221 protein-coding genes, 4 tRNA genes and 4 pseudogenes (1 of these 229 only partly in view) are annotated in these 229569 nt (G+C 68.1%); 112 read left to right on the forward strand and 117 right to left on the reverse strand.

Annotated features, from left to right (window positions below):
- From RIB98_10795 to RIB98_10825, 7 genes are all read left to right on the forward strand, one after another.
- Positions 1–196: Flp family type IVb pilin (locus RIB98_10795; GenBank protein ID MEQ8841462.1), on the forward strand; the 196-nt coding region annotated here is incomplete at its 5' end.
- 141 nt (positions 197–337) lie between these two features.
- On the forward strand, positions 338–1408 hold the full coding sequence (locus RIB98_10800; GenBank protein MEQ8841463.1) for a hypothetical protein: 1071 nt from the start codon (positions 338–340) through the stop codon (positions 1406–1408).
- A 36-nt stretch (positions 1409–1444) separates the two neighbouring features.
- A complete protein-coding gene (locus RIB98_10805; GenBank protein MEQ8841464.1) occupies positions 1445–2839 on the forward strand; it encodes a DUF222 domain-containing protein in 1395 nt (464 codons plus the stop codon).
- Between the two features lie 21 nt (positions 2840–2860).
- Entirely contained in the window at positions 2861–3277 is a 417-nt protein-coding gene (locus RIB98_10810) for a cytidine deaminase (GenBank protein ID MEQ8841465.1), read from the forward strand.
- A gap of 13 nt (positions 3278–3290) precedes the next feature.
- A complete protein-coding gene (locus tag RIB98_10815) occupies positions 3291–4319 on the forward strand; it encodes a D-2-hydroxyacid dehydrogenase (protein MEQ8841466.1) in 1029 nt (342 codons plus the stop codon).
- A gap of 14 nt (positions 4320–4333) precedes the next feature.
- Positions 4334–4843, forward strand: coding sequence for a tRNA (cytidine(34)-2'-O)-methyltransferase (locus RIB98_10820; GenBank protein MEQ8841467.1), 510 nt, complete (start codon positions 4334–4336; stop codon positions 4841–4843).
- A gap of 31 nt (positions 4844–4874) precedes the next feature.
- Positions 4875–5282, forward strand: a complete 408-nt coding sequence (locus RIB98_10825) for a hypothetical protein (protein MEQ8841468.1) — start codon at positions 4875–4877, stop codon at positions 5280–5282.
- Positions 5283–5301: 19 nt separating this feature from the next.
- Here RIB98_10825 and RIB98_10830 read toward each other — a convergent pair whose 3' ends face one another.
- Complete coding sequence (locus RIB98_10830; GenBank protein ID MEQ8841469.1) at positions 5302–8559, reverse strand: CmcI family methyltransferase; 3258 nt, start codon at positions 8557–8559, stop codon at positions 5302–5304.
- A 108-nt stretch (positions 8560–8667) separates the two neighbouring features.
- On the opposite strand from RIB98_10830, the gene RIB98_10835 reads away from it, so the two are divergent.
- Genes RIB98_10835 through RIB98_10845 form a run of 3 tightly spaced genes read left to right on the forward strand, consistent with a single transcriptional unit; the run spans position 8668 to position 10919 of the window.
- Positions 8668–9117 (forward strand): hypothetical protein, encoded by a 450-nt coding sequence (locus RIB98_10835; GenBank protein MEQ8841470.1) that lies wholly within the window; start codon positions 8668–8670, stop codon positions 9115–9117.
- A complete protein-coding gene (locus RIB98_10840) occupies positions 9114–9902 on the forward strand; it encodes an ABC transporter ATP-binding protein (GenBank protein ID MEQ8841471.1) in 789 nt (262 codons plus the stop codon). Before RIB98_10835 ends, RIB98_10840 begins: the two co-directional genes overlap by 4 nt.
- 3 nt (positions 9903–9905) lie before the next feature.
- Complete coding sequence (locus RIB98_10845) at positions 9906–10919, forward strand: ABC transporter permease (protein ID MEQ8841472.1); 1014 nt, start codon at positions 9906–9908, stop codon at positions 10917–10919.
- Between the two features lie 93 nt (positions 10920–11012).
- Here RIB98_10845 and RIB98_10850 read toward each other — a convergent pair whose 3' ends face one another.
- The 6 genes from RIB98_10850 to RIB98_10875 form a co-directional block, all read right to left on the reverse strand.
- Complete coding sequence (locus RIB98_10850; protein ID MEQ8841473.1) at positions 11013–11669, reverse strand: class I SAM-dependent methyltransferase; 657 nt, start codon at positions 11667–11669, stop codon at positions 11013–11015.
- A gap of 391 nt (positions 11670–12060) precedes the next feature.
- Positions 12061–13086 (reverse strand): hypothetical protein, encoded by a 1026-nt coding sequence (locus RIB98_10855; GenBank protein ID MEQ8841474.1) that lies wholly within the window; start codon positions 13084–13086, stop codon positions 12061–12063.
- A 567-nt stretch (positions 13087–13653) separates the two neighbouring features.
- Entirely contained in the window at positions 13654–14529 is an 876-nt protein-coding gene (locus RIB98_10860) for a sulfotransferase (GenBank protein ID MEQ8841475.1), read from the reverse strand.
- Positions 14526–18347, reverse strand: coding sequence for a glycosyltransferase (locus RIB98_10865; protein MEQ8841476.1), 3822 nt, complete (start codon positions 18345–18347; stop codon positions 14526–14528). Before RIB98_10865 ends, RIB98_10860 begins: the two co-directional genes overlap by 4 nt.
- Entirely contained in the window at positions 18347–21322 is a 2976-nt protein-coding gene (locus tag RIB98_10870) for a sulfotransferase (GenBank protein ID MEQ8841477.1), read from the reverse strand. The genes RIB98_10865 and RIB98_10870 overlap by 1 nt, the downstream gene beginning before the upstream one ends.
- Positions 21323–21391: 69 nt before the next feature.
- The gene (locus RIB98_10875) at positions 21392–22309 is read right to left on the reverse strand and encodes a glycosyltransferase (GenBank protein MEQ8841478.1); all 918 of its coding nucleotides are present in this window, start codon (positions 22307–22309) and stop codon (positions 21392–21394) included.
- A 56-nt stretch (positions 22310–22365) separates the two neighbouring features.
- On the opposite strand from RIB98_10875, the gene RIB98_10880 reads away from it, so the two are divergent.
- The 5 genes from RIB98_10880 to RIB98_10900 all read left to right on the forward strand — a co-directional run bounded on the left by RIB98_10880 (position 22366) and on the right by RIB98_10900 (position 25313).
- Positions 22366–23100 carry a hypothetical protein gene (locus RIB98_10880; GenBank protein ID MEQ8841479.1) on the forward strand — a complete coding sequence of 245 codons (735 nt, stop codon included), beginning with the start codon at positions 22366–22368 and terminating at the stop codon, positions 23098–23100.
- Between the two features lie 54 nt (positions 23101–23154).
- Positions 23155–23856, forward strand: coding sequence for a hypothetical protein (locus RIB98_10885; protein ID MEQ8841480.1), 702 nt, complete (start codon positions 23155–23157; stop codon positions 23854–23856).
- Positions 23853–25019 carry a dTDP-4-amino-4,6-dideoxygalactose transaminase gene (gene rffA / locus RIB98_10890; GenBank protein MEQ8841481.1) on the forward strand — a complete coding sequence of 389 codons (1167 nt, stop codon included), beginning with the start codon at positions 23853–23855 and terminating at the stop codon, positions 25017–25019. Before RIB98_10885 ends, rffA begins: the two co-directional genes overlap by 4 nt.
- Positions 25020–25048: 29 nt before the next feature.
- Positions 25049–25141: transfer RNA gene (locus tag RIB98_10895), tRNA-Ser, on the forward strand.
- Positions 25142–25236: 95 nt separating this feature from the next.
- Positions 25237–25313: transfer RNA gene (locus RIB98_10900), tRNA-Arg, on the forward strand.
- Between the two features lie 45 nt (positions 25314–25358).
- On the opposite strand, the gene RIB98_10905 is transcribed toward RIB98_10900, so the two are convergent.
- On the reverse strand, positions 25359–26306 hold the full coding sequence (locus tag RIB98_10905) for a hypothetical protein (GenBank protein ID MEQ8841482.1): 948 nt from the start codon (positions 26304–26306) through the stop codon (positions 25359–25361).
- Positions 26307–26313: 7 nt separating this feature from the next.
- On the reverse strand, positions 26314–27018 hold the full coding sequence (locus RIB98_10910) for a hypothetical protein (protein MEQ8841483.1): 705 nt from the start codon (positions 27016–27018) through the stop codon (positions 26314–26316).
- A 45-nt stretch (positions 27019–27063) separates the two neighbouring features.
- On the opposite strand from RIB98_10910, the gene RIB98_10915 reads away from it, so the two are divergent.
- A complete protein-coding gene (locus tag RIB98_10915; GenBank protein MEQ8841484.1) occupies positions 27064–28104 on the forward strand; it encodes a glycosyltransferase family 4 protein in 1041 nt (346 codons plus the stop codon).
- Here RIB98_10915 and RIB98_10920 read toward each other — a convergent pair whose 3' ends face one another.
- Positions 28105–29130, reverse strand: a complete 1026-nt coding sequence (locus tag RIB98_10920; GenBank protein MEQ8841485.1) for a glycosyltransferase family 4 protein — start codon at positions 29128–29130, stop codon at positions 28105–28107.
- A complete protein-coding gene (locus tag RIB98_10925; GenBank protein ID MEQ8841486.1) occupies positions 29127–29774 on the reverse strand; it encodes a hypothetical protein in 648 nt (215 codons plus the stop codon). The genes RIB98_10920 and RIB98_10925 overlap by 4 nt, the downstream gene beginning before the upstream one ends.
- A gap of 107 nt (positions 29775–29881) precedes the next feature.
- On the opposite strand from RIB98_10925, the gene RIB98_10930 reads away from it, so the two are divergent.
- Positions 29882–33115 (forward strand): CmcI family methyltransferase, encoded by a 3234-nt coding sequence (locus RIB98_10930; GenBank protein ID MEQ8841487.1) that lies wholly within the window; start codon positions 29882–29884, stop codon positions 33113–33115.
- Positions 33112–33801: a hypothetical protein gene (locus RIB98_10935; GenBank protein MEQ8841488.1), complete on the forward strand. Its 690-nt coding sequence runs from the start codon at positions 33112–33114 to the stop codon at positions 33799–33801. The genes RIB98_10930 and RIB98_10935 overlap by 4 nt, the downstream gene beginning before the upstream one ends.
- Here the strand turns inward: RIB98_10935 and RIB98_10940 are convergent.
- Together RIB98_10940 and RIB98_10945 are read right to left on the reverse strand one after the other, a co-directional pair.
- Positions 33798–34736, reverse strand: a complete 939-nt coding sequence (locus RIB98_10940; protein MEQ8841489.1) for a phytanoyl-CoA dioxygenase family protein — start codon at positions 34734–34736, stop codon at positions 33798–33800. The genes RIB98_10935 and RIB98_10940 overlap by 4 nt on opposite strands.
- Positions 34733–35722, reverse strand: a complete 990-nt coding sequence (locus RIB98_10945) for a phytanoyl-CoA dioxygenase family protein (protein ID MEQ8841490.1) — start codon at positions 35720–35722, stop codon at positions 34733–34735. Before RIB98_10945 ends, RIB98_10940 begins: the two co-directional genes overlap by 4 nt.
- A 71-nt stretch (positions 35723–35793) precedes the next feature.
- Here RIB98_10945 and RIB98_10950 point away from each other — a divergent pair, with 71 nt between their 5' ends.
- The 4 genes from RIB98_10950 to RIB98_10965 are packed head-to-tail and all read left to right on the forward strand — an operon-like array spanning position 35794 to position 39101.
- Complete coding sequence (locus RIB98_10950; protein MEQ8841491.1) at positions 35794–36741, forward strand: 2OG-Fe(II) oxygenase family protein; 948 nt, start codon at positions 35794–35796, stop codon at positions 36739–36741.
- Positions 36742–36754: 13 nt separating this feature from the next.
- Positions 36755–37516 carry a hypothetical protein gene (locus RIB98_10955; protein ID MEQ8841492.1) on the forward strand — a complete coding sequence of 254 codons (762 nt, stop codon included), beginning with the start codon at positions 36755–36757 and terminating at the stop codon, positions 37514–37516.
- 14 nt (positions 37517–37530) lie between these two features.
- Complete coding sequence (locus tag RIB98_10960; GenBank protein MEQ8841493.1) at positions 37531–38148, forward strand: EthD domain-containing protein; 618 nt, start codon at positions 37531–37533, stop codon at positions 38146–38148.
- On the forward strand, positions 38145–39101 hold the full coding sequence (locus RIB98_10965; protein ID MEQ8841494.1) for an LLM class flavin-dependent oxidoreductase: 957 nt from the start codon (positions 38145–38147) through the stop codon (positions 39099–39101). The genes RIB98_10960 and RIB98_10965 overlap by 4 nt, the downstream gene beginning before the upstream one ends.
- 12 nt (positions 39102–39113) lie before the next feature.
- Here RIB98_10965 and RIB98_10970 read toward each other — a convergent pair whose 3' ends face one another.
- Both RIB98_10970 and RIB98_10975 read right to left on the reverse strand, forming a co-directional pair.
- Positions 39114–40769, reverse strand: a complete 1656-nt coding sequence (locus RIB98_10970) for a glutamine--tRNA ligase/YqeY domain fusion protein (GenBank protein MEQ8841495.1) — start codon at positions 40767–40769, stop codon at positions 39114–39116.
- Entirely contained in the window at positions 40766–41779 is a 1014-nt protein-coding gene (locus RIB98_10975; protein ID MEQ8841496.1) for a TIGR03617 family F420-dependent LLM class oxidoreductase, read from the reverse strand. The genes RIB98_10970 and RIB98_10975 overlap by 4 nt, the downstream gene beginning before the upstream one ends.
- A gap of 31 nt (positions 41780–41810) precedes the next feature.
- Between RIB98_10975 and RIB98_10980 the strand changes: the two genes are divergently transcribed.
- From RIB98_10980 to RIB98_11000, 5 genes are all read left to right on the forward strand, one after another.
- Positions 41811–42962 carry a CoA transferase gene (locus RIB98_10980; GenBank protein MEQ8841497.1) on the forward strand — a complete coding sequence of 384 codons (1152 nt, stop codon included), beginning with the start codon at positions 41811–41813 and terminating at the stop codon, positions 42960–42962.
- A gap of 59 nt (positions 42963–43021) precedes the next feature.
- Positions 43022–43687 carry a DUF2975 domain-containing protein gene (locus RIB98_10985; GenBank protein ID MEQ8841498.1) on the forward strand — a complete coding sequence of 222 codons (666 nt, stop codon included), beginning with the start codon at positions 43022–43024 and terminating at the stop codon, positions 43685–43687.
- Positions 43687–43890: a helix-turn-helix transcriptional regulator gene (locus tag RIB98_10990; GenBank protein MEQ8841499.1), complete on the forward strand. Its 204-nt coding sequence runs from the start codon at positions 43687–43689 to the stop codon at positions 43888–43890. Before RIB98_10985 ends, RIB98_10990 begins: the two co-directional genes overlap by 1 nt.
- A 13-nt stretch (positions 43891–43903) precedes the next feature.
- Positions 43904–44641, forward strand: a complete 738-nt coding sequence (locus RIB98_10995) for an SDR family NAD(P)-dependent oxidoreductase (protein ID MEQ8841500.1) — start codon at positions 43904–43906, stop codon at positions 44639–44641.
- A gap of 88 nt (positions 44642–44729) precedes the next feature.
- A complete protein-coding gene (locus RIB98_11000; GenBank protein MEQ8841501.1) occupies positions 44730–46160 on the forward strand; it encodes a fused MFS/spermidine synthase in 1431 nt (476 codons plus the stop codon).
- A gap of 116 nt (positions 46161–46276) precedes the next feature.
- Here RIB98_11000 and RIB98_11005 read toward each other — a convergent pair whose 3' ends face one another.
- Positions 46277–47566 (reverse strand): amidohydrolase family protein, encoded by a 1290-nt coding sequence (locus RIB98_11005; protein ID MEQ8841502.1) that lies wholly within the window; start codon positions 47564–47566, stop codon positions 46277–46279.
- Positions 47567–47647: 81 nt separating this feature from the next.
- Here RIB98_11005 and RIB98_11010 point away from each other — a divergent pair, with 81 nt between their 5' ends.
- From RIB98_11010 to RIB98_11020, 3 genes are all read left to right on the forward strand, one after another.
- Positions 47648–48283 carry a TetR/AcrR family transcriptional regulator gene (locus RIB98_11010; protein MEQ8841503.1) on the forward strand — a complete coding sequence of 212 codons (636 nt, stop codon included), beginning with the start codon at positions 47648–47650 and terminating at the stop codon, positions 48281–48283.
- 28 nt (positions 48284–48311) lie between these two features.
- The gene (locus tag RIB98_11015) at positions 48312–49082 is read left to right on the forward strand and encodes an acetoacetate decarboxylase family protein (GenBank protein MEQ8841504.1); all 771 of its coding nucleotides are present in this window, start codon (positions 48312–48314) and stop codon (positions 49080–49082) included.
- A 122-nt stretch (positions 49083–49204) separates the two neighbouring features.
- Positions 49205–50971, forward strand: a complete 1767-nt coding sequence (locus tag RIB98_11020) for a family 43 glycosylhydrolase (GenBank protein ID MEQ8841505.1) — start codon at positions 49205–49207, stop codon at positions 50969–50971.
- A 13-nt stretch (positions 50972–50984) separates the two neighbouring features.
- On the opposite strand, the gene RIB98_11025 is transcribed toward RIB98_11020, so the two are convergent.
- The 10 genes and pseudogenes from RIB98_11025 to RIB98_11070 all read right to left on the reverse strand — a co-directional run bounded on the left by RIB98_11025 (position 50985) and on the right by RIB98_11070 (position 62508).
- Positions 50985–51491, reverse strand: coding sequence for a nuclear transport factor 2 family protein (locus tag RIB98_11025; protein ID MEQ8841506.1), 507 nt, complete (start codon positions 51489–51491; stop codon positions 50985–50987).
- Positions 51481–53274: an ABC transporter ATP-binding protein gene (locus RIB98_11030; GenBank protein ID MEQ8841507.1), complete on the reverse strand. Its 1794-nt coding sequence runs from the start codon at positions 53272–53274 to the stop codon at positions 51481–51483. The genes RIB98_11025 and RIB98_11030 overlap by 11 nt, the downstream gene beginning before the upstream one ends.
- Positions 53274–54974, reverse strand: coding sequence for an ABC transporter ATP-binding protein (locus tag RIB98_11035; protein MEQ8841508.1), 1701 nt, complete (start codon positions 54972–54974; stop codon positions 53274–53276). The genes RIB98_11030 and RIB98_11035 overlap by 1 nt, the downstream gene beginning before the upstream one ends.
- 195 nt (positions 54975–55169) lie before the next feature.
- Positions 55170–55526 (reverse strand): annotated as a pseudogene (locus tag RIB98_11040) (glutathione peroxidase).
- A 199-nt stretch (positions 55527–55725) separates the two neighbouring features.
- Positions 55726–55974 (reverse strand): MoaD/ThiS family protein, encoded by a 249-nt coding sequence (locus RIB98_11045; protein ID MEQ8841509.1) that lies wholly within the window; start codon positions 55972–55974, stop codon positions 55726–55728.
- The gene (locus RIB98_11050) at positions 55974–58214 is read right to left on the reverse strand and encodes a xanthine dehydrogenase family protein molybdopterin-binding subunit (protein ID MEQ8841510.1); all 2241 of its coding nucleotides are present in this window, start codon (positions 58212–58214) and stop codon (positions 55974–55976) included. Before RIB98_11050 ends, RIB98_11045 begins: the two co-directional genes overlap by 1 nt.
- A complete protein-coding gene (locus RIB98_11055) occupies positions 58211–58708 on the reverse strand; it encodes a (2Fe-2S)-binding protein (GenBank protein MEQ8841511.1) in 498 nt (165 codons plus the stop codon). The genes RIB98_11050 and RIB98_11055 overlap by 4 nt, the downstream gene beginning before the upstream one ends.
- A complete protein-coding gene (locus tag RIB98_11060; protein ID MEQ8841512.1) occupies positions 58708–59565 on the reverse strand; it encodes a xanthine dehydrogenase family protein subunit M in 858 nt (285 codons plus the stop codon). Before RIB98_11060 ends, RIB98_11055 begins: the two co-directional genes overlap by 1 nt.
- Positions 59566–59602: 37 nt before the next feature.
- Positions 59603–61075, reverse strand: coding sequence for a wax ester/triacylglycerol synthase family O-acyltransferase (locus RIB98_11065; protein ID MEQ8841513.1), 1473 nt, complete (start codon positions 61073–61075; stop codon positions 59603–59605).
- Positions 61072–62508, reverse strand: coding sequence for an HAD-IB family hydrolase (locus tag RIB98_11070; GenBank protein ID MEQ8841514.1), 1437 nt, complete (start codon positions 62506–62508; stop codon positions 61072–61074). Before RIB98_11070 ends, RIB98_11065 begins: the two co-directional genes overlap by 4 nt.
- 80 nt (positions 62509–62588) lie before the next feature.
- On the opposite strand from RIB98_11070, the gene RIB98_11075 reads away from it, so the two are divergent.
- Genes RIB98_11075 through RIB98_11085 form a run of 3 tightly spaced genes read left to right on the forward strand, consistent with a single transcriptional unit; the run spans position 62589 to position 65795 of the window.
- Positions 62589–63542, forward strand: coding sequence for an alpha/beta fold hydrolase (locus RIB98_11075; GenBank protein MEQ8841515.1), 954 nt, complete (start codon positions 62589–62591; stop codon positions 63540–63542).
- Positions 63543–63594: 52 nt separating this feature from the next.
- Positions 63595–65049: an AMP-binding protein gene (locus RIB98_11080; GenBank protein MEQ8841516.1), complete on the forward strand. Its 1455-nt coding sequence runs from the start codon at positions 63595–63597 to the stop codon at positions 65047–65049.
- 5 nt (positions 65050–65054) lie between these two features.
- Positions 65055–65795, forward strand: coding sequence for a lysophospholipid acyltransferase family protein (locus tag RIB98_11085; protein MEQ8841517.1), 741 nt, complete (start codon positions 65055–65057; stop codon positions 65793–65795).
- On the opposite strand, the gene RIB98_11090 is transcribed toward RIB98_11085, so the two are convergent.
- Both RIB98_11090 and RIB98_11095 read right to left on the reverse strand, forming a co-directional pair.
- Positions 65796–66824, reverse strand: coding sequence for a TauD/TfdA family dioxygenase (locus RIB98_11090; GenBank protein ID MEQ8841518.1), 1029 nt, complete (start codon positions 66822–66824; stop codon positions 65796–65798).
- A gap of 4 nt (positions 66825–66828) precedes the next feature.
- Positions 66829–68553 carry an amidohydrolase family protein gene (locus tag RIB98_11095; protein MEQ8841519.1) on the reverse strand — a complete coding sequence of 575 codons (1725 nt, stop codon included), beginning with the start codon at positions 68551–68553 and terminating at the stop codon, positions 66829–66831.
- 89 nt (positions 68554–68642) lie between these two features.
- Between RIB98_11095 and RIB98_11100 the strand changes: the two genes are divergently transcribed.
- Genes RIB98_11100 through RIB98_11115 form a run of 4 tightly spaced genes read left to right on the forward strand, consistent with a single transcriptional unit; the run spans position 68643 to position 72887 of the window.
- Positions 68643–70289, forward strand: coding sequence for a methylmalonyl-CoA mutase family protein (locus RIB98_11100; GenBank protein ID MEQ8841520.1), 1647 nt, complete (start codon positions 68643–68645; stop codon positions 70287–70289).
- Between the two features lie 49 nt (positions 70290–70338).
- On the forward strand, positions 70339–70713 hold the full coding sequence (locus RIB98_11105) for a cobalamin-dependent protein (GenBank protein ID MEQ8841521.1): 375 nt from the start codon (positions 70339–70341) through the stop codon (positions 70711–70713).
- Positions 70710–71696: a methylmalonyl Co-A mutase-associated GTPase MeaB gene (gene meaB, locus RIB98_11110; GenBank protein ID MEQ8841522.1), complete on the forward strand. Its 987-nt coding sequence runs from the start codon at positions 70710–70712 to the stop codon at positions 71694–71696. Before RIB98_11105 ends, meaB begins: the two co-directional genes overlap by 4 nt.
- 9 nt (positions 71697–71705) lie before the next feature.
- Positions 71706–72887, forward strand: coding sequence for a cytochrome P450 (locus RIB98_11115; GenBank protein ID MEQ8841523.1), 1182 nt, complete (start codon positions 71706–71708; stop codon positions 72885–72887).
- Positions 72888–72890: 3 nt separating this feature from the next.
- On the opposite strand, the gene RIB98_11120 is transcribed toward RIB98_11115, so the two are convergent.
- Positions 72891–73706 (reverse strand): helix-turn-helix transcriptional regulator, encoded by an 816-nt coding sequence (locus RIB98_11120; GenBank protein ID MEQ8841524.1) that lies wholly within the window; start codon positions 73704–73706, stop codon positions 72891–72893.
- Between the two features lie 78 nt (positions 73707–73784).
- On the opposite strand from RIB98_11120, the gene RIB98_11125 reads away from it, so the two are divergent.
- The 5 genes from RIB98_11125 to RIB98_11145 all read left to right on the forward strand — a co-directional run bounded on the left by RIB98_11125 (position 73785) and on the right by RIB98_11145 (position 76674).
- Positions 73785–74942 carry a PLP-dependent aminotransferase family protein gene (locus RIB98_11125; GenBank protein ID MEQ8841525.1) on the forward strand — a complete coding sequence of 386 codons (1158 nt, stop codon included), beginning with the start codon at positions 73785–73787 and terminating at the stop codon, positions 74940–74942.
- Between the two features lie 16 nt (positions 74943–74958).
- On the forward strand, positions 74959–75330 hold the full coding sequence (locus tag RIB98_11130; protein ID MEQ8841526.1) for a hypothetical protein: 372 nt from the start codon (positions 74959–74961) through the stop codon (positions 75328–75330).
- Positions 75327–75497, forward strand: a complete 171-nt coding sequence (locus RIB98_11135) for a hypothetical protein (GenBank protein ID MEQ8841527.1) — start codon at positions 75327–75329, stop codon at positions 75495–75497. Before RIB98_11130 ends, RIB98_11135 begins: the two co-directional genes overlap by 4 nt.
- 177 nt (positions 75498–75674) lie before the next feature.
- Positions 75675–75815, forward strand: coding sequence for a hypothetical protein (locus RIB98_11140; protein MEQ8841528.1), 141 nt, complete (start codon positions 75675–75677; stop codon positions 75813–75815).
- Positions 75816–75885: 70 nt separating this feature from the next.
- Positions 75886–76674: an alpha/beta fold hydrolase gene (locus RIB98_11145; protein ID MEQ8841529.1), complete on the forward strand. Its 789-nt coding sequence runs from the start codon at positions 75886–75888 to the stop codon at positions 76672–76674.
- A gap of 4 nt (positions 76675–76678) precedes the next feature.
- Here RIB98_11145 and RIB98_11150 read toward each other — a convergent pair whose 3' ends face one another.
- Positions 76679–77071 (reverse strand): hypothetical protein, encoded by a 393-nt coding sequence (locus RIB98_11150; protein ID MEQ8841530.1) that lies wholly within the window; start codon positions 77069–77071, stop codon positions 76679–76681.
- Between the two features lie 134 nt (positions 77072–77205).
- Here RIB98_11150 and RIB98_11155 point away from each other — a divergent pair, with 134 nt between their 5' ends.
- Genes RIB98_11155 through RIB98_11165 form a run of 3 tightly spaced genes read left to right on the forward strand, consistent with a single transcriptional unit; the run spans position 77206 to position 79809 of the window.
- On the forward strand, positions 77206–78249 hold the full coding sequence (locus tag RIB98_11155; GenBank protein ID MEQ8841531.1) for a lysophospholipid acyltransferase family protein: 1044 nt from the start codon (positions 77206–77208) through the stop codon (positions 78247–78249).
- The gene (locus RIB98_11160; protein ID MEQ8841532.1) at positions 78246–79040 is read left to right on the forward strand and encodes a DUF1295 domain-containing protein; all 795 of its coding nucleotides are present in this window, start codon (positions 78246–78248) and stop codon (positions 79038–79040) included. Before RIB98_11155 ends, RIB98_11160 begins: the two co-directional genes overlap by 4 nt.
- Positions 79033–79809, forward strand: coding sequence for an inositol monophosphatase family protein (locus tag RIB98_11165; GenBank protein MEQ8841533.1), 777 nt, complete (start codon positions 79033–79035; stop codon positions 79807–79809). The genes RIB98_11160 and RIB98_11165 overlap by 8 nt, the downstream gene beginning before the upstream one ends.
- 4 nt (positions 79810–79813) lie before the next feature.
- On the opposite strand, the gene RIB98_11170 is transcribed toward RIB98_11165, so the two are convergent.
- The 7 genes from RIB98_11170 to RIB98_11200 form a co-directional block, all read right to left on the reverse strand.
- Complete coding sequence (locus RIB98_11170; GenBank protein MEQ8841534.1) at positions 79814–80473, reverse strand: DUF3105 domain-containing protein; 660 nt, start codon at positions 80471–80473, stop codon at positions 79814–79816.
- Positions 80474–80561: 88 nt separating this feature from the next.
- On the reverse strand, positions 80562–81482 hold the full coding sequence (locus RIB98_11175; protein ID MEQ8841535.1) for a FliA/WhiG family RNA polymerase sigma factor: 921 nt from the start codon (positions 81480–81482) through the stop codon (positions 80562–80564).
- A 211-nt stretch (positions 81483–81693) separates the two neighbouring features.
- Entirely contained in the window at positions 81694–82683 is a 990-nt protein-coding gene (locus RIB98_11180; GenBank protein MEQ8841536.1) for a Gfo/Idh/MocA family oxidoreductase, read from the reverse strand.
- Complete coding sequence (locus tag RIB98_11185) at positions 82680–82835, reverse strand: hypothetical protein (GenBank protein MEQ8841537.1); 156 nt, start codon at positions 82833–82835, stop codon at positions 82680–82682. Before RIB98_11185 ends, RIB98_11180 begins: the two co-directional genes overlap by 4 nt.
- Before the next feature lie 69 nt (positions 82836–82904).
- Positions 82905–82978 (reverse strand) — tRNA-Ile (locus RIB98_11190).
- 68 nt (positions 82979–83046) lie between these two features.
- Positions 83047–83757: a DUF3566 domain-containing protein gene (locus RIB98_11195; protein MEQ8841538.1), complete on the reverse strand. Its 711-nt coding sequence runs from the start codon at positions 83755–83757 to the stop codon at positions 83047–83049.
- A gap of 84 nt (positions 83758–83841) precedes the next feature.
- Positions 83842–84693: a DUF3445 domain-containing protein gene (locus RIB98_11200; protein MEQ8841539.1), complete on the reverse strand. Its 852-nt coding sequence runs from the start codon at positions 84691–84693 to the stop codon at positions 83842–83844.
- Between the two features lie 53 nt (positions 84694–84746).
- On the opposite strand from RIB98_11200, the gene RIB98_11205 reads away from it, so the two are divergent.
- Positions 84747–84890: a hypothetical protein gene (locus RIB98_11205; protein ID MEQ8841540.1), complete on the forward strand. Its 144-nt coding sequence runs from the start codon at positions 84747–84749 to the stop codon at positions 84888–84890.
- Here the strand turns inward: RIB98_11205 and RIB98_11210 are convergent.
- From RIB98_11210 to RIB98_11230, 5 genes are all read right to left on the reverse strand, one after another.
- Positions 84864–85223 carry a pilus assembly protein TadG-related protein gene (locus tag RIB98_11210; protein MEQ8841541.1) on the reverse strand — a complete coding sequence of 120 codons (360 nt, stop codon included), beginning with the start codon at positions 85221–85223 and terminating at the stop codon, positions 84864–84866. The two genes, RIB98_11205 and RIB98_11210, sit on opposite strands and share 27 nt — an antisense overlap.
- Before the next feature lie 91 nt (positions 85224–85314).
- Complete coding sequence (gene gyrA, locus RIB98_11215; GenBank protein MEQ8841542.1) at positions 85315–87864, reverse strand: DNA gyrase subunit A; 2550 nt, start codon at positions 87862–87864, stop codon at positions 85315–85317.
- Complete coding sequence (locus RIB98_11220) at positions 87864–89840, reverse strand: DNA topoisomerase subunit B (protein ID MEQ8841543.1); 1977 nt, start codon at positions 89838–89840, stop codon at positions 87864–87866. The genes gyrA and RIB98_11220 overlap by 1 nt, the downstream gene beginning before the upstream one ends.
- 215 nt (positions 89841–90055) lie before the next feature.
- Entirely contained in the window at positions 90056–90394 is a 339-nt protein-coding gene (locus RIB98_11225) for a DUF721 domain-containing protein (GenBank protein MEQ8841544.1), read from the reverse strand.
- Positions 90391–91476: a DNA replication/repair protein RecF gene (locus RIB98_11230; protein MEQ8841545.1), complete on the reverse strand. Its 1086-nt coding sequence runs from the start codon at positions 91474–91476 to the stop codon at positions 90391–90393. Before RIB98_11230 ends, RIB98_11225 begins: the two co-directional genes overlap by 4 nt.
- Before the next feature lie 78 nt (positions 91477–91554).
- Here RIB98_11230 and RIB98_11235 point away from each other — a divergent pair, with 78 nt between their 5' ends.
- Complete coding sequence (locus RIB98_11235; GenBank protein MEQ8841546.1) at positions 91555–92739, forward strand: low temperature requirement protein A; 1185 nt, start codon at positions 91555–91557, stop codon at positions 92737–92739.
- Here RIB98_11235 and dnaN read toward each other — a convergent pair.
- Positions 92732–93835 (reverse strand): DNA polymerase III subunit beta, encoded by a 1104-nt coding sequence (gene dnaN / locus RIB98_11240; protein MEQ8841547.1) that lies wholly within the window; start codon positions 93833–93835, stop codon positions 92732–92734. The genes RIB98_11235 and dnaN overlap by 8 nt on opposite strands.
- A gap of 274 nt (positions 93836–94109) precedes the next feature.
- Positions 94110–95480: a chromosomal replication initiator protein DnaA gene (dnaA, locus tag RIB98_11245; protein MEQ8841548.1), complete on the reverse strand. Its 1371-nt coding sequence runs from the start codon at positions 95478–95480 to the stop codon at positions 94110–94112.
- 421 nt (positions 95481–95901) lie between these two features.
- Between dnaA and rpmH the strand changes: the two genes are divergently transcribed.
- The 8 genes from rpmH to RIB98_11285 all read left to right on the forward strand — a co-directional run bounded on the left by rpmH (position 95902) and on the right by RIB98_11285 (position 101297).
- Positions 95902–96036 carry a 50S ribosomal protein L34 gene (gene rpmH, locus RIB98_11250; GenBank protein MEQ8841549.1) on the forward strand — a complete coding sequence of 45 codons (135 nt, stop codon included), beginning with the start codon at positions 95902–95904 and terminating at the stop codon, positions 96034–96036.
- On the forward strand, positions 96033–96401 hold the full coding sequence (gene rnpA, locus RIB98_11255) for a ribonuclease P protein component (GenBank protein MEQ8841550.1): 369 nt from the start codon (positions 96033–96035) through the stop codon (positions 96399–96401). The genes rpmH and rnpA overlap by 4 nt, the downstream gene beginning before the upstream one ends.
- The gene (gene yidD, locus RIB98_11260; GenBank protein ID MEQ8841551.1) at positions 96401–96640 is read left to right on the forward strand and encodes a membrane protein insertion efficiency factor YidD; all 240 of its coding nucleotides are present in this window, start codon (positions 96401–96403) and stop codon (positions 96638–96640) included. The genes rnpA and yidD overlap by 1 nt, the downstream gene beginning before the upstream one ends.
- A complete protein-coding gene (gene yidC / locus RIB98_11265; protein MEQ8841552.1) occupies positions 96633–97739 on the forward strand; it encodes a membrane protein insertase YidC in 1107 nt (368 codons plus the stop codon). The genes yidD and yidC overlap by 8 nt, the downstream gene beginning before the upstream one ends.
- A gap of 114 nt (positions 97740–97853) precedes the next feature.
- Positions 97854–98750: an RNA-binding cell elongation regulator Jag/EloR gene (jag, locus tag RIB98_11270; protein MEQ8841553.1), complete on the forward strand. Its 897-nt coding sequence runs from the start codon at positions 97854–97856 to the stop codon at positions 98748–98750.
- The gene (locus RIB98_11275; protein ID MEQ8841554.1) at positions 98743–99366 is read left to right on the forward strand and encodes a class I SAM-dependent methyltransferase; all 624 of its coding nucleotides are present in this window, start codon (positions 98743–98745) and stop codon (positions 99364–99366) included. Before jag ends, RIB98_11275 begins: the two co-directional genes overlap by 8 nt.
- A 238-nt stretch (positions 99367–99604) precedes the next feature.
- On the forward strand, positions 99605–100369 hold the full coding sequence (locus tag RIB98_11280) for an AAA family ATPase (protein ID MEQ8841555.1): 765 nt from the start codon (positions 99605–99607) through the stop codon (positions 100367–100369).
- Positions 100356–101297, forward strand: coding sequence for a ParB/RepB/Spo0J family partition protein (locus RIB98_11285; protein ID MEQ8841556.1), 942 nt, complete (start codon positions 100356–100358; stop codon positions 101295–101297). Before RIB98_11280 ends, RIB98_11285 begins: the two co-directional genes overlap by 14 nt.
- Before the next feature lie 131 nt (positions 101298–101428).
- Here RIB98_11285 and RIB98_11290 read toward each other — a convergent pair whose 3' ends face one another.
- From RIB98_11290 to RIB98_11335, 10 genes are all read right to left on the reverse strand, one after another.
- Entirely contained in the window at positions 101429–102460 is a 1032-nt protein-coding gene (locus tag RIB98_11290; protein ID MEQ8841557.1) for a peptidoglycan-binding protein, read from the reverse strand.
- Between the two features lie 38 nt (positions 102461–102498).
- Positions 102499–102825 carry a thioredoxin gene (trxA, locus tag RIB98_11295; GenBank protein ID MEQ8841558.1) on the reverse strand — a complete coding sequence of 109 codons (327 nt, stop codon included), beginning with the start codon at positions 102823–102825 and terminating at the stop codon, positions 102499–102501.
- 93 nt (positions 102826–102918) lie between these two features.
- Entirely contained in the window at positions 102919–103881 is a 963-nt protein-coding gene (gene trxB / locus RIB98_11300; GenBank protein MEQ8841559.1) for a thioredoxin-disulfide reductase, read from the reverse strand.
- A gap of 44 nt (positions 103882–103925) precedes the next feature.
- Positions 103926–104324 carry a hypothetical protein gene (locus RIB98_11305; GenBank protein ID MEQ8841560.1) on the reverse strand — a complete coding sequence of 133 codons (399 nt, stop codon included), beginning with the start codon at positions 104322–104324 and terminating at the stop codon, positions 103926–103928.
- Between the two features lie 44 nt (positions 104325–104368).
- On the reverse strand, positions 104369–105442 hold the full coding sequence (locus RIB98_11310) for a hypothetical protein (protein MEQ8841561.1): 1074 nt from the start codon (positions 105440–105442) through the stop codon (positions 104369–104371).
- A 2-nt stretch (positions 105443–105444) separates the two neighbouring features.
- Complete coding sequence (locus tag RIB98_11315) at positions 105445–106017, reverse strand: sigma-70 family RNA polymerase sigma factor (GenBank protein ID MEQ8841562.1); 573 nt, start codon at positions 106015–106017, stop codon at positions 105445–105447.
- A 33-nt stretch (positions 106018–106050) separates the two neighbouring features.
- Positions 106051–107598: a serine/threonine-protein kinase gene (locus tag RIB98_11320; GenBank protein ID MEQ8841563.1), complete on the reverse strand. Its 1548-nt coding sequence runs from the start codon at positions 107596–107598 to the stop codon at positions 106051–106053.
- Between the two features lie 58 nt (positions 107599–107656).
- Entirely contained in the window at positions 107657–108505 is an 849-nt protein-coding gene (locus tag RIB98_11325; GenBank protein MEQ8841564.1) for a DegV family protein, read from the reverse strand.
- Complete coding sequence (locus RIB98_11330; protein MEQ8841565.1) at positions 108502–110493, reverse strand: DUF6049 family protein; 1992 nt, start codon at positions 110491–110493, stop codon at positions 108502–108504. The genes RIB98_11325 and RIB98_11330 overlap by 4 nt, the downstream gene beginning before the upstream one ends.
- On the reverse strand, positions 110490–111215 hold the full coding sequence (locus RIB98_11335) for a GNAT family N-acetyltransferase (GenBank protein ID MEQ8841566.1): 726 nt from the start codon (positions 111213–111215) through the stop codon (positions 110490–110492). The genes RIB98_11330 and RIB98_11335 overlap by 4 nt, the downstream gene beginning before the upstream one ends.
- A gap of 28 nt (positions 111216–111243) precedes the next feature.
- On the opposite strand from RIB98_11335, the gene RIB98_11340 reads away from it, so the two are divergent.
- Together RIB98_11340 and RIB98_11345 are read left to right on the forward strand one after the other, a co-directional pair.
- The gene (locus tag RIB98_11340) at positions 111244–112263 is read left to right on the forward strand and encodes a histone deacetylase (GenBank protein ID MEQ8841567.1); all 1020 of its coding nucleotides are present in this window, start codon (positions 111244–111246) and stop codon (positions 112261–112263) included.
- A complete protein-coding gene (locus tag RIB98_11345) occupies positions 112260–113549 on the forward strand; it encodes a CCA tRNA nucleotidyltransferase (protein ID MEQ8841568.1) in 1290 nt (429 codons plus the stop codon). The genes RIB98_11340 and RIB98_11345 overlap by 4 nt, the downstream gene beginning before the upstream one ends.
- 37 nt (positions 113550–113586) lie before the next feature.
- On the opposite strand, the gene RIB98_11350 is transcribed toward RIB98_11345, so the two are convergent.
- Positions 113587–114228 carry a class I SAM-dependent methyltransferase gene (locus RIB98_11350; GenBank protein ID MEQ8841569.1) on the reverse strand — a complete coding sequence of 214 codons (642 nt, stop codon included), beginning with the start codon at positions 114226–114228 and terminating at the stop codon, positions 113587–113589.
- Positions 114229–114278: 50 nt separating this feature from the next.
- Here RIB98_11350 and RIB98_11355 point away from each other — a divergent pair, with 50 nt between their 5' ends.
- Positions 114279–114731 (forward strand): DUF5318 family protein, encoded by a 453-nt coding sequence (locus tag RIB98_11355; protein MEQ8841570.1) that lies wholly within the window; start codon positions 114279–114281, stop codon positions 114729–114731.
- 78 nt (positions 114732–114809) lie between these two features.
- Positions 114810–115658, forward strand: coding sequence for a 3-methyl-2-oxobutanoate hydroxymethyltransferase (panB, locus tag RIB98_11360; GenBank protein ID MEQ8841571.1), 849 nt, complete (start codon positions 114810–114812; stop codon positions 115656–115658).
- A 7-nt stretch (positions 115659–115665) separates the two neighbouring features.
- Here the strand turns inward: panB and RIB98_11365 are convergent, their stop codons facing one another.
- Both RIB98_11365 and RIB98_11370 read right to left on the reverse strand, forming a co-directional pair.
- Positions 115666–116847, reverse strand: a complete 1182-nt coding sequence (locus tag RIB98_11365; protein MEQ8841572.1) for an aminotransferase class V-fold PLP-dependent enzyme — start codon at positions 116845–116847, stop codon at positions 115666–115668.
- Positions 116848–116856: 9 nt separating this feature from the next.
- Complete coding sequence (locus tag RIB98_11370) at positions 116857–117969, reverse strand: hypothetical protein (protein ID MEQ8841573.1); 1113 nt, start codon at positions 117967–117969, stop codon at positions 116857–116859.
- A gap of 227 nt (positions 117970–118196) precedes the next feature.
- Between RIB98_11370 and rpsF the strand changes: the two genes are divergently transcribed.
- From rpsF to RIB98_11405, 7 genes and pseudogenes are all read left to right on the forward strand, one after another.
- Entirely contained in the window at positions 118197–118547 is a 351-nt protein-coding gene (gene rpsF / locus RIB98_11375) for a 30S ribosomal protein S6 (protein MEQ8841574.1), read from the forward strand.
- 17 nt (positions 118548–118564) lie between these two features.
- Positions 118565–119032 carry a single-stranded DNA-binding protein gene (ssb, locus tag RIB98_11380; GenBank protein ID MEQ8841575.1) on the forward strand — a complete coding sequence of 156 codons (468 nt, stop codon included), beginning with the start codon at positions 118565–118567 and terminating at the stop codon, positions 119030–119032.
- Positions 119033–119121: 89 nt separating this feature from the next.
- Positions 119122–119343: pseudogene (gene rpsR / locus RIB98_11385) on the forward strand (30S ribosomal protein S18).
- 215 nt (positions 119344–119558) lie between these two features.
- Complete coding sequence (gene rplI, locus RIB98_11390; protein ID MEQ8841576.1) at positions 119559–120005, forward strand: 50S ribosomal protein L9; 447 nt, start codon at positions 119559–119561, stop codon at positions 120003–120005.
- A 178-nt stretch (positions 120006–120183) separates the two neighbouring features.
- Entirely contained in the window at positions 120184–121539 is a 1356-nt protein-coding gene (gene dnaB / locus RIB98_11395) for a replicative DNA helicase (protein ID MEQ8841577.1), read from the forward strand.
- Between the two features lie 46 nt (positions 121540–121585).
- Positions 121586–122272: a hypothetical protein gene (locus RIB98_11400; GenBank protein ID MEQ8841578.1), complete on the forward strand. Its 687-nt coding sequence runs from the start codon at positions 121586–121588 to the stop codon at positions 122270–122272.
- Between the two features lie 268 nt (positions 122273–122540).
- Complete coding sequence (locus RIB98_11405; GenBank protein MEQ8841579.1) at positions 122541–122750, forward strand: hypothetical protein; 210 nt, start codon at positions 122541–122543, stop codon at positions 122748–122750.
- A 220-nt stretch (positions 122751–122970) separates the two neighbouring features.
- Here RIB98_11405 and RIB98_11410 read toward each other — a convergent pair whose 3' ends face one another.
- Positions 122971–123801, reverse strand: coding sequence for an enoyl-CoA hydratase-related protein (locus RIB98_11410; GenBank protein MEQ8841580.1), 831 nt, complete (start codon positions 123799–123801; stop codon positions 122971–122973).
- A gap of 59 nt (positions 123802–123860) precedes the next feature.
- On the opposite strand from RIB98_11410, the gene RIB98_11415 reads away from it, so the two are divergent.
- A complete protein-coding gene (locus tag RIB98_11415; protein MEQ8841581.1) occupies positions 123861–125645 on the forward strand; it encodes a hypothetical protein in 1785 nt (594 codons plus the stop codon).
- Here RIB98_11415 and RIB98_11420 read toward each other — a convergent pair.
- Genes RIB98_11420 through RIB98_11430 form a run of 3 tightly spaced genes read right to left on the reverse strand, consistent with a single transcriptional unit; the run spans position 125618 to position 128537 of the window.
- The gene (locus tag RIB98_11420; protein ID MEQ8841582.1) at positions 125618–127033 is read right to left on the reverse strand and encodes an AMP-binding protein; all 1416 of its coding nucleotides are present in this window, start codon (positions 127031–127033) and stop codon (positions 125618–125620) included. The genes RIB98_11415 and RIB98_11420 overlap by 28 nt on opposite strands.
- A gap of 3 nt (positions 127034–127036) precedes the next feature.
- Positions 127037–127498 (reverse strand): MaoC family dehydratase, encoded by a 462-nt coding sequence (locus RIB98_11425; GenBank protein ID MEQ8841583.1) that lies wholly within the window; start codon positions 127496–127498, stop codon positions 127037–127039.
- Between the two features lie 31 nt (positions 127499–127529).
- Positions 127530–128537, reverse strand: coding sequence for a hydroxyacid dehydrogenase (locus tag RIB98_11430; protein ID MEQ8841584.1), 1008 nt, complete (start codon positions 128535–128537; stop codon positions 127530–127532).
- Positions 128538–128593: 56 nt separating this feature from the next.
- On the opposite strand from RIB98_11430, the gene RIB98_11435 reads away from it, so the two are divergent.
- Positions 128594–129259, forward strand: a complete 666-nt coding sequence (locus tag RIB98_11435; GenBank protein MEQ8841585.1) for an enoyl-CoA hydratase/isomerase family protein — start codon at positions 128594–128596, stop codon at positions 129257–129259.
- 12 nt (positions 129260–129271) lie between these two features.
- Here RIB98_11435 and RIB98_11440 read toward each other — a convergent pair whose 3' ends face one another.
- Positions 129272–130513 (reverse strand): acyl-CoA dehydrogenase family protein, encoded by a 1242-nt coding sequence (locus RIB98_11440; GenBank protein ID MEQ8841586.1) that lies wholly within the window; start codon positions 130511–130513, stop codon positions 129272–129274.
- Between the two features lie 57 nt (positions 130514–130570).
- On the opposite strand from RIB98_11440, the gene RIB98_11445 reads away from it, so the two are divergent.
- Both RIB98_11445 and RIB98_11450 read left to right on the forward strand, forming a co-directional pair.
- The gene (locus RIB98_11445) at positions 130571–131245 is read left to right on the forward strand and encodes a DsbA family protein (GenBank protein MEQ8841587.1); all 675 of its coding nucleotides are present in this window, start codon (positions 130571–130573) and stop codon (positions 131243–131245) included.
- A complete protein-coding gene (locus RIB98_11450) occupies positions 131242–132030 on the forward strand; it encodes a maleylpyruvate isomerase family mycothiol-dependent enzyme (protein ID MEQ8841588.1) in 789 nt (262 codons plus the stop codon). Before RIB98_11445 ends, RIB98_11450 begins: the two co-directional genes overlap by 4 nt.
- Before the next feature lie 37 nt (positions 132031–132067).
- Here RIB98_11450 and RIB98_11455 read toward each other — a convergent pair whose 3' ends face one another.
- Together RIB98_11455 and RIB98_11460 are read right to left on the reverse strand one after the other, a co-directional pair.
- On the reverse strand, positions 132068–134323 hold the full coding sequence (locus RIB98_11455; GenBank protein ID MEQ8841589.1) for an arylsulfatase: 2256 nt from the start codon (positions 134321–134323) through the stop codon (positions 132068–132070).
- A gap of 9 nt (positions 134324–134332) precedes the next feature.
- The gene (locus RIB98_11460; protein MEQ8841590.1) at positions 134333–135595 is read right to left on the reverse strand and encodes a DUF2254 domain-containing protein; all 1263 of its coding nucleotides are present in this window, start codon (positions 135593–135595) and stop codon (positions 134333–134335) included.
- A 59-nt stretch (positions 135596–135654) separates the two neighbouring features.
- Between RIB98_11460 and RIB98_11465 the strand changes: the two genes are divergently transcribed.
- The gene (locus RIB98_11465) at positions 135655–136695 is read left to right on the forward strand and encodes an LLM class F420-dependent oxidoreductase (protein ID MEQ8841591.1); all 1041 of its coding nucleotides are present in this window, start codon (positions 135655–135657) and stop codon (positions 136693–136695) included.
- Here RIB98_11465 and RIB98_11470 read toward each other — a convergent pair.
- From RIB98_11470 to RIB98_11510, 9 genes are all read right to left on the reverse strand, one after another.
- Positions 136688–137197, reverse strand: coding sequence for an SRPBCC family protein (locus RIB98_11470; protein ID MEQ8841592.1), 510 nt, complete (start codon positions 137195–137197; stop codon positions 136688–136690). The genes RIB98_11465 and RIB98_11470 overlap by 8 nt on opposite strands.
- A gap of 123 nt (positions 137198–137320) precedes the next feature.
- The gene (locus RIB98_11475; protein ID MEQ8841593.1) at positions 137321–137905 is read right to left on the reverse strand and encodes a superoxide dismutase; all 585 of its coding nucleotides are present in this window, start codon (positions 137903–137905) and stop codon (positions 137321–137323) included.
- A gap of 79 nt (positions 137906–137984) precedes the next feature.
- Positions 137985–138890 carry a hypothetical protein gene (locus RIB98_11480; GenBank protein ID MEQ8841594.1) on the reverse strand — a complete coding sequence of 302 codons (906 nt, stop codon included), beginning with the start codon at positions 138888–138890 and terminating at the stop codon, positions 137985–137987.
- A 56-nt stretch (positions 138891–138946) separates the two neighbouring features.
- Complete coding sequence (locus tag RIB98_11485) at positions 138947–140332, reverse strand: glutamine synthetase family protein (GenBank protein ID MEQ8841595.1); 1386 nt, start codon at positions 140330–140332, stop codon at positions 138947–138949.
- Positions 140319–141500 carry an iron-containing alcohol dehydrogenase gene (locus tag RIB98_11490; GenBank protein MEQ8841596.1) on the reverse strand — a complete coding sequence of 394 codons (1182 nt, stop codon included), beginning with the start codon at positions 141498–141500 and terminating at the stop codon, positions 140319–140321. The genes RIB98_11485 and RIB98_11490 overlap by 14 nt, the downstream gene beginning before the upstream one ends.
- 20 nt (positions 141501–141520) lie before the next feature.
- Positions 141521–143152 carry an S-layer homology domain-containing protein gene (locus RIB98_11495; GenBank protein ID MEQ8841597.1) on the reverse strand — a complete coding sequence of 544 codons (1632 nt, stop codon included), beginning with the start codon at positions 143150–143152 and terminating at the stop codon, positions 141521–141523.
- Between the two features lie 47 nt (positions 143153–143199).
- The gene (locus RIB98_11500; protein ID MEQ8841598.1) at positions 143200–144768 is read right to left on the reverse strand and encodes a hypothetical protein; all 1569 of its coding nucleotides are present in this window, start codon (positions 144766–144768) and stop codon (positions 143200–143202) included.
- Entirely contained in the window at positions 144753–146561 is a 1809-nt protein-coding gene (locus RIB98_11505) for a hypothetical protein (protein MEQ8841599.1), read from the reverse strand. Before RIB98_11505 ends, RIB98_11500 begins: the two co-directional genes overlap by 16 nt.
- 134 nt (positions 146562–146695) lie before the next feature.
- Positions 146696–147769: a trypsin-like peptidase domain-containing protein gene (locus tag RIB98_11510; protein ID MEQ8841600.1), complete on the reverse strand. Its 1074-nt coding sequence runs from the start codon at positions 147767–147769 to the stop codon at positions 146696–146698.
- A gap of 116 nt (positions 147770–147885) precedes the next feature.
- Here RIB98_11510 and RIB98_11515 point away from each other — a divergent pair, with 116 nt between their 5' ends.
- Positions 147886–148710 (forward strand): hypothetical protein, encoded by an 825-nt coding sequence (locus tag RIB98_11515; GenBank protein MEQ8841601.1) that lies wholly within the window; start codon positions 147886–147888, stop codon positions 148708–148710.
- Between the two features lies 1 nt (position 148711).
- Here the strand turns inward: RIB98_11515 and RIB98_11520 are convergent, their stop codons facing one another.
- From RIB98_11520 to RIB98_11540, 5 genes are all read right to left on the reverse strand, one after another.
- Positions 148712–149722: an FHA domain-containing protein gene (locus RIB98_11520; GenBank protein MEQ8841602.1), complete on the reverse strand. Its 1011-nt coding sequence runs from the start codon at positions 149720–149722 to the stop codon at positions 148712–148714.
- Positions 149722–150510: a serine/threonine-protein kinase gene (locus RIB98_11525; protein ID MEQ8841603.1), complete on the reverse strand. Its 789-nt coding sequence runs from the start codon at positions 150508–150510 to the stop codon at positions 149722–149724. Before RIB98_11525 ends, RIB98_11520 begins: the two co-directional genes overlap by 1 nt.
- Positions 150507–151685, reverse strand: a complete 1179-nt coding sequence (locus RIB98_11530) for a sulfite exporter TauE/SafE family protein (GenBank protein ID MEQ8841604.1) — start codon at positions 151683–151685, stop codon at positions 150507–150509. The genes RIB98_11525 and RIB98_11530 overlap by 4 nt, the downstream gene beginning before the upstream one ends.
- Before the next feature lie 89 nt (positions 151686–151774).
- On the reverse strand, positions 151775–152209 hold the full coding sequence (locus RIB98_11535; GenBank protein ID MEQ8841605.1) for a hypothetical protein: 435 nt from the start codon (positions 152207–152209) through the stop codon (positions 151775–151777).
- Complete coding sequence (locus tag RIB98_11540; GenBank protein MEQ8841606.1) at positions 152206–153741, reverse strand: hypothetical protein; 1536 nt, start codon at positions 153739–153741, stop codon at positions 152206–152208. Before RIB98_11540 ends, RIB98_11535 begins: the two co-directional genes overlap by 4 nt.
- 223 nt (positions 153742–153964) lie before the next feature.
- Here RIB98_11540 and RIB98_11545 point away from each other — a divergent pair, with 223 nt between their 5' ends.
- On the forward strand, positions 153965–154768 hold the full coding sequence (locus RIB98_11545; GenBank protein MEQ8841607.1) for a PASTA domain-containing protein: 804 nt from the start codon (positions 153965–153967) through the stop codon (positions 154766–154768).
- A 17-nt stretch (positions 154769–154785) separates the two neighbouring features.
- Here the strand turns inward: RIB98_11545 and RIB98_11550 are convergent, their stop codons facing one another.
- Complete coding sequence (locus RIB98_11550; GenBank protein ID MEQ8841608.1) at positions 154786–155448, reverse strand: sigma-70 family RNA polymerase sigma factor; 663 nt, start codon at positions 155446–155448, stop codon at positions 154786–154788.
- 475 nt (positions 155449–155923) lie between these two features.
- On the opposite strand from RIB98_11550, the gene RIB98_11555 reads away from it, so the two are divergent.
- Genes RIB98_11555 through RIB98_11575 form a run of 5 tightly spaced genes read left to right on the forward strand, consistent with a single transcriptional unit; the run spans position 155924 to position 162965 of the window.
- Positions 155924–156715: a VWA domain-containing protein gene (locus RIB98_11555; protein ID MEQ8841609.1), complete on the forward strand. Its 792-nt coding sequence runs from the start codon at positions 155924–155926 to the stop codon at positions 156713–156715.
- Between the two features lie 10 nt (positions 156716–156725).
- Complete coding sequence (locus RIB98_11560) at positions 156726–157490, forward strand: hypothetical protein (GenBank protein ID MEQ8841610.1); 765 nt, start codon at positions 156726–156728, stop codon at positions 157488–157490.
- Entirely contained in the window at positions 157487–158743 is a 1257-nt protein-coding gene (locus tag RIB98_11565) for a hypothetical protein (GenBank protein MEQ8841611.1), read from the forward strand. The genes RIB98_11560 and RIB98_11565 overlap by 4 nt, the downstream gene beginning before the upstream one ends.
- Positions 158740–160743, forward strand: a complete 2004-nt coding sequence (locus tag RIB98_11570) for a serine/threonine-protein kinase (GenBank protein MEQ8841612.1) — start codon at positions 158740–158742, stop codon at positions 160741–160743. Before RIB98_11565 ends, RIB98_11570 begins: the two co-directional genes overlap by 4 nt.
- Positions 160743–162965: a PQQ-binding-like beta-propeller repeat protein gene (locus tag RIB98_11575; GenBank protein MEQ8841613.1), complete on the forward strand. Its 2223-nt coding sequence runs from the start codon at positions 160743–160745 to the stop codon at positions 162963–162965. The genes RIB98_11570 and RIB98_11575 overlap by 1 nt, the downstream gene beginning before the upstream one ends.
- A gap of 63 nt (positions 162966–163028) precedes the next feature.
- Here RIB98_11575 and RIB98_11580 read toward each other — a convergent pair whose 3' ends face one another.
- Positions 163029–164801 carry an S-layer homology domain-containing protein gene (locus RIB98_11580; GenBank protein MEQ8841614.1) on the reverse strand — a complete coding sequence of 591 codons (1773 nt, stop codon included), beginning with the start codon at positions 164799–164801 and terminating at the stop codon, positions 163029–163031.
- A 183-nt stretch (positions 164802–164984) separates the two neighbouring features.
- Positions 164985–165761 carry a peroxide stress protein YaaA gene (gene yaaA, locus RIB98_11585; protein MEQ8841615.1) on the reverse strand — a complete coding sequence of 259 codons (777 nt, stop codon included), beginning with the start codon at positions 165759–165761 and terminating at the stop codon, positions 164985–164987.
- 182 nt (positions 165762–165943) lie between these two features.
- On the opposite strand from yaaA, the gene RIB98_11590 reads away from it, so the two are divergent.
- The 7 genes from RIB98_11590 to RIB98_11620 all read left to right on the forward strand — a co-directional run bounded on the left by RIB98_11590 (position 165944) and on the right by RIB98_11620 (position 172335).
- Entirely contained in the window at positions 165944–166543 is a 600-nt protein-coding gene (locus RIB98_11590; GenBank protein MEQ8841616.1) for a Coq4 family protein, read from the forward strand.
- A 178-nt stretch (positions 166544–166721) separates the two neighbouring features.
- The gene (locus RIB98_11595) at positions 166722–168149 is read left to right on the forward strand and encodes a circularly permuted type 2 ATP-grasp protein (GenBank protein ID MEQ8841617.1); all 1428 of its coding nucleotides are present in this window, start codon (positions 166722–166724) and stop codon (positions 168147–168149) included.
- Positions 168149–169090, forward strand: coding sequence for an alpha-E domain-containing protein (locus RIB98_11600; protein ID MEQ8841618.1), 942 nt, complete (start codon positions 168149–168151; stop codon positions 169088–169090). The genes RIB98_11595 and RIB98_11600 overlap by 1 nt, the downstream gene beginning before the upstream one ends.
- A gap of 3 nt (positions 169091–169093) precedes the next feature.
- Positions 169094–169939 carry a transglutaminase family protein gene (locus RIB98_11605; GenBank protein ID MEQ8841619.1) on the forward strand — a complete coding sequence of 282 codons (846 nt, stop codon included), beginning with the start codon at positions 169094–169096 and terminating at the stop codon, positions 169937–169939.
- Between the two features lie 14 nt (positions 169940–169953).
- The gene (locus RIB98_11610; protein MEQ8841620.1) at positions 169954–170679 is read left to right on the forward strand and encodes a proteasome-type protease; all 726 of its coding nucleotides are present in this window, start codon (positions 169954–169956) and stop codon (positions 170677–170679) included.
- Positions 170676–171512 carry a transglutaminase family protein gene (locus RIB98_11615; GenBank protein ID MEQ8841621.1) on the forward strand — a complete coding sequence of 279 codons (837 nt, stop codon included), beginning with the start codon at positions 170676–170678 and terminating at the stop codon, positions 171510–171512. Before RIB98_11610 ends, RIB98_11615 begins: the two co-directional genes overlap by 4 nt.
- A gap of 58 nt (positions 171513–171570) precedes the next feature.
- Positions 171571–172335 carry an SDR family oxidoreductase gene (locus RIB98_11620; protein ID MEQ8841622.1) on the forward strand — a complete coding sequence of 255 codons (765 nt, stop codon included), beginning with the start codon at positions 171571–171573 and terminating at the stop codon, positions 172333–172335.
- A gap of 13 nt (positions 172336–172348) precedes the next feature.
- Here RIB98_11620 and RIB98_11625 read toward each other — a convergent pair whose 3' ends face one another.
- Positions 172349–173215, reverse strand: coding sequence for an MBL fold metallo-hydrolase (locus tag RIB98_11625; protein ID MEQ8841623.1), 867 nt, complete (start codon positions 173213–173215; stop codon positions 172349–172351).
- Positions 173212–173661, reverse strand: a complete 450-nt coding sequence (locus RIB98_11630) for an Lrp/AsnC family transcriptional regulator (GenBank protein ID MEQ8841624.1) — start codon at positions 173659–173661, stop codon at positions 173212–173214. Before RIB98_11630 ends, RIB98_11625 begins: the two co-directional genes overlap by 4 nt.
- Positions 173662–173757: 96 nt before the next feature.
- On the opposite strand from RIB98_11630, the gene RIB98_11635 reads away from it, so the two are divergent.
- From RIB98_11635 to ppc, 5 genes are read left to right on the forward strand one after another with little or no spacing between them, the layout of a single operon-like run.
- Positions 173758–174576, forward strand: a complete 819-nt coding sequence (locus RIB98_11635; protein MEQ8841625.1) for a hypothetical protein — start codon at positions 173758–173760, stop codon at positions 174574–174576.
- Positions 174573–175709 carry a 4-hydroxyphenylpyruvate dioxygenase gene (gene hppD, locus RIB98_11640; protein ID MEQ8841626.1) on the forward strand — a complete coding sequence of 379 codons (1137 nt, stop codon included), beginning with the start codon at positions 174573–174575 and terminating at the stop codon, positions 175707–175709. The genes RIB98_11635 and hppD overlap by 4 nt, the downstream gene beginning before the upstream one ends.
- Positions 175702–176943: a fumarylacetoacetase gene (fahA, locus tag RIB98_11645; GenBank protein ID MEQ8841627.1), complete on the forward strand. Its 1242-nt coding sequence runs from the start codon at positions 175702–175704 to the stop codon at positions 176941–176943. Before hppD ends, fahA begins: the two co-directional genes overlap by 8 nt.
- Before the next feature lie 2 nt (positions 176944–176945).
- Entirely contained in the window at positions 176946–178097 is a 1152-nt protein-coding gene (locus RIB98_11650; GenBank protein MEQ8841628.1) for a homogentisate 1,2-dioxygenase, read from the forward strand.
- Positions 178098–178149: 52 nt separating this feature from the next.
- Positions 178150–180882, forward strand: coding sequence for a phosphoenolpyruvate carboxylase (gene ppc / locus RIB98_11655; GenBank protein ID MEQ8841629.1), 2733 nt, complete (start codon positions 178150–178152; stop codon positions 180880–180882).
- A 101-nt stretch (positions 180883–180983) separates the two neighbouring features.
- Here the strand turns inward: ppc and RIB98_11660 are convergent, their stop codons facing one another.
- From RIB98_11660 to RIB98_11675, 4 genes are read right to left on the reverse strand one after another with little or no spacing between them, the layout of a single operon-like run.
- The gene (locus RIB98_11660; protein ID MEQ8841630.1) at positions 180984–181955 is read right to left on the reverse strand and encodes a carbon-nitrogen hydrolase family protein; all 972 of its coding nucleotides are present in this window, start codon (positions 181953–181955) and stop codon (positions 180984–180986) included.
- Complete coding sequence (locus tag RIB98_11665) at positions 181952–182782, reverse strand: TauD/TfdA family dioxygenase (protein ID MEQ8841631.1); 831 nt, start codon at positions 182780–182782, stop codon at positions 181952–181954. The genes RIB98_11660 and RIB98_11665 overlap by 4 nt, the downstream gene beginning before the upstream one ends.
- Positions 182779–183288 carry a hypothetical protein gene (locus RIB98_11670; protein ID MEQ8841632.1) on the reverse strand — a complete coding sequence of 170 codons (510 nt, stop codon included), beginning with the start codon at positions 183286–183288 and terminating at the stop codon, positions 182779–182781. Before RIB98_11670 ends, RIB98_11665 begins: the two co-directional genes overlap by 4 nt.
- Before the next feature lie 3 nt (positions 183289–183291).
- Positions 183292–184149, reverse strand: coding sequence for an amidohydrolase family protein (locus RIB98_11675; protein MEQ8841633.1), 858 nt, complete (start codon positions 184147–184149; stop codon positions 183292–183294).
- An 86-nt stretch (positions 184150–184235) separates the two neighbouring features.
- Between RIB98_11675 and RIB98_11680 the strand changes: the two genes are divergently transcribed.
- Entirely contained in the window at positions 184236–185417 is a 1182-nt protein-coding gene (locus tag RIB98_11680; protein MEQ8841634.1) for a hypothetical protein, read from the forward strand.
- 5 nt (positions 185418–185422) lie between these two features.
- On the opposite strand, the gene RIB98_11685 is transcribed toward RIB98_11680, so the two are convergent.
- From RIB98_11685 to sigK, 6 genes are all read right to left on the reverse strand, one after another.
- Entirely contained in the window at positions 185423–186619 is a 1197-nt protein-coding gene (locus RIB98_11685; GenBank protein MEQ8841635.1) for a RimK family alpha-L-glutamate ligase, read from the reverse strand.
- On the reverse strand, positions 186616–187608 hold the full coding sequence (locus RIB98_11690; protein MEQ8841636.1) for a M14 family metallopeptidase: 993 nt from the start codon (positions 187606–187608) through the stop codon (positions 186616–186618). The genes RIB98_11685 and RIB98_11690 overlap by 4 nt, the downstream gene beginning before the upstream one ends.
- Positions 187608–188054: a RimK/LysX family protein gene (locus RIB98_11695; protein ID MEQ8841637.1), complete on the reverse strand. Its 447-nt coding sequence runs from the start codon at positions 188052–188054 to the stop codon at positions 187608–187610. Before RIB98_11695 ends, RIB98_11690 begins: the two co-directional genes overlap by 1 nt.
- Positions 188051–188683, reverse strand: coding sequence for a TetR-like C-terminal domain-containing protein (locus RIB98_11700; GenBank protein MEQ8841638.1), 633 nt, complete (start codon positions 188681–188683; stop codon positions 188051–188053). Before RIB98_11700 ends, RIB98_11695 begins: the two co-directional genes overlap by 4 nt.
- Positions 188684–188777: 94 nt before the next feature.
- Complete coding sequence (locus RIB98_11705) at positions 188778–189482, reverse strand: anti-sigma factor (GenBank protein MEQ8841639.1); 705 nt, start codon at positions 189480–189482, stop codon at positions 188778–188780.
- Positions 189472–190077: an ECF RNA polymerase sigma factor SigK gene (sigK, locus tag RIB98_11710; protein ID MEQ8841640.1), complete on the reverse strand. Its 606-nt coding sequence runs from the start codon at positions 190075–190077 to the stop codon at positions 189472–189474. The genes RIB98_11705 and sigK overlap by 11 nt, the downstream gene beginning before the upstream one ends.
- 107 nt (positions 190078–190184) lie before the next feature.
- Between sigK and RIB98_11715 the strand changes: the two genes are divergently transcribed.
- The 6 genes from RIB98_11715 (at position 190185) to RIB98_11740 (ending at position 195782) form a co-directional block, all read left to right on the forward strand.
- On the forward strand, positions 190185–191777 hold the full coding sequence (locus RIB98_11715) for a molybdopterin-dependent oxidoreductase (protein ID MEQ8841641.1): 1593 nt from the start codon (positions 190185–190187) through the stop codon (positions 191775–191777).
- 44 nt (positions 191778–191821) lie between these two features.
- Positions 191822–193027, forward strand: coding sequence for a fasciclin domain-containing protein (locus RIB98_11720; GenBank protein ID MEQ8841642.1), 1206 nt, complete (start codon positions 191822–191824; stop codon positions 193025–193027).
- Between the two features lie 159 nt (positions 193028–193186).
- Positions 193187–193741, forward strand: coding sequence for a DoxX family protein (locus RIB98_11725; GenBank protein MEQ8841643.1), 555 nt, complete (start codon positions 193187–193189; stop codon positions 193739–193741).
- 25 nt (positions 193742–193766) lie between these two features.
- Positions 193767–194396 (forward strand): hypothetical protein, encoded by a 630-nt coding sequence (locus RIB98_11730; GenBank protein MEQ8841644.1) that lies wholly within the window; start codon positions 193767–193769, stop codon positions 194394–194396.
- Between the two features lie 28 nt (positions 194397–194424).
- Positions 194425–195363: a cyclase family protein gene (locus RIB98_11735; protein MEQ8841645.1), complete on the forward strand. Its 939-nt coding sequence runs from the start codon at positions 194425–194427 to the stop codon at positions 195361–195363.
- Positions 195360–195782 carry a nuclear transport factor 2 family protein gene (locus tag RIB98_11740; protein MEQ8841646.1) on the forward strand — a complete coding sequence of 141 codons (423 nt, stop codon included), beginning with the start codon at positions 195360–195362 and terminating at the stop codon, positions 195780–195782. The genes RIB98_11735 and RIB98_11740 overlap by 4 nt, the downstream gene beginning before the upstream one ends.
- Positions 195783–195791: 9 nt before the next feature.
- Here RIB98_11740 and RIB98_11745 read toward each other — a convergent pair whose 3' ends face one another.
- Positions 195792–197507, reverse strand: a complete 1716-nt coding sequence (locus RIB98_11745; GenBank protein ID MEQ8841647.1) for an amidohydrolase family protein — start codon at positions 197505–197507, stop codon at positions 195792–195794.
- A 99-nt stretch (positions 197508–197606) separates the two neighbouring features.
- Between RIB98_11745 and RIB98_11750 the strand changes: the two genes are divergently transcribed.
- The 6 genes from RIB98_11750 to RIB98_11775 are packed head-to-tail and all read left to right on the forward strand — an operon-like array spanning position 197607 to position 203690.
- The gene (locus RIB98_11750; GenBank protein MEQ8841648.1) at positions 197607–199025 is read left to right on the forward strand and encodes an amidohydrolase family protein; all 1419 of its coding nucleotides are present in this window, start codon (positions 197607–197609) and stop codon (positions 199023–199025) included.
- 26 nt (positions 199026–199051) lie between these two features.
- Positions 199052–200773 (forward strand): amidohydrolase family protein, encoded by a 1722-nt coding sequence (locus tag RIB98_11755; protein MEQ8841649.1) that lies wholly within the window; start codon positions 199052–199054, stop codon positions 200771–200773.
- The gene (locus RIB98_11760; GenBank protein ID MEQ8841650.1) at positions 200766–201527 is read left to right on the forward strand and encodes an SDR family NAD(P)-dependent oxidoreductase; all 762 of its coding nucleotides are present in this window, start codon (positions 200766–200768) and stop codon (positions 201525–201527) included. The genes RIB98_11755 and RIB98_11760 overlap by 8 nt, the downstream gene beginning before the upstream one ends.
- Positions 201524–202309: a glucose 1-dehydrogenase gene (locus RIB98_11765; GenBank protein MEQ8841651.1), complete on the forward strand. Its 786-nt coding sequence runs from the start codon at positions 201524–201526 to the stop codon at positions 202307–202309. The genes RIB98_11760 and RIB98_11765 overlap by 4 nt, the downstream gene beginning before the upstream one ends.
- Positions 202309–202941 carry a hypothetical protein gene (locus RIB98_11770; protein ID MEQ8841652.1) on the forward strand — a complete coding sequence of 211 codons (633 nt, stop codon included), beginning with the start codon at positions 202309–202311 and terminating at the stop codon, positions 202939–202941. Before RIB98_11765 ends, RIB98_11770 begins: the two co-directional genes overlap by 1 nt.
- Positions 202938–203690, forward strand: a complete 753-nt coding sequence (locus tag RIB98_11775) for an SDR family NAD(P)-dependent oxidoreductase (GenBank protein ID MEQ8841653.1) — start codon at positions 202938–202940, stop codon at positions 203688–203690. The genes RIB98_11770 and RIB98_11775 overlap by 4 nt, the downstream gene beginning before the upstream one ends.
- On the opposite strand, the gene RIB98_11780 is transcribed toward RIB98_11775, so the two are convergent.
- From RIB98_11780 to RIB98_11810, 7 genes are all read right to left on the reverse strand, one after another.
- Positions 203683–204411 carry a class II aldolase/adducin family protein gene (locus tag RIB98_11780; protein ID MEQ8841654.1) on the reverse strand — a complete coding sequence of 243 codons (729 nt, stop codon included), beginning with the start codon at positions 204409–204411 and terminating at the stop codon, positions 203683–203685. The two genes, RIB98_11775 and RIB98_11780, sit on opposite strands and share 8 nt — an antisense overlap.
- A 3-nt stretch (positions 204412–204414) precedes the next feature.
- On the reverse strand, positions 204415–205719 hold the full coding sequence (locus tag RIB98_11785) for an amidohydrolase family protein (protein MEQ8841655.1): 1305 nt from the start codon (positions 205717–205719) through the stop codon (positions 204415–204417).
- Between the two features lie 58 nt (positions 205720–205777).
- Complete coding sequence (locus RIB98_11790; GenBank protein ID MEQ8841656.1) at positions 205778–206167, reverse strand: four-helix bundle copper-binding protein; 390 nt, start codon at positions 206165–206167, stop codon at positions 205778–205780.
- 95 nt (positions 206168–206262) lie between these two features.
- The gene (locus tag RIB98_11795; protein ID MEQ8841657.1) at positions 206263–207072 is read right to left on the reverse strand and encodes a maleylpyruvate isomerase family mycothiol-dependent enzyme; all 810 of its coding nucleotides are present in this window, start codon (positions 207070–207072) and stop codon (positions 206263–206265) included.
- Between the two features lie 900 nt (positions 207073–207972).
- The gene (locus RIB98_11800) at positions 207973–210276 is read right to left on the reverse strand and encodes a hypothetical protein (protein ID MEQ8841658.1); all 2304 of its coding nucleotides are present in this window, start codon (positions 210274–210276) and stop codon (positions 207973–207975) included.
- Between the two features lie 81 nt (positions 210277–210357).
- Positions 210358–210431 (reverse strand) — tRNA-Gly (locus tag RIB98_11805).
- Positions 210432–210477: 46 nt separating this feature from the next.
- Positions 210478–211473 (reverse strand): PAS domain S-box protein, encoded by a 996-nt coding sequence (locus RIB98_11810; GenBank protein ID MEQ8841659.1) that lies wholly within the window; start codon positions 211471–211473, stop codon positions 210478–210480.
- Positions 211474–211576: 103 nt separating this feature from the next.
- On the opposite strand from RIB98_11810, the gene RIB98_11815 reads away from it, so the two are divergent.
- Complete coding sequence (locus RIB98_11815) at positions 211577–212023, forward strand: hypothetical protein (GenBank protein MEQ8841660.1); 447 nt, start codon at positions 211577–211579, stop codon at positions 212021–212023.
- Here the strand turns inward: RIB98_11815 and RIB98_11820 are convergent.
- From RIB98_11820 to RIB98_11830, 3 genes are read right to left on the reverse strand one after another with little or no spacing between them, the layout of a single operon-like run.
- On the reverse strand, positions 212020–212670 hold the full coding sequence (locus RIB98_11820) for a response regulator transcription factor (protein MEQ8841661.1): 651 nt from the start codon (positions 212668–212670) through the stop codon (positions 212020–212022). The two genes, RIB98_11815 and RIB98_11820, sit on opposite strands and share 4 nt — an antisense overlap.
- Positions 212671–212702: 32 nt before the next feature.
- Positions 212703–213572: a universal stress protein gene (locus RIB98_11825; protein ID MEQ8841662.1), complete on the reverse strand. Its 870-nt coding sequence runs from the start codon at positions 213570–213572 to the stop codon at positions 212703–212705.
- Positions 213569–214000, reverse strand: a complete 432-nt coding sequence (locus tag RIB98_11830) for a pyridoxamine 5'-phosphate oxidase family protein (GenBank protein ID MEQ8841663.1) — start codon at positions 213998–214000, stop codon at positions 213569–213571. Before RIB98_11830 ends, RIB98_11825 begins: the two co-directional genes overlap by 4 nt.
- 97 nt (positions 214001–214097) lie before the next feature.
- Between RIB98_11830 and RIB98_11835 the strand changes: the two genes are divergently transcribed.
- Entirely contained in the window at positions 214098–214823 is a 726-nt protein-coding gene (locus RIB98_11835; GenBank protein MEQ8841664.1) for a thymidine kinase, read from the forward strand.
- Positions 214820–215383, forward strand: a complete 564-nt coding sequence (gene dcd, locus RIB98_11840; GenBank protein ID MEQ8841665.1) for a dCTP deaminase — start codon at positions 214820–214822, stop codon at positions 215381–215383. Before RIB98_11835 ends, dcd begins: the two co-directional genes overlap by 4 nt.
- A gap of 46 nt (positions 215384–215429) precedes the next feature.
- On the opposite strand, the gene RIB98_11845 is transcribed toward dcd, so the two are convergent.
- The 4 genes from RIB98_11845 to RIB98_11860 form a co-directional block, all read right to left on the reverse strand.
- The gene (locus tag RIB98_11845) at positions 215430–215714 is read right to left on the reverse strand and encodes a cell division protein CrgA (protein MEQ8841666.1); all 285 of its coding nucleotides are present in this window, start codon (positions 215712–215714) and stop codon (positions 215430–215432) included.
- Positions 215715–215821: 107 nt separating this feature from the next.
- The gene (locus RIB98_11850; GenBank protein ID MEQ8841667.1) at positions 215822–216073 is read right to left on the reverse strand and encodes a hypothetical protein; all 252 of its coding nucleotides are present in this window, start codon (positions 216071–216073) and stop codon (positions 215822–215824) included.
- Between the two features lie 9 nt (positions 216074–216082).
- Positions 216083–217186 (reverse strand): hypothetical protein, encoded by a 1104-nt coding sequence (locus RIB98_11855; GenBank protein ID MEQ8841668.1) that lies wholly within the window; start codon positions 217184–217186, stop codon positions 216083–216085.
- A 16-nt stretch (positions 217187–217202) separates the two neighbouring features.
- Entirely contained in the window at positions 217203–217832 is a 630-nt protein-coding gene (locus RIB98_11860; protein MEQ8841669.1) for a hypothetical protein, read from the reverse strand.
- Between the two features lie 137 nt (positions 217833–217969).
- On the opposite strand from RIB98_11860, the gene RIB98_11865 reads away from it, so the two are divergent.
- Positions 217970–219103 (forward strand): amidohydrolase family protein, encoded by a 1134-nt coding sequence (locus tag RIB98_11865; GenBank protein MEQ8841670.1) that lies wholly within the window; start codon positions 217970–217972, stop codon positions 219101–219103.
- Positions 219104–219109: 6 nt separating this feature from the next.
- Here the strand turns inward: RIB98_11865 and RIB98_11870 are convergent, their stop codons facing one another.
- The 4 genes and pseudogenes from RIB98_11870 to RIB98_11885 all read right to left on the reverse strand — a co-directional run bounded on the left by RIB98_11870 (position 219110) and on the right by RIB98_11885 (position 221225).
- On the reverse strand, positions 219110–219811 hold the full coding sequence (locus RIB98_11870) for an MOSC N-terminal beta barrel domain-containing protein (protein MEQ8841671.1): 702 nt from the start codon (positions 219809–219811) through the stop codon (positions 219110–219112).
- Between the two features lie 79 nt (positions 219812–219890).
- Positions 219891–220475: an S-layer homology domain-containing protein gene (locus RIB98_11875; GenBank protein MEQ8841672.1), complete on the reverse strand. Its 585-nt coding sequence runs from the start codon at positions 220473–220475 to the stop codon at positions 219891–219893.
- Between the two features lie 12 nt (positions 220476–220487).
- Positions 220488–220595: pseudogene (locus tag RIB98_11880) on the reverse strand (hypothetical protein).
- 42 nt (positions 220596–220637) lie between these two features.
- Positions 220638–221225 (reverse strand): annotated as a pseudogene (locus tag RIB98_11885) (hypothetical protein).
- A gap of 144 nt (positions 221226–221369) precedes the next feature.
- On the opposite strand from RIB98_11885, the gene RIB98_11890 reads away from it, so the two are divergent.
- Positions 221370–222143, forward strand: a complete 774-nt coding sequence (locus RIB98_11890; GenBank protein ID MEQ8841673.1) for an adenylate/guanylate cyclase domain-containing protein — start codon at positions 221370–221372, stop codon at positions 222141–222143.
- 1 nt (position 222144) lies between these two features.
- Here RIB98_11890 and RIB98_11895 read toward each other — a convergent pair whose 3' ends face one another.
- Positions 222145–223035: a putative capsular polysaccharide synthesis family protein gene (locus RIB98_11895; GenBank protein MEQ8841674.1), complete on the reverse strand. Its 891-nt coding sequence runs from the start codon at positions 223033–223035 to the stop codon at positions 222145–222147.
- 42 nt (positions 223036–223077) lie between these two features.
- On the opposite strand from RIB98_11895, the gene RIB98_11900 reads away from it, so the two are divergent.
- Both RIB98_11900 and RIB98_11905 read left to right on the forward strand, forming a co-directional pair.
- On the forward strand, positions 223078–223464 hold the full coding sequence (locus RIB98_11900; protein MEQ8841675.1) for a YchJ family metal-binding protein: 387 nt from the start codon (positions 223078–223080) through the stop codon (positions 223462–223464).
- A 75-nt stretch (positions 223465–223539) separates the two neighbouring features.
- Positions 223540–224247 carry a hypothetical protein gene (locus tag RIB98_11905; protein ID MEQ8841676.1) on the forward strand — a complete coding sequence of 236 codons (708 nt, stop codon included), beginning with the start codon at positions 223540–223542 and terminating at the stop codon, positions 224245–224247.
- 3 nt (positions 224248–224250) lie between these two features.
- Here the strand turns inward: RIB98_11905 and RIB98_11910 are convergent, their stop codons facing one another.
- The gene (locus tag RIB98_11910; GenBank protein MEQ8841677.1) at positions 224251–225177 is read right to left on the reverse strand and encodes a cysteine synthase family protein; all 927 of its coding nucleotides are present in this window, start codon (positions 225175–225177) and stop codon (positions 224251–224253) included.
- An 80-nt stretch (positions 225178–225257) separates the two neighbouring features.
- On the opposite strand from RIB98_11910, the gene RIB98_11915 reads away from it, so the two are divergent.
- Positions 225258–225569 (forward strand): DUF971 domain-containing protein, encoded by a 312-nt coding sequence (locus RIB98_11915; protein ID MEQ8841678.1) that lies wholly within the window; start codon positions 225258–225260, stop codon positions 225567–225569.
- A 115-nt stretch (positions 225570–225684) separates the two neighbouring features.
- Positions 225685–227157, forward strand: coding sequence for a glycoside hydrolase family 130 protein (locus RIB98_11920; GenBank protein ID MEQ8841679.1), 1473 nt, complete (start codon positions 225685–225687; stop codon positions 227155–227157).
- Here the strand turns inward: RIB98_11920 and RIB98_11925 are convergent.
- The 3 genes in view from RIB98_11925 to RIB98_11935 are tightly spaced (each overlapping or abutting the next) and all read right to left on the reverse strand, a layout consistent with a single transcriptional unit that may run on beyond the window.
- Complete coding sequence (locus RIB98_11925; GenBank protein ID MEQ8841680.1) at positions 227135–228292, reverse strand: cellulase family glycosylhydrolase; 1158 nt, start codon at positions 228290–228292, stop codon at positions 227135–227137. The genes RIB98_11920 and RIB98_11925 overlap by 23 nt on opposite strands.
- Positions 228289–229299, reverse strand: coding sequence for a hypothetical protein (locus RIB98_11930; GenBank protein MEQ8841681.1), 1011 nt, complete (start codon positions 229297–229299; stop codon positions 228289–228291). Before RIB98_11930 ends, RIB98_11925 begins: the two co-directional genes overlap by 4 nt.
- On the reverse strand, positions 229296–229569 hold the end of the coding sequence (locus RIB98_11935; GenBank protein MEQ8841682.1) for a glycosyltransferase. Its footprint extends 881 nt past the window's final position; 274 of the gene's 1155 nt are visible here — the last part of the coding sequence; its start codon lies off the right edge, out of view; its stop codon occupies positions 229296–229298. Before RIB98_11935 ends, RIB98_11930 begins: the two co-directional genes overlap by 4 nt.

A 229569-nucleotide genomic window follows, 5' to 3' on the forward strand; every position in this document is an offset into this window, starting at 1 on the left:
GAGTCCAACAATGACCACCGCATACCAGTTCCTCAGCGCCTGGATCACCAGCCGTATCGATGACGAGCGTGGCGCGAGCCTCGTGGAGTACGCGCTCCTCGTCGCCCTCATCGCCGTCGTGTGCATCGCTGCCGTGACCGCCCTCGGCGAGTCCGCTTCCTCGAAGTTCTCGGAAGTCGACTCCTCGCTCGGCTAACCCCTTGGGTCAACCGAACTTTCCGCAGGAGCACAACTGCGGGGTGGCCTGAGAAGGTCACTCCCGCAGTTGTGCTCTTCGGCTTTTCGGGGTGCGGGAAGGGGACCTTGAACCCGACGCCGGGCCGCCGACGAGGAGGGAGTGGAACAGACCCCCTTCCGGATCGCCCTGTTGGCCGCGGCCTTCATCGGCGTTCTGACGCTGAGCACCTTTGCGCTCCAGGGGGCGGACCAGATCTACAAGGGCGACCCCCAGTCGTTCCGCCTGGTCGCCGAGGATCCCTTCGGTGACGGCCACCTGATCCTGGAGGACGCCGACGTCCACGACCAGGGTGTGGCCTATCGCTACGGCCGGATCCTTGTGCCGCTCGTCGGCTGGGTCATGGCGGGAGCCCAGGCGGATCTGGTGGTCTGGACACTGCCGCTGGTGGGCATCCTGGGCTTCGCGGTGAGCGCCTTTCTCGCCGCTCGGCTGTGCCGGATGGCCGGCAAACCCGCCGATCGGGGGTTCCTGGTCGTGGCGGTGCCGACGATGATCACGTCGACGGTCCTGGTGTATTCCGAGCCGGTGGCCATCGCGCTGCTGCTCGGTGTCTACGTGAGCTATCTCGAGGATCGCCGCCGACTGGCGGTCGGCCTGGCCCTGTTCCTGCCCCTGGCCCGCGAGGCCTACCTCGTGGGACTCCTGCCGCTGGCCTTCGCCGAACTTAGACGGCTGTCGCTGCGCCACACGGCGACGGTCGGCGCGGTCGTCGTGACGCCCTACCTGGCCTGGCTCGTCTGGGTGCGCGGGCGGGTCGGCGACTGGACGTTCACCGACCCGTCGACCTCACGAACCGACGCCGTCGGTCTCCCCGGAGTGAGCCTGGTCGAGGCGATCGGCGATGCCGATGGCGAACCTGCGGTGATCGTCGGCGCGCTGCTGGTCGCCTGCCTCGGTCTCGCCGGCTTCGTCGTTGCGGTCGTGTTGCTGCGACGCATGAAGAGGGACCGCCTTCTGCTCTGGGCGCTGCTCGGCTTCGCGGTGCTGGGCCTGATGGTCGGACCACAGGGCTATCGGTTCTCCGGCGACGGACTGCGGGTGCTCCTGCCCGGGCACCTGCTGCTGGCATTGATCGCGGCGAGGAACCTGGGGAACAAGGAGGGCGACGCCGTCGAAAACGTCCCCGCGGGGACGTTTTCGGCCCCGGTGGGTGTCACACCCGATCAGTAGTTTCGGGGGGGAACGACGAGGGAAACGAGGCCCCGAATGTCCCCCACCGACCGGTCCACCGACACCAATGCCGACGACGTTCCGCTCGATCGGCTCGAGGCACAGATCACCGAGTGGTCGGGCCATCTGGCCGCGGCGACGGCCGATCTGCTCGGCTGGATCGCCGAGTACGACCGTCGCGAGGGCTGGAAGTCGTGGACGTGCAAGTCGGCCGCCCACTGGCTCTCGTGGAAGTGCGGCGACACGCTCCACACCGCACGCGAGAAGGTGCGGGTCGCCCGAGCCCTCGAGGGCCTGCCGGCCATCGCCGCCTCCTTTCGCGCCGGTGAGCTCTCCTATTCCAAGGTGCGGGCCATCACGCGCGTGGCCGTCTCGGCCGACGACGCCGAGTGGCGCGACACGGCCAAGCACTCCACCGGGGCCGCGCTCGAACGCGTCGTGGCCGCGGTACGCGGGGCCCTCGACCACGACGAGGTCGGCGACGCACGGCAGGCATTCGAGAAGCGCTCCCTGAGGCGCTCGTCGAAGGGGGGCGGCGTCGACCGGCTCATGGCCGACGCCCCGCGCGACATGGTGGAAACCGTCATGGCGGCGGTCGACGTGATCGCCACCCAGATCGTCGACGACGCCATGGGCGACGGATGCTCGCGACGCGAGGTCATTCAGTCACGGGGTGGCACGGCCGCGATCCGCGTCGACGCCCTGGTCCGGATGGCCGAGCGAACACTGGCGGCGGCACCGGCCGCAGCCGAGCGAGGCGACATCGGCCGTCTCCAGCTGAATCTCGACACCGACGACTGCGCCGAGGACGCCGACGGGGGCGAGGGCGATGGTGCCGGTGAGCAGACGCTGGCCGGCCGACGGGTGTCGACCGAGACGGCCAAGCGGTGGGCCTGCGACACCAGGGCAGCGGTGATGCTCGAGCACGACGGGCACCCGGCCGACTGCGGCCGCGACAGCCGCACGGTCAACCGACGACTGCGCCGAGCGCTGCACCGCCGCGACCACGGCACCTGCCGGTTCCCCGGCTGCGCCGCCTCGTCATGGCTGCACGCCCACCATGTGGTCCACTGGGCCGAGGGCGGCCACACCGATCTCGACAATCTCGTCAGCCTGTGCGGGTTCCACCACCATGCGGTGCACGAGGGCGGCTGGTCGGTGGCCGTCGTCGACCACACGGTGGTCTGGTCCGATCCCGACGGCGTACCGGCCACCGTCGAGCCGCTCACCGGGTCGGCCCAGCCGGTCGGCGAGGCGGGCCGACGGGCCGATGTCGACCACTCGTCGATCGAGTCACGTTGGGTCAACGACCGTCTCGACTTCGGGTTCGTCGTGAGCGTCATCATCGAGCACTGCATCGCCGCCCGATCGAAGCTCGACCGCGTCCCCGCGGGGACGTTGCGCCCGAGCGGTCCGACCAGCGAACCGTAGTCAGTGGGATAGGTTTCGGCGATGACCGGAACCGAGGTGGAGATCCAGGCAGCCGCCGACGCGGCCCGCCGCGCCCGCGACCACGCGTATGCCCCCTACTCGGATTTCCTGATGGGAGCCGCCGTCCTCACCGACGATGGCGGCACCATCGCCGGTGTGCTCGTCGAGAACGTGTCGTTGGGCCTGGCCATGTGTGCCGAACGCGTGGCGCTCTTCACCGCGGTCACCCAGCAGCGTCGCCCCATCGTGCTCGCGCTCTGCTCGAAGCGGACCGCAGGCGAGCTCACATTCCCGTGCGGCGCGTGCCTCCAAGTTGCGCTGGAGATCGGTGGACCCGACCTCGTGATCGTGGCCACCGACCCCGCCGGAGCGATCGATCGCACCACGGTCGGCGAACTCCTGACGAGAGCGCCGAAACGACACAGCCCACCGCACTGATAGGCATAGGGCCATGGCCGAAAGCATTGTCGTCGGAATCTTCTATCCCACCGGATGGCACGCCGATCTCGAGACCGACATCGAGCGGTTGCGAGCCATCGATTCCCGGGTCGAGGTGATCGTCGAGACCTACGTCGAACCCGAAGAGGCCCGCAGTGGCCGGGGCGTGCCGCCCTACGACGACATCATGCACCTCGTGCCGGAACTCACCGACGCCCAACGCGAGGCGTTCGCCCGCGTCGACTGTTGCGTCACCCTCGACCTGCCATTCGACATCGCAGCCAAGGCTCCCCGGCTGCGCTGGGTGCAGGCCGTCGGGGCCGGGATCGCCCAGCTCCAGTCGGCCGGTGTGCACGAGGCCGGCATCAAGCTCACCAACGGGGGCGGGCTCACCTCCGCCGCCATCTCCGAGTTCGTCATGGCCCGCATCCTGGGCGAGTACAAGAACACCCGCGCCCTCGATGCCGTCCAGAACGAACACCAGTGGACTCCCGTCTACGGGGAACAGATCGAGGGCAGGACCGTTGCCCTGGTGGGGTTCGGTCCGATCAACCAGGCCGTCGCCACGCGGGCCCGGGCGTTCGGGATGCGGGTGCTGTGTCTCCGCCGAAGCCGGGCCACCGATCCGTTGATCGACGAGGTCTTCGGCCCCGACGAACTCCACGAGATGCTCGGCCGCGCCGATGTGACCGTCGGTGCGGTACCCGAGTCGCCGGCCACCGAGAACATGATGGACGCCGCCGCGTTCGCGGCGATGCCGAAAGGATCGATGTTCGTCAACGTCGGTCGAGGCACCTTCGTCGACGAAGCGGCGCTGGCCGCCACTCTCGAGTCGGGCCATCTGCGCGCCGCCGCGATCGACGTCGCCCGCACCGAACCGCTGCCCGCCGACTCCCCGCTGTGGACGGCACCCAACATCTACATCTCGGCGCACTGCTCGACCGACCCGTCGAAGCTGTTCGCCAACCTCCACCGCCTCTTCGAGGACAATCTGGGCCGGTTCCTGGCCGGACAGGACCTCCGCAACGAAGTACCGGGCTGAGGCCCGTACGAACGGTGCACGTCGTTCTCGTCCACCCCGAGATCGCGCCGAACACCGGCGCCATCATCCGTCTGTGCGCGAACACCGGCGCCCGGCTGCACCTGGTCGAGCCGCTCGGGTTCGAGCTCAGCGACACCCAACTCAAGCGCGGCGGCCTCGACTATCACGAGCACGCCGACATGACGGTCCACCCCGATGTCGACACCGCATTGGCCGGTCTGCCCGGCCGTCGTTTCGGCTTCTCGTCCCGCGGCACCCGGCGCTACACCGACGTCGACTTCACACCTGACGACGTGCTGATCTTCGGCGCCGAGCGGGCGGGACTCGACGACCACGCCATCTCGCTGATCCCGGCCGATCAGATGCTGGTGATCCCGATGCGGCCCGACAACCGCAGCATCAACCTCGCCAACGCCGTGTCCATCGTGCTCTACGAGGCATGGCGTCAACGCGACTTCGCCGGCGCCGGCGAGACCGGCACCGGCACGGTCGAACGGCTGCACCTCGGCCCGTTCGACTCATGATCGGCGCAAGCCCCGGCGCTACCCTCTCCACATGGAATACGTGATGGTCCCCGTGCCCGAGGAGATCGTGGCCGAGGTCAAGGACTGGATGGCGTGGAATCTGAACGCCCCGAAGGTGGCCGAGAACCCCGATGCCGTCCGTCAGGTGGTCGAGGAGGCCGATCCCGACCTCCGCTCGCTGATCCTGCACACGGCGGCCGTCACCAACGACGGCGGCCTCACCGCTCTCGTCGACGCGGCCGAGGGCACCGGGATGTCGCCTCGCGAGGTCATGGGCGCCGTCGGCGATCTCCACGCTCGCATCGTCGCCGCCGGCCGGCCGACTCCGCTGATCATGGCCAGGGTGGATCCGCGCGATCTGCCGGAAGGCCGCCACGACTCACTCCACCGAGTGCTCCACATGTCCGAAGCCGACGCCGCCTTCGTGGTCGATCTCTGACAACGTCGGCCTGATCGGGTCAGCCGATCCGCTTCAGGAAGCCGCCGGGGTTGAAGGACAGCGAGTACTTCTCCATCGAGTGATCGGCAACGAAGTCGCCGCGTTCGCCCAGGATCTGCTTGACCCCTTCGCCGGGGCCCGGTCCGAACGCCGGCCACACGGGGCGACCGTTGAGGATCGTCTCGGTGACCACCACATAGGAGCCGACGGGAACGAAGCGTTCGAGCCGCGAGAACTCGCGATAGGTCGTCGCCCGATCCGCAGCACCGCCCAGCACGACCAGCGCCCGGCCGTCGCCGACCAACGCGGCGATCTGTTCCTCGACCGCGGTGTCGGTGACCGAACCGTCGAGGTGGGTCAGCCGAGCATGAGTCGGGCGATCCGCCGGATCCGCACCCACCGCAACCACCGTGCCGCACTCGGCGAGCTCGCAGATCGACGCGAGGAACAGCGACCGGCCACCATCGGCCGCACCGGTCTCGACGATGACGTCGGGACGAACGTCGGTGATCAGTTGTTGGTACGCCAGCAGGTCGGTCGGCGCGGTCGTGATGGCCCGGCCGAGCCATGTGGTGTCTCGCCAGGGCAGTGTGTGCCACACGGCCTCGGTGAAGGCCGAGGCCAGCTCGTCGGGCATCGGCGACGGCGTCGTCGGCTGTCCGTCGATCGCGAGATCCTCGACGAAGGCCCGCGACCCGAGACGTCGCGGCTTGCTCCGTCGGGCGGCGCCATTCGGCAGCCGGCCGACGAAGTGCAACGGCTTGCCGGGGCCCTTGAACGGCCGTCCCCGGAGCTCCGCGTAGTCCTGGCTGTAGCCGAAGACCCGGTTGCGACGCGTCACGGCATCGGGCTGATTGGTGGTCGTCCCGCCGTGGGTCTGGTGAAACGACCCTTCGCCGATCATCGTGCACACGGTGAGTCCGGGCGAGTTGCCGATGCGTTCGTAGATCTCGAGATTCGAGTAGCTGCCACCGGAGACGTCGAACGATTCGTCGAAGCCGCCGACCTGCTGGAGCTGCTCACGCGACACGAAGAGGCAGTTGCTCTCCCACACCCCGTCGAACCAGTCGCGGTCGCCGACGAACGAACCGATCTCGAAGAGTCGGTAACCGGCCCGGGGCCAGCCGATCTTCTCGAACAGGGCGTCCTCGTAGTCCTGGTCGTAGCCCCCGATCATCGCCTCGCCCTGCTGGCCCGGCCCGACGTACCACTGTTGGGTGGCCACCATCGCCGGGGCATGCTCACGCAGCGCCATGGAGGCGAACCGCAGCACGCCCGGCGTGACCACGTGGGCACCGTCGATCATCAGGCCGAAGTTGCGACCGCGCCCGAGTTCGATGCCGTGGTTGAGGGCGAAGACGGGCGACGACTGCGCGTCGTCACCGATTTCGACGAAGCGGAACTCGGGTCCGAAGCTCGTGACGAACTCCTCGTCGAGGCGTTGGTCGGGGTCGGAGCCGTTGTCGATGGCGATGACCTCGTAGGTGAGGTCGTCGATGCCCTCCTGATACGAACGCGACAGCGAGCGCAACGTGCGGGCCGCTTCGCGGCGCATGTTGTAGAAGACGACCACCATCGTCAGGTCGACGGTGCCCTCGACCCGAGGCGGCAGAAGTGGTGCCCCCCGATGGGAGGGCGAGGCCGCCACCGTTTCGGCCGTACCGTCGTCCTCGCTGCGGACCCAGGCGACCATCGCGTCGTCGACGCGATCGATCGGGGCCTGGATGCCCCGGCGTTCGTGGAACTCCTCGACCGCCTCGCGGGTGGTGTCGTGGGCGTGCTCGTCGACGATCACCACGCCGCCGACGGCGAGCTTGTCGTAGAGCTGCTCCAGGATCGCCGCGGTCTTCGCTCCCACGCCGTGACCGATGCGCAGCAACGCGATCTTCTCGATGGGGGCCTCGCCGGGTGCCCGGTCGAGGGGGCCGGTCACGAACGAGACCCGGTCGTCGAGCAGGTCGAACCGAGCGAACCCTTCGCGCACCATGTTGAGGTCGGCCTGGAAGCCGTCGATGCCGCGCTTGGGAATGGTTGGCGCGTTCTCGCCTTCCGGCGAAGAACGGAAGACGTCGGCCACCCACACGTGGGGGTCCTTCATCTCGTGGCCCTCCACGAAGGCCTTCAGGAAGATCGCCCCGCCGCCGCGTCCGGTGCCGCATTCGACGAAGTCGCCGTCGATGCCGTTGGCGCGGACGTGCTCGGCGCATGCCTCGAGGTGTTCGAGCCGTGACCGGCCCATGGCCGTGTAGGGCAGGAAGGACGAGTTGGCCCGCTTGTCCGGGATTCCGGCCCGACCACGCTGAACGCGATTGGAACGGGGCCGATCGAACCGGAGTGGGTCACGCAGCTCGGCGGCTGAGAGTTTGGTGCCGTTCCTCGCCGCGTCGTAGAGGTTTTCGATCCGCACCTCGTTCTCGAGATAGTGCTCATCGAGCAGCGCCGACTTCACCACACCCAGGTAGCGAGCCGCAGAACGGGCCTGGAACTGCTCGCGCTGGAAGAAGACGTTGTGCTGGAACAGCATCGCCTTGATGCGGATGTCCTCGGCCACTTCGAGCATGTCGAACCGGGCCTCGGACGACTCGAGTCGATCGAAGGCGGCGGCGAGTTCGGGCTCGGCGGCCAGGTGCGCCTCCTCGGCGACGATGGCGAGACCGAAGTAGAACGGCAGCACGACCTGGCGTATCGGGTTCGGGTGTTCGGCCACGAAGTCGTCGAGGCCGGTCATCACGCCGTTGCGCTCACCACCTTCTTCGAGCGCATTGGCCATCGTGGGGTTGAGCCCGCCGTGTTTCGCGAGCTTCTTCATCCCCGGCTTCATGCCCAGGAAGTCGTAGGGCTGACGCCGTTCCTCGGGCACGTTCGACGGGTCGTAGTAGAGATCGCGGCGGCCGTAGGGCCAGGCGACGTCGTGCAGGATCATCACCGGCATGAACCGGTCGGCGGCCAGCGCGTTCTGGGCGAGCATGCGGCACTCGTTGTAGACGGTCCACCAGTTGTGGTCGCCGTCGATCAGCGCGGCGTCCATCGGCTCGAGCCCGGGCAGGACATCGAGGCTCAGCGCCTCGTGGAAGAAGTAGCGACCCGGCCACCGCTGCTCGTGCTCGGCGGGGTCGAAGTCGGGGACCGGATCGATGACGTGGAGCTCGCCCTCGGGGCCGAGATGATCGAGGATCTGTACGGTGTTCTCACCACGGAGAGCGCCGATCTCGACCACCTTCCGGGCTCGGCAGGCGGTCAGAACGGGCGCGATGGCAACATCCCAGAGGGGAAACATGGGGCCGAGAGTAGCGCACGAGAAAGCCCGTCGATTCAGGTCGTACGGGCCATTTATCGCCCACCGGAGCCGCCGGTATACTCGCCGTTGCGACTCCCAGGAGGACAAATGCCCTACGTGATGGTGCCGGTGCCCGAAGAGCACGTCGAGGAAGTCATGCAATTCATGCTCCGCACGATGGCCCGGGCATCCCAGGAAGACTGGGATCAGGAGAACGTCACCCGAGTCTTCGGCGAGGTCGACGAGCTGTCGAAGACGCTCCTCGCCCACATCGCCCGCGCAACCGTCGCGGGCAAGGAAATCTTCGAGAACGACGCTGCAGCGGCTGTGCAGTTGAGTTCGCGAGAGACCTCGGCCATCGTGCGCGAACTGAACGAGCTCGCGCGCGAAGAGAACCGACCGTCGATGATCTATCGACGTCCGGCCACCGAGGTACTCCCCAACGGTCGCACGGTCGACAAGACCGCAATCGTGGTGGATGAGGAGGTCGCGCCGCTGATAGTCGAGGCCGAGAAGGCTGATCTCGCGGCCAACCCGTTGCCTGGCACACCCGGATGACCTCCGCGCCGACGGCCGTCGAGGCCCGACCGGCGATCGAGGTAGAGCGGCTGTCTGTCGACTATCGCGTCCGCCTCCCCGGCCAGAACGCAGCCACCGACGTCTACAACCTGCTCACCCGCAAGCGTCCCGCCGAACGCACCGTAAAGGCGGTGCGCGACGTCAGCTTCGCGGTGCCTCGAGGCGAGACACTGGCGATCGTCGGCCGCAATGGCGCCGGGAAGTCCACTCTTCTACGGGCACTCTCGGGCGCACTCGTGCCCACCCAGGGTCGCGTCACCGTGCGAGGCCGGGTCTCGCTCCTGGCCCTCGGGATCGGAATGAACCCGAACCTCTCGGGCCGAGAGAACATTCTTCTCGGCGGACTCGCCGTCGGGCTCGACCACAAGCGACTTCGCGAGCTCTATGACGAGATCGCGGAGTTCGCCCAACTGGGCGAGTACCTCGACTTCCCAATGACCACATACTCGGCCGGCATGCGCTCCCGACTGGCGTTCGCGGTGGCCGTCCACCTCGACCCCGAGATTCTGCTGATCGACGAGGCACTGAGCGGTGGCGACGCCGGATTCGCGGAGCACGCCCGGGTCAAGATGGCCGAGTTGATGAGAGAGGGTCGCACCATCGTGCTCGTCACCCACGGCCTCTCGTCGGTGCGCTCCATGGCCACGAGTGCGCTGTGGATGCACCAGGGTGCCATTGCCCAGACCGGCGAACCCGAAGACATCATCACGGCCTACATGCGCTACTGCCGGCTCGAACAACTCGAACTCCCCGACGAGAACTGATCCATGTCCGACACGACCGAAACGCACACCGACCACGATGAGCGCGACGAGTACGACGACGAGGCCGAGCCCGATGTGCTCGGCACCAGCGACACCGAAGCGTTCACGAGTGACAAGCGCAAGGAGTTGCGTCGCCGCCGACGAGACGCGAAACGGGCCTATCGCCAGTCCCGGTCCGGTGCGTCGGCCGACGACGAGATCGTCTTCGTCTACGAACCTCACGTCCGCTTTGTGCCACCGATCGGACCGTACCTCCGTGACCTCTGGGCCCGCCGAGAGTTCGCGATGGCAATGGCGAAGTCGAAGGTCAAGGGAGCTCGCTCCAACACCGCCCTCGGCGGTCTCTGGGCGCTCATCGACCCCTTGTTCATGGTCGCCCTCTACTACTTCCTCTTCACCATTCTCCGCGGCGGCGACCGACCGTCCGCGTTCATCCCGATCATCATCTCCGGGATCCTCCACTTCCAGGTGAGCGCCGCCGCGCTCAACGAGGGCGGCAACTCGGTGTCGTCGGCGTCGGGGTTGATGCTCAACTCGACATTTCCGCGGATGCTGTTGCCGCTGTCGGCCATCCTCGGCGGGGTCATCAAGTTCCTCCCGTCCATGCCGATCATCTTCGGCGCCGCCGTACTCCTCGATGCGACCATCGGCGTGAACCTGCTCTGGTGGTTCTTGCTCTTCCCGCTGCAGGTGGTGATCGGTCTCGGGGTCGCGTTGCTCGTCTCCACTGCGATCGTGTTTTTCAAGGACATCAAGAACATCCTCAGCTACGTCAGCCGACTCATGTTCTTCACGAGCCCGATCATCTTTCCGATCGAGATCATCTCGGACACCATCGTTGCATTCATCAAGTGGACGCCGTTCTTCGGCATCTTCGCCAACTACCAGTACATCCTCGGCGGCCAGCGCCCCGACTTCGGCTACCTCTCCATCTCCGTGGGATGGGCCGTCGGCAGCGTTGTCCTCGGCGGATGGCTCTTCCTGCGCTATGAGCGAGAGTTCGCGACGAAGCTCTGAGCAGAGGTTCGGAACCTAGTAGTCCGTCGCGGATTCAGTGATGCGATCAAGGGTGGAGCAGGGCCCTCACTTAGGTTGCGTTCCCCGTCGATCTCATGTGGCGGGGATCGGCCCGGGTTTGCGGCTTCGGACTGAGCGACCATTGATATAAGGCTCGCCGTTGTGATCGGGCAGAAATCGGCGATCGACTGACTTACGGAAAACCTGGAGCTTTCCGAGATCCTCGACCAGCTCGAACTCCTGTTGCTGCTCCAGCAAGCGTCCCAACTCGGCTACGGAGTGCAGTTGGAGATCGTCGATAATGAGAAGCGCACCTCGGCGCATCATCATATTGACGTAGCAGAAGTCGACGAATACCGTCGGCCATCCGTGGCCTCCATCGATGAGGCCAACGTCGAATCGCTGGTTGTCGAAGGCAATAGGTGGGAGTGCCCGCTCCGAGCGATCGAGAACGTACTCCAGCGAGTCGACCGTGATACCGACGTCGGCACAGTAGTTTGTGATCCGATCGCGCAGCTCCTCGTCGGGTGCAATCGACAAAACCCGTCCCGGCGACGTCTGTAGAAATGTCAGCGTCGATGCTCCCGCCCCTGTCTCGATGAAGTTCACGGACCCAGACGGGAAGTGTTCAATGACCAATTCGCGAATCCTCTGAAGATGATGGGGACGAAACCCACCGGTCACCCAGGTCTCGCCGCCGTCCCAGGTGTGCAAGAGCGGCAAGTCATTCAGGAAGTCCTCGAACTGCAAGCGCTGTCTCCTATGGTCCTCCCGCCGTTGGACGGGCCCGCTCGCTTGGACCGTAGTGGACCTTATGGTTTCGGTGCCACCGCAGAAGACGTCCACGGGCGCATCAAGCACCCAAAGTGGCGCTGCACGGCGGCTGGCGTCGCTCAGGCGTTCATCGGCTCTGGTGAGCAGCCGGCGTTCATCGTGACGGCGTCGAGTCGCTGGTCGGCGACCTGAGTATCGCCGGGCAGCATGGTCGTGAACGCCGACCGCCACGGACCCGACAGATCCAACGTCGCCCAATGCCACGCGATCCGCCAGACTCGCAGGGCCTCTGTTTCCCGTCGCGGTGCCTCAGCCCCCGATCACTTCCCCCTCAGATCCGAAGCGCCGTGAAGGCTCCGCCCAGCGGCTAGGCGAATGACGCACGGACAAGCAGGTGAGCGACCGTCCGACTGAGACTTTCTGGTTCGACCTCCAGGAGTGTGGTCAGCTCACCGGATTCCCACCCATCCGGATCAGGGTCGTCCGCTGCCAGTGGTTCCACGATGTGATCGAAGCGGATGCTGAACTGCGCAGCGAGATACTCCAGATCCCTCTCGTGGCTTCGAGCAATAGCTGCGCTGATCTCAGGTCTGAGGCGAGGGACAGTCTGCGGGATATCCCTGCCGAGCTGGCGCAGTTCGCTCATCAGTCGGAGACTCGCTGCGGTCCGGCGGTCCTCTTGGTCAGGATGCACGTGCCGTCGAACCATCTGCATGATGCACATTGCCTCTGCTGAGAATGAGGCATTTTGATTCTCTACGGTAAACGAAGCAGCCTCCTCAGGTGAGATCCCGAGCACAGAGACCGTGAAGTCCGTAACGATGTCGCCGCCAATCAGTGCCGTGCGGTCGAATGAGCGAGCTGTCACGGTCGATCGCAGAGCTTCGGCATGTCGACGGACGCAAATCTCCGCTCGAAGTCTGAACTTCGCCGGCGAAGGCAGCACCGCAGCCGCTCTGACCCGCTGCTGCACGAAAGACAGGTAGTACGACGCCGGGTCTCGGAAGTAGACCACGACCTCGATCTCGTCGAAGAGCGGGATTAAGACCTCAGCCAGCCTCTCGACTTCGCCTTCGTTCATCCCGAACAGGTATTCGCCGCTGAGCACAACCGTCGAGCCTCGAGAGTTCTTTAACTCCGATGTCATGTCCCTCCACCACCGCTCGGCGAGGTGACGGACATCACTCGGCGAAGACCCTCCTTGGAGAAATTCCCGGGGGTATCGATGCTCCTCCTGACAGAGCACTGCCAGGAGATTGTGATTCGTCTTTCGTTTTGGAGGCGTCGGGTAGAGCACGCCGGCTCGCTTCCATGTTTCCGAATGCAAATGCATCGACGCTTGAATCGAGGATGTCCCGGTCTTGGCGGTGCCGATATGGAGGATCAACCTCATGGCTCGACTCGTTCAGATCGCCCGCGGTTCTCCCAGGGGAACGGCGCATCTGGTACCGGACGTTCGAGAAGCCGACAGAGCGGCGCCCAATCGTCGAGCGCCGTAATGTCGACCTCAAGGAAATCGGCCCTATCGCAGAAATAGGCGCGAACGCGTTCAACGTGTACGTTCCACAACGAACGCCACGCAGCTTCGTCCACGGTTAGGAATTCGCCGTCGTACTCACCAGCAGCCCGGCGGCGCACGTTCGTCTCGACGTGCCGTCGTCGACTATCGATCCATCCGTCGAGAGACCGGACTGTCAGTATGAAGGTGCTTTTCGGGTACTGCTGATCAAGTAGGTCAAAGTTCAGTGACAGGGCTTCGATGTCGGAGAAAGCATCTATAGCTGGGTCAAGACCCTCCAGAAGGGGACGCCCTTCAGCCAGAGCCGACTCGACGACAGCCCGAACGGTTGGTCCTCCCCAGTGAAGACTCCGATAGCCGAGCAGGGTGAGCGCTTTGTGAAGAGACGTTGTCCCAGTCTTGTTCAGACCAACGCAAAAAACGCGAGGGCGCCGTGGATCGTCAGGATCCATCGCTCGCCCACGCTTGGAGGTCCGCGATCGCGCCGTAGCCGGCTCGTGCCCACGTGCCGGCCGCAACGGAGGCGAACTGCTTGCGGCGCTTCTTGTCCCAGTCCGACCAGTCGTCGTCCTCGGGCCGGGTGGGGTCAAGCTTGAAGCTCGACCCGATGCGCTTCTTCGAGAAGAAGTTGCCCGGGCCGGGATGGTGACGCAGATCGAGGAACTCGAGCACCGGGTCGAAGGCTTCCGGGCCACCGGCCGCCAGCTTCTCGTTCCACACGGTCATGCAGCGATCCGGATTCGCCTCGGCGAAGTCGAGACCGGCGTTCACCCATGTCGACCACGTCTCGCAGGCCTTCTCGAGGTCCTTGCTCCACTTCGGGATCTCGTTGGACTTCGCGTTGGCCAGCAGCTCGTCGTCGAACTTGCGCTCGAAGTTCGACATCGACCGGACCACGTTGCGACCGTCGCGCACGATGTGGATGAACTTCGCCCCCGGGAACATCTTCGCCAGGGTCGGTGCCATGGGCGTGTAGAGCGGCGTCTGATCGATCCAGCGCTTGCCCTCGGCCCGTGACGAGAACAAGGCGTTGAAGCCGAGGCCGATGAACGCCAGCCACTCGTCCTTCTCGACCTGCTCGTGGTCGAGCCAGCACGGCGTCTGACGGTCCTGCTGGTTCTCCCACACCCGTTCGGCCCGCTCGCCCTGGAAGAGGTCGGAGAGGATGTAGCTCTCCTTGCCGACCCAGAGGTCGGGGTGACGGTTGAGGGACTGGGCCATGGCCGTCGTGCCCGAGCGCGGCGAGCCGATCACGAAGACCGGATTCGGGCAGATGCCCTCGCTCGCGAGATACGGCGCGGCGTGTTCGAGACTCATTGCGGGGGGGCCTCGAACGAACCGTGGTAGTCGGCGTACTTGCGGTTGTAGTACGGCGGCGCGGCGAGCGGGTCGACACCGTGCTTCCAGCCGTACTTGTAGCGGTGGCCGAGCAGGAGCCAGTCGACGTTCGGTGTGGTGCTCGCCGTCGTCCGTCGGGCGTGGACCACGCGTGCCGCCGGAACGGGCTCGAGGTCGATCCCCAGCTGCCAGGCCCGATGCCAGTAGTCGGTGTCTTCGCAGAAGGCCGGGTTGAACCACTCGTCGAAGACGCCCACTTCCTCGTAGATCGCCTTCGTCATCATGAAGCACCAGCCGGCTGTGCCACCCTGATCGGGTGTGGTGAAGCCCTTGCCGTCGCAGTGATCGGTGTAGGGGAACGCGATGCGGCGACCGTCGTTGGCGGCCTCGAGCAGGGCCTCGTCCCAGCCGGGTTCCACCATGCAGTCGCTGTTCATCACGACGAACGTGGGTGCGGTCGACAGCCGGATGCCGGTGTTCCAACCGGTGGAGACACCCTTGTTCTCGGGGTAGCGATACACCTTGGCCAGCAGCTTCGAATCGAAATCGGAGCCGTTGTCGATCGCCACCACCTCGGTGGGCACGCGAGCGACCTCCCATATCCGTTCGACCGTCTTCTCGACCATCCGCGCCAGCTTCTCGCTGCGACTCCACACGGGCAGGGTGATGCTCAGGACCGGATTGTCGGACGCTTCCGGCGGACTGCCGTCGTAGAGCAGGTCCGGGTCGGTGTCGGCGAAGGGTTGCACCGTGGTTGGCTGTCGTGGCATGGCGTGGACCCCTCCGGTCGTCTCCGTGATCCCCTTGGCGTTGAGGATGCGGAACATCGTGCGATACGCGTCGTGTAGTTCGTCGAGTTCGACCTCGTCGAGGCCTCCAGGCGCCGAGGCGCCGGCCTCGAGCCGCGCCACCGTGGTCCGCAGACCCATCTCGTCGAAGCGGTGCCGGTCGTAGAGTTCGCGGGCGTCGTCGAGCTTCAGTTGGGCGTCGATGTCGGTGCCCGGGTGCAGCGAGGCGATGATCGCCACCGCCTTGCCCTTGGCCTGGGTGCGGGCGCAGAAGCTCTCGAAGTCGAGCGGTCGCGCCATCACGCTCGTGGCCGCCGGTTCGTAGACGACCGTGAGACCGTGCGGCATCAGGCGCCAGCCCATCTCGATGTCGATCGAGTAGTTCAACCGCTGGTCGTGCAGACCGTGTCGCATCAAGAGCGACCGCTTGCACGAGATCCGGCCCTCCCAGAAGCCCCGCCAGTCGAGTTGTTGGCCCTTCGAGAGACTCCCGTAGGAGAACATGAGGCGATCGACATCGGTGACGAAGTGCATCAGCGGTGTCACCTCGAGTTCGGGCGCCCACGCCGTGTGTCCGAGGATCGCCACACCCTCGTCGGGGCGGGCCGCGTGCCCGTCGAGATGACGTTCGAGATAGTCGGGAGTCACCCGGTCGTCGTCGTCGAAGAACAGGACGACGGGCGCCTGGGCCAGCAGGACACAGAGATTCTTGGCGGCGCTGCGGCCGCCGTGACGGGCGTTCACGCCGATGATCCGGATGCGATCGGCGAACGACGCGACGATCTCGTCGAGCGCCGAGTCGCTCGACCCGTCGTCGACGACGACGACCTCGTAACGCGCTGCGTCGATCGTCTGATCACAGAACGACTCGAGTGCGGCGCGGAGCAGGTCGGGACGGTTGTACGTCGAGATCAACACGCTGATCTCGGGCTGCGTCGCGGCCGGCGGACAGTCGATGACACGAGGCACCCCGTCGTCATCGGCCACCCACAGCCGACGGACACGGGCGAACCCGTCGCCGAGATCGTCGGCCTCGATCGATGCCCGCAGTCCGATCGTGAGGTTGTCGCAGATGGTCACCGGCCCGTCGAGGGCCGTGCCGGCCCGCACGGAGAGGACCGGCAACGGCGTCGCCGCGTCGACCTCACGGGCAACGACGCTCCGCTGACGTTCGGTCATCGGCGGACCGGCCTCGGGCCCGCTGTTGTGGGCGGGCTGGAGGCGATCGACCCCCAGCGTGTCGTGCGTGGCGATCAGGTCGGGAAGAAAACCGGCGGGGAGCACTGCGTTGTCGTGGAGATAGACGACGAAGTCGGCGCCGGTGTCGTCCATGGCCATCGTGGCGTCGGGGTCGTCGTCGGCCCGCCACACCTGGCGGACGCTGAGGTCGCCGGTCGTGGCGAGCGCGGTGAGCAGGTCCGGATGCGGGCCACTGCGGCCGGCCGAGAAGGTTCCGGCGACGAACACCGAGGCCGCCGGCGCGGGTGCGAGCGCCACATCGTCCACGGCGGGGACGAGGTCGTAGATGGCGACGGTGTCGTCCTGGTAGCACCGCTTCCCCTCGCGCTCGAGGTGCTCGATGAGTTCAGGGAACCGGCGACGCCAGTCCGCCGCGGTCTGGGGCAGGACGAAGTAGCGGGCCCCCCGCTGACGTTGCGCGTCGAGGTGACTGATCGCCGCACGGCCGTCGACCGGGTCGAAACCCGCCCAGGCGCCGTCGCCCGACTCGGGGAAGTGCCAGCACGGTTGGGACCCCAGATCGGTCAACGCGTCGTCGCCGAGCGAGACCACCAGCACCGGCGCACCCGGCTCGGCCACCGACTGGATGCGATGCCGGATGGCGGCGGCATCGCAGGCCTCGCCCGCCGCATCATCGCCCTCGCCGACGCCGCGGGGTCGGCGGGGCAACTCGAGGACCTGCGTCAGCACCCGATCGAAACGGGCCTGGATCCGGGAGAGACCATGGCGCTCGTCGACGTGCTCGGCACCGGCATCGGCGAGACCGAGCCAGAGATCATCGTCGGTGAGCACGCGGGTGAGCGCCGCGGCCATGTCGGGCGCGTCGGCCGCGATGAGGGCGTGGCGGCCCTGCACCAGGTCGAGTCCCTCGGCCCCGATCGGGGTCGTGACCACCGGGGTGTAGGCCATCATCGACTGGAGGACCTTGCGCTTGACGCCGGCACCGTGCAACAGCGGCACCACGGCCACACGCGACCGCTCGACATAGGGGGCCACGGTCGGGACCCAGCCCACGAGGTTGAGGCCCGGCATCTGGGGATCGACGTCGAGCTGGATCTGATCCAGATAGTTGCCGATCACCGTGAACGGGTGACGCCGGCGGAGATCCTCGTCGATCAGCGGCAAGACCTCGTTGGCGAGGTAGGCGACCGCCTCACGGTTGGGGACATGGCGGAAGTTGCCGACGAAGAACCCGCCCCGCCGGTCGGCCAGCGGCACCGCCGATCGTTCGATGTGCTCACCGAGCGGCAGGGTGAAGACGCGGTCGTCGCCCACGAAGTCCGCGAGCAGCGCCTGCTCCTTCTCGGAGACCGCGATGACCGCGTCAGCCGAGTGGTAGACGTTCAGTTCACGGGCGGTGTCGGTGCCGAAGGTCGCGTCGACCGCACCCGTCTGGCCGAACGCCTGACGGGCGGTTCGCAGAAAATGGATGTCCATCGAGTTCACGACCACCCGCGTGTCGGGCGAGTACTCGTGCAGCATCGGCAGGATGGCCTCGGCCACCTCGAAGAACGCGATCACCGACAGATCGAAACGCGACGACCGCAACAGCTTCGGGGCCCAGTCGAACCCGGCGAAGGTGGCCACCCCCAACTGTCGCAATCGTTCGGCATGGCGGCTCTCGGCCTCGTCTTCCGCCTCGCGGGAGAGGAAGGTGACCCGCCATCCGTCGGCGAGCAGCCACTTGATGATGTTGTCGATGTCCTGGGACCCGCTGTCACGATCGAAGGCGGGCATGCGGGTGTGGACGACCAGTGCGTGGCGGGCCATCAGGCGTCCGCCTCGGGTGCGGTGGCGCGAACGTCGTCGTTGGCGAGGAGAAAGCGCCACGCGCCCTCACCGAGCTCGGCGGGCCGGTTCGGCCGGCCGGCCAGCCGCTGCGCCCAGGGACCCTCGACACGGCGCGGCCGGACACCGGCCGACTCGATACGAACCGCCACGGCGGCCGACTGATACAGGACGTCACGTCCGGAAGCCCACGCCGAACCACACCACATCGGTAGATCGTCGTCGGAGAACTCGGGCAACGCCGACCACACCGCGCCCGCGGCGGCGACGAGGCCGCCGCCCCAGCACACGGCACGGCTGAACTCGTGCCAGGGGGCGCGTACGTCGAGGGTGCCGGCCGCGATGCCGGCCACCGATCCGTCGGCGAAGACCATCCCACCGGCCGATTCGATCCGGCCCTGATCGTCGAGGACCTTGGCGACGCAGACCGAGTCGGGGAATCGCCGCGCCGCGGCGACGATGGCGGCCAGTGCGCCCGGCAGGGGCACCACGCCGGCCTCGATCACCACGACCGTCTCGGCCTCGACCGCGCCGGGGCGCACATCGAAGGCGAGCGCGGCACCGAACTGCTCGGCGGCGCCACGCACGGCATCGTCGACCTCCGGCGAGCACGACGATGCGACCACCGTCACCCCGACGCCCGGCCCGGCGTCGTCGAGCATCGAGACGACACGATCGACCACCATCTCGCGGCCCCGGCGAGTACCGACCACCACCGCGGTCGATGCCACCCGCGCGGCTTCGGCGAGGTCGTGCCCATCGGTGGTGACCACGACTTCGACACTGTCATCGAAGTACGGCAGTGTCGTCGACAGCAGGGACCCGGGGGACGCGGGCGGCGAGAACGTGGTGAAGCCGGGAAGGTCGTCGGCGATGTCGAGGTCGGTCCAGTCGAGCACCGCCGGCATGGATGCGGCACCACTCGTGAGATCTCGCACCTCGGCGAGGAGCCCTCGACCCGACTCGGAGGCACTCGTGAGATCGAACACGAGACCGGCCGCCGGACGGTCGATCATGATCGGATGACTCCGGACAAGATGGTCGCGGAGCTCGGGGTGGCCCTGATACCAGGACCGGGCGCCCTCGGGAACCACGAGCCGCGTTGTTCCCCGCAGCCGCATCGCTTCGACGATCGCGATCAGCGACACCGAATCGGCGGCCGGCGACTGCCCGTCGGCGGAGGGGAACGCGACCCCCGTGCGGCCCGCGGCCCGCACGACGCCCGCTTTGCAGCCGGGCGTCGCGACCGCCCATGGCGCGCCGCTCGGCACGAACTCTTCGACGAGACGCTCGTAGCCCTTCTGCCACTTGAACGTGGCCGGACCCTTCGGCACGACGGTGCTTCGTCCTCCCTTGCGGGCCTTCGGCCGCGGTGCCGGCGTGGACTTCTGAACCGCACGCTTCGGGGCGCGGCGGGCGGGGGCCGAGACGGTGCCGCCGAGCCGACGACTGACACCGAGCCGACGATCGACACGTTTCGCGGCCTTGCGCGCCGCCGGTGTCGCGGGCGACTGCAGGACGACCCGAGCGCCCCGGCGGGCGATCTTCTCTGCGGGACCGGGCAGGAGGACGACCACTCGTTGGGCGCGTTCCTTGACGCGATTGCCGGCCTGGCCGTCGGCCACTGCCCGCCGCACCCGGCGCAGATTGTGCTTCACCGGGTCGGGCATCTGCCGGGCCGTCGCCCTCGCCGTCTGCTTCGCCGTGCGTTTCGGGCCGACGACGCGGCGGGCGACGCCGCGGACCAGCCGCCGAACCCGGCCGACCACTCCGGTGGAACGTTCTGCTTCCACGCTCTGCTCCACGGCCCGGAGCTTCACGTGGACCGCATCGAGAATGTCGCTGACGTGGTTCGTCCGGTCGAGAATTCCCCGCTGCCGCTCGTCGAGGCCCGCAGTGGTGTCCCTGAGAGCGCCGACCACCTCGATCAGTCGCGCGTTCTGGTCCTCGATCGCCGAGAATCGACTGCTCGTGTCGGAGCGAACGTGGTCCAACTCACGACTGACGGATTCCAACTGCGCCCGGCGGGCCTCGGACTCCCGCCGGATCTCGGACAGCTGCTCGCGCGATTCCTTCTCGGCCGCCTGTGATTCACGCAGGCGCTCTTCGAGACGCTCGATGGCCTTCTGTCGCTGATCGGCATGGCGGGCGGCCACGGTGCCGTCGAGCACGAGCCGGCGGACCTGTCCCTCGTCGACGGCCCTCGATTGCGGCGCCGGCGCGCCCGCCTCGTCACACAGCCGTGCGTAGAGCTCACGGATCTCGCCACCCAGATTGGCCTCGTCGAGGCTGACGCCCACGTCGTGGTGGCGAAGGTCCGAACGCACCTCGAGCGGCGCGGCCTCGAGCCCGGCGAAATCGCAGACCCGACCGAGCTCGCCGACGGGGTCGAGGAAGTAGGTGTCGTAGTGGGTGACGATGCGGCGGTCCTCTGGGACGAGTTCGAGAATCGATTCGTAGTACCGCTCCCAGAGCGACAACCCCAGCGAATACGAGTTCTGGTTGCGACGCTTGAGCGACAGCGCAACCTCGAGCGGGTTGCGGACCGAGATCACGAACCGCAGATCCGGCTGGAGATCGAGCCAGAACGCCGCAGTCAGGCAGAGCCGAGGGTCCTTGAATCCCCATCGATCGTTCTCCGCCAGACCGGCCAGGGCTCTGGTGGCCGGATCGATCACGGCAGCGAGGCGGGGATCGTCGACCGCCATCGGCAGCAGCGCCGGCGGGTTGTCCCACGCCCCTCCGGCCGCCTCGAGCAGGTCGTCGTTGCAGGCGACGATGGCCTTGTTCTCCCAGAACCCCTCGGGGTTGTCGTCGGCGGCTTCCAGGAGTGCGTCGGCGTCACCGCCGATGAGATGCAAGCCCGATTCGTGGAGGCCACGAGTGATCATGGACGTGCCGGACCGGTGCATGCCGGTGATGGCAATCGGATGTGTGGACGCGGGGTCGTCACTCATGGGTTCCCCAGTGTGGCGCGTCCGACGGCGGACAGAAAGACCAGTTTCCCACTTTGAGTCGGATGGCCCTCACGGAGCGTGTGGAGTCGACTGACGCTCCCACCACTCGAGCGACGCCCGCAGGTGGCGCATCGCCTGGGGCGGGACGGCACCGAGGAACCGGGGTGAGAGGGTCGGCGGCTCGAACACCCGGCCGCGATGGGCCGCGTACTCGGCCCACAGTTCGTCGCGAACGGCGGTGCCACCGGTCGCGGCGCCCCCGTGGAACTGGTGGAACGTGCCTTCGCCGAGCAGCACCACCAGCTCGGCCCCCGGCCATTCACAGGCACGGCGGAACAGGTCGTGATTGACCAGGCCGCCGCCGGCCCGATCGAACACCTCGTCGAACCCGCCGAGCTCGCGCCAGCGCTCGGCGGTCATGAAGACGGCGTTGCTCTCCCCCATTGGACCGAACCAGCCCCGCGCCGACGAACCGGCGAAGGTGCTGATCGAGAAGAGTTCGTAGCCGTCGCGCCGCCAGTCGACCGTCTCGAGGAGCGCATCCTCGACCGCCTGGTCGTAGCCCTTGGCCGCCGCGGTCATCTGGGGCTCGTCGCCGAGGTGGAAGGCGAGCGTCGCCGCCACCACGTGCGGCCCGATCGAGATCGCATCCGCAACGCCCGCGACCAGGCCGGGCGAGACCATCCGGGCGCCGTCGATCATCACACCGACGACGGCACCCTGCGCGGCCTCGATACCGAGGTTGGCGGCCCGGGCCGGCGACGCCGGGGCCGGGTCGAGACGGATCAAGCGGCCGTTCGGCACCAGGTCCATCAGCGACTCGTCAACCGGTTCCGGTGACCCGTTGTCGACCACGATCACCTCGTAGTCGACGCGGCGGTTCCCCGCCGCCCCGTGCTGGGCACCGGTCGCCAACGTGGCGAGCGTGCGCGGCAATTCGCGGGCCATGTCCCAGACGACCACGACGACGCTGACCGCTACATTCACGCCGGAACGGTAGCCCGCACTTCCCACTCGGACCGAGCGGTGGTACAGATGGGCGGATGTCAGGCCGCATCGAAGCGCTCCCCTGGGACAGCGACTTCTTCGACCTGTCGATCGGGAGAGTCGTACTCGACGGCGCCACCGCCGACGACCTCGCGGCCTTCGATGCCGAAGCCCGCGACAGGGACTTCGACTGCGTCTACGGCGCACTCGACACCGGACAGGACGACGACAATGTCGCCATCCGGGTGCAGCTGCACAACTTCCTCCTCGTCGACCAGTCGGTGCAGATGATGCGCCCGGACGTTCCCTACGTTCCATTGCCATCCGACTCGGTCGCGCGGGAGGCCACCGAGGACGACATCGAGGCGATCATGGAGATCGTGCCGATCATCGCCCCGTGGAGCCGGTTCGGGGCCGACGACCGCTTCGGGCTCGAAGCCGGGGTGCGGATGTGGCGGGCCCAGGTGGAGCGTGGGATCCGGGACGAGACCCGCCTGGTCACCGTGACCGAGGACGACAGCGGACTCACCGGCTTCGCGACGCAGGCCTGCCCGGGCGAACTGGGCGTGCCCGGCTACGAATCGACGACGGTGACGAAACCCGGCGCCGGCGTGGCCGACGCGCTCATGGCGTACTTCTTCGACTGGGCCCCGGGAGGGACCGCCACGTCGGCCGGATGGATGGCCGTCCGCAACATCGCCATCCTCCGTCACCTCCACCGCCACGGCTACGTGATCAGCAGTTCCCGCGGCGCCTTCCATTGGTGGAAAGACGGCGCTTCCTACGGCTGAAACGTCGGGGCCAGCCTTCCCTCTGGAACCGTGCGGTGATACAGATGGGCGGATATGTCAGACCGGATCGACAAGCTCCCCTGGGACAGTGACTTCTTCAGCATCTCGATCGGGCAGGTCGATCTCAACGGCGCCGACGTGGCCGCCCTCGACGCGATCGTCACGGAGGCCCGCGACCGACGCTTCGACTGCGTCTACGGAACACACGAACCCCGCGACAGTTTCACGTCCGTCCGGGCCCAGGACGTCGGATTCCGTCTGGTCGAAGTCAGTCAGTTGATGAAGCGCCCGCCCGGCCCCTTCGAGGTGCCGCCGACCCGGTCGGTCGTGCGTGAGGCGACCGAAGCCGACCTCGACCAGATCAGTGACTCGCTCGACACGCTCGCCCCTTGGAGTCGCTTCGGCGTCGACCCGCGTTTCGGCCGGAGCGCCGCTCGTCGTCTGTGCAGCGCCTGGGTGACTCGAGCGGTGACGGACGACGATCGCATGGCCACCATTTCCGAAGACGAGGACGGCATCGACGGGGTGGGTACCCACGTGTGGGGCGAGCCTCCCCGCATCGACCTGCTCGGCGTCATCCGGCCCGGCACCGGTGCCGCATGGGCCCATATCGCCAAACTCATCGATTGGGCCGACGGTGGCGAGGTACACGGCGGAACGTGCGCGGCCCGCAACATCGCGCCGCTTCGCTTCCTCGAGCACTGTGGGTTCGCGCTGACCCGGGTGACCTACACCCATCACTGGTGGGCGACATGAGCAACTACGCCGAGAATCCCGAGAGCTTCATTCCCTTCAACCGCCCGAGCGTCGAAGGCCGCGAGCTGGACTACATCAAGTCGGCGGTCGAACACGGCCACACCTCGGCGTCCGGACCCTTCACCGCCCTCGCAGTCGACGAGCTGAAAGCCGCCACCGGCGCGGCCGACGTCCTGCTCACCACCTCGTGCACGGCCGCGCTGGAGATGAGCGCGATCCTGCTCGACATCCGGCCCGGCGACACGATCGTCGCCCCGTCGTTCGGGTTCGTGACCACCGCGTTGGCCTTCGTCCGCGCCGGGGCCAAGGTGCGGTTCTGCGACATCGAGCCCGACACCCTGAGTCTCGATGTCGACCGCCTCGCCGACATCATGGACGACACCGTCAAGGCCGTCGTGCCCATTCACTACTCCGGCATCGGCGGGCGCATCGCCGACATGTGCGATGTCGTCGAACGCTGGCCCCGGGCCGACATCGTCGAGGACAACGCCCACGGGTTGTTCGGCACCTACCGCGGCGAACCGCTCGGTTCGTTCGGCCGGTTCTCCACCCTCAGCTTCCACGAGACGAAGAACTTCATCTGCGGCGAGGGCGGCGCCCTCGTCGTCAACGACGAGGCCGACATCGACCGCGCCCACGTCATCTACGACAAGGGCACCAACCGACGGGCCTTCCTGCACGGCCAGGTCGACAAGTACTCCTGGCAGGACGTGGGGTCCTCGTTCGGCATGGCCGACGTGCTGGCCGCCTATCTCTACGGGCAGCTCGAGGAGAAGGAATCGATCCTGCGCAAGCGCCGCCACGTGTTCGACCACTACTTCGACGCGCTCTCCCCGTTCGTCGATTCACACGGCATCCGCCTGCCCGTGGTCCCCGACGACTGCGAGCAGGCGTACCACATGTTCTACGTCCTGCTGCCCGACGCCGAGATGCGCAACCACGTGTTGAAGGCGATGAACGACGACGACATCTACGCCACCTTCCACTACGTCCCGCTGCACAGCTCACCCGGCGGCGTGGCCGTGGCCGCCGAGGAACTGGCGTGCCCGGTGACCGACGACGTGAGTCGCCGGCTCCTGCGACTGCCGTTCTTCACGAGCCTCGGTCAAGCTGACCTCGACCGGGTGACCGAATCGTTCATCTCGGCCGTCGAACAATTCTGAGCGCGCGAGCGGTAACCTCACCGCCGTCGGGAGACGTGGCCGAGCCAGGTTGAAGGCGCTTCCCTGCTAAGGAAGTAACGTCGTCAAGGCGTTCGTGGGTTCAAATCCCACCGTCTCCGCCAAGCACATGTGAGTCGAGAATCCGGTGGCGCCTGCGTTCAGTGGGCGTACACTGGCGTCTCGTTATCTCAAGAGGCCTCGTTGTCTCAAGGGCAGTGCGCCCGTAGCTCAGCTGGATAGAGCATCTGACTACGGATCAGAAGGCCGGGAGTTCGAATCTCTCCGGGCGCGCCACAGCAATACAGATCAGGGCCGCTCTCCGGAGCGGCCCTTCTGCTGTCAGGGCACGATCGCGAGGATCTCGCGCCGCACCATCGTCAGCTTCTCGGCGACCTCGCTCGTGAGGCCCTCGGGGATCGTCGGGACCGTGCCCCCGTCGACGGCACCCCGCAGCACCGCGGCGCTGAACTCGGCCACCTCGAGTCGATCGGCGTTCCAGGTGGTGCGATCCACGCGACCAAGCTTCGCCACGGGTCCCGCAGCGGAGAGTTCGGGGGGCGAGAGGTAGTGCGTCATCCCGCCGATGTGGAGCAGGTTCGGATGTTCCTGATGGCGCAACTCGTGGCCCGATTCCTGGAGGAAGACGTTGACCAGTTTCCCCGTGTCGTACAGCCAGTAGTCGTGACCCGCAGCGGCGAGCGCCGCGGCGGCCGACTCGGCCAGGTCGGGACCCGCGGAGTCGAAGCGCACACCCCAGCGATCACGGACGTCGTCGATCGCGGCGCGGCGATACATCGCGAAGTGTGGGCTCCCGAAGAGAAACCCGTCGCGGGAGTAGAAGTACTCACCGTTCACCCCCGGGTGACCCTCGGGCACGACGTCGGACGTCGACCAGACGCCCTTTCCCGAGGTCACGCCGGCGATTTTGCGTTCGTTGTCCGTCTCGCCGGCGAGGATCGCCGCGAAGTCCGCCACGAAGGGACCTGATGCCCGGATGTCGCTGTCGATCAGGCAGAAGAACTCGCCGTCATCGCGCGCATCACGAACACGCTCGAGGGCGGTGCCGTGGGGCACCATCTCGTCACGAGACACCTCGAGGACCTCGACGACCTGCGGCTCGGAGGCCGCGAACGCCTCTAGCAGCGCCAACTCGGCGGGCGGACACGCGTTGGCCACGAAGCGGAAGTGCGCCTCGGTGTGAGCGATCTGGCTCTGGACGAAGAACCGGAGGTAGGAGAAAACCGTCCCCGCCCACACGACGTTGAAGACGAATTCGCGCTCTCCCATCACGGCCTCAGATCACCACAGCCGGCGGCATCGAGTCGATCTGCGACGCCAGCTCGCCGTACATGGCATCGACACCGTCGCGAGTATCCGGCGCCGCCGAGCGCCAGTCGCTTCTGCGCGACTCGTAGGCGAGCCGAGGATGTCCTTCGGGCAGCCCGACGAACGCCGCGAGGTCATCCCACGCCTCGTCGATGCGATCGAAGCGGACGAACATGACCGGGTAGCCGGCGGGGTGCCGGCGCCATCCGTCGACATGGTCGGCCAGACCGAACTCGTCGACACCTCCCGCCAGGAACGTGTGGAGATCGGCGAGGCCTCCCGGCGCCGGGGTGTCGGGCTCGGTCGAGTGGAGGCCGCGCCAGTGCCCCTCCTGGATGCCGCGACGAAAGATCGACAACACCGCGTCACGAGGATCGCTCAGGGGGTAGACGACCCGAAACCCCGGCGGCACCGCATCGGCGGAGGGTGGCCGGCGGAGATGCTTGTGGGGCCATTGTGCAGGTCCGCGCGGCAGATCGAGGGCCGCGTCGACGAAGACCCTGGTCAGCGCGGTCGTGCCCGAACCCCCGAAGGAGGTGAGCTGTACCGTGTGGCGCACGAGGAAGGGATCGCCCTGGGCCGCGAACTCGGCGATCGCGAGGTGGGCGAGCTCGGCCGCGATGGCGAGGTCGTGTTTCTCCCTCGCGCTCTCGACATCGGCGGTCTCATCCACGAGCAGGTCAGGGTAACAGTTGGCTGCGCGTACAATCGCCCCGCGATGATCCTCACCTTTCTCGCGCCGAGTACACGGCACCCCGTCGGCGGAAACGCGACGATCTACGAGTTCGCCACGGTCATGGCGCAGCGCGGCCACGAAGTACACCTCTACCACCACGATCTCTGGGGCGACGACGCGGTCCGCAGCGTCGGCGAGATCGGTTGGTACGAGTTCCGAGCGGAGCTGCACCACCACTTCCGCGGTACGCCCGAGCTCGACGCCGGCGGGATCGTGTCCGCCGACGTCTTCTTCGGCTACGGCAAGGAGGTCGAAGAGAATCCCCGCTACGGGCTCCCGGTCTCGTGGGTGCAGGGCTTCCAGATGTACGCCGAATCGGTGGAGCTCGCGACCTACCGCAATCCGTGCCCGAAGATCTGTGTCGCCAGTTGGCTCACGCGCATCGGGCGCGAACACGGTGTGCCCGCCGAACAGCTGGTCCACATTCCCAACGGATTGCGACACGACCGCCATCGACTCACCCGGCCGATCGCGGGGCGGCCCTCGCGAGTGCTCTTCTGCTACAACTCGCATCGCAGCAAGGGCGCGGCGCTCGCGCTCGAGGTTCTCACCGCGCTGCATGCCCGACGTCCCGACGTGGAGATCGTCGGGTTCGGCAGCCTGCCTCCGGAGGACCCCCTGCCCGACTGGATCACCTACTTCGAGGATCCCGATCAGACGACCCTGGTGGACGAGCTCTTCAACGGCAGCGCCGTGTTTCTCTGGACGAGCCGGATAGAGGGGTTCGGACTCCCGGCCCTCGAGGCGATGGCCTGCGGGGCTGCGCTCGTGACCACCGACAACGGCGGGTCCGAGGACTACGCCTTCCCCGGCGAGAGCGCGCTCGTCGCCGACTACCCGGATGGGCCTGGGCTCGTCACCGCCGTCGAGCGGTTGCTCGACGACGACGCCATGCGGGTCGCACTCGCCACGACCGGACAGCGGGTCGCGGCGGGTTTCACCTGGGAGGCCTCGGGCGATCGCCTCGAGACGTTCCTCGACGCCTACCTCGCCGAGCCGCAGAAGTACGGCCGGCCCGGCTGATCACCCGTCGAGCGGCGGGGCGAGGAACGGCGCCGGGTCGGCGACATAGCGTTCGAGGATCTCGGCGAGGTGCTCGGACGAGCGATCCCAGTCGAATGTCATCGCGTGGTGCATGCCGGCCTGGGCGTAGCGCAGTCGTCGTGGTTCGTCGTCGAGAAGCCGGATCACCGCGTCGGCCAGGGCTGACGGCTGTTCGACGGGGACGACATCAGCCGTCAGCCCGGGTCGTGCGTAGTCGCGAGAACCCCCGCAGTCGGTGGAGACCAAGGCGGCGCCGCAGGCCATCGCCTCCAAGGGGGTCAGGCCGAACCCCTCGTTCCGGCTGGCCTGTACGAAGACCCGGGTCTCGGCGTAGATCTCCTCGGCCAGACGACGGTGGTCCGGCGAATCGACGGTCTCGACCCCGGCGGGAATGCGGTCGTCGAGCGAGCGACCGAACACGACCACCCGTGTCTCGGGCCGACGCTCTCGCAACTCGACGAGCATCGCCTGCGCCGTCGGCCAGTCCTTCTCACGATGAGGATGATGCAGCATGGCGACGTCGATCGCCCGGTCGGTGAGCGGTGTCGTCCGACGGAATCGCTCATGGTCGAGGCCGGGGGGGACGTGGTGGAGCTGATCACGCCGAACGCCATAGGCCTCGCCGACGTCCTGGAGCCAGGAGGCGACACAGATCTTCGGTCCCGGGCCACGAAACGCCCGCCGTTCCCATTCCTCCGAGAGCATCCGGTGACCCTGGATCATCGTCGCCGGCAACCCGAGCCGAGCCGGCGCCTGCGTGTTGAAGATCACATCCCCGCCGGGCAGTTGCGGGTCGTCGATGTCGTCGAACAGGTGGTGATGCACACCGTCGCCCACGGCGATCTCGGGCAGCTGGTCGAGCGAATCGATCCGGTTCGGCCACGCCGGGCCGTGGAGGAAGTTGACGTTGCAACCGGCCCGGGCCAGACCCCGGGCGAGCTCGTAGAGCACGGCCTCCCCGCCGGTGACCTGCCCCGTGGTCGGATACACGAACTGGACGATCACGCGTCGCTGCGCTCCACGACGCGTGCGGGCACCCCGACGGCGGTCGCCCGGTCGGGCACGTCGCCCATCACGACACTGTTGGCCCCGACCTTGACCTCGCGACCGAGCGTGATGCTCCCGAGCACCTTCGCCCCGGTGCCGATACGGCTGCCGGCGCCGATGGTCGGGCCGACGAAATCGGGGGCGAGGAGGCCGACGGTGACCCACGGGGAGAGCGTGACGTTCCGGCCGAGGCTCGTCATCCCGTCGATCACCACCATGCCGTGGGGAAGGCACAAGCCGGGTTGGATCACCACCGGATCGCCGATGCACACCTGGGCCGACATCAACGCCACCCGATGGAACAACCGTGGCAGCAACGGGATCCGGCGCTTGAGGCACTCGGTCTTGGCGCGATAGGCGACCACGGCGACGAACGCGTCGGTCACGACGCACAGGCGGACCACCTGGACGACGAGATCGAGTGTCGAGCTGAATTCGTGTCGATCGCCGCGACCCAGCGCCGCGGCGCGGGCATCGCCCCGGATGGCGTCCACGAAACCCGGATAGCGACGCCGGAGATCGGCGTCGAACCGTCGCCGATCCGGGGTGTCGGGGGTGGCGCGGAACCTCTCTCGCCACGCACCCCGGCCCGAACTGGTCATGGACGCCGATGTTAGCTGTCCAATGGTGTGTTCTTTTGTTGACCGGGCACGCCCGCCCCTCCACACTTGGGCACCGCGCCCGCAATACCCCCGCCGGAAAGGCCCCCATGTACCCGTTCTGGGAACCCGTCATCGCACCACTCGTCCGCATCTCCGGGGCGCGGCGCATCGTGGAGATCGGCGCCCTCCGCGGCGAGACCACGGCGAAGATGTTGGAGGACCTCGGTCCCGATGCCGAGATCCACGTGATCGACCCGCTGCCCCAGTTCGACCCCACCGAGCACGAGGCCCGCTTCCCGGGTCAGTACATCTTCCACCGGGACCTGAGCCTCAACGTGTTGCCCGAGGCGCGGGCGTTCGACCTCGCGCTGATCGACGGCGATCACAACTGGTACACCGTCTACAACGAGTGTTCTCTCCTGCGCGAGGCCTCACGGCGCGAGGGCCGCCACCTCCCACTCATGGTCCTCCACGACGTGGCGTGGCCCTACGGCCGCCGAGACCTCTACTACGACCCGAGCAACGTGCCCGAGGATCAGCAGCAGCCGTGGGACACCCGCGGCATGGCACCGGGACGACCGCAGCTGCTCAAGCGCGGCGGCATGAACGTCAACCTGGCGAACGCGATCACCGAGGGCGGCCCCCGCAACGGCGTCCGCACCGGCCTCGACGACTTCATCGCCGAGCACGACACTCCGATCCGTCAGGTGATCCTCCCGATCTATTACGGGCTGGCGATCGTGGCCGAGGAGGCGTACCTCGACGAGCACCCCCAGGTGCGCGAGACCCTCGACCGACTCGAGTCCATCACCGGAGTCCAGGAGCTCCTCGAGCTCTCCGAGGCCATCCGGCTCGACGAGGTCGTGTTCAGCCACAACATCGGCCGGATGAACGACAGTCGTCTCGAGCGGGCCATCGACCGTCACCTCGACCTGCTCCGGGGCACCCTGGTCGACGAGCACTATGTGGAGAACGAGGTGCGCATCGATCATCTCGTCAACGTGATCGAACGGGCCGACCAACTCGACCCGGAACTGCTCCGGTCGCCGCGTCAGCACCGACCACCGCTCGTTCGCGAGTACGACCGGACACGGACCGACGGCGACCCGACCGGTGCGACCGGCGCCTTCGCCTACGCCGACATCGGCCGGCGCCAGCTCGACGCCATCCACGCGGCGCTCGACATCGTGCGCAGCGACGGCGTCGAAGGGGACTTCGTGGACGTGGGTTGTGGTGCGGGTGGCGTGGGCATCTACTTCCGCGGCTACCTCGACGCCCACGAGGACGAGGGCCGCACCGTCTGGGTCGCCGACGAGTTCCGGGCGGCCCCCGCCGGCGGCCGCCGCGCGCTCACCGACGGCGGCAAGGCCGATCTGTGGTCCGACCTCGCCGATGTCCGCAGCGGCTTCGACCGCTTCGGACTGCTCGACGATCGGGTGCGATTCGTCCAGGGTCCACCCACCGACGCTCTGCCCACCAGCCCGATCGGGTCGATCGCGATGCTGCGGCTCGGCCGCGGTCAGGTCGGCGACCTCGGGGCGATTCTCGAAGCCGTCGGCGACCGCCTGAGCGACGGCGCGATGGTGCTCGTCGACGACTCCGACACCGACGCCGCTGACGCGCTGGCGGAGTTCCGCGGCACGACCACCACCGCGGCCGAACGGATCGGCTGGAACGGCCTCGCCTGGCGACACCATCGCGACGGCACGACGGCGGCGCCCTCGCTCGGCGGTGGGCCGGTTCCGCTCGCGTCGGCGGAGCCCACCGAGAGCCTCGACCTCTCGGTCGTGGTCATCTTCCACAACATGGCCCGCGAAGCGCGTCGCACACTCCATTCGCTGTCGCGGACCTATCAGCGGGACATCGACGATGTTCGCTACGAGGTCATCGCCATCGACAACGGCTCCGATCCGGATCAGCGTCTCACCGAGGAGTTCGTCCGCAGCTTCGGCGAGGAGTTCCGGCTGATCGACCTCGCGGACACGGCCGATCCGTCGCCCAACGCCGCTCTCAACCTCGGCATGCACGAGGCCACCGGTCGCCAGATCGCGTTCATGATCGACGGGGCCCACATGTTGACCCCGCGAGTCCTGCGCTACGGACTCGACGGACTCTCGGCCTACGGCAGTCCCGCCGTGGTGGCGACACAACAGTGGTACGTCGGACCCGGCCAGCAACCCGACATCGTCGGCGAGCACTACGACCAGGACATCGAGGACCAGCTCTTCGAGAACATCCAGTGGCCCGACGACGGCTACCGACTCTTCGAGATCAGCCACTTCATCGGCGAGCGGGACTGGCTCGACGGCATCATCGAGAGCAACTGCCTCTTCGTCGGCCGCGACCTCCTCGAGACGGTCGGCGGATTCGACGAGCGCTTCTCGATGGCGGGGGGCGGCTACACGAATCTCGAGCTCTACGAGCGACTCGGCGGCCACCCCGGCACCAAGCTGGTGACGATCCTCGGCGAGGGGTCGTTCCACCAGGTCCACGGTGGCATCACGACCAACGACGGGTCCGTCGATCAGCGACGCACGAAGATCTTCGGCTACGGCGACCACTACCGCGAACTGCGGGGGCGGACCCTCGGAGGACCGGGCAAGCACATCAGCTACGTCGGTGGCTTCTCCACGAAGTCGGCGGTGCGAACCCGGTCCCGCCGTCTCGGTGCGATGGCCTTCGACTCCCCGGACTCGCGCGGCGAGATCCCGAGCGAACCGGTGCCGATCCCCGACGAGATCGCGGCCTCGTTCATCGACAGCTACTGGCGGTCGCTGGCCTGGCAGCACACGTCGTGGCTCGGACACCCGATCCAGAACACGCCGACCGACCTGATGATCTATCAGGAACTGATCTCCTCGATCCGGCCCGACCAGATCGTCGTCGTGGAACGCGAGGGCAGCGGCACCGCCCGCTACGTCGCGAGCATCTGCGAACTGATCGGGCACGGCCGAGTCGTCTCCGTCGGCGAGTTCGCCCCCGGCGACGCACCCCGGCTGACCCACATCGATGCCGGGCCCGCGTCGCCGCGAGCGGTGAAGGAACTCATGGAGGACGTCGACCCGGACGCCACGTCGATGGTGATCCTCGGTGCCGGTGGGAAGGCGGGCATGCTCACCAAGGAGTTTGCCGCCTACTCGCCACTCGTGAGCGTCGGCTCGTACCTGATCTTCGAGGGCACCGTGGTCAACGGCAATCCCGTGTGGCCCGGATACGGGCCCGGTCCGCTCGAGGCACTGCGCGGGCTCCTGCCCCATCACGGCGAGTTCGTGCAGGACACCGACGTCGAGCGGTATGGCCTGACCTTCAACCAGGGCGGCTACCTGCGCCGGCTGTCGTGACCCGGTACTTCTTCCTGCACCTCCACAAGACGGCGGGAACGGCACTATGGCGTCGACTCCAGCGGCAGTTCGAGCCCGCGGCCCTCTACCCCGGGCCCCAGGACGACACGGCCCCGGACCGCACGCTGGTGCCCGAGTACCTGATCGAGCGCTACCGGGCCCGACGCGACGAGATCCAGGTGGTGACCGGTCACTTTCCGCTCTGCACCACCGAGGTGCTCGGTGACACGTTCTCCACGTTCACCGTGCTGCGTCATCCCGTCGACCGGACGATCTCCGTGCTGCAGCATCACCGCGATCTCACCCCGGGTGCCCACGAACAGTCGCTCGAGGAGATCTACGACGACCCGATCCGCCAGCTGCTGATCCGCAACCACATGATCAAGATGGTGGCCCTGCGACGCGACGAGATGACCGATGGTGCCCTCACCGACATCACGTTCGATCGGGCCCGCCTCGACCTCGCCAAGGAGCGCCTCGCGTCCATCGACGTCGTCGGCGTACAACCGCGCTTCGAGGAGTTCTGCACCGCCCTCGCCGCCCGCTTCGGGTGGAACCTCGGCGGGCCGGTCGAGGCGAACAAGTCGACGCCGGTGCCGGTCAGCGAGGCGCTACGCGAACGGATCGCCCACGACAACGCGCTCGACATCGAATTCTACGACCACGCCACAACGATCGCGATCTAGAGGACCACGGGGATCTGCCCGTCGGGGAACGTCGATGGGGAGAAGAACCAGCTCTCGATCGCGTAGCGCGGCTGCGTCATCGACTCGCTGACCGCGGTGCGGTGAAGGAAGAGGTGGTCGAACAGCAGCGCGTCGCCGGGGGCGAAGACCGGTCGGACGATGCCGGCCGAACCTGCCACCTCATCGACGACCGCCTGGGCGACCGACCAGTCGAACATGGCGTCGTGGGTTCCCGTGTCGACGACCCGATCGAGGCGTCGCGGCACGAGGTCCAGTCCGGGGGCGTCGACACCACAATCCGAGAGCGAGAGCCAGAGATTCACGGATCGGGTGTCCTCGCCCAGGAACGCCCCGTCCTGATGCCAGTTGGTCGGGATACCGGTCGGCACCCGGCGCAGATTGAACTTGTTGGCCGAAATCACCGGTCGCTCGTGCAGGATCGACTCGACCAGGGCCAGGATGCCGAGCTCGTCGTAGCGGGTCAGGACCTCGTCGAACAGGCGGGGTGAGTCGACCGCCCAGATGCTGCCGGCGTCGCGCATGAACTTGCGACGCGGGCCGAGCTTGCCGTGCTCGGGACGCGGGGTGAAGGGCGTGAACCACTCCTCTCGGCCGGCCCGCTCGTCACGCGGGAGATCGGCGGTCTCGAGCGCGCGGTCGATCGCGGTCCGCAACCACGCGGCCTCGGCCGCACCGACGAGACCGCGCACGAGCACGCAGCCGTGGTCGGCCATCAGCCGTCGATAGCGCTCGGCGTCGAGGTCGGCGGCAGCGACCTCGGGGATCTCGGGACCCGACCAGGGCCCGGCGGTGATCCGAGGCGGCAGCGGGTCGGGCGCGTGCCAGGTGGCGTCGCGGAAGTACTCGTGGCGCAAGCGGATCGCCTGCGCCGGTGCCAGCGTTGCCAGCGCCTCGGCGAATCTGTCGGCGTTCACGGGCGCACCGCGCCGCGCTGCGCACGCCGGACGTTGGACCGGTGCTCCTGGCGGAGGTATTCGCCGATCATCTCCTCGGCGGATGCGGCGACGTGTACCGGCAGCTCTTCGAACGGCGCGATCCGGTAGTCGAGGTCGCGCCAGTAGTACTGGTGCTCGTCGCTGTCCCAGTCGGCATAGATGTCCTCCCAATCGAGGGTGCCGAAGTGTGGGGACAGGCAGCCCTCGGTCAAGGGCTCACCTTCGCGCTGCCACCGGTAGTCGATGGAGAGCCGCATCGCATTGGCCGAGAGGTTGTGCCGGGATGCATGGACGGTGAGCGAGGGGAAGACGAGCACGTCGCCCAACGTGAACTCGGTGGTCACCCAGCGGCACTGCTCGAGCATGTCGAGGGGCAGCTGCGCACAGCGGTTCCCGGCACCGAGATGGGTCTCGAGGGGCAGCGGGCCCCAGCGGTGCGAACCCCGCAGGATCGCCAGACCACCGAGGGCCACCGGCACGTCGCTCAGGGGAATCCAGGTCGCGGTGAGACCCTCGGTGCCCTGATTGTTCGGGAAGTCCTGATGCGGTGGCGTCGAGATCGCCTCGAACTCGGGGAAGATCATGCGACAGATCTTGAGCGGGTGGGCGAACGCGGTCGACCCGACCACCTGGTGCATCAGGTCGGTCAGGACCGGATCGTGGCCGAACTCGTGGAAGCTCTGGAGCTTCTGAACCCCGGCGAGGGGCTCCCAGAAGTCGTCCTCCCCTTCACGGACGGGCGTTCGGATGACCCGTGCGTCGAGCTGCTCGTCCCCACCGGCGATCCATCCGGCGCCGGCCAGCACGCCGGTGATCTGCTCCCTGATCCGTCGCAGCTTCTCCACCGGGAGAATCTGCTCGAAGTAGAGGTAGCCGTCGTCAGCGAGTCGTTGGCGCAAGCGATCCGGTGCCCCGAGCAACTCGTTGGAGCGCTGCATCGGCAGAAACGCCCAGTCGTAGGTCATCGAAGGGTCCGAATCCGCAGCATGCTGGTCATCAACACGCGAAGAATACCAGTGCGATCTACGGTTTGGGAATGGAGCTCGTCCCCACCGTCGACCTACGCAAGCCATCGGGCGTGTCGCTCGAGGCGCTCGACGCGGCCTGCGCCGATCACGGCTTCTTCCTGCTCGAGGGTCATGGCCTCGACGATCTGATCGAGCGGACCTGGGCCGACACCCGGGCGTTCTTCGACACCGATCGGGCGAACAAGGAGGCAATCCGTCGCAATCCCGAGGCGATGCTCGGCTGGTACGACCGCGAGCTGACGAAACGCAAGCGTGACCACAAGGAGGTGTTCGATTTCATCGACCCGGCCATTCCCGACGACCGCAGCCCCAACCGCTGGCCCGCCGCCCCCGACTCGTTCCGGGCCACGATGACCGACTTCTTCGACGCCTTCGCCGCGCTCGCGGCCGACACGCTCTCGCTGGTGCAGGCCACCCTCGGCCTCACCCCCGCCGTGGCGGCCACCCACCCGGCCCATCGCACCACCAGCAGCGTCCGCCTCAACCACTATCCCGTGGGCGATCCGGTCCCCGCCGACGACCGTGACGGACTCAACCCGCTCGGCGACGTCGCCCTCGGACACCACACCGACCCCGGCGTGCTCACGCTGTTGCTCCAGGACGACACGGGCGGTCTCCAGGCCGAATCCCACGAGCACGGCTGGATCGACGTCGAGCCCCGGCCGGGCACGATCGTGGTCAACCTGGCCGACACGATGCAGGTCTGGACCAATGATCGCTATCGCGCCGCCGTGCACCGGGTGACCCCGATGACCGATCGCAGTCGCTACTCGATCCCGTTCTTCTCCAACCCCCCGCGGGATTGTGTGATCGAACCGATCCGCGAACTCGCCGCTCCGGCGGCCCGGTATCGCTCCTTCACCTGGAAGGAGTTCATCCGGGGCCGATCCGAGGACAACTTCGCCGACTACGGGGCCGACGACGTCCAGATCAGCGACTTCGCCATCGCCCGGTGATGGACACCGCCCGATGACGGAGATCCTCCTGGGCACCATCGTGCTCGAGCCCAACCGATGGTTCGGAGTCACCCAGGACACGTGGGCCACCACCCGCGTCAGCGACTGGCTCGACGCCATCGCGGCCGCCGGTTTCGACGGCATCGAGCTGTGGGAGCCGCACTTTCGCGACGCCGATGCCACGGAGCAGCAGGCGATTCTCGACCATCCGCTGCCGATCGCGGTCTACAACACCTATGTCGGTTTCGATGACGACGACGATGCGGATCGGTACGCGGCGGCCGAGACGGTCCTGCGCACGGGAGCCCGGAAGGTGAAGTGGAACACCGGCGCCGAGCGCGACGACGGCGCCGCCGACGGGTACGCGGCGCGACTCGAGCGCTGGGCCGCCCTGCTACCGGGGGTCGAGCTGGTCTGCGAGTGCCACGACGGGTCGGCCATGGACGATCCCGCGGTGGCGGCGCGGGTGCTCGCCGCGGGCAGCAACGCGCTGGTCCACACCCACGACGACCTCGACCTGCTGCGAGCCAAGTTCGCCGCTTACGGCGAGCGCATCAGCCATGTCCACGTGAACCACCTGTTCACCGGCTCACCGAAGCTCGCCGACATCCGCGACGAGCTCACCGCCAAGATCGCGCTGGTCCGCGAGCTCGGCTTCGACGGCACGTGGACGCTCGAGTTCGTGCACGGCACCGGCGGCGACCACGACGCGCCCGACCCGATGCTCGCCCAGGCGGTCGAGGACCTCGCCGTGCTGCGAGAACTGCTCGGCTGAACGGCGTGCGGCTCATGCTCCACCTCGTCGCTCGTGACGGCGTCGATCTCGGTCCGGTCCTGGCCGAGACCCCCGACTCGCTCACGGCGCTGGCCCGCGATCCCGTCTGCTTCATGGGCGCGGCCTCGCCGTTCGCCGGGGCCGTCGAGTCCGCCGTCGAGCATCACGACTCACTCGTCGAGTTCGCACACACGCTCGGCGAGCTGGTCGACCCGGCCCGGTCGATGGCGATCGCCGGCCGCGACCGCGTGTTCATCGCTCCCGCCGCGCCGACCCCCGTGCGCTACCAGTATCTCATGCACCGACGCGACGACTTCAGCCATGGCGACTATCTCGACCGCTACGAGTCGATCCACTCCGACTTCGGACTGCGCACGCCCAACATCGAGGGCTATGTCCAGCTCCACGTCGACGTCGACGACTCGCGAGACCTCGGGTCGGCGACCGGCCTACGGGCCGACCCCTGCGATTCGATGTCGGAGCTGCACCTGCGGTCGGTCGAGCACTTCCTCGAGGGGATCATCGCCGATCCCGAGATCGGGCGACTCGCCGCCGAGGACGAGGAGCGCTTCGTCGACCGGCCCCGTTCGTTCGGCTTCGCCCACCACGTCGTGCAAGGCTCTCGCCCATGATCATCCTGCGCTTCGACTTCCGCCTCGGTCCCCAGTCCACCGCAACGATGGCCGACCTCTACGGTGCGTCGCTCGAGATGTGTGAATGGGGAGAGGCCAACGGGGCGATGATGGGGATGTTCTCCGAACACCACTCGTCGAGCGACGGCTACCTGCCCTCGCCGCTGGTGATGGCGGCGGCGGCCGCCGCCCGCACCTCCACGCTGTCGATCAATGTCGGTGCGCTGCTCGCCCTCATGTACGACCCCGTGAAGCTCGCCGAGGACATGGTGGTACTCGATCACCTCAGCCGCGGCCGGGTCGGCTACACGCTCGGGCTGGGCTACCGGCCCGAGGAGTACGCCATGTTCGGCGTCGACGCGTCGCAGCGCGGCGCGATCATGGACGAGCGGATCGGTGTCCTGCGTCGCGCCCTCGCCGGTGAGCGGTTCGACTGGGAGGGACGCACCGTCGAGGTCACCCCGGCGCCGTTCACCGACGGCGGACCGATGCTCTCCTACGGCGGCGGAACCCCGGCGGCCGCCCGCCGGGCCGGCCGGCACGCAATGATGTTCCTGCCCCAGCACGCCGACCCGGCGCTGGCCGAGGCCTACGACGAGGCCGCCGTCGCGGCCGGCAACCCGCCCGGCCTGTGCATGGCACCGGGCGCGGGCTCGCCGACCTCGGTGTTCATCGCGGAGGATCCCGACGCCGGCTGGGCCGAGATCGGCGAACACCTGCTGCACGACGCCCGCATGTACGGCCAGTGGCTGGGGTCCAACGCCTCCGCTTCTGGTTCACAGGCCACCACGGTCGACGCACTGCGGGCCGAGAACGGCCCCTACCGGATCGTCACGCTCGACGAGGCTCGGGCCCTGCACGATCGGTTCGGCGCACTGGCCTTGCAGCCGCTGTGCGGTGGCCTTCCGCCCGAGATCGCGTGGCGTTATCTCGAGCCGTTCGCCGACCTCTGACGATTCCGGCGCTCAGCGACTCTGGCGCTTCTGGATGTTGGCCCACTCGTCGCGCAGACCCACGGTGCGGTGGAACACGAGCGGTTCGTCGAGGTCGCGGGCGAAGTAGCCGAGGCGTTCGAACTGCACGACCTCGCCGCGCGGTGTGTCGGCCAGGATCGGCTCGAGCTTGCAGCCGCTGCGGACCTCGCGCGAGTTCGGGTTGAGCGATGCCAGCGGATCCTCGCCGTCGGCGCCGGGGTGCTCGTCGGTGAACAGTCGATCGTAGAGCATCACCGTGGCGTCGACGGCGTGGTCGGCCGACACCCAGTGGATCGTGGCCTTCACCTTGCGGCCGTCGGGGGCCTGACCGCCGGCCGTCTCGGGGTCGTAGGTGCAGAGCAGGCGGGTGGGCTCGCCGTCGGGACCGGTCTCGACCTCGTCGCAGGTGATGAAGTAGCCCGCCCGCAGCCGCACCTCGGTGCCGGGCGAAAGTCGGTAGAACTTCTTGGGCGGGTCGATCATGAAGTCGTCACGCTCGATGAACAGTCGCCCACTGAACGGCACCTCGCGGGTGCCGGCCGACTCGTCCTCGGGATTGTTGATCGCGTCGCGAACGTCCTTCTCGCCCTCGGGCCAGTTGGTGATGACCACTTCGAGCGGGTCGAGCACGGCCATGCGCCGCAACGCATGGGCGTTGTGGTGGGTGCGCACGAACGATTCGAGCAGCTCGATCTCGTGGGTGCCGTTGACCCGGGCGATACCGATGTGGGACGCGAACGCCCGGATGGCCTCGGCGGGATAGCCACGGCGACGCAGGCCGCGGATGGTCGGCATGCGGGGGTCGTCCCAGCCGTCGACGAGGTTCTCCTCGACGAGCTGGAGCAGCTTGCGCTTGGACATCACCGTGTGGGTGAGGTTGAGGCGGGCGAACTCGGTCTGGCGCGGGCGGTCGGCGGGTAGGCCGAGCTGCTCGATGAACCAGTCGTAGAGCGGGCGGTGCGAGTCGAACTCCAGGGTGCAGAGCGAGTGGGTCGTGCCCTCGATGGCGTCGCTCTGGCCGTGGGCCCAGTCGTAGGTGGGGTAGATCTTCCAGGTGTCGCCGGTGCGGAAGTGGTGGCTGTGGCGGATGCGATACATCACGGGGTCACGCATCTGCATGTTCTCGTGGTTCATGTCGATCTTCGCTCGCAGCACGCGGGAACCCTCGGGCGCATCGCCGGCCTTCATCGCCGCGAACAGCTCGAGGTTCTCCTCGACGCTGCGGTCACGCCACGGGCTGTCGACGCCCGGCTCGGTGAACCCGCCGCGGTTCTGCGAGATGGTCTCGGCGTCCTGATCGTCGACGTAGGCCAAACCCTTCTCGATCAGCTCCACCGCCCACGCATGGAGCTGGTCGAAGTAGTCGGACGCGAACGTGGGCTCGCCCGGCTCGAATCCGAGCCACCGCACGTCGTCCTGGATCGCCTCGACGAAGCTGGCGTCCTCGGTATCCGGGTTCGTGTCGTCGAAGCGCAGCACGCAGGTGCCGTCGAACTCCTCGGCGACGCCGAAGTTCAGGCTGATCGCCTTGGCGTGACCGATGTGCAGGAAGCCGTTGGGCTCAGGCGGGAAGCGCGTCTGCACCCGGCCGCCGTAGGGGCCGTCGGCACAGTCGCTGGCGATCTTCTCGCGGATGAAGTCGGTCACCGGTTCATCGTATGCAGCCCGGCCACGACCTCGGCGAAGTGCTCGGGGTCGGGGGCGCGGTTGTTCACCAGGCTGACATGGTCGCTGATGCCATCGAGTCGAGCTGCGATGGCGGGCGCGATCTCATGGGGCTCACCCACGACGGCGATCGTCTCGATGAGTTCGTCGTCGATCAAACCAGGCATCTCGTCCCACCGGTTCTCGCGGGCCATCTGATTGAGCACGGGATGCAGATCGCCGTAGCCGTGGAGCTCGAAGACCGGCAGGTACGCCGGTGTGGTGGCGTAGAACGCAAGCTGGCCGCGCACCGCTTCGAGCGAGCGGTCGTACTCCTCCTCGGTGCGGCCCGTCACCACGATGGTGACGCAGACGACCTCGACGTCGGTCGCCGCTCGACCGGCACGGGCCGCGCCGTCGGCGATGGCCGGCAGCGTGAGCTCCAGCAGCGATCGGCGGGTGTTGACCGGGTGCACGAGGAAGCCGTCGGACACCTCACCGGCGACACGGGTGGAGAGAGGACCGAAGCCGGCGGTGAAGATCGGCGGCGGACCATGCGGATTGGGACCCGGATCGAACGCCGGGATCATCCGGGTGTGGGTGTAGAACTCGCCCTCGAAGCGCAGCCGCTCGCCGGTCTCCCATGCGTCCCAGATGGCCCGGATGGCCTCCACCATCTCCTTCATCCGGGCGGCCGGCTTCGACCACGGCATCGAGTAGCGCTGCTCGATGTGGGGTTGGATCTGCGAGCCGAGCCCGAGCACGAAACGTCCACCCGTGGTGGCCTGGAGATCCCAGCCGGTGTTGGCCAGCGTCATCGGTGTGCGGGCGAAAGCGATTGCGATGGCCGTGCCCAGTTCGATCCGGTCGGTGTGTTCGCCCGCGATCGCCAGCGGCACGAACGGGTCGTGCTTCGCCTCGAAGGAGAACGCCCGGTCGTAGCCGATGCGTTCGAGCTCGGGATAGACGTCGCGCGCCAGTCGTGGGTCTTCGGTCGGGACCGTGATGCTCACATGCACGAGCAAACTCTGCCAGATTGCGAAGGTGACCAAACCACTCCCCCTCGCCGGCACGCGGGTGATCGACTTCTCCCGGGTCCTCGCCGGTCCTCTGATCACCCAGAACCTGGCCGACCTCGGCGCCGACGTGATCAAGATCGAGCGGCCGGGTCACGGTGACGACACCCGCATCTGGGGACCGCCGTGGCACCCCGGCGACGACGGCGGGCAGCACTCGACCTACTACGAGTCGCTGAACCGGGGGAAGCGTTCGATCGTGCTCGACCTGTTCGACGACGACGACCTCGCGTTCGCCCGGTCGCTGGCCCGCTCCGGCGATGTCGTGGTCGACAACTTCCGACCCGGGTTCATGGCGGGCCGCGGCCTCGACCGCGCCACGCTGGCCGTCGAGAGCCCGGCGGTCGTCACCTGCACGGTCACCGCGTTCGGCGAGGACGGGCCGGCGTCGACCCTGCCGGGCTACGACCTGGTCGCCCAGGCCATGGGCGGGCTGATGCACATGACCGGCGAGGCCGACGGTCGGGCCAATCGGGTCGGGGTGCCCATCGTCGACATGACCACGGGTCTCTACGCAACCATCGGCCTGCTCGCCGCGTTGACCGAGGCGACCCGCACCGGCGAGGGGCGGCATGTGTCGGTGAGCCTGTTCGACACCGCGCTGGCGGCGCTCGGCAACCACGGCACCGCCACGACGATGGCCGGCGCCGAGCCGCGCCGCGATGGCAACCGTCATCCGTCGATCGCCCCCTACGAGTCGTATCGCACCGCCGATGGCGACATCATCATCGCTGCCGCCAACGACAAGCTGTTCGCCGGAGTGGCCGCTGCGCTCGAGCGGCCGGACCTGCTCGACGATCCCCGCTTCGTCGACAACCCCACGCGTCGGGCCCACATCGACGAGCTGTCCGTCGAGCTCGAACGGACGTTGACGACCGACTCGCGCGATGCCTGGGTCGAGAAGCTCCGCAGTCACCAGGTGCCGACCGGCCCGATCAACTCGATCCCCGAGGCTCTGGCCTGGGCCCAGGAAGTCGGCATCGATGCGACGATCACCCGCGGTCGCTACACCGGCATCCGCTCGCCCATCGTGATCGACGGCGAGCGGCTCGACACGACGCTGCCACCACCGCTGCTCGACGAACACGGCCCCGCCGTTCGCCGCGAAGCCGAGCGCTGAAGCGCTGACCAGGGGTTCTTATTGACAAACGATATGGCGCGAGTTTATCGTTTCTCGATATGACAACGACACGCTCGGAATCGGTTCTCAAGGTGCTCGACACGCTGCTGGCCATCGCTCGAGTCATCCTGATCGTCGTGACCGCACTCTCCGTCGTGCTGGCGATCCTCACGCTCTTCCGCACGACGACCACCACCCTGTCCGGCACCACCGACGCGATTGCGATCGAACAGACCACGCCGAGCGGGAGGGTCGCGACGCACGACCCGTCCACCAACACGACGACGTTGGACGAGGGTCCTCCCATCGGGGACCTGCCCGATTTCGGGGCGGCCGCGGTCTCGATCGAGATCGAGGACCCGGTCGTGCGCTCGGTTGCCGTGTTCGTGATCGCGGCGTGGCTCGGTCTCGGCTGGTTCGCCGTCACGAACGTCCGGGGCATCACGCGGGCATCCCTCGCCGGAACGCCGTTCACCATGGACAACGCCCGCCGACTCCAACGCACCGGTGCCGCGGCGGTCGGCTACGCCGTGATGCTGGTCGGCGTGCCGCTGTTGATGGACGCACTCCTGTCTCGGGTCGACCTGCCCGTCGACGGATTTCGGCTCGACGGCGGCGGGGGCGATGCATGGCTGTGGCTCATCGTCGGCCTGCTGATCATTGCGATCGCCGGCGCCGTCGAGCGGGGTGTCGAGCTGCAGGAGTTCGAGGAGACGACCATCTGATGCCGGTGATCGTCAACCTCGACCGAATGCTCGACGCGCGCGGAATGACACTCACCGAGTTGTCCAACGCGGTCGGCATCACCCTTGCAAATCTCTCGATCCTCAAAACGGGCAAGGCCAAGGCCATCCGGTTCAGCACCCTCGAGCTGCTGTGCGACGTGTTGGACTGCGAGCCGGGAGATCTCCTCGGCTACGAGCCATGACTAGGGTCGCGCCATGTTCGATCTCTCAGGCAAGACGGCGCTCGTCACCGGGGCCGGCCAGAACATGGGGGCCGGTATCGCCCGTACCCTGGCCGGACAGGGTGCGCACGTACTGGTCAACGACCTGTTGGCCGAACGGGCCGACGAGATCGCGGCGGAGATCGTATCAGGCGGTGGATCGGCGGCGGGACTGGCGTTCGACGTCACCGACCTCGGCGCGGTCTCGGCGGCGACGGAGGGCCATCGCATCGACATCCTCGTGAACAACGCGGGCAACGGCGGGGCCGAGGGAATGCGTCCGACCAAGTTCGCCGACATGGACCCCTCCGATTGGGACGGTCCGATCGAGGTCAACCTGCGGGGCGTGATGAACACGTGTCACGCCGTCGTCAACGGCATGATCGAGCGCTCGTGGGGCCGGATCATCACGATCTCCTCCGGGGCGGGCGCCTCGGGTGTGGGCATCGGCGTCGCCCCCTACTCCGCGGGCAAGGGCGGCGGTCTCGGCTTCATGCGCTCGTTGGCGCTCGAGATCGCGGCCACCGGCGTGACCGCCAACAGCGTCGCCCTGGGCCTGATGAACAACGCCGGCGGCAGCGACATCACCGCTGCCCTCGCCAAGTCGGTGCCGGTCAAACGCCTGGGCACCCCCGACGACGTCGGCGCGATCTGCGCCTACCTCGCCTCGGAGGAGGCGAGCTGGCTCACCGCCCAGACCATCAACCTCAACGGCGGCTCCATCACCTCCTAGTTCGGGGTCAGACCCCCGTTGCGGTTGATGTCGCACGTCGAACTGCAACGGGGGTCTGACCCCAAAAGCAACGGTTAGCCTCGGCACGATGTCGGAGGCACGCGCACGAATACTGGTGTTCTGCACGTCGGCGGCGGTGCTGGTGCTGGAGATCCTGGCGGGGCGGTTGATGGCCCCGTACGTGGGCGTGTCGCTCGAGACGTTCACCGCGATCATCGGCACGATCCTCGCCGGCATCGCCATCGGCAGCGCCATCGGCGGGCGGCTGGCCGACCGCTACGACCCCGCCGCGCTCATCGGCCCGGCGCTTGCCATCGGCGGCGCGCTGGCGTGGTGGTCGCTCTGGATCGTCGGGGTGCTCGGCCCCGAGCTCGGCAGCGAACCTGCGGCAATCGTGGTGCTCGCGACCGTGTCGTTCTTCGCCCCGGCAACCGTGCTCACCGCAATCAGCCCGATGGCGGCCAAGCTGAGGCTCAACTCGCTGGAGGACACCGGCAAGGTCGTCGGTGGCCTGTCGGCCTTCGGCACTGCCGGTGCCCTGTTCGGCACCTTCATCACCGGCTTCGTGCTCGTCGCCGCCGCGCCGACGCGGCCGATCGTCATGATCGTGGGGGCGCTCCTGGTCGCGTGGGGCCTCTTCGAGACCGTTCGCGTCTCCCGCAAGGCGCCCAGCGCGACGCTCGTCGTGGTGCTGCTGGCGTCGTTCGGCATCGGTGCGACCGCCGATTCGCCGTGCGAGTTCGAGTCGGCCTACTTCTGCGGCCGGGTCGTGGGCGACGAGGAGGACGCGTCGGTGCGCTACCTCATCCTCGACACGCTGCGCCACGCGGCCGTGGACCTGGACGATCCGACCAACCTGGAGTTCCGCTACATCCGCCTCATCGCCGATGTGATCGACTCGACCAGCGAGGGGCCGATCGATGCGCTCCACCTCGGTGGCGGCGGATTCTCCGTTCCCATGTGGGTCGAGGCGACCCGGCCCGGCTCCTACAACCAGGTGCTCGAGATCGACGACGTCCTCCTCGACGTGGCCCGCGACGAGCTCGGGTTCGCGACCGGACCGGACATGGAGGTGACCATCGGCGACGGTCGCCTCGCCTTCGACGATCTCGCGGACGACTCGTTCGACGTCGTCGTGGGCGATGCGTTCGGCGGCCAGGCCGTGCCCTGGCATCTGACCACGACCGAGTTCATCGCCAGCGTGGACCGAGTCCTGCGCGACGACGGCATCTATGTGATGAACATCATCGACGGCGACCAGAACCGGTTTGCCGAATGGGAGGTCGCCACGCTGCGCGACAACTTCGACTTCGTCGAGGTGATCGTCCACCCGGACGGCATCGACCGGCAGGTACGCAACCAGATCCTCGTTGCGTCCGATCAGCCGATCCCGGACTTGTCGTTCGACCCCGCCGACGGACTGCTGGTCGACGACGTCGACGCGTTCATCGACGGCGGCAAGGTCCTGCGCGACGACTTCGCACCCGTCGAGCAACTCGCCGCCAACCCCACCAGCTGAGCAGCCTTCGTCGAAGGCGGGGTCGGGGGACGGTGAGGGTTCCCCAGAACTGGGGGTGTTCGACGGGACAGGTGTCTGACACCCCTGGGACAGGTGTCTGACACCGTTGGGACGGGTTACTCGGGCCAGTCGATGTTGTAGTCGTCGAACCAGAAGCGGGCTTCGCGGATGGCGTTCTCGGGGGTGCGCAACGAGAGGTCCTGGTTCAGGCTCTCGGGGGTGGGGCCGATGTCGGCGGCGATCTTGGTGAGGCCGTCGATGTCGAGGTCGTAGCAGCGCACCGCGTTGAGACCGAGCAGGAGCCGGGTCTCCTCCACCGGGATCTGCTGGAAGTCGGTCTGGAGGCGTTCGACCGTGTTGGGCCACGAGCCTTCGGGATGCGGATAGTCGGTGCCCCACATGAGCGCGTCGATGCCGTTGACGTAGCGACGGCGGAGCTCGACCTTGCTCATGGTGGACGCACCGACGAACACGTTGGTGCCGACATACTCCGACGGCAGGCGCTGGATGAGGTCCTTGGTACGGGAGGCCATCTTCTTGACCTTCCAGTTCTTGCCGCCGAACATCGCGTCGGCCTTGAACAGCAGGTCGCCGAGCCACCACGAACCGCACTCGACGGGGGCGTACTTGAGGTTCGGGAACTTGTCGAACTTGCCGGCGAGCAGCAGCTGCCACAGCGGACGGTGGGTCCAGAAGGCGACCTCGAGCATGTACTGGGCCATGTTCTCGTTGTAGGCCTCGGTGTCGGCTTCACCCGAGTGGGTGTGGACGACCAGTCCGGCCTCGGCGCACGCCGCCCAGACGGGGTCGTAGCTCTCGTGGCCGTACGACGGCTTGTCGTGCCACATCGTGGGGATCATGATGCCGCGGATGCCGGGCTTGCCCGACAGCGCCTCGATCTCCTTGACGGCCTCGTCGACGCCATGGGTGATCGGCACGAGGGCCACCCCCGCCCGGCGGGGCGGGTTGGTGGCGCAGAACTCCTCGAGCCAACGGTTGTGGGCACGAGCACCGGCCCAGGCGAGCTTGGGATCGGTGATGGCACCGGCCGAGAGACCCGCACCGAACGGCGGCGACTCCATGCCGGTGACCGCGTCGCCGTCGGCGAAGATGATCTCACCGGCGACCCCATCGGCGTCGAGGGTCTTGTCACGGATGGCCGGGTCGTAGGCGCCCTTGAGACCGATCTCGTTCTCGCTCTCCCACTGCTCGACGTATTCGCCGTTCATCTCCTCGACCATCGCCCGGTGTTCGTGGCGGGTCGCCAGCCAGGTGTCGAACTCGGCGTGAACCGACGAGTCGAGATACTCGCGATAGTCCTCGACGAAGAGTCCGGCGTGGGTGTCGGAGGACACCACGATGTAGGGGTTGTTGCTCTGATCGATGCCCTCGAGTGGGTTCGGCATGGCGAGTGATCCTGTCGTCGGCGGGCCGGACGGGTCGGCCCTTCTTGCGGGATGACTAGAACACTGTCATAGTTCCTCTCGGTGAGCAAGACCGGTACCACCGGCCGCCGGGCCGGACTCGACCGCGACGACATGGTCGCCGTCGCGCTCCGACTCGTCGAGAACGAGGGTGCGTCCGCGCTGACCATGCGTCGGCTCGCCACCGAACTCGATGTCACGACCACGACGATCTACTGGCACGTGGGCAGTCGCGACGAGCTCGTCATCGAGATCATCCGCCGTCAATCCGAACGCCAGGCGGAGCGGCCGATCGAGGGAACCACGCCGAGCGAACGCGTCATGTCGGCCGCTCGCAACGTCTGGATCAACGCGCTCGAGAACCGAGCGATCACCTCGCTCGCCCACCAGACCGGCACGACGTCGCTGCTCGAGCATCCGCAGGAAGTGGCGCTGGCCCGTGAGCTCGAGGCGGCGGGACTCACCGGCCCCTCCGGTGCGGACGCCCTTCGCTCCATTCTCACCACCGTGGGCGGCTTCCTCGTGCGAGCGCTCCGCAACGAATCGGCCATCCCCGAGGCGCGCCGCAGCCCCGCACTGTGGGCGACGACCGACGCCGACGTCGACCCCCGCACCATCGCTGCGCTCGGCGGTCCGGTCGATCTCGACAACCTGTTCGAGTCGACGCTGCAAGCCATCGTCGACCACCACGTTCAATGAACAACCAACACCGCCTCAGGAGGCACTGATGTCCGACACTGCCGAAGCCCTCAAGTCCAACCCCGGAGAGATCGCCGGCTGGCCCAAGCTCGTCGTGAAGTACACGACCGACGAGTCGAACATCGCGCCCTTGCTCCCGCCCGGTCTCACCGCACTCGACAACGTCGTCCAGGTCGGGATCTACTGCATCCCGATCCTCGACGAACCCGAGTTCGGCTGCAGCATCAAGGTGTCGGCCGAATGGCAGGGCGTCGCCGGTCAGTACAACCTCGGCATGGGCATCGACCAGGAAGCCGCCGTGCACAACAGCGGCGAGATCAACGGCCAGCCCAAGTTCCTCTGCGACATCGACTACTTCCGTCTCGGCGACCGCGTCGGTGCCCGGGCCACCCACCAGGGCTACACCTTCGTCGAGTACGCCGGCACGGTCACCGGTCCCGGCGACGTGGTCGAGGGCGACTTCACCGAGCACGAGTGGTGGACCAAGTACTCCCGCGGCATCGGCAACGTCGAGAAGACCTACGACTTCGCACCGGTCGTCGTCGACGTGGCGACCACCTTCGAGCAAAAGCACGTCGAGAACCTCGACGGCGAGCTGATCCTGCGGGACAGCCCGTGGGACCCGGTCGCCCGCTACCTCCCGTGCAACGACGTCGTGTCGGCCCAGCTCGTCACCCACCAGGCCAAGGCCCGGAACATCACGAACGCCGGACCCCTCGACCCCGACGCGTTCTGGCCCCACGCCGACACCATCGGCGGCAGCCGCTGGCCGGGCGAGCGCGGCGGCCCGCGCCGTTAGTCGACCCCGCCACATCAGCCCGCGGAAAGAACTGCGGCATCGCGTTCTAGTGTCGTGCCCACGAATCTCTCCGGATGGCGAAGGAGGCGGCGATGATTCGGGGGCGGATGTGGTGTGGATCGATGTCGATCAGCGGAGCGCTGATCGTCGTCGCGGCGTCGGTGCTGGTGGCGCCGGTCGGCGCCTACCCGGGGTCGCCTTGGTTCGCACCGGAGCGGCCCTACGCCGGCAACTTCCCCGATCCCCATGTGATCTTCGACGCCGCGACCACGACGTACATCGCCTACGGCACCAACACCGGCGGCGCCACGATGCCGACGATGCAGTCCGCCGATCTCGTCACCTGGACCGCGAAGGCCGACGGGATCTCCACGCCGAGCTGGGCCGCGTCCGTCGGCGGTGGCGCCGAGCTGTGGGCACCGTCGGTGCACCGGATGCCCAACGGAAAGTGGAACGCCTATTACTCCGTGCGCCAGTCCAACGGATCGACGCCGCGCTACTGCATCACCGTCGCCACGGGGACGCGCGCCCTCGGCCCGTTCGTCGACAACAGTGAGGAACCACTGACCTGCGGCTACGGCCCCGCCGGCGCGATCGACCCGTGGGTCTACATCGACGGCGCCAACGATCCTTGGCTCGTGTGGAAGACCGAGAACCACGCGGCCGTCGAGATCGCCGATGACGACGCCCACTTCCCGCTCACCGAGGAACTCATCGCCGAGCGCGAGAAGGCGAGGGAGGATCTGGCCGAGGGGGACCCACCCCTCCCGCTCCGGGTCCTGCCCGCCACCGCCGACGCGATCTGGTCGCAACGACTCGATCCGACCGGGCTCGCGTTCCACCAACCCGACGATGTCGAGGCCGAGCGCTCGAGGGCGTCGATCCTGTTGACCGCGAACTCGGGAGGCTGGGAGGACAACCTCATCGAGAGCCCGGCCCTGTTCACGGCCGGCGGCCGCCTCCACCTGCTCTACAGCGGCAACCGCTGGGATTCGCACGAGTACGCCACCGGCTGGGCGACCTGCAGTTCGCCGGCCGGTCCCTGCGCACGAGCAATCAGCGGGCCACTCGTTCAGCACGGCGGCGACATCAACGGTCCCGGCGGCGCGTCGGTGTTCACCGATCGTCTCGGCGATCTCCGCATCGCCTATCACGCGTGGAACGCGCCCCACGTCAGCTATCCGCGCTATCCGTCGTGCGATGACGACGGCGACGGCATCTGCGCCGACGACGGTCAACGGTTCCTCGAGATCGACCAGCTCTGTGTCCTGCCCAATCGATCGCTCCACGTGGGCGTCCCGGCCGGGTGGGCGTTCTGCGATGTCGAGCCGTCGAGATGGTTCGGGCCCGGCGTGGCGTGGATGGCCACGGAGGAGATCACGACGGGCATCAGCGAGGGACGTTTCGCCCCCAGCCGCCCGCTCACGCGGGCCGAGGCGGTCACGTTCCTGTGGCGATGGGCCGGTGAGCCGGCGGCGAGTGTGCCGGCGCCGTTCACCGACGTCGAGGCCGACCGCTACTACACGAACGCGGTGGCGTGGGCCGCCGAGGTGGGCGTGATCCGGGGCACGACACCCACCACGTTCTCACCCGACGACATCATCGACCGTGCCCAGATCGTCACGATCCTGCACCGCGCCGCCGGCGAGACACCGCCCGTCGAGCCCAGTCCGTTCGCCGACGTGCCCGTCGACAGCTACTACTCGCTGGCGGCCACCTGGGCCGCCGAGGTCGCGCTCACCACCGGCGTGACCCCCACCGAGTTCCAGCCGTCACAGCCGACCACGCGCGCCCAGATCGGCACGTTCCTGTGCCGCTTCTCGGGCACACCCGTCGAACCCGAGACCGGCATCGTGGGCGCCGCGGCGCCGTGCGGCGAGCCGGCGTGACCCGGCTGCCCGGTCAGGTCTCGTTCGTGAACCAGTCGGACATCAGGGTCAACCCCTCGACGCCGGCGCGGGGGTACATCTCCTCGAAGATGCGGCGATAGCCCGTGGACTTGATCCGCCAACCCTCGTCGGTCTTCACGTAGTCGTCGTAGTAGAACGCGGCGCCGTGGATGTTGACGTCGTGCTCGCCGACGATGACCGAGTCCTCGAGCTTCCAGATGCCCGACGCGGTCCCGTCACCGTGCAGGGTGATCTCGGGATGGTGCACGGCGTGGCTGGACAGGAATCTCTCGGACCCCATCGACTCCTTCAGGAACGTGATGACCGCCTCGATCCCGTCGAAGCTGTACTTCCCGTCGCTGTAGCGGGCCACCACATCCTCGGTGAGCACCGTCCGCATCTCGTCGAACTCGTGCTGGTCGAGCACCCGGAGGTACTTGTACTTCAACTGCTTGATGAGTTCGATTTCGACAAGACCTTCAGGGGTGAGGTCTTCAGGAGTGAGGGCGTCAGGAGTCATGGCCCAATCCAACCACCCATGCGGTGTACAGGTCGAAATAGTGACCACCGGCGGCGACCAGCTCGTCGTGCGTACCGAGTTCGACGAGGCGTCCGTCGGCCACCACCGCCACTCGATCACACCGTTCCGACGTGGACAACCGATGGGCGATCGCGATGACCGTACGGCCCTCCATCAGCGTCTCCATCGCCGTTTCCACGGCGGCTTCGGTGCCGGGATCGACCGACGACGTCGCCTCGTCGAGGATCAACACCGCCGGGTCGGCCAGCGCGGCACGGGCCAGTGACACGAGCTGCTTCTCGCCGGCCGACAGCCGGCTGCCGCGCTCCTGCACCTCGGTGGCCAGGCCGTGGGGCAGTTGTTCGAAGCGATCGAGCACCCCGATCCGCTCGACCGCAGCGCGCACCTCGGCGTCGGTGGCGTCGGGGCGGGCCACCCGGATGTTGTCCGCGATCGTGCCCGAGAAGAGGAAGCCCTCCTGGGGGACGACCACCACCTCGTTGCGCAGTGACCGCAGACGCACGTCACGCAGCCCCACGTCGCCGATGCGCACCGCTCCCCCGGTGGGGTCGTAGAAGCGGGCGATGAGCTTGGCCATCGTGGACTTGCCGGCCCCGGTCGGCCCCACGAACGCCACCCGCTCGCCCGGCGCGATCTCGAGATCGATGGCGGACAGCACGGGATCACCACCGGCGTAGCCGAACTCGACATCCTCGAGCACGATCGGCTCACCGACCGGGAAGTCGACGCCGTCGGCCGGCTCGTCGATCTCGATGTCCTCGTCGAGCAGCCCGTAGACCTTGTGGAGGGCGGCGGTGGCCGACTGCACCATGTTGAAGAGCTGACTGAGTTGCTGCACCGGCTCGAACAGGGTGCTGAGCAGGAGGATGAACGCCACCAGGGTGCCGATCGTGAGTCGCCCCTCGCTCACCATCCAGCCGCCCACCCCGAGGGCGAGGGCGGTGGTCGCGGCGCCGGCGAACTCGACGATGGGCAGGTACCAGCACTGGATTCGCACCGAGTCCATGTGGGTGCGGTAGAGCGTGAAGTTCGCGGTGGAGAAACGGCGGGCCTCGACGTCCTCACGGGCGAAGGCCTGCACCACCCGCACACCGCTGATGCCCTCCTGCAACGACGACAGCGTGTCGCCGATGCTCTCGCGCACGGCCAGATAGGCCTTGTTCGAGTCGCGCTGGAACTTCACGCTGGCGATCGCCACGAACGGCACCGAGATCGCGCACAGCAGCATCAGCTGCCACGACAGCAGCATCAGGACCACGAACGAGCCGAGCAGCAACAACGCCGCGCTGGTGAACATGATCAACCCGAACTGGACGAGCTCCTGCAGCGAGTCGACATCCGAGGTCATCCGCGAGACGAGGACCCCGGCCTTCTCGCGGTCGTAGAACGACATCGACTGGCGCAGCAGCGAGTCGAACACCCTCACCCGCATGTCGCGCAGGAAGTGCTCGCCCACCCGGGCCAGCAGGATGATGGCGCCGCGGTAGCAGGCGTAGCTGACGATCGCGACGACGACGTAGAGCGCAATCGACAGGTTGAGCTGACCGGTGTCGTTCTTGTCGATGCCCTCGTCGATGCCGCGCCGCACCAGTAGTGGTCCGGCCAGCAGCATCGCCGTCCAGATGACGATCAGGCCGGCGGCCGCCAACGCGTCGCGCTTGTAGGGCAGCACCATCCGGGCCGTACGACGCAAGACCTTTCCGGTGGCCTCCAGGTCGAGCTGGTCGTCGGGATCGGTGGCGTGTCCGAGCGCCCATCCCATCAGCGCGCCGCTCCGTCGGTGGGGCGATCGACGGCGAGCACTTCGCGATAGCGCTCGTTCGACGCGAGGAGTTCGGCGTGAGTGCCGTCGGCGGCCACGCGGCCCTGGTCGAGCAGCAGCACCCGGTCGGCCAGCGCGATCGTCGCCGGGCGATGGGCGATCACGATCGTGGTGCGATCCTCCATGACCAGGCCGAGCGCATCGCGGATCTCGTGCTCCTTGGTGGGATCCACGGCCGAGGTGGCGTCGTCGAGGATCAGCACCCGCGGGTCGGCCAGGATCGCCCGGGCGATCGCCAGCCGCTGCCGCTGGCCGCCCGACAGCGAGAACCCCCGCTCGCCGATCTCGGTGTCGTAGCCGTCGGGCATCTGGGTGATGAACTCATCCGCGCCGGCCAGGCGGGCCGCCTGCTCGACCAGCGCCCGGGAGGCCTCGGGATCGGCGAATGCGATGTTGTCGCGGATCGTCGAGGAGAAGAGGAAAGTCTCCTCGAACACGATGCCGACCGAACGGCGCAGCTCCTGGCGACCGACCTCGCGCACGTCGACCCCGTCGAGCAGGATCTCGCCCCGGTCCACGTCGTAGAACCGGGGCAGCAGACGGGCCACCGTGCTCTTGCCCGAACCGGTGGCGCCGACCAGCGCCACCGACTCGCCCGGCTCGATCACCAGGTCGAGCCCGTCGAGCACCCCGGTGTCGGTGCCCGGCTGGTAGTCGAACGACACCGCACGGAACTCGACCCGACCGAGCGGGCCCTGGTTCGTCGACGCGGTCGGCAGGTGCTTCGGGCGAACCGGATCGACGATCTTCGGAGCGGTGGACAGCACCTCGCTGATGCGTTCACCGGCCGCCGCGGCTCGCTGGCCGTTGGCCACGATCATCCCGAGCATGCGCAACGGCTGCACCAGCATCATCACGTAGATGTTGAAGCTGACGAGCTGGCCCACGGTCATGTCCCCGTTCAGCACGAGGTGTCCGCCGTAGGCGAGCACGGTGATGAGACCGATGTTGGGCAGGATCTCGATCGCCGGCATGAAGCGGGCCCGGATCACCGACGAACGCATCGACTCCTCGAAGACGTCGTCGGCTTCTCGCCGCAGCTTGGCCGCCTGCACCGGCTCGGAGCCGAAGCCCTTGACCACCCGCACCCCGGAGACGGTCTCCTCGACCACGGCGGAGAGCTGGGCGGACTCCTGCTGGACGGCCAGCACCGCCGGATGGAGTCGTTGGGCGAACCGACGGCCCAGCACGTTGACGAAGGGCAGTGACACCAGCGCCAGTAGGGCCAGGGTCGGCTGGATGATCAGCATGATCACCGTCACCGAGCAGACGATGAGGAAGTTGCCGAACGTGAGCGGGATCAGCACCACGACGTTCTGGAAGTGCTGGAGGTCGGTGTTGCCCCGGCTCATCAGCTCGCCGGTGGCGTTGGCGTCGTGGAAGGCGAAGTGCAGCCGCTGCACGTGGGCGAAGATCCGGTCGCGGAGCTTCGCCTCGATGATGCGGGCATTGCGGAACGCGAGATAGCGGCGGACACCGAGGAACACGGCCGACACGAGGCCGGCACCGAGGATGAGCAGCACCCACGTCAGCAGCGGACCGTCGTCGCGTACGCCGCGATCGAGGCCGAGCTGCACCATCAACGGCACGGTGACCCGGCCGGCCGTCCACGCGATCGAGGCGAGCATGCCGAACAGCACGCCCCACTTCTCGTCCTTGGCCGTCTCCCAGATGAGCCGCCAGCCGTCGCGGCCGGTGGAGTCGAGCGCCCCGCCCGCCGGTCGAAGCTGGTCGGACGCGTGCTCGGATGAAGATCCAGTCAGCGTCGTTCCCTCCCCGAACCGATTCGCCCCTCCGGAGTATGGTCGCTCCGGAGGGGCCGGTGGTACTCGGTTTCAGCCCAGGAGTGCCGGCAGTTGCTCGGCGATCTCCTCGGGGGTGACCGTCGGCGAGAAGCGGGCGACCACTTCGCCGTCGGCGTTCACGAGGAACTTCTCGAAGTTCCAGGTGATGTCGGAGGAGTCGCCCTCGCCGGGCTGCTCCGCCTTCAACCAGTCGTAGAGCTCGCAGGCACCGTCGCCGTTGACCTCGATCTTGTCGAACATCGGGAAGTCGATGTCGAACTTCTCGGTGACGAAGGCGCGGATCTCCTCGTTGGAGCCGGGCTCCTGCGCACCGAACTGGTTGCACGGGAAGCCCAGGACCTGGACCCCGTTGTCGTCATGATGAAGCGTACGCAGACCTGCGTACTGAGGCGTGAGGCCTCAAGCGGAGGCGACGTTGACGATGAGCACGGCGCGGTCGGCGAACTCACCGAACGACACCTGGTCACCTTCGAGTGACGCCATTTCGAAGTCGTGGAAACGACTCATGGATCTCCCTTGTGGCACGGGGACCGTCCCCGGCGCCCTGTCATCGTACCCGTGGTCGTCGAACCCGTGAGACGGGCCGTCAACCGCCGGCGATGGGCGCGAGGAAATGGATTTCGGTGGTGGGCCCGACCCGGGCGTAGATCGTGCCCTGGGGTTGGAGTTCGCCGTCGATGGCGACCGACGATGCTTCGCGCAGGATGGGGCCCAGGCCCGCGAACCGCTCGGCCAGCGCGTCGATCACCGCGCCGACGGTGGCCCCGTCCACCTCGAGCTCGCGCACGCCGTCGGTGAAGGCGGCGTGGTTGGCCTGGAGGTGGACGAGCGCCATCAGCGGTTGTTGAGCGCCTTCAGGACGTTGGGCGGCGACATCGGCAGGTCGGCCATCCGCACTCCGGTGGCCCGGGCGATCGCGTTGGCCAGGGTGCCGATGGGCGGCACGATGCCCGTCTCGCCCACGCCGCGCACGCCATAGGGGTGGCTCGGGTTCGGGACCTCGACGATGATCGTCTCGATCATGGGCAGGTCGGACGCCACCGGCATCCGATAGTCGAGGAAGCCGGCGTTCTGCATGACGCCCTCGCCCGAGAAGATGTACTCCTCGTTGAGCGCCCAACCGATGCCCTGGGCCGATCCGCCCTGCATCTGGCCCTCGACATACGAAGGGTGGATCGCCGTGCCCGCGTCCTGCGCAGCCGTGTAGCGCACGATCGTGACCTCGCCGGTCTCCTCGTCGACCTTCACGTCGGCCAGGTGCGCGGCGAACGACGGACCGGCACCGGCCGCGTTGAGCGACGCAGTGGCCGTGAGCGGGCCGCCGGTCATCTTCGCGGCCCCGGTGATCTCGGCGATGGTGACGGGTTCGGCGCCCTCCGACGGCGGTCCCTCGATCACTGCGGCACCATCGACCCAGGCAACCTGGTCGACATCGACACCGCGCATCACGGCGGCCCGCTCCTTCAGCTGTTCGATGAGGTCGCGGCACGCGTTGACCACGGCCATACCGGTGGCGAACGTGGCGCGGCTGCCCTCGGTGATGTCGGTGAAGCCGACCGATTCGGTGTCGGCGATGATCGGAGTGATCCGGTGCACGTCGAGGCCGAGTTCCTCGGCGGCCATCAGCGCCATCGAGGCGCGGCTGCCACCGATGTCGGGGCTGCCGGTGATCACGGTGGCGGTGCCGTCCTCGTTGAGGTTGACGGTGGCGCTCGACTGTTCGCCGATGTTGAACCAGAAACCGGTGCCGAAGCCACGGCCGACGCCCTCGGGCACCGGCGAGTTGTAGTGCTCGCTGTTCTTGATCGCTTCGAGCGTCTCGATGAACCCGATCTTCGGATGCGGCGCGCCCATCGCGGTCGGGTCGCCCTCGACCACGGCATTGCGCAGCCGCAGATCGATCGGATCGACGTCGAGCTTCTCGGCGATCTCGTCGATGAGTGTCTCGATGGCGAATGCCGCCTGCGGTGCGGACGGTGCCCGGTAGGCGGCCGACTTCGGGGTGTTGTCGACCGTGCCGATGGCCATCAGATCGAGGTTGGGGAACCGGTAGGACGCGATCGACATCGCACCGGTCAGGGCGGCGTAGCCCTTGGCCGAACCGTTGCTGTAGTGCAGCGTGCCCTGGATGGTGGTGAGTTCGCCGTCGTTGGTGGCGCCCATCTTGATGTGGATCTTCGAGGCCGGCGCCGGTCCGGTGGCTCGCAGCACCTCCTCGCGCGACATGACGATCTTCACCGGGCGGGACGCCTTCTGGCTCAGGCGCACGGCGATCGGTTCGAGATAGATGGTGGTCTTGCCACCGAAGCCGCCACCGATCTCGGCGGGGGTGACCTTGATCTTGTCGGTGCCCCAACCCAGGATCTTGGCCGTCTTCGAGCGCACGGCGAAGTGGCCCTGCGACGACGCCCAGATGGTGGCCTTGCCGTCCTGGCCCACGTCGGCGATGCAGGCGTGGGGTTCGATGTAGCCCTGGTGCACGGCCTTGGTCGTGAACGTCCGCTCGACGATCAGGTCGGCCGCTTCGAAGCCAGCCTCCACATCACCGCGCTGGAACGGGCCGACCGACGCGATGTTGGACGGCTCCGTGTCGCCGGTGAACAGCGTGCGGTTGGTGGAGTTGGCGATCGGGGCGCCATCAGCGATTGCCTCGTCGATGCTCAACACCGCGGGCAGTACGTCGTACTCGACCTTCACCGCCGCCGCGGCGGCGCGCGCCTCGGCGAGCGTGGTGGCGGCCACGGCGGCCACGGTGTGGCCGTTGTAGAGCACCTCGTCGCGGGCGATGTTGTTGATCGCCTCGTCATGGGCCGAGTCGGCCGGGTCGATCGCGGGGAAGTCGGCCCCGGTGACCACGGCTTTGACACCGGGCATCGCCTCGGCCGCGCCCGTGTCGATCGACACGATCCGGGCGTGGGCGTGCGGCGAGCGCACGAGCACACCCCGGAGCTGACCGGTGAGGTTCAGGTCGGCCGCGAAGCGGGCCTTGCCGGTCACCTTGTCGAGACCGTCGTGACGGACCGGACGGGTGCCGACGTACTTGTACTTCTTGGGGGGATTCTCGGTGGCGGTCACTTGGATGCTCCGTTCGAGGTCGATCCTGAGAGTTGGACGGCTGCCTCCTGGACGGCGTGGATGATCTTGTCGTAGCCGGTGCAACGACAGAGGTTGCCGGCCAGTCCGTAGCGGATCTCGGTTTCGGTGGGCGAGGGATTCTCCTCGAGCAGGACCTTGGCGGCCACGAGGATGCCCGGGGTGCAGACGCCGCACTGCAGTGCCGCTCCCTCGAGGAACGTCTGCTGGAGCGGATGGAGGTGGTCGCCCTGGGCGATGCCCTCCACGGTGCCGATGCTGCGGCCCTCGGCCTCGGGGGCGAACATCAGGCAGGCGCAGTTGAGCTTGCCGTCGACGGTGATCGAGCAGGCCCCGCAGTCGCCGGTGCCGCACCCCTCCTTCACGCCGGTCAGGCCCAACTCGTCGCGCAGCGCGTCGAGCAGCGAGGTGTCGTCGTTGGTGAGGAAGTCGACCTCGTCACCATTGACCGTGCAGTTCACATGGGTGCGTGACATCAGGAGGCTCCTCCGGCTCGGGCGGCGGCAATGGTGGCGGCCCGCGTGGCGAGCACGCCGGCCACCTGGCGGCGGTATTCGATGGTGCCGCGCTTGTCGTCGATGGGGTTGCAGGCGGCGGACGCCGCCTCGGCCACCGCGGCCAGCGCCGCGGCGTCGAGTGTCGAGCCGACCAGCGCCGCTTCGGCATCGGGTACCCGCACTGCGGTGGGAGCGACGGCGCCGAGCACCACGCGGGCGTCGGTGCAGGTATCGCCGTCCATCGTGAGTCGCACCGCCACGCCGACCACCGCGATGTCCATCTCGGTGCGGGGTATGAGACGGAGGTAGGCATCGGCGGTGTGGGCCGGCGGTGCATCGATCTCGAACTCGACCACGAACTCGTTCGCGGCCAGGGAGGTCTGACCGGGTCCGGTCACGATCTCCTCGACCGGCACCGTGCGCTCGCCGTCGCTCCCGGCGACCACGGCGCGGACCCCGTTGGCCACGAGGGCCGGCACCGAATCGGCGGCGGGCGACGCGTTGCAGAGATTGCCGCCCCAGCTCGACCGGTTCTGGATCTGGTCGGACCCGATGAGGCCACTGGCCTCGCTGAGTCCGGGAAAGGCTGCGGTGAACGACGCATCGGCGGTGAGCGTCGACGTGGGTGTGGCCGCACCGACCGTCCAACCGCCACTCGTCTCGGTCGCACCGACCAGACGATCGATCCTCTTGAGATCGACGAGAACGGACGGTTCGGGGCGGCCCGATCGGATCTGCGGAATCAGATCGGTGGCCCCGGCGAAGACCCTGGCATCGTCGTCGGACGCAAGGAGTCCGACGGCCTCGTCCACCGTGGTGGGTGCAGCATATTTCATGAGCCGAAACCTAGTGGCTGGGCCGGCACGGCGGTAACTAGGCCAGCAACACGTCGAAGGCGTCGACCACGCACTGACGGAAGGCGCCGGGGTCCTCGATGGCCACGGGGTCGATGAAGAGACCGATGTCGAAGTTGTTGCAATAGGACAGCGCGGTGGCGTTGCACGGCGTGCCGGCCAGCGGGCCCATCGTGACCGACCGTTCGATCCTGGCGCCTCCGATGTAGAGGGGGAACGGGGCGCCTCGCAGGTTCGACGTGGCCAGATCGATCTTCGCGGCCTGGGACCTCGCCGTGCGGGTGACCACCGACGTCGGCAACAGGTTGACCACTCCGGACAGGGCCGTGATGCCGCCGCCACGACTCGCCTCGTCGCGGGCCGCGTCGAGAATCTCGGCCGTGGTGGCCAACCGCTTCTCCCGCTCGAGCAGACCACCGGGCAGTTGCACCAGCACCGGGGTGAACGAGTTGCCGCCGGCCCGGTTGTCGGTGCGGGTGCTGAGCACGAACGACATGTTGAGCGTGTCGAACGATGCACCGCGGTCGGCGTGATAGCGAGCCGCCGCGTCGGCCATCCCGGCCACGAACGCCACGTTGATCGTCGTGTCGGCCGCCTTGCTCGCCGCCTTCAGTTCGTCGAGGGGAACGGTGACGGACTCGAGGTGACGATGCCGCGAGCGCGTGCGCCACAATGGCGCGCCTTCGCCTTCCTCGACCTGATGGGTGAGCTGCTCGGCGGTCCCGGCGACCACCGACGCGACATCGCTCACCCGTTCGCCCACGCGGGCCGGGTCGGCGGGCCACATGGCAATCTCCCCGGCGGCGCGGCGGGCGGTACCCGCGACGCGGCGGGCCACATGACCGACCGAGGCGGAGGCGGCGGCGGCGAGGCTCGAGCCGAGATCGCCACCCGCCTCCTTCTGCCGATACTCGGCCGCCGCTCGCGCCACGATGCCTTCGAGATCGATGTCGGGCGAACGGGGCACGTCGCGCTCGAGATCCTGGAACATCTCGCCGATGCGCAGCTGACCGATGCCGTCGGAGATCGCGTGGTGCATCAGATTCCACAATGCGCCCTGGCCCGACTCGAGACCCTCGATCACGACCATGCGCCAGAGCGGTCGAGTGCGATCGAGCGGCTCCGTGTAGAGATGCGCGGCGAGGTCGAGCAGCTGCCGCTCGGTGCCGGGACCCGACAGCGTCATCACCCGGAAATGACTGTTGAAATCGAATTCGGGATCGGGCACCCAGGCCGGCGTGGACAGGCGACCGAGACCGGGCTGCACCCGCTGGGTGAAGCGGGGAAGATTCGCCACGGCCGTGCGCATCCGGGCCCGTAGCAGGTCGACATCGATGGGCTGATCGAAGATGAAGAGCGCGCCGCCGCTGGGGTTGAGCCACGGGTCCTTCTCGATGTTCCACATGAGCGCTTCGTGCTCGGACATACGCTCGGTCGCGTCGATCTCACGGGGGCGCTGATGCTCCGAGGCGTGGGGTGTGGATTCGTTCATGATGCGCCCGTGTCGGTGCCGGGTCGGCGCTCGGCTTCCGCGTCGGGATCGCCGGAGTAGCCGGGTGGATAGGTGAGGGCGAGCTCCTCCTCGGTCGGCTCCCGCCGTTCGCGGGCCTCCGGGGGGAGGAGATCGACGATGGCGGCCATGATCGCCCTGGTGTCGGCGTCGGGGTCCTCGCGGCCGATGTCCACCGGGGGGCCGACGGTGACGGTGATCAGCGGGCGAGCTCCCACCGGCATCTTCGGCATGCGGGCGCTGCGGGGCCACACCTTCTCGGTTCCCCACAGGCCGATCGGGATGACCGGTGCGCCGGTCATGGCGGCCAGGCGGGCCGCACCCCACCGGCCCTTCAGTTCGGGATCGAAGAACGCGGGACCGCGCGGGATCGTGCCTTCGGGAGCGAGGGCCAACACCTCGCCGCCCCGCAGCGCGTCGGCGGCAGCCTCGAGCGGTTCCTCGGAGCCGGTGCCCCGGTCGACCCGCACGCCACCGATGCCCTTCAGCAGACGCCCGACGAGAGGCACGTCGAACACCTCCTTCTTGCCGAGGCTGCGCACATTGCGCTTCGCCTTCGCCGCGAGCAGGCCCAGGGCCGACGGATCGAAGTAGCTCCGATGGTTGAAAACGAGAATGGCGGGACCGACGGCCGGGATGTGCTCGACGCCGGCGAACTCGAAGCGGGCGAAGGGCTGGAACTCTTCACGGATGAGCGGTCGGCTCCACTCCTGGAGCTCTTTGCCGGCCACCTTGATCACCCCGTCGAGCTTGTCGAAGTTGCGCACCGGCCAACCCCTGAGCGCCGCCACACCCTGGAGTCGCAGGTCTGGATTGACGGCGACCGGGTTGCCGACCAGCTCGAGCAAGGACGAATCGAAGTAGCTGTCGCTGTAGGCGTAGCTGTTGGCCAGCACCACGTCGTTGGCGGCGGCCCACGCCCTCACTGCGTCGGCCTTGGCTCGACCCCAGACGAACGGCCCCTCGGTCACGCCGGTGTAGACCCCTCCCTCGGACTGCCACTTCGTGGCGACCACGGCGTCGAACCCGAGCTGCTCGGCCAGCGGCGAGACCCAGGGCTCGGGCGAGGTGGTGGCGAGCACCAGCAGACGCCCGGCCGCACGGTGCTCGTCGATGGTCATGCGGGCGAACGGCAGCAGCAGTTCCTCGTCGATCTCCACTGCGGCGGCGGACGCCGCGGCATGCACCGACTCGACCGGCCAGTCCCTGGCCGAGCGGGCCCCGAGCTTGGCCGGCTGCATCATCACCCAGCTCTCCCCGAACTGCTCGTAGAACCTCATGAAGGCGTCGGCCAGCGGCAGGTCGGGAACCGACCCGAGACCCACGTCGCTCAGGTGGCGCTGGAACACGAGCGCCGACGACGAGCTGATGAGCGTGCGATCGAGGTCGAAAATCGCCGCGGTGGGACGAGCCATTGGTGTTCCCCTTCGGAGCAGTACCCGTGATCGTAATGTGCGACGCTCGGCGAGCGCCCTGGCGACCTAATCTCCAGGTCATGACCATGCCGGCGGACTCGCCCCATCCCGTGCCCCAGTGGCAGACGCTCGCCCGACCCGACGCCGACATCGAGTGGTGCCGATGGCCGACCGACCACGCCACCCCGACCGGCGGAATCCTGATCGCCCACGGCGCCAGCGAACACGCGGCCCGCTACTCGCGCGTGGCGGGGATCCTCAACGACGCCGGCTGGGACGTCTACGGCATCGATCACCGCGGCCACGGTCGCACCGCCGCCGAGCACGGCGCGCCCGGCGTCGCTCGGCCCGGCGGTTGGGACGCGATGGTCGACGACATCATCGCCGTGACCGACCTCGCCAGAGACGGATCCGACGGTCCCTTCGTCCTGTTCGGGCACAGCATGGGTTCACTTCTCGGCCAGCGGGTGTGTCAGCTGGCCGGCGACCGGTTCGACGCGGTGGTGCTGTCGGGCACGTCCGGCAGCCTCGACGGGGCCGACGACCTCGCTGCGCTCCTGCGCTCGATCGAGGAGGCCGAGGGTCACGAGCAGCCGTCCGCGTTGTTCGCCGGCATGTTCGCCGGCTTCAACGAGCCGTTCGCCGCCGAGGTCGACTCGCCGTCGGGTTTCGAGTGGTTGAGTCGTGACGCCGCCGAGGTGGCCGTCTATGTCGCCGATCCCTGGTGCGGGGGCGATCTGTCCAACGGTTTCGTGACCGACATGATCACCGGCATGGCGGCGATGTGGTCGTCCGGCGCGGAGGACGCCATCCCGCGTGCACTTCCCGTGCTGCTGATCGCCGGCGACAGGGACCCGGTCGGCGACTTCGGCGCGTCGGTGCGGGCCCTGCACGAGCGCTATGTCGACGCCGGCATCGCCGACGCCGAACTCGTGCTCTACCCCGACGCCCGCCACGAACTCCTGAACGAGACCAACCGGGACGAGGTCCACCGCGACCTCCTCGCCTGGCTCGCACGGATCGCCGCCCACTGACACGTCCGCTGCCCACTGCAGGAACACTGACGGCCGTCTACAGTCCCGCCCTGTGACGCTTGCCACTCTGATCGACCAGCACCCCGACGACGATGTCGCCCTGATCGAGGGTGGTCGAGCGACCACCTATGGGGAGCTTCGTGACCTCGTCGCCCGCACCCGGGCCGGTCTCGTGGCCTCCGACCTCGCCCCACGCGACCGGGTCGCCGTCGTGTGCGCCAACAACCGGGCCGCGGTGGTGAGCGTGCTCGCCGCCACCTCCGCCGGCATGGTCGCGGTGCTGCTGGACCCGAACTGCCCCGGGCCCGAGCTCCGCGAACAGGTCAACACGGTGCGAGCAGCGATCGTGCTCACCGGCTCTCCGGTGAGCGAGGAGTTCCATCCCCACATCGCTTCGCCGGCGAGTGCGGCGGTGCACGGCGTCGACCCACTCCCCGACGGTCCCCCGGTTGCTGCTGCTGCGCCCGACGAAGATGCGCTCGCCGTGATGCTGTTCACCAGTGGCACGGCAGGCACCCCCAAGGCCGCGATGCTCAGCCATCGCAACCTGACCTCGAATCAGCAGTCGGTGATGAACACCGCGGGCGCCGGGTTGGGGCCCGGCGACGTCGTTCTCGCCACCATTCCGATCTCACACATGTACGGCTTCAACATGGCCCTGCTGACCACCCTGCGGGCCGGCGGCACGGTGGTCCTCGCCGAGCAGTTCTCTCCGGACGAGTGCGCGGCCCTCGTTCGTGAACACCACGTCGACCGGTTCGCCGGCGTCCCGCCGATGTGGCGGGCCCTCATCGACAGCGCCGTGCCCGACGACGCCTTCGCCGGTGTCAGCCGCATCAGCTCGGGAGCGTCGGCGCTGCATCCACGGCTCTGGACGGAGTTCAAGGAGAGGTTCGGGGTGGAGTTGTGTGAGGGCTACGGCCTCACCGAGACCTCACCGACCGTCACCTCCCACGTCGGCATTCCGATCCGACCGGGCACGGTGGGCAAGCCGGCCCCCGGAGTCGAGGTGAAGGTGGTCGACCACGACGGCCACGAGGTGCCCTTCGACGACTCGGGCGAGATCATGGTTCGCGGCCCCGGGGTGTTCCTCGGCTACTGGGAGAACGAGGAGGCCACAAAGGCCGTGCTCGACCACGACGGCTGGCTCGCCACGCGCGACATCGGCGTGATCTCCGACGACGGCTACCTGGCCCTGATCGACCGGGCGAAGGATCTCATCATCGTCTCCGGCTTCAACGTGTATCCCTTCGAGGTCGAGACGGTGCTGGTGCAACACCCAAAGGTCGACCAGACCGTGGTGATCGGTCGCGACGACGACCGTCGCGGCGAGCGGGTGGTCGCCTTCGTCACCGTTCCCGACGGTTCCGAGCCCCCGACACTCGACGAGCTGGTGGCCTTCTGTCGCGAACGTCTGGCCCGCTACAAGTGTCCGACCGAACTGGAGATCGTCACCGAACTGCCGATCGGTACGAGCGGCAAAACCCAGCGCCGGAAGCTGAGCTGATCACCATGGCCCGCGAGACCGGATGGCTCCAGCAACCACTACTGCGAGTGCTCAAGCCGCTGATGCACCGCATGTGGGACCTCGACATCACGGGTATCGACAACATCCCGGTCGCCGGCCCCGCCCTGCTCGCGCCCAACCACCTCTCGTTCCTCGACTCACCGTTCACGATGTCGCTCATGCCGCGCCGCACCCTGGCCGTGGGCAAGGCGGAATACATGGACAGCTGGAAGACCAAGTACTTCTTCCCGGCCACCGGGATGATCCCGCTCGACCGATCGGGAGGCGACGCCAGCCAGGTCGCGCTCGATGCCGCAGCGGTTGCGCTTGACCGAGGCGATCTGTTCCTCATCTATCCCGAAGGCACCCGCACCCGCGACGGCTACCTGCACAAGGGCAAGACGGGCGTTGCTCGGCTCGCGCTGCGCACCGGCGCACCGATCATCCCGATCGGGCTCGTCGGCACCGACCGCATCCAACCGCCCGACCGCACCATGCCCAGGTTCGGCGAGAGTTGTGGCATCCACATCGGCCCACCCATCGATGTCACCCGCTATCGCAGTCGCATCGACGACCGCCTGATCCTGCGCCAGATCACCGACGAGGTGATGTTCGAGATCGGTGAACTCTCCGGCCAGACATACGTCGACGTCTACTCCGGCGAACCGCTGCCCGAGGATCCACCACCACCGGCACCGCAGAAAACGCCGGCGCCGGCACCCGACCGCGCCGCCATCACCGCCTGATCAGGCGCGGGTTCGGTTCGCGGCCCAATGGCTGGTCGCGCCGGCGGCCTGGAATCGTTCGGGCCGATCGTTCGGACCGAGGATGTCGGTGGCCAGCCACAGACGCTTGAGCCAACGCACCCGACCCGACTCGGGGTCATCCACATAGCTCCGGCGTCCGTGGAGCACGTGATAGTTGTTCACGAACTGCATGTCGCCGGGGGCGAACGTCATCTCGACCCGATGGTCGGCGTCGTGGATGAGCGCGTCGTACGCATCCATCGCAGCACGCTGGTCGGCCGACAGGCGGGGCGCGTCGGCGTGACGTTGCGAGGCCTCGATGTAGGGCCGGATGTAGCGGACGAACAGCCGATCGTCGTGTTGGGAGAACACCGGTACGGTGTAGAAGGGCGTGCCGCCGTCACGCTGCTCGCCGCGAAAGTCGTAGGGCAAGCCGTCGAAGAGCACCGCGGCAAGGGCGGGGTCGGCCCCGACCAGCCGGTTGTAGGCACCCACCGCGTTGGCCACCAGGCTCTCGCCGCCCGACACCCCGGGATCGAGACACATGAGGCCGACCAGGTCCGACCCGTCGGAATGAAACGTCTGGGCGACGCCACCGAGTTCGTTGCCCCGCGCCGTCGGATCGTCGGGACGTTTCCCCTGGTCCTTCACGTCGCCGAGCAGGTGACCCTTCACGTTCTGCGGCCACGGCACGCCGAGGTGCAGTCCGATGCCCCAGTACATCCACGACGCGTCGTCGACGCCGACCCGTTCGACCGGCAGCGCCGAGATCCGCTGAAAACCACGACCGTCGATGAGCTCCTCGGCGATCGTGCGGAGGATCGGACCCAGCGTGGGCAGCGGGAATTCGTCCTTGCGCACGTCCAGCACCTCGTCGGTGCGGGCCCGGGCGACGGCCACCGCGGCCTCGAGCTCGGCGATCTCGTCGGCGGTGAGCCGGTGGGTCCACACGTCGGGATCGGCGACATCGGCCGCCGTCCAGTTCGCATGGGTCTCGAGCGGCCGAACGTCGACCTCGGCGCGATCCACGGTGTCAGGCCCCGACCGGAGCCACCTGGGCCCCTCGGACCAGTCGACCGGGCAACTCGCCGGTCGCCTCGCCAGAGGCATAGGTCTCGACCCCGGCGACCACCGTGTGGAGGTAGCCGTCGGCCCGTTGCAGGACCCGGCGTCCACCGGCCGGCAGGTCGTAGGCCAACTCGGGACCACGCACCCGCAGGTTGTCGAAGTCGATCACGTTGAGGTCGGCTCGATAGCCCGGTGCCAGCACGCCGCGATCGTGGAGGCCGACGGTGCGGGCCGTGTCCCGGCACTGACGTCGGACGAGGAACTCGAGATCGATCCGGTCGGTCGGGCGCTCGCGACCCCAGTGCTGGAGGAGCGTGGTGGGGAACGAGCCGTCGCAGATCGTGCCGACATGGGCGCCGCCGTCGCTCAGCGCCGGCACGGTGAAGTCGTGGGTGAGCAGTTCACGGGTGCCGTCGAGAGTGCCCGTGCCGTAGTTGGTGAACGGCAACCACAGCATGTTGGTGCCGTCGTGCTCGAGCAGCAGGTCGAGCGCGAACTCGGCCGGGGCGACGCCGGCCGCAGCCGCTCGCCGCACCACGGTCCGGTCGGCGGACGGCTCGTAGTAGGGCCACTCCCCCATCTCGTACATCGTCTCGAACTTCTCGATCAGGCTGCCGCCGACGAGCACACTGTCGGTGCCCCCGGCTGCGGACAGCAGCCGTGCGCGGCGGTCGGGGTCGTTCAGCGCCACCACCCGCTCGGCCGGCGCGAGATCGGCGACCTCGGCCCACACCGGGTTGCGCATGAACGGATTGAGGGTGCACTCGAAGCCCAGCAGGATGCCGATCGGGCGCACCGGGCACTGCCCCGTGATCTGGAAACCGTCGGCCCGGGCCCCCTCGATCCGACGCAGCAGGTCCTGATGGAAGTCGCCGCTCTTCGGGCTCTCGACGATGGTGAACGACAACGGACGACCGGAGACGCGACACATGTCGCGAAACATCTGGAACTCGCGTTCGCGATCGACGAAGTCCGACACGAGCTGGAACACGCCCGTGCCGCCGGCGCCGACGGCCTCGGCGATGCCGACCAGCTCGTCGGCCGCCGCGGTGAGGGTGGGAGTGAAGTCACCCGTGGAGGTCTTGTGGTTCGACGTGCGGCTGGTCGAGAAGCCCAGCGCACCGGCGGCGATGCCCGCCGCCGCCAGGCGGCCCATCTCGGCGATGTCATCGGCGGTCGCATCCTCGCGGTTCGCGCCGCGCTCCCCCATCACGTGCAGGCGCAATGCACCGTGCGGCACCTGGGTGGCGATGTCCATGTCCTTGGGCGAATCGCAGGCATCGAGATACTCGGCGAACGAACTCCAGTTCCAGGAGAGCCCCTCGTGCAGAGCGGCGCCGGGGATGTCCTCCACCCCTTCCATGAGTTCGACCAGCTTGTTGTGATCGTTGCTGTGGACGGGCGCGAACCCCACGCCGCAGTTGCCGAACACGACCGTGGTCACGCCGTGCCAGCTCGACGGCTGCATCCGTGTGTCCCACGTGGCCTGACCGTCGTAGTGGGTGTGGATGTCGACGAAACCGGGGGCCACCAGCGCGCCGTCGGCGTCGATCTCCCGCGTGGCCGAGCCGTCGACCTCGCCGACCTCGGTGACCACACCGTCGGTGATGGCGACGTCGGCGGTGCGCGCCGGCGCGCCCGTCCCGTCGACCACGTTGCCACCGCGGATGATCAGGTCGTGTGCAGCCATGTTCGCTCCCCAAGGTTCAGTTCTCCCATGATGACAGTGATGGGCGCCGCCGCCCAGACGACCCGACCCACTGCGGTAGTTTGTCCCCCATGACCGATCCGTCGCCCCCGACCGATCCGCAGGAGCAGTGGCAAGCGGACTACGACGCCGCTCGACTCCGCGAGGTGCCCTTCGAGACGATGTCGGGCGTGCCGCTCGACGGCGTGTACGGCGAGGCACCCCTGCCCGGGCAATACCCCTACACACGCGGTCTCCACGCCGCCGGCTACCGGTCGCGGCTCTGGACCATGCGGATGTTCGCCGGGTTCGGCACCGCGGAGGACACCAACCTCCGCTTCAAGGAACTGCTGCGGGCCGGTGGCACCGGGCTGTCGACCGCCTTCGACATGCCCACCCTCATGGGCCGCGACTCCGACTCGCCGTGGGCCCTCGGCGAGGTCGGTCGGGCCGGCGTGGCCGTCGACACCCTGGCCGACATGGAGGACCTCTTCGCCGACATCGACCTCGCCGGTGTCTCCACCTCGATGACCATCAACGGGCCCGCGGCGACCCTGCTGGCGATGTATGTCGCCGTCGGTGAGAAGACCGGTGTGGCCCGCGCCGATCTCGCCGGCACCCTCCAGAACGACATCCTGAAGGAGTACCAGGCCCAGAAGGAATACATCTATCCGCCGCGACCGTCGATGCGCATCGTCACCGACACCGTGAGGTTCGCCACCGCCGAGATGCCGAAATGGCACCCGATCTCGATCTCCGGCTACCACATCCGCGAGGCCGGATCGACCGCCGCCCAGGAGCTCGCCTTCACCCTCGTCAACGGGTTCGCCTATGTGGAAGCGGCGATGGCGGCCGGGGAGAACATCGACGAGTTCGGACGGCGTCTGTCGTTCTTCTTCAACAGCCACAGCGACTTCTTCGAGGAGATCGGGAAGTTCCGGGCCGCTCGCCGCATCTGGGCCCGCTGGATGAAGGAGCGTTACGGCGCCACCGACGAGCGGGCCATGATGTGTCGCTTCCACACCCAGACGGCCGGCGTGTCGCTCACCGCCCAACAGCCCGAGATCAACATCGCCCGGGTGGCCACCCAGGCCCTGGCCGCCGCCCTCGGCGGCACCCAGAGCCTGCACAGCGACAGCTTCGACGAGGCGCTCGCCCTCCCCACTGAGAAGGCCGCCCGCATCGCGTTGCGCACCCAGCAGCTGATCGCCCACGAGACCGGGGTGACCAATGTCGTCGATCCGCTCGGCGGCGCGCCGTTCGTCGAATGGATGACCGACGAGATGGAGCGCCAGGCCGAGGCGGTGTTCTCCCATCTCGACGATCTCGGCAACGGTTCGATCCTCGAAGGGGTCTACGCGGGCATCGACAACGGCTACTTCGTCGGGGAGATCGCCGACGCGGCCTACCGCTTCGAACGCGAGGTCAACGCCCAACGTCGCATCGTCGTCGGGGTCAACGCCTTCACCGACGGCGGCGAGGACACCGACCCGAACCTGCTGCGGATCGACCATGCGACCGAGGAGTACCAGCGCAAACGCCTCGACAAGGTGAAGCGTGAACGCAGCCAGGAGGCGGTCGATGCCGCGCTGGCCCAGGTCACCGCCGATGCCGACGACCCCACGGTCAACCTGATGCCGTCGATCATCGACGCGGTGAAGGCCTACGCGACCGAAGAGGAGATCGCGATGGCCATGGAGTCGGTCTTCGGAACGTATGTCGAGACCGCCATTGTCTGAGTCATCATTGTCTGAATCATCATTGTCTGAATCATCACCACCGCGGATCGTGCTCGCGAAGTTGGGTCTCGATGGCCACGACCGCGGGATCAAGGTGGTTGCGCGGATGCTGCGCGACGCGGGGATGGAGGTCATCTATCTCGGCCTGCGCCAGACCACCGACAGCATCGTGGCCGCGGTCGAGCAGGAGGACGCCGACGCCATCGGCCTCTCGATGCACAACGCCGGACACCTCACCCTCGGCCCCGCGATGCTCGCCGCGCTCGACGCCGCCGGGCTCGACGTGCCACTCATCATCGGCGGCATCGTGCCCGAGGCCGACCTGGCCGTACTCGAGGAGGCCGGCGTCGCCGCCGTGCTCGGCCCCGGCGCGTCGGCCGAGGAGGTCGTACGCACCGTGCGCCGAGTGGTCCACACCGAGTGACCACCCGCCACCTCACCCCCCGCGAACTGGTCGAGCGTGCGGTCGCCGGTGACCGTCGGGCCGTGGGTCGACTGCTCACGCTGGTCGAACGGGGCGGCGCCGCAGCCGACGAGATCGCCGAACTGACCCACGCGGCCAGCCACGAGGCCCACGTCATCGGCATCACCGGCTCGCCCGGCGCCGGCAAGTCCACGATGGTCGCCCGCCTGGTCGGCACGTTCACCGACGCGGGGCATCGGCCCGCGGTGCTCGCCGTCGACCCGTCGTCGCCGCTCACCGGTGGGGCCATTCTCGGCGACCGGGTGCGCATGGCCGCCGTCGACACCACCGCGTTCATCCGGTCCGTCGCCACCCGTGGTCACGCCGGTGGACTCGCACTCGCCATCCCCGGAGGGGCGCGCGTCCTCGCCGCGGCCGGGTTCGATCCGGTCATCATCGAAACGGTCGGCGTCGGCCAGGTCGAGGTCGACGTCACCGCGGCAGCCGACACGACGGTCGTCGTCGTCACCCCCGGCATGGGTGACGCGGTGCAGGCCAACAAGGCCGGGCTCCTCGAGGTCGCCGATGTCTTCGTGGTGAACAAGGCCGACCGTCCCGGGGCCGACGACACGCGCCGCGACCTCGAACTCATGCTCGAGCTGAGCCATGTGACCGGCCAGGAGGACGCCGGCTACCGCCCACCGATCGCCATGGTGAACTCGCTGGACGGCGACGGCATCGCCCTGGTCCGCTCACTGGTGGATGCCCACCGCCATCACCTCGACTCGTCGGGCGGGCGTCACACACGACGCTGCCGACGGGCCCGCTTCGAGCTCGAGAGCCGAGCCGGACTCGAGTTCGAGCAGCGCCTGCGGGCCGCCTTGGCCTCCCCGGAGGTGAGCAGTGTGCTCGACCAGATCGCGACCGGGCAGCGCTCGCCCGCCGACGGACTCGGGGCGCTGCTCACCGCGCTTCCCCCACCGGTCCCCCGCGAGCCGACCTAACATCGCCGCGTGAACCCCTCGACCGACATTCTCGACCCGGCCTGGTGGCAGCAGGATCCCCAGGCCGGCTATCGCGAGCTCCTCGCCCATCCGGGTCTGTGGCGAGACGAGCGCAGCGGGTTCTGGCTCGCGGCCCGCCATCGCGACCTCCTCACCGTCGAGCGTGACCCCGTCACCTTCGCCAGTCGGGCCGACGACGGCGGCGCGTATCGCATCAACCCGTCGCCGGGCGAGGAGACGATGATCAGCAAGGACGACCCGGAGCATCTCGCCCAGCGGCGTGCGGTGAACCGTCGCTTCACTCCCAAGGCCGTCCGAGACCACACCGACCACTATTCCTCCATGATCGAGACACTCGTGGACGCGGCGGTCGAGACCGTCGACACGAGTGGTCGGGTCGAGGTGATCGAGGCGCTGGCATCACAGTTGCCGTGCCGCGTCACCGCCGAGCTCCTGGGCTTCGGACAGGAAGCCTGGCGAGAAGTGAAAGACTGGTCCGAGCGCCAGATGCGAATCGACTCGGCGATGGCCGATCCCGAGCTGTTCGAGTCGTTCATCGGCAGCATCCAGGAGTGGGCTGCGGTCATGGAGAAGGTCGTCCCCGAGCGCGAGAAGGCGCCGGCCGACGACCTTTTCTCCGACTGGCTGGCCGTCGACATGGACCGCTCCACGATGGTCATGGAGACCGGTCTGCTCATCGCCGGCGGGGCCGAGACGACCCGCACCGTGATCGCCCACGGCCTGCGCACCCTGGCCGATCGCCCGGAGGTCTGGGAGCACCTGGCCGAGACTCCGTCGGCGATTCCCGGGGCCGTCGAGGAGCTCATCCGCTGGGTCACCCCCCTCAACAACATGTTCCGCATCGCCACCCGCGACGCCGTCGTCGACGGCACCGCGATCTCGGCCGGTGACCGGGTGGCCTTGGTGTACCCGGCCGCCAACCGCGACCCGGCGGTGTTCGATGCCCCCGACACGTTCGACATCACCCGCGACCCCAACCCCCACGTCTCGTTCGGCCACGGCACCCACTTCTGTCTCGGCGCCAACCTGGCCCGGATCGAGCTGCGGCTGCTGCTCGAGGCGCTCACCCGGCGGGTGACCAACCTTCGGGTCGTCACCGAGCCCGATGTCGAGCCCAACATCTTCGCCCGCGCCGTCCGCACCTTCGAACTGTCCTGGGACCGCCGCTGACGGTCAGTGCGGCCGAGCCGCCATCACCCGGGCGAACCGCGCCGCGGTGGTCGTCCCACTGGTCGGGGTGTAGATCACGGTACTCCAGCCCGGATGATCGGGAAGATTCAGGCGGTGGTGGTCGAAGACCAGTTCGCCCTCGATCTCGTGGGCGAACCGGCGGGTCTGCGGTGAGAACACATCGACGTCGTGGCCGGCCCACGCCTCGGCGAACTCGGGATGGTCGCGGCGGAGTTCGTCGACCAGTCCGATCGCTTCGTCGCTCGGATACTGACCGAGATGGAGTCGGAACTGCCGGGTGAGACGGGCCAGTTCGTCCGACCAGTCGGTCATGAACCCTCGCAGCGACGGGGTCTCGAGGGTGAGACGGAGCAGGTTGGGGTCGGTCGCCTCGTCGAGCACCGGAAAGAGCGCCGCCTCGGCCCGGTTCCAGCAGACGAGGTTCCACACATGGTCGAGCACGTAGGCCGGATTGGGTTCGAGCCCGTCGACGAGGACGCGCTGGGCCGGCTCGGCCGCCTGACCCGCCACGATGGGGCTCGGCGGGCGCACGTCGGCGAGACCGAACAGGTGGGCGCGCTCCGGGCGGGAAAGGCGCAGCGCGGTGGCGAGGCCGTCGAGCACCTCACCCGACACGCGGTTGGCCCGCCCCTGTTCGAGTCGGGTCAACCACGAGACACCGATGTTGGCGAGCACCGCCACCTCTTCGCGTCGAAGCCCGCTCGTTCGCCGGCCCTTCGCGGTCGGCAGACCCACGTCCTCGGGCCGAAGCCGCTGTCGGCGGGTCCGGAGGAAGTCGCCCAACTCGATCGCTTCCATTGCCGCTGAACCTACCACTGGTGGTACCACCATTGGGAGAGGCTTCCGCCATCGTCAGCTGCGCGTCAGGCTGCGAGGATGTCGTCGCTCCTCAGCCGGCAGGCCCGATCGGCGACCACCTCCGCCATCCGGGACCTGCTCGAACACGCCCAACGTCCGGGGATGATCAGCCTCGCCGGCGGTCTGCCCGATCCGGCCCGCTTTCCGGTGGAGGAACTCGCCACCATCGCCGAGCGCGTGCTGCGCGACGACGGTCGCCGGGTGCTCCAGTACGGGCTCACGGCCGGCGAGCGCGACCTGCGTGATCACATCGTCGCCACCACGGCCGCGGCGGCGAGCGCCGAGGAGGTCGTCATCACGACCGGCTCCCAGCAGGGCCTGCGCCTGCTCGCCCACGTGCTCATCGACCCCGGCGACCGCGTCGTGGTCGCCGATCCGGAGTACCTGGGTGCGACGCAGGCGTTCGCACAGGCGGGTGGACTACCGGTGGCCTTTCCGACCGACGCCGACGGACTCGATGTCGATGCGGTCGAGACCGCGTTGACGGACGGGCTCCGGCCGAAGTTCGTGTACCTCGTGCCCCACTTCCACAATCCCACGGGCGCCACCCTCGCCGCCGAGCGCCGGCGGCGACTCTTCGAACTGGCCGATCGCTACGGCTTCATGGTCCTGCTCGACGATCCCTATCGTGAGCTCTACATCGGCGCGAACGCCCCGGACGAGGACGACCCGCATCCCATGGCGGTGCATCTGCGCAGTACGTCGAAGGTGCTCGCCCCGGGTCTTCGTATCGGCTGGTTGATCGGACCGGCGTGGCTGACCACGGCGGTCGAGCGATCGAAACAGGCCGTGGATCTCCACACGAGTACCGTCGCCCAGGCCATCGTCCTCGCCGCCCTCCGGGCCGACTGGTTCCCTCCCCACCTCGACGAACTGCGCGCCGCAACCGGTGAGAAGCGCGACGCACTCTGTCGAGCCCTGGACGACGCGCTGGGTGAGCGGATCTCGTTCACCCGTCCCGGCGGCGGCATGTTCGTGTGGGCCGCGCTCGAGGGAGTCGACACGACGACGCTGCTGGCCCCGGCCCTCGAGCGCGGTGTCGCGTTCGTGCCCGGTGGGGCGTTCGCGATCCACCGCGACCTTGCCGACCACCTCCGTCTGAGTTGGGCCACCGCGTCGCCCGATGAGCTGAGCGAGGCGGTCTCGAGACTCGCCGCGGCCCTCGACGACCTCTAGTCTCGGAGGCACGCTCATGGCCTTCACCGATCAGCTTGCGCCCAACGTCGCCGCGGCCTTCGACCATCTGCTCGACGGCGTGTGGGACGGAAGGGTCGACACCGGCCTGCTCGAGTCGTGCCGCCAACGGGTGTGTGCTCTGGTCGGCGCGCCCGATGCCGCCGGGCGTCATCGCCGCGAGCCCGTCGCCACGACCGACCACCCGGCGACGGCGGCGTGTCTCGCCTTCACCGAGATGTGGGTGATCGACCCGCACGCGGTCACCGACGAGATGGCCGCCGCCGTACGGGCTCATCTCACCGACGCCGAGGCCGCGGCCTTCACGATCGCGCTCGCCACCATCGAAGCGCAGGCTCGCGCCACCCTCGCCTGGGAGGGCGGCGCGTGAGATTCGCCCCACCGCCCGACTCGATGAACTTCTTCGAGCACGACGGGGAACTGAACGACCGGTTCAACGCGTTCTACGCCGAACTCTGGCAACGTGGCGTCGTCGACGAAGCGACCCTCGAGGTCGGTCGACTCCGCAACGCGCAGATCACCGACTGCGGGATTTGACGCAACCTCCGCTTCGCAGGTGCGCAGCAGCAGGGTCTGACCGAAGACCACATCAGCGCGCTCGGCGGTGAGCGCGAGGACGGCGCCCTTCCCGCTCGATGGCGCGACGCGGCGGAGTGGGCCGACGTGGTGATCGGCGCGACCTCGATGTCGTCTCGCGAGACACCCTCCCGGAAGATGCTCACCACCATGAGCGAGGCGGAACTGGCCGAACTGACGCTCACCGTGGCGGTGGCCCAGGGCTTCTCGAAAGCCGCGATCGCCTGGGGTCCGGCCCCCGAGCTCCCCACCATGGTGATCCCCACCCCGGGTACCTGACCGACTGAAATCAGTCCGATCGACGCCGGCGTGGGTTGCCTCCTGTCAGTCGCGCTGACACGATGTGCGGATGGCGCATCGCCCTCACCCGATCCTGGCCCTCCTCGAGGTGCGTGCGGCACCCGAGTTCGGCGCGTTCGCGGCGTCGATCCCGGCGATGAAGGCCCTGCTCCCCCGGGGCAACGAGGACCGCCACGTCCTCGTACTTCCCGGCTTCATGGCCGGCGACGGCAGCACCAAGCCCCTCCGGGCCCTCCTCGACCGGCTCGGTCACCAGACCCACGGCTGGGGCCTCGGTCGCAACATCGGGCCCACCACCGACATCCTCGAGGGCATGATCGTGCTGGTCGAGCGGCTCGCCCTGGACAAGGGTCCGATCGACATCGTCGGCTGGTCGCTCGGTGGCCTCTACGGCCGAGAGATCGCCCGCCTCCACCCCGGAGCCGTACGCCAGGTGATCACCCTGGGCAGTCCCTTCCAGACCATCGGCCCCGAGGAGTCCAACGCGAAGGAGGCGTTCGCCGCCCTGCGTCACCGCCACTCCGACGAGACGAAGATCCCCCGCGTGCCGAGCTGGGCCCGGGAACCGCTGACCGTGCCCGCCACCTCGATCTACACCAAGGGCGACGGCATCGTCAGCTGGCACCAGTGCCTCAATCGCGCCCTCCCGCGTACCGAGAACGTCGAGGTCTACGGCAGCCACTGCGGACTCGGCCACAACCCCGCCGCCATCTGGGTGATCGCCGATCGTCTCGCCCAGCGCGGCGTCGAGTGGGCCCCGTTCCGGCCACGCCGCGTGCTGCGGGCCCTGTACCCCAACGCCGACGTGCTCGACACCGACCGCGTCGGCGCGGCCTGACCCCTCAGTCCGTCGGCACCGCGGCCGCGAGCTCGAGCGCCGCGCGGGCCTGATCCCGGTAGGTCCGCGACAGGTCGTCCTGCTGAGCGGCGTGGCGTTCGAGTGCCACCCGCGTCTCGCTCAACGAGACCGCCGCCGACCACAACGAGAACCCGATGCTGCGTTGGAGCTCGGTGCGACTCACAGTGGCGGCCCGTGACGACCACGTGGCCGGCGTGTGCCGAGCGACCGGGGCGTCGTCGTGGCCGAGGATCCGCACCCGGTGTCGTTCGATGTCGAGCGCGAGATCGCGAGCCGACGTCGCGAGACCACCCGCCCGCATCGCCGCCGCCTCCAGGTCCTCGGCCCGCGCCGCATACTCGACCCCTTCACCCTCGACCCCTTCACCCTTGACCATGATGACTTCTCCCTTCGGTCGGCCTCTGTGCCGAGCCGATCGTAGATTTCGGCCCGGCGTGAAACAACACGAAAATTACTCATGTGCATCTCCGGTCGAAGCCCGCGCGGTGCCGGAGCGCTAGCGTCGCTTCCATGGCTGACCTGCCGAGGCCGGCGATCCGTCGACCGATCAGCATCTCCGTGCTGAGCCTCACGTTCTTCGTGGTGCTCGCGCTCACCCCGGTGGTCCTGGCCCTACTCGCCGTCGTCGACATCGTCACCCGCAGTCGGTTTCGGCGGGCCCGGATCTGGCTGATCACCCTCGCCGTCCTCTTCAACGAAGGGCTCGGTACCTGGCTCGCCCTCGCCATGATCGTCGCCCACCTCGGCCGACTCGACGGTTCGCGATCCCAGGAGCGGTTCCACCGACTGATGGTCTGGTGGGGTGGACGGCACCTCGCCTACCTCCGTCGTCTCGCCGGGGTGCGGTGGTTCGTCGAGAACCCCGAGGAGGCGGTCGAGGCGAACGCGATCGTGCTCGCCCGTCACGCGAGCCACCCCGATGCGATTCTGCCCATCCTGCTCTTCGGCATCGAGGGCGGTCATCACGTGCGCTACACGCTGAAGGACGATCTCCAGTGGTCGCCGGCCATGGACATCGTCGGCAATCTCCTCCCCCACGTCTTCGTGGACCGTTCGCCGGGAGCCGACTCACCCCTGTGGGATCGCATCCGCGAGCTCGCCACCGGCGTCGACGATCACACCGTCACCGTCATCTTCCCCGAGGGCACGTTCTTCACCCCCGCCCGGCTCGACCGGGCGGCCACCCGGATCGCCCGGACTCGGCCCGACCTCGAGGAGGCGGCCCGCTCGCTGCGTCACCTCCTGCCGCCGCGACCGGCCGGCACCCACGCCCTGCTCGAAGGTGCGCCCGACGCCGACCTCGTCCTCGTTGCCCACGAGGGCATGGAATCGTTCGGTGATCTCGCCACGATCCGGGCCAACCTGCCCCTGACCGACCCGGTACGGGTCCGTCTGTGGCGCATCGCCCGCGCCGACGTGCCCGACGACCAAGATGACTTCATCACCTGGCTTCTGGATCGATGGCTCGACATGGATCGATGGATCGACGAACGTGTGCTCGAGCGACGTTCCGGCCAGCGTGCGTCGTCCTCCGGAAGGGAGCTCCGCCCGTGAGCGGTCATCTCGATGTCATGATCGGGGCCGCCCTCGGCATCGTCTTCCTCATGGTGGCCACCTGGCTCGTCAGCCTCGTGCAACGCAACGCGAGCATCGTCGACATCGTCTGGGGCGCCGGCTTCGTGGTCGTCGCGTGGATCAGTCGGGCGATCGGCGACGGGAACGACGATCGCATGAACCTGCTCACCGCGATGATCACGATCTGGGGTGCCCGTCTCAGCATCTACCTCTGGTGGCGCAACCACGGCAAGGAAGAGGACTTCCGCTACCAGTCGATGCGACGGCGACATGGCGACCGTTTCCCACTGCGTTCGCTCGTCACCGTCTTCGGGCTGCAGACGGTGGTCATGTTCGTCGTCGCCCTACCGGTGCAGTTGGCCGCCACGCCGGCCTCGCCCGACATCGGATGGATCGCCGTGGTCGGCGTCGCACTGTGGGGCGTCGGCCTGTTCTTCGAGACGGTCGGCGATGCTCAGTTGGCCCGCTTCAAGGCCGATCCCGACAATGCCGGCGCCGTGATGGACCGCGGTCTGTGGCGCTACACCCGACATCCGAACTACTTCGGTGACTTCTGCATCTGGTGGGGCATCTTTCTCGTCGCCGCCGAGACGGCCGATGCCCGCATCGGCGTCATCGGTCCGTTGCTGATGTCGTTCATGCTGCTCGAGGTGTCGGGTGTCGCCATGCTCGAGCGGGGGCTGATGAAGCGCCGCGAGGGCTACGACGACTATGTCGCCCGCACCGCCACGTTCTTCCCCCGACCGCCCCGAAAGAGCACCAGTGTCTAGTTTTCCCCCGGTCGACCCCTCGCTGGTCGACGCCGCCGTCGAGATCGCCCGCATGGCCGGCGAACTCACGCTCGGCTGGTTCCGCAACGACGACCTCGCCGTCGACCACAAGGCCGATGGCTCTCCCGTCACTGCGGCCGACCTCGCGGCCGAGTCGCTCATGCGTGACCAGATCGCGGCACGGTTCCCCGATGACGCGGTGATGGGTGAGGAGCACCAGGACACCGAGGGCACCAGCGGGCGCTCGTGGGTGATCGATCCGATCGACGGCACGAAGGCGTTCACCAAGGGCGTTCCCCTCTACAGCAACCTCCTGGCGATGGTCGACGAACACGGCCCCGCCGTCGGCGTGATCAATCTTCCGGCCCTCGGCGAGACCGTCTGGGCGGGGCGGGGGCTCGGCGCGTTCCACAACGGCACCCCGTGCCGGGTCAGCGATCACGCGTCGACCGACGGCGCCTACGCGATGACGAGCGGGTTCGGCTACTGGCCCGCCAACGCCCTTCGCTCGGTGCTCGACAGCCCAATGGTGTTCCGGACCTGGGGCGATGCCTACGGCTATGCGCTCGTGGCCACCGGCCGGGCCGAGGCGATGATCGATCCGCTGGCGAACCCGTGGGACGTTGCGCCGATGGCGGTGATCGTGCCCGAAGCCGGCGGTCGCTACTCCACCTTCGACGGCGACGATGGCGCCGACGCCTGGCGAACCGGTTCGGGCGTGGCGACCAACGGCCTCGTCCACGACGAACTGCTCGCCCTCTGGCAGTAGTTCCTCAGCCGAGCACCTGCGCCACGATCTCCTCGAACGCGGCGTTGGGGTCGGCGGGCGGTGATCCGATCTGACCGCCACAGCTGGCGCCGGCCTCGGGGGCGGTGGGCGACTTGCGGGCCTCGTAGGTGTCGATGAACTCCTCGAACATGGGGTCACCGACACGATCGAGGGCGAGTTGGCGGGTCCACGCCGTCATCACGATGGGATTCTGGAGTCCTGGGTAGGGCGCCGCCAGCAGGTGCGATTGCCCCGCGACCCGGGCTTCGATGGCCGCGATCTCGTCCGATGGGAGATCCGGGGAGTAGGCGATCCACACCGCACCGTGCTCGAGGGCGTGCACGGCGGTCTGGTCCTGCACCGGCGCCGTGTAGAAGCCGCAGTTCTGCCAGGCGTCGAAGTGGTCGCCGCTGGCCGGCGGCCGCTGATCGTAGGTCGGGCAGAACACATGGTCCCTGCCCTCGTCGGGCAGCTCGGTGACGACACCGACCTCGAGGAGTTCGGGCTCGGGCATCGATTCGCCCAGACAGAGCTCGATCGCACCCATGACTCCACCCTCGTCAACGGTCACGGTGGGGGCAGCGTCGGAACCGTCCTCGCTGCTGCACGCACCGGCCAGAACGGCGACTGCGAGCGTGACGAAAAATGCAGCGTGGCGACCCATGGGCCGCCACGCTACCTCTGCTTGCTACGTCATCGTTCTGTACACATTGGCGACGGGAGGTCGCCCTCCCGGTCGCAGTTCTCTCGGGTCAGCGCAGCCCGACGATGGCGGGGGCGTCGGACTCGATCAGGTTGATCTGTTCCATACGATCGGCGAACGCCGAGGCTTCGGAGATCCCCTTGGCGTAGGTGGCCTTGCGGCGAGCGACACGGCCGGTGACGTCACACGGCTCGGGCGTGTCGGACACGTACTGCGCCTCGATGCCCTCCTGCAGCATCAGCAGCGACTCCGAGCGGAGCTGGCTGATGCGGGACTCGGTGACACCCAGGAAGTCGGCGAGGTCCTGCGAGGTACGACCCTCGAGGAAGTAGCCGACGACCACGAGACGATGCCGCTCGGGAAGGAGCGAGATGGCGTCCCGCAGGTAGCCGTGGAGCTCGCGGGTCTCGAGTTCGGCGGAGGGCTCGATCGAGCTCTCGTCGACGAGCACGTCGACCAGGGTGAGATCCTTCTCGACGTCGTCGGCCGTCTCGTGTTCGAGGGCGAGAACGACGGAGCGGAACATCCGATCCTGAAGACGATTGAGTTCGCTCTGGCTCATGCCGAGCGCCTCGGACATCTCTTCCTTGGTGGGCACACGGCCCAGCTCGGTGGCGAGACGCTGCTCGGCCCCTTCGAGCTTGCGGGCGAGGTTGCGAACCGAGCGCGGGGCCCAGTCGGCGGCACGAACGGCATCGAGGATGGCACCCCGGATGCGCTGGGCGGCGAAACGCTCGAACGGCACACCGCGGTCCTCGTCGTAGCGCCGAGCGGCTTCGACCAGACCGAGCGCACCGGCCCGGGCCAGGTCGTCACGATCGACGTGACGGGGGAAGTGCACGGCCACCTGGAACACGATGTGCTTCACCAGCGGCAGGTTGTCCTCGATCATCTCGGCGAGCTCGGCGTCCATGGAGCCGGCCCCCTGATCGGGACGCACGCGGCGACGGCTCGCCCTCGTGCTGCGCATTCTCTGATCGGTCTCGCCCTTGTTCATCGCCCCGGAACTCCCTCGTGGTTGAGTGTGAAGTCGGTCTCGTACCGAACTTCTTCCAGCGGAGATGGTTTCGGCGGAAGGCCCAAAGTCCTTTAGCGATTTCTCGAAAAATGTCCCAGATGGCCCATATCGAGCGTCGTTCGAACCCTTCTACGGCACGTTCGCGGGTGACCTTGAACCCGATTCACAGGAAGGTCGTCACACCTTCGAAACGCATCGGTCGAACCCCACAATCCGCGACGGCGTGCAGAAGAGTCAGTGACTCGGCCATGCCGGCGAGCCCGTACGCCCCGGCCTGGGCGCGACCCTCGAGCACGTGCAGGGTGGTGCACGCGGCCACCGCACCGGCCGCCACCGCGGGACGTTCGATGGCCCCCATCACCAGCACCTTGCGCTCGATGCCCACGCGTCCGCGCACCTCCACCCGAACCGCGCCGATGCCACCCTCGGCGTGGGGTCGGCGCATCATCGGGAGAGGGGCGGTCAGGCGATCCCGTCGGGTTGCCGCCTGGCGGGCGGTGACCCGCTCGACCCCCTCGAACTCCGGCACCAACAACAGGGCATCGGGCAGGCCGGCGCGATAGCAGTCACGGCCACCGATCGGATCGGGGAAGTAGACGAGTTCTCGTCCCGAACCGCCGGCCCGACGGGTCCACTTGCCATCTCGCCAGTCGAGGCCGGTCGACGAGAGCGCCCGATGGTGCTGACGGGCACAGGCCGGCCCCCCGGTACCCACCTTGGCGACATGGACCTCCTCCACACGATCGAGCTCGGTCGCGCCATGGCGAGCCAGGAGCCCGGTCAGACCCGGCATGAACCCGGCGCCGATCACCACGGCGACCCCCTGGTGACGAGCTTCCTGCTCGAGGGTCAGCAGCCGCCGCACCTCGGACATCTGATTGGAGGTCGACACCACCGGCACGCCGCGATGCACGGCACGGCGGGCGATCGCGGCGTGAGACCCCGGTGACGTGGCCACGACGACCGCGTCGACGTCGGCATCGATGCCGCGACCGGAGCCGTACACGGTGCCGGACCCGAGCGTGTTCACGAGCTCCCTGGCCTTCGCCTCCTGCTGGTCGCGGATCTCCACCCAGGCCACCAGCCCGCTGGACCGCAACTGTCGCGCGATCCGGGCGCCGGTGGCGCCCGCACCGAAGATGACGACCTTCACTGGAGGTCGGGGCCCTCGAGCTCGCGCCAGCCGCCCTTCTGCGGCGGCACGCCGCCACTGCCGCGTACGCGGATCGCCGCCGCCACCGAGATGCCGGCGAAGATCGCGACCATGGCGCGACGCACGAGTGTCACCAGACCACGACCGCCCATCGGACCCCTCACGGAAATGCGGGGAGCTCCGCCCCTCGGCGAAACTCCGTGGAACTCGAAGAATTCCCGTGGGGCTAGCAGGAGTCGAACCTGCGACCTCACCCTTATCAGGGGTGCGCTCTAACCAACTGAGCTATAGCCCCGTGAGGCGCACACGCTACCGGTGAGGGCTCACGCTCGCCAACATGTCGGGCGATGTGGAATCGAGGCCTCAGCCCGCCGGTTCGTCGGTCTCGGCCGTCTGGGCGGTGGGCAACACGGGAACCGGCTCGTCGCGGCGCTCGGGCTCGGCCAGACGCGGGGGTCCGGTCGGCGCGACCTCGCGTTCGCCGGGCGCCGGACCGGCGATACGTGCCCCATGGCGGGGCCGGGTGCGCTTGGGTCGAGGGCGCGCGGTTTCTTCCTCGACCACGGTGAAACGCACACCACCGGTGAGGTCGCTGATCAGGTTGAACAACACGGCCATCAGCACCGTGAACCCGGACCCGGCGACCACGAGCACGAGCCCACCAATGGCACTGGCCCGGAAGATCTCGTCGGCGTTGAACTCGAAGCTCTCCAACGCGAAGAGTTCGGTGACGAAGTTCTCGACATTGTCGACGGTGCCGGACCCCACGGCGAAGCTCCACAGGATCACACCCGCGATCAGCAGGATCACCCAGAGGCAGAAGTAGAAGATCAGCGAGACCTTGAGCACCGACCATGGTTCGACATGACGAACCAGCCGGCGCACCTTGCGGGCTCGGAGCCGACCGGCAGTACGCCGGTCGCGCAGCGACGGCCGCGGTGCGCCGGTGTTGGCCGGGGCCGTGCCGTTGTCTCGTTGCAGTTCACCCGACGACGGTTCGTCACCGGGCAGCACGAGTTCCTCGCCGGTGGCAAGGCGGAAGGTGGCGTCGTCGGGATCGGGAAGCTCGCTCATGGTGTGATGCGCACTCCGCCGCCCGCGGCGGGAGCACCGGGAAAGTGTAGAGGACGAATTCGACCGGACCGCCTCACCCCGGATTCATCCTGTGAAGGACCGTAGCCACGCAACCACCATCGGGCGGATGCCGTCGAGGTCTTTGTAGTGCGCCACGTCGATCGGGATGCGTTCGAGTTCATCCGCGAAACTGGCTGCGGGGAGCTGCGCCGCCACTCCATTCAGCGGCCACACGTGAACACGGATCCCGAACACCACGGCCTCGTGGCCGGTCAGGCGGCGCAGTGTCTGTCGCTCGACGCGCACGAACAACTGGTCGCCGATGTGGTCGGGCACCCTGGCCGGCGCCTGGGGCTCGTGCGGGCCGAGGCGGCGGCTCGGGTCGTCGACCAGCGACCAGTTGAGACGGGAGGCGATCACCCCGGGGCTCATCCGATCGAAGAACCGGTCGACCTGGCGGCCGAGATGTTCGTCGTAGCCGGGCACGGGCGCGTGGATCTCGGCCAGCGAACGCCCGAGCTTGGCCGGGACGTCCCATCGCGTCGGGAAACACACCGAGGCAGCGGTCATCGTCCATGCCCCGTCGAGCTGCTCCATCAGACACAGGTCCTCCTGTACGCTGCAGCCGGCGGCGTCGAGGGGATGGCGCGGACCGACACCCGCCGGCACGGATGCCAACCCGCGGTCGACGAGATCAGCGGCGACCAGGTCTCGGACCTCGGCTGCCGCGGCCTCGCTCCCGGGCAGGGCCACGAACGTCTCGTCGGGCCATCGCCGCCGCAGGTCTGCCTTCTCACGCAGGTCGTCGGTTCGGAGGTCGTCGGGTTGCAGCCACTGTGCACGATCGGTCGCTCGCACGCCCATGCGCCACCGGAAGGTGTCGCTCGGCGCACCGAAGAGCGAGGGGTGCACGACGTCGACGAATCCCATGGGCATCGATCCCAGGCTCGCACGACGACGGGGTCAGAGCACGGACGTGGTGGTTCCTCGTGGCGCTCGAGGAACCCGTGACCCGCGTCGTGCAGTTGGCCGTCCGCGCCGCGAGCGCCACCCACCCGGCCTTTTTCGCCGGGCGCGACACGCTGGTCGCCGCGGCCGGCCAGCTCTCACTCGTCAGCAGTCCGGCGGCCTGACGGCACCCACTCGACCGACCGCTCGGCCCGGGCTCGAGCCGTTGCGACGCCCACCCGCACCACCACCTCGACCTCGGAACCGTACGCCTCGTAGTCGACCAGCGTCCCGCCGTTGGCCCCGGCCACCCCCTCTGCGGCCCCACGCCCACTCGCGGCACCGGCGAGCGCCGCGGCATCGGCCGCGGTACGAGCCCGAGCCGCATGATCGGCCGCCGTCCCCGCCCGCACGACCAACACCAGCGCCACCATCGCGACGGCGACGACCACCAGCAACAAGGGCAGGGCCTGCCCCCGATCATCCCTGTACCGCACACCGCTGTACCGCACGACCATGTGCCCACCTCGCATGTCCACTTCGGATCGGTGGGGAAAGTCGAAGGAGGGGAAGTGGCGACGAGGGTAGCGGCGCGACTCGCGGGCCGAGCTACTCCTCGGGCGGTGGCGTGGTCTCGGCCTCGGTCTCTGTGTCCGTGTCGGCGTCAGCGAGCGCCTCGACGACCTCTTCGGGAACCGTGACGAGGGCAATGGACGCCACTGAGTCGTCCGCGTCGGGACTCATGACCCTGACGCCACTTGCGGTGCGACCCTGTTGGGAGATGTTCTCCACCGGGGTACGTATGAGCACCCCGGCCGAGGTCATGGCGAGGATCTCGTCGTCGTCGTCGACCATCAACGTGCCGACCACCGAGCCCTTGTCCTCGGTGATCTTGATGCCGACCACACCCATGCCGCCGCGTCCCTTGGCCGGATAGTCGTCGACTGGGGTCCGCTTGCCGTAGCCCTTGGTCGTGATGTGGAGCAGGGTCGAACCCTCACGGGCGATGTCACAGGCCACGACCGCGTCACCGGTCTTCTTGAACTTCAGGCCGATGACGCCGGCCGCGTTGCGACCCATCTCCCGCACCTGTTCTTCCTTGAACCTGATCGTCTGGCCGAATCGCGACGAGAGCAGGATGTCGAAGTTTCCGTTGGTGGGAATGACCTCGACCAGCTCGTCGTCGTCGTTGAGCTTGATGGCGATCAGGCCGGCTCGCAACGACGAGTCGTAGGCGTTGAACCGGGTCTTCTTGACCCGACCCTTGGCCGTGGCGAAGAACAGATAGCGATTGGTCTCGTAGTCGCGGGTGTCGATGATCGCCTGGATCTGCTCGTCGTCCTGCAACGGCAGCAGGTTCACGATCGCGGTGCCGCGGGCCTGCCGCGATGCCACGGGAACCTGGTGTGCCTTGAGGCGATACACACGCCCGCGCGTGGAGAAGAACATCAGATACGAATGCGCGGTGGTCTGGATCAGGTGGGTGAGGGTGTCCTCGTCCTTGAGCTTGGTGCCGGCGATACCGCGGCCCCCGCGCCCCTGGGTCTTGAACTCCTCGGCCGGCACCGTCTTGACGTAGCCCGACGCCGACATGGTGAAGACCAACGGGTCGTCGTCGATCAGGTCTTCGATGTCGAACTCGCCGGGATCGATTTCGAGCAGCGAGCGACGCTCTTCGCCGAACTTCTCGCGGATCACTCCGAGTTCGTCGATGATGACCGCACGCAACTTGACGTCGTCCCCCAGGATCTCGAGGAGGCCGCCGATGGTCTCGCGCAGCTCGCCCGCTTCGGTTTCGAGGTCGGACCGGCCGAGTCGGGTGAGTCGACCCAGCTGCATGTCGAGAATGTGGTTGGCCTGGACCTCGCTGAACTCGAAGGGAGCGACCATCAGCGCTTCTCGGGCCGCGCCTCGATCTTCACTCGCACGAATGGTGGTGATGATCTCGTCGATCAGGTCGAGCGCCTTGATGAGGCCTTCGACGATGTGCAGGCGCTTCTCGGCCTGGTCGAGGCGGTACTCCGAACGCCGCGTGATGACCTCGATCTGGTGGTCGACATAGGCCACCAGCGCCGACCGCAGGTCGAGCGTGCGGGGAACACCCCCGACGAGCGCCACCATGTTGACGCCGAAGCTGGTCTGCAGCGGTGTGTGCTTCCAGAGATTGTTGAGCACGACCTCGGGGTTGGCGTCGCGCTTGAGCGTGATCACGAATCGGGTGTCGTCGCCAGAGGACTCGTCGTTGACATCGGCGATGCCCTCGAGCTCTCGGGCGTTGACCAGCTCGGAGATCTTGCGAGCCACGGCACCGGCCGACACCTGGTAGGGGAACGCAGTGACCACCACGGCCTGCCGTTGGCCGCGCTCCTCGATCTCGGTGGCGGCGCGCATCTTCACCGAACCTCGACCGGTGCGGTAGGCCGACTCGATACCGACTCGACCGAGGATCTGACCGCCGGTCGGGAAATCGGGCCCCTTCACGAACTCCATCAGGTCGTCGACGGACGCATCGGGGTTGTTCAGCAGGTGGGTGACCGCGTCACACACCTCGTTGAGGTTGTGCGGTGGGATGTTGGTGGCCATCCCCACCGCGATGCCCTGGCTGCCGTTGACCAGGAGGTTGGGGAACCGGGCCGGCAACACCGCGGGTTCGGTGAAGTCGCCCGAGTAGTTGTCGATGAAGTCGACGGTGTTCTCGTCGATGTCGGCCAGCATCTGCATGGCCAGCTGGTCGAGCTTGCACTCGGTGTAGCGGGCGGCCGCCGGCGGATCCTCGGGCGAGCCGTAGTTGCCGTGGAAGTCGATGAGGGGGTGACGCAGCGAGAAGGGCTGTGCCATACGAGCGAGCGCGTCGTAGATGGCGCTGTCGCCGTGGGGATGGAAGCGGGCCATGACGTCGCCCGTGACCCGGGCGCACTTCACGTGGGCGCGATCGGGGCGGAAGCCCTGGTCGTACATCGACCACAGGATGCGGCGATGCACCGGCTTGAGCCCGTCGCGCGCGTCGGGAAGGGCGCGGCTGATGATGACCGACATCGCGTAGTCGAGGAAGGAGCTCTCCATCTCCTCCTGGATCTCGATGACGGTGACGCCGTCGTTCTCGTCGTCATCGTGTTCGGTGTCGTCGGTCTCGGTCGGGGGTGGCGGTGAGTCACTCATCAGAAGTCCAGGTTCCTGACCTCGCGGGCATTGGTCACGATGAAGTTCTTTCGTTGTTCGACGTCGTCGCCCATGAGGATCGACATCACCTCGTCGGCGATGGCGGCCTGTTCGACCGACACCTGGAGGAGCGAGCGGGAGCCCACGTCCATCGTGGTGTCGCGCAACTCGTCCCAGTCCATCTCGCCGAGGCCCTTCAGCCGCTGGAAGTCCTTCGAGTAGTTCGGTCGCTCGGCGAGGAACCGTGCCTTGGCCGACTCGTCCTTCAGGTACACCGTCTCCTTGTTGGAGATCTTGGTGCTGAACAACGGGGGCTGGGCGATGTAGACGTAGCCCGCCTCGACCAGCGGTCGCATCTGACGGAAGAAGAAGGTGAGCAACAGAGTGCGGATGTGGCTGCCGTCGACGTCGGCGTCGGCCAGCAGGATCACCTTGTGGTAGCGGGCCGCGGTGATGTCGAAGTCGTCGGCGAACCCGGCACCGATGGCGGTGATGAGGGTCTGCACCTCGTTGTTCTTGAGCATCTTGTCGATTCGGGCGCGCTCGACATTGAGGATCTTGCCGCGGATGGGAAGGATCGCCTGCGTACGGGGATCACGGGCCCGGACCGCCGAACCACCGGCGGAATCGCCCTCGACGATGAAGAGTTCGCGACTCTCGGGGTCCTTGGCGGAGCAGTCCTTCAGCTTGTCGGGCATGCCGGCACCGTCGAGCAGCGACTTGGACCGGATCGCCTTGCGGGCGTCGGAGGCGGCCATACGGGCACGCGCCGCGTTGGTGGCCTTGGTGAGGATCACCTTGGCCTCACCGGGGTGCTCCTCGAGCCACTCGGCGAGACGCTCGTTGGTGACCCGCTCGACGAGCGAGCGCATGGACACGTTGCCGAGCTTGGACTTCGTCTGCCCCTCGAACTGGGGGTCGCCGATCCGCACCGAGATGATGGCGGTGAGGCCCTCGCGGATGTCCTCGCCCTGGAGGTTCTCGTCCTTTTCCTTGAGGAACGCCTTCTCGCGGGCGTAGGCGTTGACCGTGCGGGTGAGCGCGGTGCGAAAACCCTGCTCGTGCATGCCACCTTCCATGGTGGAGATGCCGTTGGCGAAGCTGTGGAGACCGTCGGCGTTGAAGCCGGTGTTCCATTGGAACGCGATCTCGACCTCGTGATCGTTGCCGTCGATGGTCTCGGCGCCCTGGAAGTAGCCGACCGCCGGGAAGAGCGCTTCCTTCGAGGCGTTGACATGGCTGACGAAGTCGATGATGCCGCCGTCGTACCTGAAGACGACCCATCCGTCGGGGTCCTCGGTCTCGACCGTGGACGTTGCTCGCTGATCGCGCACCCGGATCTCGAGCCCCCGATTGAGGAACGCCATCATCTGGAAGCGCTCGAGCAGGGTCTGAAAGCGGAAGTCGGTCTCGTCGAAGATCGTGGGGTCGGGCCAGAAGCGCGTGGTCGTACCCGTCCGTGGCGCACCGTCGACAACCGGGGACGCACCGATCGGGGCGAGGCGATCGATGAGATCCCCGCCGTCGGCGAACGACATCGCGTGACGCGTGCCCTCGCGATCGATCTCGACCTCGACCCTTCGCGACAACGCGTTGACCACCGAGATGCCGACCCCGTGCAGACCGCCGGAGACCTTGTAGCCCTCGCCACCGAACTTGCCGCCGGCGTGCAGAACGGTCAGGACGACCTCGGCCGCCGACAGGTCCTCGTATTTCGGGTGTTTCTCGACGGGGATGCCGCGACCGTCGTCGCGTACTTCCACTCCCCCGTCGGCCAGGATCGTGACGTCGATGCCGGTGCAGTGACCGGCCATCGCCTCGTCGACGGAGTTGTCGACGACCTCCCACACGAGGTGGTGCAGACCCGTGGGCCCGGTGGAACCGATGTACATGCCGGGACGCTTGCGGACGGCCTCGAGCCCTTCGAGCACCGTGATGTCTTGTGCGCCGTAGGACGACTCGCTGGTCGTGGTCATTTCGCTCCTCGTTTCCTCAAGCGAATCCTCGGGCCCAGTCTCGATCGAGGGTGTGACACCGTCGACGGGAGGCTGGAGAGAATCGTCTGCCGCACTCACGAACGAGCTCCGGGATCAGTGCCTCGGACATCGTCGTTTCGGAGGGTCTCGGCGCCTCGAAGACGCTGGTGAAACAGCCCGTACACGGTCCCACCAGTGTAGCAGTTACACGCGTGTCATTTGCGCCTCGCGACCCGCACGGTGACGTGGGAAACGCGGTCGGACCCCGACACCGTGGCGACCCGCGAAATCACCTCGTTCTCCAGCCACCGAAGCTCGCTCGCCCAGGTGGAATCGTCGACCGAGACGACCAGCGTGTCACCGTCGATCGACACCGGTCGGGAGTGCTGGGCGACGGCGTCACCGACGATCTCGGGCCACTTCGTGAACACACTGTCGAGCACGTCGACGGAGGGCGCTCGCAGCGTGCCCATCAGTCGATCGAGGGCCCGTCCGACCGACTGAGGATCACCCCGGTCACCGCGGTGTCGCCAGTCACCTCCGAAGGCGTTCATCCGCGGACCTCCCTCACGGTGCCGTCGACAACCTTCAACACCCGATCCGGCACCGCCGCCGGTGGGAGCCACGCCGCCGTGGTGAGCAGCCGCTGCCCACCGGGCAAGGCGTCGAGCAGCGCCTCGGCCCGGCCGGGGTCGAGTTCGGAGAACACGTCGTCCAGCAACAAGATGGGCTCGGCCACACCCGCCTCGCGCACGACGGCATCGGCCGCCAGCCGCAGCGACAGCGCCAACGAGCGCTGTTCGCCCTGTGAACCGTGGGTCCGAGCGGGCGCGCCGGCGATGCGCAGCAGGATCTCGTCGCGGTGCGGTCCCACCGTGGAAACGCCCCGTCGCACGTCGAGGTCACGCGAGGAGACGAGTGCCTCGGCCAGGTCGCCCTCCCAGCTCGATTCGTAGACGGCGTCCACCTCCGCCTCCTTTCGGGCCACCGCGTCGTAGGCGGCGGCCAATCGCGGCGCCATCTCGGCCAGCAGTGATTCGCGGGCCGCCCGCAACGCGTCGCCGGCGGCGGCGAGTTTCGCGTCCCACACGTCGAGGGTGAAGGCCGCGTCGCCGTCGAGACGTCCCCGAGCGGATCGCAGCAGCGCGTTGCGCTGCCGCAGGATGCGGTCGAGATCGTGTCGCAGTGCGTCGTTCTTCGGATGGCGACTGACCAGGGCTTCGTCGATCCACTTGCGGCGGATCGCCGGTCCTCGTTTGACGAGTTCGAGGTCGTCGGGGGAGAAAACCGTCACCTGCACCACGCCGAGCAGGTCTCGCACCCGACCGAGCCGCTGGCGGTTCACCTGGACACGGTTGCGACCGATCCGCGGCAGTTCGGCCTCGATGAGCTGGTCCCGGCCACCGGAGGAGACGACGGTCGCCCGCATGATCGCCGCGTCGCTGCCGACCCGGATCAATGCGTCATCGGGTACACCGCGAAACGACCCGAGCCCGGCGATCCAGCTGATCGCCTCGAGCAGGTTGGTCTTGCCCTGACCGTTCTCCCCGACGATCGCCGTCAATCCGTCGGACAGTTCGAGCGAGGCCGATTCGTAGGACCGGAAGTTCTTGAGCTCGAGGGTCCGGATCTGCACAGCGCTCAAGCTAACAAGACGCACACGGTTGTCGGAGAGGAGCCACGCCGGCGTGTGCGCGTTCTAGAGTCGGCGACCGTGGACGGACCTCACAAACGCACCCTCGCCGCCGGTTGGATCCGACGACCCGATCCCACCGAGGACTTCACCGCCAACCCCGTCGAGCTCTTCTTCGACCTCGCCTTCGTCTTCGCCTTCGCGCAGCTGGTGTCACACCTGGTCCACCACCCCGACGTGGAGGGCATCCTCGAAGCGGCCCTGCTCTTCTGGATGCTCTGGCTGCCGTGGAGCCAGGTCACCTGGGCGACCAATGCGGTGTCGGCCAACGCCCGCAACGTGCAGGTCATCCTTCTCGTCGCCACGGTGGCCTCGGTTCCCATGGCCGCGTCGATCTCCACCGCGTTCGACGACGGCGGCTGGATATTCACCGGATCGGTCGCCGTCATCCTCGCCACCGGTCTCATGTTGCTGATCATGGCCAGCCCCACGGGATCCCCCGAGTGGCGATCGAGTGTGCGCTACGCCATACCCAACGCGGTGGCAGTGGTGTTCTTCTTCGTGGGCGCCGCCGTCGACGCGCAGCCCACCCGCGTCACCCTGTGGTTGGTCGGCATCGCGATCATCGCCGTGGGCACGTTGGGGGCGGGTCGCGGCGATTGGGTCATCCGCCCGGGCCACTTCGCCGAACGTCACGGGCTGATCCTCATCATCGCCCTGGGCGAGGTCATCGTGGCGTTGGCCGTACCGGTACTCGATTCACTCGGCGAACAACGGGGACTTCCCGGCACCACGATCGCCGCGCTCACCGCCGCCGGCATTTTCGCCGCGTTGTTGTGGTGGGGTTATTTCGACCGCCCCCAGCACGCCCTCGAACACCGTTTCGCAGAGCTGGCGGGTCGCGAACGCTCGGCATTCGCTCGCGATGTCTACACCTACCTGCATTCACTGATCGTCGCCGGCGTCATCTTGTCCGCCGCAGCGCTCGAGGAGATCACCCTGCATCCGTCGGACCCTCTCCCGCTCGAGTTCCGCGTGATGTTGTTGATCGGTCTCACCATGTACGTGCTCGCCGTCGAGGTCTCGGCGTGGCGTGCCTACCACGTCATCCCACCGGAGAGAGCGGCCGGCGCCATCGTCCTTGCAGGGGTTCTGTTGTTGGGCGGCTCGCTGGACGGCGTGTGGTTGCTCGTCCTGATCGACACCGTCGTGCTGGTGACCTTCGGCCTCGAGAGTCGTCGGCTCGAACGTCCGACGGTCAGCTGACCCGCACGGGCATCAGCAGGTAGAGGAAGTTGGGATCCTCGGTCGACTTCAACAGGGCCGGCTTCAGCTCGTCGACGGTCTCGAGGATGATCTCGTCGCCGGGCGCCACCTCGATACCGTCGATGAGGTACTCGGGGTTGAACGCCACGGTGAGGTCATCGCCCTTGTAGGTCGCATCCTCGACGGCTTCGTGCGCCTGGCCGACGTCCTGCGTGACGGCCACGAGCTCGAGACCCGAGGACGACATCGCCATGCGAATCGGTGTCGACTCCTGGGCGAGAAGGCGCACTCGGCGGACCGCGTCGAGCAGTGTCAGACGATCGACGCTCAGCTGGTTCGGGTGATTCGTGGGGATGAGGCCGCGATAGTTCGGGAACTCGCCTTCGATGAGACGGGTGGTGACCGAGATGTTGCCGACCTCGAAGCCGGCATCGCGTTCACCCAGTCGCAGGGTGATCTGCTCTGCGTCTCCGACCACCCGGGCCAGCTCCTTCAGCGCACGGCTCGGTACGAGGACCTTCTCCCCCTCACTCAGCACCGAGGTGCCGGCCAGGTCACGCACCGACAACCGGTACGAATCGGTCGAGACGAGACGCAGACCGCCCTCCTCGGCTGCCATCAGGACACCGGTGAGGATCGGACGGGCATCATCGGACGATGCCGCCTTCTCGACCTGCTCGATGGCCGCCTTGAACGTGGTGGCATCAAGGGTGACCGCGCTGCCGCTCGGTGCGGCAAGCTCCGGGAACTCGTCGGCGGGAATGATCCGGATCGCGAACTCCGAGGGTGACGCGACGATACGTGCGTCGTCGTCCTCGACCGTGACGTCGACGCCGCCGGCGCGCACCGAGCGAACCACGTCGGAGGCGAGCTTCGAGGGCAGCACCGCCACTCCGTCTTCGGAACCGGACACTTCGATGTTGACCGAGATCGTCAGGTCGAGGTCGCTACCGGTGACGGTGAGCTGGTCACCCGTGAGTTCGAGACGAACACCGGCCAGCACCGGGAGCGCGCCACCTCGGGTGGTGACGGCACGACCGGCATCGGCGAGTGCTTTGGCGAGGATGTCTCGTTCGCATCGGAACTTCAGGCCCATGGTGCGGTTACTTCTCCCTGTCGTATGGACTTCTGGTTAGTAGCAGTCCATAGGGCTTGTGGATTGTGGACGGTGGTGAGTCTGCCGTGGAACGACGCGGAAGTGGCGTCCCCACGATGTCCCCGCGCGGTCACAGTGTGTGGCCCCCGGCGCGGGGCCTGGTGGATGTCGGGCGACTTTGTGCATCGGGGTCCACTCGTGGTGCCCAGATGATCCCCAGGGCTGTCCCCAACCTGTGTGTGAGCGACGGTTGGGTGAAGGACGGTTGGGTTCGTCACTTGGGATGGTTGAGTCGGTGTTGGAGTTCGGTGACCTTGTCGAAGATCTGCTGACGTTCGCCCATGCGCGCCTCGATCTTGCGGACGGCGTGCATGACGGTGGTGTGGTCCCGGTTGCCGAAGGCCTTGCCGATGTCGGGGAAGGAGAGGTCGGTCATGTTGCGGGTGACGTACATCGCCACTTGGCGGGCGTCGACCAGCGGCCGGCGGCGGGAACCACCGGTGATCTGCTCGATGTCGAAGCCGAACATCTCACCGGTGAGGTCGATGATGCGTTCGGCGGTGACCGGCGGCTTCTCGGCGTTGGTGATCAGGTCGCTCAGGACGAGGGCGGCCAGCTCGCGGTCGAGTGGTTGCTGCGTGAGGTTGGCGTAGGCGGTCACCTTGATGAGGGCGCCTTCGAGCTCGCGGATCGAGTCGGTGATGTTCTCCGCGATGAAGGCGAACACCTCGTCGGACATGTCGATCGTCTTGGATTCGGCCTTGCGACGCAGGATGGCGAGACGGGTCTCGAGGTCGGGACGCTGGATGTCGGTGATCAGTCCCCACTTGAACCGGCTGCGCAGGCGGTCCTCGAGCGTGGGGATCGCGTCCGGGGTGCGGTCCGACGAGAGCACGATCTGTTTGTTGTTCTGGTGCAGCTCGTTGAACGTGTGGAAGAACTCCTCCTGGAGGCCCTCCTTGCCTTCGATGAACTGGATGTCGTCGATCAACAACACGTCGTTGTCGCGATAGCGCCGCTTGAACTCGGGCTGGGTGTTCGTGCGGATCGCCTCGACGAACTCGTTGAGGAAGGTCTCGGTCGACACGTAGCGAACGCGGTACGTCGGGTAGTGATCCGCGACATAGTGGGCAATGCCACGCAGGAGATGGGTCTTGCCCAGACCGGAGTCGCCGTGGATGAAGAGCGGGTTGTAGCTGGCAGCCGGCGTCTCGGCCACGGAGAGGGCCGCGGCGTGGGCGAAGCGGTTGGACGGGCCGATCACGAAGTGCTCGAAGGTGAACTTCTCGTCTCGCATTCCCTCGAGTCCTGCCACGACGGTGGGGGCCGGCGCCGGGTCGTCGGGAGAACGCAGATCCGCGGCGGGGACATCGAAGGCGACCTCGTCCCAGTCCGTGTCGATCTCGACCCGCACGGTCACATCCGTGCTGGTCTCCTCGATGGCGTCCTGCACGAGGCCGAGGTAGCGGCCCTCGATCCGTTCCTTCTGCAGACCGTTGGGCACCACGATGACGAGCTCACCCTCGTCGAATGCCACGGCCTTCGCACCACTGAAGGTCGTACGCCACACGGCGTCGCTGACCTGGGCGCGAATGCTCTCTGCGCAGGTGGTCCACAGACCATCGGCGTCGCCTATCTCATCCACGTGCAATTCTGTCTCCACAGCCGCGTCCACAGGTGTGGACGACCCTCCGTATGCCCAGTCGGAAAGAAACGGTCGGCGAATGGCAAAAATGCCACTTGCTGGTTCCGTACTCCCTCCGGCGTGGGCGGGCAACATACCAACGTTGTGGATAGCTGCAAGCCGAAGTCCGAGGTGGGCGCGAACCGCCAGTTCAGCTCCCGTTTTCCCCAAACGAATTACAACTGTGGAACATCAAATGACATCGATGACATTACGGCAAGGGTGCCGATCGCCCGGTCGCGACGGCCCCAGAGGTTGTCCCGCCTGGTTGTTGACGTTGGCCGGGTGCCATACCGTGACGGGTTGACGTCATCGGTTCCGCCTCATCGGAACCGTCATTCCCGCGGTGCCGACTCCTGCCCGCGGTTTTCGGAGGATCACAATGAAGCGGCCGTATCAGCCCAACGTGCGCAAGCGGGCGAAGAAGCATGGATTCCGTTCGCGTATGAGCACCCGCGGAGGACGCGCCGTTCTTCGCTCTCGTCGTCAGAGGGGCCGCGCCCGCCTGTCGGCGTGATCGGTCGGCTTGCCGGCCGTGGCGCCTTCGCCCGCTTGCGGAATGAAGGCACGCGCCACGGTCGTGGGCCGATCCGCCTGGTCTCTCGATCCGACGAGACGGCCTCGCAAGCGCACATCGCGTTTGCGATACCACGCACCGTGGGAAACGCCGTCGCAAGGAATCGAATTCGGCGCCGGATACGAGCCGTGCTGCAGGAACTCCATCGAGAGAATCCCGCTGTCCCGGCCCGTGGCGAACACCTCATCCGGGTGTCGGCGCCGATCGACGACTGGTCACACACCACACTGCGCCACACCATGTCCCGCCTGCTCGATCTCACTGGTCGCGACACCGACGACAGCACTGTCGCCGGTTCACGCTGATGCGACCGGTCGCGCGCGTCCTGGCGTCGGGTGTGCGTGGCTATCAGCGGCTCTTTTCCGGCCGACCTTCACCTTGTCGACATGTGCCGTCGTGTTCGAACTACGCGCTCGAGGCCCTCGAGGGCCATGGTGCGCGCCGTGGCAGCTGGCTTGCCACCAAACGATTGTGCCGTTGTCATCCGTGGGGCTCCCACGGCTATGACCCCGTGCCTGCTGCTCCAGGAGCTCTAGATGTTTGATCTGATTGCGTCCGTTCTCGCCTTCTTCTACGAGAACGTGCTGGAGAGTTACGGGCTCGCCATCGTCTTGTTGACCCTCGCGGTCATGATCGTCGCCACGCCGCTGACGCTCAAGAGCACCAAGTCGATGCTGCAGATGCAGCGGCTCCAGCCCGAGCTCAAGGCCATCCAAACCCGGTACAAGGACGACCGGCAGAAGATGAACGAAGAGTTGATGGCCTTCTACCAGGAGAACGGCATCAACCCCCTGGGTGGCTGCCTTCCCATGCTCGTCCAGCTGCCGATCTTCCTGGTGCTGTTCCGTGTGGTGCAAGGCATCACCCGTCGCGCAACCGACATCGGCAGCCAGGTCGGCTGGATCACCGGTCGCGTCGGCAGTGACGGGGTCCTCGATCTCCACACGATCGCCACGAGCGAACGGACGTTCGATCCCGAGAACCTCCATCACGACAGCAAGATGTACGAGAGTCTCCTCAACGACACGGAGATGACGTCGTTGGGGATCGACCTCTCTCGCTCCGCGCAGGAGGTCCTGAGCGACAACTTCGTCACCGCGCTCCCCTATCTCGGCCTCATCGTGGTCGTTCTCGTGAGCAGCCTCTACCAGCAGCGACAGATCCAGGGCCGCAACACGGGCGCCCAGATCAACCCGCAGCAGCAGATGATCATGAAGATCCTGCCCTTCATGTTGCCGGTGTTCAGCTTCACGATGCCGGCCGCCCTCGTCATCTACTTCGTCGTCTCGAATCTCTACCGCATTGGGCAGCAGGCCTACATCACCCAGTCGCTGTACAAGGGTGATGACAGTCCAGGCGCCCAGCTGGCGCAGCAACGGGCCAAGGACAAGGTGTCCGGCAAGAGCGGCGCCGACCGGGGTGGCGGGCGAGTGACGCCCAAGAAGGGCGAACCGACGCCCAAGCGCGGTGAGGACAAGGCGACCGCCGGGAAGACCAGGGCGGGTACCGCGAAAACGAAGTCGAACAAGAGCGCGAAGGCGACGGGTGCCGGACGCACCGGCAAGGCCCCGAGCCGTCAGTCCCGTGGCAGTGGACGAACCACTGATCCCGGGGCACCGCAACACAAAAAGCGCAAGAAGTAGCGGCGAACACACCGCGCCACCGCGCTGATCCAGCCCCAGGGGGACGATCAGCGACCGTTGTGGCCACCGGATGGTGTGTCGTGCTACCGGCGCCCCGCATGAGAGGAGACAACGATGGAATGGGTGGAGAGCACCGGTTCATCGATCGATGAAGCCAAGGAACGAGCCCTCGACCGGCTCGGCGTCCATGGAGACGACGCCGAGTTCGAGGTGATCTCTGACACCAAGACCGGTCTGTTCGGCCGGGTCAAGGAAGAGGCCCGAGTTCGTGCTCGGGTCGCCCCCGCAACACCTCGGGCCAAGGACGACGGCCGTCGCCGTGGTCGAGGCCGTGGGGGTCAGAAGGGTGGTGCCGGACGCAGCGACGGGGGCAATCGCGGTAAGTCTCGCGAGCGCAAGCCCAAGTCGAACGACACCGCCGGTGACACGGCGAATGCGTCAGAGGCGTCGTCGAAGAGTGGAAAGTCCAATCGAGAGAGCGCCAACTCACGTGGCGAGAAGAGAGAAAAGACCATGCGCGACGATGAGCCGACGATGTCACTCCCCGATCAGGCGGATCTCGCCGAAGAGTTCGTGAAGGGGCTGGCGGAACGCTTCGGCACGGCGGTGACCTTTGCTCGAGAGGACGTCGAGGACGACGAGATCCGCATCACGGTGTCCGGCGACGACCTTGGCCGCATGGTCGGTCGTCGTGGTACGACGGCCGGCGCGATCGACGAGCTGGTTCGCACGGTCCTCCAACGTCAGGCCGGCAGTAGCCGCAATGGCCGGATCCGGGTGGACATCGGTGGCGTGCGGGCCCGTCGAGCCGAGGCACTGGCGAACTTCGCTCGCGCCCAAGCCGACGAGGTTCGGTCGTCGGGCAAGGCTCGTTCGCTCGAGCCGATGTCGGCGGCCGACCGCAAGGTCGTGCACGACGCACTCACCGATGAGGATGGCGTGGAGACCCGATCCGAGGGTGAGGACTCCCAGCGCCGGGTGGTCATCGTGGCCACCGAGGCCGGTGACTGAGCCCGACTGGGCCGCCCTCGACGCTGCCTGGCAACCCGCTCGCAAGGCGGGCGTGCTGGGGAGCGCGACGACAGATGAGTTGATTGTGCACGCGGCCGGGTATCTCCCGGCCGCGTGCCGCGTCGCGGACGAGTTCTCTGGGGCCGATCTCGGCACCGGGGCCGGAGTACCCGGCGTCGTGTTGGCGGCCCTACGGCCGGCCTCTCGCTGGCTGCTCGTCGATGCCAGCGAGCGACGGTGTGAGTTCGCCCAGGCGGCCGTGCGTGCACTGGGATTGAGCGAACGGGTGACCGTGCGTCATGCACGGGCAGAGGAGGTCGCGCATGACGTCCTCCACCGGGCGAGCTGTGCGCTGGTCGTCGCCCGTTCCTTCGGAACACCGGGTGAGGTAGCCGAATGCGGGCTCCCGCTCCTTGCCGGCGATGGCCGGTTGGTCGTGTCGGTGGTCGCGGCGACCATGGAGATCTGGATGTCGGCAGCGTCGGATCTTGGCCTGACGGTCGAGCCTCGACAGGGGAACGACGGCGCTCAGTACGTCGAGGTGCAGCGACCGGCGTTGGTTCCGGACGAGTGGCCTCGGCGGCCCGCCGCGCGCCGCCGCACCCCCCTGCTGTGAGGACCCCGCTCCGGTTGAGCTGTTTCACGTGAAACAAGGAAATTGCCGATTGCGTCGGTGTTTCACGTGAAACACGAGTTTCGGGAACGAACCTTTCGAGGAAACGGCGACGTTTTCCACAAGGGTCCTTGACCCGTCGTCACGGAGCGACGAGGATGGCGTGGCTCGGAGTGACAGTGCTCCAATGAAGGGAGAGTGCCTCGTGGCATTCGTGCAGGAGGACGCAAGCCCCGCGTCCGTGCCCCGCATCTTTGCGGTGGCGAACCAGAAGGGTGGCGTCGGAAAGACCACCACCACGGTGAATCTCGGTGCGTGTTTCGCCGAGCTGGGGCAGCGAGTGCTCATCGTCGATCTCGATCCGCAGGCCAACGCCAGTACCGGTCTCGGTCTCAATCCACGACAGCTCGACTACTCCCTCTACGACGTGCTGCTCCAGGACGTCCCCATGGAGGATGTCATCGAGCCGGTCTCCGTGAAGGGGCTCTATGTGGCGCCCGCCAGCCTCGACCTGGCAGGTGCCGAGATCGAACTGGTCCCGGCCCTGAACCGGGAGCGGAAGCTCAAAGAGGCCATCGAGTCGGTCGCCGATGACTATGACATCGTGCTCATCGACTGTCCCCCATCGCTCGGACTCCTGACGATCAACGGTCTGACGGCGGCCAACGAGGTACTCGTGCCGATTCAGACCGAGTACTATGCGCTCGAAGGCCTCGGGCAACTGATCCGAAACGTCGACCTCGTCACCCGGAATCTGAACCCCACGCTCGATCTCAGCACCATCGTGCTGGTCATGTTCGACGCCCGCACGAAGCTGTCGGGCCAGGTCGCCGACGAGGTACGTGCCCACTTTGGCGAAAAAGTCTGCCGGCAGGTCATCCCCCGCACGGTTCGTCTCAGCGAGGCGCCCTCGTTCGGTCAGCCGATCACCTCGTTCGATCCCATGTCGCGCGGTGCCATTGCGTACCGTGAACTCGCAAAGGAGATTCTCGGTGTCGAAACGTAGTGGTTTGGGCAAGGGTCTCAGTTCGCTGATTCCGGCCGATGTGTCGACCGAGGGAGCGGTCTATCGCGAAATCGACGTGAACGATGTCGTGCCGAACCGTTATCAGCCACGCGAGCACTTCGACGAAGCGACGTTGAGTGCACTCGCCTCCTCCGTTGCTGAGGTCGGTGTGATCCAGCCGATCGTGGTCCGAGAGAAGGACGATGGTGGCTATGAACTCATCGCGGGGGAGCGACGGTGGCGGGCCGCGAAGCGGGCGAACCTGCCGTCGATCCCGGCGCTGATCAGGGGTGTCGACGATCTCTCGAGTCTCGAGACGGCGGTCGTCGAGAACCTCCATCGCCAGGATCTCAACGCGTTGGAGGAGGCGGCCGCCTACCAGCAACTCATCGAGGACTTCTCGCTCACCCAGGACGAGGTCGCGACCCGAGTCGGCCGCAGTCGCTCGGCGGTGGCCAACACGATCCGCCTGTTGCAGTTGCCGCCGGCTGTGCAACGGCTGATGATCGAGAATCAGATCTCGGCCGGTCACGCCCGCGCACTGCTGGCCACACCGGATCGTGCGGCCCAGGAGCGACTGGCGGCGAAGATCGTGGCCGAGGGGCTCACCGTGCGCCAGGTCGAGGACCTACTGAGAAGCGACCTCGATGACGTTGACGGCGACGGTCCGGACGCGCACGGCGACGGTGACGACGCAGGTGACGGCGGGGTGGGTGATGATGCGGCGACGGGCGCGTCGGATGATGTCGGGGTCTCGATGTCGGAGCCGGCCGTGCTCGAGCTCGAGGAATTGCTTGCCGCTCGCTTGTCCACAAGGGTGGCGGTCAAGCTGGGGAAGGGTCCCGGAAAGCTGGTCGTGGATTTCGCCGATCTCGACGATCTGGAGCGGATCTATCGGGTGATCACGCCGCCGGGAACCGTGGTCTAGCAGCGAAAATTCGGAATGGTCCGCAACTATTGACACCAGGGGTGTCAATAGGGGAGTGGCGTCCCCAAGGACTGCCGTACGCTGTGGACACTCCTGTGGAAAACCAGCCGTCGTGCCGAACGATGTCGACCTCAGTCCTCGACTTGCTCATCGGTGTCGCGACACCAGCTGGTGACGGCATCGCGCAGCGCGTCGGTGACGGCGGCGGCTCGTTCGACCACCAGCGACGCCGGGCCGAGGCGGCACCAGACGGCCGGCATCCGGGTTTCGCGCAGGATGGGGAGCCGCATGCCATTGGCTTCCACATCTACAGCGAGTACACCTCGCAATGCATCGACGCAGTGATGGGCCAGAGATCGGCCACCGTGAGAGGTGAATCCGTCGATCTCGAAGTACGAGATCTGGTGGCGCTCATCGGCGAGGGTCAGCCCGAGGTAGGCGCTGCCACGCCATTCATTGGCGGCTCGGGCCTGGTCGGAGAGGTCGGGCTGGTGAAGGGTGACGACATCGGCGCCATCAAGGCGCAGGCGGCGGGCGAGACCGTCGACGATCGCCGGGAGACCGCCGGACTCGCCGATCACGAGCCGTTGACCGTCCACCCCGGTGTGGCCGCGCAGACGCTCGAGGTCACGGACCTCGGCGACGGTCTTGTCGCCCGAGCGGCGGCCGGCCAGTCGGTCGAGGGCGGCGACCGTTTCGCGTCCCACGACGCCGTCGGCGTTCACGCCCTGGTTGTGCTGGAAGTCGCGCACGGCCCGCTCGGTGTCGGGACCGAAGATGCCATCGAGCCAACCGGCGTCGAAGCCGAGACTGCCGAGGCGCTGTTGGAGATCGGTGACGTCGTCACCCCTGGTCATCGGTGAGCGCAGGTAGATCATGCGGTCGCCGAGCCGGAAGTCGGCGTCCACGAGGGCGGCCCAGGTCTGGCGGGCGCAGATGCCGTCCTCCACGAGCCGGCGAGATGCCTGGAACTCGCGCAGCGCCTTCTCGGTGTGGGCGTCGAACTGGTCGAGATCACCCAGGTCACGAAAGCCCGCGGCGGCCAGGCGGCCGTGCAGATCACGCACCGCAGCGCCGGCGTGGCCGTCACGCAGCGGCAGACCAGCCGGCTCGTTGTTTGCTGCGCGCGGCCCGGCGGACGGCGGTGGTGAATCCTGCGACATCGTGCCGCAAGGCTAGTGTCGCTGCGGGTGGTGCGGGCCTACAGGTACTCGGCGAGGTCGTCGAGGAGGGCCTGCTTGGGCTTCGCCCCGATGATGCGCTTGGCTTCCGCGCCGTCCTTGAACAGGATCATCGTGGGGATGCTCATCACCTCGAAGCGGCGGGCGATCTCGCCGGCCTCGTCGACGTTGAGCTTGGCGATCTTGAGCACGGCGCCCTTCTCGTCGGCGATCTCCTCGAGGATGGGTGCGATCATCTTGCAGGGACCGCACCATTCGGCCCAGAAGTCGACCAGTACCGGTGTGGAGGAGCTGCCGATCTCCTCGTCGAACGTGGCGTCGGAGAGTGTGGTGATGGCACCAGCCATGATGTGGTCCTTTCGAGTGACCTGGATCCGCTGACCCGAGTAGTGGAACGCTGCCGAGCGAGCGGCTATTCCATCAGCGCCTTGCGGTCGACCCTAGTCGTGCTGGTCTTCGAGCCAGCGCTCGGCATCGATGGCCGCCATGCAACCCGACCCCGAGGCGGTGATGGCCTGACGGTAGTTGTCGTCCTGGACGTCGCCGCAGGCGAACACGCCCTCGACGTTCGTGTATGACGAGTCGGGCTTCGTGACGAGGTAGCCGTTGTCCTTCATCTCGAGCTGCCCGACGAACAGGTCGGTGTTCGGCTTGTGTCCGATGGCCACGAAGACCCCGGAGAACGCGACGTCGTCGACCTGGTCGGTGTGGACGTTGCGGAGTCTGAGACCACGGATCGCCCCATCGGCCAGGTATTCGTCGACCACGGTGTCCCACATGATCTCGATCTTCGGGTTGTCGAAGGCCCGCTGTTGCATGATCTTCGACGCCCGGAACTCGTCGCGACGGTGGATGATGGTGACCTTGCTGGCGAACCGCGTGAGAAAGGTGGCTTCCTCGATGGCGGAGTCGCCTCCGCCGATCACGGCGATCTCCTGGTCCCGGAAGAAGAAGCCGTCGCAGGTCGCGCAGGTGGAGAGGCCATGGCCGATGAGGGCGGTCTCGTTGGGAAGGCCGAGCATCAGCGACTGGGCGCCGGTGGAGACGATCACCGTGTGGGACCGGTAGGTGGGCTCGGCCGTGTCGGGGTCGCCGACCCAGACGCCGAACGGACGAGCGGACAGGTCGACTCGCGACGCCTTGACCGTCTCGATCTGGGCGCCGAAGCGCAGCGCCTGATTGCGAAAGTTCTGCATGAGTTCGGGACCCATGACGCCGTCGGGAAAGCCCGGGTAGTTCTCGACGTCGGTGGTGAGCATGAGCTGTCCACCGGGCTGATCGCTGGTGCTGCTGGGCTCGCCTTCCAGCACCAGGGGAGCGAGGTTGGCCCGCGCCGTGTAGATCGCCGCGGTGAGCCCGGCGGGTCCGGAACCGACGATGATGACGTCATGAATGTCGGTCACGAGAGCCTCACAAACAACCTTGGTCGGGGACGGGATCGGCGTGCTCAGCTGGCGAGGCCGTAGGCCACGAGCACGACGATGATGACGAAGTCAACGGCGACGGCCAGCCAGAAATTCCGCATGCTGGTGGACTTGCGGCTCGCCCAGAGTCCGAACCCGAGGATGGACAGCAGCGTTCCGATGAACAGGTGTGCGGCCCAGGTCGCGTCGCCGACCCCGGCACCGATCGGCAGGTAGGCGTCGGCCATTCGCACGGCCAGCACCACCGTGAAGATGACGGCCGCGATGCCGAAGACCATCGCCACCAGGCCGAAAACCACTGCCCGCAGCACCCGGACCATGTTGTCGGTGCCGACGGTGCGGGCCTTGTCGACGTAGCCGATGATCGAGTCGGTCGCCCCGACGATCCAGTCGGCTTGCGCGGTGGAGGTGTCGTCGCCCATGTCGTCGGACTCTATCCGGCGCAGTCTACGGCCGCATCAGCGTGTCATTCGAGCGGCTGCGCGGCGACGGCACAGGTGTCCGGATCGATGATCAGGGCGACGGCCCGGCCGTCCGAGAGCTGGATCACCCCACCGACGAGCGCCGCGCCGTCGAGCGTGGCGGTGGCGAGGTCGACCGCCATGATCACCGCCGACCCGATGGCGGCGTCGACCTCGGCGCCGATTGCTCCGGCGAGATCGACACAGTCACCGAGGCCGAGCTCGGCGAGTCGGGCCGCGGCGAGATCGGTGAGAACCTGGTCGCCGGCTTCAACGGTGTCACCGTCGTTGCTGGTGTCGGTGGTACTCGACGGTGGCGGCGAGGTGCGGAAGACATCCCACGAGAGGCTGATGGCGTCGTCGAGGTCGCCGCGCGTGGCGAAATCGCCGAGATCGTCGGGCAATGGTGCGAAACCGTCGACCAGCCCGAATGCGAGAGCGTCGGTGAACGCCCTGTTCGCCCGAGCGTCCTCGGGGGCGAACGGCGCCTCGGCGTCGTCGGTGACCGCACCCTCATCGGCACTGTCGTCGCCGGCACTGTCGTCGCCGGCACTGTCGGCATCTCCTTCGGCCATCTCGGCCGCCGCGGTGCTGGGCATCGATTCGAACGAGAGGTCGCCGCCCGTGTCGCCATCGTCGGCGAAGTCCGCCGTGTCCATGTCGGCGCTGGTGGCCGAGTCTCCGGCGTCGGCGGTATCGGCATCGTCGTCGGCGCCGAGCGACACGACGACCGAGGCGGTGATGGCCAGGGCGACGACACCGGCGGCGAGCGAGGCCAGGCGGGTGGGCCACAATCGATCGCGTCGGGCCGAGGCGGCAGCGAGATCGGTCACGTTTTCGGCGGTGGCGCCGGCCCCGGCTGACAGCGCCGCGGCGATCATCCGGTCGGCGTCGGCCGTGGAGAGGGGGACGACCGGGGTCGCGGCGAGTTCGTCGGCGGCGCGCAGCGCGTCGAGTCGGCGGCGCAGGGCGGGTTCGCTCGTCAGCCGTCGATCGACGAGCGCGACCTCATCGACGGTGAGTTCACCGTCGAGGTAGGACGAGAGCAGCTCGTCGTCGGGAAGCGAATGGTCGGGCATGGCTATGGGGTCTGACGTTCGTCGAGGGGAGTCTGGTTCCCGGAGATCGCGTCGGCGAGGCGGCCGCGTCCTCGTGCGATGCGGGACCGGACGGTGCCGGGCGCCAGATCGAGTACCTCGGCGATCTCGGCGTAGTCGAGACCGGCGACATCGCGCAGGATCACCGCGGTGCGGAACTCCTCGGGCACCATCGCCAGACCACGGTCGACATCGATTCGCGCCGAAACGGTCTCCGCCGGATCGCGGGGCGAACTGCCACCGACCGGCGTGAGTGACGCGGTCTCGTGTTCGGGGAGTCCGGGGTCGGGCCGGCGGCCCCGCCGTCGGAGTTCGTCGAGGCAGGCGTTGGTGGCCACGCGATAGGCCCAGGTCGAGAACTTCGCCCGCCCGTCGAATCGGGGAAGCCCCTTCACGACGGCGATCAACGCCTCCTGGGTGGCATCGAGGGCGTCGGCGTCGTTGCCCGCGAGACGACGACAGACCGCGTGGATGCGGTCGTGATGCAGCCGCAGCAGCTGGTCGAGGGCTTTTTGGTCCCCTCGCTGCGCGGCGCTGATCAGCGTCGATTCGTCCATGGGAGCGATCCCGCGGACCCTAGCCGCACGCGCTCACCCGATCGTGACTTCGGTGATGGCGAGGCTGATGGGCAGGAACCCGGCGCCGAGGTCGGTGAGCCAGACCACAACCGTGTCACCGCGCCCGGACACGGACACGTCGGCGACGGTCCCGAGGCCCGACCCGGTCCCGCGTACCTCGCCGAAGTCCCCGATCGAGGTCGCGTCGTCGACGGTGATCCCGGACGCGACACGCACCTCGAGAGCCCAGTCCTGGGCATCGGCGGTGTGGACGGTGACGCGACGGATGTCCTGTTCGCGGTCGAGGGTCAGCACGAGACCGACGCCCGATTTCGACCCGAGATCCCGGCTCGAGTAGCGCTCGGTGGTCCACACGGTCGAGGGGTCGCCGTCGATCGCGAACAGGGCCCGATCGTTGTGCTCGCCGGGTGCCCCGGTGCCCTCGGGGTCGAATGCGTTCGAGCGGGCGATCACCAGGTCGGTGCCGTCGTTCCCGTCGTTCGTCGACCCGGCGGGGGAGCCGTCGGAAGCGTCATCGCCGGAGTCGATGGCGGCGACCAGGCTCCACCCCAGCGCCGCGATCGCCGCGACGATCAGCAGACCCACGACCCGTGGCCACCGCTTCCGCCGATAGCGGACCCGGGGACCGGGTCGGGCGGTCGGCGATGGGGCAGGGAGTGCGGGCGTCGGCGCGGCGGGAAGTGCCACGGTGGCCGACGCCCCCGAAGTGCGGATGGGCGGCGGGGGCAGGGTCGAGCCGCCGCGCAGGGCCATACTCCCGCGCAAGGCCGTGGCGAACGCCGCCGCGGTGGGCCATCGATCGCTCGGTTCGCGAGACAGCCCTCGCATCACCGCCCCGGTGAGGCCCTCGGGCAGGTGCGGATGCGTGATCCGGAGGTCTCGGGGGTCCTCCTCGAGGCGGGCGAGGGCGGTGGGAAGGTCGCCCTCGCGACTCCAGGGTGGTGTACCGCTGAGTGCTTCGTAGAGCACCGCGGCGAGGGCGAAGACGTCGGCCCGGCCGTCGATCTCGCCTCCGCGTACCTGCTCGGGGGCGAGATACTTGGCGGTGCCGAGGACGATGCCGGTGGCGGTGCGGTCGCCGGCGTTGGCCGTCGCGATGCCGAAGTCGGTGAGCTTGGGGACCCCGGTGGCCGTCAGCAGGATGTTGGCGGGCTTGACGTCGCGGTGCACGAGTCCGTGGGCGTGCAGGGCGGCCAGGCCGTCGGCGATGGCCGCGCCGATCGACGCGGCCTCGCTCGGCTCGAGGGTGCTCTCGTCGAGGCGTTGACGGAGATCCGGACCGTCGATCCACTCGAGGACCATGCCGGGATGGTCGGTGATCGAGTCGTAGACCGCGACCAGGTTGGGGTGGTTCACGGTGGCGGCGGTGCGGGCCTCGTCGACGAATCGGTCCATGAACTGGTCGTCGGCGGCGAGGTGTTCGAAGAGGATCTTCACCGCGACGCGACGGCGGAGGAACTCGTCCTGGGTCTCCCACACGGTCGCGGTGGCACCCGACGCCCGCCGGGCGATGATGCGGTAGCGGTCGTCGAGCAGCGCGCCCGCGTCGATGGTTCCCACCACGCGGAAACTAGCGCCTGCTGGGCCGGAGACTCCCGCGGTCGGGCCGTGACCTCGCTCAGGCCGGTGTCTGGAAGGCGAGGCCCATCACCCGGGGGCCGCCGTGGGTGCCGATGACCGGCCCGATCTTCTCGATACGGATCGTGTCGACGTCGACGATGTCGGAGATCATCGACAGGAACACGTCGATGTCGGGGGCGTCGCCGTGCATGACGGCGAGGTTCTCGACCGGCCCGACTTCTCGGAGCTTGTCGCGGAGCCAGCCGAGCGCCTTCTTTCGGGTGCGCTGCTTGCCGGCCTCCTCGACCTCGCCGCTCGAGATGTCGATGATCGGCTTGATCGAGAGCATCGAGCCGATCATCGCCTGGGCGCCGCCGATGCGACCGCCCTTCTTCAGGTTCTCGAGGGTGTCGAGGCTGCCGTAGACCTGGGTGCGGTCGCTCAAAGGGCCGACGGCGGCGACGATCTCGTCGGTGGTGGCGCCGTCGATGCCCATCTGCGCGGCCGCGAGCACGATGGACCCGAGGCCGGCGGTGATCGATCGGCTGTCGACCACCCGCACGTCGGCGTCGGGCTGCTCGGCCCGCAGGTTGTCGGCTGCGGTCTGCGCCGACTGCATCGTGGCGGAGAGCGCGGCCGAGAGGTTGATGCAGACCACTCCCGTCGCGCCGGCCTCGAACTGACGTCGGAACGCGGCGTCGAACTTGCCCGGCGCGGGCGCCGCTGTTTCCGGCAACTCGTCGGACTCGGCGAGCAGTCGGTAGAACTCGGTGACACCGAGGTCTTCGCGATCGACGTATTCCTTGTCGCCGAAGCGGATGGTCAGCGGGACGACCTCGATGCCGAACCGGTCGACCTCCTCACCACGAAGATCACAGGCACTGTCGGTGACGATGCGGACGGTCACGATTCTCCCTCGGTCGTTGTCTCGTCGACAGACTCGGCCGAGACCGTAGCAGCGCCGCGATTGCGGCGGATACGGATGATCGTGCGAACCCACCACACGGCGAGCACGAGCAGGGCGATCACCGAGATGACCAGCCCCAGTCCGGAGATCGCGGTGGAGCGGATGTCGACCGAACCCGTGTCCAGTTCGAAGTGGCCGCCGGGGGAGACGAGCGTGGCGCTGACGCGGGCGTCGCCCGACGCCAGGGTCTCGACGGGAATCGTGAGGTGGGTCTCGCCGGGGTCGAGCGTGATCGCAACGCGGTCGCCGTCGGGAAAGCGGACCTTTTCGGCGGTCAGCACGAGCTCCACGTTGACGGGAACGGTCTGACGGTTGACGATCGTCAGCGGCAGGTCGGTGCGGCGGTCGGTGAGGGTGACCCGGGCGCCGTCGAGGATCTCGATTCCGGAACTGCGGGCGTCGATCTCCCGGTCCACGCGGTCCACGAACTCCCGGGCGCGCGAGGGGCTGAGTTCGGACGCGACCGCAGTCTGGAGGAGATCGACGTACGGGGTGAGGACTTCGATGTCGGATTCGATCATCCGGGCGATGGTCGCCACACCGATGAAGGACTCGCGTAGGTCGGCGGCCAGGCCGGTCACGTCGGGCGGGTCGGTGGGGACGAGTTCACCGCGGAGGGTGTCGCCGTCGCGGCGGGCGAGGTCGGCTTCGGCGAGGGTGGCGACGTTCACGACCGCCAGGTCGTCGAGTCGATCGAGCCGGCCGATGAATTCGTCGAGGGTTGCCGGGTCGATTCGGCTGACATCGAGCAGGACACCGAGCTCGGTGGTGGCTTCGTCGGACAAGGCGAGCAGCTCGGCGGCGGCCCGCGCCGCCGCGAGCTCGACGTCGGGGTCGTCGAGGGTGGTGTGCAGGGCTTCGTCGATGCGCAGTGCCGTGATGGCGACGCCGTTCTCGTCCAGGAGTTGGAACGGCTGGTCGGGGTCGATGCCGAGGGTCGCCGCGCTGAGTTGGGCATCGTCGACCACGACGGTGGTGGCGCCCGCGGATCGCAGGAGGCCGAGCGTCTCGGGCCGGGCGTCGGGATCGAGTCGCACGAGGCCGCTCGGGGGCGAGCCGACGATCGCCTCGAATGTGTCGTTGCCGCGGGCGTACTGCGACACGACCTGGTCGGACTCGCCCGCGACCCGCCAGCCCTCCTCGTCCATGTCGACCCAGGGTCCTCGCAGGAGGGGACGGTCGTCGAGCACCCGGAGGAGTTCGGCGAGGGTCTCTGGGTCGGTTGCGGCGAGCGCATCGAGCGTCTCCGGGCGGATCTCGGTGGTCATCGCCACGTCGGGGTGACGTTCGAGCGCCGCCGCCGCGTCGAGCACGTCGGCGCCGCTGACCTCGATGTCGAGATCGGGCTGGCGGGCGATCGGGACGATCACCTGATCGAGGAACGCGACCCGCACGTTCGGCTCGCTCGTCGTGGTCGCACTCCGACGCGGGACGACCAGACTCGTGGCGAGCGTGGCGAGACGCTCACCGTCGTCGTCGATGAGGCGCACGACGAACGGCAGCACGCCGGGGCGGGCCCGCAGGCTCTCGCCGATCTCGGCGTCGTCGAGGGTGATCGCGAACGCGCCGTCGGCGCGAAGGGACATCATCGCCTGGTTCCGGCAGTCGCCGTCGAGTGTGCACTCGAACTCGGCGATGCGGCTGCCACCGCCCGGTGGATCGTCATGGTGGTCGCGTACTGCGTCGCGGTCGCGCGCCACGGCGTCGTAGACGGTGAATCGCAGACGAGCGTCGACGGGGGCGTCGATGACCCGCACGACGATCTCGGCCGGGTCGTCGTCGACCACCAGTGTCTGGGATTCGAGGTCGAGGCGTGGCTCGCCCTGGGCGAATGCCGCCGGTGTGTGAAACGAGGTGATGGAGAGAAACGACGCCATGGTGAGAACCGTGGCCATGACGGCGAGCGCGGCCTTCGGTGCGCGCCTCATCGGACCGCTCGGGCCAGGACGGTGAGCTGATGGTCGGCCGGCCGAAACCCGAGGTGCTCGTAGAGCGCGAGGGCACGGTCGTTCGCCTCCTGGGTGTTGACCCAACCGACGGTGGCTCCCCGTCGGCGCATCCAGCGCAGCGCATCGTGGACGAGGGCGGTGCCGAGCCCGGCGCCCTGTCGTGAGGGATCCACCGCCAGTCGCTGGAGGAAGCCCTGATTGCCGGCCCGGCCGCTGACGGCGTAGCCCACGATAGGCGCCTCGGCCGTGCCGCGGATGACACGCAGCCGGCTCACCGGTGTGGCGTCCATAGCATCGGTCAGGCCCTCGTCGTCGAGTTGCCAGAATTCCTCGAAGGTCCGACTGTCGAGGTCGAGGACGGCGGGACGATCGGCCGAGTGGCCTCGCTCGATGCGGGGTCGGGATCGCCAGGCGAGTCGGCCTGGCGCGGGGAGTGACTGGAGATCGTGGGTGAGCAGGTGGAGTTGTTCGCGCTCCTCGAACCCGTCACGCAGGAGCGCAGCCCGCTCGGCGGGGGCCACGGCGGCAGTCACGATCTCGTCGAATCCCTGGGCGTCGAGGGCGGCGCGGGCCTTGGCCAGGGCCTCGGTGGTGAGCGTGTGGGCGGGACTCAGGGGCACGAGATAGGCCAGATCGCCGCGAGCGCGCCACTTTCCGACCCGAAAGCGAGCGCCGTCGAACGAGAAGGACTGGAGGGCCATGGTTGGTCGCCAGGCTACGCTCCGCGGCGTGCTGCTGGTCGTGACCGACGAACGCTGCGCCGACCACATCGCCGGCGCCCGACATCCTGAGCGACCCGATCGCCTCCGTGCCGCGGTCGACGGGTTGGCCCAGGCGGGACTCACCGACGCCGTCGACGTGGTCGCGCCACGGCCGGCGACGCCGGCGGATCTGGCCCGGGTCCACGCGGCGCCCTTGATCGAGCGCATCACGCGGATCGGGTCCAGCGGGGGAGGGTTCGTCGACCCCGACACGGCGATGAACGAGGCCAGTCTCGAGGCGGCCCTGCTCGCGGCCGGCTCGGTGCTCACGGCGGTCGACGCCCTCGAGGCGCGGCCCGAACTGGCGGCCGCCTACAGCATCGTGCGGCCCCCCGGTCATCACGCGACCGCCACGCAGTCGATGGGATTCTGCCTGTTCAACTCGGTGGCCGTGGCTGCGGCCGCTCGCGCCGAGAAGGGTGAGCGGGTGGCCATCGTCGACATCGACGCGCACCACGGCAACGGCACGCAGGACATCTTCTTCGCCCGAGACGACGTCTGGTTCGGATCCATCCATCAGTCGCCGCTGTATCCGGGGACGGGCGATGTCGGCGAGACCGGCGTGGGGGCCGGCCGCGGCGCCACGATGAACCTTCCGCTGCCGCCCGGTGCCACCGGCGACATCGCCAGGGCCGGTGTCGCCGAGCTCGTCGCTCCGGCCCTCGACGCCTTCGCTCCCGACTGGGTCTTCATCTCGGCCGGCTACGACGGTCACCGGGCCGATCCGCTCACCGACCTCGGCTACACCTCGGCCGACATCGCCGATCTGGTCACCGATGTCCAGGCGCTCGCACCGGCCGGACGAACCGTCGTGTTGCTCGAAGGCGGCTACGACCTCGACGCCGTGCGCGACAGCAGCGCGGCCGTCGCCGCCGCACTGCTCGGCGAACGCCATCGCCCCGAACCGGCGTCGCACGGAGGGCCGGGTGCCGGCATCGTCGAGGCGACCCGCCGTCTCCACGAACGACTTCGGGACGGTGAGGCGTGACCGATCTGCCTGCTGGACTCGCGGCGGTGATCCAACGAGCCGAGCCGTTGAGCAGGCGATTCGCCGAGGCGGGGCACCGCCTGTACTTCGTCGGCGGCGTGGTGAGGGATCAGCTGCTGGCCCGAGCCCGCGACGAGCAGGACCTCGATGCCACCACCGACGCCCGCCCGCCGCAGATCAAGGCGCTGGTCGCGGATCTCGCCGATGCCGTGTGGACCCAGGGTGAGCGGTTCGGCACGATCGGTTGCACCGTCGACGGGCAGATCTACGAGATCACGACCCACCGGGCCGAGGCCTACGACCCCCGATCACGCAAGCCGACGGTCTCGTTCGGTGATCGCATCGGCGACGACCTGGCCCGGCGCGACTTCACGGTGAACGCCATGGCCGTCGATGTCGCCGACGGCACGTTGGTCGATCCGTTCGGCGGTCGGGCCGACCTCGTGGCCGGCGTTCTGAGGACCCCGCTCGACCCCGAGATCTCGTTCTCCGAGGACCCGCTGCGCATGTTGCGCGCGGCGCGGTTCCACGCGGGGTATCGGCTGACCCCCACCGCCGAACTCGAGGCCGCGATCACGGCGCTGCTCGATCGAATGGCCATCGTCTCGGCCGAACGCATCCGCGACGAACTCCAGAAGCTGCTGCTGCTGGACTCGCCCGCCGAGGGGTTTCGCCTCCTCGCGGCCACCGGTCTGTTGGCCGTGGTGTTGCCGTCGCTCGGTGCAACGGGCGACGACGAGGCCGTCGCTCGGGCGGCACGAGCGGCGAGCGTGGCGCCCGACGCGGGCGCGCGTTGGGCGGCCCTGCTCGCCCCCGACGGCATCGACGTGGCGACCTTGCGGGAGCTGAAGTTCTCCGGCGCGCTCAGCCGCGATGTCGTCTGGTTCGCATCCGCCGTCACCTGGGTCGACGACCCGGACGTGCGCGCGGCCGATGCACCGTCGATCCGGCGACTGGCGGCCATGGTGCCGGGCGGGCGCACGGTCGACGAGCTGCTCGACTGGGTGGCCGCCCAGCGCGCCCATCTCGGTCGAACGACCACCGATCTCGAGGCGTTCCGCGCCGCGCACGACACGCTGCGAGCGGCAGAGCCCGACCTGGCCGACCCCTCACCCCTGTTGAGTGGCGAGTCGGTGTGTGCCTTGCTCGCCATCGAGCCCGGTCCCGAGGTGGGTGTGGCCATGACGTGGCTGCGTGATCTGCGGCTGGCCGAGGGGCCGATGGACCCGGCCCTTGCCGCCGACCGCCTCCGCCAGTGGTGGGAGACTCGAGCCGACCCGGCGTAGCTCGAGAGGGGCCGTAGCCCGAGATCGGGCGGGTCGCTCAGATGCCGAGCTTGCGGGCCCGGATCACCAGGGTGGCAGGCACCAGGTCCTGGTCGCGGCGCTCGAGCAACTGATCGACGGCGAAGTTCGCGCGGGTCAGCGACGAGGTGAGCGACTCGGCGGTGTGCAGCCAGCGATCACCGATCGCCTGATGGTGCTCCCACGGGGTGACCGTGCGGCCGGGGTCGGCCGGATCGGCCGTCAACGTGGCCGGATGCGGAACGGCGATCACGAAGTGTCCACCCGGGCGCACGACGCGATGGACCTGGCGGAAGACACGGTCGAGGTCGTCGACGAACGACAACGAGGTGATGGCGAGCGCCACCTCGACATGGTCGGCGGGGAGAAATGCGAGCTCGGCCGGTCGGGCCTGGTGGAACTCGATCGTGACCTCGTGCGCCGCGGCCAGGGCCCGGGCGGTGCCGAGTTGGGTGACGTCGTCGTCGATGGCGATGACCCTGGCACCACGCACGGCCAGCCCGACGGCGGTGTGCCCTTGGCCGCAGCCGAGATCGAGGATGCGACGGCCCGTGACCTCGCCCAGGAGACGGCGGTCGACTTCGGCGCCGACGCCAGGACCGAAGTCGACCGAGTCGAGGGAACGGCGGTCGTCGGGCGTGCGGTGGTCGTGCAGAGGCATGCCGTGAGTCTTGCCGCCTTCCGATGGGTTGGTGTGGAGGGGTACCCTCGATGGCTGTGAAGATGGGACTCACCGAAGCCGTCCGTGGTCACGCCGGGATCGACTACCGGTTGGCGCGCGAGGCCACGCTGTCGGCATGGCGCGACGGCGACCTGTCCACGGCCCAGGTGTGCGATGCCCAGCGCGAGTTGCGCCGTAACGCCGAATTCTGCGGGGTCGACCTCGGCACCCCCTGCCCGGTCTGCGCCGCCGACGACCTCGTCGAGGTCACCTATGTCTTCGGCCCCCGGCTACCCAAGCACGGTCGGTGCGTCACGAGCGACAAGGAGATGGCTCGCATCAGCGCTCGCAAGTCCGTCAGCCAGGGCTACGTGGTCGAGGTGTGCACCACCTGCGGGTGGAACCATCTCACCCGCTCGCGCGCCCTCGGCGGGTCCGAGGGTGTGGGCGGCCGCCATGCCCGCAGCGTCGACGGCGACCCGCGATCTCCCCGGACCCCTTGAGCTGGAGTGGTGGCACGGGTATCGTGAGCCGTACCGCCGGCAGCCATCGTGCGCTGGACGGGAAAGGAGCAATCAGTCATGGGCAAACTCACCGCCCCTGCAATCGGCCACCACAAGGTCCGCAACGGCAGCGACCCGCTCGTCATGGTCACGGCCTACGACGCGCCCGGTGCCCGGATGGCCAGTGAAGCCGGCGCCGACCTGATCCTCGTGGGCGACAGCCTCGCGATGGTCGTCCTCGGCTACGACGACACGCTGCAGGTGTCCATCGACGACATGTGCCACCACACGGCGGCGGTCGCCCGGGCCAAGCCCGACTGTCACATCGTCGGCGACATGCCGTGGATGAGCTACCACGTGTCACCCCAGGAGACCGTGCAGAACGCGGCCCAGCTCATGCGGGCGGGTGCCCATTCGGTGAAGCTCGAGGGTGGTCGCAAGCGCCTTCCCATGATCGAGCAGATCATCGACGCCGAGATTCCCGTGATGGGTCACATCGGCCTCACCCCCCAGTCGATTCATGCGATGGGTGGGTTCAAGGTCCAGGGCAAGCAGGCCGAACACGCCCGCAAACTCGTGCAGGCGGCCAAGTCGCTCGCCCACGCCGGCTGCTTCGCCGTCGTGCTCGAGGGCGTGCCCGTTCGGGTGGCCGAGATGGTCACCGAGGCGATCGACATCCCCACCATCGGCATCGGTGCCGGTCACCACTGCGACGGTCAGGTGCTCGTCTACCACGACCTGCTCGGCATCGAGGATCGATTCGTGCCCAAGTTCGTGCGCCGCTACGCCGACATCAAGGGCCAGTCGGTCGACGCGATCAAGGCCTACGCGGCCGATGTGCGCAACGGCTCGTTCCCCAACGCGAGCGAGAGCTACCACATGGCCGACGAAGAGGCCGAGGAACTCCAGCTCTACGGCGGCGGCTGATCCGTCGTCACGTCGGCCGGTCGAGTGCGCTGATCAGCGCGTCGATCTCGTCATGGGTGTTGTAGATGTGCACCGACGCGCGCATGAGTGGCGGAAGGTCGCGCTCGAGCGTGTCGAGCAGGGCGCTCGCCGGTGGGACCACGCTCACGTTGATGCCCTGATCGCGCAGCTGCGTCTGGAGTGCCGACACGTCCCGCTCGCCGAGTGAGAACGTGACGATGCCGCACCGGGTGGTGCCGAGGTCGCGCACGACGGCGTCGGACACCTCGTCGGTCAGGCGTTCACGCAACGAGTGGGCGACCTCGACGATCCGCGCGTTGATGGCGTCGAGTCCCCAGTCGAGAGCGTCGTCGACCGCCGCGCCCAGGCCCAGCATCGCGGCCCAGTTCCTCTCCCAGGTCTCGAACCGCTTGGCGCCCGCCTCGAGTTCGTAGCTGTCGCGCCCGGTCCAGGTGGCGGCGTCGTGGTCGATCATGATCGGTTCGATCGTCTCGAGCAGTGCAGGGCGCACCCACAAGAAGCCGGTCCCCCGTGGCCCGCGGAGGAACTTGCGGCCGGTGGAGGTGAGGGCATCGCACCCGATCTCGTCGACGTCCAGAGGGATCTGGCCGGCTGACTGGCAGGCGTCGAGCAGGTACGGAATGCCGTGGGCCGTGGCGACTCGACCGATCTCCGCTGCGGGATTCACGAGACCACCGTTGGTCGGGACGTGGTTGACCGAGATGAGCTTCACCCGCTCGTCCACCATCCCTTCGAGCGCTTCGACGTCGAGTTCGCCGGCGCCGTTGTTGGGCACCACCTCGACGGTGATGCCGTGGCGGGCCGCGATCTGGAGGTAGGCCACGTAGTTCGCCCCGTATTCGGACTGGGTCGTGAGGAGCCGGTCCCCCGTCTGCCAGGGGAGCGAGTAGACGAACAGGTCGAGCGCCGCGGTGGCGCTGGTGGCCAGCGCCACGTCGGTCGGCTCGGCGTTGATCAGCTTTGCGATCGACCCGTAGGCGTTCTCGATCTGGTCGGCTGCGTCGGCTTGGGCCTCGTAACCACCGATGCGGGCTTCTCGCCCGAGATAGTCGATCTGGGTCCGCAATGTGCGAGCAGTGGGAAGGGCCGCCCCGGCGTTGTTGAAGTGGACGACGTCACGACAGCCCGGGGTTTCGGCTCGGGCTCGGGCTACGTCGATCGGCGGCACCGTTGCAGGTTAGGGGCAGTCGACACCGACGTCGGCCTGGATTCCGGCGTGGTCCGAGGCCCAGTGGAGCCCGTCGACGGGTTCGTCGAGGGCGGTGTCGGCCCAGTGCCCGGTACGGGTGCCGTCGCCGTCGCGGTCGTCGCCGTCGACCACGAGCGCGCACCCCTCCGGAGGACGGGCGAGGATGAAGTCGATGCGGGATCGGGGCACCGTTTCGGCGACATCGAGTCCCGCGTAGTCGGTATCCGCACCGTCGCCGATCCCGCTCGTACAGCCGATGCCACCGCTCGTCGGACACTCCTCGTTGCCGGCCGCGAGATACGTGTCGAGAAAGCCCGCCGTGACGAGTGTCTGCACCCGTGGCTCGGTCACCTGACGGTTGAGATCACCGACGACGAGTTGGAGGGATCCCGGCGCCGCGTGGTCGTCGAGGAAGGCGAGGGTCTCGACGGGGTGGCAGTCGCCGAGGTGGGCGTCGACCGGGCAGCCGGGGTCACACCTCGTGGCCGGGCCGGCGCCACACAGGGGATCGAAGGAACTGCTGGCGTAGTGCGTGGCGAACACGTCGACGACGAGTCCGTCGACGGCCTCGAGTTGCGCCCAGTGCGCCGACCACACCGGCGCGCCGGCCAGCTCGACGCGCTGATGGCCGATGACCGGCAATGTCGTGAGGATCATCTCCTGATCGAAGAGCCCGAGGTCCTCGGTGAGAAGCACGTGGTCGCCGGCGCACAGGTCGGGCAGCCGTGCGGGGACCACCTCGAACCAACGCTCGGCGATCTCCTGGAGAGCGATGATGTCGGGGCAGCCGACATCGGTCTCGAGCAGGTTCCAGAGGATCTGCACCCGCGCCTCGACATTGCACTGGTCGGTCGCGGGAGCGCATCCGGAGATGGGTGGCTGGAGACCGTGCAGGACGTTGATCGTCGCCACCTCGACATCCGTGGGTGGAGGGGTTTGCGTCGGGGTGGTCGTCGTCGGGGTGGTCGTCGTCGGGGTCGTCGGGGTCGTCGGGGTGGTCGTCGGACTCGGTGTCGCGCCCGAGTCGTCGCCGCACGCCGCAACGAGCGCGAGCCCGGCGCTGATGGCCAGCACCATGACGTGTCGGCGCACAGTCCTCATGACGGCAGTCTTATCGCACCGCCCGTGGGGCGGGCGACGAAACGCCGTACGCCACATCCTCCCGTGGTGTCACACCCGATCCGTATGGTGCATGGCGGAGGTGCAGACATGCGTTCGGCCGGTACCCTTGGTCCGTCCCTCGGCGGATTTCATCGAGGGACCCACAACCGAAACAACCCCTGCCCCGGGAAGGGGCCCCGCAGTGCGGGTCCACAGGAGGTGAGCTCGTGACTCTTCAGCGAGCCTATGAATTGATGATCATCATCGACAGCGACGTTCCCGAGAACGACGTGCAGAAGGTGATGGCCCGGACCGTCGAACAGATCACGGCCGAGGGCGCGACGATCGCCTCGACTGATCATTGGGGTCGTCGCCGGTTCGCCTACGAGATCGACCACAAGACCGAAGGCAACTATGTCGTGTGGGAGATCGTGACCGAAACGGCCGGCCTTCCCACCACCGAGCGCCAGCTCCGTCTCGCGGACGACATCGTCCGCCACAAGCTGTTCCGTCTCCCCGAGAAGGAGGCCGCCAAGCGTGGTCTCTTCGGTGAGACGGCGCCGGCTGCGGCCGGCTGACCGGAAGAGGTACCGACATGGCATTCGACAACACCATCACCGTCGTGGGCAACGTGACCCGCGATCCCGAGCTGCGGTTCACGCAGGGAGGCATGGCCGTCGCGAACTTCGGCATCGCCTGGAACAAGAAGAAGGCGGATGGCGAAGAAGAGGTCTCCTTCTTCAACGTGAGCTGCTTCCGCCAGCTCGCCGAGAACGTGGCCGAGTCCATCGCCAAGGGTTCACGCGTCGTCGTGTACGGCGCGTTGAGCCAGCGCTCGTGGGACACCCCCGAGGGGGATCGACGCTCGGCCGTGGAGATCATCGCCGACGATGTGGCGCCCAGTCTCAAGTGGGCGTCGGCGGAGATCCGCCGCAACGAGTTCCGTGGCGAGGGCGGCGGACAGGGAGGCGGCCAGAACAGCGGCAACAGCGGCGGCGGCCAGAGCCGTCCGGCCGCCAACCAGGCGCCCCCCGCCTACGACATGGACGAGGAGCCGTTCTAGCCCCCGGCGGAACGTGCCCCACAACGAGATTCGAACGAACGGAAAACACGAACATGGCCAAGGTAAAGAAGCGCGGCAGCTCGAAGAACATGAAAGACGCCGGTCGCCGCGGCAAGAAGAAGGTCTCGATCCTCTCCCAGGAGAAGATCGAGTACGTGGACTGGAAAGACGCCAACCTGCTGCGGCGGTTCATCTCGGAGCGCGCGAAGATCCGTGCCCGCCGGGTGAACGGCAACGACACGCAGCAGCAGAAGCTCGTGGCCGATGCGATCAAGGTCGCACGCGAGATGGCGCTCATCCCCTACGCCAACCGGGTCACCACCCAGCGCAGCAACCGCGATCGTGGTGAGCGTGGCGGCCGGGCCGACGGTCCCGCCCCGCGTCCGAGCGGTCCGCCGCCCGGTGGCGACGACGACGGCATCGACGAGGCCGGCAACGACACGGTCGACACCACCGAGATCGAGGGTGTCACGATCGACGGCGATCAGGCGATGGTTGCCGACGCCATGGGCGGGGAGGACAACTCGTGAAGGTGATCCTGCGACAAGACGTCGACGGGCTGGGCCGCAAGGGCGAGGTCTGCGAGGTGGCCGAGGGTCACTTCCGCAATCTCCTCAACCCCCGTGGTCTCGCCATGAAGGCGACCAAGGGCGCCGAAGCACAGGGCGAAGCAATGCGCCGCGCCGCCACGATGCGCAACGCCGAGAGTCGAGCCGAGGCCGAAGAGGTCGCGACCAAGCTCGTGCCGACGGTCATCACCATCTCGGCCAAGGCCGGCGACGGTGGTCGACTCTTCGGTTCGGTCACCGAGGTGGAGATCGTTGCGGCGGTCGAGGCGCAGACGGGTGTGGTCATCGAACGCCGCAGTCTCAACCTCGAGAGCCATCTGAAGGAACTCGGTCAGACGATGGTGATGTGCAAGCTCCACCCCGAGGTGGAGTTTCCCATCACGGTCGAGATCGTCGAAGAGTGAGCGCCCGGTCGCCCCGGCAACGGGGCGGCCGCGTGCACAATCCCCACCCCTCCACAGGTTCGTCCACAGCCGTACCCGTGGTGCGGCAGGGTCTTTCCACAGCATTTCCGGCCGATTTCCCCTGGTTCCGCACAAGCAATCGGGGGCATGCTCTCGATGAGCAGGGGTTGAGGCAGTCATGGCGCTGAGCGAGATCGATACGAGCCGCACGGCCCGAGTCCCACCACACAACCTCGAAGCCGAGGAGTCGGTGCTCGGTGCCATGTTGCTCTCGCGTGACGCGATCGCCGACGCGGTCGAGGTTGCGTCGGTCGAGCATTTCTACCGGCCCGCCCACGCCCACGTGTTCGATGCGATCTCGACCCTGTACGCGGCGGGAGATCCGGTCGATCCGGTCACTGTCGCCGAAGAACTCGACCGGGCCGGTGTGCTCGAGACCATCGGCGGTCTCGACGGTCTGATCAACCTGCAGCTCAACACCCCGGCCACCTCCAACGCGGGCAAGTACGCGAGCATCATCCAGGAGCGCTACACGCTGCGGCGCCTGATCGAGGTGGCGGGGGAGATCTCCGAGATCGGCTACGGCCGCCCCGACGACGTCACCCGGGCGGTCGACGAGGCCGAGAACATGATGTTCCAGGTCGCCCAGGGCCGCGTGGCCGACACGATGAGTGAGATCCGTGATCTCCTCGATGACACCCTCGACCGGCTCGAACAGCTCTACGAGGCGGGCGAGGGCATCACCGGCACGCCGACGGGGTTCGTCGATCTCGACGATCTGTTGTCCGGGCTCCAGCCCAACGCACTGATCATCGTCGGTGCTCGGCCGGCGATGGGCAAGACCGCGTTCGCGCTCAACATGGCCGCACACGCCGCGGTTCGAGAGAAGCGCCCGACCCTGATCTTCAGCCTGGAGATGGGTCACCTCGAGCTCACACAACGCTTGTTGTGCTCGGAGGCCAACGTCGACGCCAAGAACATGCGCGACGGAAATCTGAAGGAAGACGACTGGACCCGCATCTCCAACGGCATCGGTCGGTTGGCCGAGTCGCCGATGTGGATCGATGACAACCCGAACCTGACGATCATGGAGATCCGGGCCAAGGCGCGGCGGCTGAAGAGTCGCACGGGTGATCTCGGCATGATCGTGGTCGACTATCTCCAGCTGATGACGGGCCGGGCGGGAGCCGAGAGTCGTCAGGTCGAGGTGGCCGAGATCAGTCGTGGACTGAAGATCCTGGCCCGTGAGCTCCAGTGCCCGGTCGTGGGGCTGTCGCAGCTCTCCCGCAACCTCGAGATGCGCCAGGACAAGCGGCCGATGCTGGCCGATCTTCGTGAGTCGGGTTCGATCGAGCAGGACGCCGATGTCGTGATGTTCCTGTACCGCGACGAGGTCTACAACCCCGGGAGCGAGAACGAGGGCATGGCCGAGGTGATCGTGGCCAAGCATCGAAACGGCCCGACGGGCACGGTCAACCTCGGGTTCCTGCCGCGGTTCACCGCATTCAAGAACCTGACCCGTCGCGACGTCTGAGGGCGAGGTGATCCGGCGTCCTTCGGCGCCGAACTACTCTCGGCTGATGCGTCAACTGATGCTCGTCGTGGGCGGTGTGGTCGCAGGCGTCGTCGCCGTTCTGGCTGTCGCTGCCCTGGTGCTCGGTGACGACGAGGACGCCGCGCCGACCGAGGGCATCGAGTTGTCGTTCCCGGCCATCGAGCACGATGACGAGGCGGCTGAGGCGCTGGTGGTGGCCTGGCACCGGTGGCGAACGGCGACGTTCGTCACGATCGGGACGTGGACCCGCACGCTCGACGGTGACGAGGACCCGTTGACCGGCGACAGTTTCCTGGCCCAGGACCCGCCCCGGCGTGTCGTGGTGCGACTGGGTGCGGTGATCGAGTCGATCGACGGCTCGACGGTCACGTGTGACGACCCGACCGAGCCGGTGATCGTGCCGGGCTGTACCGAGGTGGCGGGTGGAAGTTCCTATGGCGAGCGCCTCCGTACCGAGATGTCGCTGGTGTTGAACTACGCCCGCGGCGACGATCGCCTCTACGACGTGGCGACTGCCGACGGGTGTTTCCAGGTGGCGCTGCGGGAAGCCGCGTTGCGGTCGCCGTGGGGACGGGCAGCGGAGTTCTGTTTCGACGACGAGACCGGCGCGTTGGCCTCGAGTCGGGTGCGCCGCCAGAGCGCCATCGACACCGAGATCACTTCGGTGATCCGGACCGAGGTCACCGACGACGACTTCGGCCTGACCGAGTAGCCGTCCGCGGCCTGCCTGCGGGTTGTAGATGAGAGGGGGCGGGGGCCGAACGAGTGCGCCAGCACCCTGGAAAGCACTGGTTGGCACGGCCTGAGAAGGCACTGTTGGAGGGAGTGATCGACCCCCGCCCGTCTCTCGTGGCCGTCGGGGGCGAGTCCGTCGGCCAGTTCCCGTATCGGATGGGGACGGCCGTTCTTGACCTTCTGCGGGAAGGTGGGTCCGAACGGCCCGGTTGGCAGGCGACCGACGTCCGCACCAACATGGCGCGATGTTCCTGGGCGACGACCTATTGCCGTGGTTGGTGTTGGCGATCGGCGGGGCGATGGCGGCCGGGAACTTCGCTGCGCTGATCCGGCCGCCGGAACGGTCGCATCACGACGAGGACCTCGAACGGGCGCCGATGGCACGCAGCATCGTGTTCATCGTCGTCGGACTGATCGCTGCGGTGTGGGCCCTTGCCAGCCTGATCGCCGGCTAGCGATCCGCAGCTTGCCTGCGGCGAGTGTTCCGCAGCTTGCCTGCGGCGAGTGAGATGAGAGGGGCGGAGGCTGAACGAGTGCGCCAGCACCCTGGAAAAGCGCTGGTGGCGATGCGTTGGAGGGAGTGTTCAACCCCCACCCGTCTCTCTGTGCCCGGCAGGGGCGAATCCGCCGGACACTTCTATCTTCGGCCTGTGATGGGGGGCTCTTGAGCGGAATCTACGAGTCGGGCCAGCGTGGCGTTCGTCGCTCGTTCAGGGCGGCGGTGCCTTCGCGATAGTCGGGCTGGGTCATCATGTGTTCGAGTCGGCGCTGGGCGTCGCGGACGGAGGTGGCCGGGTTGTCGTGGGTGGCGTCGTAGGCGAGTTGTTGGCGGGTGGCCCGAAGTGACGCAGGGCTGATGGTGTCGGTCAGTTCGCGGGCGTAGGCGAGGGCGGTGGGCAGCACCTCGGCGGTGGCCAGCCCTCTGTTTGCGAGCCCGATATCGGCGGCTTCGCTCCCCATGACGATGCGGGAGGTGAGAAGAATGTCGGTGGCTCGGCCGTGGCCGATGAGTCGGGGAAGAATCCACGAGAGCCCGTATTCTGCGGGGAGGCCGAGGCGTCCGTGGGCGCTGGTGAGCTTGGCGTCGTCGGCCACGAAGCGGACGTCGCACCAGCAGGCGAGTGCGAGACCCACACCGGCGGCGGCGCCGTTGATCGCGGCGATGGTGACGGTGTCGAGGCCCAGGAAGTAGGCGAAGTCGGCATCGTATTCGTCGCGCACGCCATAGCCGGGGTTGGCGAGGTCGGTCGGTGTCCCGGGGTCGTAGGCCCCCCGTTCGGCATGGCCGGCGAGGGCGGTGGCATCGCCGCCGGGGCAGAAGGTCGACCCCTCGGGATCGCCGGTGATGACGATGGCCCCGATCCGGGGGTCGGTCTCCCCGAGTTGGAGCAGATGCCGCAGTTCGGTGTGCATCCGTCCGGTCCACGCGTTGTGGGCCTGGGGACGGGACAGGGTGAGTGTGGCGACGCGGCCGTCGACCTGCCAGCGCGTGGTCTTCAACTCCATGTCCGGACCATAGGGGGCCGGGGCCGTCGGTTGGTTCGCAGTCGGTAGTCTTCGCCTTCGTGCCACACAGAGGATTCCGTCGAGTCGCCGGTCTGGTGTTGGTCGCCCTCGTGACGGGTATCGGCTTCGGTGCGCCGGCCGTGGCCCAGTCGGACACGGGCGACCCGGCCCTCACCGTCGCGACCACTGCGTCCTATCGCGTCGTGGTCGACACCGCTCGGGTCGAAGTGGCATTCGGCTACGAGTTCGAGAACCAGACCGCAGCTGCGGCGTTTCCGGGGTTCTTCGAGTCACTCCCGGTCGATGCCGTCGACGTGGTGGTCACAGACGGGTCGGGGGAACTCCTTGCCGGTCCGACCACCGAGGAGGACGGTTTCGACACGTGGTTGGTGGGTTTTCGGCGTCCGCTCGAGCCGGGTGAGACGGCCACCGTCACGATCGAGTGGGCGCTCGAACACTCCGTTTCACCGTCCGGTCCGCTCGTCTTCCCGGGGGCAGCGTCGTTCGACGTCTATGTCCCCGGGCCGGGAGAGTCCACGTGGGCACCCCCCGAGATCGAGTTGCCCGACGGTTTCGTCGCCGTGGGGTCGCCTGCGCCACCGGAGATCGCGGCGCCCTATGAGATCGTGCGGGTGTCCTACGTCGACCCCGATGCGTTCTTCTCGCGGACGGTGGTGCTGCCGCCCGAGATCACCGTGCAGGACTGGGACTCCCGCGGCGCGTGGACCATCGACGTGGTCGATCGGGCCGAGGCCGTGGTGGCGTCGCTCGACAGCTGGTTCGGACCACGCGTCGACCCGCTCGAGCTCTGGCGGGCCTTTGCGACGTCCGAGCATCCGATGGTGGGCCCGGACCAGCTCGGGTTGGTCGGCGACGACGCCGAGTCGGTCGATCACCAGCTGGCCCACGCGTGGCTGAGCGATGTGGACGTCGACGAGCCGTGGTTCATCGAGGGGCTCGCGTCGGCATTCGCGGGAAACCAGCCCGATCCGTCGGGGCCGGCAGACGTCGTCCCCGTGGTCGTGAACGAGATCGGCGCGGCGGGGGTGCGATCCGTGGTCGATGCGCTGCGGGACGGCACGATCACCTACCCCGGCCCGGTTGCCGAACCCCAGCCGTTGCCGCCCGATTGGCGCACGCTGCTCGATCATCTCGAGGGGGTGGCCGGGGCCGACGGCGTGGACGATCTGTTGCGGGCGACGACCCTGCTCGACGAGGCCGAACTGGTACTGCTCGATCAGCGGGCCATCGCCCGGGTCGACCATGACGCGCTCGAGTTTCGGGCCGGCGGCTGGACGTTGCCGCCCTATCTACGTCATGCGATGGCGGCGTGGGAGTTCGACGACTTCACCGCCGCGCAGGCGGCGGTGAGCGACGTGATCGTTCGTCGCGACGGGCTGCTCGCCTGGGCCGAGTCGCTGGATCTGCCGCCCCGTGACGACGGCAAGGTGCTGTTCGAGTCGGCCGAGACGGACATGGCCGAGGTCAACGATCTGCTCGACGCACAGGAGGCTGCGCTGGAGGCCTTCGACGAGGCGGAGCGGATGGTGAACGGCGACCGGGGACTGCTCGCCGGTGTGGGGCTCATCGGCCAGGACGTCGAGGCCGACCTCGAGTCCCTTCGAGTGGCCTGGATCGACGGCGACTACGACCGGGTCGAGCACGACAGCCATGCGTTGGCTTCGCGGGTCGAAGGCGCGGTCGGCGACGGCACGATCCGCTTGCTGATCCCGGCGCTGGGCCTGATCGCCGTGTGGCAGCTCGTCCGCATGGTTCGCCGTGGCACGGCTGCCGATGTCACCGGGGCGGCCGACGATCAGTCCACGGAGAACACGTCGGCGTAGTCCGCCCGCAGCACGTTCTTCTGGATCTTGCCCATCGCGTTGCGGGGTAGTGCGTCGACGACGATCCGGATCTTCGGGTGCTTGAAACGGGCCAGTTTCTGTTGCAGCGCGGTCGTGGCTGTGGCGGGCTCGAAGTCCGGCTCGACCACGAGCACGGCCACGACGCCCTCACCGAAGTCGGGGTGGGGAACCCCGATCACCGCGGACTCCCGGATGCCGTCGACCCCGTCGAGCACGAGTTCGATCTCCTTGGGATAGATGTTCTCGCCGCCACTGATGATCATGTCGCCGGCCCGGCCTTGCAGCGTCAGGCGGCCCTCGGCATCGAGGCTGCCCACGTCGCCGGTCGCGAACCATCCGTCGGGCGTGAACGCATCGGCAGTCGCCTCGGGTCGTCGCCAGTAGCCCTGGAACAGGTGCGGCCCGCGGACTTCGACGATGCCACGATCGCTCACCCGCAGTGCCACATCTCGCAGAGCGAAGCCGACGGTGCCCGCCACCCGGTCCCCGTCATACGGGTTCGAGGTCATGATGCCGGCCTCACTCATGCCGTAGCGCTCACAGATGCGGTGCCCGGTGCGCTCGGTGAACGCGGCGAACACGCTGTCGGGCAGGGGCGCCGACCCGCAGGTGAAAAGGCGGATGCCGGCAGTGAGTGTGGCGTCGAAGCGGTCGTCGTCGAGGAGGCGGTGGTAGTGGGTCGGCACGCCCATCAGCACGGTCGCATCGGGGAGGGCGTCGACGACCTGATCGGTATCGAAGCGGTCGAGGAGCTCGACCGGGATCGCCGAGAGCATCGCGCAGTGCAGTGCCACGAACAGTCCGTGCACGTGGAACAGGGGCAGCGTGTGGAGCAGCCGGTCGTCGGGGGTGAAGTGCCAGGCATCGTGCAGCCCCCAGGCGTTGTGCCAAAGGTTCGCGTGGGTCAGCGCCGCGCCCTTGGGCCGGCCGGTGGTGCCCGAGGTGTAGAGCAGGGCGGCCAGGTCGTCGGGCTGTCGTGTCACCAGGGGTGCCGGCTCGGCGGTCTCGGCCTGTTCGATGAGTTCGGCGAGGTCGGCGTCCACCACGACGAGGGCCGGGTCGGCGTCGTCGACGTAGTAGGCCAGTTCGTCGGCGGTGAACGCCGGGTTGAGCGGCACGTGGACCGCACCGGCATGCAGGCAGCCGAGGTAGAGCACGACCGCATCGGGCGACTTGGCGATGCAGGAGACGATTCGGTCGCCCGCGGTGACGCCGCGTTCATGGAGCACCGTGGCGAGCCGCGCGGCGCGCTCGAACACCTCCCGGTAGCTGATCGCGGGCTGGCCGGGTGGGCGAAGGAAGTCTGCGTCGAGCCGGTCGGCGGCGGCCCGCTGCAACGTCGAGAGCAGATTGCCCTCGGGGGGCACGTTTCAGCCCTGGTAGAGGATCTGCGACGTGTAGACGAGCGAGGGCTTCTCGGCGCCCTTGACATGGGTGGCCGACTCGAAGCTCAACAGCGTCCCGGCTCGGTGCGTCTCCGCGCCGATCAGGCGGGAACGCGCGTGGATCGTCGATCCGGCGGGCACCGGCGACAGGAAGCGGGCGCCGCCACAGCCGAAGTTCACTGCGTTCTTCACGCCCGAGAGTTCGACGGGGACCTTGATCAGCATCGGCATCAGGCTCATCGTGAGGTAGCCGTGGGCGATCGGACCGCCGAACGGGCTCTCCGCGACACAGCGCTCGACATCGATGTGGATCCACTGACGGTCGCCGGTGAGTTCTGCGAAGTCGTTGATCATCTCCTGAGTGACCTCGATCTCCTTGCCCCAGTCGCCGTACTCCTCGGAGGCGTGGGCGTTGATGGCGTCGATGTCGTCAAAGGCGATGCTCATGAATTCGGTCCTGTTCTCGAGACGTTGGTCGCTACGCGATCCGGTCGATCATCTCACGGGTGATCCGGTTGCGTTGTGGTCGGCCGCCGACGAAGCGCTCGACCTCGTCGCAGACCCAGTCACTCATCCGCTCGAGCTCCGTGCCCTGCGACCCGGCGATGTGCGGCGTGGAGATCGCGTTGGGCAGGGTGCGCACCGGGTGGTCCTCGGGGAGCGGTTCGATCGGGTCGGTGACGTCGATGATCGCGAACAGGCGTCCGGTCTCGAGTTCGGCGACGAGCGCGTCGAGATCGAGGCAATGGCCCCGCGCGGTGTTGATCACCGTGGCGCCGTCGGGCAACGCAGCCAGGTGGTCGGCCGCGATCAGGTTGTGGGTGGTCGGCAGTGCCGGCGCGTGGAGCGACAACACGTCGGCGTTGCGGCAGAGTTCGATGAGATCGTCGACCTTGGTCGCGCCGAGAGCGGCGATCTCGGCGGCATCGAGGAACGGGTCGTAGATCTGCACCTGGAGGCTGGGGAAGGGAGCGAGGAGTTCGGCGACGCGACGTCCGATGAGTGAGGCCGACACCAGACCGATCGTCTTGTCCCAGTTGCCGTGGGCTGAAGCTGTGGTCGGTGGTCTCCACGCGGGGCGGCCGGCCTGCTGGTCGATCGCGGGGAACACGCGCTTGTTGGCCAGCAGGATCATGGCGAGCGTGTACTCGGCGACCGGCTCGGCGTTGGCCCCCGCGCCCGAGGTGACGACGATGTCGCGGTCCCAGATCTCGTCGATCGCGTACCACTTCACCGTGCCGGCGGCGTAGGCGAACAGGCGGAGTTTGGGCGCCTTCGCCAGTGTCGCGGCGTCGAACAACGGCGTACCCCAGTGGCCGACGATGATCTCGGCCTCGGCCAGCAGGTCCTCGGCGCGTGGGTCGTCCCACGAGGCCAGCGGCACCCGGTCGAGCACCCGGCCGATCTGATCGAGACGGTCGATCGCGGCCTCGTCGAACGGGGTGATGCCGTCCATGTGGGCGATCACGATTCCGGGCCGATCCATGGCCGCGATCATCGCCCCCGCTCGAAGGGCTGGCAAACGGGGCTAACGTCCGGCCCATGAGCGAACCGACACTCACCCGAGACGGCGAACTGTTCGTGGTCAGCTTCGGCGACGACCTGAACACCACCGACCACGCCTGGGTCGCGGGCATGAACGAGATCCTCGATGAGGTGGCCACCGCCGACGGTCCGAAGGTGCTGGTCACAACGGGTGCCGGCAAGCACTATTCGAACGGGCTCGACGTCGACTGGATGGCGGGAAAGAGCTCCGAGGACGTGATCGCCTACGTCAACTCGGTGGAGTTGGTGCTCGGCCGCATCCTGACGTTTCCCGCACCGACGGTGGCAGCGATCAACGGCCACGCGTTCGGGGCCGGCGCGTTCTCCGTGATCGCCCACGATCACGCGGTCATGCGTGACGACCGCGGGTTCGTGTGTTGGCCTGAAGTGCACCTGGGCATGGGGTTCAGCGCCGGGCTGCTGTCGATGATCCGCAACCTGCTCCCTCCCGCAATCGCCCGCGAGACGATCGTGACCGGCCGGCGCTACGGCGCCGCCGACGCCGTCGCCGCCGGCTTCGTCGATCGCTCGGTGCCGCTCGACGGGTTGATGGCCGCGGCGGCGGAGATCGGTCTGCCCCACGCGCCGACCGCCGAGGGTTCGATCGGGCAGATCAAGAAGCAGCTGCATCGCGAGATCACGGCGGCATTGGGCACGGGGTGATCCCGCGCCCGGTCAGTTCTTCGCCACCTCGCTCCACGGGATGCCCTTGTCGACGCGGGGCTCGCCGGGAAGACCGAGCATCTGCTCGCCCATGATGTTGCGCAGGACCTCGGAGGTGCCGCCCTCGATGGAGTTGGCCCGCACCCGCAGGAATGCGTGGCCGATGCCGTTGTCGGCACCGTCGAGGTCGACCGCGCCGGGCCGGCGGAACGTGTAGTCGTAGCCGACCTGGCCGCCCATGCCGATGAGGTCGAGGGCCTTGCTGTAGAGCTCCTTGTTGAGTTCGGCACCGGCCAGCTTGGCGACCGAACCCTCGGGACCGGGCTGGCCCATCTTGGCCGCTTCGATGGCTCGCATGTTCGTGAGCCGCAGGATCTCGGCCCGGATCCAGAGTTTCATGACCTCATCGCGCTCGGCCGCTCCCTTGCGCTCGTCGGCGAGGTTCTCCCAGACCTTCACGAGATGGGAGATCGCGCCGCTACCCCGCTTGGGTGCGCCGCCGCCCCCGCCACCACCGATGGCGGTGCGCTCGTTCATGAGTGTCGTCAGCGAGGCGCGCCAGCCTTCGCCGCGGTCACCGATGCGGCAGTCGTCGGGCACCCGCACGTCGGTCATGTAGACCTCGTTGAACTCGGCCTCACCGGTGATCTGGCGCAGCGGACGCACCTCGACACCCTCGAGGTGCATGTCGAGCGCGAAGTAGGTCATGCCCTTGTGCTTGGGCATGTCGGGATCGGTGCGGGTGACGAGCATGCCCCAGTCGGCGATGTGGGCGAGCGTGTTCCACACCTTCTGGCCGTTGACGATCCACTCGTCGCCGTCGAGTACGGCCTTGGTGGCGAGACCCGCGAAATCGGAGCCGGCGCCGGGCTCGGAGAACAGCTGACACCACTTCTCCTCGCCGGTGAACATCGGACGCAGGAAGCGGTCGTACTGCTCCTGGTTGCCGTGGGCGAGGATGGTCGGCCCGGCCAGGGCCTGGAAGAACTGGGCGGGATTCATGGGCGCGGCACCGGCCTCGGCCAGCCGCTTGTTCACGTCGCGTTGGAGTTGGGGCCGCACACCCAGACCCCCGGCCCGTTCGGGATGGTGGACCCACGCCAGGCCCGCGTCGTACTGGTGACCCCGGAACTCCTCGTAGCTCTCCTTGGTCGGATCGTGGGCGGCGAGAAGCGCGTCGAGCGCGTCGTTGACCATCCTCGCTTCCGTGTCGGAGGTGGCTTCGGTGTCACTTGTCCTTGCGGTGTCACTCATATGTGGCAGTTTGCCTGACAGTTTCTCTCGCGGGCAAGCCCCGGCTACCGTCGGAGCATGGAGATCGCGTTCCACTTCGATGTGATGTGTCCCTGGGCCTACCAGACCTCGAAGTGGATCCGTACCGTCCGCGAGATGCGGTCCGACACCGAACCGATCGAGATCGACTGGCGGTTCTTCTCGCTCGAGGAGATCAATCGGGAAGAGGGCAAGAAGCATCCGTGGGAGCGCGAGTGGTCCTACGGCTGGGGCATGCTGCGGGTCGCTGCCATGCTGCGCCGCACGTCGATGGACGACTGCGACCGCTTCTACGAGGCGGCCGGCCGTGCGCTGCACGAGGAGGGCCGCAAGCCTCACCGGCCCGAGGTGGCCGAGGAGATCTGTCGTGAGATCGGCGTCGATCCCTCGGTGGTGGCGGCGGCGATCGCCGATGCGACCACCCACGACGACGTGAAGGCCGATCACGACGCGGTCGTCGAATCGGGCGGCTTCGGTGTGCCGACGATCATCTTCCCCGGCGAGCGCCACGTCTACGGCCCGGTGGTCGTGCCCGCGCCGATCGGGCAGCAGGCGATCGACCTCTGGGATCTCACCGTCGCCTACGCGAAGGTCGACCATCTCTACGAGTTGAAGACCCCGAAGACCGACGACGACATGCGCCACATCGCCAACGTGTTCCAGCCGTATTTCGAAGCCCGCGAATGGGAGAGCAAGGAGAAGCCCGCCCGATGAACTTCACCCTCCAGGACTACATTGCCGCGCACGAGCAGCTGTTCGCGTTCTACAACGACCTCACCGGCCGCCTCACCGACGACGAGATGGCCGTGCAGTCGTTGTGCCCCGATTGGAATGTCCGTGACGTCATCGCTCACGCCATCGGCATCGAGGCCGTGCTGACCGGCTGGGCACCGTCGGCGGAGACCGGGCCACCGTTCGAGCGGATGGGTGAGCTGAGTGCGGCGGCCGAGTCGATGAGCCGAAGTGAGTTCGCCATTCGGGTGCAGGAGATCACCTCGAGTCGAATGGCCGACCTCGACCGTCTCGCGCCGAGCGTGGTCGACACGCCGTCGCTGACCCCGGTGGGGGTCGCCACGTACGGCCGCTTTCTCCAGGTGCGCGTGTTCGATCTGTGGATTCACGCGCGGGACATCGCCATCCCGTTGGGCGAATCGCTCGACGATGGTGGCGTGGCCGCCGAGATGTCACTCGAAGAGGTCGACACCGCCATCGGCTACATCGTGGGCAAGAACATCGGCCTGCCCGAGGGCAAGTCGATCGTCTTCGACATCGTCGGGCCGGTCGACCGGACGATCGCGGTCGCCGTCGACGGCCGCGCCACACGAGTGGATTCGGTCGACGACCCCGACGCCGTGGTCACCACCGATGTCGGCACCTTCGTGATGCTCGCCGCCGGCCGTATCGATCCCCAGACCCAGATCGACACCGGCAAGGTCACCCTGTCCGGCGACCAGGAATGGGCCACCCGAGCCGCCGAGAACCTCGCCTACACCCGCTGACCCGTCCCCCCGGTGTCTGACACCGGCGGGACGGGTGCTATTGGCGGGAGAGTTCGGTGCGCATGTCGGACTCGCGGGATTCGGCGTCCTGGCGGGAGAGCAGTTGGATCTCGACCTGGCGCAGGGTGGCGCCGTAGGGATTGGCATCGGCGTAGGCCCGGCTGACCGGCGAACCGAGGTCGCGGCCGACCGATGCGCCGACCGACGAGATCGTGCCCATCACCCAGGGGATCTCGCCGCCGCCGACGGGGAGGCCGTCGACCGACAGCTGGGCGAGAGCGCGACGACCGGCGACGCGGATGAATTCGACACCGAGCCGCGTGGCGCCGGGGGGTAGGCCGACGCTCGAGCGGATCACGGTGTGGTCGTCGAAGGCGTTGTAGTCGAGCACCAGTTCGCCGCGATCGACGAAGAACGAGATGCCACTGTTCTCGGTGCCGGTCGCGAACAACACCCCGTCGGCGATGCCGTCGACGGTTGCCGTCATCGACCAGCTCCGTCCGCCGAGCGGCACGCCGGCCTGCATCGGCAGCATCGACATCGGCGGCTTGTAGACGTAGCGCATGTCGGTCGGGTGGGGCGAGTGTTCGCGGAACCGCGCACCGAAGAGTTCGAGCATGCGGTCGTCGAGCGGGAGAACGCCGTGGGTGTCGGCCTCCTCGAACCAGAGAGCGACCATCTCGCTGATCTTGTCGGGCATCTCGGCGGCGAGGTCGTGGCACTCCGAGGGATCCGCGTCGACGTGGTAGAGCTCCCAGACGTCGTCGTCGAACGACGTGCCGGCGACGTGACGGGTGACGGCCTTCCAGCCGTCGTGCCACAGCCCCCGGTGGCCGGCCATCTCGAAGTACTGGATCTCCTTGCGGGTGGGAGCGTCGGCATCGGTGAACGTGTAGGTCATCGGCACACCGCTGACCGGAATCTGTTCGAGGCCACGGCGTTGCGCGGGCGCCTCGATCCCGAGCAGGTCATAGAGGGTCGCGGCGACGTCGTTGACGTGGTGGAACTGCCCGCGCAGTCCGCCGGCGTCGGACACACCGTCGGGATAGTGGACGATCAGCGGCACATGCACACCACCTTCGTGGGTGTTCTGCTTGTACCACTTGAACGGGGTGTTGCCGACCTGGGCCCATCCCCACGGGTAGTTGGTGTGCGAGTGGGGGCCACCGATCTCGTCGAGGTGGGCGACGGCGTCGTCGGGCGTCTCGAGGATGCCGTTGAAGAACTTCATCTCGTGGAGTACTCCGAACGGGCCGCCCTCCTGTGACGCGCCGTTGTCCCCCAGCACCATGATGACGGTGTTGTCGAGCTCGCCGAGGTCGCGGAGGTCGTCGACCAGTCGACCGATCTGCACGTCGGTGTGGTCGAGGAAAGCGGCGAACGCTTCCTGGAGTCGGCAGGCCAGGACCCGCTGGTTGTCGGGAAGGTCGTCCCAGGCGTCGACACCGGGGTTGCGGGGCGCCAGCTCGGTGTCGGGCGCGGTGACGCCCAGCTCGATCTGGCGTTCGAACCAGCGCTGGCGGACGACGTCCCAACCCTCGTCGTAGCGGCCGCGGTACTTCTCGAGGAACGCGGCGGGTGCCTGGTGGGGGGCGTGGGTGGCGCCGAACGCGCAATAGAGGAAGAACGGCTTGTCGGGCCGAATCGACTTGGTGTCGTGGACGAAAGCGATCGCGTGGTCGATCATGTCGACGCTGAAGTGGTAGTCGTCGTCGGGCGACGTCGTCGGCGGGTCGATGTGGTGGTTGTCGTAGGTGAGCGACGGGTTGAACTGGTCGGTCTCACCGTCGAGGAAACCGTAGAACCGGTCGAAGCCGCGCTGGAGCGGCCATTGGTCGAACGGCCCTGCGGCCGAGCACTGGTCCATCGGGGCGAGATGCCATTTGCCCACCGCGAGCGTGGCGTAGCCTTCGTCGTGGAGGACCTCGGCGACCGTCGCGGCGTGGTTCGAGATGTGCCCGGTCATGTGGGGGAAGCCGGTGTCGAAGTTCGACACGGCCCGCATCCCGACGGTGTGGTGGTTGCGCCCGGTGAGCAGGGCGGCCCGCGTCGGTGAGCACAGCGGGGTGACGTGGAAGTTGGTGTAGCGGAGACCACCCGCGGCGAGCGCATCGATGTTGGGCGTGTCGATGTCGGACCCGTAGCAGCCGAACTGGGAGAAGCCGAGATCGTCGAGCAGCACGATCACGACGTTCGGTGCGTCGTCACCGGGGTGGGCCGCAACTGCGAAGTCGGGTGTCGAATCGGCGATCGTCGTCCCGATCGTGCCGTTCCACTCGCCGTAGTTCCTCATGCTCGGACCCTAGGATGGCAAAGTATTGTCTGCAAGAGTGACAGAAGATTCCGCGATGATCCGTCCGGCCATTGCCCGCAGGGGCTCGATGGGCCCGGGGAGCCCCCGCCGCAGCGTCTCGGATTCGAGCAGGCGCAGCGTGCGCAGCAGCGTGATGGCGACGAGCGGTTCGTCGACCCCGTGATGGCGGATCGGATCGAGTGCGGCATCGAGGTGGTCCTCGTGGACGAACCGGCGTTGGATCAGTCGTCGACCGTCCAGTTCCGTGACGTCGGCGGCCAGCGGCGACTCCCACAGGGAGAGGAGAACGGCACCGAGGTGGACGACGATGTCGTTGGCGGTGTTGGGATCGTTGACGCCGGGGGAGAGGGCCCGCAGGGCGATGTCGACCATCTGGAGCACGCCGAAGCCGACGTCGGACTGCATCGTCCGGGTGTCCCCGAGCGCGAAGTGCTCCCGCATCGCGACGCACCGGTCCTCGTCATCGGGCGGCGGTGAGATCCACGCAAGAGGTGCGTTTGCCGGGACGAACTCGCCGACCGACGCGGGAAGGTAGATCGTCGAACCCTTCGGCGCGCTGCGCAACAGCGAACCCGTGTCGATCTGCTGGATCCATCCCATCTGGCGAGCCTCGATGGCGAACGCGTCGGTGGGCGGCGCCAAATCCTCCTTCGTGAGCGGTACCGGCGTGTCGCCGACCGACTCGGCCGCCGACTCGTTCGAGCGATGGATCAGCTCGATCGTCTCGTTGGACAGTTTGGTGGCGATCGAACCGACGCGGAGCTTGTCGGTCAGATGGTCGACCGACCGGACCACGGCGATCAGCGAGACGATTCCGAGGATCACGGCGAGGATCACCGAGAAGTGCGGGGTGAGGGCGTCGCCCTCGCTGAGGCTCCGGGTCTCGCGCAGGACGAGCAGGCAGTAGACCGTGGTGCCGAGCACGACCCCGATCGACCGTTGCTGCGTGCGATCGCCGATCCAGTTGCGCACCGTGCGAGGCGAGAACTGGCTGCTGGCCAACTGCACGGCCACCATCGTGAGCGACAACAGCAGGGTGATGGATGCGATGAGACCGCCGGCGATGGCCGAGAGGATCGCTCGCCCGCTGTCGACCGTGGTCTGCAGCGTCCGCGGGAGGTCCTCGTCGCCGAGGGCGGCGTCGAGTTGCAACATCACCTGGGCGAGGGCGACTGCACCGAGGGTGAAGAGGGCGGGGACGAACAGGAGTCGGTGCCGCACCTGGTCGAGCACTTGGCGAAGACGGACCATGCCGCAGCGTAGGCCGGACTCGGGTGGCGAGCCGCAAGGGTGGCGGGCATGCTGGGGCGATGAAGCTCTCGATGACCCTCAACTACTCCGGCGACCCACGGGCCGCGGCGGAAGAAGCCGCGCAGCTCGAACGGGCCGGCGTCGACGTCGGCTGGGTCGCCGAGCTCTACAGCTTCGATGCCGTGTCGATCCTGGGCTATCTGGCGGCGAAGACCGAGACGATGGAACTCGGCTCGGCCATTCTCCCGATCTACTCGCGCACCCCCACGCTGACGGCGATGACGGCGGCCGGTCTCGATGCGGTGTCTGACGGGCGCTTCATCCTCGGCATCGGCGCGTCGGGCCCGCAGGTCATCGAGGGCTGGCATGGCGTGCCCTACGACAAGCCGATCGGTCGTCAACGCGAGCTCATCGAGATCTGTCGCAAGGTGTGGCGCCGCGAAGTAGTGGTCCACGACGGGCCGAGCTATCAGCTTCCCCTCCCCGAGGATCAGGGCACCGGTCTCGGCAAGCCGCTCAAGCTGATCAACCATCCCAAGCGGGCCGACATCCCCATCTACATCGCGTCGCTCGGCCCGAAGAACGTGGAAGTCACCGCCGAGATCGCCGACGGCTGGATCCCCGTGTTCTTCCATCCCGACAAGGCCGAGTCCGTGTGGGGCGACGATCTGGCCAAGGGGCTGGCCAAGCGCGACCCGTCGTTGCCGCCGCTCAACATCGTGGCCGGCGGCACTGTCGCCATCGTCGACGACGAGGTGAAGGCCCGGGAGATCCGCGATGGCGGTCGCTTCATGACCGCGCTCTATGTCGGTGGCATGGGGTCCAAGGACAAGAATTTCTACAACAACATCTTCCAGAAGTACGGCTACGAGGAAGAGGCCGAGAAGATCCAGGATCTCTACCTCGCCGGCCGCAAGGAAGAGGCCATGGCCGCGGTGCCGCAGGACTTCCTCGACGCCACCGCCATGGTCGGGTCCGAGAGCCAGGTCCGCGAGCGCATCGAGGCCTACCAGGCCGCCGGCGTCACCCACCTCCAGGTCACCCCCGCCGGCGGTGATCGCCTCGGCCTCATCGAGAAGATCAAGACCTGGATCAGCTAGGTGGGACGCTGGGGTCAGACCCCCGTCCCAACTTGCGTCCGAGGTTGTCGAGAGCGGCGCCGAGGTTCTTCGCCATGGGACCTACGGCGCGCTTCAGAAGGAATGACAGCGGAAACTTCGCGTCGATCCCCATCTTGTAGGTGACCGAGCTGGAGCCGTCGCCCAGATCCTCGATGGTGACCAGTTCGCTCATCGAGTCGAGGCCGGGGAGCGTGGTCCGGAGCACGACGAAGCCCCAGCGTTCGCCTGGTTCCCAGACGTTGAACTCCTCGTCGATCGACACTCGCTTGTTCAGGAACACTCGCCGGTTCGACCCGACGCCCTCGGGCGTTTCGCCATAGCGCTCGACCTCGCTGATTGCATCGAACCACTCCGGCCAGGACTCGTGGTCGGCGAGTGCCTCGAAGACCCGGTCGGGTCGTGCGGGGAGCACACGGCTGGCACTGGTCTGGAACGGGGCCGAATGGATCCACTCGGGTGGCTGTGGACTGAGCTTGGGCATGGCGCACTGTCGCACGCGGCCTACGGTCGGGTCCATGCACGAGTTCAGCGACCGCCAGCGGACCACCGCGATCGGCGGGGTCGGACAGAAGGTGGGACGGGGGTCTGACCCCGGTGTCCCAACTCAGGACTGGTAGTTGGTGGCGACGAAGTCCCAGTTGAGGAGGTGCTCGATGAACGCGTCGACATAGGCCGGGCGGGCGTTCTGGTAGTCGAGGTAGTAGGCGTGTTCCCACACATCGATCGTGAGCAGGGCCGTCTGGCCGTGGGCCAGAGGGGTGTCGGCATCGTCGGTCTTCACGATGGCGAGACCGTCGCCCTCGCGCACCAGCCAGGTCCAGCCGGAGCCGAAGTTGCCGGTCGCGTCGGTCTTGAACTGCTCCTTGAAGTCATCGACCGATCCGAAGCTCGACTCGATCGCGGCCGCGAGTTCACCGCTCGGGTCGCCGCCACCGTCGGGCGACATGCAGTTCCAGTAGAACGTGTGGTTCCAGACCTGGGCCGCGTTGTTGAAGAGTCCGCCCGGCTCGGCGGTGCGGATGATGTCCTCGAGCGGCGTGTCGGCCTTGTCGGTGCCCTCGATCGCGTCGTTGAGCTTGTCCACGTAGCCGGCATGGTGCTTGCCGTAGTGGAACGAGATCGTGCGTTCGCTGATGTGGGGGTCGAGTGCATTCTCGGCGTAGGGCAGCGGGGGGAGTTCGATGGCCATGACAGGCTCCTTGGAGGGGGGAATTTCCTCAGGATAGCCTGTCGTATTTCCCATGCCGAGTCGGCGACGAGAAAGTGCGTCAGGCCGCCCGCTGCCACGGGGCCAACACCTCGGTCAGTGCCGACGGAGTGAGGTCGAGCGGCGCCCGTACGACGATCATGGCCCGGGTGTCGACGTCGCCGACCCACAGATTGGTCGTGTCGTCGGTGGCCAGCAGCCAGAGCCGCAACCCCACATCGGGGGCGTACTGCGAGAGCGCGGTGCCGGTGTCCCAGCGAGCGCGAGCCGCGGCGAGGTAGTCGTCCCCGGCCGGGCTCCCGCTCGAGGCGATGAGCCAGAGCTCGCCCGCCGCCGTGCCGTCGGCGAGGATCAGGGTTCGGACCGCGAACGGCTGTGTGGTCTCGATCAGTTCGATGTCGACCGCACCGCCGAAGGTGGCCAGCTGGGGTGGGTCCAGGGAAGCGAGCGTGAACTGCCCGGGGAACGCGGTGAGGAGTTCGTCGACCCGTCCGATGTCGGTCGTGAAGTCGAGCGACGGATCGAGGAGGCCACCCCCCACGAGGTCGAGCGGCGGCGGGCTCTCCCACGGCGAGAGGCCCTGGCCGACCTCACGGGGCGCGCCAGGGACGAACCCGCTGGCCGGCCGGGCACCGCCGGCAACCGAGGGGGCGGGCTCGGATGTGGTCGGTCGCGGTGCCACGGTGGTGGTCGACGCCGGTGGCGGGAGTGGGTTCGCGTGGGGAGCCGGATCGGATCGGTTGAGGGCGAAGCCGATCGCGGCAACCAGCGCGAGGATCACGACGGCACCGACCGCCACTTGGCGGACTTCCTCGTGGGCGAAGAACTCGGCGCGCGATCGTTTCGGTGCGGGTGGTGGCGCGATGACCGCGTCGAAGGTCGACTTGCCGCAGATCGAACAGACCGAGGTCTGCACGATGGCCCGGCAATGGGGACAGATCTGGAGCGCCGCGGAACTCACAACCATCCGATCGGCGCGATCTCAGTCGAGTGTGAGGAAGTCGTGTCCCTCGGATGCGTGCGTCAGATGCGTTCGAAGTAGCGCCGCATCTCCCAATCGGTGACGGCGGCGTCGGCTGCGGCGATCTCCTGGGCGAAATGATGGCCGTAGTGCGCCACCACCTCGTCGCCGAGCAGCCGGCGGGCATCGGCGCTGTTGACGAAACGGTCGTGGGCGGCATGCAGGGTCGACGGCACGGTGGGCGCGATCGCGTCGCGGTACGCATCGCCGGCGAGCTCGGCCGGCGGCTCGATCTGATTGCGGATGCCGTCGAGTCCGCTGGCGATCGCGGCCGCATACGCGAGGTAGGGGTTCACGTCGGCCCCGGGGATGCGATTCTCGATGCGCAGCCCGTTGCCCGTGCCGACGATGCGGAAGCCGGCCGTGCGATTGTCGGTCGACCACGCGATGCGGGTCGGCGCCCAGGACTGGGCCTGATAGCGCTTGTAGCTGTTGACCGTGGGTGCGTAGCAGACCATCAGGTCGGCGGCGTGACGCATCCAGCCACCCAGGAACCAGCGGAACAGGTCGGAGTGGGGGTCCCCGACGAAGGCATTGCGGCGCTCGTCGTCGTCATTGGTTTCGCCAGCACTGACTTCATCAGCGCCGCTCTCCCACAGCGACAGGTGGATGTGGCACGAGCTCCCCGGCTGGGCTGCGTCGGGTTTGGCCATGAACGTCACGCTCACGCCCTGGGCATCAGCGAGCTCCTTCATCGCCTGCTTCATCACGACATGACGGTCGGCCATCGTGAGGGCATCGGCGTAGCGCACGTTGAGTTCGTGCTGTCCGATCGCTGCCTCGCCCTTGGAGTTCTCGACCGGGATCTCGCTGTCGCGTAGCGCCCGCCGGGCCGCTCCCACATAGTCCTCGACCCGTGACGCCTGCAGCAGGTGGTAGTCCTCGACATACCAGCCCGCCGCCTCGAGGTCCCGATAGCCCTTGCCGTGCGCGTCGCGATAGCTGTCGCGGAAGATGAAGAACTCGAGCTCGGACGCGGCTGCCGCGGTGAACCCGGCGTCGCTCAGCTCGGCGAGCTGGCGGCGAAGAATCGAACGGGGTGCGACGGCGACGGGTTCGTGGGTGGTGGTGTCGACGACATCGCAGAGAACGAACGCGGTGCCTGTCGTCCAGCCGGCCCGCCGCAGCGTCGTGAGGTCGGGCACGAGATGGAAGTCGCCGTAGCCGCGCTCCCAGTTGCTGTAGGCGAAGCCCTCGACCGGTTCCATCTCCATGTCGACGGTCAGCAGGTAGTCGCAGGCGTGGGTCCCGTCGTCGACGCCGCTGTCGAGGAAGAAGTCGGCATCGAAGCGCTTTCCCAGCGTGCGGCCGTAGTGGTCGGTGAAGCCGACGACCACCGAGTCGATGGCGCCGTCGTGCACCTCCTGACGGAGTTCATCGAGCTGCATGAAGGGTCCCTTCACAGGCTGCCGAGAACACAGCCTCGGCGAATGGTCGGTCGAACAGGAGTGGGTTGCCGCCGGCCGACGGGTCGACGATCGCGGCGGCGACGATGTCGTCGGCTGCTCCCGGGTCGACCCCGAGGGCGACGAGTGTGGGCGGTACGTCCATTGCGTCCCGCAGGGCCAGCAGGTGGTCGAGGAAGCCGTCGAATCCACCGGCGATGCCGGCATACGCGGCGAGACGGTCGATGGTCGGCTCGATGGCGACCCGGTTGGCGTCGAGCACGTAGGGCATCACCACCGCGTTGGTCATGCCGTGGTGGGTGTCGAACCGGGCGCCGATCGGATGGGACAAGGCGTGCATGCCACCGAGACCCTTCTGGAACGCCACGGCGCCCATCGCCGCGGCGACCAGCATCTGGCCCCGGCTCTCGACGTCGGTCGGGTCCGCAACCACGAGCGGCAGGTGTTCGAGGACCAGCCGACAGCCCTCCATACCGATGCCGTGCGACATCGGGTGAAAGCCGGGTGCGCAGATGGCCTCGAGTGAATGCGACAGGGCATCGAGGCCGGTGCCGACGGTGAGCACGCGGGGCAGCCCCAGCGTGAGCTCCGGATCACAGATCACGGCCTTCGGGAGCATCGCCGGGTGAAAGACGATCACCTTGCGATGTGCCGCTTCGTCGATGACCACGCCGGCCCGGCCGACCTCGCTGCCGGTCCCGGCGGTGGTGGGCACGGTGATGACCGGCGCGATCGCTGCCGTGTCGGCGCGGGTCCAGTTGTCACCCACGTCCTCGAAGTCCCAGACCGGCCGCGTCTGCCCGGCCATGAAGGCGACGACCTTGCCGACGTCGAGGGCCGAGCCCCCGCCGACGGCGACGACGCCATCGTGATCGCCGGCCCGGTACGCGGCGACCCCTGCGTCGATGTCGCGGCCGACGGGGTTGGGCCGCAGGTCGTGGAAGGTGGCGTGAACCAGGCTTCCGAGCGCATGGCGGACGGTGTCGATCACCGGCAGCGCGGCGAGACCGGGATCGGTGACGATCAGGGGCCGGGTGATGCCGGTCTCGCTGCACAGGTCACCGAGTTCGGTGACGCGGCCGGCGCCGAAGCGGATCGGTGTCGGGTAACCCCAGTTCGCGCCGACGGGCGTTCGTTGCGGCGGCGGCATGGGCCGACGTTAGATGCCGGTCACTCCAGCGTCGATCCACTGACGATCGGCGCGCCGCGCCCGAGGTAGAAGATGCCGGGGTAGCCACGGGTCTCGAATCCCCGGCTCTCGTTGCGGGCCAGGGTGGAATCGGTGATCACGAGATTGCCGGTCCGGTTGTTGCTCACGTAGAACACGCCGCCCCCACCCTCGTTGGCCGCGTTGTCCTCGATGACCGTGTCGATGAGCGTCAGCGTGTAGGTGTTGCCGTCGTTGGCGATGGCGCCGCCGTTGCCGCCACCCGGCGTGCCGGCCCGCTGCGGGTTGGCGCCCCACCCCGTGGCGGCGTTGTGGGTGAGCAGGCTGTTGATGAAGGTCATCGACACACCGATGCTGCCGATGGCGCCGCCGTTGGAGCAGTCGTTGGCTTGGGCGGCACCCCCGCCGAATGTCGTGTTCGTGATGTAGACGGGCTGGGTGTCGTACTGGCTGAACACCCGCACGGCGCCGCCGGCGACGTCCGGACCGGTCTGCGCACACGTGTTGCCGAAGAAGCGCGAGTTGACGATCCTGAACCGACCCCCGCGCACCCAGATGGCCCCGCCGCCGCCGTCGAGATCGATGCCGTGGGTGGTGGCGTCACCGTCGACGAACGTCAGGTTCTGGACCGTCAGCCGGGGGTGATCCTGGTTCTGGCAGTGCGACGTGGTCCAGACCTGGGCCGGGTCGCAGGTGTTCATGTAGAGGATGCGGCGCTCGCCGCCACCGCTCAGGGTCACGAGTCCGCCGCCGTCGATCACGATCTCGGGGCCGGTGTCGTTGACCACCTTGGCGGTGGCCTGCATCTCGATTGTGATGGGGTCGGGCCCGCAGTCGAAGGTGATGAGGCCACCCTGGGCGACCGCACTCACCACCGCGGCCGAGGTGCAACCGGCCGGCGACCCGTTGCCGATCACGACATCGGGCGACGTGGTGTCGACCGCCGCCGCGGCGGCGGGCACCGGTGCCGTGCCGGCCGGATTGCCGGTGTTCGGGAGGGGTCGGGGTGGCACGTCGACGATCTCGAGTTGGAGGGCGCGGGTGAGGAAGGTGGCCATTTCGGCGCGGGTGACGGGTCGGTCGGGGCTGTAGGTGGTGGGGGTGGTGCCGGTGGTGATGTTGGCGGCCTTGAGGCGTTCGATGTCGTCGTGGAAGGTGCCTGCGGTGTCGGTGAACCCCGAGGGTGCGGTGGCGGCGGGTAGTGAGAGGGCGCGGTTGAGGAAGGCGGCCATTTGTCCGCGGGTGACGGGTTGGTTGGTGCAGTAGAGGGTTGGTTGGCAGCCGGTGGTGATGTTGGCGGCCTTGAGGCGTTCGATGTCGTCGTGGAAGGTGCCTGCGGTGTCGGTGAACCCCGAGGGTGCGGTGGCGGCGGGTAGTGAGAGGGCGCGGTTGAGGAAGGCAGCCATTTGTCCGCGGGTGACGGGTTCGTCGGGGCAGTAGCGGGTGGGGGCGCAGCCGGTGGTGATGCTTGCGGCTTTGATGGCTTCGATGGCGTCTTCGTGGATGTTGCCGTCGTCGTCGGTGAACGTTCCGCCGGGTGGGACTGTGTCGGCCGCCCCGGACGGGCCCGCCACACCCAGAAGCGACGCGAGCATCGCGAGTACGAGCAGAGGGGGACGGAGGTGAGCGCGCATCCGACTCCAAGCATCGACCACCCGCCGGGACGACTTTATTCGAGTCATCACGGCTCGGAGGGCGATGTCGGTTGGTCCAGCGGAGCCCGCACGGTGGTGACCTCGATGTCGGGTTCGAAGCCGGGTCGATCCGTCCATCGATCGATGTCGACCCGCAGGACCCAGCGGTCGGGGTATCGGGTGGCGATGCGCTCGTCGCGGGTCGGCGCACCCTGGAGTGCGAAAACGACCGACCCGTCGATCGACGGCGTGTTGCGAAGAAAGCCCCAGGGGTTCAGCAGGAACTCGCCGTAGATCGGCGGGAGAAAGACGAGTGTCGGACCGTCGAGGTCGGTCGTCGCCCCCGCGACGACCGCGGCCAACTCGGACCGCTGGGATGAGCGGTCGCCTTGTTCGGCCAGGCGCGGCACCCCCACCGCAAGGGTGAGAACCGCGGCCGCAGCGGCCGCCGCCCACCGCAGAGATCGGTTCTCGCGCCCGAACTCGGCGATGCCGGCTCCCCCGGCGAGGGCGAATCCTGCGACCATCGGGAGGAAGTAGTACGGGCCGAGGAAGAGTCCGCCGTCCCACACGAACACGGTGAGATAGCTGCCCCAGAAGATCGAGTAGCCGATGGGCCAGACCACTAGGAGCGCGCCGATCGCTGCCCAACCGGTTCCTCGTCGCCAGAGGTGGTGCACACCGAAGCCGACCCCCACGAGTCCGCCGCCCCCCCAGCCGAGTACGAGCAACAGGTTTCGTCCGGTGGCCGCGAGGCCACGGGCGGGAGTGAAGTCGATGGTCGGATCGGTGGGGAGAGCACGGCGGGGACCGAAGCCGAGTTTGTCCATTGGTTCGAGGAGGTTGAACGGCAACTGGAGGAGCTCACCGGTCACCGCGAGGTTGAAGGCCAGTAGCAGACCGATCGGCAACGCCGCCCCGAGGATGGCGGGGGGCGCCAGCGACCGCATGCGCTCACCGAGGTCCTCACGGTGGTCGATGCCGAGTCCGATGAGGATCGCCGCGCCCCACAGCACGGCGTCGTAGGGGCGGGCGAACAGCGCCAGTCCCCACAGCAGACCGGCGAGGGCGGCGAGTCGGGCCGATCCTCGACGTGCGGCGTACACAGCAGCGGCCGCGCTGAACAGTGCCAACGAGAGACTGGTGCCGTAGGGCAGGTAGGTGATCGACAGCTGGATGAACAATGGCGACGCGGCCATGAGTGCCGCCGTGGCCGCCACGCCGTTGCGTTCGAAGCCCAGGGCACGGGCCAGCGCCGCGATCCCGAGTATCTGTGCGGCGGCAATGGCGCCGAGAGCGAGACGGGCGGAGCCGGCCGCTTGGCCGAGGGCGAGGACACCGGCGTGCGCCGGTGTGTACTTGAGGATGTACCGGCCGTCGTCGATCACGGAGAACCACGGGACGAAGGCCTCCGGGTCCTCGGCCGGGGCGGGCAGCGTCAGCCGACCTTCGCGGAGCGCGTCGGCCTGGAGCAGGTAGATGCCCTCGTCGGAGTTGGACGAGAGCTCAGGGAAGAGCCAGGCCGATCCGAACATCGCCCACAGCGCGGCGAGCGTCGCCACCGCGAGCGGAAGTCCGAAGAAGCGAACCCGAGGGTCGGTCAGCGTCGCACCCACACGAGCGCGCCCTGCTGATCGAACCACGCATAGGTGATGTAGCCGTCGGCGACCGCGCCGGCGTCGATCGATCGGGCCACCGGCAGGGTGACGTCGTCGTCGAACATGGCCGCCGGGGGTCCGGCCGTTGTCGTCGTGGTGGTCGTGGTGAGCTGCGGGTAGGTGACGGTCGGATACGTCGGCGGTTCCCAGTCGTCATCGATGGTGTAGCCGTTGGCATACGCGCTGACGCCCGCGATGCCCCACGAGAGCGGACGGTCCCACTCGACATCGAATTCCAGCGTCCCGTCGCATTCCTCGTAGAGATAGGCGTAGGTGTCGCGGATCACCCGTCGGTCGTACTGCTGGGCCGACAACTGGAGATCGACGGTGACGGGCTCCTCGCACTCGACGGTGCCGCGGATGCCGGCACGGGTGACGGTGTCGAACGTGATCCGGGAGTCGGGGTTCCGGTCGACGTCCTGGAGCGGTGCCCACAGCCACCCGCGGAGCCGGATCTTTTCGGCCGCGCCGGCCTGGTCGTAGTAGTACTCGCCGATGTCGCCGTCGTACGCCTGCACGTTGGCGGACACGTGTAGTTGGGCGTTGCCGGTGTGGAGCCGTCCGTTCGCGGCCCGCAGGGGCACCGACATCACCGTGCGACCGTCACACTCGGTGATCTCGATGTCGCCGTAGCCGTAGATGCTGTCGAGGCCGGCCCACTGGGTCACCTGCACCGCGAGCGAGGCGTATTCCGGGGGGTCGTCGGCGGTGATGGGCCGGTCGCAGGTGAGAGCCACGCGGACCTTCTGGCTCCGGCCGTAGCCGGTGATGCCCAGAACCTCGATGCGGAGATCGCTGCCGGGTTCGTTCGCGTCGATGTAGGTGGGCACCGGGGTGCGGCGAACGCGGAACTCGCCTTCCTCGATCGTCGAGACGCTCTCGAAGCCATCGCTCGTGTAGCCGAAGACGTAGTAGGTGACGTCACCACGTCCGATCCGACGCGAGCCGGGCTCGAGCGTGACCTCGAACTCGGTCGGGCCATCGCTGCACGGTGGACTCTCCTGGTAGAAGCTCACGTAGCCGTAGGCAGATCCGTACAGCCCGTCGATCTCCTGTTGGAGCTGCACATCGATCGACAGGTCGACGGCATTGGTGCAATCGACGAGCAGGGTGGCGGTGTCGGCGCCGATCTCGACGACGTCGATGGTGAGCGTCGGGGGTGGGACAGGCGGGGCGTCGGGATCGAAGGTGATGGACGCGTAGGCCGCTTCGGTGGTGGACATGCCGTCGGCGCCGAGCACGCCGCCGGCGATCACGCAGGCGGCGTCGGGCTCGGCGCAGTCGACCTCGCCGGCGTCGGGAGTGGTGATGATTCTTCGCACCCGCAAGTCGGTGCTCAACGAGCCGGTGCCGTCGGTGGAGCCAAACGCCACCGTCGAGAGGTCACAGGCGTCGACGCCGCTGGGCGTGTCGGGGAGGCTGAAGGCGACGCCGGAGCACTGGACGATCCCGAACGAGCGGTTGGCCTCGAAGAGGAAGCCGTCGATGTGGACGATCTGGCGGTCGACGAGATCGTCGGTCCGGTCGACCTCGAAGTAGGCGTCGCCGAGCAGGGGATTGCAGCCGTAGCCGCCCGGGCCACCGCCGTAGGCGTAGGCGTAGCATTCGTCGGGTTCGGTCTCGAGCGCGCCGATGGCATCGACGACGAACAGTCCGCCGAGGAGCAACATCGCCACCCAGAGCAGCCCGACGACCGCCTTGCTTCCGGGACTGTGTCCCTCTTGGGTCGTCGCAGCCGCCGCAGCACTCATTGCCAAACCCCCATCTGGTTGGAACGACTCTCGCACAAGCGGTGACGGCTGTCACCGGACCGGGCTGAAACGCGAACGATCCCGGGACGACGGGCGAGCCGTCGATCCCGGGATCGTGCCGGTCTTCGGGGAGATCAGCCCCGCTCGATGACGAACGCCGACTCGGTGTTGTCGAGATGGATCACCTCGACCCGCAGCGGCTCGTCGGCGGCACGGCTGCGCAGCACGTCGCAGTATCCGGCCTTCGTGCCGTCGACACCCACGGGGAGATCCTCGAGCTCGACGATCAGGTCACCGGCCCGGACACCCGCCCGAGCGGCAGGCGAGTCGGTTTCGACGGCCAGGACCAGGATGCCCGCACCCTGAATGGCCACACTGTTGAGACCGAGCCACTCGACGTCGTTTCCGGCCACGAGTTCGGTGATGATCGCCTTCGCCTCGGCGGCGCTGATGGCGAAGTTCTGGCCGGCGTCGTTGCCGGCGTAGTTGACGCCGACGACTCGGCCGCCCGGATCGACGATCGGGCCACCGCTGTTTCCCGGGGTCGTGAAGGCGGTGTGCTCGATCGCGTTGTCGACGGAGGCGAAGTCGGACTCACCGGCGGCTCGGGCCTTGGACACGACGCCTTCGGTCACGGTCACCTCGGGATCGCCGAGGGGGAAGCCCACGGCAAAGATGTCGTCGGGAACCTCGGCGGACCGACTCGCCCAGTCGAGGAAGGGGACGTCGGCGCCGCCGACCTCCACCACGGCCAGGTCGGAGCACTCCGATGCCGCCACCACCCGGCCGTTGCGGGGGCTGGCCTCGCCGGCCACGTGGACCTCGACGGTTGCGGCGCCGACCACCACGTGGTTGTTGGTCACCAGGAGGCCGTCACGGCTGATGAAGAAGCCCGACCCCGAGCCGGCGAAGGGAGTGTCGAAATCGAAGGCGTCGGGATCGAGGATCCCCCCGGTGGTCTCGATGCGAACGACGGCGGAATCGACGTCGTCCCACTCGGAGACCTGACCGACCGCAGGACTCTCGGCGCCGGCCTCGGGGTCGGGTGCGGGATCGTCGGCCTGCTGATCGATCTCGGCCATCTCGATGAGACCCCCGGCGTCGAGTTCCTGCACGGCGGTGTCGTCGCCGCAGGCGCTGACGATGAGTGCGGCGCCGACCAGTACGGCGAGTGTGCGGGTGGCGATTCTGGGGTTGTTCGTGGTCATTTTCTCGGCCCTTCCATTCAGTCGGCCATTCGATGCCTCGTCCGGTGGTTTGGTTCCCGGATTGCTGAACTTCTTCCCGGTGGCGCTCGGTGGAAGCGCAACGCTACGATCACGGCGTGGGCGAGACCAATTGGTGGGAGGACCCGGTGGTGGGTAATCCCACGCCGACCGATGGGGCCGACGACCCCCCGCCGGAGGATCCCCCCGAAGCCGCTCCGAAGGACGCTGCGCACACCGTTGCCCCGGGGCTCCTCCCCCCTCCGGTGCCGGCCGGCCCGCCGCCCGCGGTCGATGCGGGTCCGCCGCCGTCGCCCGTCGTCCCTGCGACGTCGGGTGGTGCACCACCGGCCCCGCAGGTCTCGTCGTCCGGTGGTTCGACGGGCGTGCTGCGCATCGTCGTGGGTGTGCTCGTCGTGGTCGTCCTGGTCGGGGCGTTCATCGTGCTCGCCAGCGATGATGCAGGGAGCCCGGCGTCGACCGACCTCGAGGAACTCGCGGCCGGTTTCGACCGCATCGGTGACGAGCTGGGTGTGGCCGAGCTGACCGGTGAGGAGCGACCGTCGCCGGGCGATCTCGGACTCGATGATCGCTTCACCGAACCGCGGACCTGGCGTACCGCCGACGGCACCCTGGTGGTTGCCTATGCGCGATCCGGCGATGACGACGATCGGGTCCGTATCGAACAGTCGGGTGCCATTGCCGGCGACCAGGTCGCCGCCGCCGGCGACGGCGCAAGTGTCGTCGCCGACGAACTGATCGAGACCTCGCCCCCCATCCGTCTCACCGAAGTCGAGACACCGGGGACGCCGTCGATCCGTTCGGCGACGGGGTACGCGGCCACCGGTGCCGTCGTCGTGGTCGGCGCGATCGATGATGCCGACGGGCGGGTCGACCTGCCCGGCCTGGTCGCTGGCGTGATCGAGGCGATCGACGCGACCTGAGTCAGCGGATGTCGAACCGGGCCAGTCGCAGCTCGGTGTTGCCGACCCTGATGTAGGCCCCATCGGTGAGTTCGTGGTCCTCTCCTTCGCCGACGGGGATCCACGGGGCTCCGGAACCGGATCGCACGAAGGTGCCCAGGCGCGATCCGAGGTCGCTCACCGACAGGCGCCAGTCCTCGACGCGGATGAGTGCGTGCCGACGGGAGATGACGGCGGCCGGGTCGGGGATCGCCACCGGGATGGCCGAACCGTCGATCACCCGCGGGTCCTCCTCAGGGGCTCGACCGATGACCGCGCTGCGGGTGAGGACGTGTTGGGCGGACCCCAGCGCGAGCGAGGCGAACGGAAGTCGGGGCCCGCTGGTGAGTATCCGGCTGATGTTCTCGAGCGAGAGCCCGTCGATGTGGCAGAAGCGGGCCACGGGGTTGACGAGATGACCGCGTGGACACAGCACGCCCTGCACGATGGGCAGCCCTTCCTCGGGCGGCGCGTCGGACGGCGACGCGATCGTGATCGGCATCGGATCCCGTTCCTTCCGGGCCGGCTCGGCCAGGTCGATGCTGGTCGGTCGGTCGTCCAGCTCGGCCCACCACGGACGGTCCGATGGCGTTGCGGCGGCCCCGACCTCGAGACCGGCCGCAGCCCAAACCCCCGGCGCGGCGGCAGTCGGGTCACCGCTCGCGCCGATGGTGTGGTGTCGGTCGAGGGGGAGCGGAACGGTGGGTGTGTCGGTCGAGGGACCCCCGGTCGAGACGACCTGCAGACCGTCGTAGCGGTGGATCACGGGACCGTCGTCGCCGGCGAGGATGACCCCACGAGGGCCATCGAGCCCGCGCATCACGGTGTCGGCGTCGCCGGGGCCGACCGGTGCGTCCACGAGCTCGAGCAGCTGACGCATGTAGCCGTCGGGAATCGCGTCCGGCCCGGCCAGGAACACCACGCCGTGATGGCCGACGACGGCGATGCCGCGTCCGGGTACGAGGCGGATCTGGTGGAGATCGAGTTCGGTCATCACGTCAGCTCCTCGGCTGTCGAGTCGAGCGCATCGGCGAGCGATGCAGCGGTCGGATGGCGCGACGCGGGATCGTCGGCCACGCAGCGTTCGATGATCGCACGGACCTCGCCGGGGAGCGCCGGGTCGATCACCGGCGGATGGTTGACGACATGACGAAGACGGTCGAGCACGCCGGTCGAGGCGAGCGGCGGCCGCAGACTCGCCGTCGACAGCACCGCGTGAAGGGTGAGTCCCAGTGACCAGACATCAGAGGCCCGGGAGGCGGCGCCACCCATCGCGACCTCGGGGGCCACGAAGTCCGGTGTGCCCCGGGGGCCATAGGCCGACGCATCGCCGCCGGGCAACACCTGGGCCAACCCGAGGTCCATGAGACGACCGCGGTGACCGTCGCGTGCGATGGTCGCGGGCCGGATGTCTCGATGGGCGACCCCGAGGCCGTGGAGCGCGTCGGCGCCTCGCGCCGCGTCGGCCACGATCCGCAGCGTCGTGGCGGTGTCGAACGTTCCATCGGCAAGCGTGCCGTCGTAGCGACGCATCGCGTAGTAGAGGACGCCGTCGGAGTATCCGGCGTCGACGATCTCGGCCAAGCCGGGGTCGTCGAGCTGCGCGTAGAGCCTGATCTCGTTCGACAGGCGCCGGAACTCGTAGTCGCTCGCCGACCGATCGAGGATCTTGACGACGAGTTCGTCACCGGCGCCCGAGTCGGACGTGGCGGTGTAGAGCGTGCCGTAGTTCGCAGGGCCCAGCTCGGCAACGATGGTGTAGCCGGCGATTCGCGTGGTCATTTCTGGTCGCCCTCGGTGGGGTTCGTCGGAGTCTTGCGTTTGAGCGCTTCGGCCAGTGAGTCGTCGACATCGATGCGATCACCTCCGACCACGTCGACGGGGCCGTCGGTGAGTGAGGCCCGGCGCTTGCGAGCCATCGCCAGCAATGCGGTCACGAGGAGCACGCCGAGCGCACCGGACACGGCGAGCACCGCGTCGCTACGGAGTTCTTCGAGGAAGATGATCGTGGAGAGGACTTCGAGCGAGGCCAGGGCCACGACCAGTCGAACGAGATGACGGTCCCGCATACGCGACGCGAGCCAGGCGCCGAGCGGCGCGCCCCACGCCACGACGGGCACGGCGGCCAACCACAGACCGAACAGATCGAACCTCGTTGCCTCGAGCAGATCCCCTTGATCGGCGAAGACCGTCTTACCGTCGACGCTGCGGACGGCGTCGCCGCCGAGCTCGGTCACCGACGAGCCGTCGAGGGTGGTTGCCAGCTGGCCGTCGTACAAACCGAGCACGAGCAGGCCGACAATCGAGACCGCGGCCATCGCCATGACGCTGGTCGGTACGGCCACCTGGGGGCTGACGCCGAGCACCACGGCGACCAGTACGTAGAGGACCACATCGGTGCCGGAACCGGTCAGCGACGAGATCACCCCACCGACGAACAACGCGGTGACCAGCAGGATCCTGACTCGCATCGTGGAGGCGAGCGAGAACCGACGTTCGATCAAGGGCGCCCGGTATTCGAGCCACAAGGCGGCGGCCATCGACGCGATGAGGACTGTGAAGAGGACCTTGACCCACGGACCGGGAACCCGGCTCGGCCAGTAGGGCAGGTCGGGGTCGCCGAGCACGTAGAGGCCGAAGAGAAAGCCGATCACGGCGGCCGGGATCCCCCACATGAGGGCCCGTCGTTCGACCGGCTTGCTTCGGGCGGCGATCGCCAGCGACGCCGTACCCATACCGATGGTCTGGATCGACAGGGAGAAGGTGCGCGCCACTTCGGCCGGGATCTCGAGGCCCTTCGTGAACACGGGGAAGGCCACCGCGCCGCCGCCCTGGGGTGTCGATCCGGCGACGAACGAACCGAAGATCATCGTGACGGACGCGATCAGGTTGTCGCCGACCCGATCGATGTGGCCGGCGGCAAGCACGTAGACCAACCATCCGAGTGTGACGGTCACGGAGATGGCCCATGCCCGGCGATTCCCCCGTCGGGCGCGCTGGTCGCGATCTGCGGCCGCGGTGTCGACCGCACGATTCAGGGCGTCGTTCAAACGAACCGGCCTCCGCGGTAGCGCCAGCGCGGCGCGATGATCACGAGCGGCCCGTTGGCGACGGCCCAGACGAGAATCCACAGCGTCGAGAAGTGCAGGAGGAACGCATCGAGGGGAACGGGGTCGCCGAGGACCGAGGCATCGAGGAGGAGGAACACGACCAGTCCCTCGTTGAGCCCGGTGAGGAGCCCGAACAGCGTCGGCCAGTCCTTCTCCCATCGGATCTGCTGCAGGCCGTGGTAGACGAGCTCCCAACCGAGGCCGACAACGAGCGCGACCACCACGGCCCGCACGCCGGCACCGACGGCGTCGCGGTAGCTCGCGTCGGCGATCGCAGCCACCGCGGGGCCGATCACGATGCTCCAAGTGAGGCCGAGTACCGAGAGCAGGACGACCCTGGTCTGGAGCCGGCCGAACAGGGTCGGGGTCACGGCGCCACCCCCCTCATCCAGCGAATCCATTGTCGGATCGAGGCGCGGGTGCCGAAGCGGGGAATCGAACCGATGCGAGCGAGCTCGTCGGCGATCTGCAGCGCGACGTATTGGAGGCCCAGGAACGAGTCGACCGGGGCGTAGGGCCCGCCCAGGGTGATCGATCCGGATGCGAACATGCGACCGGGCCCGGACGCCGTGCCGACGAGCTCGAAGCAGGGTGTCACGTCGAGGCGGCCTCCGGGATTCGTCGAGGCGCCGGTGTGGTCGAGGATGTCGGCCAGGATTCGGCTCTCGCGGATGTCGCCGAGCAGGCCGGTGGCGTCGATCACGTAGTCTGCCTCGAGCGACTGGGTGCCCCCGGTGCCGAGCGCGATGTCGAGGGCCAGACCCGTTCCCGACGGGCGGACCTCGTCGACCTGGCCGACGAGTTGCTGGTACGCGCCGGTCGACTTGGCCCGCTCGATCTGACGCTGCCAGTCACGCCGTGGCGCGGTGTTCGTCCCGCCGATCACCTTGAGGTAGTCCTGGCGGGCCGTCGGGTCCATCTCGAGCAACGTGGTGCGCAGTTGCCCGCCCCACGACGCCTTCGGGTAGTTGAAGGCCTGGTAGGCGAACCCGTCGTGCCCCGGCCGGCGGAACAGGAAGTCCCCCTGCGGACCTTCGACATAGTTGCGGAAGAGGTGCAGGACCTGGGTGTCGGCGCCGTGCAGTTCGCGGTCGTCGAGAAGGCGTTGGAGCACCCGCGAAGCGACGATGCCCGCACCTCGCACGATGACCCGGCCGGGTCGCTGGCGCAGGTCGGCGTAGATGTGGTCGTGGTTCTCGTAGGCGTTCACCACGTGTACGGGATCGTGGTGGGTCTCGCGGTATCGCTGGAGATCAGGGAGGAACCGCAGACCGGGATAGCCCACGGAGACGTGGACGTGGCTCGCCCGGAGCACGATGCGAGGGCCGTCCTCGAGCCGGCCCTCGGGGTTGACGACGACGAAGTACCCGCCGTCGGCGCGCCGACGGATGGCCCGGACCTGGCCGGGGAGACGCATGTCGTTCCACCCGATCCTGGCGCACTCACGTTCGACCGAGGCGTAGACCTGCCCACCCTGCGGGGTGAAGTAGTCGCTCAGGATCGGTTCGGTGAGCACTCTCCACAGCGGTTCCAGCTTCGAACCGAGGCCCTTTCCGTGCCGAGCCTCGCGAAACGCATAGCTGGGAAATCCCCAGACGTTGTCGATCACCGAACCCGCGTCGCTGCGCAGCCGCTCGTGGTCGGGGATCTGGGAGTTGCGGGCCAGGTAGGCGTAGGTGTCGAACGGGCGCTCCAGCGGGCTGACCACGGTGATCGAGGATGTCGGTACACCCGATGCCCGGAGGAGGTCGACCAGTGCGAGTGAGCCGAGTCCGCCGCCCACCGAGACGATGGGAGCGTCGACCATCGTCTGTCCGGCACCGGTCAACCAGGCATCGTGCCAGACGTCGATGTCGAACAGTTCGTCCAACCCGGCCGCGCCACTCGGGGGTTCATTCGCCATCGATCTCTGTACTCCGTGGGTCTCATCTTGTGGAACGTACGATGCCGCAAGTGTCGCGCCGGTTCCCAATTCGTCGGCGTTATTGTCGCACGGGTTTGTCGGCGGGGCGATTTTGCGGGAACCTTTTTGCGTGGTCGCTCATCTCACTCTCCATGAGATGGTCGCGAGGCGAACGGAGCGGAGTGATGGGTGACGGGTTGAGCGGGCGCTCGGGGACTCTCCGATGAAGCGCTCCCATTTTCTCATGGTGGTCGGCGTGCTCGTCGTGGGATTCGTCGGTTTCGGGGCCGTCATCGGCGGCTACGCCACGATCGACCTCCCTGGGGGTTCGGATGGAACCGATCTTCCCGACGGTTTCGACGAGGCCGGCATCGACCGGGTCGAGGATGACGAGGACGACGACGACGGAGCATCGGTCTCCCTGCCGGACCTGCGGGACCTGACCGTGGCCGACGCCCGGCAGGCGTTGCGCGACCTCGGCCTCTCGGTCCAGGTGAGCGATCGCACGGTGGACGACGAGGACCTCGACGGTGTGGTCCTGTCGCAGGGCCCGGGGCCGGGCGTCGTGGTGGAGGCCGGTTCCGAGGTCGACCTCTCGGTCGGGACCTACGTGGCCCTCGAACCCGAACCGACCCCTGCGCCCACGCCGGCCCCGACCCCTGCGCCCACGCCGGCCCCGACGCCCGCGCCCACCCCGGCCCCGACTCCTGCACCCACGCCGGCCCCGACTCCTGCACCGACCCCGGCTCCTACACCCGCGCCGACGCCGGCTCCCACCGTCAACATCAGCGGGCCGGGGTCGCTGCCGCCCAACGGCTCGTCGTCCTACACGGCCAATGCCACGAACGCGACGCAAGCCGTGTGGTCGCAGAGCGGCGACTGTCGCATCTCCGGATCGGGCTTCACCGTGCAGGTGACCGCACCGCAGCCGTTCGCCGGGGTGACGGAGACCTGCACCCTGACAGTGACCGTTTCGGGTCCCGGCGGCAACGCGAGCGACTCGCACACCATCGCCGTGAGCGGCTGATGACCGCCGACGCGGCGTCAGTCGAGACCGAGGCTGCGGACCAACCGCTCACGGCCGCGGGCGATGCGGGACTTCACCGTCCCCGGCTCCACCCCGAGCCGCTCGGCGATCTCGTCGTAGGGCAGACCGTCGATCTCTCGGAGCTGCACCGCCGACCGGTACGGCTCCTCGAGCCCGTCGATCGCCTCGGCGATGCGAACACGATCGATGAGCACCGAACTCATGCGCCGCATCCCGGGATCGAGTTCGACCCCGAGGTCGGCGACCGGTTGGGCCCGGCGGCCCTCCCGGCGGATGAGCTGACGCGCCTCGTTGGAGGCCACGGTGTGGAGCCACGAGGTGAAACGGCTTCGCCCCTCGAAACGGCTCACCCCACGACTCACCGCCACGAGGGTGGCCTGGGCGGCCTCCTCCACCTGGTGGCGGTCGTGGAGCATCCCGCCGATGGTGGGAATCGCGAGCTCGAGCGAATCGATGAGCCCCAGGAGCGCGGCCATCGCCGTGCGATCGCCGCTGCCCGCAGCGCGTGCGAGCGGGCGCAGCGCCGTGTCGGCCAGCCCCCAGTCGCGTGCCACCTTCGCGCGGTCGAGCGCGAGCTCCAGTTCGGGCAGCGCCCGTCGGTCGCCGTCGACGATCCGTACCGCGAGGTCGGCAAGCGTGGGTTCCTCCGGCGTCGCCATCAGGCCGAGCCTAGATCGTCGCTGCCCGCCGGTTCGCTCCGAATGAGGGCGGGAGTCGAGCGATGATCGTCGTTGTCGTGGTGGCGGTCGTGGTCATCGTCGTCCTTGTCGCCGCCGTGCTGGTCTTCCGTCGCGCCGACCCGGTGTTCTCGGACCCTGTGCTCGCGGAACCCCCACGCGCCGATCCCCCGCGCGCCGAACCCCCGCCTTCCGAACCGTCGGTCGGCGCCGCTCCGGAGCCGAGGCGGGACGCAGCACCGGCGCAGCGGTCGCCCGGACGTGGTGGCACCCGAAGGCCCCGGCAGTGTCCTCGGTGCGGTGCCCACGATCCGGTGCCGAGTGGGCCGACCGGTTTCGACTGCGCCCACTGCGGCGCCGGCTGGAATGTCGACGAAGGTGAATGGCCGGACGTGCATCTCGTACTCTGGCGCAGAACCAACGAGCAGGCGGCGTCGTCCGTCGAAACGAGAGATCAGTGAGCTACACCCAAGAGATCAGTCGCGTCACCCCCGGGTGCATCATGTTCCTGGTGGACCAGTCCGGTTCCATGGCCGAGCCGTTCGCGGGCGACGAGACGACCACGAAGATGGATGGCGTGGCCACGGCCGTGAACCGCATCCTGTTGGAACTCATCCTGAAGTCGGTGAAGGACCACGACGAAGGACCGCGTCACTACTTCGACATCGGTCTGATCACCTACGGCGCCGAGGTCGGCTCGGCGTTCGGCGGATCGCTCGCCGGCCGCGACCTCGTGTCGATCGCGGAACTGACCGAGAATCCGCTCGAGCCGGAGCAGCCGATCTGGCTCGCACCGAAGGCCGAGGGCCGCACCCCGATGGGGGAGGCGATCAATCAGGCCGGACGGATCCTGGCCGGTTGGGCCAACGAGCACCTCGACAGCTTCCCTCCCATCGTCATCAACATCTCCGACGGTGCGGCCACCGACGAGGCCGACGTGTGGGTTCAGCGCCTCACCTCGATCCACACCGAGGACGGCGCGCTGCTGTTCTTCAATCTCAATGTGGGTCGATTCCGCGACGAGCCGGTGATGTTCCCCTCCAGCGTCGACGAGGTACCGAACGAGTACGCCGCCCAGCTCTTCGAGTACTCGAGCCAGCTTCCGCCGGCGATGCTGCAGGAGGCGTCGCGTTCTCGGGCAACGCCGCTGGCCGCAGGAGCCCGCGGGTTCGGCTACAACGGCGATTTCCACGCGCTCACCGACTTCCTCGTGACCGGCACGCAGGTCAGCCTCGATCGAGCGACATGATCAGCGCGACATGACGAGCGTGCGGCTGGACCTCGCGTCGTTCGGGCAGGCGAAAGACGGCTATCGATCCCACGAGTGGGAGGACAGTGCCGCCCACAGCTTTCGCTCCGGCCGCTTCGCCGTGGCCGACGGCGCCACCACTGCGTTTCGGGCCCGGGCCTGGAGCCACATCCTCACCGCCGGGTGGCTGAGCGACCCCTTCGCGATCGACGACGACGACGAATGGGTCGAGTGGTTGGCTCGCCGGGCCGCGATCTGGGATGCCGATCTCGACGGACGAGAGGACGACGCGCCGTTCTATGTCGTGGCCGCCGCGAACCGCGGCAGCTTCGCCACGTTGCTCGGTGTCGAACTCGGCGTCGACGACGGCGAGTTGTGCTGGCGGGCCCTCGCCGTGGGCGACGCCTGCCTGTTCCATGTGCGCGAGGGCGCGTTGCTGCAGTCCTTTCCGGTCACCGATGCCGCCGAGTTCGGGAGTCACCCGGCACTCGTGCACTCGGGAACCACCACGGGCCCGGGCGCTGTCCGGGGGGTCGAACGGGCGCGGGGCAGCCTCATCGAGGGTGATCGAGTGCTCCTCGCGACCGACGCGCTGGCCGAATGGGCGCTCCTCGCCGGGAGCACCGACCCGGGCGTGTGGGAGCGTCTCGGCACCATCGACGAAGAGGGATTCGGCCGTCTCATCGCCGAACTCCGGGCCGGCGATGCCCTGCGAAACGATGATGTGACGCTGCTGCGCTGTGGCGTCTCGATCAGTTCGGCGGTCCGGCGATGACCGACGAGGTGCGCTGGCCCGACGCAGGCGAGTACGCCCAGGCGGCGCGTTCCCCGACCGAGTTCCTGCTCGACGACGAGCTGCGCCAGGGCAAACTCCGCACCTCGCCGTTGGGCATTCCCCTTCCCGCGACCGGTCGGAACGCGGCGGTGTTCCGGCTGTTGCTCGACGAGGGGTCCGTGGCGGTGCGCTGCTTCACGCGTCAGCCTCGCGATGGTCGCCGTCGCTACGACGCGCTGCGGGCCTACGTCGAGCGCACAGCGATCCCTGCGTTCGCGGACGCGCGGTGGCTGCCCGATGCCATCGCGGTCGGCGCGCAGCGGTTTCCGATGATCCGGATGGAGTGGGTCGACGGTCTCAACCTCGACCGCTATGTCGAGGCGCACATCGAGGACCGCAACCGGCTCGCCGACCTCGCCGAATCATGGATCGAGCTCCTCCACGCGCTCGAGGCCTCCGACGTCGCCCACGGCGACCTTCAGCACGGCAACATCCTGGTCGAGGCCGACGGCGCCATCCGCCTCGTCGACCTCGACGGGATCTGGACGCCGGCGACGACCGATCTCGTGCCCAACGAGGTCGGTCATCGCAACTATCAGCATCCGCAGCGGATCACCGGCGGCTACTGGGGGCGTTCGGTCGATGCCTTCTCCGCGCTCGTCGTCGCGGTCAGCCTCGAAGCGCTCGCGCAGGAGCCGGGGCTGTGGTTCGAGCACAACGACGGCGCCAACAACCTCCTCCTCGCCGAGGCGGACTACATGGCGCCCGGCGACACCCCGGTGTGGGCCGACCTCGACGCGTTGGCCGATCCGGTGCCGTCTCTGGCCGCCCGCCTTCGAGACGCGTGTGCGGCCGACGTGGCTCGGCTGGCGAAGCCCACGGAGATGGTCCGGGTACACGGCATGCTCACCACCCCTGCGCCGCCTGCCTTCATCACCGAGCGCATCGGGCCCGCAACCGGCGAGACACCCGTCGTGCCGGACTCGGCCCCGGCCCCGGCCCCGGCACCGGCACCGGCGACACCGGTGCCCGTGCCTCGCGACGACCGACCCGACCTCGACCCGGTCGGCGGAGAAGCGCCCCGGCCTCCCGAGCCGACGCGGCCTGATCCCGCACCGAGCCCCGGCGCCGGTTCGAGTGGGCTCTCGGCCGGCATCGTCTTCGTCCTGTTCGCCACGATCGTCGCGATCATCGTGGTGTTCGTCGGCGTGGCGACCCTCGGGCTGACCACACCGGTGGGATGGCTGGCGTGACCGACACGTTCGACATCGCCACGTTCGGTGCCTACGAGACCAGGGAGTTTCTCGGAATGGGGAGCTTCGCAGAGGTGTACCGCTGCTATCACGCCGATCTCGACACCGAGGTGGCGGTGAAGGTCCTGCACCGACACCTGTCTCGTCAGCCCGATGTGCGCGAGCGGTTCCTCCAGGAGGCCCGCATCCTCTGGCGAGCCGAGCACCCCAGGGTCATCCCGGTGCATCACGTCGACGTACTGCCCTCGGGACAGCCCTACTTCGTGATGCGGCTGGCCGAGTGCGGCAGCCTCGGATCGCAGATCGAGCGACGGATGGTCGAGTCCGGGGGACCGTTCGAGTTGCCGGCGGTCGTGGGGCTGGCCGGCGAACTCGCCGAGTGTCTCGATGCCGTCCGGGCCCGAGGGGTGGTCCATCGCGACCTCAAACCGGAGAACGTGTTGGTGCGCCGGGTTCGAACCCCCGACCCCGACCGCGTCGCTCGCTGGGGTCTGCCCGCCGATGAGCGGCTCACCCTGGCCGACTTCGGACTCGCGAAGGTGTTGGCCGAGGGCACGAGCATGTTGTCGCAGTTGGGCGGGACCCCCCACTACATGGCCCCCGAGCAGATGTCGCTCACGGCTCGGCTCGACTGGCGGGCCGATCTGTTCGCCGTGGGAGTGATGACGTTCGAGCTGGCGGTGGGCGAGGTGCCCTGGCCGGAGCGAACCGTGGAGAACGCACGGGACATCGATCTCGACCTCGTCGACGCTCACGAGCGCAGCGGGGGGACTGTGCCGATCGGCTTCGACGACGTGATCCGGCGAGCCGTGATGCACGACCCCGAGGATCGCTACGAGTCGCCGTCGGCGTTCGTGGACGCGCTGACCGAGCTCGTCGTCGATGATGCCGTCGACGACGACGAGCCCATGACGCACTCGATCATCGAGAGAATTCGGATCCTCGCCGACGGACTGGACGATTCCGTGCGTCGCGGCGACCGGCCGGTCCGCACTCTCGTGGCCGACGCACTCGACCGGCCCCGACGCCTGGTGGTGGTCGGTGGAGAGCGAACGACGCCCGACGGGCTCACCCTGCGGATGCTCGGACGACGGGTTGAGCCGGGCCGAGGATCGCTGCTCGGCCATCGGGTCACGAGGATCCGCCAGGGGGACGAGCTGCGGCTGCTGGCCCGCACCCTCGCCGGCGACGAGGTGCTCGGCCACGTGGACCATGACGACAGCGGGCGACTGCGCCTGGAGCTGGCGGTGTCGCCATGGTCGGTCGACACCCTCGAGCTCGAGCTGCCGGGTGACCATTTCGGCGGGGTCGAACTCGTCGACGTGCCCTGGTCGGTCGTGCGGGCCGAGGCGGGTGGCGCCGCGGCGTTCATCCGCGAGGCGGATCTGGTCGTGCTCGGACTGCCCATGTCGACGGCGGTCGCGGCCGCCAACCTCGACACGCTGCTCGGCCTCCTCCTGGAGTCGGTCGTCGGTCCGGTCGGCGTGGTCGGAGTCCAGGCCGCTGCCTCCTTCGAACAGATGCCGTTGCGCCTGCCGGGCACGCTCGAGGTCCTGTCGTCCGACGACGCCGCCGAACTGCGGGCGTTGACCGATGACGTCCTCGGCGGCGAGCGGGGGGTCTCGCTGGCGGCCAGCCGGGCGCTGGCCCTGCTGGCCCCCGAAGCCGAACGCTTCGACGACGAGCTCGACGCGATACGCCGCGACGCCCCCGAGCTCGACCGATTGATCGCCGCCCGATCCGTGGTGGTGCAGCGCTCGGTCACCGTCGACGAGCGCGACGAGCTGGTGCATCTGCTGGGTCGCCGGGCGCCCCAGACCCGGCTCGGGCTGGCGCCCGACGCGGACCCGGCGACCGTTCGCAGGGTCGCCGCCGAGCGTCGCCGACGTTGGGAGTGGGCGCGCTCGCGTGCGACCTCGGGCGGTGAGCGGGCCCGGATCCTCGATGCTGCGCTCGGCGCTCTCGGCGGGCTGATCGAACTTTCCGAAGGAGCGAACTGATGGCAGGCGACACATCCCTTCTCGTGGTGGTGGGCCGACGCACGCTTCACGGCGCGGTCCTCACCGGGGACGGGCCTCTCGCGGTCGCGGACCGCGAGGCATTCGACGAGATCGCGGCGCTGCGCCGTGGCGATCTGGGTCCGCTCCGCCGCTGGATCGCGCAGACGGCGCGCGACGCCGGCTCGACGCACCCGAGCATCGACCGCATCGTCCTCGTCGCCGGCCCGTGGGCCCGACCGCCGCTCGTCGCCCTGGTCGGTGAACGAGTCGACGGTGTCGAGGTCACCGAGATACTCGACGACGGGCTCGCCTCGCTGGCCGGGGCCGCAGACCTCGTCGAGGACCGCGAGCGGTTCGTCCTCCTCGACACGGATCGTCGCCTCCTGCTGCGGGTCGCAACTGACGAGGGCATGGTCATCGAAGAACGCGTCGAGATCGCGGGCTCGGCATCCGAGGCCGAGGTCGCCGCAGCAGCCCACGTCGTCGAGCACTTCGACCCCGAGCGCGACGGGCCGACCGTGGTGGTGGTCGCCGACGCCGAGCACGACGTCGGGTCGTTGACGACCGCCCTCACGGCCGGAGGCTGGGTGATCGTCGCCGCGTCGACCGACCGGCTGACCGAGGGTGCGGCGTCGATGTTGACCGGCTTCTCGATCGCCGACCGTTCCGGTGGTCAGTCCCAGGTTCTGGGCCCCAACGAGTGGGAGTACGACACGGCGACACTCTCACCGATCGGTGCCCCTGACGTCCGTGGCGATGTTCCGACTCTCGACCCAGCCGAATCGACCGAGGCCTCCGACCTCCTCGATCGGCCGACGACGCTCGCCGGAGAGGAGATCATCGCCGACCGGCCGACCGAGGAGGCTGTCGACCGGCCGACCGAGGAACGTGATCGGCCGACCGAGGAGGCTGTCGACCGGCCGACCGAGGAACGTGATCGGCCCACGGTGGAGAAGCGCTCCGAACTGCCGCCTCCGGTTGCTTCGCCCACGGGTGCGGCGGGGCCGCGCACCTCGAGCGATGTCGCGGCCGACCGCGTGGCGGCGGCGACGGAGGGCGGACCCGAGATTCCGGCGCTGGTCGCAGGGGCGAGCATCGGGGCCATCACCCTGGCGGGCGTGGCCGCGCTCGTGATCCTCGGGGGCCGTGAAGAGGTCCTGCCGGCCGCCGAATGCGACGCCGCCTTCGCGGCGACGATCGATGCCGACGCCGTGGTCGCGCTTCCCTCGGCCGGGCCGGACGTGACGGAGCGGTGGCAGGTCGATCTGGGTGGGCCCTCTGCCGTGGCGCCCGCCATCGTCGGCGGCATCGTGGTCGGTGTCGACGTTGGCAGCGGCGACACCCCCTCCGTCGTGCGGGCCTTCGACGCACGCAGCGGTGAACAGGTCTGGTCGCGCATGCTCAGCGGTCGTGTGTTCACTGCACCGGTGGTCCAGACGGGATCCCCCGATCTGGTGTGGATCACCGACGACTCCGGCCGTCTCACTGCGTTCGACGCATCCGGCACCGAACTGGGCGGATGCTCGATCCCGACCGCAGTGCGGTCCCTGGCCGTCGTCTCGACCGATGCGGGCCCCGCGTTGGCCGTCGTCGGCACCGAGGGCGGCGTCGTTCGCGGCCTCGCCTCGGGGCGGGAACTGTGGTCGGTGCAAACCGGGGACGCCGTCCGTTCCGTGATCTCGACCCCGGCGGGAATCGCCGCGGTGACCGACGGGGGCGAGCTGCTGATCCTCGACCCGGACAATGGCGCGATCCGGGTCCGCACCGGACTTGGTGGGTCGGCCTCGTCGCCCCTGCTCGTGCTGGGTGACGACCTGGTGTTCGCCACCGCCGATGGAGAGGTGGTCAGGGTGACGACCGGCGGCGAGGAGGTGTGGCGCACCACGCTCGATCGCGAGGTCCGGGCCCCGCTGGCCACCGTCGACGGCGACGTCTTCGTGCCCTCCGTCGACGGTTCGCTCGTGCGGGTCGACGGTGATGACGGCACGGTCGTGGACGAATTCGATCTCGATGCCGCCGTCGACGGTGGTGTCGCGGCCCTCGACGGCGGAGTGGCGACCGGCGACGATCTCGGACGTCTGGTGATCCGCGACCTGAGGACGGACGAGCCGTTGGCGATCGTCGAGTTGAACGGCGCGGTCAACGGGGGTCTCGGGGTCGGCGACGATCTGATCGCCGTGGTCGACTCGGGTGGGATCCTACGGGTGCTCGAGGTGCGCTGAACGAGTCGCCGTCAGTGACGGCGACCCGTTCCCACGGACTCGAAACGGCGCCTCGGCGGGCGTCTACAGGGTGCGAGCGAAGCGCTCGAGGAAGGCCGCGATCTCGGCTCGGGTCACGTCACCGTTCGGCGAGAACGTGGCCGACCCGGCGGGCTTGCCGGTGGTGATCCCGAGTTCCTTGGCCCAGGCGACCGGGAGCTGCCACCAGCTCGGTCCCGCGACGACATCGATGAAGCCGTGGTTCGGGTCGGAGACCGTCGGTGAACCGGCGAGGCGCCACAGGAACGTGACGAACTCGGCTCGGGTGACCCGGTCATTGGGGACGAAAGTGGATGGCGTCTTGCCGGTGGTGATGTCGTAGAAGGCGAGCCACGACACCGCCCGCTGCTGCCAGCTCGCACTGACGTCGTTGAACGGGTGGGGCGGGACGGAGATGTCCGTCACCTGGGCGAAGCGAGCCAGGAACGCCGCCGCTTCACCGCGGGTCGCAGGATCGTTCGGGGCGAAGGCCGTGGGGGACTTGCCGGTCGTGATCGCGTTGGCGGAGAGGAATCCCACGCCCTTCTGCATCCAGAGCGCGGTCACGTCGCGGAAGGGGTGCGACGTCTGGTCCGTCCAGCAGGGCACCTCGAACGAGAGGTAGAGGGACCCGTAACCGTTGTACGGACAGTCGGTGAGATCGGCCGGCGCGACCCCGGTCATCGAGTTGATCCACGGCGAGAAGCCGGCGACGTTGGTGAAGCGGGCCGGGAAGGTGGCGTTGCCACAGGTGGGCGTCTCGGGTTCGGAGGGGTCGTCGCCGAGCGTCGACGTGACACCGACGAGCAACGGCTCGGCGAAGCGGACGGCCTGGAGCGGTCCGCCGGAGTCGCCGAAGCAGGCCGAGGGCAGACCGTCGTCGAGATCGCCGGCGCAGAGATGGGCGCCACGGATGTAGCGCGTCTGGCCGCATCGGTCGACGAAGTCCTCCAGCTCGGCGACGTCCGGGAACGTGGTGAAGCTCTCCGACAGGATGGTCGTCGAGCCCGCTTGGAGGCGGTCCTGGAAGTCCGTCTGGGACGCAGAGGTGATGCCGAAACCGGCGACCTGGGCCGCCGCGTACTTGCTCGGATGGAAGAGGTCGCCGTTGTAGGCGATCGGCTCTGCGCTTCGGGAGATGGAGTCGAGTTCGATCAACATCAGGTCCGCGTAGTTGTCCTCGAACTGACCGTCCTGGTCATAGTCGAGGATGCTGTAGTCGGGGTGTTGGGTGAGCGAGAACGGGAAGCCGAACGGTCCCCAGTCGGTGAAGTCGCCGCTGTCGATGTTGGCGGGAAGGGTCTCGAACAACAGTGTCGACAGTGGGTCGACCACGTTGCTCTGTCCGAAGATCGTCCAGTACAGGTTGTCGTTGAGGTCGTCCTCGTTTGCGTCGACGAACTCCCAGCAGTGTGCCGCGCTGATCGCCCAGAACTCACCGAGGAAGCTCGTGGTGCAGTAGTTGATCAGGGTCTCTGCGGGCCCGTTCTGGATGTAGTCGAAGATGTTGACGCTCACGACGGCGCCGACGTGGGGGTAGTCGGCCACGTTGGCGGGCGCCCCGCCGACCACGCTGAGTGACAGATCGTCGTCGGTGGACGGAGGCTTCTCGGCGGCGACGAGGCCATCGATGTCGAGTTGTTCGAGCGTGGCGACCTGGCCGCTCGCGTCGACAGGAGCTGATGGCTCGGCGTTGCTGATGATGTCATCGCTCTGCGCGTCGGCCTCGCCCGGTGGGGTTTCCGCAGCGGCCACGGGCATCATCAGCGCCGAAATGATCGATGCGACGACGACCAGGGTTGTCAGCCGGAGTTTCATGGGTCTCTCCCTCAAGAGTCGTCTGCCGACTGTCGGCGGACGCACGATGCGATGCATCGATGATCGGGAATGTTCCGAGAAACTCCCTCTCGCCATCGGCGAGAGTATCGGAGTGCAGGTCGAGAGGAAAGAGGACCCCCGCGCCGCCGTTTCCCACGTTGCGTGGTCGGCGCGACGCGTGCGTCAGGAGGTGCGCACGAACACCGGGCGGTCGGCCTGCGAGCGTTCCTTGTCGTAGCGGTAGCCGTCTTCGGCGAAATCGAGCAGCGCCCGGGGCGACTTGATGCGGTTGCGGATGATCCAGCCGCTCATCGCGCCCCGGGCCCGCTTGGCGAAGAAGCTGATGATCTTGGGTTCGCCGCCGGCCTTCGCGTCGAGGAAGACCGGGCTGACCAGGCGACTCTCGAGCTTCTTCTCGTCGACCGCACCGAAGTACTCGTTGGACGCGAGGTTGATCAGCGCGTCGGAGCCGGGGCTCTCGGCCAGATCGGCGTTGAGCTGCTCGGTGATGGTGTCGCCCCAGAAGGAGTAGAGGTCCTTGCCCCGGCTGGTCGACACCGTCGACCCCATTTCGAGCCGGTACGGCTGCATGAGGTCGAGGGGCCGGAGCACGCCGTAGAGCCCCGACAGGATGCGCAGCGTCTTCTGCGCATGGGTGAAGTCGCGCTCGCTGAAGGTGCGTGCCTCCATGCCCATGTAGACGTCGCCGTTGAAGGCGAGCACCGCGGGACGGGCGTTCTCGCGGGTGAACGGGGTTTCCCAGTCGAGGAAGCGCTCGTGGTTGAGCTCGCCGAGTTCGTCGGAGATGCTCATCATCTTCGAGAGATCCGACGGCGACTTCTTCGCCATCACGTCGACCAGCTCGCGGGCCCGGTCGAGCATCCGGGGCTCGGAGTGTTTCTTCGTGGGCAGCTTCGACTCGTAGTCGAGCGACTTGGCGGGCGAGACGACGATCAGCACCCTTCTGTTCTACCAGCGGATGTCCGTTCAGCCGTCGGCCGGTCGGCCGACGTCGGCTTCGGTATCGTTTGCCATGATCTCCGAGGAATTCGCGCCGCTCTTCCTGACCACGATCAATTCGATCGGTGACAATCCCGTGCACCTGCTCTTCAATCAGTGGTGGCAGCACCGCGCCCGATGACGTGAAGGACGAGTACGTGGCCGGGTTCGCCGACGACGAGCACTTCGCCGATCTCGTCAGTGGGCAGCAGTACGCCGACCCGATCGACCTCGACCATCTCGCCTCGCGGCCGGCTGGGTCGCTCGGATGGGCGTATCACGAGTGGATCGTCGACAACGGGCTCACCGCCGCGATCGCGACCGACTATCGGGATTTCCACGAGTTGCTCGAGGACTCGGGCCAACTCGACGGGATGCCCGAGTCGATGAAGTTCGCCGTGTTGCGCGGCTTTCAGACCCACGACTTCCAACACGTGGTGACCGGCTACGACTCGTCGGGCCTGGGTGAGATCGCCCTCCAGGCGTTCTGCCTCGCCCAGATCCGGTTCCCCTATTTCGCGATGTGGATCTCCACGGTCACGACCCAGATGACGTATCTGCGGCCGTCGTCGATCACCCCGCTCATGGATGCGATCACCGACGGATGGCAACTCGGCCGAACCGTCGACAACATCCAGGCCGAGCGGTGGGAGACCATGCTCGACCAGCCGCTCGACGAGGTACGTGCGAGGTATCACGTGACCCCGAGCCCGATGGTCAGGTCGTTCGCTGAGATGGGTTAGTCGTCGATCAGGTCGACGCCGCCGGATCGTCGCTGCACCCGCCGGCCAACAGGTCAGCGCGAAGAGCAAGATCGACGTCCGCGGCACTGCGCGACGGCAACCCAGTTGTGGGCCCCGTTCGTTGCCGCTGTGTTTCGAGTCCGGTTGAGATGCCGCAGAGTGGGTATGTTCGTGGGCGATGGATGTCCGCCCCGGCTATTTCGACGAGATGCACGGCGACGGGTCTGTGCTGCGAGCGCCCTATCGCCAGTACCAGGACTGGTTCGCCGACGAGGACCCTCGCCGGCTGCTGAAGAAGCGCACCGACGCAGAGGCGCTCTTTCGCCGAACCGGCATCACGTTCAACGTCTACGGCGAGGAGGACGGCGATGAGCGGCTGATCCCGTTCGACATCGTTCCCCGCATCATCGCGGCCCGCGAATGGGCCCGGCTCGAACGGGGTATCGAGCAGCGGGTGCGGGCGATCAACGCCTTTCTCCACGACATCTATCACCGTCAGGAGATCCTGCGAGCCGGCCGCATTCCGGTCGAAGTGATCGCTCGAAACGATGCGTTCCTCCCGGAGATGATCGGAATGACACCGCCCGGCGGCGTCTACACCCACATCGTCGGCATCGACCTCGTGCGCACCGACGACGACGACTTCTATGTGCTCGAGGACAACGCCCGCACGCCGTCGGGCGTGTCGTACATGCTGGAGAATCGCGAGACGATGCTCCAGATGTTCCCGGAGTTGTTCACCAAGAGCCGGGTGCGTCCCGTGAGCGACTACCCGCGCGATCTCCGGACCTCGCTGGGGGCGTGTGCACCGAATGTGACCACTGGTCGACCGGTCGTGGCGGTTCTCACCCCGGGCATCCACAACTCGGCCTATTTCGAACACGCCTTCCTCGCCGACCAGATGGGTGTCGAGCTCGTCGAAGGGCACGACCTCTCCGTGGTCGACGGACGAATCGCGATGCGCACGACCGAAGGACCCGAGCCGATCGACGTGCTGTATCGGCGCGTCGACGACGACTATCTCGATCCACTGACGTTTCGCCCCGATTCCCGACTCGGTGTGCCAGGAGCGATGGACGTGTATCGATCGGGTGGCCTCACCATCGCCAACGCTCCGGGCACGGGAATCGCCGACGACAAGGCGATCTACTCGTACATGCCCGACATCATCGACTTCTACACCGGCGAGAAGCCGCTGCTGCGCAACGTGCCCACCTGGCGGTGCTCCGAGCCCGACTCGCTCTCCTATGTACTCGAGCACCTCACCGAACTCGTGGTCAAGGAGGTCCACGGATCGGGCGGCTACGGCATGCTGGTCGGACCGGCGGCGAGCAAGCGCGAGGTGGCCGCGTTTCGGCGCAAGCTCAAGGCCAAGCCCGCCAACTACATCGCCCAGCCCACACTCGCGCTCTCGACGGTGCCGATCCTCACCCGGGCCGGGCTCGCGCCGCGCCACGTCGACCTGCGTCCGTTCGCCCTCGTGTCGCCCAGCAACATCCGCATCACGCCCGGTGGTCTCACCCGCGTCGCGATGAAGCGCAATTCGCTCGTGGTCAACTCGAGTCAGGGTGGCGGCACGAAGGACACCTGGGTGATGGAGGACTGATGCTCGGACGCACCGCCGGCGGCCTCTACTGGATGTTCCGCAACCTCGAACGCAGCGAGAACACCGCCCGCCTCATCGAGGCGGGCATGCGCATCGCGCTCACCCGCTCCGACGACGTGGACAAGGAATGGGAATCGGTCGTCACGACCGCAGGCCAGCGGGCCATGTACCTCGAGCAACACGACCGTTTCGAACAGTCGAAGGTGATCGACTTCCTCCTGCGCGACCGCAGCAATCCCTCGAGCGTGCGGTCGGTCGTCGAGTCGGCCCGGGCCAACGCCCGGTCGGTGCGCACCGCGCTCACTCGAGAGGTGTGGGAAGCCACCAACGACACCTGGCTCACGGTACGAAACGCCCTCGCCCGGCCGGTGCTCGACCGCGAACTTCCCGACGTGCTCGGCGTGATCCGCCAGGAGAGCGCGATCGTGCGCGGTGCCCTCCACGGCACCATGCTGCGCAACGACATCTACAACTTTGCTCGCATCGGCACGTTCATGGAGCGCGCCGACAACACCGCCCGCATCCTCGACGTGAAGTACTACGTGTTGTTGCCATCCGCCTCGTTCGTGGGCACCTCGCTCGACAATGTGCAGTGGGAGACGATCCTGCGGTCGGTCTCGGCACAGCGCGCCTATCGCTGGCGCAGCGCCGGTGAGCCCAGCGCCAAGGGCATCGCCGACTTCCTCATTCTCGACCAGCAGCTGCCCAGGTCGCTCGTGTTCTGCTATCGCAAGATCGACGAGAACCTGGGCTACCTCGGGGTCGACTACGGCGAGCAGCACCCGTGTCATGCCGTGTCCCGTGATCATCTCGAACGGCTGTCCCGCCACGACATCGACTCGATATTCGACCATGGCCTCCACGAGTTCCTCCGGGAGTGCATCCAGACCACGAACCAGCTGGGCGCCTCCATCGAACACGACTATCGGTTCTCGGCGTAACGCATGCGGCTGACGATCTCGCACTCCACCACCTACCGCTACTCGGAGCCCGTGCGCTACGGCCTCCAAGAGCTGCGCCTCCGGCCGAGCGACGAAGGAACCCAGAGCGTCGTCAGCTGGGACGTGTCGCTCGTCGGCGCCGAGCACCAGCTGTCGTTCGAGGACCACTTCGGCAACCAGGTCGAGCTGGTGGCGCTGTCACCGGGTGCCACCGAGACCACGGTGACGGCGACCGGCGTGGTCGAGACCGTCGACACGAGCGCGGTGGGCGCGAAGCACGTGGGGCACACCCCGCTCTGGTTCTACGAACGGTCGACCCCACGTACGACCGTCGGTCACGGCGTGCGCCAGTTCTGCGATCTCGTACGCCGTGGCGACGACGACATCGCTCGGTTCCACGATCTCTCCGCCGCGATCCGCGAGTCGGTTTCCTACGAGACTGGCGGCTCCGACATGGAGTCGACGGCCGAAAGCGCGATCGAGGCCGGCGCCGGTGTCTGCCAGGACCACGCACACATCTTCATCGCCGCCGCCCGACACCTGGGCTACGGAGCCCGCTACGTCAGCGGGTATCTCCTGATCGACGACGTCATCGATCAGGATGCCACCCACGCCTGGGCCGAGGTGTGGGTCAATGGCCTGGGATGGCTCGGATTCGACGTGTCCAACGGAATCTCGCCCGACGACCGATACGTTCGGGTCGCGACCGGGCTCGAGTACCGCGACGCCGCCCCGATCTCCGGGATCACATCCGGCGCGGGTGACCAATCGCTCGAAGTGGAGCTCCAGGTGCACGACGGTTCAGGACAGCAGGAAACAGGACAGCAGGGTTCGGTGGCCCAACAGTGACGTATTGCGTGGGCGTGCAGCTCGATCGTGGCCTCGTCTTCATGTCCGACACCCGAACGAACTCCGGTGTCGACAACATCTCGGTGTTTCGCAAGATGCACCAGTGGTCGGTGCCCGGCGACCGGGTGATCACCATCTTGAGCGCGGGGAACCTGGGCACCACACAATCGGTGATCAGCCTTCTCGAGGAACGCACCAAGGTGCCCGAGGACAGGCAACCGTCGATCCTCGAGGTGCCGACGATGTTCCAGGTGGCCGAGCTCGTCGGTGGGCTCGTGCGCGACACCATTGCCCGTCACCTCGAGGGCGGCCAGCAGGCCGAGGCGAAGTTCAACGCCACCCTGATCGTCGGCGGGCAGATCGCGGGAATGCCGCCGCGCCTGTTCCTCGTCTACCCGGAAGGCAACTTCATCGAGGCCAGCGACGACACCCCGTTCATGCAGATCGGCGAGACCAAGTACGGTCGCCCGATCCTGCTGCGGGCCTACGACCCGAAGATGTCGTTCGAGGACGCGGTGAAGCTCCTGCTCGTTTCGTTCGATTCCACCATCAAGGCAAACCTCTCGGTCGGCGCACCCCTCGACGTGTCGGTCTACGAAACCGACTCGCTCGAACCCCGACCGATCCTGCGCATCGACGGCGGCGACGAGTACTTCCGGTCGATCTCCGACCGTTGGGGTGACGCGCTGCGCCGGGCGTTCCAGTCGCTGCCCGACTTCGATTTCGACGGCTACCGGTGAGCCTCCCGGTCGGCGAGGTCACGAGCCTTCGCCCCGAGGGCCGGATCGTGAGCGCCCACATCGAGGCGACGATCGAGTCGCGTTCGACGCAGGCGCTCGCCATTGCTGTGGCCGACGGTTATTCGTGCGACGAGCAGTTCGACGCCTCGGTCGACGGGCGGCCCCTGCCGGTCGAGGTGGTGGTCACCGCACACGACGGCCGGGTACACCTGCTGCGTGACGCGCCCCCGGGTCGGCTGGTGGTCGACTATCAGGCCAGGGTCACAGGCGCTGCTCCCGCCGCGTCCGTCGACGACTCGCAATGGCTGCGCTATCTGCGCCCCAGCCGCTACTGCGAGTCCGATCGCATCGGGCCGTTCGCCCGATCGGAGTTCGCCGGCCTCAGCACCGAGGGGCTGATCGCGGCGGTGCCGTCGTGGGTGGCGGCCCGCACCCGCTACGTACCGGGCGCATCGCGCCCGACCGATGGCGCGGTCGCGACATTGATGGCCGGTGAGGGTGTGTGTCGCGACTTCGCCCACCTCACCGCGGCGCTGCTTCGGGCCAACGACGTGGCCGCCCGCGTGGTGTCGGTCTACGCCCCTGGTCTGAGTCCGATGGACTTCCACGCCGTGACCGAAGCACTCGTCGCCGGCCGCTGGGTCGTGGTCGACTCGACCGGTCTGGCCCCGCGACAATCGCTGGTTCGCATCGCCACGGGTGCTGATGCGGCGGACACCGCGTTCCTCTCCACCATCGGTGGCCGGCTCGATCTGACCGGCATGGAAGTGACGGCCGTGGCCGATCCCGACCTGCCGATCGACGACCTCTCGATGGCCGAGGAACTCCGGTGAGGCTCGGTTCGGGCGAGATTGCCCGCCATGAACCGGGTTTGGGCAAGACTGCCCAACCATGAACATCGAGCAGAGCCCGGAGACGTCGATCATGGCCGGACGGCGGGTGCTCGTCGTGGGTGCGTCCTCCGGCATCGGCGCGTCGACCGCGAAGGCCGTGATCGCGGCCGGCGGCGAGGTCACGGTCTCGGCGCGGCGTGAGGACGCGCTGCGGCGGCTGGTCGACGAGATGGGTGCCGGCCACGTCGCAGTGGGCGACGCTGCCGTGCGGGCCGATGCCGAACGGGTCGCCGCCACGGCGGCCGAGGCGATGGGCGGCATCGATCTCATGGTCTTCGTCGCCGGCTACGGGCCCCTGCAGAAGATCGCCGACTGCGATGTCGACCTGTGGGCCGACGTGTACAAGGTCAATGTCGGCGGCGCGAACCTGGCGGCCGGCGCCGCCCTGGCCCACATGGATCGCAACGGCATCTGCGCCTTCGTCTCCTCCCGCACCGTCGAAGACGCCAACCCGTTCTTCGCGGCCTACTCCGCCTCGAAGGCGGCGCTCGACCAGTGCATTCGGGTGTGGCGGCTCGAACACCCGGATCGTCGGTTCGTCCGCATAGTGATGGGCAACACCGGTCCCACCGACTTCGCCAACAACATGGGCGACATGGAGTTGCTCGGTGAGGCCCTCGACGAATGGGGTCGGCACGCGATTCCGGGCGGGATGATGGACGTCGACGATGTCGGGACCGCCATGGTGTCGTCGTTGTCGGTGGCGCTCGCTCATCCCGAGATCGCTGCGACCGAGCTGAAGTTCGACGCCCGGCCCGTCTGACCGGCCGACGCGGTCAGTCGTCCACGACCAACCGCACTCCACCGTCGACCTCGCGCAGGAGGCCGGCGCTGGGTGCGCCGAAGTGCGTCCCGATCACGAGTGTGTCGGTGCCCACCGTCTCCGCGACGAATGCGCGACGCGTCGCCGTGGACCCGGCCTGGTCGGTGTCGGCCGACGAAGCGATCTCCGGGCGCGCCAGCTGGATCGGGTTGTGGGCGAGATCGCCGGTGATGATGGCTCGCTCACCCTGTGAAGTGATCTCGACGCTGCAGTGACCGGGCGTGTGTCCGATGGTCGGAATGAGTCGGACGCCGGATGCGAGCGCACACGGGGGATCGACGAGGTCGACGAGCCCGGCCTCGATGACCGGGCGAACCGAGTCCTGGAAGGGCATCGCGTGCATGTGGTCGCCCGCGCACTCCGCCAGCCAGTGGTCGTATTCGACCCGGGAGAACAGGTAGCGGGCTGCGGGAAACGTCGGCACCCAGGCACCGTCGACCCACCGCGTGTTCCACCCGACATGGTCCATGTGGAGATGCGTACAGGTGACGACATCGATCGTTCCCGGGTCGAGTCCTGCGGCTGCGAGGTCGGCGAGGAAGCTCGACTGGCGATGATCGAAGATGTCGAAGCCGGGACGGGACTTGTCGTTGCCGAGACAGGTGTCGACCACGACCCGGCGGCCGTCGGACTCGATCACCAGCGCTTGGAAGCGCACGTGCATGTGCTCGTCGTCGACTGCCCAGCGGGGGATCAGCCAGGTCTCTTCGCTCACGACATCTGGCGTCGCGGTGGGGAGGAGGCCGACGAACGGAATGGGCAGGTCCATCTCGACGATCGCGGTGACGGTGATGTCGCCGATCTGCCATGTGGTGGTCATCGGCGTCGCTCTCCCGGATCGATCTCATCGAGCAAGACCACGGTTTGGGCGGAACGGACTGCGGGGACGGCGTGGAGTTGCACGAGCACGACATCGCGTAGCTCGTCGAGGTCAGCACAGCGGACCCGTAGCACGATGTCGAATTGACCCGTGGCGAGGCCCACCCAATCGACGGCATCGATGGCGGCCAGGTCGGTCTGGGCTTCGCGCCACTTGTCCTGGGCGACGTCGACCATCACGAGTGCGGTCATCCGCAGCCCGAGCCGAGCCGGGTCGACCGTGGCGGCGAAGCCGCGGATCACGCCGTCGTCGACCAGGCGATCGAAGCGGGTGTAGGCGGTCGCTCTGGCGATGCCGAGGCGTTCGGCCAGGACGGGCACCGAGACGCGACCGTCGCGACGCAGTTCGTCGATCATCTGGCGGTCGATGTCATCCAGCTCGTCCATTGAATGATCATCTCATGTCGAGCGAGTGAGAGAGCAGAAGGTCTGGAATCAGAGGAACTTCTCCGACGCCCGCGGTGAATGGCCCAGAATCGAAACATGAACGTCTCTCCCGAGTACGTCCGGCGCCGTGAGGAGATCGCGGCGCGGGCGGCCGGACCTGGTGAGCGACCCGAGGACATCGCCTACACCTCGGTGGAGGACGACGTCTGGGCGACGGTGTCGACAGCCCTTCGGGCGGGCTGGGCCGAGCACGCGGCCGCACCGGTGTTGGCCGGGATCGACACGCTCGGCCTCGACCCTCGCCGGGTGCCGCAGTTGACCGAGGTGACCGAGCGCCTCGAGCCGGTCAGCGGCTATCGGTTCGAGGCGGTGGCCGGCCTCGTCGACACCGACGTGTTCTTCGGCCACCTGGCGAAGGGCGTGTTCCTCTCGACCCAGTACGTGCGCTGGGAGGGAAGTCCGCTCTACACGCCGGAGCCCGATGTGATCCACGAGGTGTTCGGCCACGCCCACGTGCTCACCTGTCCTCAGATCGCCGGCCTGCACCGTCGGGCGGGCGCCGCGTACTCCCGGCTCGAGAGTGCCGTCGCCCGTCAGTTCGTGGCCGACGTGTTCTGGTTCTCGGCCGAGTTCGGGGTCGTGCGCGATCGCGGTGAGTGGCGTGCCTACGGCGCCGGGCTGCTGAGCTCGATCGGCGAGCTCTCCCAGTTCGCGACGCAAGCCACCATCCGGCCCCTCGATGTCGAGGCGATGGGCACGCTGTCCTACGACATCGACCACTACCAGCCGGTGTTGTTCGGGGCCGAGTCGCTCGACGAGGTGCAGACGGTGGTCGGCGGCTTCTTCGACGACTGCACCGACCATTCGATCCAGGCGCACCTGTCCCACTCGTCTCATCTCGGAGGACCCTCATGACCGCGACCGCGCATCCGACCACGGCTCCGGCGGCTCGGCTCAAGGGCTGGGACTCGATCGAGATGTGGGTGGGCAACGCCCGGGCCACCGCGGGTTTTCTCAGCGCGGCCTACGGCTTCGAGATCACCGGCTACGCCGGGCCCGAGACCGGCCTCGACGACCGAGCCTCGTATCTCCTCGAGCAGGGCCGGATCCGGCTGGTGGTGACCGCCGGCCTCGATCCCGAGTCCGAGATCTGGACGCATGTCCGCGAGCACGGCGACGGCGCCCACGATCTGGCCTTCGTGGTCGACGACACCGAAGCGACCTATACCGCTGCGGTGGCGCGCGGCGCCCGCAGTGTGCGCGAGCCCTACGAGCTCGAAGACGACCGTGGTGTCCTGCGGCTGTCCGCAGTGGCGACCTATGGCGAGACGAAGCACACGTTCGTCGACCGCCGCGACTACTCGGGTCACTACTGCCCAGGCTTCACCGCTGATGGTCTGCCCGGGGCGTCGCCGGGCTCGCCGGTCGGGCTGGCACGAATCGATCATGTGGTCGGCAATGTCGAGAAGGGGCGACTCGACGAATGGGTGTCGTTCTACGAGGACGTGATGGGGTTCACCCAGTTCCGCACGTTCGACGAGTCACAGATCGCAACGAAGTACTCGGCCCTGCGTTCGACAGTGGTCACCAACGGCGACCCCACACCCGGACGCAGCGTGGTGATGCCGCTCAACGAGCCGGCCGACGGCCTCAAACGAAGCCAGATCCAGGAGTATCTCGACACGTATCGCGGCCCTGGCGTGCAACACGTGGCCATGGCCACCGCCGACATCGCCGGTTCGATCGCCGCGCTGCGCGAGCGGGGCGTGCGCTTCCTCGAGGCCAACGACGACTACTTCGACGACGTGCGCACCCGGCTCGCTCACCTCGAGCTGCCGTGGGAAGAGCTGCGCCGGCTCGGAATCCTGGTCGACGACGAGCCCGACGGGCACCTGCTCCAGTTGTTCACCGAACCGGTGACCGACCGGCCGACGCTGTTCTTCGAGATCATCCAGCGCGGGGGTGCCGTCGGCTTCGGCGAAGGCAACTTCAAGGCACTGTTCGAGTCGATCGAACGGGAACAGGATCGCCGGGGCAATCTTGACTGAGCCGTTCGTCATCGAGGTGCCCGACGGCTCCGATTTCTCGCGAGACAACCTTCCGCTCGGCATCGGTGCACCGGCGGGCGAACGCGACCGGGCGTGGGTTGCCGTGGGTGACCATGCGATCGATCTCGGCACAGTGCAGCGGGCCGGCCTCCTGGAAGGTCTCGGTCTTCCCGACGGATGCTTCGCCGACGACGATCTGCACCGGTTCCTCCGGTCGGGTCCTGGGGTGTGGCACGCCACCCGGCGCCGGTTGGCCGAGCTCGCGAGGGAGCCCGTCGATGCGGGCTGGGTGCGGCTGCGCAGCGATCTCGAGATGAGCTTGCCGATCCGACCCGTGGACTTCGTCGACTTCTACTCGTCGCTGCATCACGCCACGAACCTGGGTCGGCTCTTTCGACCCGACGACGAGCCGTTGTTGCCCAACTGGCGCCACCTGCCTGTCGGCTACCACGGTCGGACCGGCACACTCGTGCCGACGGACTCCGTGATCGCCCGTCCGCATGGTCTGCGGCTGGTCGACGATTCGCCGGTCTTCGGGCCGAGCGCGGCGCTCGACATCGAACTCGAGGTCGGCACCGTCGTCGGCGTCGGGAGCGCCCTGGGCACACCGGTGGCCATCGAGGATGCCGCCGACCATCTCTACGGGATGTGTCTCGTGAACGACTGGTCGGCCCGCGACGTCCAGTCGTTCGAGTACCAGCCATTGGGCCCGTTCCTCGGCAAGAGCTTCGCCACCTCGGTCGGGCCGTGGCTGGTCAGCTTCGAGGCGCTCGAGCCCTACCGAGTGGCATCACCCGTGCAGGACCCACCGGTCAGCGACTATCTGCGCACGAACGAACCGTGGGGGTTCGATCTGCACCTCGAGGTGTGGATCGAGACGGCGGCCATGCGCGCGGCCGGTGAACCCCCGGTGCGCCTGAGCGAAGTGGGGTTCGCCGACATGTACTGGTCGCCCGCGCAGCACGTCGCCCACATGACCGTCAACGGGGCGAGCACGTCCACCGGCGACCTGTTCGCCTCGGGCACGGTGTCGGGACCGTCGCCCGGCTCTCACGGGAGTCTGATCGAGATGACGGCCAACGGGGTCGCGCCGATCGAGCTGCCCGACGGTTCCACGCGATGCTTCCTGGAGGACGGCGACCGGATCATCCTGCGAGGATGGGCAGGTGGAGGCGACCGTCCACGCGTCGGCTTCGGCGAGCTGACGGGCACCATCGATTCGGGAGAACGCTGACCATGCCGCACTATCGACGGGTGGGTTCGGTGCCGCCGAAGCGCCACACCGACCATCGCTCGCCCGAGGGGGAGCGCTACGCCGAGGAACTCATGGGCCGCCGTGGATTCTCGGGCGAATCGTCGCTTCTCTACCACCGCCATTCGCCGTCTGCGGTGCACGCCATCCGCGAGGCCGACGGTGCCCCGGTCACGTCGTCCCTCGAGACGCCGCTCCGACCCCATCACCTGCGACCGGCGACCCTGCCGACGCCATCGGCCGATCCCGTGCGAGGTCGCCAGATGCTGCTGCGCAACGCCGATGTCCGCATCGGCTGGGTCTGCGCCGACACCGACAGTCCGCTGACCCGATCCGTGGTCGGCGACGAGCTCGTCTACGTGCAGTCCGGCTCGGCCACGCTGGCCTCGGTGTTCGGCACGATCACGGTCGGCTCCGGCGACTACGTGGTGGTTCCCTCGGGGGTCAACCACCAATGGACCGATGTGGTCGACCTGCGGGCCCTCGTGATCGAGACCAGCGGCGCGGTGTCGGTGCCCGACCGCTACCTCTCGGCCGGTGGCCAGTTCCTCGAACATGCTCCCTATTGCGAACGCGATCTTCGTGGTCCCGCCGAGTTCGACGCGCGCGACGAGACCGACGTCGACGTGCTCGTGCGGTCGGTCGGTGGCGCCACATGGCACACCCACGCACATCATCCATTCGACGTCGTCGGATGGGACGGCTGCGTCTATCCCTGGGTGCTCAACATCGCCGACTTCGAGCCCGTCGTCGGCAGCATCCACCAGCCGCCGCCCGTCCATCAGACGTTCGCGGCCGACGGACTCGTGGTCTGTTCCTTCGTACCCCGGCCGTTCGATTTCCATCCCGACGCCATCAAGGTGCCCTATCACCACGCCAACGTCGACAGCGACGAGGTGCTGTTCTATTCCGACGGCGACTTCATGAGCCGACGCGGGTCGGGAGTCGAGAAGGAGTCGATCTCCTTTCATCCGGCCGGCTTCGTCCACGGGCCGCAACCCGGCAGCGTCGAGGCGTCGCTCGGTGCTTCGCGCACCGAGGAGACAGCCGTGATGATCGACACGTTCCGGCCGCTCGAGATGACCGATGCGGCGCGGTCGGTGTCCGACCCCGATTATCCGGCGAGCTGGGGCTGACGAGAGACTGAAGGGTCGGGCGCGAAGGGTCTGCGTGTGCGACAGTTCGAGCATGGCTGATTCGCCCTCCGACCACGCGCTCGACGACCTCGATGCGGCGTTGCGAAGCGACATCCGTCGGCTGGGAACCCAGCTCGGCGATGCGCTCGTGCGCCAACACGGCCAGGGCCTGCTGGACCGCGTCGAGCGAGTTCGGGCCATCGCTCGAGAGCTGCGTCGCGACCAGGCGTCCACACGAGAACTGGCCGATGCACTGGAGGACGTGGATCTCGTCGATGCGATCCACCTCGCTCGGGCCTTCACGACCTACTTCCATCTGGCCAACACGGCCGAGCAGGTGCACCGAGTCGACGAGCTGAAGACGGCTCGGTCTCGCGACCGCCGCTTTCCCGAGACCGTGGCGCGGCTCCGGGCGATGGGCCACGACGACGACGCGATCGTGGCCGCAGCCAACTCGCTCGACCTCCGCCCCGTGTTCACCGCGCACCCCACCGAAGCCTCGCGGCGGTCGATTCTCGACAAGCTCGCCGAGATCGCCGCCCTCATCGAGGAGCGGACCGACACTCGGGCCAGCGACACCGATCGCCGTCGCATCGACCGTCGCGTCGACGAACTCGTCGACGCGATCTGGCTGACCGACGAGCTGCGCAGGGCGCAGCCCACGCCGGAGGACGAGGCCCGATCCATCCTGTATTTCCTCGGTGAGATGGTGGTCGACGGTCTTCCCCAGCTGCTCGACGACGTCGACGCGACCCTGTCCGACCTCGGTGGGTCGCTGGGTGGGCCGCTCGGCGACCATGTGCCGGTGCGCTTCGGGTCATGGGTTGGCGGCGATCGCGACGGCAATCCCAACGTCACCCCGTCGACGACACTCGAGGTTCTCGATTTCCAACGTACGAGGGCCCTGCGGATCCTCATCGCCGAGATCGAGCAGCTGTCAGCAGAGCTGTCGGTCGGTGCTGCGGTCGCGGCGGTGTCCGACGAGCTGACGGGCCAGCTCGAGGACGATCGGCGTCGCTTTCCTTCGGTCACGTCGCGATTCGCGACGTTGAGCGCAGGCGAGCCCTACCGCCAGCGCTGTGCGGTGATCCACGAGCGCCTGCTGCGGACCGTGGGTGACGCGTCCGGGCCCCACGCCTACGACCGGCCCGAAGAACTCGCCGCCGATCTCGATCAGATCGCCGACTCCCTGCGTGGCCACGGCGGGGCCCTGCTCGCCGCCGGTCGGGTGGCCCGCGTGCGGCGTCTCGTGTCGACCATCGGGTTCCATCTCGCCACGCTCGACATCCGCCAGCACGCCGTGGTGCTTCACGAGGCACTGGCGCCGTTGTTCGCCGCGCTGGACGTCGACTACGAGGGGCTCGATCGCACCGCCCGCACCCAGTTGTTGGCCGACGAGCTCGCCAACCGTCGGCCCCTCGCGCCGCCGGCAGCTTCGGAGTCACAGACGATCGAGCTCTTCTCGGTCATCCGTGAAGGACTCGATCGAGCCGGCGACGACGTGATGAAGAGCTACATCGTCTCGATGACCCAGGGTGTGGACGACGTGCTCGCCCCGGCGGTGCTCGCCAAGGAGGTCGGCCTGGTCGATGTGCCCGGCGGCGTCGCCCGTATCGGGTTCGTGCCGCTCTTCGAGACGATCGACGACCTTCGCTCCATCGGCGTGGTGTTGCGCGAGCTGCTCGCGGTGCCCGCCTACCGCCGCATCGTCGAACTGCGTGGCGACGTGCAGGAGGTGATGGTGGGGTACTCCGACTCGAACAAGGACGGCGGCATCACCACCTCCCAATGGGAGATCCACAAGGCGCTGCGCGAGATCGCCGCGGTGTCGGCGGAGACCGGTATCCACATCATGGTGTTCCACGGCCGGGGCGGCACCGTGGGTCGTGGGGGTGGGCCGACCAACTCGGCGATCCTCGGACAACCGGCCGGCTCGGTCAACGGCTCGATGAAGATCACCGAGCAGGGCGAAGTGATCGCCGACAAGTACGGGTTGCCCCGCCTCGCTCAGCGCAACCTCGATCTGGCCCTCTCCGCCGTGCTCGAGGCCACGCTGGCCCATGCGGCGCCGCGCAATGATCCGGAGACGGTGGCCGAGTGGAGCGCCGTGATGGAGTCGATGTCGGACTCGGCGTTCGCTGCGTACCGGGCCTTCCTCGAACGACCGGGCCTCGTGGAGTACTTCACCACCTCCACCCCGGTCGAGGAGTTGGGCGCCATGAACATCGGTTCGCGACCGGCCCGTCGGACCACGACCGGCGACGGTCTCGACGGACTCCGCGCCATCCCCTGGGTGTTCGGCTGGACGCAGTCCCGTCAGATCATCCCCGGTTGGTTCGGCGTGGGGACCGGACTGCGGGCGGCCCGAGACGCCGGACACGGTGAGACGCTGGCCCGGATGTTCGCCGAGTGGCAGTTCTTCGGCACGTTCCTGTCCAACGTCGAGATGACCCTGGCGAAGACCGACCTCGCCATCACCCGCAACTATGTCGACCGGCTCGTCGATCCGTCGTTGCACCACCTGTTCGATACCGTGGTCGACGAGCACGACCGCACCGTGGAAGAGCTCGGCCGTCTCACCGGTGGTGACCTGCTGGGCGACCTACCGGTGTTGAAACGCACCCTCGCGGTGCGCGACGTCTACCTCGACCCGATCAACCTGCTCCAGGTCGAACTGCTGGCCCGCAGCCGCGCCGGCGCCGACCCCGAGGAGGCCGAACGGCTCCAGCGCGCCCTGCTCCTCACCGTCAACGGCGTCGCCGCCGGCCTCCGCAACACCGGCTGACCGCAACGGGGGTCTGACCCCATAAGGGCTGGTCGGCGGGGTTTCGTAGCGGCACCGTTGCAATCGGGGTCAGACCCCCGTTGCAAAAGACCCGGTGCGGATCAGGGGGCGAGGGCGGCGAACTCTTCGGCGATGAGCTTGGAGATGCCCTGTTGGTGGGTGGCGCGCCAGTCGCGCCACGGGAAGATGGGTTCCCAACGATGGAGCTTCTCGAAGCTGACGGTGGCGCTCACCATCTCCTCGCTGTCGCCGGCCTCGGCCAGCACCTGGCTGAAGCGGGGGAAGGCGGGACCGGCGATCGTCGAATGACCGAGCATGTCGGCGGCGCGGCCCTCGTCGAGGGCGCCGGCGGCGTAGCTCGAGTTCCCCACGTCTTCGCCACCCACGTGGTTCGACGAGGCGACGTAGCAGATGTTCTCCTGAGCCCGGGTGGCGGTGGTCTGGATCATGTAGTCGCGCTTGCCGGGGCCGACGAAGGTGCCGCACGAGTTGAGGATGATCCGGGCGCCCTTGAGGGCGAGCAGTCGTGACAGCTCGGGATTGAACCAGAAGTCGTAGCAGATCTGCACACCGACCGGTCCGAAGCGGGTCTCGAACACCGGCAGCGAGTCGCCGGGCGTGAACGTGACGCCCTCGGTGACCCAGGGCAGCGACCCGAGGTGGAGCTTCCGATAGGTGCCCTGGATGCCCTCAGGACCGATGAAGGCAACGGCGTTGTAGAGGATCTCGGGGTCGTCGGCGTCGCGCTCCATCATGCCGACCGACACGTAGATGTCGTACTCGGCGCACAACTCGGCGATGCGTTCGGTGGACGGACCCGGAACCGTTTCGGCGAGACCGTGGTGGTAGTCGCAGTGTTCGACCTCTTCGCGGCAAGCGGTGCAGCCGCCCAGACCGGTGAGCGCCTCCTCGGGGAACACGAGGATGTCGACACCCTGGGTACCGGCCTCGCGGATGTTCGCCTCGATCTTCGCCAGGGTCGCAGGTACGTCGCCGCGGACGGCCGTGAAGTTCACGACGCCGATCGTGGCGGTGGTCTCGTAGGCCGCGTAGCGCTCGGGGATCAGGCTCACGACGGCCCCTCGGGGCGCTCACCGGCGATCGTCAGACGGTGCATGATCCGTCGTGAGGTGTAGTCGGGCACCGCGAAGTGCTGGACGGCCCGGTTGTCCCACATCGTCAGATCGCCCTCGCTCCAACGGTGACGGCACTGGAAACCGGGGTAGCCGATGTGGTTCAGGAGCATCGGAAGCAGTGCCTCGGACTCGGCCGCGGTCAGCCCGTCGATCTTCGTGGTGAAGTTGCCGTTGATGAACAGTGTGGTCCGACCGGTTTCGGGATGAACCCGGGCGATCGGATGGTGCACGGGCGGGTAGGCGGCCTGCATCTCGGCGAGGTCGGCGTCGCTGTTGCCGTCGGCGATCGCTCGCGTCAGCGTCTTGGTCAGGTCGTGCGTGGCGGTGAGCCCCGACAGCAGCTCCTGCATGACCGGCGAGAGGGCGTCCCACGCCGCGTACATGTCGGCGAAGCAGGTGTCGCCCCCAAGGTCGGGCAGCATCACCGATTGCAGGATGGTGTAGGACGGCGGGTTCGTGACATAGGTGTTGTCGGTGTGCCACGCGTCGGCGCCCTCGCCCTTGGGCGCGAGCTGATCGAGGACGGTCATCTCGGGATGCTCGGCGTGCTTGGGACCGAATGCGGCGATGTCGAGCTCACCCATCCGCCGGGCGAAGGCGAGATGGTCGGGTGGGCTGAGGTGCTGTTCGGCGAAGAAGAGGACCTTGTGCTCCGCCACCGCCGCCTTCACCTCGGCGATGTCGTCGTCGGTAGCGTCGCCGAGCTTCACCCCGGTCACCTGGGCGCCGATGGCGGGCGTGATCGGCCGGACAGTGATGCTCATGACAGTTCACCGATCTGGCGGAGATGGGCTTCGACACGGTCGGCCACGTCGGCACCGAGCTCGTCGGTGATCTCGTCGACCACCCCGGTGGCGCCGGCGTGACGCAGCATGTCGGGCAGTCGATGGCGCAGTTGCCCGAGCGCCCAGGGCGTCATCGGACCGTGGGCAACCGTGTCGAAGTGCACGATCGTGTTCGTGTCGGCCGCCTTGTCGACATAGTGGTAGTGGGGCTCGTCGACGAACAGGTCGAAGCGGACGAACTCGTGGTCGTCGGCGATGCTCATCACGTGCAATGACACGCCTTCGTCGGTGAAGCCGCCCTCGGGCGAGGTCTCGTGGAGCTCGTCGAGGTGCTCCGTGTCGGCGTAGATCGTGTCGAGGGCAGCGGGGTCGACCTTGCGGTACTCGATGCCGATGCGCAGTGGCCCGATGTCGAGCCAGTCGGTGCTCGCGGGGTCCGGTGGCGCCGGGGGAATGTTGTAGGTGGTGCCGACACGGCTCGTCATGGTTCAGTCTCCGACTCGGGCGGGGATACGGGTGAAAATGCGGCGGGCATTGCCCTGCCGTAGAGCTTCCTTCGTTGCGGCCGACACGTCGAGCGCGTCCAGTTGGGCCAACACGTGGAGGTGCCCGTTGAGCGGGTACCCGGTGCCGAAGAGCACCTTGTGCTCTCCGTCGCCATGAAGGAACTCGAGGAACTCCTCGGTCCATCGGCGGGGCGGATGGGTGGCGGTGCCGATGTGGACGTTGGCGTGCGTGGTGGCCATCTCGATGGTCTCGGTGAGCCACGGGATGCCGAGGTGGGACAGAACGAACTGCACACCGGGGAAGGCCCGCGCCGGTGCATCGATCGAGCGCGGATGGCCGAGCTCGTGGATGCGGTGACCGCCGGACCTTCCGGCCTGCATCACGAACGGCACGGCGTGGGTTGCGGCCAGTTCGTAGTAGGGGTCGAACACCTCGGCGTCGAGCCGGTGCTCCCAGCTGTGGGTGTGGTTGTGCAACCCGACGCACCAGTCGGTGTCGAGCGCAGCCGCCGCCGCGACGACGTCGCCCGGATCGTCGGGGTTCACGCTGAACATGCCGAAGAAGCGGCCGGGATGGTCGGCCGACAGCGAGCGGATCTCGGCCGGCCGAAGGGCGTAGTGGGCGTAGTCGTCGAGCGGTGCGTCGGCGTCGAGGTCACAGACGGGCATGACGAGAGTTGCGATCCCGGCCTTGTTCATCCTCGCGACCATGCCGGAGGGTTCGGCGAAGTCGTCGCGCTCTCGCGCCCCGAGCTTGATGGTGAGCCCGTCGGCTGCGATGACGCGTTGCCACAGCGGTTCGCGGTCGGGCGTGAACGCGTTGCACCAGTAGTCGATCATCGCCCTCAAGGATTGTCTATCGCCAGATATTCTGCAAGTAGACTAAGTGTCGAACCATTCGACCGGCAGGGCTAGCGTCGGTTCTCGTGGACACTCCTGCCGATCGGATCGCTGCGTTGTGCACACGTGTGCTCGAGCAGAACTGGCGGGAGGGGACCCAGGACGGTCGCTCCTACGGGTTCAGTTCACCGTCGCCGGGCCGCTACGACTGGCAGTGGTACTGGGACTCGTGCTTCCACGCGATCATCTGGCGTCGCCTCGATCCGGCCCGTTCCCGGCTCGAACTGGCAACACTGCTCGACTCCTCGGTCGACGGGTTCATCGGACACATCACGTTCCTCGGTCGTCCGCTCAATCTCGAACGGGCCATCCGCTACAACGTCGCGACCCGCCACGCGCCGAACACGAGCACGATCCAGCCGCCGCTGCTGGCGTGGGCCTGGTCGCTGGCCGTCGGGGACCCCGCGCTCGAGCCGCGCATCGTCGAGCACCACGAATGGCTGCGGGCCAACCGCGACCTCGAGGGCGACAACCTGCTCTGGCTCATCCAGCCCGACGAATCGGGTCTCGACGCGTCACCGAAGTTCGACCATGTGTGGGGCTGGCGGGCGCAGGGTCGCCGGCTGTTCCCCACGCTCATCCACGCCAACCGCCGGCGGGGCTTCGACGCTCGCCGGGTGGCCGACGACGGTCGTCCGGTGGTCTGCGAGGTGGTCACCAACGTGCTCTGGTCGCTGGCCGAACAGTCGATGGGGAATCCGTCGCCCACGCCGGCCCTCGTCGACCGGCTGTGGGACGAGCGGCTGGGTCGGTTTCTCGACGACACCCGCAACCCGGTGCGCACGGTCGCCAAGGCCGACATCCCGTTCACCTGGGACACCCTGGCGCCGCTGGCTCTGCCGGACCTGCCGCCCGAGATCGGCCATCGACTCGTGCGGGAGACGTTGCTCCACCCGAAGTTCTGGGACGGCGTGCCGCTGGCGTCGGTGGCGCTCGACGACCCTGCGCACACATCGCGTGACCACTACTGGGGGCTGCGGCGCTACTGGCGTGGACCGTCCTGGGTCAACGCGGCCTGGTTCGCGTGGATGGGGTTGCGGCGCCTCGGCTACGCCGACGAGGCCGACGATCTGCGCGATCGGCTGGTGGCCGTCGTGCTTCGTGAAGGTCTGCGCGAGTACTACGAGGCACGTACCGGTGAGGGCATGGGCGCGGTCGACTTCGGCTGGTCGTCGCTCGTGTGGGAGATCGCCGACCCGCTCGACTGAGGAGCTCAGTCGTCGGACTCGGGGATCGGTTCCTCGGGCAGCGGCTTGATGCGGGGGCGCCGACGCTTGCGGTCGGGGATCATGTCTCGCATGGCCTCGAGTCGACCGAAGCACAGCAGGCGGTCGTCGGCTTCGAGCTCGCGGGCCTGGCGCGGATTCGGGATCACGGTGGTGCCGCGACTCAGGGTGAGGATCACGATGTCGCGGTCTTGGAGACCGGAGTCGGCGATGGTCGTGCCGACCAGACCGGCGCCTTCACGCACATGGAGTTCGGCGACGCCGTAGCCGGTGCTGACGCTCAGCCGCTGGCGCACGTCGAGCTCGGGGAAGCCGACCTGGTTGGCGACATAGTCGACGATGGCGCCGGCGATGTCGAGCGAGGTCGCTCCCTCGATGCCTTCGAGACCGGGCGAGGAGTTGACCTCCATCACCAGCGGTCCGTCGTCGCCCTCGAGCATGTCGACGCCCGCCACGCGGAGGCCCATGATCTGCGCAGCCTGCACGGCGGTGCGCTCGTACTCGGCGCTGAGCTCGACCTGTTCGGTGCTGCCGCCGCGATGGACGTTGGAGCGGAACTCGTCGCCCTGGGCCCGCCGCCGCATCGCCGCGACGACCCGGTCGCCGACCACCAGGGCGCGGATGTCGGTGCCCTTGCTCTCGGCGATGAAGCGTTGGAGCAGCACGTTGTGGGCGGTGCTCTGGAGGGTCTCGATCACGGCGGCGGCAACCCGATTGTCGGGGGCGAGGATGACGCCGATGCCCTGTGTGCCCTCGAGAAGCTTGATGACCACGGGGGCCCCGCCGACCCGCTCGATGGCGGCCTCGACATCACCGCGGTTGCGCACGAACGACGTGGCGGGGATGCCGATGTCGTGGCGCGACAGGATCTGGGTGGCCCGCAGCTTGTCGCGCGAGTTCGAGATGCCGTTGGCCGTGTTCGGCGTGTAGACGTCCATCTGTTCGAACTGGCGGACGAGCGCGGTGCCGAAGAAGGTGACCGACGCACCGATGCGCGGCAGGATCGCGTCATAGTCGGAGAGCGGCTTGCCCCGGTACTGGAGTTCGGGTTCGGCCCTCGACAGGTCGATGGCGAACCGCAGGGTGTCGAGCACCCGTACGGTGTGGCCCCGTTCCTCGGCGGCGGTCCGCAGCCGTTGCGTGCTGTAGGCCTTGGGGGAACGGGACAGAATTGCGAGCTTCATGCGGACTCTCCTGCGGAGTGTTCGGCGGCGTTGTGTTCAGCAATGTGGACGAGGGCGTCGCCTCGGTGCACGACGGGGGACTCGTTGCGGCCGATCACGACCCCGGCTCTCGGGGCTCGAATCGGGCGCTGGGTGGTGCCGATGGCGTCGGCGACGACACCGATGGTCTGGCGTTCGGTGACCGTGTCGCCGAGTTCGACGTCGAGGCGGGCAAGCCCGGATTGTGGACTGCGAACCCACGACGACGACCCGAGGATAGTGGTTGGCACGACATCCGCACTCGCGGCGTCGGGTGAGGTGACACCCAGGTGGGACAGCACGCGGCGCACGCCCCGCACCCCGACTTCGATCGCGTCGCGTTCGAACCGCCACGCCTCGCCGGCCTCGTAGAGCAGCGCGGTGGCGCCCCTGCTGCACGCGGCCTCGCGAAGTGAACCGTCGCGCAGCCTCGAGTGCAGGGCGTAGGGCGCGGCGAACACGCGGGTGAGTTCGGCCGTCCGGGCGTCGGTCAGGTCGGCCCGGATCTGGGGCACGTTGCGGCGATGGTCCGAACCGGTGTGGAGGTCGATGCCGACATCGCAGAGTTGCACGATCTCGCTCATGAACGCGTGGGCGAAGCGGGAGGCGAGCGAGCCGCGCTTGGATCCGGGGAACGACCGGTTGAGGTCGCGACGGTCGGGCATGTACCGGTCGCCGTTGGCGAACCCGGGCACGTTGACCACGGGGACGGCGAGCAGCGTGCCGGCCATCTCCCGAGGCCGTAGTGGCGCCAGGACCTGACGGATGATCTCGACGCCACAGATCTCGTCACCGTGGATGGCCGCGCTCAACCACACGGTGGGACCGGGTCGGGTGCCGTGGAGCGCGACCACGGGAATGGACATCCAGCCGCCGGAGGGGAGTTTCGCCGGCCGCAGCTCCATCTCGGTGCGGGTGCCGGGCGTCAAGGTGTGGCCGGCGACGGTGCGGGCCTCTTGCGTCGTGTCCATCACTTGCCGCCGCAGTAGCTACGGGTGGGGTCGACGAGGAAGCGCTTCCGCAGGGCGGCGCGGCCGATCAGCATGCGAAAGCCCATCTCGTCGCGATTGGTGAGGGTGACATCGATGGGAATCCTGTGGTTGACCGCCTCGAGGGTGGTACGGATCACCGGTCGGTTCTGGACCGTGCCGTTGGAACTGCGGATCCTGCGATGCTCGACGATCGGGGCGGTGACGATGACGGCTCCCTCGGAGGACCGCTGGTCGGGGTGGACCTCGAAGCGGACCCAGAGCGTGTCGCCCTCGACGAACTCCTCGAGCGAGAAGGCGTGCAGCGCCGATGTGCGGGCACCGGTGTCGACCTTCGCCTTGATGCGCGGCACACCGCAGTCGGGCAGACCGACCCACTCGCGCCACCCGATCACCGTCTTCGGTCGAGACGGTTCCGAACGCTTCACAATTCCTCCGACCAGCCGAGATCTTGCTCGGCGACGATGATGTCATGTCGTTGTGCGAGCAGGCCGGCGTCGAGACCGGCGATCAGGAACGCGACCAGCATGCGAAAGCTCTCGTCGTGGTCCTGCGGGTTCACGAAGGACTCGGTGGCCTCGAGGGCGACGAATCCGTGGATGGCACTGCGCACGACCCGGGCGGCATGGATGGCCTGGTCACCCTCGAGCGAGAACGCCCCGAGAATCCGAGCGATGACCCGCACGATCTCGGCCTGCGGTTCGGGGGTCTCGGCGACGGGTGCCGGCGTGGACGGGGCGAGCAACGTGCTCGCGTACTGGCCCGGGTGGTCGTGGGCGAAGCGCCGATAGGTGTGGGCGAGCTCTTCGAGCGCGTCGGCCCCGGCCCGTCCGACCGCCGCGTCGCGAAGGAGGTTGGCCAGCTTCTCGCCGGACTGCGCAGCGAGCGCGCGCCGCAGGCCGTCGACACCGTCGACGTGGTTGTAGAGGGCAGAGGTGCGCACACCGAGGTCCTCGGCGATCTTTCCCAACGCCAGATCGGCGAGGTTGCCGCGGCGGTCGACGACACGGGTGGCGGACGCGATGACGTCGTGCCGGTCGATCCGCTGCTTGGCCATGCGGGCATCCTAGCCGATCGTATGTCATCTGTTCACATGGGTGTGAACTGCATTCACACCATCATGTGCGGGGCCCCCAGGGGCGGGTGACGGCTCAGATCGTGGCGGAGTAGATCACCGGCGAGGTCGGCTGGTCCGACCCCGAGGCCGGTTCGATGGTGACGCCGAAACCGTTGCCGGCCAGGTCGTCGACATCGATCAGGGAGCGGACCGTTCCCGACTCGTCGGGGGAGAAGAGGCCGGCGGGAGCGACGCCATCGTCGAGCAGGAACCAGAGGGCGTAGGCCTGATCGGCACCGACCGCGGGCACGTCGGAGCCGACGAGCACCACCTGGTCCCGTTCGGCCGACCAGACGACCTGGATGAGCCCGTCGTCGCCCTGCATGGACGCGACGACCGCATCGGGGGCCTCGAACACGGCCTCGAGATCGTTGCCCCCGTCGGTGCGCAGCACCGAGGCGAAGCCGACGATGGCCACGATGGCGGCGGCCACCGCCGCGAGCATGCCGGCCCGCCGTGTACGGTCGCGCCGCCGTTCGGCCAGATCGACGACCCGGTCGGGGAGGACCGGCGAGATCTGGCGGGTGGCGGAGATCTCGGCCATGACCCGGCCCCGGACGCCGGCCGGAACGGCGGCGGCGGTCGCGGACGCCAGCAGGCTGGCGGTCTCCCGATAGTCGACGACGTCGTCGCGGCAGATGTCACAGCCCGGATAGTGGGCTTCGAAGGCGGCCCGCTCGTCGGGCTCGAGGGCGTCCAGCGCGTAGGCGCCGGCGAGATGGTGCAGATCAGATGTCATTGGTCACTCCCAGCGTGTCGCGCAGTCGGATGAGGCCGTCGCGTATTCGTGTCTTGACGGTGCCTTCGGGTACCTCGAGCAGGGCGGCGACCTCGCGATAGGTGTGGCCTCCGTAGTAGGCGAGGCTGACAGCCTCGCGTTGGGTCTCGCTCAGCGAGGCCAGGGCCTTCACGACCCGCTCGCGTTCGAACTCGTCGTCGACGATCTCGCTGACCGAGTCGAACGCCGCCGTGTCCTTGCGTCCGTCGGCTTCCTCCCGGCGTCGACGGGACTGTTCGGAACGCACCCGGTCGACCGCTCGGCGGTGAGCGATGGTCGCGGCCCAGCTCTTGGCCGAGCCTCGCGAGGGTTCGTAGCGCGGAGCGAGGCGCCAGATCTCGAGGAACACTTCCTGCGTGATCTCCTCGGCCATGCCCGGGTCGCGCACCACGCGGAGCACGATGCCGTGGACCATGGCCGCGGTGAGGTCGTAGAAGCGGCCGAACGCCTTCTCGTCGCCCCGGCCGGCCTGATGGAGCGCGCTCCCGACCGCGTCCGCGGCCGAGGAGGCGCTCGACTCCGGATTTGACGACCGGATCAGACGAAAAGGGTTCACGTCACTCATTGTTGCGCTGTTCGGAGCCGACCCCCCGTTGGATTGGCGATTTCGTCCGATTGAGCCGAAGGACCAATCCGCAGGGGCACCGGTGTCGAACCAGTCCCATGAACGCTCCACCCTCTCCTGCCGACGATGTTTCCCCCGCCGCGTTCCGGCGGCCCGGCATCCGTGGCGTCGCCGCGGCGGCGCTCGGCGGTCTCGTCAGCGCGGCAGCCGGACTCGGCGTGGCCGAGGTCGTGGCCGGACTGAGCTCCTCGCTGCGATCGCCCGTGCTCGATGTGGGCGACCGTGTCGTGGATCGGGTGCCGGTCTGGGCGAAGGAGCTGGCCATCGACTGGTTCGGGACCAACGACAAGATCGCCCTGCTGGTCGGTATCGCCGCGATTCTCGCGATCTACGCGGCCGTGGTCGGCATCCTGGCCCTGCGCCGCGATCCTCGCTTCGGCTACGCCGGCATCGCGCTGTTCGGCCTGCTCGGTTCACTCGCCTCGTTGGGAGACCGCACCGGCGCCTCGCTGACGGCCGTGCTGCCCAGCGTGGTCGGATCGGTCGTCGCCGCCGCCGCTCTGTGGTGGCTGGGTCGCACTCGGCCGGTGCTGGGCGATATCGCCCCTCGGCTCGGCCTTCGCCATCCCAGTGAGCGCCGCCGGTTCCTGGCCCAGACGGGCGTGCTGGCCGGCGTGGCTGCCGTCTTCGCCGCCACCGGCCGCAGGCTCGAGGCTCGCTTCAGCGCCGCCGACTCCCGCGCCGCCACCCGCTTGCCGGTGCCGGACGTGCCCGAGGCCGCAGTGCCGGCCGGTGCCCAGGCCGAGGGTGCGGCGCCCCTGTTCACGGGAAACGACGTCTTCTATCGCATCGACACCGCCCTCACCGTGCCCCAGGTGCCGGTCGAGGGCTGGGAGCTGCGCGTGACCGGCATGGTGGACCAGCCACTTCGCCTCACGTTCGACGACCTCCTCGAGCGCCAGGTGGAGGAGCACGACATCACGCTGGCCTGCGTGAGCAACACCATCGGCGGCGAACTGATCGGTACGGCCCGCTGGATGGGCGTTCGCCTCGACGATCTGCTGGCCGAAGCCGGCATCGATGCCGCCGCCGACCAGATCGTCGGCCGGTCGGTCGACGGCTACACCTGCGGATTCCCGGTGGCCGCACTCGACGGGCGCGACGCCATGGTCGCCTTCGGGATGAACGGCGAGCCCTTGCCCCTCGAGCACGGGTTCCCGGCCCGACTCATCGTTCCCGGCATCTACGGCTACGCATCGGCCACGAAGTGGCTGACCGAGATCGAGCTCACGACGTTCGACGACTTCGACCACTACTGGGTGCCGCGCGGCTACAGCGTTCGGGCCCCGATCAAGTTGCAGAGCCGGATCGACCGCCCCCGCGGTCTCGACCGGATCCCGCCGGGACCGTTCGTCATCGGCGGCGTGGCCTGGGCCCAGACGATCGGCATCGACGGCGTCGAGCTGCGCATCGATGAGGGCGATTGGCAGCCGGCCGAGCTCGCCACGGAGGTCAACGACACGACCTGGCGCCAGTGGTCGTTCGAGTGGGACGCCGTGCCCGGTCGCCATTCCGTGGAAGTTCGCGCAATTGATCGAAACGGAGCAATCCAGACCGAGGAGCGCTCCGAACCTCTACCAAACGGAGCCACTGGCCATCACACCGTCGTCGTTCTCGTCGACGAGGCCTGATCTCCTCCCCCAACCAGCAATCTCACACAGAAAAGAGCAAGCAAATGAGTACCCCCAAGACTCCTCTACGAACCAGGAACCGACTTCGTGTCGGTGCGGTCATCGCAGCCGGCGGACTCCTGTTCGCCGCCTGTGGCGACGACGACACCGACACCGCGGCCGACCCGGTCGACACCGTGGCGCCGGCCGACGACATGGCCGACGACATGTCGGTCGACATGCTCGGTGCCTTCGGGCCCGGCTGTGAAGCCGTTCCCACCGAAGGTGATGGTTCGTTCGCCGGCATGGCCGACGACACCGCCGCCACCGCGGCATCGGCGAACCCGCTGCTCTCCACCCTGGTGACGGCGGTCGGCGAGGCCGACCTGGTCGACACGCTGAACAGCGACGGTCCGTTCACGATCTTCGCCCCGACCAATGATGCCTTCGACGCAATTCCCGAAGACATCCTCAGTGCCGTGCTGGCCGACAAGGACCTGCTCACCAGCGTCCTGACCTACCACGTCATCGGTGGCGAGTCCGCCACTGCGGCTGACCTCGGTTCGCTCGGTTCGTCCGGGACGGTCGAGGGTGACGAACTCACCTTCGGCGCCGACGGCACCATGGTCAACGACGCCAACGTCATCTGCTCTGACGTCCCCGTGGCCAACGGCACCGTCCACATCGTCGACTCGGTGCTGCTGCCCCAGGTCGCCCTCGATGCCATCGCAACCCTCACCGGTGACGACGACATGAGCGACGACATGTCCGACGACATGAGCGGCGACGCGATGCTCGGTGCCAACGGTCCGGCGTGCTCGGCGGTCCCCGCTGATGGTGCTGGCTCGTTCGCCGGCATGTCCGAAGAGACCGCGGCCACCGCGGCATCGGCGAACCCGCTGCTCTCGACGCTGGTCACCGCTGTCATGGAGGCCGACCTGGTCGACACGCTGAACAGCGACGGTCCGTTCACCATCTTCGCCCCGACCAACGATGCGTTCGGTGCGATCCCCCCGGCTGATCTCGATGCGGTGCTCGCGGACGAGGACCTGCTCTTCAGCATCCTCACGTTCCACGTGATCTCCGGTGAGATGCTCAGCTCCGACGACCTCGTGGCCGCCGGCTCGGCGACCACGGTCAATGGTGCGGAACTGACCTTCGCCGCTGAAGGCGATGTCGTCAGCGTCAACGGTGCCGCCACCACCATCTGCCAGGACGTGCCCACGGCCAACGCCACGGTGCACATCATCGACTCGGTGCTGATGCCCTGAGTCGGCAGCCCGGCACCGCCGGGCAACTGATCCCCACCCCTCCAAGTTGGGGGACAGGCGGGCGGGTCTCTTCCTTCCAGGGAGTGGGACCCGCCCGCTGGGCGTTTTGTGGTCGGACCGCAGGATGGGTCCTACACTCGCCCCGATGAGGGGGAGCCCATGTTGATCGCAGATTTCGCACCGGAGTATCCGTTCTGGGCCGAGCGGGTGAGCCTGGGTGTCGGCCTGATCCGGTTCATCCTCGGCGTCACCCTGGCCGCCCACGGCTACGGCAAGTTCTTCAGGGGCGGCCGTATTCCGGGCACCGCCGGCTGGTTCGACTCGATGGGCATGCGGCCGGGCAAGCTCCATGCCTATCTCGCGGCCTCCACCGAGGTCGGCGCCGGTCTCCTGTTCGCCGTCGGTCTCTTCACGCCGCTCGCGGCGGCCGGCATGGTCGCGGTCATGACGGTCGCGGCCTGGACGGTCCACCGCCCGAACGGCTTCTTCATCGTGGGTGACGGCTGGGAATACAACTTCATTCTCGCCGTCGTCGCCGTCGGCATCGCCACGACCGGACCGGGCCAGTACTCGCTCGACTACGAGTTCGGACTCCTCGACACCGACTTCGACGGCATCAACGGCCTCCTGATCGCTGGCGTGGGTGGCGTGCTGGCCGCCGTGGCGCAGATGGCGATCTTCTATCGACCGCCGAAGCCCGACCCCGAATCCTGACCGTCCGGGCGCCTAATGTGACCGCATGAGTGTGGTCGTCTCCACCCGAGAGAAGCTTCTCGATGTCGCCGCGCGGCTCTACTCCGAACGGGGCGTGTTCGCAGTGTCGTTGTCCGAGATCGTCCGCGCCTCCGGACAACGGAATGCGTCGGCGATGCAGTACCACGTCGGCGATCGCGACGCCGTACTCGTCGCGTTGCTGGAGCCGAACGTGCGGTTCATCGGTGAGCGTCGCCGAGAGTTGCTCGACCATGCACTCGCTGCCCCTCCGGTGGATCGCCGTGTCGTCGTCGAGGCGTTGGTCCGGCCCGTGACCGAACTCGCCGAGCGAGGCTGGCGAGAACGGGCCTTCCTGCGCATCGGGCTCGACGTCGCCGATCACCCCGGCGAGGTGGGCCGCGAGGTCACCGCGCTCGTGCGCCGGACCGCCGGACATGAGGCCTACGAGCTCCTGGCGAAACGCAGCCCGGAGCTCGGCGCCGACATCGTTCGGGCTCGCGTCGCCATCTGTGTCGAACTGCTCGGTCGCGCGGCCTCGCAACGGGCCCGGTCATCTCACGACGGCGGCGCCGGAACGCTCTCCGGGGCGCAGTTCGTGGAAAACCTGATCGACATGGTCCTCGGCGCGTTCACCGCGCCCGTGACCGAAACCTGAGACGCAAACAATGGAAGCAAGGACCACGATGTCAACCAATCCGCCGGACCACCCCGCATCGCTCTTCGAGTCGTTGAAGAACTGGGGACGCTGGGGCCCCGACGACGAACTCGGCACCCTCAACCATCTCGGCCCCGAGCAGCGTCGCCACGCCGCGACGCTCGTGCGGTCGGGCACAACCGTGAGTCTCGCCAACGACCTCGCCGTCGTCCCGACGGCGGAGAATCCGTTCCCGGCCCACCATCACATGCTGGCCGCCGGCGACGACGGTCGGCACGGCAACGGGATTCCCGGCTACGAGGCGAGTCGCGACTATGTGGGCTGCCAGGTGCACGGCCTCGGCATCACGCATGTCGACGCGTTGTGCCACATGTTCGTCGAGGGCGAGATGTACAACGGGGTGCCGGCATCCGCCGTGCAGTCCGACGGCGCCACCCGCAACACGGTGATGGCATTGGCCGACGGGGTCGTCGGCCGCGGTGTCCTGCTCGATGTGGCCGCCGCGACCGGCGTCGAGTCGCTCGAGCCCGGATCGGTCGTGACGCTCGACGAGCTCCGGCGCACCGAGGAGTTCGCCGGTACCGAGATCGCTCGCGGCGACATCGTCCTCGTGGGGACGGGCCGGGATGCACTTCGGGCCGAGAAGGGCGGCGCCCTCAACCCGGCGAAGGGGATGTCGGGCCTCCACCACGAATGCCTGCCGTGGTTGCACGAGCGCGAGATCGCGGTGCTCGGCAGCGACGGCATCTCCGACCCGATGCCCGGGCTCGGCACCGACCGGTGGATCTTCCCGATCCATCAGGTGGGCATCGTGGCGATGGGGCTCCTGCTCATCGACAACGTGGCGCTCGGCGGGCTGCGAGCGGAATGTGCCGCACAGAATCGCTGGGAGTTCCTGTTCGCCATGAACCCCCTACGGATCCCGGGTGGCACGGGATGTCCGGTCAACCCGGTCGCCGTGCTGTGAGCGCCGTCGAGGCGCGGCTGGACCGGCTCGAATCGATCGAGGACATCCGGCGGATCCCGCAGCGCTACGCCCGCGCCATCGACGAGCGTGACATCGACGCGCTGGCGACGCTGTTCCACCCCAACGGCGAGATCGTGGCCGGTGGTCGCCGCCAGACGGTGGTCGACCATCTCGCAGAACTGCGGGACAAACCACGGACGTTCGCCAAGAGCATGCACGTTCTCGCCGACCCGCTGATCGACGTCGATGTCGGCAACGATGCCGCGACGATGGACGTCTACGCGGTGGTGATCCAGCTCGAGCGGGTCGACGGCGGCGCCGACATGGCGCTGGGGGTGCAGTACCGACACCGCCTCGGTCGTGACGCCGGCGGCTGGCTCATCGTCCACCGAACCTCGGAGATCCTGTGGATCAAGTAGTTCTGTGGATCAGGTGGCGGTCGCGGCGAGACGGTTGCGCAGGAGACGGCCGGGAGTCGTGCCCTGGTGTTCGCCGTTTCGTATGGTGATCTGACCGTTGACCAATACGGCGGCGAACCCGACGGCTCGTTGTGAGAGCCGCGGGGCGCCGGCGGGGAGATCATGGACGATCTCGGGTACGGCCGGACCGACGGTGGTCGGGTCGAACACGCAGATGTCGGCGGCCAGGCCCTCACGGAGCAGTCCCCGGTCGGCGAACCCCCACGCCTGGGCCGGCGCGAGGGTGAGCATGCGCACGGCCTGCTCGAGCGAGAACTCCTCGCGCTCGCGGACCCAATGCCCGAGCAGATGGGTGTGGATCGACGAGTCGGCGATCTGGCTCATGTGGGCGCCCGAGTCGGAGAACGTCATCACCGTGCGGGGATGACGCATTGCGTCGAGGAGGACTTCCTCGTCCTGCGGGTAGAGGCTCGGCTGGATGAAGAGTTGGGCGAGGTCGGTTTCCACCGCGAGGTCGAGCATGGCCCTCGCCGGCGACACCGCTCGCACCGCGGCGACGTCGGCGATCGTCGGGTTCGGCGGCAGACCCTGCTGGTACACGCGGATGCCGTCGAAGTCGGGCTTGCGGGGCATGGCCCCGACGCCGCGCCATTGCGTGTAGTCGCCTTCCATGGCGATCGCGGCGAGCCTCTCGCGTTGTGTCGGGTCCTGGATCCGGCGGAGCTGTTCGTCGTGGGGAAGCGCCCGCAACTCGGTCCACTCGGGCAGCACGTCGAACGGCAGGCGGGTGAGGAACGACAGCAGGACGTTGATGCCGCGGCAGTGGGTCTGACCGAACATGCGACCGCCGGCGGCACCGATCTCGTCCATCATCTCGAGCAGATTCCAGCCGAGCGGCCGCAGGGCCAGCAGGCCCATGGTGATCGGCACGCCGGTCTCGACCGCCATCGACTTCACCCGTTGCAGCGCCAGGGCGCGGGCGTCGTCATCGGCATCGAGCATGCCCTCGGCACCGCCCTCGAGGATGCCGACCCCCAGGCGACCCATGACGTCGACGAGGGCCCGGACCTCGTCCCACTCGGCGACGCGGGACGCGACCGGTCGGTCGTCGGAGGTCTCGTGGTGCGAACTCCGCGAGGTCGTGAGGCCGATGGCGCCGGCGCGAAGGGCGGCTTCGAGTTGTCCGGTCATCGCCACGAGGTCGTCGGGCGATGCGGCCTCCTCGAATGCGCGTTCCCCCATGGCCCAGGTGCGCAGCGCCGAGTGGCCGAGGTTGGCCGCGTAGTTGATGCCCTTGGGGAGACCGTCGATCGCATCGAGGTACTCGGGGAAGGTTTGCCAAGTCCACGGGATGCCTGCCGCGAGGGCCGCCGGATTCATGTCCTCGGCTCGCTCGAGGTTGCGCACGACCAGCGCCCGCTCGCCGTCGCGCACCGGCGCGAGGGTGAAGCCGCAGTTTCCCATCACCACTGTGGTGACACCGTGCCAGCACGAGTTGGCCCCTTGGTGGTCCCAGAAGATCTGGGCGTCCATGTGGGTGTGGCCGTCGATGAAGCCGGGGGTGACCGCCATCCCCTCGGCGTTGATCTCGGTGTCACCGCGGTCGGGCACCCGACCGATGGCGGCGATGCGCCCGTCCTTCACGGCGACGTCGCCGCGATAGGAACCGAAGCCCGATCCGTCGACGACGGTGCCGTTGCGGATCACGATGTCGTAGGTGCTCACGGTCGTCCCCCTCGGTTCGAGCCTGTATCTCGGTGCAGGCTTGCACCATCGAATCTAATGCGCTTACATTACGGCAGTCAATCGAGTGGGGGGCGAGCCATGGCCGATGCCGCGCAGGTACGAGAAGAGATCGGCCATCCGATCGTCGACGGCGACGGGCACACCGTCGAGTTCATGCCGGAGCTGGCGCCGCTGATGGCGCGCGAGGGCGTCGATCTCCAGGGCCCGTCGATGCAGCGGACGATGTCGGGCTCGTTCGGTCCACCGACGAACTGGCACGCGGCCGATCCAGCCGAGCGAGCCGCCCGGCGCATCGCCCGCGGACCGTGGGCGGGCAGCCCGTCGTCGGCGATCGACATGGCGACGAGCCTTCTGCCGTCGCTGCTCTACGAACGTCTCGACGAGTTCGGCATCGACGTCAGCGTGGTCTATCCGAGCTTCGGGCTCCTGTTCCCCCACTTCGAGAGTGAGACCGATCGCCGGGGTGCCTGCCGGGCGCTCAATCGGTTCAACGCCGACCTCTACGCCCCCTACGCCGACCGCCTCGTCACGGTGGCATCCATCCCTATGCACACACCGGAGGAGGCCATCGACGAGCTCGAGCACGTCGCCTCACTCGGCACGAAGGCCATCGTGATGGCCGGCTTCGTGCAGCGCCCCGTCGACGTCCTCGCCGATGACGCCGAGGCGGCGCCCTATGGCGTCTGGACCGACACGTTCGGGCTCGACAGCCTGTACGACTACGACCCCGTGTGGGCGAAGTGTGCCGAGCTCGGACTCTGCCCGTCGTTTCACAGCGGCGCGCTGGGCTGGCAGAACCGGGCCAGCATCTCGAGTTACGTCTACAACCACGTGGGAATGCTGGGCGAGAGCAATCACGCGATCGCCAAGTCGTTGTTCCTGGGTGGGGTCACCCGGCGATTCCCGGAACTCAACTTCGGTTTCATGGAGGGCGGGGTGGCTTGGGCCGCGTCGCTGTTCTCGGACCTCCTCGGGCACTGGGAGAAGCGCAACGTGGCCGAGATGGAACGCCTCGACCCCGGTGCCGCGGACTGGGACACCGTGGCCGAATTGTTCGCCAAGTACGGCGGACCGTGGGCCGCCAAGGCACCGAAGCGTCGCAAGGGCTACCGGCCGACCGACGCCGAGATGCTCGACGAGTTCGTGGCGTGCGGCATCGAGACCGCCGCCGACATCCACGAGCTCTTCGTGCCCCGGTTCTACGCCGGGTGTGAAGCCGACGACCCGATGACCGCCATCGCGTTCGCCTCGCACATGCACCCTCAGGAAGCCCGTTTCAACGCCATTCTCGGCTCCGACATCTCGCACTGGGACGTGCCCGACATGGCCGACGTCATCCCGGAGGCGTGGGAGATGGTCGAGGACGGGCCGCTCGACGCCGACGACTTCCGCGACTTCGCGTTCGCAAACCCGGTTCGCTTCTACGGTCAGGTGAACCCCCGATTCTTCGAGGGGACTATCGTCGCCGAGGCCACGGCCGAGCTGCTCGCAACCTGAGGCACACGAGAAAGGGAGGACCTGACATGCTCGATCTCGTACTTCGCGGTGGCACGCTCATCGACGGCACCGGTGCGCCTCGTGTCGTCGCCGACGTGGGCGTTCGCGACGGCCGGATCGCGGCGATCGGCGTCGTCGACGAGGAGGCCCGCCGAGAGATCGATGCCACCGGCCTCGTGGTCTGTCCCGGCTTCATCGACATCCACACGCACTACGACGTGCAGCTCATGTGGGATCCCGCCGCCACGCCCTCGCCGTTGCACGGTGTCACGACCGTCATCGGCGGCAACTGCGGCTTCTCGATCGCGCCGCTCCGACCGGGCCACGCCGACTACGTCATGCGGCTCATGGCCCGAGTGGAGGGAATGCCGCTCGACACTCTCGTCGCCGGCGCCTCGTGGGACTGGGAGCACTTCGGTGAGTGGCTCGACCGGCTGGCCGCCACTGCCCCGACCGTCAATGCCGGTTTCCTCGTCGGGCACTCCACCGTGCGCCGGCTCGTCATGGGTGATGCGGCCGTCTCCGAACCCGCCACCGAGGAACAGATCGCCGAGATGGTGGCCCTCGTCGAACGATCGATCGAGGGCGGCGCCCTCGGGTTCTCGTCGTCGCTGGGCGAAGCCCACACCGACGGCGACGGCCAACCGGTCCCGTCCCGCGCCGCGAGCCACGACGAGATCCTGGCCCTGTGCCGGGTGCTCCGCGACCACGAGGGCACGGTCCTCGAGTTCATCTCGGCGATGGGCGAGATCCCTGACGACCGCATCGAGCTGATGGCCGACATGTCGCTCGCCGCGAATCGGCCCCTGAACTGGAACCTGCTCGGCAGCCTCTCTCCCACGCAGATCTGGCAGCAGCAGCTGTCGGCGTCGGACCGGGCTGCGGAACGGGGGGCGACGGTCATTGCGCTGGCCCTTCCCGACGTCATGAAGCTGCGGGCGACGACGATGCTGCACCAGCTCGACGGTTGGAAGCGGGTACTGGATCTGCCGGCCGACGAACGACGGGCGGCCGTCGCCGACCCGGCCACGCGGTCGGCGCTGCGAGATGCCGTCGATGCCGCGGCCGCCCGCGGGCTCGGCATCGTGCAGCAGTGGGACCTCATCGAGCTGGCCGAGAGCTCGGGCCCGGACACCGACGGATGTGTCGGCCACACGATCGCCCGGATCGCCACCGACCGTGCCCTCGATCCGGTCGACGTACTCCTCGATCTCGTCGTGCCCGACGCGCTGCCGCTCACGATGGTGTTCCCCTCGCTGGCCCCCGAGCTGGGTGACACCGACGAGGGATGGGCCGTCCGCCGCGAGGTGTGGCATGACGACCGCGTCGTGCTCGGCGGGTCCGACGCCGGTGCCCACCTCGACCTCATGTGCCATGCCAACTACCCGACCGTGGTACTCGGGTCCTACGTGCGCGACCGGGCCGTCTTCACTCTCGAGCAGGCGGTCAACCAGATGACCGACGTGCCGGCCCGCCTCCTCGGTCTGCGTGACCGCGGTCGCGTCGAGGTCGGCGCCCATGCCGATCTGGTCGTCTTCGACCCCGAGACCGTCGCCAGCCACCCGGCCACCGCCCGCACCGATCTGCCCGCCGACGGTCTGCGGCTCTACGCCGAGTCGATCGGTGTGAACCACGTGTTCGTGGGCGGCAACGAGATCGTGACCGACGGCGAACTCACCGGCGAACGGGGCGGCCGGATCCTGCGCTCCGGCGTCGACACCGAGACCGTGACGGTTCCGGGTGGCTGACGAGCCGCGGTTCGCCGGCCGCTCCGTGGTCATCACCGGTGCCGGCGGCGGCATCGGGAGGGCCTGCGCCGAACGCTTCTCGTCGGAGGGTGCCGCGATCCTCTGTGCCGACATCGACGGCGCGGCGGCCGAGGTGACCGCGTCGGCGATACGCGAGGGCGGCGGCGCCGCCATCGGTCGTGCGCTCGATGTCACCGACCCCGAGGCGTGTTGCGCGACGATCGCCGACGCCGTGGCGGCCCATGGCGGCATCGACGTGCTGGTCAACGTCGCCGGCGTCGGCGGCCTCACGCCCACGCCCGACGTGTCGCCCGACGAGTGGAACCACGTGATCGGCGTGAACCTCACCGGCACCTTCCTGATGTGTCAGGCCGCGATCCGCCACCTCGAGGCGTCGAAGGGGTCGATCGTCAACATGGCCTCGGTGGCCGGTGTGCGGGCGGTGCCCTACAACGCGGCCTATTGCGCCTCGAAGGGCGGCGTGATCATGCTCACCAAGGTGCTCGCCATCGAGTTCGGGACGGCCGGGGTGCGGGCCAACTGCCTGTGTCCGAGTGCGGTCGACACCGACTTCCTCTCGACCTTCACGATGCCCGACGACGCCAACCTCGATCTCTTCGTGCGGGGCTCCGGTGTCATCAAGGAGATCCTCACTCCCGAGAAGATCGCGGCCTCCGTCGCGTACCTCGCCTCCGACGATGCCTCGATGGTCACCGGCACCACCCTGATGATGGAAGGCGGCGCGACCGCATGAGCGCACTCGGCGCCCTGGATCTGAGTGGCCGCGTGGCGCTGATCTCCGGCGGTGCGCGCGGCCAGGGAGAGGCCGAGGCCCGTTTGCTCGTCGCCCGCGGCGCCCGCGTCGTGGTGGGTGACGTGCTGGCCGAGGAGTGTGACGCGGTCGCCGCTTCGCTCGGTGATGCCGCGGTCGCCGTCGAACTCGATGTGGCCGTCGCGTCGCAGTGGCACGCAGCCGTCGATGCCGCGTCGACGACCTTCGGACGCCTGGACATCCTGGTGAACAACGCGGGCATCATTCGCACGGGGCCGATCGAGACGATGACGGAAGACGACTACATGCAGGTCGTGCGCGTGAACCAGCTCGGGTGTTTCCTCGGGATGCAGGCCGCGATCCCTGCGCTGCGTGAGAGCGGCAACGGCTCGATCGTCAACGTGTCGTCGCTGGCGGGGATGACGGGCGTCGCCGGGGTGGCTGCGTACGCCTCGACGAAATGGGCGATCCGGGGAATGACCAAGGTGGCCGCGCTCGAGCTCGGCCACGACGGGATCCGGGTCAACTCGGTCCACCCGGGTTCGATCGACACGCCCATGACCCGCACGCCGTTGTTCGACGCTGTCGACAAGCAGGCGGTGCACGCGGCGCTGCCGGTGGGCCGCCAGGGTCACGTGGACGACGTCGCCGAGATGGTGGCGTTCCTGGCCTCCGATGCGTCGGCCTTCTCGACCGGATCCGAATTCGTGCTCGACGGCGGCTCGCTCGCGGGCCGCGCACCCTCGACCGGCGACGGTCGATGATGCCTCCAGTACTGGTCGCCGGGCCGACCGACGACGCCCGCCGGCTGGCGGAAGCGATCGACGCCGACACGATCTGGTTGCCGGACTCGGCCGCGACGACCGACTGGGCGCAGGCCGGGGGGTTGGAGGAGTGGCGCGAGACCCACGGTGATGGTCCCCGCCACCACGCCGTGGTCGTCATGGCCGAGTCGGCCGACATCGAACCTCTCGCTGCCGTCGAACTCGACGGTGACGCGTGGATCCGGCGAACCGAGATGCCGCTCGCCCGATGGGCCGTCGCCCTCGCCGTGGCCACCCGACGCGTAGCCGACGGCGGCTCGATCGTCGTGGTCGTCGACCAGGCCGCCTCGCTCGACGTCACCGGGTGGGCACCGGAGACGGCGGTCGCCGATGCCGTCGAGGCCTTGGTGCGATCGCTGGCCAAGTCGGAGGGCGCCCGGGGAGTGCGGGTCAATCTGGTGACTTCGCCTCGCCGTCTCGTGTCGGCGCCGGTGTCACCGCCTCCACCCCTCTCGACGTTTCCGGGCACGCTCGACGATGTGATCTCGGCGGTGGCGGCGATCCTCGCCGGCGATGTCGCGATCGTGACCGGCGCGGTGGTCCACGTCGACGCAGGACGGGCCTACCGATGAGTCACGTCGTGGTGGTCACCGGCGCATCGGGTGGAGTCGGACGGGGTATCGCGCTCGCCTGCGGCGAAGCGGGATGGACGGTGTGGGTCGCGGCCCGGCGCGAAGAGGCCGGCAGCGCGGTCGCTCGCGAGATCGACGCGGTCGGTGGTGTCGGCCGCTTTGTGGAGTGCGACGCCGGTAGCGAAGCGTCGGTCACCGCGGCGATCGCCGCCGTCATCGAAACCGACGGACGGCTCGACGGGCTGGTACACAACGCCACGAGCGGCTTGTCACCGAGACCGGTGCGCCTCGACGAGCTGACCATGGCGGACTGGCAGGACCACATCGCGGTGTCCCTTCGGGGTTCGTGGCTGTTGGCCCGCTCCGCGCATCCGTACCTCGCCGAATCGGAAGGGGCCTATCTGCTTCTCACCAGCGAAGCGGGATTCGAGGGTAAAGCCAGGCTCGCGCCGTATGCCGCAGTGAAAGCTGCGCAGCGCGGCTTCGCTCGTTCACTCGTGCGCGAGTGGGGCCCCGACGGAATCCGCGTCAACTGTCTGGCCCCGCTCGCGATGACCCCGGCCATGGAGAAGGCGTTCGATCTCGATCCGGCCATGGAGGCTCGCGTCACCGAACGCATCCCGCTCGGCCGCGTGGGCGACCCCACCGGTGACATCGGCCCGGTCGCCCGTTTCCTGCTGTCACCGGACTCGCGCTACCTGACCGGCAACACGCTGATGGTCGACGGCGGGAGCTGCCCGATCAGCTGAGCTGTCGCGCGGCTCGGTCGTCGAGCCAGTCGAAGAGATCGGGATCGGAGCGCCGGATGCGTTCCATGTTGGCCGCCCACATCTGGGGCAGGAAGTGGCGGCGGTACATCTCTTTGCCTGCGACGACCTCGGCTTCCAGGATCTCGGTCCCGCCGGCGGCCTCGCATTCGAGGTGGTAGCGCGCCGCGGCTTCGAGGGCGATCGCCTCGATCGTTGCGTTCTCGAGCGAGTCCGACGCGATGATCGCACCGTGGTTCTTCATCAGGACCACCCGCTTGTCGCCCAGGGCATCGACGACCGAGAGATGCGACTTCACGCCGTCGTCGAAATAGGTGGCTTGCTCGTCGTGGAAGAGCACGGACATGACGTTGTACATCCCCACGGTCCTCGAGGTCGACGACAACACCGAGAGATAGTGCGAGTGGAGGTGGATGATCGCGTTGACGTCGGGCCGTTCCTCGTAGATCCGCGCGTGGAAGTTGACCGCAGGCGACATCGCGAGTTCGCCTTCCACCGGCGCGAGATCGAAGCCGAGCAGGGCCACTCGGTCGGGCAGCGTGGTGTCGAAGTACTCGAACCCGGTCACCCAGAACGTCTCGTCCCGCTCGGTGTTGCGGGCGCTGACATGGCCGCCCACGTTGGACTCGCATCCTTCGCGGGCGAGCATCCGGCGCGCCGCGGCGATCCGGAATCGGATGTCGGACTCGTCGGTGATCTCCACGGCTCAGAACGCCTCGGGATCGGCGACGATCTCGGCCGGCACGGGATGATCGAAGAGCTTCGACGCGTTCTCCCAGGTGAGCTTGCGGATGTCGTCGGCGGGGAAGTGGCCCACCTGTTGCCGCAGGATCTCCTGTGTGTCGGGCCAGGTGCCGTCCTGATGCGGATAGTCGGACTCGAGGAGAATGTGGTCGATCCCGATGCGATGGCGGTGATCGAGTCCGCTGGGGTCATCGATGCCGCAGAACCAGAAGTTGCGGGCGAGCACCTCCCGTGGGGTCAGGTCGATGCCCTCCCAGGTCCCGTACATCTGTTGGTACTTGCCGACGTGGTCGAGGCGGTCCATCAGCCCGGCCACCCACCCGAGGCCGCCCTCGGAGAGGCAGATCTTGAGATCGGGAAACCGAACCGGGAGGCGCGAGTAGAGCCAGTCGACGGCGGCGAACATCGCCCAGCCGAAGAACAGCACGCCGATCGTGTCGGAGGGTGCATCCGAAGAGGTGGTCGGGGCCGTCGATGAGGAGCCGACATGCAGACACACGACCGTGCCGGTGTCGGCGCACGCCTCGAGGAACGGATCCCAGTGGCCGGTGTGCAGCGACGGCAGCCCGAGTCGCTCGGGCAGCTCCGGGAACGTCACCGCGCGGAACCCGCGAGCCGCGTTGACTCGGATCTCGGCCGCGCCGGCCACGGGATCGAGGAGCCAGGGAACCTGGCAGGCGATGATGCGGCCGGGATGCGTCCCCGCCCACTCCTCGAGGTGCCAGTCGTTCGCCGCTCGGACCACGGCGAGGGCGAGGTCCGGGTCGCTGACGCCGAGCTGGTAGCGCTGACCGGCGAACCCCGCGAGCGACGAAGGGAAGTTGAGCGACGCATAGACACCGTTGAGATCCATGTCGTGCACCCGAGCGTCGATGTCCCACGCGCCGCGCCGCATCTCGTCGAAGCGGGCGGGCTCGAACGACAGCTCCTCGATCGGACGTCCGACGACCGCGTTCAGGCCCACCTTGTAGTGGCGGTTGTCGTCGTAGAGCCAGTACTCCATGCCGTCGTCATCGACGGCGAGTCGAGGCGCCCGCTCGACATGTGCGGCCGGAATGCGGCCCTCGAACATGTGAGGTGGTTCCACCAGGTGGTCGTCGACCGAGATGAGGGTGCACCAGCGAGGCCGACGGGGCGGATCGGGCAGGAACGTGGCCGTCGTCGGACGCCCTTCTCGGGCGGCCTTGGTGGCAAAGAACCCTGGCTTCGACTCGAGGTCGTCGAACGTGATTCCCGCGCCGCTGGTCGGATCGTGATCGGGGTCCATGGTGCATTCTCGCGCCGTCGAGAAGACGCCAACCAATCACGGCGACGACAGCAATGCGTCAGCTCGCGGCGGCCATCAGCTGCTGCAGGGCCTGTTCGCACTCGCGGCACGCAGCGGCGCAGGAGGTACAGCACTCGTGGTCGTGTCCTTCGCACTCGACGGCGCATTCGCGACAGGCGTGGATGCAGGCGTTCACCAGCGCGGCCCAGGCGTCGCCCGACGGGGCCGGGCGCGCCAGAACGCTTGCCGTCGCCTGACAGATGACGGCACAGTCCAGGCAGGTCCGGATGCAGTCGCGCATGGCGTTGGCGTCGCGGGCCAGGTCGCTGTCGGCGCACACGTTGCAGAGCGTGGCGCAGGCCTGGCATGCCTCGATGGCACGCAGCAACTCGGCGAAGTCGAACGTGTCGCGGGCGGGGTGATCGGCAAGCGCGTCTGCGAGGGCCATGGTGGAATCCTTCCGAAGGGGGCTCCAGGGGCCTTCCCGGGCCGAGGCTCGCCGAAACACGGCTTCGGCCGGCGGGCGCGGCGGCCCGGCATCACTCAGCGGTTGAAGAAGGCCGCGAGCATGCCGAGTTCGGTGGGTGCGCCGGGCAGGGCATCGGCCACGTCGCCTCTTCCTGCGAGGGCGTCGATCGTCTCGGTCAGGACGCCGCAGATCGCCGGCGCGTCGTCGGAGATCTCCGCGCTGACCAGGGAACCGGCCTCGTTCGTCGCCTCGATGGTGTGTCGTCCGAGACCCCGGAGCTGCACGGTGGCGACGACCGACCGACCGGTCGACCTCGATGGCACGAGCGCCATCAGCAGGCCGTAGAGCCCGACGACGCGTTCCTCCGCTTCCGAGGAAACCGCCGGCAGACCGAGTGGCAGCAACACGTCGCGCTCGTGGATCCACGAATCCCACAACAGATGTGCGACGTTCACGGTCCAGTGGGCGGTGCCGTACACCGTGGACTCGTGGGCCGTGTCACCGGCCGCCCATCGCTCGCCGACCCGGTCCCGATACGTCGACGCGGCGGAGGAGAAGCGCTCGATCGTGCGCTCCGGTGAGTCGTGGTCCGATGCGGCCAACCATTCGTCGGGGGTCGACCGTGGATCGAAACGCGGCTCGCCCTGCGAGCGGTCGACCGTCACGATCCCGGCCCCGCGGTCGAGCGCGTCCGCGAGGTGGCGAACGGTCTGGTGCACCGTCCACTCGGGGTTGCGCGATGGATGATCCCACTGCTCCCGGGTGAACGTGCGCCAGGTTTCGACGAGCCGCTGATGGTGATCCGTCAGAACTGCGGTCAGCCGGTCGTGACCGAGCACCACGCCGTCCGTCGTCGAGATTCGCCAATGCCACCCGTCGCTCATGGCAATGGCTGCGCCTTCCCCGGGCTCTGGTGGACGGCGATGGCGAGGGCCGTGAAGACCTCGTCGATCCGGTTTCCACGCATAGGCATGTAGCCAAGTATGCGCCATCTCGTTACTTGGGTAGCACCTGATCATCGGCTGGAACTCCGCCACCGAACCGTCGTAGTGGTCGCCTCACGCGTCCGCGGACGCGTGAGGGTGTGGTTCGGCGTTGGGTGTCACACCCCTGCTCATGCTGAGTCGAGCGGAGCTCGACCGACCCTCTCCGCCTCCCGGTTCCGAGCAAGCTCCTGGGTGGTCCCGTTGACAACGACTCTTCGTTTCAAGGAGACCCGCCCATGTCCGCACCAGTGTCCGTCCTCGACGCAGGCCGACTCATGCCAGTGGGTCCTTGCCGGGTCTCCCAGCGCCGCGCACCATCTCCCCGCGTCCGCGGACGCGTTCAACGGAGGCGACCTGTCCTCGTCGAAGGTGCGCACCCTGACCCGTGTCGCGACACCCGACAACGAACACGAACTCCTGGCCATCGCCGCCGACCTACCCGCCCCAGACCTACCCGCCGCAGACCTGGGTCGGGCCCTCGCCGCATGGATCAACCGCACGGCCGAGCCCGAAGAACTCGACGCTCATCAGCAGCGCCGCCGCTCGATCACCCAACGGGTCGAACCCGACGGCCGACGCGTGGCCCACCCTCGCCCAACAAAGAGTCGACGCCCTCCAACGGCTCATGCGCAACGGCACCGGCGACACGCTGACCGAACTGGTCATCCACGTCCGCGGCGACGGCTGCACCCTCGACAACGGCACCCCCATCCCCGACACGATCGGCGAACGAACCGCGTCAAAGCACGCCGTCGGCGTCGTGCTCGACATCGCCACAACCGAACGCGTCGATGAGCCTCAGTCGTCCGTGAGGGCGTCGACCAGCTTCTGGAGCTGCTCGCCGATCCATCGCCCGATGTATTCGGTGGATCCGCAGGCGTCAGGGCAGTCCAAGTCGAACTCGAAGGGCTCGATCTCGGGTTCGTCGTCTCGCTCGTCGCAGTCGTCAGGGTCGTCCACGACGTCGTCGACCCGGATCGACGCGGTCGCAGACCCGGTCGCCGTCGCCACGACGAGTGACCGGTCGTTGATCCGGTCGGGGGGGTCGGTGGTCCAATCCCCGGGCTGTCCGCTCGTCCCCTCACGCCACGACAGGAGCGTGTCGCCGTCGAGGATCCACTCGACACAGGCCCACATGCCGTCGTCGACGCGGAGATCGACGCGGGTGACGCCCATCGGTTCGAGGAACTCCTGTCGCTCGGCAGGTGAGGTGATGACGAAGTCGTGGTCGTCGAACGGACCGCCGCCGTAGGGACGGCCGAGCGAGTCGGGCAGCTGGTCATCCGACGCCTGGATCGCGAAGTCGTGCAGGAGGAGGTCCATCCCTGCGATCCCCGCGAGATGGGCGTCGACTCCGCCGGACCGGGGGGCGCTGCGGATGAGTTCGACGATCCCGGTGGGCAGGAGGACGTCGTGCATGGAGAGGAACAGCAGGGCGTTGTTGCGCTTTCGGTGCCCGGGGGTGGTCACGAGCTCCTCGGCCGTGAAGTCGGCCGAGAAGCCGTCCTCGAGGCCGCCGTCGGGCACCGCGACCTCGCTGAGGTAGTAGAAGAGAGCCGGGGCCCACCACGGTTCCTGCCCCGAATCCTGCGGGAACTCGTTGACGGCGAAGCAGCGGGCCATCTCGAAGGCGATCCACTGTCGCAGCGCCGCATCCGAGGTCGTGGTCGGCTGCGCCCAGACGACGACGTTGCACCAGTCACGCTCTTCCTCGTCGTCGAATATGGAGAGGACCTCGACATTGCCCTTGAAGGGGCTGATCGCCACGCGGATCTCCGGAACCACCCCGACCGGCTCCAGCACGGCGGCGGCGTCGGCCACCGCATCGACGACGAGGTCGACGAACGGCGCGGTGACGCCGAGGACGGGCACCTCGGTCGGGCTCGGCCCGGCCACCCAGTACTTGCCGGCCGGGATCTGGCCGGATCCCTGCTCTGCGTCGTACCAGGCCAGGCAGGCGGCGTCGTGCCAGACGGCACCGTCACCACAGTCGATCTCGGGAACCTCGGGTGTCTCCTGAACCGGCGCGCTGATCCGGACCAGGCCCCCCGGGGTCGTCGCGGGAAGGGCGACCTCGTCCTCCGCGCCGTCGCCGTTCTCGTCGCCCTCTTCGTCATCGTCGGTGGGCGTCGGGAGCCGCGGGTCGGTGTCGAGGTAGGCCAGCTCATCGGGGCGGAGCAGCCGGTCGACGAGCTCGTCGACGGCGGCCCGATCGTCGGCCGAGAGGTCGACCGTGTCGATCCACGCCAGCAACTCGGACACCGAACGGTCGACGACCCCGTCCGGCGCACGCGCGAGGCTGCTCTGGTCGTCGAGGAGGTATTCGAGCGTGGAGATGATCCCGTCCGCGAGCTCCCAGTCACCGGCGTCCACGCCACCTTCGATGTTGTGCCGGTAGGACCAGGAGCGGCGATCCGGTTCGGTGAGCTCGTCCGGGGTGACGGTCTCGATCTCGGGCTCGGCGGGGTCGGGCTGACCGCCGGGGACGCGGGCCAGGATGTCGCGGCCCAGGTCGGCGGCGACCGCTCGGTGGTCGTCCTCGTCCAGATCGGGACGGCCGAGTTCGACGCGAAAGTAGAACCCGCCCTGGTCGATCTGCTTCGCCACGCTCAGCACACCGACCTCTCCACCACCGTCGGCATCGGCTCCGCCGAACCACAGAGCCACATCGCCGACGTCGGGAACGAGTTCACCCTCCACACCGAGGAGCAGCGCCCCTTCGAGGAAGTCGGAAGTGGGACCGGGAGAGAGCGTCACGTAGTAGTCCTCGTGGCCCTCGACCCGGTGGGTGCACGTCTCGCCCTGGCTGATCCCCGGCGCGCTGAACGGGAAGCCGATCTCCTCCGACTCGAGCGCATCCAGCGCCCGGAGGGCGCCCATCATGAGCCGGCAGTCGATCGGCGGGATGCCGCTGTCGAACCCGGCCGTCGGGGGCTGCGTGTCGTCCGGCTCCGGGTCGAGAGCGACGGACGGGACCGGGTCGCTCGCGTCGCCGTCGCTGTCACCCAGGGACAGGCCGATCGCGATCACGAGGACGAGCGCGACGACCCCGCCGATGATCCACAACGCGGTCTTCGCCGGGATGGCCTCGTTCGCCGCCATGCGCCACGATAGCTACCATCCGCAGGTGTTCGCCCGGGCGGGTGGGAGATGTAACTCCCGTACACCGTTCACCTGGGTAGATGGAGCGGGTGACGAGAATCGAACTCGCGTATTCAGCTTGGGAAGCTGATGTTCTACCATTGAACTACACCCGCGGAGAGCGCTGATCGTAGCGGCTCGGGCGGGAATCGGACAGGCGGGTCAGTCCAGGGGACTTCGCCATTCGACCGTCGTTCCGCCGTCGGGATGGGCGGCCACGAGGAAGCTGCCGCGGGTGAGGCGGGCGCGTTCGGCCAGGTTGGTGTGGCCACTCTGTCGGGTCGGCGGCTCGGGCATGCCGATGCCGTCGTCGCTCACCAGCACCGTCACCATGTGGTCGCGCACGGTGACGTCGACGGCGGCGGCGGACGCCTCCGCGTGGCGGGCCACGTTGGTCAGGCTCTCACGGGCGACGGCGAGAATGTGTTCGTGCAGCGGTGCGGGCACCCGGTCGACGGGGCCATGGAACGACACCGATGGCTCGAAGCCGAGGGAGGGGATCAGGCTCGTGGCGATCTCGACCACCCGTACGCGCAGGTCGTCGGCCTGCTTCTCGCTGCGAATGTCGAAGATCACGGCGCGGATCGAGCGGATCACGTCGTCGAGGGTGGACACGCCGGCCTCGACCCGAGCGGCCTGGTCGCAGTCGGGGATGGTCGCCACGGCGGCCTGGAGGCTCATGCCGAGGGCGAAGAGCTCCTGGATGACGGTGTCGTGCATGTCCTTGGCGATGCGTTCGTGGTCTTCCGCCAGGATGCGGCGACGAGCCGACGTGATCTGGTGCTCCTCGGCGATGACGAGATCGGTCACGTCACGAACGGCGGCGATCACGAGGCTGTCGCCCAGGGGCGCGAGCGAGATCTGCACCGGGAAGTCCGAACCGTCGGCTCGGCGCGCCTCGAGGCGCTGCCCCGCACCCATGGGTCGACGCCGGGGGTCGGCATGGAAGCCCTGCCGCAGGGATGCGTGGCCACTCGAGAACTGGGCCGGGAGCAGCGACTCGACGCCGAGGCCCGTCATCCCCGTGGCGTAGCCGAACATTCGCTCGGCTTCGAGGTTGGCCTGCTGGATCGTGCCGGTCGGGTCGACCAACAGCATCGCGTCCGGAACACTTTCCCAGACGCCACGAGCGTCGATGCCGGCGAAGAGTTCGTTCACGCGCCCAGAGTAGCGATCGTCGGCCGGGAGAGCGGAGGACGTTCGACCCTTTGCCCACGCCGGCGAGGCAGGGAAGGTGAAGGAAACGACGAGAGGCGAGACCATGCGACGACACCACCCGGCGCTCCAACCCACTCCCTGGCGGGCCGCCGATCGGCCTCGCGTGCTCATCGAACATCACGATTGGGCCATCGCTACGGCTGTCGGCAACCTGTTGGTCGCCGAGGGCTATGAGGTGAGCAGCTGCGGCGGACCCAACGATCGACGCCACCACGAGTGTCCCCTCGCGCGCGGTGGTGACTGCGACCGCGCCGACGAGGCCGACATCGTGTTCTTCGGGTTGAACATCGCCGACGAGGACGACCGGGCAGTGCTTCTCGCCTGGCGAGATCGACACCCCGAGGTCCCGGTGGTCGTCGAGCTGCCGGTCTCTCGTATCCCGCTCTACCAGGACGAGCTCGAGGGATGCCTCACGGTGCCGCAGCCGATGACCAGGGAGACGCTGCTCGATGCGGTGAATCGGGCGCGCACCGTCGGCGGGTACCGCTAGAGGTACTTGCGTCGTTGGCGTTCCTCGAGGCGGGCGGCGAGCGCGGCTGCCTCGGTGCGGCGCACCATGCCCAGCTTGGCGAGCACGCTCGACACATAGTTCTTGACCGTTTTCTCCGCGATGTAGAGCTCCTCGCCGATCTGACGATTTGAGAAGCCGTCGCCGATCAGGTCGAAGACCCGACGCTCCTTGTCGGTCAGGTCATCCAGCGCCCCGGCTTCGGTGGAGCGCAGGCGCTGCATGGCCATCCGGGTCTCCGCCGCGTCGAGTAGCTGGGCCCCGCCCGCGACCTTGCGGATCGAGTCGATGAGGTCGTGGCCGCGGATCTGCTTCAGCACATAGCCCGCCGCGCCGGCCAGCGACGCGTCGACGATGGCCGCGTCGTCCTCGAACGACGTGAGGATGAGGCACTGGGTGTCGGGATGAGCGCTGCGGATCTCGCGGCAGGTCGCGATGCCGTTGCCGTCGTCGTCACCGAGGCGGACGTCGAGCACGGCGACATCGGGCGAGGTGGCGGCGACAGTGCGCAACATCTCGCGGCCGGTGCCGGCCTCACCGACGACTTCCATGTCGTCCTGCGCGTTGACCAGCTCGGCCACCCCGGTGCGGACGATCTCGTGGTCGTCGAGCAGCGCGACGCGGATCATGGCTCCAGCCTCGCGTGTCCCATGTGACGGCGTCAGACCGGGATCACGGCGGTCGGGCAGCGGGGGCGATGGATGAGGGCGGTCGTGGTCGAACCGAGGAAGAAGTGTGAGAGTCCGGTGCGGCCGCGCTGGCCGAGCACCAGCAGGTCGGCTTCATCGGATTGATTGAGCAGGACCCAGCGCGGATCGCCTTCGGCGATCTGACGTGTCACGCGGGCGCGATCGACACCAAGTTCGTCGCACACCGCGTCGGTTGCCTCGTTGACGGTGGCTTCGGCCGCCGCCCTCAACGCGCGTAGGTCGAACCGGTTGACGCCGTAGAGGATCGGCCCGTCGACCGGCGTCTGCCAGACGCTGATCGCACTGATCGTGGCCTGCGGCGACGCGTTCTTGATCGCCCATCGCAGAGCGGCGCGTGCGTGGTCGGAGTCGTCGACACCGACAACGATTCGTTCGCTGGGCGCGATGGCCGAGCTCGCTTCGTCGTGCGGCACGATGACCAGAGGTATGGGGGTGTGATCGGCGCAGTGACGGGCCACGGACCCGATGACATTGGCGCGGACCGGACCCCGTCCTCGGGTGCCGACCACCAGGAGCGCGGCGTCCTGCGCCGCGTTCACGAGTACCACGCCGGGGTCGCCGTGTTCGACCACGGGAGGCTCGTGGGCGACATCGTCGCCGAGTGCAGCCATGCACCGGTCGGCGGCCTCTCGGGCCGCCTCGGCCATCTCGGCCACAGGTGGAGCCACACCCACGCTGAGCGGGCTCGGTGCCCACGCCGAGATCGGGTAGTTCCACGAATGGACCGGCCGGATCGGTCCGAAGCACCCGGTGCGTTCCGCCGCCCAGACGAGGGCGGCCTGCGAGGCCTCCGAGCCGTCGATACCGACGATGATGGTCATGGCTTCTTCTCCTGGTCGTAGGCACCGATCGTACGCCCGGTCACCTCTGTCGCCGTGATGCGGATCACCCGTTCCTTGGCGCCGTCGGCCCAGGGGTCGGTGTCGATCTCGTGGTCGTGCATGGTGTCGAGAAGCGTGGTGGATTCGCGGGCCGTGCCGTGCACGACGACCGACCAGCCGGTGTGCGTCTCGGGGTCGAGATCGTCGATCTCGAACGCCACACGACCACCCATGATCGCGGCGGCGAGTTTCGTGCCCTCCGCGGTGCGCACGATGATCTCGTCGTCGTCGATCCGGTAGTTCACCGGGAAGATGTCGGGCTGGGAACCAACGGCGACGCCGAGTCGACCGACCGAGTGCGCGACCAGGCGCTCCCAGCACTCGTCGGTGGAAAGGCTCTGCAGCGCTGCATCGGGGGATCCGCTCATCGTCCCATTGTCGACCCCGGTGCCGACGAGCGACAGGGTCCAACGTCCCGATTCCGCCGGTGCCGGCTCGCCATCTCTTGTGTAGGGTCGCCGTCCGATGGCCGAACTGCGATTCACCTTCGGGACGATGGGCTCGGGCAAGTCCACCCAGGCCCTCCAGATCCATCACAATCTGCGCGCCCGTGGGCTCCACACGATTCTCACCACCCAACTCGACCGCGCCGCGGGTCGTGTCTCGAGCCGTCTCGGCGTGTCGGCTGACGCCGAGATCGTCGAGCCCGGCACCGATCTGTTCGACCTCGTGCGCCGGCGCATGGCCCGCCAGGGCAGCGTCGACGCGGTGATCTGCGACGAGGTCCAGTTCTACCGTCCGACCCAGTGCGAGCACCTGGCCCGGGTGGTCGACGAACTCGCGGTCGACGTCTACGCGTTCGGCCTGCTCACCAGCTTCCAGGGAGAACTGTTCCCCGGCACCGTGCGCATGCTCGAGCTGGCCGATCAGCGCATCGAGATCCAGGTCGAGGCCCGGTGCTGGTGCGGCGCCCGCGCCACCCACAACGCCCGCTTCGTCGACGGCAATCAGGTGGTGTCGGGCCAGCTCAAGGTGGTCGGCGATACCGGTGGTCCCACGGCCGGCGAGGTCACCTACGACCTGCTGTGTCGGGCCCACTGGATGGACGGCGCCCGCAAGGCGCGCGGCTCCCAGCTCGAACTGCTCGACGCCGACGACGCCCGTTCCATGAGCGATGATGACGACCACAGCGGACCGGTCGAGGTCGACCTCGCCGCCGTCCCCACTCCCTTGAAAGCCAACCCACGTTGATCCTCTCCGACCGCTCCATCCGTGAACACCTCGAGTCCGGCAGCATCGTCATCGACCCGCTCGACCCCAAGGGGTTGCAGCCCTCCTCGGTCGACCTCCGGCTCGACCGCTGGTTCCGGGTGTTTCGCAACCACACGATGAGCCACATCGACGTGAAGACGAACCTCGAGGAGCTCACCCAGCTCGTCGAGGTGGATGAGGACGAGGCGTTCATCCTCCATCCCGGTGAGTTCGTGCTCGGCAGCACCCTCGAGCGGGTGGCGGTGCCCCACGATCTGGTGGCTCGACTGGAAGGCAAGTCGTCGCTCGGGCGGCTCGGCCTGCTCATCCATTCGACGGCCGGGTTCGTGGATGCCGGCTTCGACGGTCAGCTCACGCTCGAGCTCAGCAACGTGGCGAGCTTGCCGATCACCCTCTATCCGAACATGAAGATCGGTCAGATCTCGTTCCAACAGATGACCACGCCCGCCGAGGTTCCCTACGGGTCGGGCGCGCTCGGTTCGAAGTACAAGCATCAGCGCGGCCCGATGCCCAGCCGGTACTGGGAGAACTTCGAGTAGCAGCGACTTTTCCACACCTGTGGAAAAGTCGGGTTGGTATTCGGCGCTAGCGGTACTGCGTCGCGGTGATGATGCCGGCGAGGATCATGCCCAGCCCGAGGAGCAGGATTCCGTTGGACGTCTCCCAGATCGAGCCGACGTAATTCAGCAGGATCGTGACCACGCCGAGGCCGAGAAGACCGAACATCAGCACCGGCACCCACATCGGACTGGGCGGCAATCCCTCATGTCCCGTATGGGAAACCGTCTCCGGGGTGTATCCCTCGGGGTGGGTGCCCTTGGGGGTGACCCGCCCGCCCGACACGCGGCGCTTGTTTGGCTTCTGCGACATGTCCCGACTCTAGAGGTTTCGGCCGGCGGCGGAGTGCTGCCGGCCGAGCGAGGAATCACACGGGTGTGATTATCCCCCGGTTTATCCACAGGTTGTGGATTGTCGTGTCACTCGATCGGGGCGACCAAATCCATGTCCTCGAGGCAGTGCCGTGGGGGCTGCGGATCCTCGTCGGGGGAGATCGTCATCCGCACTTCGGCGCCACAGATGCTGCACCGGAAGGCGATCTTCACCTTGCGGAGTTCGCCGGCCGGGGGAGGCTCGGGCACCGGTTGGGCCAGGCCCCGCAGCATCGCCAGTCCGATGCGCATGATCAGGACACCGACCACCACGGCGATGATGACGTTGACGACGTTCACCCGGTCAGCCTATGGGCAGCGCACCAGCGTGGCGGCGGCGCCGCTCGGGCCGAAGGCGGCGGCGAGGACGAGTTCGCCCGGGTCGGCCCGGGCGATGGCATCCGTGAGCAGGCGCAGCTCCTCGGCCGCACCGGCATCGCCCACGGCCAGCGTGCCGCCGTCTCGATTGACCTGCGTCGGGTCGAGGTGCAGTCGGTCGATGGCCAACAGCGTGCTCGCGGCCGTCGGCTCGGTGATCTCCCAGCGGGTGATCGACGCCCGGTCGATGCCCTGGGTGGCCGCGGCCACCGCCCGCTGAAGTCCGCCGATCGGGTCGAGGGGATGGCCGGCCGAACGACCGCTGCCGAGGATCTCGGCGCCGGCCGCCGGCTCCCGGGCGAGGACCAGCACCGCGACCCCGTCGACCGGTGGCGCGAACGTGAAGCCGGTGACGGTGCCGTCGGGATCGAAGCTCGGGGCGAGGGCGCGTGCGTCGTCCGGGCGCGGGCGAAGGTCGTCGGCTCCGATCTGAGCGCCTCGCTGGATGGCAACGCCGTCGCCGGGCCGGGCGGCGATCGGGGTGATCGGTGCCGTCGTCATGGCGCGGCGTTCGAGGCCGGCGAGGGCCCAGTCGTCCTGGGCCGACCGACCGACGCCGGCCTGGACTGCCGCACGATCGGCGGCCCCGGGGCCGGGTAGCAGGCCGCCGTCGTCCTCGACCCGAGCGGCGGGTCCGTCGCCCCACGGCCGACCGTAGGTACGGCCCAGGGCGCCGGCGCCGGGGGTGACGACCGAAGCGCTGCAGACCCCGACGACCATGGCCGTGTCGATCGCCCCGGTCGCGATCGCCGCAGCGGCGAGGTGCAGTGCCGCGGTGGCACTCGTCTCGGCCCGATCGATGACGAGACCGCCGATCAGGTCTGACCAGCCGGCCGCGAGCACCGCCGCACGAGCCATGTCGGCTCCCTGCGCTCCGACCGGTTCGGCGCAGCCGACGAACACCTCGTCGATGCGGTGGTCACCTCGCGCCACCTTCATCACCTCGGCCGCCAGGTCGACCGGGTGCCATCCGGCCAGTGTGCCGTCGACGCGGGTGAAGGGACTGCGGATCGCGCGGGCGATGTGGACGGGCACCAACCCAGTCTGACCGCTAGCCGAGATCGGCGAAACAACGGAGCCCGACCGAGTCGGGCAGTCGGCCTCCGCAGGTGCGTGCGAACTCGAGGTAGCCGCTGTCGATCGGCGCCGAGTTGTAGAGCTCGTCGCACGCCTGGTTGTTGCCGTCATCGCACGCGTCCCACAGCAGATCGAGGGTGCGGTCGTCGCCGTAGGTGTCGACCGCGGCGGCGTTCGGGTCGGTGTCGCCGGCCTCATCTTCGAGGCAATCGGCGGCGGCCGCGACGGGGTCGTCGGCGGCCATCTGTTCGATCACGCAGATGGCCTCGGTCTCGGAGAAGGGTGTGCCCGTCTCGGCCGAGGCGTCGATCACGCTCTCGACGAAGGCAGGGACGCGGGACAGGTCATCGACACAGCTGACGGCGATCGACAGCAGTTCGGTGTCCTCGTCGCCGGTGATGGTGCCATCGAGCACCGCTTCGGGCTCGATGCCGGACGCGATGAGTTCCTCGAGGATGCAGCGTTGCTCGTCACCGGTGAGATCGGTGTCGATGAGCGTGCCGATGACCTCGGTCTGCTCGGGCGTGGCGACGGGCCCGGCGTCGTCGCCGCAGGCGACCACGCCGGTGGCCAGGGCGGCGACGGTCAGCAGCGAACGGATCATGGCGTGACGCTAGCGGCCGTGGTCGGCGAGGCTCGGTCGCCTCCTCGTTGCCGGTTGCCCTTGACAAGTCGCCCCGGGGCGAATAAATAAATGATTAGAGATTTACTCACCTCCAGCCCCCAGAGGAAGAAAACGACATGACCACCGCCACCCGTGACTACAAACTCATCTCGGCCGACGGTCATCTCAACGAGCCGGGCGATCTCTGGACATCGCGCGTGCCAGCGGAGTTCAAGGACCGCGTGCCCTACATCGAGCGCTTCGAAAAGGGCGATGCGTGGGTGATGAAGGGTGTCGACGGCGTTCGTCCCTTCGGCTGGGGCGCCTGTGCCGGCCGCGCGCCCGAGGAACTCGGCGAGTGGGCCTTCTTCGAGGAGATCAACAAGGGCAGCTACGACCCCGTCGCCCGGGTCGAGGAACTCGACCGAGACGGCGTCGACGCCGAGCTGCTGTTCGCGTCGGGCGTCATCGGCTGGGTGAACGGCGAGCGCGACCCGGACCTCCACCACGCCATGGTGCGCGCCTACAACGACTTCCTCTCGGAGTTCTGCAGCCACGCGCCCGAGCGCCTCGGTGGTGCGGCCCTCCTGCCCAACCGTGGTCTCGACGAATGCCTCGCCGAGCTCGAACGCCTCGAGTCGATGCCCGGCTTCGTCGCCTACTACCTGAAGGCCATGCCCGACGGTGGTACCAGCGGCATCAAGCCCGAGTACGACCGCCTCTGGGAGGCGATCCTGCAGACCGGCAAGCCGCTCACCGTCCACATCGGTCTCACCGATTCGCCGGGTGTCGGCAAGCCTGTCGAGGAGGTCGGCGGGGCCAAGAAGCTCCCCGGCACCGGTCACTTCTACCAAGCGCCAAGGCTCATGCTCGAGTTCATCTTCGAGGGCGTGCTCGACCGGTTCCCCGACCTCCAGATCATCCTGGCCGAGACCGACTGCGGCTGGATGCCGTACTTCCAGGAGCAGGCCGATGACAACTACCTGCGTCACGCCCAGGCCGACCTCAAGGACAGCAGACTCGCCATGCTGCCCAGCGAGTACATGATCAAGCACTTCCCGGCGTCCTTCATCACCGACCACTCCGCCATCGCCAACCGCGAGAAGGTCGGGGTCGACCGCATGCTGTGGTCCAACGACCATCCCCACATCACGTCCGACTGGCCGAACTCGTGGAAGACGATCAACGCCAGCATGGCCAACGTGCCGGCCGACGAACGTCAGAAGATCCTGGCCGGCAACGCCCAGCGCCTGCTCAAGTTCGGTAGCTGAGCGCCGCTACCCGACGACAACGGCGTCGCCGGGGCGGATCGTGCCCGGCGCGACGACGAGCGCGCCGATCGCCAGGAAGCCCTCGCGGTGGGCATTGATGGTGCGAAGGACATCGAGGTCGCGGTCGACCCCGGGCTGCGGACGGGTGACGATCACACAACGACCGATCCTCTTCGTGATCGAGAGTCGCACATCGCCGACGCTGATCTCGAGGTCGACGAATGCGTCCTCGCCGCCCCCGTCGACAATCAGGTTGGGGCGAAAGCGCCGACCGTCCCAGTCGCCGATCGTGCCTCTGCTGACCAGCGAGACTCGGGTGCGGGCGCTGTCGTGCCACGCCTCGCCGGGTCCCTGCCAGCTGACCCACGACTCATCGTTCTCGAAGTCCAGCGGGTTCTCGTAGGTGCCGCCATCGGCGCCGGCGGCGGAACACAACGTGACCGGCCGGTCGAGCCATTCGGAGAAGTCGGCGCTGGTGCGCAGTTCGTCGCCCGACTCGATGGTGACGACCGGTTCGCCGTCGACCATCCGGGCCGACCCGAACAGCAGACGCGGCTCGCGCCGCGCGGTGAGGACGTTGCCGGTGTGGTCGTCGACCAGACCCCAGCCCCGGTCGTGAACGATCCCGGTCGAACCGATGTCGGCGACCTCGAGACGTTCACCGCCCACGGACTTGATCGGATAGCGCCAGATCTCGACGACGTGCATCCCGGCGACGCTAGCGCCCGGACGCGACAGCGCCCGGCCGGATGACCGACCGGGCGCTGCCGAAACGTTTCGGGTTCGGCTACTGCGCCACGTAGAGACGGGCGAGGAATGCCGCCATCTGCTCACGGGTGACGTTGTCACCCGGGGAGTAGGTGGTGGGCGTGGTGCCGGTCGTGATCTCGAGGCCGTAGATCTTCGCCACGGCGTCCTTGGCGAACGAGGTCGCCGACACGTCGGTGAACGGTGTGTCCACGATCGCCGCCGTTGCGTCGTTGGCCGCCTCGTAGGTACGGGCGATGAACGCAGCCATTTGTTCACGGGTCACCAGGTCGTTCGGCGAGTAGGTCGTCGCCGAGGTGCCGGTGGTGATGCCGAGGCCGTAGATCTGCGCGATGGAGTCCTTGGCGAACGACGTGGGGGAGATGTCGGTGAAGGGGTGCGTCACGATCGGCGCATCGTCACCTGTCATCGCCTTGTACATACGGGCCAGGAACGCCGCCATCTGCTCACGGGTGACGTCGTCGCTCGGGGAGTAGGTGGTGCCGGTGGTACCGGTGGTCACGCCCAGGTTGTACAGGCAGCGCACGCCGTCGGCCGCGAACGAGGTGTCGGGGACGTCGCTGAAGGGCGTCGCCGTGTCGTTGTCGCACATGCGACCGGCCATGGTGTCGTCGGTGTCGCAGGCGAAGCCGATGCCGTCGCCGTCACCGTCGAGCTGGTCGGGGTTGGCCACGATGCGGCAGTTGTCGTCGTCATCGAGAACGCCGTCGCCGTCGTCGTCGGTGTCGCAGACGTCGCCGTCGCCGTCGCCATCGGTGTCGATCTGGTCGATGTTGCTGTCCTCGGGGCAGTTGTCGGCATCGCCGATGATCCCGTCGCCGTCGCCGGCCGGGATCACTTCGATGGTCACCGGGGTACCCACTGGTGTGAGCTCACCTTCGATAACCGCGACCCCGGAGATGGCCAGGTTGCAACCGACGAGGCCGTCCTCGACGCACTCGTACTCGGCGGGAGCGCCGTCGGCGACGCCGGTGATCACGGGGATCCACTCGTAGCTGACGGGGTAGGTCGTACCGTCGACGGGGCCCGGAATGAGCTTGATCTGGCCTGGATTCGAACCGGCGCTGGCGGCGCCCCAGCAGATGTCCGCACCGCGCTCGAGGGCCTGCGCCTGGGTGAGCATGGCGCCGTCCTTGATGGCGTTGCCGCAGCTGGTGACCGCGACGATCGAAGCACCGTCGTAGGGCCCTGACACGACGATGTCGATTGTTTCGCCTTCGATGTCGACAGGGATGGGGGTGGCGGTCGCGTCGAGCGCGCCGGCGGTTGCGGTGCCGAGTGCCATGGTCGCGAGCGCGACAATCGTGGCGATCAGCATCCTTGGCCGGCTACGCCGGGCAGAAGAGTTTCTCATGTGGTGTCCCTCCAACGGACGTGACCTCAGTCTGAATGAGCGAGGCCATGGCGCGAAGCATGGCGGCCACGCTCTGTGGCGTCAAATGTGACGGGTGCCACATTTGCCTGGGGCGACTCGTGGGCGCTCACCTACACTCCTGCGGTGATCGGTCGCTGGGTGACACACGCCCTCATCTACCTCTCCGTGTGCTCCACGGTTTCGATGGTCTGGGTGCTGCTGACCGACGGAACCGTCGACGATCTCAAGGGCTACGCCCGCACGCCCGGCGACGCGTTGACGCTCAGCTTCTGGCCTGTGTGGCTGTGGCTGCTCTGGGGCACGGCCGTCACCATGCACCTGGCGGTGATGCTCGGTCGGCTCATCCCCGGTCGCCGACCGCGCCGGGGTCTGCGCCGCGGAGCGGTGGCGAAGACGGGACATCGCCACGTCGTCGCCATGTTCACCGACCTGTCGGGGAGCACCGAAACCAACGAACGGATGGGCGACGCCGCATGGGCGACGCTGGTGCGTGACCACCGACGAACCGTGCGCGAGCTCACCGAGATCCACGGTGGCAGAGAAGTGGGCACCCAGGGTGACGGGTTCTTCGTGCGGTTCCGCGAGCCCGGACCGGCGCTGGCCTGCGCGGTCGAGATCCAGCGGCGCAGCCGGGAACAGCGCGAGCTGGGGTCGGCCCTGCCGCCGGTGCGCATCGGCATCCACCGCGGCGAGGCCGTGCACGGCGACGACGACGTGCTCGGTCAGGTCGTCAACGTGGCCGCCCGCCTGCTCGACGTGGCGGCACCCGACGAGATCGTCGTGACCGAGTCGGTGGCCGACGGCGCCGACGCGGCCGATTTCGTCGACCGTGGACTGGTGGAGCTGAAGGGCGTCGGCCGGCCGCGACACATCCTGTCGGCCAAGTGGCGCGAGTAGGTCAGGACGTCCACTTCTGGCGAAAGGCGGACCGCTCCTGTGGCGTGTAGAAGTGAGCGGCGAGCCGACTCTCATAGGCATGGTCGAGGATCTCGTCGGGAACCGTGAGCGTGTCGAGGAATCGGCGGTAGATGCCGCCGTACTGCTTGTCATCGGAGCGGTTGCTGGCCGGCGGCGTGCGGTGCGGGGTTGCCAGGAACCGAGCGAGTGCCTCTGCCCCGACCCGGTCGATGTCCTCATTGCGGACGAGGAGGACTCGGAAGCGCTCGTTGGCGTAGGTCTCATGACCTGCCGCGTGGGGAAAGGGCGTCGCGAAGACGTCGATGCCGGTGGTCGACTCGAGCTCCTGGGAAAACCAGTCGAAGGAAGCGCCGCGCCAATAGGTGGCGACCCAGCGGGCGCGGAGTTCGTCGAGGTCGACCTCGTCCGGGGCGAGGGTCGGATCGACGTTGTCGGAACGCTCGCCGGCGTGGAAGAACGCCGAGATCGACCGGGCGACCGGATCGCGTACACCCGTCACGATCTCCCATTTGGGATCCGTCGGGCTCGTCGACGCGAAGCGCCGGGCGAGATACTCGCTGCGCCAGAGACCGCCGTAGCCGGCTCGCCAGACCTTGGTCGAACGAAGCGTCGGCGGATGGATCTCCCGTTGGGTGGCCTCCGCCGCCCGGCCCCGTGGCGATAGCCGATGGGCGGGCAGCGCGGCGCGGCCACCGGCGCGGGCGGTGTGGAGCAATGTGGTCGACCCCACCTTCGGCAGGGAGTAGACGACGAGCGGGCGAGCGCCGTACGTGCGGCGCAGGTGGAGGGCGTAGACACGATGGTCCAGGCCCGTGCCGGTGAGCAGCCGCCGGATCGCGCCCGTGGCCCCGTGCACGATCGGCCGCCTCATCACCCGGCGGACTCTACTGCGGCGCCCGGATAGGTTCAGCCCATGGCCGAATCCCCGTGCTGCTGTGGCAGCGGAATCGTTGAGGCCCGGTGTTGCCGACCGATACTCGACGGGGAACGACCGGCTGCCACCGCCGAGCAGCTCATGCGGTCGCGGTTCACGGCGTTCGCGATCGGCAACGTCGACCACCTCCTCCGAACGTGGGCGCCGGAGACCCGGCCACGGCGGATCGACCTCGACGGCTCGCGGCGCTGGACTCGGCTGGAGGTGATCGACACGGTGAACGGTCGGGAACTCGCGACCACCGGCATCGTGGAGTTCCGGGCCCACTACGAGTCGGCCGGCCGGGCCGGGTCGCTGCACGAGCGGAGCAGCTTCCGGCGTCACGAGGGCCGCTGGGTCTACGTCGACGGGGTCGCCGACCCCTGATCGCTTGCGCGGAATGGCTTCGCGCGGACAGCGCGCGACGTGGCAGCCCCGAAAGATCGCGACGAGACTTCCGCGATGTTGTTCAGTGCGCACGTGGTCGACTCCAGTCCGATCGCCGCACTACGACGCCGCACCCCGCAGGCCGGTGATGTCCCCGGTCTGCGCTCCGCTCGCAATGGCATCGCCGCGCCGTTCACGCGAGGAGTTCTGCCGCGGCCGCAGCTCCGTCGCGAGGTGCTGCTGGCCGGATGGGACGACGAGGCGGCCCTCGACCGTTTCCTCACCGACGACCCCAGCGGTCGGGTGTTCGCCGACGGCTGGGAACTGCGGATGGAGCTTCATCGCGCCGTCGGCGTGTGGCCCGGACTCGATGCGGCCTCGACGCAGGAAGCGGCGGCCGAGGGGCACGAGGGTGACGGACCGAGTGTGGCGATCACGATCGGCACGGCCTACGCCCGCACCCTCGTGCCGTTCATGCGGGTCAACAGCGGTCTCGAGGACCAGTTTCTCGACACGCCGTCGGGACTCTGGGGCACGGCGCTGTCGAACATCCCACAACGGCTGGTGGCCACGCTCACCGTCTGGGAGTCGGGCGACGCGGCGATCGACTACATGAGGTCGGGCGCCCACGGAGCAGCGGCGTCCGCGCACTACGACCCGAAGAAGGATCCCACCGGCCACACCTTCGTGACCGGCGGCGGGTTTCTCGGGTTCCGGCCGTTGTCGAGTCGAGGATCGGTCGGCGGCAAGAACCCGATCTCACCGTCGATCATCGGCCTCTGACACTCAGCGATAGAGGTCGCCGCTCAGGTACTTGAGTCCCGAGTCGGGCTGCACGGTCACCACTCGATGGTTCGGCCCGAGCTCGCGGGCGAGACGGGTGGCGGCCAGGATGCTGGCGCCGCCGCTGGGCCCGGTCCACACACCCTCGGTGCGAGCCAATTCACGAGCCGTTGCGAACGCGTCGGCGGTGCTCACCGCATCGGTCCGGTCGTAGCTGTCGGGAGTGATGAGTGCGGGGACGAAGCCGACGCCGCCGCCCTCGATCATGTGGGTTCCCGCCGGTCCGCCGGCGATCACGGCGGACTCCGCTGGTTCGACCACGGTGCGGATCACGTCGGGCCAGCGCTCCCGGAGGGGTCGAGCCGTACCCGTGAAGGCGCCGCCCACCCCCACGTAGAGGGCGAGGCCGTGGACCTCGCCGTCGATCTGATCGACCAGTTCCCGGCCGATCTCGAGGTAGCCGTCGAGTGTGTCGAGATTGTTGAACTGGTCGGTGGGAAACGCCCCTTCGTCGCGCACGATCTCGGCGGCTCGGGCCTGCATCTGCGGGATGAGCTCGGGGTGGATGCCCGTGTCGCTGTGAATGAGCTCGAGGTCGGCGCCGAAGGCGCGCATCGTTGTCAGCTTCTCCTCGGCGAACACGTTCGATGAGACGATGCGGATCGGGTAGCCCTTGATGCTGCACACGAAGGCCAGCGAGCTACCCGTTGAGCCGCCCGTGTACTCGACGACGGGTTGTCCGGGCTGGAGTTCGCCGCGCCGTTCGGCTCCCTCGATCATGGCCAGTGCCATGCGGTCCTTGTAGGAGCCCGTTGGGTTGGCGGCCTCGAGCTTCACCCACACCTCTGCGGCATCAGGACCGGGGAAGGTCGAGAGCTGCACGACCGGGGTATTGCCGATGCCGGCGAGGGCACCGGGGCGAGAGGTCATGCGCGAACCGTAGTCAGGTCGCGTCGACCCCGCTCGGGGACGCCAGCGCGCGTCGGGTCCGAAATCGGGCAGGCTCAGGTGTGGATCAACGCTACGAACTCGTCGACCTCGACGTCGACCGCGAGGTGGGGATCACCGCTCGCTACGCCGACGGCCATGTCGCTAGCTTCACCGTGCGCGAACTCCGTACCGCTTGTCCCTGTGCCACCTGCCGAGCGCTGCGAGAGCGAGGTGAGGCCGTCGGCCCTGCAACGGGAGAGCCGTTGACGATTTCCGACGCCGGGTTCCACGGTGGTTGGGGCCTCAACATCACCTGGAACGACGGTCATTCGACGGGGATCTACCCCTTCGAGTCCCTCCGGCGGTGGTCCGAGCGAGACCAGAGCCGCTGAAGCACTGATCCTCTCTGCGGCGTCCGTGACACGTCATCGGTCGGGTGACCGGTACGGTTGTCATCTGCCACCGACGCGGTGGGTCACAGCACAACCGATCGAGGGATATCCGCTGATGAGTGCGCTCCCGGTTCATCGCTGTGCAGACATCCTCTTGGCTCCCGACGCCCGCCGCGTGATCGCGAAGCCCTTCCTTCCCGGCGACGAGGTCCTCTCGGACGGGAGATCACGCTTCGAGGTCGTCGTGGAGCGCATCCTTGCGATGGACGAGCCGACGGTTCTGTCCACGCTCGGCTCGGTCCTCGCGGAGTTCGCTGGTCGTCACCGCGACCTCGACGCTGTTCTCCGCTCCAATTTCGACCTCGCCGCCGAACGGGTCGGGCTCTCCGACGTTCTGTCCGCCGAACGTGAGCTGTTGCTCGGCGCGTACTTCTCGCACGAGTACTCCATCGAGGCTGCCGCGCTCGGCAATCCGTCGATGGTCGCGGCCCCCGACCAAGCGGGATTGGGGCCGGGTGAGACGCGATTCATCATGAGCCTCCGAGCGGTCGGCGAAGGTCACATCTCTTCGATCGAGTTCCGGTCGGGTGTGATCGCCGCCGATTCCCACATCCGTGTCGACGCCGCCCGGCCGTTCGCCGAGACCGGGGCTCGATTGGAAACGAAGTACAACAAAGACTTCTTCGAAACGAAGCTGTACGAACTCGGTGCGATGAACCCATTCGCGCGGGGGGTCCTCGATGCCGTGGGCTCGCGTTTCGCCATGCCCGAATTGGCGGCCGCACTTCGGCGCCTCGAGAAGGGTGTCGACCATGCGACGGTGGTGGAAACGAGTCATGTCCTGCACTGGCTCGCATCGTCGAACTATCGAATCGCGTTTCCGCCGACGAGCGACATCTCCGAGCGGGTGATCTTTCCGCGGGGTCCGACCGAGAGCCACGGCATGGAAGACGTGCGCCTGGTCAGGTTCGTACACGACGACGGACGGGTCGTGTACTACGGGACCTACACCGCGTTCGATGGTCACCAGATCCTGCCCCAGCTCATCGAAACCGACGACTTCTCGACCTTTCGGATCGCCACCCTTCGAGGCCGATGCGCTCAGAACAAGGGCATTGCGCTGTTCCCCCGGAAGCTGGACGGCGAGTTCGTGGCGCTCGGCCGGCAGGACAACGTCAACAACTTCCTGATGCGGTCGCCCGACATCCGCGTTTGGCACGAGACCGACAAGATCCAGGAACCCAAGCAGCCGTGGGAGCTCATCCAGTTGGGCAACTGCGGATCACCGCTGGAGACCGACGCGGGATGGCTCGTCGTCACCCATGGGGTCGGTCCGTTCCGTCGCTACAGTCTCGGCGCGTTGCTCCTCGATCTGGATGATCCCAGTCGGGTGATCGGGCACCTGAAGGAACCGCTTCTCACACCTGCGGACGATGAACGCGAGGGCTACGTGCCCAACGTCGTCTACTCCTGCGGCAGCATGATCGTCGGCGATCGCCTGATCCTGCCCTACGGCTTCGCCGACGTGGGTGCCCGGATCGCGACGGTCCGGGTTGACGATCTCCTCAGCCGGTTGACCCAGCCGTAGCGCCGTCACGGCGGTAGCGCTGGTAGAGCCGAGCCAGGTGCGATCCGTCGTTCGTGTAGAACTCATCAGGCTCGATGTCCAACCAGCCAGTGTCTTCCGCCGGTGGTAGGTCGAGCGGACAGTTCGTCACCGCGGCCACCGAGGGCTTTGGCGTTCCGTCGGCTCGCCACATTCCGAATGACCGTTCGTGGGCAGCGTCGTCGAGCGGGGGACTGTCCCAGATGGACGGGTCGTAGTCGTTCGCGCACCAGAGCATCGCCCCTTTCGCACCGGCGATCTGAAGGTCGCGCAGGGCTCGATCGGTGAAGGCCGCCGCGGCCGCCTCGTCCACGAGAGACGTCGTCATCCCGAACTCGGTGAACACGACGTCGGCGCCGCCGCCGAGCCAACGGGTCACCCTGGTCAGGAAACCCAGGAGGTGTGCGTCGGTGGGCCCGTCCGCCCATGGTGCGTAGATCGGATAGCCGTGCATGGTGAGGAAGTCGCAGTACGCCGCCGCCTCGGCTGGACCGATCCTGCGGTCCTCCTCCAGGTCCTCCATGTGCAGCCCGATGGTCACCGCTGCGGTTCCGTCGGCCCCGCGAATCGCGTCGGTCATCTGTTCGAGCCAGGCGCGACCGGAAGCCCGATCGGGAGGGACGACGCAGTTCGAGTTCTCGTTGCCGAGATCCCAGGCCCACAGGGCGGGGTGTCCGGCGAGCGCGCGTGCGCTTTCGCGGGCGAGCAGCGCCTGGGCGGCCACGATCTCCGGGTCGGTGAACCAGCTCCGCAGCGTGCGTGCCGACGTCGACCCCTCGGTGACGACCCGGAAGCGTTGCGGCGTCTCGCGGGGTTCGAGCGCCCAGCCGGGGATCCAGTTCGCCCCGCTCATGTGGCCGGTGAACAGCGTCGGCATCAGGGCCAGGCCGGTGTCCGTCGCGAGGTTTGCAACGTCCACCAGGTTCTGGAGTTGCGCCGAGTTCACCATCGTCGGGCTGGGCTGGAAGTCCTCCCAGGTCAGGAAGATCCTGACCGAATCGAGCCCTGCGGCGCCGATACGGGCGAAGTCTCGGCGCACTTCCGTGGCATCGAAATGGCGCCACCAGCCCATCGCCGTGCGGGCCGGCCAGTAGTTGACGCCGACGGGAAAGGTCACACGGTCTCGGCGACCAGGCGGTCCGCATGCTGGAGAGTGGAAACCAACGCGAGGGTCGACTCGGCCCCCTGGTTCAGGTTGGCTCCCGTTGCCTGGAGGCCGTCGTACCCACCGCCGGTCAGCGGATCCCACATCGGTGTCGCGGCATCGTTGTCGCCGGCGAACCATCGGGCCGCCAGGTCGATGCCGTGCAACCACTCCTCCGCGCCGGTCACCGCGTGAGCCCGACGACAGGCGTCGGCCATGGCTGCGACCTCGATGGGTTGTTGGTCGAATGCGGGCGCCGAGTCCGTGGGCCCGGCGCCGCCGACCGGCGTGGGGGAGAGGTGTCCATCCACCGTTTCCCGGCGAAGTAGCCATCGCAGCATCGTGACCCCGTCCTCGAGGACGCGAGGTCGGCCGAGGAGATGGCCGGCGGCGAGCAACGCCTCGGCCAGCACCGCGTTCGCATAGTGGAGTCGTGGTTCGGGCCACGGCCAGAGGGGGTCCTCGGCGGGGGAACCGATCACGTCGACGACGTCGTGCAACAGGTGTCGGGCTTCGTCGTGGGAGGGGTCGATGGCCAGCACCTCGGCCGCGCCCAGCGCGGCGAAGGCCATCGACCGTGGCGACGGCGAACGTTGTTGGATGCCGTGGTCGAAGTAGGCCTGGGCGCTCTGCCGTAGCCACCCCTCGGACGTGTACCGGGCCGCAGATCCGAAGGCCCAGAGGCTTCGGCCCCAGCAGTCCTCGACCGAGTACGGACCGAACCAGCCGCCGTCGGCGTCACGTCGGTTGCGGACCTTGCCGTCGGTTCCCTGGGCGTCGGAGAGAAATCGCAGGGCGGTGCGGCCGAGCTCGAGGACCGGTCCGTCGGGTTCCGGCTCTCGGGCGACGACGACGAGGAGGCGGGCGACGTCGTCGGTGCAGTAGCCGTGCTCTCGCCTCGGCACGTGGAACTCGGCATGTTCGAACAGACCGATCCGGTCGCTCATCGCCAGGAGGTGGTCGAACCGCGACGCCGTCACGGTTCGACCGTCTGGCTCTCGGCCAGCAGCCGCGTGGCCAGAGCGTCGTAGCGGCCGGCGACCGCGGTCCAGCTCAGCTCGGGTGCCAGACGCCGGGCCTCGGCCGCCATCGAGGCTGCACGGTCCGGATCGGTCAGCACGGATCGGATCGCGGCCGACATCGCGCCGGCGTCGCCCTGGGGCACCACGATGCCGGCGCCACTGGCGAGCAGCTCGACGGCGTGGGGGAATGCCGTCGACACGACCGGCCGGCCGGCGGCGACCGCGTCG

Source organism: Acidimicrobiales bacterium (genome assembly GCA_040219515.1).
Lineage (GTDB): Bacteria > Actinomycetota > Acidimicrobiia > Acidimicrobiales > Aldehydirespiratoraceae > JAJRXC01.

Bases quoted from the DNA above. Each gene is read 5' to 3' on its own strand.
- RIB98_11075 (MEQ8841515.1), top strand. From the start codon at position 62,589: ATGACCATGCCGGCGGACTCGCCCCATCCCGTGCCCCAGTGGCAGACG.
- RIB98_11730 (MEQ8841644.1), top strand. From the start codon at position 193,767: ATGAGTGTGGTCGTCTCCACCCGAGAGAAGCTTCTCGATGTCGCCGCG.
- RIB98_11685 (MEQ8841635.1), bottom strand. From the start codon at position 186,619: ATGAAGCTCGCAATTCTGTCCCGTTCCCCCAAGGCCTACAGCACGCAA.
- RIB98_11210 (MEQ8841541.1), bottom strand. From the start codon at position 85,223: ATGGTCGTGCGGTACAGCGGTGTGCGGTACAGGGATGATCGGGGGCAG.
- RIB98_10950 (MEQ8841491.1), top strand. From the start codon at position 35,794: ATGGAGCTCGTCCCCACCGTCGACCTACGCAAGCCATCGGGCGTGTCG.
- RIB98_11630 (MEQ8841624.1), bottom strand. From the start codon at position 173,661: ATGGACGAGCTGGATGACATCGACCGCCAGATGATCGACGAACTGCGT.
- RIB98_10945 (MEQ8841490.1), bottom strand. From the start codon at position 35,722: ATGACCTACGACTGGGCGTTTCTGCCGATGCAGCGCTCCAACGAGTTG.
- RIB98_11020 (MEQ8841505.1), top strand. From the start codon at position 49,205: ATGTCGATCAGCGGAGCGCTGATCGTCGTCGCGGCGTCGGTGCTGGTG.
- yidD (MEQ8841551.1), top strand. From the start codon at position 96,401: ATGCGACCGGTCGCGCGCGTCCTGGCGTCGGGTGTGCGTGGCTATCAG.
- RIB98_11065 (MEQ8841513.1), bottom strand. From the start codon at position 61,075: ATGAACGAATCCACACCCCACGCCTCGGAGCATCAGCGCCCCCGTGAG.
- RIB98_11900 (MEQ8841675.1), top strand. From the start codon at position 223,078: ATGGCCGAATCCCCGTGCTGCTGTGGCAGCGGAATCGTTGAGGCCCGG.
- RIB98_11000 (MEQ8841501.1), top strand. From the start codon at position 44,730: ATGTCGGAGGCACGCGCACGAATACTGGTGTTCTGCACGTCGGCGGCG.
- RIB98_10865 (MEQ8841476.1), bottom strand. From the start codon at position 18,347: ATGGCCCGCCACGCACTGGTCGTCCACACCCGCATGCCCGCCTTCGAT.
- dnaN (MEQ8841547.1), bottom strand. From the start codon at position 93,835: ATGGGCCTGAAGTTCCGATGCGAACGAGACATCCTCGCCAAAGCACTC.
- RIB98_11565 (MEQ8841611.1), top strand. From the start codon at position 157,487: ATGACCGACGAGGTGCGCTGGCCCGACGCAGGCGAGTACGCCCAGGCG.
- RIB98_11545 (MEQ8841607.1), top strand. From the start codon at position 153,965: ATGAAGCGCTCCCATTTTCTCATGGTGGTCGGCGTGCTCGTCGTGGGA.
- RIB98_11845 (MEQ8841666.1), bottom strand. From the start codon at position 215,714: ATGTCGCAGAAGCCAAACAAGCGCCGCGTGTCGGGCGGGCGGGTCACC.
- RIB98_11155 (MEQ8841531.1), top strand. From the start codon at position 77,206: ATGGCTGACCTGCCGAGGCCGGCGATCCGTCGACCGATCAGCATCTCC.
- RIB98_11870 (MEQ8841671.1), bottom strand. From the start codon at position 219,811: ATGCACGTCGTCGAGATCTGGCGCTATCCGATCAAGTCCGTGGGCGGT.
- RIB98_11140 (MEQ8841528.1), top strand. From the start codon at position 75,675: ATGCTCACCACCATGAGCGAGGCGGAACTGGCCGAACTGACGCTCACC.
- RIB98_11620 (MEQ8841622.1), top strand. From the start codon at position 171,571: ATGAACATCGAGCAGAGCCCGGAGACGTCGATCATGGCCGGACGGCGG.
- RIB98_11060 (MEQ8841512.1), bottom strand. From the start codon at position 59,565: ATGAAATATGCTGCACCCACCACGGTGGACGAGGCCGTCGGACTCCTT.
- RIB98_11185 (MEQ8841537.1), bottom strand. From the start codon at position 82,835: ATGGGCGGTCGTGGTCTGGTGACACTCGTGCGTCGCGCCATGGTCGCG.
- RIB98_11085 (MEQ8841517.1), top strand. From the start codon at position 65,055: ATGGCCCGCGAGACCGGATGGCTCCAGCAACCACTACTGCGAGTGCTC.
- RIB98_11785 (MEQ8841655.1), bottom strand. From the start codon at position 205,719: ATGGACCCCGATCACGATCCGACCAGCGGCGCGGGAATCACGTTCGAC.
- RIB98_11715 (MEQ8841641.1), top strand. From the start codon at position 190,185: ATGAACGCTCCACCCTCTCCTGCCGACGATGTTTCCCCCGCCGCGTTC.
- RIB98_11720 (MEQ8841642.1), top strand. From the start codon at position 191,822: ATGAGTACCCCCAAGACTCCTCTACGAACCAGGAACCGACTTCGTGTC.
- RIB98_11755 (MEQ8841649.1), top strand. From the start codon at position 199,052: ATGCTCGATCTCGTACTTCGCGGTGGCACGCTCATCGACGGCACCGGT.
- RIB98_11550 (MEQ8841608.1), bottom strand. From the start codon at position 155,448: ATGGCGACGCCGGAGGAACCCACGCTTGCCGACCTCGCGGTACGGATC.
- RIB98_10960 (MEQ8841493.1), top strand. From the start codon at position 37,531: ATGCTCCACCTCGTCGCTCGTGACGGCGTCGATCTCGGTCCGGTCCTG.
- RIB98_11635 (MEQ8841625.1), top strand. From the start codon at position 173,758: ATGAACGTCTCTCCCGAGTACGTCCGGCGCCGTGAGGAGATCGCGGCG.
- RIB98_11595 (MEQ8841617.1), top strand. From the start codon at position 166,722: ATGGATGTCCGCCCCGGCTATTTCGACGAGATGCACGGCGACGGGTCT.
- RIB98_11170 (MEQ8841534.1), bottom strand. From the start codon at position 80,473: ATGGGTCGCCACGCTGCATTTTTCGTCACGCTCGCAGTCGCCGTTCTG.
- RIB98_11405 (MEQ8841579.1), top strand. From the start codon at position 122,541: ATGTTCCTGGGCGACGACCTATTGCCGTGGTTGGTGTTGGCGATCGGC.
- RIB98_11820 (MEQ8841661.1), bottom strand. From the start codon at position 212,670: ATGATCCGCGTCGCGCTGCTCGACGACCACGAGATCGTCCGCACCGGG.
- RIB98_11440 (MEQ8841586.1), bottom strand. From the start codon at position 130,513: ATGAGTGACACCGCAAGGACAAGTGACACCGAAGCCACCTCCGACACG.
- RIB98_11510 (MEQ8841600.1), bottom strand. From the start codon at position 147,769: ATGACCACGAACAACCCCAGAATCGCCACCCGCACACTCGCCGTACTG.
- RIB98_11220 (MEQ8841543.1), bottom strand. From the start codon at position 89,840: ATGACCACGACCAGCGAGTCGTCCTACGGCGCACAAGACATCACGGTG.
- RIB98_11120 (MEQ8841524.1), bottom strand. From the start codon at position 73,706: ATGGAAGCGATCGAGTTGGGCGACTTCCTCCGGACCCGCCGACAGCGG.
- RIB98_11520 (MEQ8841602.1), bottom strand. From the start codon at position 149,722: ATGACCGAACTCGATCTCCACCAGATCCGCCTCGTACCCGGACGCGGC.
- RIB98_11145 (MEQ8841529.1), top strand. From the start codon at position 75,886: ATGGCGCATCGCCCTCACCCGATCCTGGCCCTCCTCGAGGTGCGTGCG.
- RIB98_11005 (MEQ8841502.1), bottom strand. From the start codon at position 47,566: ATGCCGAACCCACTCGAGGGCATCGATCAGAGCAACAACCCCTACATC.
- RIB98_11095 (MEQ8841519.1), bottom strand. From the start codon at position 68,553: ATGGCTGCACACGACCTGATCATCCGCGGTGGCAACGTGGTCGACGGG.
- RIB98_11100 (MEQ8841520.1), top strand. From the start codon at position 68,643: ATGACCGATCCGTCGCCCCCGACCGATCCGCAGGAGCAGTGGCAAGCG.
- RIB98_11175 (MEQ8841535.1), bottom strand. From the start codon at position 81,482: ATGCGCAGCACGAGGGCGAGCCGTCGCCGCGTGCGTCCCGATCAGGGG.
- rpmH (MEQ8841549.1), top strand. From the start codon at position 95,902: ATGAAGCGGCCGTATCAGCCCAACGTGCGCAAGCGGGCGAAGAAGCAT.
- RIB98_10855 (MEQ8841474.1), bottom strand. From the start codon at position 13,086: ATGAGGTTGATCCTCCATATCGGCACCGCCAAGACCGGGACATCCTCG.
- RIB98_11400 (MEQ8841578.1), top strand. From the start codon at position 121,586: ATGCGTCAACTGATGCTCGTCGTGGGCGGTGTGGTCGCAGGCGTCGTC.
- RIB98_11790 (MEQ8841656.1), bottom strand. From the start codon at position 206,167: ATGGCCCTCGCAGACGCGCTTGCCGATCACCCCGCCCGCGACACGTTC.
- RIB98_11605 (MEQ8841619.1), top strand. From the start codon at position 169,094: ATGCGGCTGACGATCTCGCACTCCACCACCTACCGCTACTCGGAGCCC.
- RIB98_10845 (MEQ8841472.1), top strand. From the start codon at position 9,906: ATGTCCGACACGACCGAAACGCACACCGACCACGATGAGCGCGACGAG.
- RIB98_11700 (MEQ8841638.1), bottom strand. From the start codon at position 188,683: ATGGCCAAGCAGCGGATCGACCGGCACGACGTCATCGCGTCCGCCACC.
- RIB98_10810 (MEQ8841465.1), top strand. From the start codon at position 2,861: ATGACCGGAACCGAGGTGGAGATCCAGGCAGCCGCCGACGCGGCCCGC.
- RIB98_11560 (MEQ8841610.1), top strand. From the start codon at position 156,726: ATGACGAGCGTGCGGCTGGACCTCGCGTCGTTCGGGCAGGCGAAAGAC.
- RIB98_11450 (MEQ8841588.1), top strand. From the start codon at position 131,242: ATGAACTTCACCCTCCAGGACTACATTGCCGCGCACGAGCAGCTGTTC.
- RIB98_11770 (MEQ8841652.1), top strand. From the start codon at position 202,309: ATGCCTCCAGTACTGGTCGCCGGGCCGACCGACGACGCCCGCCGGCTG.
- RIB98_10965 (MEQ8841494.1), top strand. From the start codon at position 38,145: ATGATCATCCTGCGCTTCGACTTCCGCCTCGGTCCCCAGTCCACCGCA.
- RIB98_11625 (MEQ8841623.1), bottom strand. From the start codon at position 173,215: ATGACCACCACATGGCAGATCGGCGACATCACCGTCACCGCGATCGTC.
- RIB98_11765 (MEQ8841651.1), top strand. From the start codon at position 201,524: ATGAGCGCACTCGGCGCCCTGGATCTGAGTGGCCGCGTGGCGCTGATC.
- RIB98_11600 (MEQ8841618.1), top strand. From the start codon at position 168,149: ATGCTCGGACGCACCGCCGGCGGCCTCTACTGGATGTTCCGCAACCTC.
- RIB98_11835 (MEQ8841664.1), top strand. From the start codon at position 214,098: ATGGCCGAACTGCGATTCACCTTCGGGACGATGGGCTCGGGCAAGTCC.
- RIB98_11825 (MEQ8841662.1), bottom strand. From the start codon at position 213,572: ATGACCATCATCGTCGGTATCGACGGCTCGGAGGCCTCGCAGGCCGCC.
- RIB98_10870 (MEQ8841477.1), bottom strand. From the start codon at position 21,322: ATGAGTGACGACCCCGCGTCCACACATCCGATTGCCATCACCGGCATG.
- RIB98_11435 (MEQ8841585.1), top strand. From the start codon at position 128,594: ATGAGCGAACCGACACTCACCCGAGACGGCGAACTGTTCGTGGTCAGC.
- RIB98_11750 (MEQ8841648.1), top strand. From the start codon at position 197,607: ATGGCCGATGCCGCGCAGGTACGAGAAGAGATCGGCCATCCGATCGTC.
- RIB98_11030 (MEQ8841507.1), bottom strand. From the start codon at position 53,274: ATGGGATGGGCGCTCGGACACGCCACCGATCCCGACGACCAGCTCGAC.
- RIB98_11905 (MEQ8841676.1), top strand. From the start codon at position 223,540: ATGTTGTTCAGTGCGCACGTGGTCGACTCCAGTCCGATCGCCGCACTA.
- dnaB (MEQ8841577.1), top strand. From the start codon at position 120,184: ATGGCGCTGAGCGAGATCGATACGAGCCGCACGGCCCGAGTCCCACCA.
- RIB98_11525 (MEQ8841603.1), bottom strand. From the start codon at position 150,510: ATGACCACGCGAATCGCCGGCTACACCATCGTTGCCGAGCTGGGCCCT.
- yidC (MEQ8841552.1), top strand. From the start codon at position 96,633: ATGTTTGATCTGATTGCGTCCGTTCTCGCCTTCTTCTACGAGAACGTG.
- RIB98_11330 (MEQ8841565.1), bottom strand. From the start codon at position 110,493: ATGAGGCGCGCACCGAAGGCCGCGCTCGCCGTCATGGCCACGGTTCTC.
- RIB98_11865 (MEQ8841670.1), top strand. From the start codon at position 217,970: ATGACCACCGCCACCCGTGACTACAAACTCATCTCGGCCGACGGTCAT.
- RIB98_11430 (MEQ8841584.1), bottom strand. From the start codon at position 128,537: ATGGATCGGCCCGGAATCGTGATCGCCCACATGGACGGCATCACCCCG.
- RIB98_11350 (MEQ8841569.1), bottom strand. From the start codon at position 114,228: ATGCCTCTGCACGACCACCGCACGCCCGACGACCGCCGTTCCCTCGAC.
- RIB98_11860 (MEQ8841669.1), bottom strand. From the start codon at position 217,832: ATGATCCGTTCGCTGCTGACCGTCGCCGCCCTGGCCACCGGCGTGGTC.
- RIB98_10930 (MEQ8841487.1), top strand. From the start codon at position 29,882: ATGTACCCGTTCTGGGAACCCGTCATCGCACCACTCGTCCGCATCTCC.
- RIB98_11735 (MEQ8841645.1), top strand. From the start codon at position 194,425: ATGTCAACCAATCCGCCGGACCACCCCGCATCGCTCTTCGAGTCGTTG.
- jag (MEQ8841553.1), top strand. From the start codon at position 97,854: ATGGAATGGGTGGAGAGCACCGGTTCATCGATCGATGAAGCCAAGGAA.
- RIB98_10880 (MEQ8841479.1), top strand. From the start codon at position 22,366: ATGTCAGGCCGCATCGAAGCGCTCCCCTGGGACAGCGACTTCTTCGAC.
- RIB98_11310 (MEQ8841561.1), bottom strand. From the start codon at position 105,442: ATGCCCGACCATTCGCTTCCCGACGACGAGCTGCTCTCGTCCTACCTC.
- RIB98_10825 (MEQ8841468.1), top strand. From the start codon at position 4,875: ATGGAATACGTGATGGTCCCCGTGCCCGAGGAGATCGTGGCCGAGGTC.
- RIB98_11410 (MEQ8841580.1), bottom strand. From the start codon at position 123,801: ATGGAGTTGAAGACCACGCGCTGGCAGGTCGACGGCCGCGTCGCCACA.
- RIB98_10885 (MEQ8841480.1), top strand. From the start codon at position 23,155: ATGTCAGACCGGATCGACAAGCTCCCCTGGGACAGTGACTTCTTCAGC.
- RIB98_11665 (MEQ8841631.1), bottom strand. From the start codon at position 182,782: ATGAGCATCACTGTCCGGCCGATCACGCCCGCCATCGGCGCCCAGGTG.
- RIB98_11070 (MEQ8841514.1), bottom strand. From the start codon at position 62,508: ATGGCTCGTCCCACCGCGGCGATTTTCGACCTCGATCGCACGCTCATC.
- RIB98_11015 (MEQ8841504.1), top strand. From the start codon at position 48,312: ATGTCCGACACTGCCGAAGCCCTCAAGTCCAACCCCGGAGAGATCGCC.
- RIB98_11895 (MEQ8841674.1), bottom strand. From the start codon at position 223,035: ATGAGGCGGCCGATCGTGCACGGGGCCACGGGCGCGATCCGGCGGCTG.
- RIB98_10860 (MEQ8841475.1), bottom strand. From the start codon at position 14,529: ATGAGTCTCGAACACGCCGCGCCGTATCTCGCGAGCGAGGGCATCTGC.
- RIB98_10955 (MEQ8841492.1), top strand. From the start codon at position 36,755: ATGACGGAGATCCTCCTGGGCACCATCGTGCTCGAGCCCAACCGATGG.
- RIB98_11650 (MEQ8841628.1), top strand. From the start codon at position 176,946: ATGCCGCACTATCGACGGGTGGGTTCGGTGCCGCCGAAGCGCCACACC.
- RIB98_11455 (MEQ8841589.1), bottom strand. From the start codon at position 134,323: ATGAGGAACTACGGCGAGTGGAACGGCACGATCGGGACGACGATCGCC.
- RIB98_10985 (MEQ8841498.1), top strand. From the start codon at position 43,022: ATGACAACGACACGCTCGGAATCGGTTCTCAAGGTGCTCGACACGCTG.
- hppD (MEQ8841626.1), top strand. From the start codon at position 174,573: ATGACCGCGACCGCGCATCCGACCACGGCTCCGGCGGCTCGGCTCAAG.
- RIB98_11125 (MEQ8841525.1), top strand. From the start codon at position 73,785: ATGTCGTCGCTCCTCAGCCGGCAGGCCCGATCGGCGACCACCTCCGCC.
- RIB98_11495 (MEQ8841597.1), bottom strand. From the start codon at position 143,152: ATGCGCGCTCACCTCCGTCCCCCTCTGCTCGTACTCGCGATGCTCGCG.
- ppc (MEQ8841629.1), top strand. From the start codon at position 178,150: ATGGCTGATTCGCCCTCCGACCACGCGCTCGACGACCTCGATGCGGCG.
- RIB98_11200 (MEQ8841539.1), bottom strand. From the start codon at position 84,693: ATGCCCATGGGATTCGTCGACGTCGTGCACCCCTCGCTCTTCGGTGCG.
- RIB98_11465 (MEQ8841591.1), top strand. From the start codon at position 135,655: ATGAAGCTCTCGATGACCCTCAACTACTCCGGCGACCCACGGGCCGCG.
- RIB98_11705 (MEQ8841639.1), bottom strand. From the start codon at position 189,482: ATGACATCTGATCTGCACCATCTCGCCGGCGCCTACGCGCTGGACGCC.
- RIB98_11355 (MEQ8841570.1), top strand. From the start codon at position 114,279: ATGGCTGTGAAGATGGGACTCACCGAAGCCGTCCGTGGTCACGCCGGG.
- rffA (MEQ8841481.1), top strand. From the start codon at position 23,853: ATGAGCAACTACGCCGAGAATCCCGAGAGCTTCATTCCCTTCAACCGC.
- RIB98_11445 (MEQ8841587.1), top strand. From the start codon at position 130,571: ATGGAGATCGCGTTCCACTTCGATGTGATGTGTCCCTGGGCCTACCAG.
- panB (MEQ8841571.1), top strand. From the start codon at position 114,810: ATGGGCAAACTCACCGCCCCTGCAATCGGCCACCACAAGGTCCGCAAC.
- RIB98_10835 (MEQ8841470.1), top strand. From the start codon at position 8,668: ATGCCCTACGTGATGGTGCCGGTGCCCGAAGAGCACGTCGAGGAAGTC.
- RIB98_11305 (MEQ8841560.1), bottom strand. From the start codon at position 104,324: ATGGGCGACGACACCTCCACCGCGCAAGCCGACTGGATCGTCGGGGCG.
- RIB98_11055 (MEQ8841511.1), bottom strand. From the start codon at position 58,708: ATGTCACGCACCCATGTGAACTGCACGGTCAATGGTGACGAGGTCGAC.
- RIB98_11690 (MEQ8841636.1), bottom strand. From the start codon at position 187,608: ATGGACACGACGCAAGAGGCCCGCACCGTCGCCGGCCACACCTTGACG.
- RIB98_11335 (MEQ8841566.1), bottom strand. From the start codon at position 111,215: ATGGCCCTCCAGTCCTTCTCGTTCGACGGCGCTCGCTTTCGGGTCGGA.
- RIB98_11725 (MEQ8841643.1), top strand. From the start codon at position 193,187: ATGTTGATCGCAGATTTCGCACCGGAGTATCCGTTCTGGGCCGAGCGG.
- RIB98_11505 (MEQ8841599.1), bottom strand. From the start codon at position 146,561: ATGAGTGCTGCGGCGGCTGCGACGACCCAAGAGGGACACAGTCCCGGA.
- RIB98_11920 (MEQ8841679.1), top strand. From the start codon at position 225,685: ATGAGTGCGCTCCCGGTTCATCGCTGTGCAGACATCCTCTTGGCTCCC.
- RIB98_11150 (MEQ8841530.1), bottom strand. From the start codon at position 77,071: ATGGTCAAGGGTGAAGGGGTCGAGGGTGAAGGGGTCGAGTATGCGGCG.
- RIB98_11475 (MEQ8841593.1), bottom strand. From the start codon at position 137,905: ATGGCCATCGAACTCCCCCCGCTGCCCTACGCCGAGAATGCACTCGAC.
- RIB98_11225 (MEQ8841544.1), bottom strand. From the start codon at position 90,394: ATGAACGCCTTCGGAGGTGACTGGCGACACCGCGGTGACCGGGGTGAT.
- RIB98_11025 (MEQ8841506.1), bottom strand. From the start codon at position 51,491: ATGACTCCTGACGCCCTCACTCCTGAAGACCTCACCCCTGAAGGTCTT.
- ssb (MEQ8841575.1), top strand. From the start codon at position 118,565: ATGGCATTCGACAACACCATCACCGTCGTGGGCAACGTGACCCGCGAT.
- RIB98_11800 (MEQ8841658.1), bottom strand. From the start codon at position 210,276: ATGGCGGCGAACGAGGCCATCCCGGCGAAGACCGCGTTGTGGATCATC.
- RIB98_10815 (MEQ8841466.1), top strand. From the start codon at position 3,291: ATGGCCGAAAGCATTGTCGTCGGAATCTTCTATCCCACCGGATGGCAC.
- RIB98_11670 (MEQ8841632.1), bottom strand. From the start codon at position 183,288: ATGACGAGCCGTGTCGGCACCACCTACAACATTCCCCCGGCGCCACCG.
- RIB98_10925 (MEQ8841486.1), bottom strand. From the start codon at position 29,774: ATGACCAGTTCGGGCCGGGGTGCGTGGCGAGAGAGGTTCCGCGCCACC.
- RIB98_11315 (MEQ8841562.1), bottom strand. From the start codon at position 106,017: ATGGACGAATCGACGCTGATCAGCGCCGCGCAGCGAGGGGACCAAAAA.
- RIB98_11045 (MEQ8841509.1), bottom strand. From the start codon at position 55,974: ATGGCGCTCGTCCACCTCCAGGCCAACCACGCCGCCTTCACCGACGGC.
- RIB98_10995 (MEQ8841500.1), top strand. From the start codon at position 43,904: ATGTTCGATCTCTCAGGCAAGACGGCGCTCGTCACCGGGGCCGGCCAG.
- gyrA (MEQ8841542.1), bottom strand. From the start codon at position 87,864: ATGAGTGACTCACCGCCACCCCCGACCGAGACCGACGACACCGAACAC.
- RIB98_11575 (MEQ8841613.1), top strand. From the start codon at position 160,743: ATGGCAGGCGACACATCCCTTCTCGTGGTGGTGGGCCGACGCACGCTT.
- RIB98_11290 (MEQ8841557.1), bottom strand. From the start codon at position 102,460: ATGTCGCAGGATTCACCACCGCCGTCCGCCGGGCCGCGCGCAGCAAAC.
- RIB98_10905 (MEQ8841482.1), bottom strand. From the start codon at position 26,306: ATGGGAGAGCGCGAATTCGTCTTCAACGTCGTGTGGGCGGGGACGGTT.
- RIB98_11485 (MEQ8841595.1), bottom strand. From the start codon at position 140,332: ATGCAGCTCGATGAACTCCGTCAGGAGGTGCACGACGGCGCCATCGAC.
- RIB98_11580 (MEQ8841614.1), bottom strand. From the start codon at position 164,801: ATGAAACTCCGGCTGACAACCCTGGTCGTCGTCGCATCGATCATTTCG.
- RIB98_11195 (MEQ8841538.1), bottom strand. From the start codon at position 83,757: ATGAGCGAGCTTCCCGATCCCGACGACGCCACCTTCCGCCTTGCCACC.
- RIB98_10990 (MEQ8841499.1), top strand. From the start codon at position 43,687: ATGCCGGTGATCGTCAACCTCGACCGAATGCTCGACGCGCGCGGAATG.
- RIB98_11675 (MEQ8841633.1), bottom strand. From the start codon at position 184,149: ATGATCGACTACTGGTGCAACGCGTTCACGCCCGACCGCGAACCGCTG.
- RIB98_10805 (MEQ8841464.1), top strand. From the start codon at position 1,445: ATGTCCCCCACCGACCGGTCCACCGACACCAATGCCGACGACGTTCCG.
- RIB98_11815 (MEQ8841660.1), top strand. From the start codon at position 211,577: ATGCGACGACACCACCCGGCGCTCCAACCCACTCCCTGGCGGGCCGCC.
- RIB98_11490 (MEQ8841596.1), bottom strand. From the start codon at position 141,500: ATGCCGCCGCCGCAACGAACGCCCGTCGGCGCGAACTGGGGTTACCCG.
- RIB98_11470 (MEQ8841592.1), bottom strand. From the start codon at position 137,197: ATGCCCAAGCTCAGTCCACAGCCACCCGAGTGGATCCATTCGGCCCCG.
- RIB98_11460 (MEQ8841590.1), bottom strand. From the start codon at position 135,595: ATGGTCCGTCTTCGCCAAGTGCTCGACCAGGTGCGGCACCGACTCCTG.
- RIB98_10830 (MEQ8841469.1), bottom strand. From the start codon at position 8,559: ATGTTTCCCCTCTGGGATGTTGCCATCGCGCCCGTTCTGACCGCCTGC.
- RIB98_11775 (MEQ8841653.1), top strand. From the start codon at position 202,938: ATGAGTCACGTCGTGGTGGTCACCGGCGCATCGGGTGGAGTCGGACGG.
- RIB98_11370 (MEQ8841573.1), bottom strand. From the start codon at position 117,969: ATGAGGACTGTGCGCCGACACGTCATGGTGCTGGCCATCAGCGCCGGG.
- RIB98_11130 (MEQ8841526.1), top strand. From the start codon at position 74,959: ATGGCCTTCACCGATCAGCTTGCGCCCAACGTCGCCGCGGCCTTCGAC.
- RIB98_11910 (MEQ8841677.1), bottom strand. From the start codon at position 225,177: ATGACCTCTCGCCCCGGTGCCCTCGCCGGCATCGGCAATACCCCGGTC.
- RIB98_11830 (MEQ8841663.1), bottom strand. From the start codon at position 214,000: ATGAGCGGATCCCCCGATGCAGCGCTGCAGAGCCTTTCCACCGACGAG.
- RIB98_11875 (MEQ8841672.1), bottom strand. From the start codon at position 220,475: ATGGCCGGTCGCATGTGCGACAACGACACGGCGACGCCCTTCAGCGAC.
- RIB98_11480 (MEQ8841594.1), bottom strand. From the start codon at position 138,890: ATGGTTGTGAGTTCCGCGGCGCTCCAGATCTGTCCCCATTGCCGGGCC.
- RIB98_11425 (MEQ8841583.1), bottom strand. From the start codon at position 127,498: ATGAGCATCGCCTTTGACGACATCGACGCCATCAACGCCCACGCCTCC.
- RIB98_10915 (MEQ8841484.1), top strand. From the start codon at position 27,064: ATGATCCTCACCTTTCTCGCGCCGAGTACACGGCACCCCGTCGGCGGA.
- RIB98_11540 (MEQ8841606.1), bottom strand. From the start codon at position 153,741: ATGGCGAATGAACCCCCGAGTGGCGCGGCCGGGTTGGACGAACTGTTC.
- trxA (MEQ8841558.1), bottom strand. From the start codon at position 102,825: ATGGCTGGTGCCATCACCACACTCTCCGACGCCACGTTCGACGAGGAG.
- RIB98_10840 (MEQ8841471.1), top strand. From the start codon at position 9,114: ATGACCTCCGCGCCGACGGCCGTCGAGGCCCGACCGGCGATCGAGGTA.
- RIB98_11795 (MEQ8841657.1), bottom strand. From the start codon at position 207,072: ATGAGCGACGGGTGGCATTGGCGAATCTCGACGACGGACGGCGTGGTG.